Genomic DNA, 230,686 nt, shown 5'->3' on the forward strand with positions numbered 1-230,686 from the left:
TTTCCTTCCAGCACTTCCTGTATATCTTCTCCGTGTCTACCAACACGCCGTCCATATCAAATACAACTGCCCTGTACATAGCACTTTCTCCTACATTAAGCAGCGGCGTTTTTCTTTCTTCTTCTGCCAGCTATGATGATGAATGCAAGCAATGCAAGAAGCAGGATCGCTGCGATTATTATTATGATCAGCACAACCGGTGACATCTTTTCGCTGAGCTTGAAGGTGAATACCTCTCCGGTCTCTCTGTCATATGTTGTCGCTATATTACCGGCCTTATCCTGGGCTGTTACCTCAACCGTGTATGTATCATACTGATCTACCTGCATCTCATACTTGTTATCTGCCTGATAGCTTGCAGGATCTATGGTATTGCCATTTATAACGATGGATGTGATCTCGTCTTCCTCATTCTCAAGACCTATCGTCATGTTGAATGGCTCTCTGAGAGTCTCTCCATCCTCAACACCTGTTATGATGATTCGTGGTGCAGTACCATCATAAGTATAATCAAATTCCTGTGTTGCCGTGTGTCCAACCTTGTCAGTTACTGTAAGTGTTATCTTGTGATATCCGTCTGTCATATCTGAGAAATCGATAAGATTTACTCCGTCTATCTTGGCGTCAACCGAGAAGTCTGAAGTATCACTTACATCCCACAGTGCTTCGTAGCCCTTGTCTCGTATATCAGCAAAATCTGATGCATTGAGAAGCAGTGTTCCGTCATCGCTTGCAATGCTCTTGCTCATGAATCCGGCAAGTGTCGATGTAGCCTTGAGCTCAGGTGGTGTGTTATCGACTGTGAATACCAGGCTGTAATCATCAGCCTTATTTCCCAGTTCATCCTGCGCTGTTATTGACACCTCGTATACACCATCCTCAGAGAATCTCTGGCTTCCTGTGCTGAGCTCTGAAGAATTGCTGTAATTTGTAAAGTATGATGATGACACATCCTTGCTGTCCTTCTTCACGGTTATCTTCACATCATCTGTCGAGAAGAATGACTCCTGAACGCTCAGTGACATATCAACATAGTTCGGTGCGGAAGAATCCATACTTCCTATTGGGTCGTAATTCTTTACTTCCTTGTTGTTCTTATCCACTGCGCTCACCTTTACAACAGGTGCCTTTGAGTCAACCTTGAAGGTCTTGGTCTGGCTGGCTGCCACATTTCCTGCAAGATCTCTTGCATTTGCTGTGATCGTGTACTCGCCATCCTCTGTAAAGTTGTAAGTTGCGGTATGTGGATTGCTTCCTGAGAAGCTGCTTGTTCCCAGCGTAGCGATATTCGATGCCGCTGTTCCGTCCGTCTTTCTGGTTATTGTCACGTTAAATGCATCTGCGGCAAGATTGTTGTTCTCATATGCAAATGAGAATGCCTCATCTATGCTGATGGTTGCATTTACCGCCGTTGTCTGTCTGTCGCTCATTCCTGAAATCGATATAACCGGTGCAGTCTTATCGATTCTGAACTTCACTGTTCTGGTCACAGCCTTGTTGCCCGCCTTATCCTCTGCGGACACGGTGACTGTGTAATCGCCCTGGGCGTCAAATGTCACACCGCTGAGTACCTCTCTGACTGTGCTGACTCCATCACCCTTTGTTCCCCAGGTAACATTCTTTCTGATATCTCTGTTCTCTACAACAGATCCACCCTCATTTGTTCTGACTACATGAATGGTGTACTTTCCACCTCTCATGTTATCTGTAAGTGTTACAGGGACTGTCACATCTCTGTTGTTTATAGTGTTGACATTTCCAAGCTGTATCTCAGGCTTGTGCTTGTCTATGTAGAAATGGGTTCCTGTTGTTCCTTCATTTCCACACTTGTCGGTAACGGTCATGGTGAGATCATACTCACCTTCCTTATCATATGTGTACTTCTTGCCCCATGTTCCGCCGTTACTCTTTATATAGAAGTATTGCGGATTCTCATCCACTGCTACATTTCCATCATTCTCTGTGATAATAGTGTTCTGAAGCGACTTGAACTGTTCCTCCACACCAACTCTGAATGATATTGAAGTCTTGAAGTAATTGTTATTATCCAGTCTGTACTCAGGATCATCGTCCACATACACAAGTGGCTCTGTGGTGTCGACGTAATAATTCTTTGTCTTGAGAGCACTTGTGCCCTCCTGAACACCGAACGCCTCGTCTGCTGCCGGCTTCAGTGCATTGCCGGAATTATCGGCTCCCTCAACTGTGAAATAATATACAGTTGCCTTGCCGCCCTTGGCTGTCATCTTATATGCTGCAGTGGTCTTGCCATCTGCTGTCTGGAACGGAACTGTGGTCTCTGACCAGTTTGAATCACTGTAGGTCTTGTAGTACACCTTAAGCGTCGCATTCTGTGCATCCATTCCATAATCGTCTTCTATGCCAAATGTAATAGTTCTGCTCCTGTTAAGGAATCTGCTGCTTCCACCGGACACAACTGATATCTCAGGGCTCTTCTTATCTATTACAAATGAAGTTGTTGCCTTACCCGACTCATTGCCAACCTCATCGACAGCAACTATCGTGATATTATAAAGTCCAGGCTCTCTGAATGTTGTGGACTTTGCTGCATTTGCAGTGTAATCCGCATCCAGCTCATACTTGCTTATGCTCTTGCCATCGCGTGTTCCTGTCACAACGAACTTCTCCACGAAGTAATTGTCAGTTCCCCTTGCTGTTATGGTCACATTGCTGTTATTCCAGTAATTTATCAGCTTTCCGCCGGCAGTTCCATCTATTGACACTGATGGCTTGACGGTATCAACTATCAGGTGTATCTCCTGACTGGCCTTGCTCTCGTTTCCTGCTCTGTCCTTCAGCTTAACAGTCATCGTGTACTCTGTATTTTCATCTGTTATGCCAAGGGCCTTTGCATCCAGTGTCTTTTCTATATCATTTCCTGATACATTAATGCTTCCTGTAATGTCCTGTGATCCGGCTGTGCTGCTTCTGCCTACTGTATATGTAACCTTGCCATTGCTGTCATCGTTATCGGAACCAGAGACCTTGATCTTCACGTCACTCTTTGATCTGTAATAGAATGTCGATCCTGATTTGTATTTCTGGTTTGCACACTCCAGCTTCACATTTGCCGGTGCAGTCTTATCATAGTAAACCTTTATGCTCTGTACTTCTTTGAACTTCGTGTCAGCATTGTTCGGATCGTGTATTCTCGCCATGAGTGAGATCTCGTACACACCCTCATCTGGAAGCTCGTAGGATATGTTGACCGTATTCTTGTCATATGCAGCGGCAACTGTACCCTTTACCTCAACTGCCTTATCCTTCTTTCCTGCAAATGATGTTCTGGTGATCACCAGCTTTGCGTCATCTGCTGCAAGCTGGAAGCCTGATACTGCACCCTCTACAGTCAGAGTATCATCATTTCTCCAGAATATAGCGCCGTTGTCAGCATCTGTACCGTTCGCAGATAACTTCTCTCCTGAAAGGCCATCCACATTGACATACACATATGTGTTCGTCTCTGTCTTATTTCCAGCCTCGTCAGTTACCACAACTGTCAGGACATAGCTTCCTGAACCATCTATGCTTATCTCTTTTCCGCTCTGCAGGCCATTGTCACCTGTAGATGTTGAATACCAGTTCTTGACTGATGTATATGATCCATTTGCATCTGCCTTCTTGAGTGAAGCGACCGCCGATGCAACACCTGATGTGGCATCGCTGTACTTTATATTAAGAACAGCTTCCTTTGCGTCTGTGACCGTGTACTGCTGATCATTGTTTGTCCTGTCTGTTCCGGCGTTGTCCGTAACCTTTACAACAGGTGCTGTATTATCCACCTTGACTACAGTCTCTATCCTGCCATCTATTCCGGCGAAGTCCTTTGCCGCAAATGTGATGGTATGCTCTCCATCAGCCAGATATATGTCTGACTTTGTTGAATCCTGTACATCTCCACCGCTCACACGGACATCGCTGCTGTATGTGAACTTGTTTCCTTTTTCAAGGATCGTTTCCTTCTTGCCATCCACGCTGTATGACACGGTGTCTATGTAAGAATACTCTCCAGTTGCCTTCACTGTCAGCTTTGTGGATTTCACATAGCTTGTGGAACCGCCTGTAACTGTGAGTTCAGGCTTTCCTTCCTTTACAAATACAATGTCGCCATCCTCATCTGCGCCGACTGAGTTATTGCCAAACTCGTTCTCCTTGGCGTAAATGACAAGCTTCTTTGCATTGTCTGCATTGTCCTTCTTGAACCACTGTGCACTTATCTCGAATTCATATTCATATCCGCCGGACACAGCCTTTTTGCCTGTGCACTCCACTGCTGAAGCTGCACCCGTAAGCTTGTAGTACAGGCTCACGTCATCTATCTCAGTGTTATCACTGCCGGCTGTAACCTTCTTCACCTGTACAGTGAACTTATAAGCATCATCTACCTTGAGCTGAGGGAATCTGTAATCCACTCCGTTCTTCTGTATGATCTCAGGGGTAACACTTGTTATGACAGGAGCTTCGTTGAGCTTCTTGACGATAACACTGGTCTCCTCTGACTTGTTTCCTGCAACATCGACCGCTCTGAACTTGTATGCTCCACTCTTATCAGGTGCAACAAACTGGGATGTGCTCTCAGTCTTGCTCCAGGTCTTTCCATTGTCTGATGAATACTCCACATAGTCTATTCCTGTGGCATTTTCCTCTGCTGCATCTGTGGTATCCTTGGCGTCTATCACAAATGTTCTGTCGGCATCACTGCTTGTGAGGTTCAGGAGATAATAGCCATCGCTCACCTTGTTGTGAAGATTGTAGCTATCATCAGCCTCAACCGATATTGTAGGTGCCTGCTTATCCACGGCAACCTTTATGGTTCCAAGCAGCTCGAAATCACCGCTCTCATCAGTACCTGTATAATAGTAAATAGCTATCTTCTGTACTGCTGTGTCATTCTTCAGCTCATACACATTATCAAATGTGACAAGCTTTCCTGCTGCATCTGTGGCTGTAGCGATCTTATCGTCCGCTGTAGCTCCTTTGTAAACAGCCACTCCCAACTTGCTGCTGTCGATTCCGTCAACTTTGTCGGACTTGATCTTGAACTTTATTGCCTTGTCAAAATCCTTGAAGCCATACACCATATCCGCCTTATCGCCCTTTACAATGGCCGTTACATCTATGGTCTGTGTATCTTCCTCCTCCGCAAACAAATGAAAATGTGAATCGATCGCCACAAGAGTGAGTGTCATAACTACCGCCATCGTAAGCGCGATCAGTCGATGCAAAAGTGATTTATTCTGCATAACCTTTTTCATGTCCCTCTCCTCCTATATCTCTTCATCGGAATGTACTATAATTACATTCTTTATCATTCTTACCGAGCTCGCTGCGCGTCCTCCCTGAAGAACGGCTGTGGAATCATCTGCGTCATCGCTTCTAAGTACGTCCGTTGCTTCCTCGTCTGCGTCATCGCTTCTGAGTATGTCCGTTGCTTCCTCGTCCGCCTCATCACTTCTGAGTATGTCCGTTGCTTCCTCGTCCGCCTCATCACTTCTGAGTATGTCCGTTGCTTCCTCGTCTGCCTCGTCATTTCTGAGTACATCCGTTGCTTCCTCATCCGCATCTTCTCTGAGGATGTCTGTCGCCTCCTCAAAGCTGCTGCCATTGATGTCAAGATTCTCTTCGTCTTCCCTCAGAATATCTGTTGCCTCCTCGGCATCATCGCGGAGAATATCAGTTGCAGTCTCGCCTTCATCCTCCAGTCTCTTTTTCCCGAGATCAGCTATCGCTTTCTCGTAATTTGCCATTCCCTTCTCAGAATGTTTTTCGGCTGCAGTTGACTTTACATCCCTTACCGAAATTCTGGATGTATGGTTCTTGATCGCCTCCTGTTTGGAGGCACCGCCTCCCTGTACACTCTCATAGCCCTTCTCCTTGATCTCATCGATCTTCTTACGGGCTGTTGAGCCTGTGGCAATTCCCACCGCCTTCGGTATCTTTAACACAAAGAACAGTACCACCGCCACAATAGCGAATACGATCGCAAGTGCCAGGCCGCCATATAACATTACATTATAAACTGTTGCCATAACCTTTCACTCCTCCCTTACTCGCTCGTTGACCTTGAACTGCCATTTACTATGCTCTTAACTGTCAGATCATTGGATAACGACTGCCATCCCTGCTTAAGACCATTTGCAAGTGCCGGAACTTTGTTACCGTTCTCGTACACTTTCCTCACAGCCCTTGTGGCACTGGCATTCCATGCTGCCGAATCGTTTCCAAATTTATTCGAATATCTATCGACCAGATAACTCAGATGGCTTACGTACACGACCGCTGCGTTGTCATCGGTTCCAAGTGTAGTCTCAGCGTTGCCATATATTCTCTCTGCCTCATCATAGTAGCTATCATCGCCGCTGTTCTCTGCCATCTTGATATAAGTCTCAGCCTCGTTCACCGAGTATTCTGAATATGCTTTCTTGGATGTCTCTGTCGCATTCTCGCCCTCTATATCCAGACTGTTCAGATAAAGCGCTGCACTATTCGCCGCAGAGTTGTAATAATGTAACTGCTGGCCCGCATCATCCGCATTCTCGGCAAGTTCTGTATATACCGAGTACATAACTCCTGAATACTGGCCATTGTAGTATTTTACGCCTCTGTCCGCCGGGAACTGGCTGTTCAGCACCTCTGCGTTGTCGTCCAGGTTCTTCATCGCCTCATCCATCAGCACCTCTATTCTGTTCGCAAGCTCCGGATCATTGGATATCTCGCCAAGATATATGTAAGCTATGTTGAGGTAATTGGTGTATTTGTCAGGATTGGTGTCATCTATGTTGTCACTGTTGTAATCCTGGAATGCAAATATATTTTCCTTGTTCGTATCAAAGCTTGCAGACTTGTTTATCTTGCTGTCACATATCGCAGCGTAATACTTTGCCTGCTTTGCCTGATCCGGGAAATCCTTGCTCTCATCGACCATATTGAAATATTTCTTGGCCGCACTGTAGTCCTTGACCTCGTCGTAATACAACATGGCTATCTTGAACTTTACGTCGTCCTTTATCTCGTCCTTGTTCTTAAGTGCAAGTCTTATTCCCTTTTCTGCCGCCGTCTCGGTGTTGGCCGAAGTGTTTCCATCGTCCTCTGTATAATAGTAAGCATATGTCTCCATATAGCCTATATAGGCATCCGATGCGGTTGGGTCTATGTCGACAGCCGCCTTATAGCACTCAAATGCCTTGTTGTAATCGCCCTCGTCGACTGCATCCCTCGCCTCGTTGACCTTGTTGTTGTAATCAAGATCCTTGAGCTGGCCTTTCTTTACTCCGCCTATCACAGCACAACACGCTGAGAGTATCGATAATCCCGCAACCACTGAGAACGCTGCTATCCTATGCTTTGCCTTTGCCTTGTATGCATCGTCGAGCTCGTTGTAGTGATCCAGCGCATACAGCAGTTCTGAACAAGACTGATATCTGTCCTCAGGACTCGGCTGACAGCACGTCTGTATAATTCTCTCAAATCCTGATGAGAGCATCGGATTCCACTGTCTGATAGGCTTTATCTCGTAAGGAGGCTCACATGGATTCTTGCCGGTAACAAGGTGATAGAGCGTTGCTCCCAGATTGTAAATATCTGTTCTTGCATCCGTGTTGTAGATTCCATGTCCCTGCGCATCACCGAACTGCTCCGGTGCCGCATAGCCTCTTGTTCCAAGAGCCGTGGTATCCGCATTGTTCTCCACTATGTATTCCTTAGCCGTTCCAAAGTCGATAAGCTTTACCGAGCCATCCGGCTTCAGCATGACATTTGAAGGCTTCATATCTCTGTATATGATCGGCGGATTCATGGAATGCAGGTAGTCAAGTGCACTGGCAAGCGCCCTGCCCCATTCGATTACCTTTTCCTGTGGCTGTGCTCCCTCCGCCTTGAGCACATCGCTGAGTGGACGTCCTTCTACGAAGTCCATGACAACGTAGATCGTGCCATTCTCATTGATGATATCAACGATTCGTGGCAGTACCGGATGATCCACATCCTTGAGGATATTTGCTTCTCGCTCCAATCCCTTTAAGAGTGTGGCTGTACTCTTGGAGCCATCATTCTTGATCTCCTTTACAGCCCACTGTTTATTAAGTCGGTTATCCATGGCAAGATAAACTATTGACATACCACCCTGACCGACTTTTTTAAGTATTTCGTATTTTCCGTCTAATACCGTTCCTAACTCTGTCATATATCGATCCCCATTACTCCGATTTAATAAGCACTACTGTTACATTATCCGTTTCTTTTCTGTACTTCACAAGCTCTGTGAGGAACTCACAGCCCTCCTTCATCTTCGCCTCGTCGACGCATGTTCCCGGGCCAAGTCTCTCTATCATCTCCTGAGGCGTTATCTTATGTCTGAATCCATCAGAACACAGCATGTAATGCGCTCCGGGAGCTACCTGCCCAACTACGAAATCCGGTTCCACCACAGGTGAAGCTCCGATACACTGGAGAAGCACGCTTCGTCTGCTGTCCGTCTCCGCCTGCTCCGGTGTAAGTCTTCCCGCTGCGATCTCCCTTGCAACAAGCGTCTGATCTGCGGTGAGCTGCCTTATCCCTGAAGTGATCTCATACACTCGGCTGTCTCCAACATGGAGAATGTAGTACATTTCTCTGTATATGAGGATCGCAGAAATGGTCGTACCAAGCATAAATCCATTCTGCTCGCCATACGCCTTGATCTTCTCATTCTGCTCCACGGCAAGTCTTATCCACTGGTATCTCAGCAGCTCTTCACTAAAGCTGTTGTTGTCAACCATCTCAACAAACTGTGTGTCAAACCAGTTGCAGAAAGCTGTTATGACTTCCTTGCTGGCAACCTCTCCCTTTGCCAGACCTCCCATGCCATCACATACGAGGGAGAACACGACCTGTCCATTTGGAGTATCCGCTATCTTGATCGCCAGCGAATCCTGATTTGTCTTTTTCTTTATTCCTACGTCTGTATTGTATACTGCGCTAAACCCCATATACATTCCTCCCAATATTTATGTCTCAACTCTCGTTGCGGATATTCTATCTAATGTGATAGACAAGCTCCTCGTCCCCGAGTATAACGATCGCATTGTTCGTCAGGAACTTTTCTTCGCCCGCCTTCAATTCCTCTCCGTTCACAAATGTACCATTTGTAGACTTGTTATCGCTGATGAAGCACACGCCATTTCTCTTGGTGATGACACAATGAACTCTGCTTATAGCTGAATTGTCAGTAATCGCATAGTCCACAAGTCTTGCCTTATGTCCGATCTTGAACTCTGCCTTGTCCAAGCTTATTCTCTCGCCCGTCTTCACCCTAAGGAAATATGGTGCCGGTGCTCCATCAAATGGATTGCCCTGCACTGGCTGTGCCTGTGGCACCGGCTGCATCTGTGGCATTGGTGGCACCGGCTGCATCTGTGGCATTGGCGGTACCGGCTGTCCCTGTGGGTTCTGCGGCATCTCTGGCATCTGGTGTGCCTGTGGCATTGGTGGCATTGGCGGAATCGGTCTTCCTCCAAATGGGTTGCCCTGCATTAGAGGTATTGGCTTTATCTCCTGTGGCTGTGTTTCAACCGGCTCTGCTGGCTCAGGCTTGACATCCTGCGACTCCTCTACAACCTCCGGCTTGGCATCCTGTGCTTCTGCTTCAACCGCCTCATCATTCTCCGTTTTATCACCCTGCGGCTGTGCTCCAGCCACCTCAGGCTTAATTGGCTCCTCCATCGGTGGCACGCCTACCGGTGGCATTCCATTTGGTCCCATTGGGCCGTTTGGTATTGGGCCATTCGGTCCCATTGGCGGCATGCCCATCGGTGGCATTCCGTTTGGCACCTGTCCATTCGGTCCCATTGGGCCGTTTGGCACCTGTCCACTCGGCCCCATTGGCGGCATGCCCATCGGTGGCATTCCGTTTGGCACCTGGCCATTTGGTCCCATTGAGCCGTTTGGCATCGGACCGTTTGGTTCCATCGGCATCATGCCCATTGGCGGCATTCCGTTCGGAACCTTGCCATTCGGCATCTGACCATTTGATCCCATCGGGCCGTTCGGTCCCATCGGTGGCATGCCCATCGGTGGCATTCCGTTTGGCATCTGGCCGTTTGGTCCCATCGGCTGTGCATATCCATTCATTCTCGCATTATTTCTCATAACCTCGAGTCTGCTCACCTTAGGTGACTCACCTCGAAGTATGTGGCTGTTGCCACCCTTTGGAGCATTTGTGGAAAGCTCCTTCATCCTGTCTATCTCAGCAGCGTCTATGCCTGCTTCTGCAAGCATCGCCTTAACCTCGTTCTTCATGTCCGAGTTTGAAAATGTACCTCTCATATTCGCACAGTTTATAAGGCGTGCTACGTAATTGTCATTGTCATTCTCTGAGTATCTCGCATCAACTATCACCGACTTCACAAATGCTCTGACATCGTTGAGATCTGTCACTTCCTTCTGTACCGGAGCGACAATAAAGCAGACATCGTATGTCTCAGGCGATACAAACACACACTGCTCGTCCCTTGCAACATAGCTGAGCGAAACCATATTCTTACCAAACATCTCCAGTGCATGCAGAATGTTGTACAGAAGTGTGAGTATCTCCTTCTTGTTCATCTCCTGTCTCAGTATCTCCGCAAGAGGCTTCTTGTCATCGATCTGATAATTGAACACCCTGACTCCGGCATTCTCCTGCATGTCACACGGTGCCATCTCAGGCATAGATCCGCTTCTGCTCATATCATACACTTTAGCATCTATCACATCACTGATATCCAGACTGTAACTCACTCTGTAAGTTTCCCCCGCCGGAACTACAACAACCTTTTCTCTGTTCATTTTTTCAATCCCTTTCGTCTAAATCCGCATATTTTCCGTCAAAAATTATTTCTTCATTCAAACACCAAAAGCAGGTATTGCTACCTGCTCTTGTCCCACATCGTGGGTGGTGTATATTAACTTAATTTGAAGATAAAGTCCTCTCCACCGATGCTTATCATGGCATCGTTTGAAAGCTTCTGCTCTGCATTCTCATCCAGGCGCGCTCCGTTGAGATATGTGCCATTTGTCGCCTTGTTATCCTTCAGATAACATCCATCCTCTCTCTGGTAGATGATGACATGTACCTTGCTGATGGCCCCATTACCACCGACATGGTAATCAACACCTCTTGCCGCCTTTCCTATCTTGAACACAGCCTTGTTGACCATAACTCGCTCGCCTGTGTTGACACGGACTATATATGGCATAGCCTTTGGAGCGTTCCTGTTAACCGCTGCCTTCTCAGGTTCGGTATCCTTAACTACGTTCATTCCTCCGGTCAGCTCAACAGTGCTTCCTGTGCCCTTCTGCTCAGGCTCCTCTGCCTTCTCCTTCACCGGATCCATATTCGTCTCAGGCTCCGGCTGGTCACCGTCCATGAACTGTGGTGCAACTATCTGTTCTGTAGGGTTATCTATCTGAGCTTCCTCTGTCTCAGCAACCGCCTTCTGTATGATCTTCGCACGGTTGATCTTGATATTCTTAACAACAGGTGGATTATCCATAAGCTCGTCCGTAGATATCAGAACCGGCTTCTGCTCATCCTTCTTGTCAAGCTCAACCTCCGTAACTCCATCGGCAGCCTTTGCAACCTCTGTAAGTCCTGATGGCTCATGTACTGCCATATCTGATGTGAGAGCCTCTGTCATGCCCTCCTCGTCATCCTCTTCTTCCTCATCAAGGCTCTCATCTAACTCGAGCTCCTCAAGAACGCTGTCATCAAATACCGACATATCTATCTCGCTTGATACATTCTCTTTCTTCGTCTCATCCGAATCAAGATCAAGATCCTTGAATATCGCATTCGCTGCGGCCGCCTCGTCACTGATCTCCTCTACCTCATCAAGCTCGTCTTCCTCATCATCGCCAAATGACACGTCCTCAAACTCAGGCAGATCATCCATACTTGTATCAGATGCCGCCGTGTCAACTGAAGACTGTGAAACCGACATATCTGAGCCTATATCAACGAAGTTCTCCTCCACCTGCATTCCTGCAGACTCCATAAGCTCTGTGAGCTGTGCATAGAAGTTTCTCACTGTGAACTTATCCGCATTCAACAGATTGAGAAGCTTTGCCACATAGTTGCAATCCTCACTGTCATCATAAATAACGCTCGTCAGCAAGTCCTTTGCGAACATCCTGAATTCGGCATTGATATTGGCTTCTGACTCAACTGGAACACATAACATTCCAACATCGTATGTAACCGGATTAACATATGTAAACTCCTTGTGAAGAACCACATATGATGCCGGTATTCCAAGATCACGTAAATTAACTATACCAGAAGCTACCCCTCTGATTATCCCCAATATCTTCTCAGCATTTACCGTATTCGAAAGGAGTGCGTCAACCGTTGTCCTGCCTGTAACGTTATATGTAAGATAATCGTTCTCATCATCCTCTTCATAAATGATATCAATGAGCTCAGGAATCCGGTTCTCCTCCAGATAATCCAATAACTCCTCGTCAAACTCACAATCATCATTCAGAATATATGACAAATATTTCTCAGAGCCGATATTTCTTACCTTGAAACTTATTTTCCTCATCAAATATTCCTCCTATCGCACCTCCATAAGCGCATAACTAGATGCATAAAAACCCAAAAGGGTACATACTCCTTTATTATATATAAAAAGTCTATATATCGCAAGCAGTTTATACCCTTTTAGATAATTTTCGCTATATAATTTTGTCTATATTTTTTTACTCTGAATCAGTGCTTTCATCGGAGCCATCTTCTGATCCATCACCCTCTGCAGCTTCCTTTTCCGCCTTGGCTGCATCAGCCTTTTCTATGTCAGCAAGATGTCCCTCGTATGTCTTATTAAAGATACATGCTCCCTGGCTCTCATCTGATGTCAGGTAGTAGTAATAATCATGCTTAACCGCATTCAGGACACCCTCTATGGATGCCTCGCCCGGATTACATATAGGGCCGACAGGAAGTCCTGTGTACTTGTAGGTATTGTACGGTGAATCAACCTCCAGATCATCATATGACAGTTCTGCCTGATTGTACTGACCGTCAGTCACAACATAGAGAACAGATGGATCTACCTGAAGAGGCATGTCATCATTCAATCTGTTGATAAATACTCCCGCAACCATCGCTCTGTCTGAATCCAGCTTACACTCCTTCTCAACTATGGAAGCCATGGTGAGAACCTCAAAATCTGTATATCCAAGCTCCTCTGCCTTCTTCCTGAAGTCATCTGTGTAAATGCTGTTAAACTTGTCTATCATGTCCTGTATGAGCTCCTTTGGAGTCATATCTGCATATATGTCGTAAGTAGCAGGGAACAGGAAGCCCTGTAATGCGTACTTGACTTCCGATGAAGGTATCTCAAACGGATACTCAAACTCTCCCGACTTGCACGCCTCAAGAAACTCCTTTGCAGAGCAGAAGCCCAGCTCCTCGCATCTGTCAGCGATCTGTTCAACCGTAAATCCCTCAGGAACTGTCAGTGTATATTTTACCTCTCTGGTCGACTCCACGTAACACAGAGTCTTTATCATATCCAATGTCGACATACCTGTTGTGAGTGTGTAAGTACCCGGCTGAAGACTGTGGCTGTACTGCGAGCCGGTCATTCTGAGCTGGAATGCAAGCTTATACTTTATAAGCCCCGCATCTTTAAGTATAGATGCTGCCTCCTTGACAGATGTATCCTCAGGTATGGTAACCTCGATCTTCTCTCCGCCGCCGGCACTGTAGGTGCCCTCATATTCCTGCATAAATCCGGTATACGTCTCCTTAACCTTGTATACCCCGAACAGCACCAGACATACCGCCAGCGCTATTATAATAACGGGTCTTGCTATGTTTCTCCAATCCATCTCTTTCTCCTTCTGTATCTGCAAATTTCATTTGCCTGTTCTGTTAACTGATGTTATCATTACCCTATCTTATACCAAGAAAGGAATGATATACATGGCAAATCCAATAGTTACTATCACTATGGAAAATGGCGATGTCATGAAAGCAGAACTCTATCCTGACATTGCTCCAAACACTGTAAACAACTTCATCTCACTGATCAAGAAAGGCTTCTATGACGGAATAATCTTCCATCGTGTAATAAAAGGCTTCATGATACAGGGTGGAGACCCTCAGGGAATCGGCATCGGCGGTCCTGGATACTCAATCAAAGGTGAATTCTCACAGAACGGATTCAAGAACGATCTGGCCCACACTCCCGGAGTGCTGTCAATGGCCCGTTCCATGATGCCTGACTCAGCAGGTTCACAGTTCTTTATCATGCATAAGACATCTCCTCATCTGGACGGTGCTTACGCTGCCTTCGGTAAGGTTATCGAGGGACTTGACATCGTAGACAAGATTGCAAATGTGCCAACTGACTACAATGACAAGCCTCGTCAGGAACAGAAGATGAAGACTGTAACAGTCGAGACCTTCGGTGTTGATTATCCTGAACCTGTAAAGGCTTAATCGAAAGTATTATAACCCATATAGCAGTTTTTGAAAACACTTATAATTCTTCTTACAAAAAAATAAACATCTGCCCTGCGATCCCAGGTATACAGGAGTTCGCAGCAGATGTTTTTTTATGTTCATTTATTGTACTATCCTTCCATCCTTCATCTCATATATCTCATCGCACAGATATTCCAGCTCCTCCCTGTCGTGGCAGGCAGTGATTATAAGACTTCCTCCATCACGCAGCTTCAGCAGCTCCTTCTTTATGTTATCTACAGACTCTTCATCAAGTGCGTTGATAGGTTCATCCAGCACTATGACATCCGGCTCTCCCATGATTGCATTTGCTATGCCAAGCTTCTGCTTCATTCCAAGGGAATACTTTCTGTATACCCTCTTATCATCCGGATCAAGACCTGTCCTCTCTATGGCATATCTGACATCGTCATCACTGATCCCTCCCATGAGCTTTGCCAGAAGCCTGAGGTTCCTGAAGCCTGTGTACTGAGGCAGAAATGACGGATTCTCTATCAGAGCACCTATACTCCGTGGAAACTTTATGTCCCTGTGGAGCTCCTCATCATCTATATATATGTGTCCTCCATCAGGTATGAGCAGACCACATATAGCTCTCATAAGCATTGTCTTGCCACAGCCATTCTTTCCACGGAGTCCATATATCCTGCCCGGAGTCATGGTCAGACTGATATCATTAAGTATAACTGAACCCTTTATCTTCTTATTCAGATTTTCTATCCTTATCTCGCTCATATGTATTCTCCTTTTTTCTCAAATGATATCTCGTCCATCAAAATAGATTCTGCCCACTATATATGATATTGCAATTATAGTAATAGAAAATATAATACCTCCAACAGGATACACCCCGTTTTCGTCTACATACGAGCTTCGTATCCACATCGTATAGCTTCCACACAAATACCACACTGTATAATAAGCTGATATAACATATACCGAACACGTAACTGCGAAACTTATCACAGGATCGATCAAAAAACTCAGCATCATCTGCATTGCTGCCGATGCTAATGTCACAATAAATGGCAGTATAAATAACACCAATATAATATCCGCATGTGTCATACTAAAAACATTAGGACTGAACTGTGCTGTTACGAATTCCTGAGTAACCGCAAACATCATACTTGCACCTTTCAGCCACGCCATCACCACCACACTTATATAAGCCACCACAAAATAAAAAAGTACCATGATGTTACACCATAAACACTTGGCCAGCCACCATGATTTTCTTTCTCCTAGCGCAACAAATACAGCCCTACCATTTTTCTTAAAATCATCAAATGCATAATATGCAACAATATAAAATGCACCCATCTGAAATATAAACCAATATATTGGAATAGAGAAATACTCTGTCGGATTAAATTTATACACGCTCATTCCCTGCATAGCAAACATAATATAATCAATCACAGTTCCGTATGTGTACATTTGCCCATCATCTATCATGCTGTCTATAATCGAAGCACACTGAATACCACGGCACACGCCAAAAGCAATTGGTAAAAATACTAAATACCATTTTGTCAATGCTCCTGATCTTATATCTCTTATCAACAGTCTACCAATTTTCACTATTAACTCCTCCGGTCTTCACCACTACGAGCTTACAATATATCTCTCTTTTTTGAGTAAATTATGGTTATTATTACGCTCACCATTATAACTGCCATAAATACCAGGATCGGCTGATACCATAACACCAAAGCATTCTGTATGGGATTGACAATTCCATATAGAGACCAACCACCTAAATCCTGCTCAGAAAGCACGACGCCAACCACCACATACAATACGAAAGGTACCATAATTGCTGAAAATCTGCTGTCCACCCATCTTGATATACATACCGCCACCATCCCCAACAGTCCACCCATAATTCCATCTATCAATATGTAAATCAGACAATATATAACAGGATGACATTGGAATAAATATGGGAACATATTACAGTCTATTACCCCTGCAACCATAAAAGTCAGTCTCTCGGGACTGTTATCAGGATAAAAACCAGCCGCCAAAAACAGATTAAACAAGAGTGGAACTGTAACTGCTATAAATGACGAAAGATATACAGCTATCATTTTTGAACACATATATTGGATTCTGGTTGACCGTATACATATATTTTTGTCATAACCATTATTCATATCCGAATAATATGTTCCTGCATACGGCATACAGGCAATAATCGGAAACAATATATAAAACAATGAATTATAAGCAAATTTATAATCCGTCCCTATCCAGGCCTGTATAAGACTTGATGTACCATCCGTTTTATAAATGCTGTGAAATAAACAAAGATCTAAGGTTCCTATAAACACACCTATTAAAATACTAATATAAATCCATATGCTTCTCATTGCTCTTTCTATCTCGAATCGGATACTTTTCACGTCCATCAATCCTCCACCAAATCTAATTTCACCTTTATTTTATCTGGAGTTATACAAAAGACATAATAATAATCCATGTCATATATATTTTTCCATGTTTTTTCTTTAAAAGACGCCTCAGTCATCACCGTTCCAAACCATATCTCCTGTCTTTGCCCAGCCTTGAACAATTCAGAATCAAAAATATTCATTTGTCTTTCCACTGATGGACTTATTGAGCTTGCCCATGTATCCGTCTGAAATCCACAATTGAACAGTTCCATAACCTCATCCCAACCAATATCAGCTCCTGTGTTATTCGTAACAGTAAAACCTGCACACAACACTCTGACACTTTCTATATACGGAATCTCAGCATTAAACCTTTGCTCAAATTCCTTCTTACCATAAATATGTGCCTCTTTCAAAACCAATTTATAACCTTGAAATTCTATCTCATCATAGTTATATGTAATGTCAGTCTTTCGCTGCATGAGATTTACACTATATATTCGTCCACTCCAAAACACAATTATACAGGCAGCTATTACACAGACTATTCTTTTTATCATACTTGAAAGCCTCCATCTGACTGCTGTTTATTTCATCGTTCTCTCGGTATATTGTCAAGCTTCACAAGATCCGGGTATGAATCAGGATCAAATAATTCATCAGTTAATGGCGGCTCTCCAATATACAGAGTTACGCTTCCGTTATAACTGTCACTAACCTCAAACCCTAATGTGCACTCCAGAACCTCCGCAGGCTCAAGCGTTCTTAAGAAAAACCAGTCTGCCCTGTCATCTCCTACCATATGAATTGATTTATCAAAATACACCTGGTTGTCTACATTCCACATCTGCGATTTATTTGACAAAACAAATTGCGTATAAAAGCTTAGAACCTTATCTACAGCTTCCTCATTTTCATTCGTTATCCTGCATTTAACAAAATAATATCTGGTCTTCGGATGTATATACTTTGTATTTTCTTCCAGCAAATCCTTGTACTTTTCCTGCATTTCACGGAGCTTATTCATATCATCTTCATTTTCCACTGGAGAATTATATAATTTTTCATAATCGGGAGCCTGCTCAAATACGGCTTCCATATCTGTAATTTTTTCAATAAAATCTGGATCCGGTAATTCACCAGTCTTAAAACATTCTGCAGAATACTTTGTCTGTTTCACAATATCAGTATCCTCAACCACATCAACAGACAGACATTCTACTTTTACTCCGTCACTATTAAATATATTATCTCCCGCAGTATTCTTCCAATTCTTTTCTTCATCGTTATTCCCAACATCTCCTGAAACGATAGATATCTTTTTAGATTCTTCGGTTGTTGGTTCGCTATCAGTCTGATCATCAGTTTCAGATATAGTTTCACTTGTATCACTATTTTCTGTATTTCTTTCATATGGTTTTTTCTTATTTTTTTCAAGATTGTTATTGACAAAAGCCAACCCCAGCAAGACAATACAGATTCCTGCTGCAACCAGCACTGTTTTTTTACTATTCATACACATTACCTCTAATCAAGCTGTGCCTGTAGCAACAGGCACAGCCAACACATTTTTTCTCATCTATTTAGGATATACTGTATATACCTTCGTAGAATCTGGACTCCACCATCCCGATGTAATTTTACCTGTTACTGTTGATCTTCTCGTCATGCGAAGTCTGGCGTAATTCTCGTCGTTTTCATATACATAATTCGTTACACTTGCCTCTACGCCTCTTGGTATGGTCACGTATGCAGATCTATAATTAGCCGTGCCTGTAACTCCAGCCTTTCCCTGTACTCTATAGTCCACTACAGGCCCTGTAGTCGGATATATATATACCTTTGTGGCATTTTCTTTATCTCTCCATCTGCTTATTCCAGTTGGCGAATTACTGTTATATTTAAACTCATCATTTGTTGTATTACCCGCCTTAGCCGGTGCTGCAATTCCCACTGTTCCTGACACCGCCATTGCGCCTGCGACAGCAAACATCGCAAGCTTTGTTTTCATTGACTTCTTCATAACCTTTTGTCCCTCCTAATTAATTATCTACGGTATTTACTCCACTTTTGCCACTTTTAACAATTTTGCTATTGTACTTTTCTGTGTCTGATAGTACAATCCGCTTATCAAGATTTTTCCAGCAAATGATTGTCTTGATATTTCTAATATCCTGAAGCTCAACTCTTCAGGATATTTTACTTTTTCTCTTTCTGCGAATCGATATTCCTGAGACACTCTGGGAGTTCTATCTCTCCCCAATGATTCTGGCATCCAGTCAATTTAATTATGTCTCCAGCCAAATCTTCTAGTATGTCACCAAGCACTGCTCTTACCTTGCTACCAGACATTTTTCTCGCCTCCCTTCTTAATATCTGGCAATATTGATTTCTTACATACAACCAAGATTGCCTCTATTATCTCAAGCAGCAAAATACATGTTATCGTACTGCTATAAGATTTCATAATTACGCTCAAAACAGCCGAGACCATCAATCCAGCTATACATCTTATTTTTATATTTATACGTTTCTTCCCTATATATTTGGGACGTTGTTCTGATGGTAACGGTGCATATAAAATAACCATAAGCACACATAACAAAATACTTGCACTCTGCATAAGTAAACTGAAATGAAATATTTTTCCGCCTATTATCGCTAAAGAATACACCATAGTTGTCATCATCGTACATCCAAACCAGGTTGTCATATGCATTCCACCCATAAATTTCCTTGTTAAAGATATTACCAACATACAAACCAGAGCTTCTTTGGTTGTATCAAATATTATTGATATCAGAATAATGATAAGAAACTTTTCTATATCATCTATTATTTTCTGTAACGAATATCCTATCTTTGCTGTCCTGTCGGACTCGGAATCGTACTCATCGCCTTCAATTGCCTTTACCAAATACCTGCTCAATCTTTTATTTAGATTCTCTATTCGACCACCTCCACTTTTCTTTTATCATACAACTACTTAGATTGCAATATATTTTACTTAATTTGTCATAAACGGTATCTATCATGTCATAAACGACAATTGACTAAGCTTTTTTACTCTCATATAATGTTTTAAAATCTCTTATTATTTGCGGGAAAGCGAGCGTGAAAATATGCCTGACATAATTATTGAACAGCTTTGTTTTTTGTTAGAACTTATTTGTTATCTTACTCTTATATCCTCTCTCTCAGGTATACCAATAAAGAAAATGCGTCATCCCTTTATTGCTCTATCCAGTAATTTTTTTATATGCTCTGTGCTCTCATATATTTTTTCTAACGCCTTAGGCTGGATTATTCTGTGTTTATGCTGCTTTATCACTTTTTCTTACATACTACATGTATCATTTTTCAAATCATCAATAGCATATGTTTTATCCTATGCCTTGCTTAGCCTTATTCAGGATATAGTTGTTATGGCTTTTAACCGATTCAGCATTCAGGATAAGGCTTTTTCATCTTTTCTTGGATCTGCAATATCTACTATTTTAATTTTAATATTGTGTCGTTTCATCAATCTGAATAAATGGTTTTTACTGTTAATGGAAGGATCTCTGTACCCTAAATATCTCATATTGCATTTATATGTTCTCTATATGGTAGAAATAGGACTGTCAAAGTACAGTGCAATTAATATCAATGCACTTATCCCCCTCATCTCATTTTTCACCGTGATAGTCCTCATCACCGACATAGTAATCCTCAGCCAGCAACAGATCATCAGCAAGCAGCAGCACGATCTGGCAAATTACAACGTCTATCAGCCTATGATGGATGATCTGATTGAGGACGTCACGGGAAGGCAGCATGACTTTGACAATATATTGACCGGTATTCGAATGCTTCCATATACACACACCGACTACAGTTCATTAAAGGAGGCTCTTATCAGCAGTTCAGATGAGGTTATATCCGAATACAGAACCACCGAGCTTCTGAAAATCAACATGTTCGTGATCGCCGGGTTTATATACAGCAAACAAAAGCAGGCAGAAAAGGCGCACAAAAAGCTGAATATTGTCGTTCACAGCTATCTGCTCGAGAGCCGGATGCCTGAATATGAGCTGGTCAGGGTTCTGGGAATACTCATCGACAATGCACTGGAGGCCATATCTGAGCACGATAGTATGACTCTGCACCTAGATAGCCGGGACGGCAGGATCATCATCACCACTCTGAACAAAGGTCCTCTGCTAACACCCGAGATCAGAGCAAAGCTTTTCACGGCAGGCTATACCACCAAGACCTGTGATCGTCAGAAGCACGGTCTTGGTCTTTACAATCTCAGGCGTCTGGTATTTAAATATAATGGAAAAATATATCTGGAAAACGATTATCTTCTGGATGATACTCTGGTGCGTTTTGAAGTAATGGTTTAAAATACAACACATAGAAGGAAGGAGTCTTTTATAATGAGAGCTTTGGTAGTTGAAGACAATGTGGCACAATTAAATGGTCTGGCAGAAATAATAGAAGAAAGCTTCCCCGACATAGAATGTCTGAAGGCCGCCTGTTATGATGATGCTCTGGCTCTGGCAGATTCGCACAGCATCCAGCTTTTTCTGCTGGATATACAGCTTGGCGCCGACCCGGATAAGGACGGAATAACGCTGGGAGAACAATTGCGGAGGAATCCGCGTTATCAGACAACTCCTATTTTGTACGTGACAGCTCTTGTAAACGAAGCTCCCAGAGCGATCCACAAGACCAACTGCTACGATTATCTGGTCAAGCCCTACTCACAGCAGGATCTGATAGAATCTGTCTCCAAGCTCCTGAACCTTTCTCTGATCAGGGAGGAACCAATAGAGCTTACCGACAGAGATGGTGTACTTGCCAGGATCAGACCAGACAATATACTATACATTAAATCCGAGCTGCGAAACATGCATGTCCACACAACCACCGGACTATTTATATCCACAGGAACACGACTCTCTGTATTTGCGGACTCTCTTCCATCGTATTTTGCGCGCTGCCACAAGAGCTTTATCGTAAACCTTCATCATGTGGATACCTACGACAAGGTTACCGCCATGGTATCGCTTGACACACCGGACTATCAATGGATACCGGTTGGCCGCAAATATGCCACAGAGTTTGGTCACAGACTTAAGGCTTCCACAACTGCGCACAAACACGTTGAACAGGCTTAGCAATGATAAGGAGTATTTGAAATGCCGAATTCTATAATTGATCTCCTATGCTTTACATTGGAAACAATGAAGGATGTTATTTTTATATCTGCCCTCATCGGAAGAAAATTCCGGGATATGCGCCACCCAATTATTGGAATGGCTGCTTACCTTATACTCGGGAATGCAGTTTCCTTAATTTTCCCAAATGCATTTGGATGGCTGGCATTATGCCTGCTGTCCTATCTCATGCTGTTGTATATTATGAAGACCAGATATTTTTATGTATTGATGGCGTATATTCTTGAATATCTGTATGCGGCTTTTCTTGAGGATATCATCATCATGGGTATGACACGTCTGGGTGTGAACAAAGAGATATACCTGTCCATTTCCTGTGCTGTATTTTCATTTCTGATCTCAGTGGCTCTGTGCAGATATGCGCCTATGAACCGTGTGTTCCAAACCTTCATGGGCGGCAGTGGAATTATCAAATTCCTGTCTATTCATTTGTATGTTGTGTATATGATCGAGACCGGGCTATACAAATTCAGTTTCATCGACACTTCGGTGTATATACCTGTGATATCATGCTTTGCGGTTGTGGTCATTCTCTCGGATATCATCATTCTGGGACAGCAGCGAACCATAGGAAAGCAGCAGCACGACCTGGAATGCTTTAAAACCTATCAGCCTATGATGGCTGATCTGATAAAGGATCTGCGAAGCAAACAGCACGACTTTGATAACCATCTGACGGCAGTCAGAATGCTTCCATACACCTATAGGGATTATGAGTCTCTGAAAAATGCCCTGATAAACTATTCGGACAATATGGTATCTGAATACCGTGAGTCTGAGCTGCTTCGCATCAATCTGTCTGTTGTCGCCGGTTTTATATATAGCAAGATGATCAATGCCGAAAAGAACGGAAAGACTCTGAATGTGATAGTCAGACAGCATACGTTGAAAAGCTGTATGCCCGAATATGAGATTATACGTATACTTGGAATATTAATAGACAATGCTCTGGAGGCTGTAGATGCTCCGGGATCTGCCACCCTGTCTCTTGACAGCAGTCAGAACCAGATCATCATAAGCACCATGAACAAAGGTCCTGTGTTGAGCTCTGATCTTAGAAGAAATATGTTTACCTACGGCTACACAACCAAGACCATCGACAAGCAGCATCACGGATATGGTCTTCCGAACATGAAAAAGCTTGTGGATGAATATGAGGGAAAGATATGTCTGGATAACCGAACCATATCCGGACAGAATTATATTTGCTTCGAGGTGACAGTGTAACGCAGCTCATGCACATAGAAAACCGGCAGTATACAGTTGGACTTCAACTCATATACTGCCGGTTTTCTATGCTTATCTATGGTCTGCCTGTTACAGCTCTACATTCCAGAAATCCTTGATGGTTGCGAAGTAATCCTCAGGTGTCTCTGCACGGCGGATAAGCTTAAATGAGCCGTCCGGTCTGAGCAGAACCTCTGCTGACTTCAGCTTGCCGTTGTAGTTGTAGCCCATGGCAAAGCCGTGTGCTCCTGTGTCGTGGATGACAAGGATATCTCCCATGTCGATCTTTGGAAGCATTCTGTCTATAGCGAACTTATCATTGTTCTCGCACAACGAGCCTGTCACATCATACTTGTGATCGCATGGCTCATTCTCCTTGCCGAGAACTGTGATATGATGGTATGCACCGTACATGGCCGGTCTCATGAGGTTGACTGCACATGCGTCCACTCCGATGTACTCCTTGTGTGTGTGCTTCTCATGAATGGCTGTTGTAACCAGGTGTCCGTAAGGTGCCAGCATGAAACGTCCGAGCTCTGTGAAGATAGCTACATCACCCATGCCTGCCGGTACAAGCACTTCCTCATATACCTTTCTGACACCCTCGCCGATGACCATGATGTCATTTGGCTCTTTGTCCGGTGTATATGGGATTCCAACTCCGCCTGACAGGTTGATGAAGTCAAGCTTCACTCCGGTCTTCTCCTTGATCTCAACTGCTGTCTCAAACAGAATCTTTGCAAGTGTTGGATAGTATTCATTTGTCACTGTATTGCTGGCAAGGAATGCATGCATTCCGAATCTCTTCACGCCCTTTGCCTTGAGGATCTTGTATGCCTCGATGATCTGATCCTTTGTCATACCATACTTTGCATCACCAGGGTTGTCCATGATGGTTGTTGATATAGAGAACTTTCCACCCGGATTGAATCTGCAGCAGATCTTCTCTGGGATTCCTGCTGACTTCTCCAGAAAATCAATGTGTGTGAAATCGTCAAGATTGATGGTTGCGTTCAGCTTCTTTGCAAGCACGAATTCTTCGGCAGGGGTGTCATTGGACGAGAACATGATCTCATCGCCCTTAAATCCCATCTTGTCTGACATCATAAGCTCTGTCAGTGATGAACAGTCAGTTCCGCAGCCCTCTTCCTTGAGAATCTTGAGTATTGTTGGGTTTGGAGTAGCCTTTACAGCGAAATACTCCTTGAATCCTTTATTCCATGAAAACGCCTTGTAAAGCTTTCGCGCATTCTCTCTGATTCCTTCTTCATCGTAAATGTGAAATGGTGTAGGGATCTCCTTGATGATCTCTTCTGCCTTTGCCTTTGTAATAAATGGTGTCTTCATCTTTTTTGTCCTTTCTGTCTTTTCCTGCATACTATGCGTTGTTCTCCGCTGCGACAAGGTTCTCACTCTTGTGCATCTTACGGAGAAGTGGCTTTTCTATCTTACCTGTAGCATTTCTCGGAACGTGCTCAAATATGATCTTCCTTGGTCTCTTGTATCTTGGAAGTTCTTTACAGAACTCGTTGATCTCCTCCTCTGTGCAGGTCATGCCATCCTTTACCTCTATGATGGCCGCTGTGATCTCTCCGAGACGGGCATCTGCGATACCGATGACTGCAACGTCCTTGATCTTCTCGTATTTGCTGAGGAAGTTCTCTATCTGTACAGGGTAGATATTCTCTCCACCACTGATTATAACATCTTTCTTTCTATCTACAAGATAAATAAATCCATCTTCGTCCTGCATAGCCATATCTCCTGTGTACAGCCAGCCATCCTTCAGGCACTCCTCTGTCGCCTTTGGATTCTTGTAGTAGCAGGTCATGACACCAGGTCCCTTGAGGATAAGCTCACCGACTGCGCCCTGCTCAACCTCTGTTCCGTCCTCATTCACGATCTTTGCCTGCCAGCCATAACCCGGCACACCGATGGCTCCGACCTTATGTATGTTCTCTACTCCCAGATGTACAGCGCCCGGTCCGATGGACTCTGAAAGTCCATAGTTCGTGTCGTACTGATGGTTAGGGAATATCTCTTTCCATTTCTTTATAAGACTCTGTGGTACAGGCTGTGCTCCGATGTGCATCAGTCTCCACTGTGACAGCTCATAATCCTCCAGATGTACATCGCCGTTCTCTATTGCAAGCAGTATATCCTGAGCCCATGGCACAAGAAGCCATACTATAGTACACTTCTCATCGCTTACCGTCTGAAGTATGGTCTTAGCACTTACGCCCTTGAGCAGAACGGCTTTGCCGCCCACTATCAGGCTTCCAAACCAGTGCATCTTGGCACCTGTGTGGTACAGAGGAGGAATACACAGGAATACATCATCCTTTGTCTGTCCGTGATGTACATTCTCGACCTTTGCCGCATGCATCAGGCTCTCATGGTTGTGCAGGATAGCCTTTGGGAATCCTGTTGTTCCAGATGAGAAATATATAGCCGCATCATCACTGTCCTTGATGTCTCTCTTCTCGAATACACTTGAGCAGTTGGATGTCAGCTTGTCATAGTCCTCCGCAAATGTAGGACAGTTGCCTCCCACATAGAAGAGGATTCTCTTCTCAGCTATCTCGTCAACGACAGCCTCTATACGTCCGATGAACTCAGGGCCAAATACAAGCACGTCGACATCCGCAAGCTCTACACAGTATTTAATCTCCTCCGCATCGTATCTGAAGTTGAACGGAACCACTATAGCTCCCGTCTTCAACACTCCGAAATATATTGGAAGCCACTCAAGGCAGTTCATCATGAGGATACCTACCTTGTCTCCCTTCTGGATTCCACGTGACACCAGAAGATTAGCAAATCTGTTTGCCTTCTCATTGAACACGCTCCATGTGATCTCTCTTCTGTACTGGCATGTAGGATTCGACTCTATGAGCTCATACTCTCTCCATGTAACCCTTCTCGTCTCCTGCACATCAGGATTTATCTCTACCAGAGCGACATCATTTCCGTATTCTCTGGCATTTCTCTCTAAGTAATCTGTGATTGGCATAACCGTAACTCCTAACCTCTCTTAATAATTGCTCTTCTTTCTCAATTAAAAGCTTTAACGCGTTAAATTGCACGCTCTTTACAGTATATCCCTCACATGGAAAATATACAATAGGCAATTACATTTGAATACTATCATAAAAAATAGTGCTGATGTATAAGTTTTTTATCACTTATACATCAGCACTATTTCTTTTTCATGGATTCATCACTCTACGCATAGAATGACGCCTTGATCATATTGATATAACTGTTCATCATCTGTGATCCCACAAATGTCGCGATCATCAGTCCTACGCTGAGCGCCGGGCCAAATGCGAAATGATCGTCCTTGCCCTTCTTTCGCCTTGCAAGAAGTATCACGCCCTGGCATCCACCTATGATAAGTCCGATGAAGAACGCTATGACCGTAGCCTTCCAGCCAAGGAAGAATCCTGCGGCAAACATGAGCTTGATATCTCCACCGCCAAATCCATCCGGAATGACCAGCACTATCAGGAACAGTGGAAGACTCACACATATCATTCCTATGAGCCTGCTCACAAGTGAGAGATCACCGCCTGTCAGAGAAAAGCCTCCTCTTGTGAATATGGATATAACTCCAAGCACCAGTATGCATACATTCAGCACAAATGGTATCTCCATGGTGTCCGCGTCTATGAATGTGATGATAGTCAGCAGTGCAAAGAACAGGAATACCGTGACCGCCTCAAGGCTCACATCAAACTGCCACACCATCAGCACTCCGAACACTCCACCAAGTATCTGTATGAACAGGCATCTCGGAGAAAACTTCTCAAAACTCTTCGGCTTTCCCTTAAAAATATTCTCATTGTTCGGCAGCTTGAGTATGATCTCATTCGCCAGAGTGAAAAGCACCACCCCAAGTAAAAACGCAACTATACAAGCTGCTATATTAATTGAATTCATAAACAAAATATCCCTTCTAAAAATATTACTGCTCACGATGGTCGATGACACGCTGTGTCTTCTTCTCACTTCTAGGCAGCGTTCCAACAGGGACAACTGTGATCTTCGGTGTAACTCCGATCCTTGACTTGAACAGATCTCTGATCTGACGTCCTGTCTGCTCGAAATCTACACGTCCCTCGGCCTCAACTGTAACCAGCATGATATCCTTATTGGCAGGCTCATCATGGGCTATATTTATGGTGTACTCGCTTGGGACTCCATCCACAAGTGCAAGCAGCTCCTCAACCTGGCTTGGGAACATATTTACGCCGTGTACCTTGAACATATCGTCACTTCTGCCCTTGATGATATCCAATCTAGGATGCTTTCTTCCGCATGGACACTCACCCGGAATGATCCTTGATATATCGTGTGTCCTGAAACGGATGAGCGGAGCTCCCTCCTTCACCAGAGTAGTGATAACGATCTCTCCCTCCTCTCCGTCAGGGAGAGTCTTTCCGGTCTTCGGATCTATTATCTCTATATAAACATAATCATCCCAATAGTGCATTCCATTCTGGGCATCGCAGCTTATTCCGATACCAGGCCCATAGATCTCTGTAAGTCCATATATATCATACAGCTCTATTCCAAGCTTCTCTTTTATATACTCTCTCTTCTTCTCACTCCAACGTTCTGAGCCAAATACGCCCTTCTTCAAATGTATCTTATCCTTAAGCCCTCTCTTATCTATCTCTTCGGCAAGAAGAAGTGCGTATGATGACGTTGCTGTGAGAACTGTACTTTCAAGATCGATCATCATCTGTAACTGTTTGTCAGTATTTCCAGGGCCCATAGGAATTACCATGGCACCAAGCTTCTCCGCGCCTGCCTGAAATCCTATTCCGGCTGTCCACAGACCATATCCCGGTGTGATATGTACTCGGTCTTTCTTTGTCACTCCGGCTGTCTCGTAGCATCTTGCGAACATGGTTGCCCAGTCATCGACATCCTTTGCTGTATAAGGTATGATAACCGGCTTTCCTGTTGTTCCTGAAGATGAATGGATACGTACCACTTCCTCATCCGGAACAGCCTGTATTCCCAGTGGATAAGCATTTCTCAGATCATCCTTGCTTGAAAACGGAAGCTCCTCAAATGCCTCCTGACTTGTCACATCTGTTATACCAAGCTCTCTGTACTTCTTACCATAATAGCTGTCAGTCTTTACAAGTCTTTTTATCTGAGCGTCCACCTGACTGAGCTGTGTGTCATTTAACTTCATAATTTTTACTCTCCTTTTTCCCTTCGGTCAGCCCATCGCCAACTACATCTTCATCGCATATTCAAATACTTTCTTGTTCACCTCTACAAACTTCGGATTCACTCCATTCTCAATAGCTGAAATTATATCCGCCTCGTAAAGTCCAAGTCTACCGCTGGCTGCTGCAACTCCAAGAAGTGCTATGTTGTAGAACTTTGCCGAACCAAATTCACGGCTTATCGCCGCGCCGTCCATGACTATACAATCGCATTTATCCTTCAGGTAGTCAAGCATCGGCTGCGCCTCGTAGCCTGAATTCATAAGCGAGTCAGTCGCCGGTTTCACCGGGACGTTATTGGTGATGACGATTCCTCCCTTTTTCAGATAAGCCAGATTGCGCACCGCCTCTGCAGGCTCAAACGCAAGTATAATGTCAGCACCGCCCTGGGCTATGAGTGGCGAATACGCCTCACCGATCCTCACATGGCTCGTGACACTTCCGCCTCTCTGCGCCATTCCTATGGTCTCCGCCGAATGTACCGTCTCGCCCTTTGCCATATAAGCCGATGCGATGAGCTTGGACGCAAGAACCGTTCCCTGTCCGCCTACTCCGCAGACCAGAATATCTTTATTCATTGCAAGCACCTCCTATCGCCCCCACCGGACAGATCTGTGAACAAAGACCGCATCCCGTACACAGGCTTTCATCTATCGCCACCTTACCATCCTTCAGGATTATCGCAGGGCAGCCTATCTCTCTGATACATTTCTTACACTGTATACACTTTTCGGATATCTCCATCTTGCCAGACGGCTTGGTGATGGCTATACATGGCGACTTGAAAATGATCGCTTTGACACCTCTGATATCCGCACACTCCTTAACTGCTGCCACGCTCGCCTCAAGATCAAGCGGATCAACAGTGACTATCTTCTTCACTCCGATTCCTTCAAGAACCTTCTGTATACTCACCTTGTCCACGAACTGGCCCATCATGTTGCGTCCTGTTCCCGGATGTGGCTGGTGTCCCGTCATGGCTGTGGTCGAATTGTCCAGCACGCACAGGATCATATTTGCATCATTGTACACTGCATTTACCACGCCGGTCATACCAGACGCGAAGAATGTGGAATCTCCCACAAATGCAAAGCACACGCCATCTTCATCCACCCAGTGGAAGCCCTGCGCCATAGTGATTCCGGCTCCCATGCACAGACAGGTATCCACCATGTCAAGCGGCATGGCATTTCCAAGTGTATAGCATCCGATATCTCCGCAGAAATAACTCTTTCTGCCGGCCATCGCCTTCTTTACCGCATAGAATGACGCTCTGTGAGGGCATCCCGCACACAGCACAGGCGGCCTTACAGGAAGTGCCGGTGCATCTGACACATCCACCTGGGAAGTCTTCTCAAGTCCCAGAAAATCGCACAGGATGTCTGCAGCCTTGTTTGTGCTGAGCTCTCCGCTTGTCGGCACATCACCGGTCTGCTTTCCTCTGACATTTATATCCATATGATATTTGCCCGCAAGGCGTAATATCTGATTCTCTATGTATGGGCTGAGCTCCTCAAGACACATGACCTCCGTCACTCCGTCTAGCGCATTCTTCACAAACTGCTCCGGGAAAGGATGTGGGGTCGCTATACGGATCAGCTTCACATCAGACACATTCTTAAGTGTCTCTTTTGCGTAGCAGTAGCTGATTCCCGATGCGAATACCGCCTTACTGCCGCTTCCCTCCACCGTGTTCATGGAGTAGTCGCCAAAGTCATCCCCGATCTCTACATTTCTCTTCTCTATCATGGCATGGTTGGCAAATGACAATCTCGGGAAGATGACCCATTTCTTTGAATCCTTTACAAATCCCTCATATTCCTTTGCCTTCCACTCGTCTTTTACCTCTATGGATGCGTATGCATGACACACTCTTGTTGTCGGTCTGAACAGAACCGGTGTCTTGTATTTCTCCGAGTAGTCAAATGCATCCTGTATCATCTGATATGCCTCCTCAGGAGTCGACGGGTCAAATACCGGGATCCTGCAGAAGTCCGCAAACATCCTCGTATCCTGCTCCGTCTGTGACGATATCGGTCCCGGATCGTCCGCAGACACGATGACCATTCCGCCCTTTATCCCGACATACGCCAGCGACATAATCGGATCCGATGCCACGTTGAGGCCCACCTGTTTCATGGTCACAAGCGTCCTCGCTCCACTGTATGATGCACTGGCGGCAACCTCCATAGCCGCTTTCTCATTTACCGACCACTCCACATGGACTCCGTCATGCGGGTATTTTGCTACTGTCTCCAGTATCTCTGAAGACGGGGTTCCCGGATATCCCGCCACAAGGTTCAGACCCGCCGCAAGTGCACCGAGGGCTATGGCCCCGTTACCCATAACATATTCTTTTCTCATAACAATACTACCTTCCAAGTCATTTATAAATTCTCTTATATTTCGATATTATAACCTCCACGGCTTTCAATGACAACAAATATTCGGGGCAGCACCACTTTACTGTTATAAAGTGGTGCTGCCCCTTCAAATTCATGCTCTTCTTTTTAACATGCATATGTGATACAATGTTTCTTGAATTTTTATAGAAGGAGAATAACCATGAACAACCGACCATTTGCCGGCAGAACTGCTGCCGTTATAGATCTGGCAAAGCTCAGGAGCAATATTGCCAACATAAAATCAAGACTGAAACCGGGTGTTGAATTTATCGCTGTCATGAAGGGCGATGGATACCGCCACGGTATTGCAGGACTTTACCCGACACTCAAGGAATGTGGCATAGACAGCTACGCCGTTGCCATCTGGGAAGAGGGAAAGATGCTCAGGGACGCGGGGGCCACAGAGTCTATCCTTATCCTCGGCGATACAGCAGATGACATGCTGGATGAGGCCGCAAAGTACGACCTTGATCTCACTGTCTTTTCAATGGAGGGTGCTGAGAACATGGCTGCCGCTGCAAGAAGAGCCGGCAAGAAACAGAATGTCCAGATAAAGCTGAACACCGGTATGAACCGAATAGGATTCCCGGTATGTCAGGAATCATTTGACACTATAAAGAAGATCTGCGAGATGGATGACCTGAACGTAACAGGTATATTTACACATTTTGCAAGGGCAGACGAGGGCGACCACACAAGCGCCAGAAAGCAGCTTGACCTATACCTCCACGCCGTAAATGAACTTGAGAAAATGGGGGTTGTCATACCAAAGCACCATGTAGCCAACAGCCCTGCCATACTGATGTTGCCTGAGGCACAGCTCGACGCAGTCAGATGCGGTGATATCCTCTATGGTCTCACTCCTTCTGATGATTTTGACTGGAAGAATTCAGGACTTCAGGAGATCCTCAGCTGGTACACATACGTTGCCATGGTGAAGGAGGTTCCTGCCGGTTCAGAAATCGGCTACGGCGGAACATTTGTCACCAAAAGGCCTACAAAGATCGCCACTCTGCCTGTCGGATTTGCCGACGGCTACAGCCGCTATCTGTCCAACAAGGGCAAGGTCATCATAAACGGCCATGAAGCGCCGATCATCGGACGCGTATGTATGGATCAGTGCATGGCAGACATTACAGACATCCCGGATGTAAAGCGCGGCGACACCGTGACTCTTCTCGGCGAGGGCATGTCCATCGAAGACATGGCAAATATGCTCGACACCAACGTGGATGTGATCGTGTGCAACATATCGGTGAGGGTACCTAGGGTTTATATAAATGGGGATGTCTGATCGGCAGTATTTGTGAAAGGGAGATTTGTAAATGTTTCATTTGAACGACATATTAATATTTTTATTTTTCGGTATAGTCGCATTTATTATACCCGGAACTTTAACAGTCTGGAATATTTACAATTGTTTTTCTGCCAAACCCCAAAAGGAAAAGCTTATCTCAACCGTAACTGTTCTGGTTGGCGGCCTGTTATATCTGATGCTGTTTGCGATAACGTATGATACAGCAGGCGACTGGTATGAACAGGTTAATACTATGCAATTTCACTATGTGATTTCTTCCGGGTATTGGGGAATTTCCTGGGTTGCTTTATTAGGATTTGCTGCATATTTTGTGTTGTTATACATAAATGCAGACCGACTGCCGCCATTAGTATCCGCGGCTGCCATTTCCTTTATTATCCTGCTTAATGTATTGCAGATTACGTTTGCTGTTCAGTTATCTAAAAATATCAATAATCCCTTAGAATTGTCATTTTATGTTTATCATTTCAACATATTGCTGTTATCTGCAAGAGCAATTCAGAGGCATATGCTGCAACAGGTAGAAATCTTTAAAAACAGAGCAGCAGCACAGGATAACAATATACGTTTCAAGAAATTTTACGATATCATTAACAGCTTATCCAGGTACACCTTTGTAATTTTTGTTGCACTGTTTCTGGTTGTGGCAATTATCGAGATTATATTTGTCCTAATTGGTCAGGGACTGGATGCTCCGATTAAGGCATTTACAGATACTGCAGATTGGACATTTTCAAAGCAGACACCACCACCGCCATCAGATTACGAAGGACATTATCTTTGTATGGTAGCCGCCGGTGGGCACAAAAAAGTTGTGAAACCGCTTAGATTTGGAAGCAGGAGAGGTGCAACGATCATTGTAAACAGGCAATTATGTATTGCCAACGCATTTGAAGAAGTGATTCAGATAAAATTTCCAAGTTTTCACAGGATGGTTCGCCACATATATGATACATACGGCTATCCTCTGTCGAAACTCATAACAAATCCTCTTAGAGCAGATGTTGTTTATATTATAATGAAACCATTGGAATGGATATTTTTATTATTCTTATATCTGGTTGATGTCAGACCGGAACAGAGAATAAGAAACCAGTATGTTTTACAATTCAAAAGATAAGGTGTGAATATGGGGAGTGTTATTTCCATCATGTCTATTATTATCTCCATCATTTATTGATAAAATGATGGAGATAAATCTGAAATGAAGGAGATTTTTAAGCAAGAAGTGTCAGGTACAGATAATCTTTTGTTTATCCGCACCTGACACCAATCTACCTCCGTTTTCTATTTCATCACCGCATTATACACATCCCTCTTAGGGACTCCGCGGTCTACAGCTGCCTGCTTGATCGCATCCTTCTTGGACATACCCTGATCAACGTACGTCTGGACATGTTCCTCCACGGACATAGCCTCGAACGAGCTCTTCTTCTCTTCCTCAAGCTTCTTCACATCAAGCCCTTCTATCACTATGACGAATTCTCCTCTCGGATCTTCCCCCTCGTAACGAGCTATCGCCTGAGAGAGCATCATAGGCTCTATGGTTTCATGTTTCTTGGTGATCTCTCTGGCAAGTGTTATATGCCTGTCACCGAGAGCCTCCATGAGTTCCGCCAAAGTCTTCTTCAGCTTGTGTGGAGCCTCATACATCACCATAGTCCTCGTCTCTCGCTTCATCTCCTCAAGCACTCTTGTTCTATCCTTCTTGTCATACGGCAGAAACGCCTCAAATGCAAATCTTCTGGTCGAAAGTCCTGAGCTGATGAGCGCCGATATACATGCACACGCCCCCGGCACCGGTGTAACCTCAAGCTCTGCGGCAAGAGCCTGTCTCACAAGCTCCTCCCCGGGATCAGATATTCCCGGAGTTCCTGCATCTGTTATGACTGCCACGTTCTGTCCCTGCTGCATTTTCTCAACGAGAACCTTCGCCTTATCGTATTTGTTGTATTCATGATAGCTTGTCATCGGAGTCTTGATCTCGAAATGATTGAGCAGCTTGATACTGTTTCTTGTATCCTCAGCCGCTATCACATCCACCTCTTCAAGAACCCTGACAGCCCTGTATGTCATATCCTCAAGATTACCTATAGGTGTCGCCACCAGATATAATTTGCCTGCCATATATAAACCTCACTATCTGTAATATGTACATTAGGGTGTTTACAACATTTTTCACTTTCATGCTGCAGCCGTTGCCTGTTACCGCTTTGCACTGCCTTCATACGTCGCCAGCAGCTGCTCCGTATACACTCCCGGAGCCTTGTAGACTATCATAGGCGGATCGATCTTGATCATGGAATTGCCACCCTTCACAGCCTCAACTATCACCATGTTCGGCTCCTTATCTATGTATGGGTGTACGAGCTGCATCCTCTTCGGCTCAAGCCTGTGCTCATGCAGACATTCAAATATCTCAGCAAGCCTGAACGGCTTGTGTATCATATAGAAGCTTCCGCCGGGTTTAAGGGCATACTCTGCCGCCGCCACCACCTGATTCAATGTCACATGTACCTCATGTCTCGCTATGTTCTTAGGTGCATCCGGATTCTCCAGACCGTGACTGCCCTTTATGTATGGCGGATTTGAGGTCACTATGTCAAAGGAGGCCTTCTTGTAGTTACAAGAGACCTCCTTTATATCTCCGTTATCTATTCGCACTAAACCGTCAAGCCCATTGAGGCTCACGCTCCTTGCCGCCATGTCCGCACATGCAGACTGAAGCTCTATGCCTATAAACCGTGCTCCATCTGCCATTTTACCGCTAGGCTGCTGATTCACCCCTGCATCCGAATTAGTAACTCCATCTACGGCAATACAATCATGTGAGGATCTACAAGCATCAGCATTCAAACCAGCAAGTCTCTCTTCACGGGTAAGAGCGCCTTCCCCATACTCCTTTGCAGCAAGAAGTATAGGTATGATACCTGTTCCCGTTCCGAGATCCAGATATCTGCCACCGCGCTTAAATCTCACATAGTTTGCCAGCAGCACAGCATCCATCCCAAAGCAGAACATTCCGCTGTTCTGTATGATCTGATAACCCTTGCACTGCAGGTCATCTATCCTCTCACAGGATTTTATAACCACTTCCGGTCTAATCGTCAAATTTGGACTTTCCACCCTTGTCCTCCAATGCCTCAAGTGCCTTGTACTCCTCAGCACTGAGTCTTTCTGAATTCTTTCTTCTCTTAGGCTTGAACTTGAGTTCAGCCACAGGATACTCCATAACTTCCTTGTTGTCATCCTTGTCTGTCACCACGATCTTAACCTTCTGTCGGAGAACGTTCACTGACATGACCTCGCCCTTGTTGCCATCTATGGTCCTGACGAAATCTCCTACATTCGGAAGCTTCTCATTCAGATACTCGTAAGTGTCCTGCTCATGCTTCAGACAGCACATAAGTCTTCCGCACACACCGGATATCTTAGTAGGATTCAGTGACAGGTTCTGCTCCTTTGCCATCTTGATTGATACTGGAACAAACTCCGACAAATGCTTGTTACAGCAGAGCTCCCTTCCACATATGCCGATTCCGCCAACCATCTTGGTCTCATCGCGGACACCGATCTGTCTGAGCTCTATTCTTGTCTTGAACACAGATGCCAGATCCTTTACTAGCTCTCGGAAATCGATTCTCCTGTCTGCTGTGAAGTAGAACAGCACCTTATTGTTGTCAAATGTATACTCAGCCTCGATGAGCTTCATGTCCAGCTTATGCTTTGCGATCTTCTCAAGACATATGCCAAATGCTCTCTTGCTCTTCTTCTTGTTATCCTCGTATCTTCTGGTGTCATCCTCTGTGGCAATTCTTATGATCGGCTTGAGTGACGCCGTTATCTTGCCCTCTTCTACCTCTCGTCTTCCCAGAACCACTTTGCCGTACTCCACACCCCTTGCGGTCTCGACAATGACAAAACTGCCGGCCTCGACCTCAAAGTTCTGTGGATCAAAATAATATATCTTACCGTTTGGTCTGAAACGAACTCCTATAATCTCTTTCATTAACAATTCTCCTTCATGGTTAGGAGCATAAGCTCCATGACAATGTCAAAGCTGACATTCGCCTCAAGTCTGACCTTGGCCTTGTCCATAGACTTGAGTACCTTTTCTATACCCTCATAGCTGATGTGTGAGGACTGCTTTCTTATATCAGAATAATACTCCTTGAACATCAACCGGCCCGGGTTATTGGACACCTTAAGCATAAGAATGTCCCTGTACCACATCATCATCAAATCGATGTAGTCACTTACCTTGAGCTTGTACAGCTCCATATTCTTAATGGCAAATATCATGTCATCAACCGACATATCACTTATATGTCTCATGAACTTCACCACATTTTCCTTGATCTCCTTGTACTCATCACTAGTTGCAAGCCTGATGGCCTTTCCCAGATTGCCCTGGGCAAAATCCATACAGAAGTCAGCCTTCTGCTTGTCCAGCTTCAGCTCATTCATGAGATAATCAAGTATATCATGTTCCCTGACAGGCTTCACATTCAGCACTATACATCTGGACTGTATAGTCTGAAGCATCTTATCAAGATTGTTGGTGAGCAGTATGATTATTGCATAGGACGGAGCTTCCTCGATTGTCTTTAACAAAGCGTTCTGTGCATTCACATTCAGAAGCTGTGCATCCTCTATAACATATATCTTATATCTGCTGCTATAAGGCTTGATATCAATATCAGAATTCACCTGATCACGTATCTCTTCAACCGAGATCACATTTGGCTTGTCGTGGGTCACCCACACGATATCAGGCTGATTTCCCGTCTCACACTGAAGACATGACTTACAATGATTACATGGCTCTGTACCGCCCTCCTCACACTGGAGAGTCTTGACCAACGCCCTGGTAAGGGTCTTTTTTCCACTTCCTGTCTCGCCATTGATGATGTAGCCCTGGGATATCTTACCCAGCTCAATGCTGCTCTTGAAGTGGCGTATTATGTCCTCATGTCCGATTATGTCTGTGAAATCTATCATATATACCAACCCCCTTACAATTAATTTTTTCTGTATGTCTATTCTGACCTTCTCCAAAATCAAAATATATTAAAGATTAAGTTTCTTCTCTACATACCCTACTATTATACCATGAATCTCATCAATAGGTAAAGTAGCGTCTATCTTCACTATTCTCTCAGTGTGCATATCCGCAAGCATGCGGTATCCATCCACGACCTTCTGATGGAACTCCATTTTTTCATTCTCCATTCTGTCAAGTTCAGCCTGGTTCTTCTTTCTGGATATTCCCTCCTGGGCGTCAAGATCCATGAGGAATGTCATATCCGGCATGATTCCCTGAAGTGCAAATTCATTTACCTTATACACCGTGTCAACTCCGAGTCCTCTTCCGATTCCCTGATACACAGCGGATGAGTCCACAAATCTGTCTGCAATCACCGCCTGACCGGCATCCAGTGCAGGCTTGATATTCTCTTTCACAAGCTGGGCTCTCGCCGAAGCATACAGAAGCAGCTCAGTCATATATCCCATCTCTGTAAAATCCTTGTTCAATATAACCTCGCGGATCGCCTCACTTATGGGATTTCCCCCCGGATCTCTGGTTATCAGCACGTCATAGCCTTTCTTCTCCAGATATTCCTTAAGCAGCTCCCTCTGTGTGGTCTTGCCCGCTCCGTCCGGGCCCTCTATAGTTATAAATATTCCTTTCATATCCTAACCCTGCCATATGCTGTTCCTGCACATGTACACCTTTCATATTTATATTGTGATTCTTATCAAACCTTCCAGATCATAATGCTACATATCATTCTCCGCACAGCACTTTGATATAACCGTCATTGACTCCTGCCACATTAAGTCCGCTGTCTATCATGGACTTTATTCCGTTCACCGCCTGCCGGTCAACGACCTCTCCCGGCGCCAGCACAGGTATTCCCGGCGGATATGCATATACAAATGCCCCCGACACCTTTCCAGCCGCACCCTCAATCGGCACGCTCTCCACTGGTCTGTCCCACGCGGTTCCCGGCGGCATAGCTGACCTTCTGCCGGATATGATATCCAGCTCCTGCCGGTCTGTTTTATCCGGCTCATAGCCAAGGTTCCCGTCTATCTCAGCCACCGCATTAAATAGTATATCATAACTGTCTGCACTGTCCACAACAGATGATATACAAATGACATAACTCACCGATGCCATCTCAACAATCAACCCATACCTGTCCGCCAGAATTTCAGCAAGCATAACCCCTGTAAATTTCTGTCCCGACTCGTCTACAGTTCCCGGTCTCACGACAAATACCAGCCTGCCCTCATCACGGTCGAACACTTTACACGCATTACAGATCTCATCATTTTTCACTGAGGAAGCATCAGGTCTGAACAGCCGTATATTTCTGAGCCCATCACATTTCCCGGCAAATGCCTCAAGCCTCCGCCCATACCTGGCAAATCCATCTCTGTTATTTGCGCCAAATGCAACTGCCTTCTCCATGCTCTGCATAAATATATATGAAGGCGAAGATGTCTGGAATATCTGCAGATATCTTCTAACCCTCTCATCAAGCTCAGGATTCATCACATGAAGAAGTGATGTCTGTGTGAGTGCCGGCATGGTCTTGTGCAGGCTCTCGATGACAATATCCGCGCCCTGCTGCATGGCGGTCTCATGTCCTTCCATGAAGTTCAGATGTGCTCCCTGTGCCTCGTCCACAATGAGATATATTCCATACCTGTGTACTATCCCGGCTATGGTCCTTATATCAGATATGACACCCTCATATGTCGGCGATGTGATTATCACCGCTCTTGGCTTTCTGCCATCTGCTACCAATTCCTTAAGAGCAAGCTCCAACTTATCCGGTGATATGTCACCCAGTATGTCTGTCCTCTCTGACATTTCACGATCATCTTCATCGCCTGGAGCCATCATTTCCGATATTTCGCAGTCATCTTCTCCATCATCTGACATTCCATTCGATATTGCTCCGACTTCATTCTGACCCACACCGTCAGGCCAGCTCATACTCACATAATCCGGCACTATATACTCGGGCTCAAGCTCCAACATACAGATAGCGTTGTACACCGCCTTATGGCAGTTTCTTGCCGCAAGTATCACGTCTCCCCTGTGACAGGTGGCGTGTATAGCTGTCATAAGTCCGGATGTGGAACCGTTCACCAGCATATATGTTGCAAATGTTCCATACACCTTCTTCATCTCGGCAATACTATCCGCTATGAACATCTCCGGCTCATGCATGTCATCAAGATCTTTAGCCTCAGTGAAATCATGTGCATACACCCCGTTCCAGAAGTTTTCCCGGGATTTTGAAATGTTATCAACATTTTGGACGGCTTCTATCGGCTGTCTCTTGTGCCCAGGCATGTGCCACGGGTATGTACCCTTCTCTATATATTTTTCAAGTGCTTCATTTATATATTCCTTCACCAGTTTTTCTCCGTAACATAGATTCTGTGTGATATAATACCATACTTTTATGTATTTGTAACAGCACAGACTTCTCCCAACGTCTGCACAGATATAAAAAACAGGAGAAGCTCTATCCGGCTTCTCCTGCGAGGGGGTATAAAAAAAGTTTTGCCTATTTTATGATCTTTCAAATGCTGCAACGGCATCCTCGATCTTCTGTAATTCGTCATCGGTCATGACTGTATGTGCCTGCTTTTCAACAGCCTTGAGATTGCTGATGATCTGCTCAGGCTTTGAAGCACCGATCAGCACTGTTGTGACCTCCGGCTTGTTCAGCAGCCATGCGATGGCAAGCTCTGATAGCTTCATATCATATCCGGCTGCGATCTCATTTAACTGGTTGAGGAGAGGTCTAGTTTCAAGCACCTGATCCTCATGAAGGAATCTTCCGTCCTTCACTGCCCTGCTGTCCGCCGGCATATCCTTCAGATATCTGTCTGTCAGCATTCCCTGTGCCAGAGGCGAGAAGCATATGAGTCCCTTGCCTGATGCGTATGTCTGCTTCAGAAGCCCATTGTTCTCGACAGATCTGTCCAGTATGCTGTATCTGTTCTGATTTATCACAAATGGCACATGAAGCTCATCAAGTATGCGCTCCGCCTTTGCCATGGTAGGTCCGTCATAGTTGGAGAGTCCGACATAAAGTGCCTTTCCACTCTTCACTATCTGCGCCAATGCTCCCATGGTCTCCTCGAGTGGAGTGTTCGGATCCATTCTGTGATGATAGAATATATCCACATATGGGATGCCAAGTCTTTTAAGGCTCTGGTCAAGACTTGCTATGAGATATTTTCTGCTGCCCCAGTTGCCGTAAGGGCCTTCCCACATATCGAATCCGGCCTTAGTGCTGATTATCAGCTCATCCCTGTACGCACCCAGTTCCTCTCTGAGTATCTTTCCAAAGTTCTCCTCTGCACTTCCGTACACCGGGCCATAGTTGTTTGCTATATCAAAATGTGTTATTCCGTTGTCAAATGCGGTAAAGCACATCTTCTTCATATTCTCGTAATCGTCATTTGTTCCAAAGTTGTGCCAGAGTCCAAGTGCCAGAGGCGGCATCATAAGACCACTCTTGCCGCAATGTCTGTAAAATCCTGTTCCCTCAACATTCTTATATCTATTCTCTGCTGCCTTATAATCTCCCATATTGATACCTCTCTTAAAATTATCCTTACGATGTTTTCTTTTTATATATGCAAGTTATCACTACATTTTGAAGTATATCATACCGATTACATCAAAAAAATATGAATATTTTTGTATTATATATGAAAATTTTATTATGATTTCTATAAATGTTCTGCCTAAATTATCCTGGACATTTTTACTATCCTCTATATGCCTGTTACGCATTTACTGGGAGCTTATCAACACCGAAAAAAGATCATACTGATCCTCATAGAGCATTTCCTCTGCCTGTATGCCATCACAGGCGCAGCTCACATTCATCTCACTTGCCTCAACTCCTGTGAAATAGTCAGCCACAGCCTCCCTTATGTCGTGGTCATCCTCCACCAGAAGAACCTTGTATCCCATCTCTGTACCTCCGTCCTAAAATAAACATCGTCCCTTCTCATTCGTCCAGCCACAAAACATCTGAAACATATGTCCAAAAGGCGACATCCCCTGTCATCATATTAACATGATATACAGACGATGTCGCCTTTCTGTGTCCTTTATTCTGTTTTTACAGCCCATCTCATCTTCGTCGATCTTGCCCTCGGATTGCGGGCGCACTCCTCCGCTGACGGTCTGATGACATCCTTGCTGACTTCGCTGTAAACACCAGCCTTTGCCCCAGCCTTGAACGCCCTCTTCACAAGCCGGTCCTCTCCGGAATGGAACGTAAGTATGGCAACTCTGCCACCTGGTCTGAGCGCATCCGGCAGCTTGTCAAGGAAATCATACAGAACCTCAAACTCACTGTTCACATCTATTCTCAGAGCCTGAAAACACCTCTGACAGGATTTCTTCACAGTCTCTTTCCGCTCGTTCTCTGGCACAAATGAGAGAGCCTCTTCAATAACTTCCTTCATCTGCGTGGTGGTCTCCACATAATTCTTAGTGCGGTTTCTCTTCATGATGACCGTGGCTATTTCCTCAGCGTATGGCTCATCCGAGTTCTCCTGGAACATTCCCACAAGCTCCTCGTATGATACCTCTCTCAGGCGTTCCGCCGCCGACTCACCCTTCTCCGGGTCGAGTCTCAGATCAAGTGGTCCATCAAATTTGTAGGTAAATCCCCTGTCCGGGTTATCGATCTGCATTGATGACACACCCAGATCCGCCAGAATAAAATCAAAGCCTCCTGCTTCTTCCGCCACCTGGTCTATGTTCCTGAAATTTGTCTGCTTTATCGTGAGTATGTCCTCTCCATAACCGGCATCCGCCAGTCTCTGCTTCGTCTTCACTATCTCTATCGGATCAACGTCCAGTGCATACATATGCCCTTTTCCCTGAAGCTTCTCAAGCATGCGCCTTGTGTGTCCGCCGTAGCCAAGCGTCGCATCAAGCCCCTGCTGTCCCGGCTGTATCTGCAGGAAATCCAGTATCTCATTTACACATATTGAAATGTGCATTCCCGCCGGAGTACTTCCCTTGCTTATGACCTTCTCTATAGTATCGGCATATTTCTCCGGATCATGCTCCTTGTATTTCTCCTCAAACCTCTTCGGATGAGTGCCACTGTAGTGGACTCTCCTCTTGTGTATCTTTTCTTCCATTATATTCTTATCTCCTTAACCTTCTCCGTCTGCCGCACTCGCCGCCCGGAACATTTATGTCATAATAACACATATCTGCCCAACAAGCCACACACTAGATTTTCTCAAAAAACGAAAGTGGGGACGGAGGTACCTGACCCCTTCTACGAAGTGGAGAATAGGGCATAAAAAACTGGAAGTCCCAGTACTTACCGTGACTTCCAGCATAATATGATCATATACGTATACTCAATGTTATTTTCCTGCTATGATGTGGTGTATCATTGTGAGCTGACTTCTGAGAGCGTCAACCGATATCTGCCCTGGTGCCGACGGAATACCCGCCGTGGCAAATGATACTGTATTGCCATACATCTCGCCTGTGGTTCTCGTCTCCACGCCGAGCTCGCCCATGGATATAACTATGAGCGGAGTCTGATTTCCACACTCCTGAAGCTCCTTTGCCGCCTGCATCATGTCAACGACCTGTGAGCCCTCCTCAGGCATCATGGCTATCTTGGCTATATCTGCACCTGTGAATATGATGGACTTGAATCTGTCAACGATCTGCTCCATCGGTATGGTAGTCTTGAAATCGTGATTTGACACTATGACATACACACCCTTGGAATGAGCCTCCGCTATGACCTCATCCACGATCTCCATGTCGGAGAAATATTCAACATCCACTATATCTATGTACCCACTGTCTATGGCATCCATGAGAAGGTCGCGGTACTGGCTGAGAGTCACCTCCATACAACCTCCCTCGCCCTTTGTTCGGAATGTAAATATAATAGGGAACTGCCCCAGCTTATCATGGATCTTCGCCAGAGTCTTCATAAGTGCCTCTCTGTCAAAGCACTGTTCGTACATATCCGCTCTGAATTCTACCATGTCCGGTTCCGACTTCGCTATGATCCTCGACTGATAGTCCACATCATAATCCGTCGGAGCTACCAGAGGTACACAGATCTTAGTCATTCCCTCTCCTATCGCCACATTCTTCACATTAACGACCTTCATCACTGCCTCCTGCCTTTTTCACATTTTCCCTGCACGCTGTACAGCTATTACTTTATCTCAATTGCATCCATGAATGTCTCACACAGCTTCTGTGCGTCAACCTTGTCGACCTTATCCCAGTAGCTGATAGAACATGTAACTACATCCTCGCCTGTAGGATATACCAACAGCACCTCTGTTCTGTCCATATCATATGATGTGAGCTGTATCACAAGATATGTTACCTCTGTGCCGTCCTTTGCCTTCACTGTGCCATCTGTCATCTCGTTGACCTTGGAGTTCTCATCGTTGTAATACTCTGTGTAAGTATCCTTCATGTTCTTCACAAGATCACTTGCTGAATAGTGTGTATATGTAGAATAGCTTGCATATACATCGCCCTTCTCATCATTATAAGATATGGTATACTCTGAAGCATAGCTTCTCTCGTATCCCTTTGGATCATTGATCTTTACTGACTTATCGCCAAGGCTTAATGTAACCTTTGAAAGGTCTTCCTCCTCTGTGCTGTCATTTGACTTCTCTGTGGTTGCTTTCTCTGTTGTAGCTGCCTCTGTTGTCTCAGGCTCTTCCTCCTCAGTATCCTTTGAGTCGGTGCCGAACTTTCCGTCAAGTCTGCTGTCAACACTTACTGAGTCAAATATCTCGCTCCATGCTGATACGATCTTTTCCATCTTATCCATGTTGATGTACTGATCTACATCATCACTGTTGAGAACTGAGTAATCAACCACATCTCCTGCTGCAGGAGCCTCTATCTTGTTGTCCTTCTCTGCTACCTTGAGATTTCCTGAGCACTGAAGAACATCCTCGCCTGATACTGTAACTGTGAGCTTTGCATCGTTTATGCTGAATGACTCGCCCTTCTTGACATCTGCAAGGACACCCTCAAATGCAGCCTGAGCAGTCTCACCCTGTACATCAACAGATATGCTTCCACTCATCTTACCGCTGTTCTTGTCATAGTCTGATGTCACATTTCCTGTGAACTCCTGGCTCTCTCCGCCGCTCATTGCTGATAATGTGTACTTCTTGTCAGTTGATATCTTATCTCCTGATGTGTCAGTCTTTGACTCACTCTTGAGCTCTATATTTACATCTGAACCGTATGTAAGTGCTATCTTTGTTACAGCATCTGATGTGACATTTCCGTCACCCATGTAATCTGCTGTGAATGAAATCTTAACGCCTGCTGCTGCAAGATCATAATCCCAGTCAACACGGATCACCTTGTCGTTTTCTACGTATACATTTGCAACGGCATCCTTTGTCATTACTGCGCTGACCAGAGATGGAATAGTGCCGATGGACTGCTTGAGCTGATCCTTTGTAACACCCATCTGATCCATCATATCATCTGACAGATTGCTGTCCATGTACTTGTTCAGACAGTCAACCAGTGCCTGTGAGAACTCATCTATAGCGTCTGTTGTGATTGTCACTGTGTAGTGGTCTGCCTTGATAGTCTTGCCATTTGCATTTGTAAACTCATCCTTGCCGACCTTCTCATATGTTATGGACTCTGCAAGCTTATCTGCAGCCGGCTTGAGATCCTCATCTATGATCTTCTGAAGAGCCTCGCTGTCAACTGAACCGCCGGCTCCCGCATCCTTGCTGTCGAGCTCTGCCATAACACTGTTCATGTCAAATGAAAATGTCTTGGTAAAGAGATCAGGACATGACATATAGAGCGTCTGACCGATCATTACAACATCCGCACTGACTGTCTCGCCTGCCAGTGTCATGGAAGAATCAAGCTTGAAGCTGTTCTGTCCGTCGCTCTTGGCTGTGCTTGCGTCAAATGTAAATGTTGAACCGTCGAGCTTACCATCTCCGGCAACCTTGTCGATGGTAAAATCTGACTGAACGTCCAGCTTGTCGACATCTATGTCATCTGCTCCGACGATACCCACAATATTATTGTTCTCAAGTTCCTTTGCTGTGTTCTCCATCGCGTCCTTAACCGCATCCTTAGGACTCTTCTTGATGAACACGAAGAATACAACAACAAATGCTGCTATGATAACAAGCGCTGCCACAACTGCTATTATGGCTATCTTGATACCCTTTCTCTTCTTTGGAGACTCAGGCTTGTGCGCCTGATCACCATACATGTTCACGGTCTGATCATATACACTCTGCTGTGCATTCATCTGCTGACCGTACTGATCTGCAAACTGCTGATTTGCATCGTACTGCTGCTGGCCATACTGTCCTGCGTACTGCTGGTTTGCTCCATACTGCTGCTGGCCGTACTGTCCTGCGTACTGCTGGTTTGCTCCATACTGCTGCTGGCCGTACTGTCCTGCGTACTGCTGGTTTGCTCCATACTGCTGCTGGCCGTACTGTCCTGCGTACTGCTGGTTTGCTCCATACTGCTGCTGGCCGTACTGTCCTGCGTACTGCTGGTTTGCTCCGTACTGCTGCTGGCCGTACTGTCCTGCATACTGCTGGTTTGCTCCGTACTGCTGCTGACCATACTGTCCTGCATACTGCTGGTCTGCGCTATACTGCTGACCCGCATCACCCTGCTGATTCTGTGATGGCTGTGGACCATCGGCGCCGTTAGGATTCATTCCGTCCGGCATCTGATTCATGTTATTATCACTCATAATATCTCCCTTTCTGTGTGAATAACCATTATCCTTCCTCTGTAAATTTACACAAATACTTATAAAATGTAAACATTTTTTATTATCTCTTCATATTATGTAAGCAATGTGAAATGGCACGTTAACGCCTGATACGCCACATTGCTAGCACTAAAAATCAGCTTCATCGTCGAAACTGAGTCCAAGTTTTCCAAGTATTGACTTTGGAACATAAGCTTCTATAAATATGCCATCGTCCAGATATTCCTCTGTCTGGATCTCACCGTATTTGTGTATAAGTCCTGTGAGCCCTGCTTCAGAATATGCAAATGTATGCCTTATATATGACTTCTGATTTCTAAGTATTTCCTCTATCGCATTGGCAAGCTCCGGGAGTCCCTGTCCCGTGGCAGCCGAGATATACAGAGTCTTGTCCGCTCTCAGATCGCGCACACCCACCAGATCATCCTTTGATATTCTGTCTATCTTGTTGAATACAGTTATCACAGGTTTTCCCGAATTCTCATCTATCTTGAGCTGCTTTAATGTGCCGTACACTGTCTCTATGTTCTTATCCCAGTTTTCATCCGATGCGTCCACAACATGAAGGATGACATCACAGTATTTTGCCTCCTCCAAAGTGGAGCCAAAGGCCTCGACCAGATGATGCGGCAGCTTCCTTATAAAACCGACCGTATCGGTGAGCAGTATGTTCTGTCCCCCCGGCAGCTTGTATCCTCTTGTCGTAGGATCAAGGGTCGCAAATAATTTGTCTTCCTGTAATACTCCTGCCCCCGTGAGTGCATTCAGCAGGGTCGACTTGCCCGCATTTGTGTATCCGACTATGCCAACAACCGGCACAGCGCTCCTCTGTCTCTGCTTTCTCTGCTGGCTTCTCTGGGATTCAACGTTCCTGAGCTCCGCCTTCAGTCTGGAGATCCTGTCCCTTATGACTCGTCTGTCTATCTCCAGCTTCTTCTCTCCCGGTCCTCTCGTTCCGATTCCACCGCCAAGTCTCGACAATGAATCTCTCATACCAACGAGTCTGGTGGCTCTGAACTTAAGCTGTGCAAGTTCCACCTGCAGCTTGCCCTCGTAGCTTCCAGCATGTGCTGCAAATATATCGAGAATGACCATTGTCCTGTCCATAACCTTTATGTCCAGTGCGTCCTGAAGGTTCATCAACTGTGCCGGTGACAGCTCATCATCACAGCACACTCCTGTGGCGCCCAGCTCATATATCATCTCCCTGAGCTCCTCAACCTTTCCTCTTCCCAGATACAAGTCATTTGCAATGCGGTCCCTGTTCTGCACCAGCCGTCCCACGACCTCGGCTCCGGCTGTGTCTATGAGCTCCGTGAGCTCGTCCAGGGATGCCTGAATCTCCAAGGAGACCTCTTTCTGTGTATATCCACCTGTATCGGCGGCAAATATGATTATCTTTTCTTTTATCTTCTCTGCTTCGAGATCATAAATTGTACTTTTCCTGTCTGCCATGATCCACCTCTACTTTTCAACGGTGACTGTGACTGTGTGATAGGATGATCTGTTGCCGCTGCTGTCCTGCGCACAGCACACAACTGTATAGCTGCCCGCCTTGGACTCCATTTTGTTAACAGCCACACATATAACGTCCTGTCCAAGACTTGTGAGTGCTTGTCCATCCAGAGTCTTGCCATTGCCATCTGTGGCCACTCCTGTCCTTATCAGTGTATCACCATCCTGTGCGTTCACATAAGATGCAACAAGATCTGCAAGCTCATCAGCCTGTCCATTGTAACTCTCCAGCTTTATCTCCACAGGAACCCTTGTTATAACAGGAGCTTCATCATCCTCCACTGTTATCTCGATACTCTTACATATCTCACTGCCCTGATCTGTAAAGCTGTACTTTACTGTATATTTTCCCAGCTTCATATTGTCCACGGTTCCCTCAACCTTCAACTGATCCGTTACATCCTCACGCTGTGAATTGAAGGCCCATATTCCCGCCATTGTGTCATAGTTCTCGCCCTGGTTTATGCTGTGGCTCTCCGCACCGTATATCACGGCTGTTCCTGCGGTCGGATTCTCCTCAACCATGTCTGTCGGATCCCATCCGGTCTCATCAGTGTTATCCAGTCTGGTCACCGGCACAGGTCTTCCCAGCGGGCCATAATAGTCACTGTCAAATATATCAACATATGTTCCAGACTCGCAGTTCTCATATATCCATTTGGTATCTGCAACGCACAGTCTGACGCATCCCAGTGATGCCCCGGTTCCAAGCTTGTTGAATTCCCATGTCTCAAGCGAATCCTTTGTGGTGTCCAGATAAGGCACGGAATGGAACAGGGTGTCGCCATCTATCTGTGACACATACTGGCCATAACAGTTGTCAAACAGTGCAAGCCAGTCCCACTTGAGCTGTATGTTGAACAGTCCGACAGGAGTCTCTCCCACCGGTGATACCGAACAGCGCATTGCCTTTACCGGAACAGTGTAATATCCAGCAGCGTCCAGCTTGTATATAGTAACTATATTTTCCTGTCTGTTTATCTTGATGGCGTATGGACAGCCATTGTCCGCCAGATCCTCGCCATTATAATTCTCTTCCTGCTCAGTCGCCGGAACCGCTATGTCCGTACATTCCACAGTTCCCTGAACCTTGAGTTCCGCAACCTTTTCTGTTGTTGCTGCTGAGGCATCGCCATTCGTATTATCACTGTCCGCCGATGTTCCTGTGGCAACCGAGTCCTTTTCATTATGATTATCCAGTTTGCTCTTAAGTCTGTAGTTTTTCACAGCAAGGCCTATGACCAGTCCAAGCAGAATGACGCCCACTGCGTATAACGCAATTCTCTCGAGCTCCGCATGTCTCTTCCTGTTACGCTTATTTTTTTGTCTGTTATTCTTTTCCATATTTTCCATTTCTTTCTATAATATATGTCAAATGTTAGTATGCACAATCAAGCCATTTTTAATCGTTACACTTTAACATAACATTTTATATAACAAAATAAAACATTTTTCTTTAAAATTAAGCAAAAACCACATTGACTTTATCGCGAACTGTTGTACAATCGAATATCAGGCGAAAAAAATTAAGGAGGTTTATTATATATGAAAGATCTGACAGTCGGAAAGCCAATGAAAGTCATATGGTTATTTGCTGTTCCTATGATACTGGGACAGATCGCACAGCAGTTATACAGTTTTACAGACTCAGCCATCGTGGGCAACTACGTAAGCTCACAGGCACTCGCCGCGGTTGGCGCAACCTCAGTCATTTCGAATATGATAATAGGCTTCCTCAACAGCGGAACCATGGGACTTGCCATTCCTATAGCCAAATACTATGGTGCAAAGGACTATCACAATATGAGAAGATGTATCGGTGCATCGGCCATCATGACACTGCTGGCATCCATTGTCCTGACCGTTCTGAGTCTAATATTTATAAGGCCTATCCTGGTACTTCTCAAAACACCAGACGACATACTGGATATGGCAGCAAGCTACGTTATAATCATAATCGTTGGAATCATATTCTGTTCATTATATAATCTGTGCGCCAACATACTGCGTGCAGTCGGAGACAGCAAGACACCTCTTATATTCCTCGGTATATCAGTTGTACTCAATATCGTTCTGGATCTTATGTTTATAAGGGCATTTGACATGGGAGTACGAGGTGCAGCCATCGCCACCGATATATCACAGGCGCTGGCGGGCATACTTGCCCTGATCTATATACTTGTGAAGGCCAAGCATCTGATTCCGGAGAAGGATGAATACTCCGTAGAGAAGAGTGACCGGTCAGACCTCATACAGTCCGCACTTGCCATGGGATTTATGAGCTGTATAGTGAACATCGGAACGGTCATACTCCAGAGAGCCATCAATGGACTCGGAACTGATATAGTAACCGCCCACACAGCGGCAAGAAAGATATTTGATATCCTCATGTTCATGTTATATATAGTAGGAAATGCCGTGACGACATATGTAAGCCAGAATATGGGCGCAGGCAGATACGACCGGGTACATCAGGGTGTGAGGGCTGCGATCATCATAAACACGATCATCACCACTGTCATGATCCTATTCGGCTGGCTGCTCAGTCCGACACTTATAAAACTGGTTGCAGGTACATCTGCCAGCGCAATCATCGATCCGGCTGTAAGGTACGTAAGGATCGGCGTGACATGCTTCTATGTACTTGGACCTCTGTTCGTCCTGAGATGTGCCATGCAGGGAATGGGCCGGAAGATCGTTCCAGTTATGTCATCCACTATAGAATTGGTTGGAAAGGTACTTGCGGTTATGATACTCACTCCAAGACTTGGATATCTGGGTGTTACCATCACAGAGCCTATCATCTGGTTCTGCTGTACGCTGATGCTCTCTATAATGTATCTCACAACCCCTGTAGAGAAGCTTGTTGAGAAGAGACGTGCTGCAAACTGATATTGCATACAAATATAAACCAACAAATAAAGCCCCACTGCCGGTGGTCTTCATCACCGCCGACAGTGAGGCTCTTTGTATGGCTAAAATGAGTATTACTTCTTATCCTTTTTGATAACGATATAGCCTGCACCAGCCATGATAAGTGATGCTATCATTATCGCAAACATTACGTCTACAGGTGACTTATCTCCTGTATTTACCACGTTCTGTCCATTTCCACCTGTGCTTCCATCCGTTGTTGCTGCTGTGGTAGCCTCAGTTGTCTTGTCGTCATTGCCAGGCTTCTCAGTTGTTGGAGCCTCGGTAGTCTGATCCTCTGTGGTTGGATTCTCTGTGGTTGGATCTTCTGTTGTTGGATCGTCCTTACCCGGATCTGCCTCATCCTTATTTACCAGTGACTTGTCTGTTATTATAAGTCCATTCTTGTCCACTGGATTCTTCTTGAGCATATCATCTGTGAGCTTCACTGCCTGGATTCCATCAAAGTAGATAGTTGAGTCAACTGTCCACTTGCCAGTGTGATCCTCCGGCACGATCGAGTTGCACCATACAGCAAATTTGACTATATCCGATGCATCGAGTGTACCACCCTTCTTACCCTTGAATGAGCTGAATGGAATAGTAACATACTGTGCCTTTGTTCCCTTTACAAAATCTGTGAGGTATACCTCAAATTCCTCGCCGCTTCCATCTGTGATCTGGATCACAAGTTTCTGTCCCATACCGTCCGGCTGTACCCACATCTCAAGCGCATTATACTTTGAGAAATCATTGTTTGTAAGCTCTGACTTAATCCTTCCTGTCCACACCTCTGATCCATTTGTCTCAAGCTTATACTTGAACGCACCGCCGTATGTGCCACCGTTCTTATGTGTCTTGTTAAGAACAAAGCTTGAGCTGCATCCTGCGGCTGAGTTAGATGTGTATGTGGAATCCAGAAGTCCGTCGCTTCCTGAATAGTACTCGAAGTCCTCGATGACATTTGCAGGAGCCTTATCCTTGGCCTTTCCAAGGCTTATGTGTGACAGCTGTGCGAGCTGCTCGCCATCTGCCAAGAGTGTGATGGTTGCTGTATCTGTCTTTCCAAGCTTGCTGAGATTCTTCTCTGTAAGATCAGCCGTGTAAAGTGTTGGCTCTGATCCTGCAGCGGCAATCTCGGCTCCAGCCTCAGCGTTGAGTGTAAGCTTAACATCTGTATCAGGATTGTTGATAATGAACTGAACCTTTGATGCATTCTTAACACCAGCCTTGAGTGTTGTCGCCTTGAGGATGGTATCTCTGTCAAATGGATATACCATGTAACCCATCTGGCCCGTGTATGTATTTGCAGATACTCCTGCAAGGGTTCCCATGTTGTTGTAGAATCCTGTGTCTCCACCAAATATTGATGAGTCGTCGTTATAATACTTTATGAAGTCATTGATAAGCTCCTGTCCATGTGTAGCATCATACTTGTATGGTACATAGAAGTTGCTGTCTCCGAAGTTTGCCCATACAAGGTAGTATGGCATGTTGTTCTTCTTCGCAATGTCGTTGACTTCCTGATACCAGTTCTTTCCTGAAGCCTCTGTTCCAACCGGATTACCCTTTACGAGAAGTCCCTCGTTGTCTGAACCGTCCTTCTTCATGACTCTGACACCGCACTCAGCGATGGCTGGTATCTTGCCTCTCTTTGCAGCTATTGATGACACGATATTACATGTTGTATCAAGACTGTCAAAGAAAGAGTTGTCTGCTGCTGCAGGGTACGAATTGTAATCGTTGTAATAGTCAAATGCAAGGATATCTACATACTCATCGCCTGGATAGTATGACACGTAAGCTGCCTCTGATGTTACAGGTCCGTTTGGCGAGTATACCCAGAGAAGGTTGTGTACACCGCTCTGCTCCATGTAATCCTTGGTATATCTGTAGAGAGACTTGTATGTCTCAGCTGTGTTCATTGATCCCCACCAGAACCAGCTTCCTGTATTCTCGTGGAATGGTCTGATCATGATAGGTATTCCGGCAGCCTGAAGCTGTGATGCGTAGTCTGCGATCACATCGAGGTAAGCTGTAAATACCTCATTGTACTCTCCACCTGGGAGAATCTGCTTTACTATGTCATTTGATAGATCCTTGGACTCTGAGAAATCACATCCGTAGAAACTGTATGTTCCATCCGAGTTCTTCACTATCTTGGAGCTGGAGAAGTTTGGCATATGCATTGACAATGACACGATCGCACCATTTGCCGCTGCAGTCTTGCTGTATGCCACTGAGTTTGCCAGTGCCGAAGCCGCGTCTGAACCGCCTGCCTCCGAGCCTGTAACTGCCAGTGAGTCGATTCCGAACACACCGCTGACCTGTCCAGTCACATCATATACATCACCGAGTGACGCCTGTGGATTTACGCTTCTGCTCACATCATTCTGATGTCCGAACAGAACCTGATCACTATTCATGAGCGTATTCAGGTATGCCGCAAGTGCCTTTGCACTGTCTGCTGCATTCGCATCGCTCACTCTAACTGATGATGGCATCTGTGAAAGATCCGCTGGTGAACCAGCACCAGGAGTCTCTGTTATCTCGACAAAATCCTTTGTTGTATCTGCCTGTGACAGAACAAGATTATCAAGATATACATTGCCCTTAAAGCTTGTGCTGCTTCCTATGATTCCTATTGTCACATCTCTGAGTGGTTTATCTGTAGGAGTAAATCCCATAGTAACTGTAACCTTCTTTAATCCATCTCCGATATCCTCTGCATCATCGTCGATGGTTGTATCTTTATTTATTATTCCATCTGCAAAAAACTTGATCTTGCTTCCCTTGAGCTTTGCCGGGTAGATTATATCCACACTGAGCTGGTTGTACTGGCTCACATCCATAGCCTCTGTAGGAACACACTTAACCTTTGCCTCACTCCATGAGGAAGTTGAATCTGCTGAGTAGTCAACAGAAACCTTAAGTCTCTCATTTGCACTGTCATATGATATGTCAGGTGTGGCATTACCGGCCTTGTTGGCTACATCGCCGTGCTTGTATGCATATCCGGCCTCTGTGCTCCACTTGTCATAATCCTCAGCCGATGAGAGATCTGAGATCACAGCAGGATCTCTCTGCTCAAGTCCGCCGCTGCTCTCCTTAACATCAAGTACCTTAACGTTGCTTATTGTGATCTTGCCAGCATATGCTGAGTTGGAATTGTACTGGAATACGATCTCCTGTACATTTCCCACCTCTGATACATCAAATGCAAATGATATATCGCACTTGCCATCGACAAAGTTCTCAGCCTTGATGAACGGATAGTCGCCTGACTTGACGTAATCCCAGCTGTCGCCTGTCTTCATGGCACATGCAAGCTGGATCGCATTGTATGATCCGTCTGATGCCTCAGCGCCGTCAAGGCCTGATATATCGCCATCAAGTGAAACTGTAGCTGTAAGCTTTGCCTTTGCTCCAACTTTGACATTGTCTACTGTAGGAAGATCTGTATAGCTTTCTGTATCATTGCTGGCAAATGCCTTGTCTGTCCACTTTGCATCGCTCGCGGTGTCAAATACAAGGCTTGCATCTGCGAAGTTCCCAGCCTCTGTCTCAGTTGTAGTCGGCTTCTTGCCACTCTCTACCTTGTCAACTGCAACGCCGCCGATGAGAACCTTTCCTGTAAATGCTGAGTTTGCATTGTACTGGAATACGATCTCCTGAACATCGCCTGCATCCACTCCGTTAAAGTTGAACTCTACGCTGCACTTGCCATCTGTAAAGTTCTCACTCTTTAAGAATGGATAGTCATCTGACTTGACATATGTCCAGCTGTCGCCTGCCTTGATAGCGCAAGCAAGCTGGATCGCATTATATGATCCGTCTGACGCCTCAGCACCGTCAAGGCCTGATATATCGCCATCAAGTGAAACCGTAGCTGTGAGTTTCGCCTTTTCACCTACAGTTGCACCCTCTATTCTCGCCATATCAGCATATGTATCGCTGTCATTGCTGGCGTACGCCTTATCCTTCCATGTCGTATCTGAAGCAGCGTCAAATGTGAGAACTGCATCTGAACTGCTCCATACTGTATTGTCTGTGATCGAAGGTGCTGCCACACCTGTCACATTTCCTGTTGCTGATGATCCGCCACCTGGCTCTTCTCCACCACCAGGCTCCTCTCCTGAATCATCACTCTGAATCTCTACATCAGATATTGATATTGTTCCAGTATATGCAGAGTTTGAATTGTACTGGAATATTATCTCGTTCGCAGCTCCTGTATCCTCCACATCAAATGCAAATGATACCTGTGTCTTGCCATCTGTAAAATTTTCCGCTTTAAGGAATGGATAATCATCAGACTTGGTGTATGTCCATCCATCGCCAGTCTTGATTGCACAGGAAAGCTGGATCGCATTATACGTTCCGTCAGCAGCCTCCGCACCATCCAATCCTGAAAAATCTCCATTAAGTGTTACATTTGCCGTGAGCACAGCCTTTTTACCCACAGACACATCATCGATCCTGCCTAACTCTGGGTATGTACCTTCATCATTGCTGGCATAAATTTTATCTGTCCACTTGGCATCTGCGCCAGTGTCAAATACCAGTTTGTCTGTAGTGATGCTCCACGCCATTTCCGCAGACGGCTCTGCTGCATCAGCTGAGACTATTGCCCCTGCACTTCCCCAGAATGAGCCAACCATTGCAACTGCACATGTCACAGCAACAAGTCTTGTTCTAAATCTCACCATATTTCCTTACCCTTTCTTTTTTGTGATATTCCTCCACTTTACTCACCACGAACAGCCTAATTCGTGATTAATATTTATACATATACTTATATTAACTCATTTTTTAATTGTTGAACATGTCATTAATTACCGAATATTTAAGTTGTTTTTTATTGCTTTTGCACGCCATATTAGTCAATAATTTAAGTTATTTGCAATTAATATTAGTTTCTTGTTGCCGCACGGATTGTTATAGCTCGCAGAGCGGGCAATCAGTGGTTTAACACACGTTGTAATTAATACATAAAAAAGCCAGCTGGCATAATACCAACTGGCTTTATATTAGTTTATTCATTTTTCAAATATTGAAGTATCTAATCAAAATATCTGAATGCTTCCACACATGCCATTAATTCTTCCACTATATTATAAATATCTATGAAAAAATTCGTTGTGCCTAGAGATTAAACTTACCGGAATATAAACTATCAGGGTACGAATTGCATCTACTCATAACATGCACTGCATGAACTTGTATATGTACCAACCTCTTATAAGCACTGGTCTTGCGGTATGTGATATGACCTGATGCCCTTGAAACACCACTCATATCTTGTGTTGTGAACAATCACGATGGATCAAATCTGGTATCAAATACCTGCGTCCTGGCACTTCAATCATGCTATATACAGCATCTACATGTGGACTGATTCAAGATTTATCTTAAAGGCATCTCGTGTGGAAACAACTTCCCAGTTCTGAGTTACCATCATGATAAAAATGTTCTTCAATTGTCTCCAACGGAACCTCCTCCTTTCGTGAACTTGTACCACGGATCTCTGTTTCCTGCGCACCATGTGTAAAGTCTTTTTCACGATTCTATAAATCTCTGAGATAACTTCGTACATGTTACGTGTCACGGGTGACAATCTATGGTGTGCCATCTATATCTTTTTCAAATGGCCGTTCTTTAATGTACTTTTATTATACATGATGCAAGGCAAATCGTCAACATATTTTTTGACAATTTATCAATTTTATTGTCATTGTTGTTGCGTTTTATCATCAAATTGTCTTTTATGTATATAATTGCGCGAATATTATACACATTTCATCTGTCCATCTTCTATCCTTACGATACGATCGGCCTGATCTGCTATATTTCCATCGTGAGTAACCATAATTATAGTCTGTCCATCTTCACTCTGCAGTTCTCTAAGCAGTCTCAGGACTTCTTTTCCTGATTGAGAGTCCAGATTTCCGGTAGGTTCATCGCAGAGCAACACTTTTGGTTTGTGTATGAGCGCTCTGGCTATCGCAACCCTCTGCTGCTGTCCACCGGACAACTGTGACGGATAATGTGTCAGTCTCTCTGAAATTCCAAGTTTTTCAGTAAGCTTATCAAAGTACTCCTCATCTACCTTAACCTTATCTATCATCATTGGCAGGAATATATTTTCCTTTGCTGTCAGCTCTGGCACCAGATTGAAGAACTGGAATACGAAACCTATATTTTTTCTGCGGAATTTTGCAAGCTGTGCATCTGAATATCTGAGTATATCTTCATCATCATAGAATATCTCTCCTTCTGCCTTTGTATCCAGTCCGCCCATCAGATGCAGCAATGTTGACTTTCCACTGCCTGATGTTCCTATAATCGCCGTAAATTTTCCATACTCAAATTCCACGTTACAGTTGCGAAGTGCATGAACAGCATTTGTTCCTTCACCATACGTCTTATTTAAATCCTTTATCTGAATCATATGCATCGTCCCCCTTACTCTTTTTCAGCCAGATCTTCAATTATCTCTTCCGATTTCTTCTTATGAATGACCAGCACCGTAATAATCGTCGAAATCACAACAAGGAATGTTCCTATCAGTACCAACGCTCTTCCCACAGGGACAACAAATATCTCGCTGTCGAATAGAAATACATGCTGGAGTCTCGTTACCTCTTTTATAACATCTGCATCGACGTTCCATAAATCTGTCTCCGGCCAGTTGAACATGTTTAGCGCCTGTTCGTACTTGTAGCGCAAAAGCCATCTCATGCCATACACCATACCGGCTCCGACAGCACATGATACCAGGGCATTTCTTATGTTATGCCATATAAACGTCATGTTCCATGAGTGCTTCTCCATTCCAAGAGCCCGCATGATCGCCACGTTCCGCCTGCCATTCTGGTAACGCATGGTGACAAGTTCCCAATATCCCCATGCCGCCATGATAAGAAGAATAAAGAACAGACATATTGTGCTCGCATACTGTGATATATATGCCTCACGATACTCCTTATCACACTCATCTATCGTTCGTATCCTGAGTTCCATTGAAGAGTCCAATATGTCAGCAAACCTGGATACAACTCTATCAATATCTCCCCTGTTGCTTAGAGATATATATGTAACGTCATAACATGTCTTAAACATCCCAATACTGACTGCTGTGTCCTGTGAGGCCACTATTGCATATCCATACTGTGAAGCTCTGCCAAGACCTGCATACAATATCGGATCGCTCTCCTTTGTGGTCTCCGGAATCACAATTATCGCATCCACGATTTCAACAGTCTCCTTGTATTCGCCTTTTCCGTTCACTGTCATTGTATGCATTACATCGCCTATCTTATATGGCGACTCCGCGGTCATTCCGTCATATTCATATTCAACACACGCCACACCATTTTCATGGGTACCTATTGACCCCTCTTTTACATATTTATCCAGCTTTCTCATTCCGTTATCATCCAGCCATATCGCTGGAACGTTGAAATAAAATCTATCGTCTGCATGATAGAATTCTTCTGTATCTTCCGGAAACTGGACCTCCGCCTGCCACAATCCATCCGGAATATCCTCGTCATTTCTATCATAAAATATATCAAAGCCATCGTTTGTGGAGAAACTCTCTATTGACTTTACTTCGTTCATATCCGCAATGCTCTTGCGCCCATCCTCAGTAAGTCCTGTATCTGTAAGCAATACTCCACCAGTAATCCCCGACCCCTGATCATAAAGGCATATATCTACATCACTGGTTTCCATATCCAATTGTCCATATGTATAATATGTGTCTCTGTCCAGATCATCATTGTGAAAATATCCTTTTCCCTTGCCGTCCATAGAGCAGAATGCGTAGCACATCACCGCCGCAAACAGGATCAGGGCAACAGACAACATCTGCATTATATTTGCAAATGGAATACCGGAAACCACCGATTTGATTCTCCCGAATGATCTCACACGATCTCTTCTTATAAGTCTTCTTGATTTTATATGAAGGTATATATAAAAAAGTAAATATCCAAGAGTAAATGTACCTGTTGCACACACAACAGAGATTACAAATGGATTTTCTGTAATCTGCTGTACACACCACTCCACTGTATAACCGCGCAATTTAGGCAGCCTCAGAAAACGACTTTGAATCTCGAGTATGACCTCATATACAGTGATTCCAACGACTCCGCCGCATATCACTCCTGAAACCAGCAGGATTCCCCATTCCAATATATGTATCCAAGCCACTTTCATCCGGCTGGCTCCTATATCTCTCACGATATCCAGGGATTTCTGCCTCTCGCTCATAACAGTTATCATCACGCCAAACAGGGATATAGCCGACAAGATCACAGCAATAACACTGAAATATAGTATTCCCTGGACAGAGTCCGACAGATAACTTTCGCTGTTAAGCTTCTCGTTTCCAAGGGTAATGTTGCAGATATCTTCTGCAGCCGATCTGCTGCGGCCGGATCTTGCCCATATTCCAGTTTTGTCATAATAATCCTGCGCAAACTCTTCCATAGCGCTCTCCGACTGCTCTGTTATCTCGTCATCACCATACAGTGAGACAGCAGTATATACGAATGTATTCTCATCCAAATCACAGTCATCCCGCCACAGATATATAGTTGGCATCTGTACTTCCGAAAGGTCAGATCCCCAGTCTACTCTGTTCTCCTTAAGATCTCTTCTGCTGTCTGTACACAATACACCTGTGATAGTAAACGTAATCTGTCCCACATGTCTACCTGTTCTCAACAGATATGTATCATCCAAATCATAACTGTCAAATGTTACTTCCTTTCCAACATACGAGTCAGGATCAACAGTAAAAAACATATCCTCCAACACATAATCGTACACTGCTGCCTCCCCGGTTTTTTCAGGGAATCTTCCCGCCGAAAGCTTTACATATTCAAGATCCTCTGCCGCATCGTCAATATATGTACCATATGTATACTGTGTTTTGTCATTTCCCAGCTTTCCACATATAGCCGTACGCCCGATCATGCTGACCCTTTTGTCTTCTGACATCTCCTCATAGGCATCACTGCCAAGATTGCTATACAGATAAAATGTCTTACTACTTCCCCGCAGCTTGTCATCATACTGCCGTCTACATTCTGTTCTCTCCATCAAAAGTGCAATCAACAGGAAAGCCGTTAATATCACTATCGAGGTAAGCATGCTCGCAAACTGCTTTTTATGATATCTCCAGTATTTTGTTATCAGAAATAAGTTTGTTTTCATATGTCCCCCCCGCTATACACAATTAGCCCCGTCAAATTATGACGGAGCTATATTTCTATATTTTTAGCACATTCTTTATAATATCAGCATCTTACTCTGAACGATCCTGCAGTCCTATAATTTGCGCCAGTCGGTTCAGTATAAAAATAATATGTTTTTCCTTTGCTTACTCCAAAAGTTGTTGAAAGTGAAGTACCTGTGCTCCCTTCAGCAGGCGGATATATAATCTTTGCTATATTTCCCATTCCTATGCTTATACACAGTAGAGACAATAATGTTACAATTCTTTCGATCAATGTTATGCAGGCATATATATAATGTTCTCTTAATTGTGCAGTAATTATTTTTTCTTTTTCCAATGTATCAACTATACTCTCTGCAAGTTTTGCAACCATATTGCGCCCCCATATTTGTAATATAGTAACGAAATTACCCAATAGCAATATGTCTTGCAGAAAATGACATTATCTTGCAGAAAACAACAAAATTGCCCGGGAAATTGTTTGATTAAGAATTTCTCAGGCAATTTATCATAATACAATTGAAAAATAAAACTTATTATCTTCACATCCAATCGTATATGTTCCATTATATTTATCTATTATACTTACAACATTTTTTATACCTACTCCATGTTCATCGAATATATCTCTTTTATTTGTGACAATCTCCTTTCCCCGGTATGATAAATATTTTCTATTGTACGAGTTCTCAACAGACAAAACTGTCTCATTATCCTCTACGGTGAATCTAAACATAATAATTTTTTTACTATCACATTTTTCACAGGCTTCAATTGCATTATTAAGTAAATTTGCCAACAATACTACCAAGTCTTCATTTTCTATATTGAGATTTTTTAAATCATTCACTTTAACTACAAATAAGATCCCTTTTTCAGTCGCTTCATTATATTTTTCATTAAGTATTGAATTTACAATAACATGATTCGTGTCTATACATATTTCGTCAGACCTAATTTTGTTTTTCATCTTATTTATATAATTTTCCAAATCAATATACTGATGGTTATCTACCAATGCAGAAATACATAAAATATGATTTTTGAACTCATGTGAAATACGCTTCTGTCTCTGATAATTTTTTGATATCGAATCATACAGGTTCAATTGATTTTTTACTTGTATTTCAAGAACTTCTTTTTCGTGTTGCTCTATAGCGTTATCAATCACACTATTCAAAATTACATATACGATTAAATTCATTCCTATCATGCCAAATGCTATCATATAAGCAACCCCTATCTGTTTTGGACTATCTATATCAGAAAAAGCCGCTATCATTCCAGCTATAACCATAATAGTGAATATAGGAAATACAATAAACTTTAACCACTCTGAATCCCTAAGCATCTCTGTTTTTTTCCGATAAAAGAAACGCTTTATAAATAAGATAATCAGAAATAATACCATCTTGTCTATTACTATCAACAGCCCCCCCTGCATCTCATATTTACTTTTTACATCTCCCGCTTGCGACAATATATGGGAATTTCCTACATAAACTACATAATCTATCCCCCACGCCATAGCCAAAAATAACATGGCTAAAATTACTGAACGCCATATACTTATTTGATAAGTCAAAAACATTATTGTTGAGATACTTATTATTGCAACTATCAGTTTTATTATTTGGACAGATGATAGTAATAATCCGCTGGCAAAAAAACATATTACCATAACAACAAATAGCGTAATTTTTTGCCATTCTTTTAATTTATCTCTTCTATATACAAAGCTCTGAAAAAATAAATTGCAACAAAACGTCTCAAATATAACAATAAATAAACTTCCAATATATTCAAACATCTACATTCTCCCCTTAAATGCAATATACTTTTCTTCCACCGCCCTATACCTTGCCCTTGGTATGGGTATCGACTCTCCTGTAAGTAGTAAAACACTATACCTGGAAACCTTTTTGACAAACATTAAATTAACCAAAAAACTCTGATGAACCCTGATAAATCTATTTTCTTTAAATTCTTCTTCTAATTCATCAAGTCGTCCATACATGTTTTTTACGCCGCTTTCTCCACTTATGTGAAACTCCAATCTATGAAGACTACTCTCGACATATATTATCTTTTCAACCATTATTTCTAGCGGACCCTCTGTGAATATAAATCGTCTTATCTCCCTTGAAGTATTGATCTTTTTGTCAATTGCATCCATACATTCTTCAATAGCAAATTGAAAATTCTCATTGTTTTTTAATAAATATCTAACCGCTCCAACCTTATATCCATCAATTGAATAGTCTATATATGCTGTGATAAATACTATAAATATTTTTTCACTATATAATCTTATCCTTTGCGCAACATCAACTCCATTCATGCCCTTCATATTGATATCTAAAAATACAATTAAATAATTTACGATCTTCTCACCTAACTCACACAATTCCTCTCCCGTCGTATATATATCTATCTCGTATTCTATATTTTTTCTTTTCAAATAGTCCTCAAGTCTCCTGTATATTTCATTCCTAAAATATCTTTCATCATCGCAAATTGCTATCTTATACATTTGTGCCCCCTGGTATAGTTTATCTATTATGTTAATTTTATAACATTTGTCATATTTTGGGAATAAAAAAATAATAGGCAGACTGAAATCTCAGCCTACCTATTATTTCCCATATATTTATCTTTTACTGGTGATAATAACTCAGGAAATCAGCCAGCTTTGCTGTTGCTGCCTTGAGTATCTCCATATTCGGAAGATATACTATTCTGAAGTGATCCGGATCCTTCCAGTTAAATCCCGTTCCACATGTGACGAGGATGTGCTTATCCCTCAAAAGATCAAGAGCGAACTGTTCATCATTTGTGATGTTGAACTTCTCCTTGTCAAGTTTCGGGAATATGTAGAACGCTGCCTCCGGCTTAACCACACTTATTCCCGGTATATCGCAGAGTGCTTTGTATATATACTCCCTCTGATCATAGATCCTTCCTCCCGGCAAGAGCAGCTCATCTGCACTCTGGTAGCCTCCAAGACAGGTCTGAACTATACTCTGAGCAGGAACATTCGAGCAAAGTCTCATGGATGACAGGAGGTTAAGTCCCTCTATGTATCCCTTCACATTGCTCTTGTTTCCGCACAGACACATCCAGCCAACTCTGTAACCTGCAACTCGGTGTGACTTACTCAGTCCGTTAAAACTTATCGTGAAAAGGTCAGGTGCCAGTGAAGCCAGAGCCACATGCTCTTTATCATCCATGACGAGCCTGTCATATATCTCATCGGCAAAAAGGATAAGTTCATTCTCCCTTGCAACCTGAACTATCTGCTCAAGAACCTCCTTTGGATAGAGAGCTCCTGTAGGGTTGTTAGGGTTGATGACTACGATTCCTTTTGTTCTTGAGGTTATTTTCTTCTTGATATCTTCTATATCCGGATACCAGTTGGACTGCTCATCACAAAGATAATGAACCGCTGTTCCTCCTGCCAGGTTAACAGAAGCCGTCCACAACGGATAGTCAGGCATCGGGACAAGTATCTCATCTCCCGAATCAAGCAGTCCCTGCATGGACATGGTGATAAGTTCGCTGACTCCATTTCCTGTATATATGTCATCGATTCCCACATTTGGAATATTCTTCAGCTGGCAATACTGCATGATCGCCTTTCTTGCAGAAAAAAGTCCCTTTGAATCCGAATATCCCTCGGTATCTCTGAGGTTATATGCCATATCCCTTACAACTTCATCAGGTGCCATAAGTCCGTGCGGTGCAGGATTTCCTATGTTCAGTTTAAGGACATTTACCCCTTCAGCCACCATTCTGTTTGCCTCGTCCATAACAGGACCTCTTATGTCGTAACACACATTGTCAAGCTTTGATGATTTTTCGAATTTTCTCATGATACACACTCCTTTATATCTCTTGATCCCTTGTTGTCTGTGTTTGCTGATTGTTGGTTTTAACTTGCGTTTTCTTCGAGATTACTCCGCATCTGCCGATGCTCGCGAGCAAGCTCGCGCATCGCAGCCGCTTGTCACCCTGAAAACGCAAAATAAAAGCCCTAAGCATACTTATAATATGCTTAGGGCGAACTTTCTTGTCCGTGTTACCACCTAAATTCAGGAACTTATTCCTGCTCTCAGCCGACAGCCATCACTATCGTTGTTCCTATAACGTGGAACCTTCCGTTGACCACTACCCGGAAAACTTTCGCGGTCACAGCTCGGGGACTGCTTCCTTAAGGTGTCCTATAGGCTCGCACCAAACGCCTACTCTCTGAAGTGACAGTGACTTAAGTACTCCTTCCTGTCTTTGCCTTTATCTGATTTTTAGGATAGCATTCTGATGTCGTGTTGTCAAACAGTTTTTTTATTTCATAAATGCACACTCATCCTCGTTACAGAGTATTCCCTCTGGATTGTACATATTCATATGGAATATATGGCCGCTGTCAGGATTGTTCTGTCCATACGCTTTTGTGATATGTGCAACTCCAACTTTGTTCAGCACCTCATCCAACGCTTTTGTATGTGATGCCAGATCATCATTTACACTGTACATGAGGTACGCCTCCGGGAAATCAGCATTTACATAATCAAGCTGATCCATAAACAGCTTGTATTGTTCCTCAGCCACAGCATATGCCTGGCTTATTTTCTTACTTTCACATTTTTCAGCTTTGTCGTGTGAACTTGTTTTTCCGTCACTATTCTGGTCATCATCCACATCATTTCTCAGATACCATGCGGATATATTGTCATTTCTTTCTGCCATCTTGTATGCACCACAGTTAAGGCATACCTTCTTAGGCAGTAGATCATATGTGAAGAAATCAAGCTTTGCCCTGTAATCGCTGTTTGATGCTATGATGCAATAATTTGCCGTGAGCTGTGCCCCCGCCGAATCACCGACCATGTAGAGATTGTCCATGTCTATTCCAAATGTCTGCGCATTCTCATGGATATACCGAATGAGATACGCCACATCCTCTATGGCCGCAGGATATTTGTTCTGCGGTGACAATCTATAGTTAAAGTTCACCACCACGTACCCGTGCTCCGCAAGAAGGCAGCAATAGTGGCTGTACAGTTCCTTGTCACCATAGAACCAGCCTCCGCCATGCACGCTCACTATCACCGGATATTTTCTGTTTTCATCTGTCATATACGATATTGGAACGCAGATATCCATGTAGCTGTTGGATGTATAGCTTGCAGAATCCACGTCTGCGGCATCCCCGGAATCGGCAAAAAATATAATGTTCCTCTCTACACCTTTGTCCCATGTTTCAATCAGCTCATTGAAACGGACCTCATCAAGCTCCTTTTTGTAATCCAGATTCTTTATCTGTACAACATTTGCCGGATATTCAAGCCCTCTGTCTCTCGCCGCATCACTTGCTTTCCAGGCGTGGCGCATATTTACCCATGCCGGAAGATTCTTCTCCACCGCACCGCGGCTGAATATCTCTGCTACGTTCTTCATCATTCTTTCTCTGTCCATAATTTCCTCCATTATTTTAATCTCTGTGCTGTATCCTGAAATAGTCCAGGTACTTTTTAAACTTATCCTGCGCAGTAAGGCAGGTATCCCGCAGATATCCTCTTTCTCTATTCCATTCTGAAAGTCCTCTATAATAATACCATTTGAGATCTTCATCTATGATAAATGGAATTATATCATATTTCAGACACTCCTTGAACAATATCAGCCTGCCAACCCTGCCATTGCCATCTTGAAACGGATGAATACTTTCAAATTCATGGTGAAAATCCAGAATATCATCTAGTGTCTTTTCATTGAGCTTGCGGTATCTTGCAAGGAGATTTTTCATTTTCTCTGGAACTTCTTCCGGCAAAGCCGTATCATGACCGCCCACCTCATTCGGAACTTTCTTGTAATCTCCCACCGCAAACCATTCTTTTCGTGAGTCCTGAGTTCCATTCCTGAGAATCAAATGCAATTCCTTTATCATTTTCTCACTTAATAAGTTCTTTGCATCATCGATCACCAGATCTATACACCTGAAATGATTGGTCGTCTCGACTATATCGTCAACATTTATCGCCTGATCACTCACGCCTATAGTATTTGTCTCATATATATACCGTGTCTGATCATGACTGAGCCTGCTGCCCTCTATATGATTGGAATTGTAAGTGAGATCCACCTGTATCTTATGATAAATGCCACCTTTAATTCCATTTTTTTTCTCTTCTCTCAGCACAGTCAGCAGATCCCGGTTCTCTTCTCCCGCAGATTGACGCATTGGTTTCTGCGCAGAATCCGGTATATTCCACGTCTTTCCCGTCAGAAAAGCCCCAGGAATCTTATCATGAGCGCAGTAATTTCTAACGGTTCGTTCTGACACATTCCATTTTTTTGCAGTCTCTGCAACTGAAATATAACCCATGAAAATCCCTCCTTTTACGCAATGGGCTTTTATCATCTGCACAGTGTTTTGTATATAGATAGTATATGCCGTTACCGGCAAAAAATCAACTTTTTCAAGATTTGAAACCGTTCATTTCTTGCCGATAACGGCATATCTTACATTACTCATATATAGGTTCAAAGTCGTCTGCTCCGTGTCCACACAGAGGACATACATAATCTGCCGGGAGCTCACTTCCTTCATATACATAGTTACATATCTTGCAGCGCCATCCCACTATCTTCTTATCTGTCTTAGGAGGCTTGTCTGCCTTTGGCTTTACATGTGCCTGATAATCAGCATATGTGAGAGGAGCCTTGTCTGACAGCATCTTTGCATCAACCACCTCCGCGATGAACAACGTGTGCGTTCCGAGATCATGGCTCTCAACTACCCTGCCACTGATAACCGCACAGGCATACCAGCCCATGTAAGGGATTCCGTTGACATCCTCCGGCATCCTTATTCCTTCGAATTTGTCCACGTCTCTTCCCGACTGGAAACCGAAGTGCTTTATCGAGTCAAATGTACACTGCTCGTCAAGTACACTGAGGGCAAACACACCACTCTCCTTGAGCAGATCACATGTGTAATTCGTGTTGAGAACCGATATCGCAACCCGCGTTGGATTGTTCGCCACCTGTATACAGGTGTTGATGATGCAGCCATTTGCCTTGTCGCCCAGCTTTGTGGACAACATGAAAATCCCGTATGATAAACTGTAGATCGCCTTTTTATCCATGATAATAACCTCCTTGTCAATCATAATTAATCAGTTATATAGATTTATTCTCAATAAGATATTTCTATAATACCACATTATCATGCAAAAAGCTCCCCCTGTTTATCACAGGGAGAGCCTTTATTTAGTGAATAAATCTATCTCTCAACAGATATTATGTCATTTATTCCGTTGTCTGATTCCTGATAAAATACTTTTATTTTATCCCCGCTCTGTATAAATATCAGTTCCTCGTTCTCTGAGAAATCCTGCTTGTATACATTGCCATTTTCATCCGTGATATACACATATGTCGTCTCATCCATGTTGATATATTTGATATCAGCTACCGTGATCTGTCTGTTTGGTATATCGTCCGTCATGCTCTGCGTACTCTTAAGTCCGTTCTCTGCCAGCAGCTTGTTGTATGCCGCAAGTGCGTCCTTCTGGGTAGTGCCTGTAGCTACAATATTGTACTTCTCCACATCGACAAGCGCATACATCTTTACCAGGCCACCGTTGTCCTTTAAGACCATGATGTAGGTTGGTATTCCGCTGATATTGATGAGTGATGGGAAGGATGCCTTATAACCAAGATGCTGTACCTGTCCCTCTGCCGACGCCATGGCTGAGTATTCCTCTGCACCTGCTACTTTGTAATATTTGCTCTCTCCTGTCCGGAGATTCATCAGGGCAAATCCTATGTTGGACTCGTCACCATTTACCGATGTGACACCTGTATATACCCACACATCGCCGTCCATAACCTTGTAACCATAATCATCCGTAGTCCTCTTGCAGCCCTTATTGCCAAATACGCTGTTCCAGTAGCCGCCTGAGAGCTCGCCGTACCAGTCGTATTTCTGGCACACCAGGTCGCCATCATATACACGGTCCACCCAGTGTGGAACATCACTGACTTCATGATACTCTGTATCGCCCGTACACGGATCACATGTAACCACACCCTTTACATCCTTTGCACCGAAGAGTCCTGCATGCGACTCAAGAACCGGACAGATGTAATATGGATTGCCATCGTCATTGAGCTCCAGATAGAAACCTTCAAATATATATGTCGGATAAGCCATCTGGACATGTCTGTACAGGTTCTTGTTGAAATACGCTGAAGGTGAATACACTATAGGCTTTTCGGTCTGTATATAGTGTGCCTCATTCTTTACAGGATCCACAAGAACATAACCCGGGATTCCGTTCTTCCTGTTGTTCATATATTTGATGAATCCCGCATAGTTGAGTGCTGCGACCTTCATCGGCGCGCCATTGTAATCTATAGTGCTGTAATTGCCGCTGACCTCGTACTGACTGACCACATCCGAGAGTGAACCGACGGCTCTCTCACCTATGATTCTCGCTGTGCTTGTATCCATCAGTGCAATGTCATTTATCTGCCTGCTCTCCGGGATATCCGTCTGGAAGTCCCCATCCTCTATATTGATGAGACTTGCATACTTTGATGCACAAAACAGCTTGGATGACGCCGCCACCATAATGAGTCCGACCGCTATCATTATTACTACTATCCATGCTGCCGGTTTCGTTGCTTTCGTTGCGACACTCCTGTCAGCATTGCTCTCCACTGTAAAATCAAGTGTACAAAAACCAACCAATGCTGCTGAAATGATAAGCCATACCCAGAAACTTGTACTCTGTATGTTAATCGCCGGCGTTGCCGCATAATAATATATGAGCTCTCCCACAACAAGCACTGCAAATGCTATCGCATTCCATTTGCCGAGCCTTCCCGGGGCTTTTGCAAATATCTCCTTTGCCGCTCCTGTGCTTTTCTTTTTCTTTGTCTGTTTACCCATGTTGCCCTTCTTTCCGGCTTACCACGGTCTGATTTTTCACTGCATATACTTACCGGATCGTGTCTGCCATTAATCTATCTACTCCATATGTCTGCCCCATATATTATCATCTATTCCGATAAAAATATATATCTATCCGGTATATGTTATGCCTCGTATCGTTCTGCCAGTGAACGATTGTATATATGTGCTCTCCTGTGCTTTTTGTTATCCTTTTGCCTTCTCTATCCACTTCACAGCCTTCGCCAGCCGCTTCCCGGAATCGGCAAAATGCCCACCTGGATTTATCTCATATATCACATCGTTGTCCTTCTTCAGCAGGTCGCAAATCTCCTTTGTCCGATCCGCAACAGTTGACATCAGCCTGTCGGATGTCCGCGATTCTTTGCCGCCTAGGCTGATGTATATACGTTTATTCGCAAGTGTTGGCTGGCTGTTTACATATTCCACAAATCCCGGATACCACATTGAACCTGAACATGTGGCGCACCCGGCAAATATATCAGTCTGGTACATTGCCCAAAGTGCAAAAAGCCCGGCAAGCGAATATCCCATGATATAAAGAGGTCTGTTCGCCCGGCTTTGAATATCCAACTGCGGTACGACCTGCTGTTCTATATAATCCAGTGTCCGTCCCGCCTCCCCGGCAAATGATCCATCGACCTCATCTGATCTCCACGGTGAAAGATCCCTGTTCCAGTCATCTATCTGTATCGCAACAAGTGTAAACTGTTCTTCTCCCACCAGTTCTCTGATAGAATCCGCTGTGTGCTCCAGTTCATCTCCCCTGTGTGGGTACATGACCCAGAGGATGATCGGACCATTTTCCGAAGATATAAGTGTGTGTACCTGCATGTTTTTCATCTCCTATAGTGTGTCGGCTATCTTCTGGACTTCCTCCACTGATATGTTCAGTTTCTTCGCTATCTCTTCTATAGGAACCTTCACATCCAAATATGCCCTCACTGCACCCTTTAATTCTCCTCGCGCCTCGCCTATAGATATTCCTCTTTCTTCTCCTCTGGCTTCCGCCCTATCAAGTACTTCACACATATTTTTTAAACCTCCTTTATTTCCGTTAGCCTGCGCCTGTTCAAATCTTTCGTCCTGCGTCAATACGCTCATGAGCTTTAACACCTCGTCAACAATTGTTTTTCCACCGAACAACAATACATTTACTATATCTGCAAATACATCATTATAATCTGCCAGTATCTTTTCTGTTATATCCTTTTCTCCCATACAAACCTTCCTCCTCTTGTTTCTATGAAAAGCAAAGAAACCAATAGAGGATAATTGCATGAATTTATAGCCATATTTTTTATAATTATACTATAGCAAAACCTGAGCGGCAACACACCTCTACCGTCTCCATATTAATTTGAATTATTTTGTGATAATCGCAGTGAAGTACTGCAAAGATCAATTTCGGAATTACACATAACATGATAAACGAAATATAACACGCTGATTTTAGAAATACAATTAAATAACTATAAACTATTCAAAAGTATTGAACTCGTATTTTCATACCATTTCAAATGAACGTTTATTTGAACTGCAAAAATCAGCTACACAAAAATAAAATTTAACAAGATATAAGGATCATCTGTGGGTAATCAACTTGCTCACGGATGATTTTTATTTATACGGCGGTTTCTCATAGTTGACTTATTGCGGAATCTGTATTATATATTATAATACAGATAATACAAAAAGGAGGGCCACCACATGATCATAGAGCTTGACATGAGCAGTGACACACCCATATACGTACAGCTGCGCAATCAGATAGTAAAGGGAATCGGCAAAGGCGAGATACAGCCAGGCGAAAAGCTTCCCACTGTAAGACAGCTTGCGGCGGATGCCGGCGTGAACACAATGACTGTGAATAAGACATACCAGATACTAAAAAATGAGGGATATATCAGAACTGACAGAAGGCTTGGAGCATTTGTATCAGAAAATATCAATATGAACGCCGAGTTCCGTGACAAGCTGGAGTCAGAGTTGGAACTTCTGTCCGCCGAGGCAAGCATAACCGGGATGAACCGGGAAGATTTTCTCAAGTTATGCGATGAAGTATATTCCAAAATGAAGTCTTCTCCAATCCAAATATCCACTTAAATTACTAGAAAGGAGCAACATATGAGCATAGCATTATTTATCATCTTCCTGTTTATGAACTTCTTCATACTGCTCATAATGAAGTTCGTATATACAAGTAATTATTCGTATACCGAGGGAATGCTCCTGGGTGTCCACATTCCAAAGGAACACATTGAAGACGAAACCATCCTGAATATTGTTGCTGCTGCCAGACGTAAGATGAACCGGATTATCTGGATAAATCTCATCCTTGGAACAGCCCTGTGCTTTGTCGTATTCTGGGAGATCATTATATTCATACTGGCATACACTGTCTGGATGATCGCATTCTGTTTCCTTATAACATATGCAAACAACTCCGCGCACAGGAAAATGTATGCCCTAAAGATGAAAAATGATTGGGTGGTCCCTGATCAAAGAAGAAAACGTTACATTGATACAAATGTGTCAACCCAGATCGGCAAAAGTGAGATCAGTTTCAATTATCATGGAATAATAATCCTTGTAGAGCTCATTTGCCTAGTGCCATTTGTGATAGGGAAAAGTGCGGTCATATCAACCACAATGATAATAATGGGACTCTGCTCCGTCCTGATGTCACTTACATCCATGATATTCCACATATATGTAAACCGGCACGAGCGAACTGTGTACAGCTCGGATACCCAGCTCAACCAGACCGTCAACAGAACCATGAAGATATACAAGGGACTAGCAATGCTGATTCTTTCGGCAACAAATGCTGTCGCATGGGTATATATCACTATTGACACCCTGATTCATTGCATATCATCAGCCAGTAAGTCCCGGCAAATTTCGCTTTCTGATATCCTAAATTTCAAGGGTGCGCTTGTAGATGTCTCGCTGTGCAGCTCCGCACTCTATGTCTATATATTTGTCCAGACTCTCGCAGCCATCGGATTGTTTGCACCTCTCCTCATGGCACAAAGCAGAAAACGTGAACTCTTGGCCGCCGACACCCAGCCTCTCTACGTGGATGACGACGAATACTGGAAAACCGGATATTACTACAATCCTTCCGACCCGCATGTGCTGGTTCAGAACAGATTGCAAAGTGGAAATTATACATTTAACTATGCCACCAGGAGCGCAAAGATTTTTACAGGACTTACATATATCCTTATCACCGCCTGCATTGTCTGGACGATAGGCGTGCTTGTGCCATTCATAAACGTGCATATTGACACTCATCTTGACTCCAACAAACTCACAGTGTCTGCTGCCATATACTCATCGGAGATATATTATGATGACATCGAGGAGGTTCAGCTTCTGAATGAACTGCCAGACGATGATTTTGTTCGCACAAACGGAGGTGCCACCGATGAATACCTGATCGGCCATTTCAAGAGCAGCACCTACGGCAAATGTGAGCTGTATGTATACGCAGACAGTTATCCCATCATCATGATAAAGACAAGGGATGAAGTGATATTTATGAACACCAGGGATTCTGATGATACTTATTCTATCTTCGAATCCATACATTCATGAGATAACGCCAAAACAGGTACAATGGATAAGTATGCTATCATTTTCTTAAGAAATGCTCCCTGTTCGGATACTCCTGCCTGAATGCCGCCAGTGCTGCGCTCTGAAGTATGGCAAATTCCTTGTCCATGTGCAGCATATGCGGCGCGTCAAATGCGATGGAGCTTATCTGATCTGCGATCTTCTTCGCCACGCCCTCATCCGAGAGCTGCCCCATACCAAATGCTATGGATGTGAAACCTCTGCCGCCTCTGCTCACCTCGATGAACTTGAGAAACGCATTCTTGAGTTCATATAGCAATATCTCCTGTTCCTCGGCACTTCTCCTGTCTGCGTCGAACAGGCAGAGCTTGCTTATAATCTCCACTGCCTGTTTCTTTTTCTGACCTCCGATGTCAACAGAACCGCCCTCCGATATGTATTTGAGCTCCATAAGGCAGCCCACAAATGCATCATTCTTCGGCTTTCTCTTGCCATATCTCGCCGTCCACAATCTCTGACGGAAGGCAGTAGACGAACCGGCGCTGTCACCATCCATATCCGTGCTGTTATTTTCCAGCAGTTCAAGTCTCTTATCCGCATCCGTCTCTCCGTAAAATTCTTCTATCCAGCTATTTTCCATATGCATCCTTCCCGAATATTAAATTCACAATTTTTTATTCACGTATCAGTCAGTTACCTTTATCTGTGCAGGAAATCATCCACGCTGTCAACATCGACCTTCCAGTAAGGCGACACGTAATATTTGCCCTCGTCAAGATTATGACCATCAAGGCTGTTTCCCTTGAAGAGATCAACTGCCAACCGCGCTATCTCTCCCGCCTGGGCCTCCTTGTCATTGTAAACTGTTCCCTGCATGTTTCCCTGCTTTATCGCCTGGAGAGCATCATCAAGTCCGTCTATTCCAAAGATCACAGGCCATTTGTCCCGGCTTATACTTGAGTTATCGTACGCCTCAACTGCGCCCAGTGCCATCTCATCATTGTTGGATATGACAAGCTCTATCTGACTGCCATACTGACTTATAAGCTGAGTCATTCTGTTCTCCGCCTGACCTCTGTTCCAGTCTGCAAACTGATAACTGAGCTTCTCAAGATCCACTCCCTTATCCATGATGGTCTTCACCGAACAGTCGGTTCTGCTTATGGCATCCTGATGTCCGGCCTCCCCCTCCAGAAGAACATACTGTATCTTGCCATCACCGTTGCGATCCACTTCGCTGTGCTTCTTTATATAATTTGCCGCAATCTCCCCCTGCATATCACCGGATTCTTTTGCGTCACAGCCAACATAGTAGAGCTTTTCCCACTGCATCAGGTCATCACGCACCGGCTCTCTGTTGAAAAAGATCACTGGTATATCACTCTGCCTTGCTGACTTGATAATATTTGCCGGTGCGGTTCTGTCTACAAGATTTACACACAGCACATCGCAGCCTGCATCTATCATCTCATCAACTATCTCATCCTGCTCACGCTGATCATTATCACCACTTCTCACCGATACTATCACATTCATGTTTGTGGTCTCCATAGTCTTAAGCTGAGATTTCACCTTTTCAATCATGGCATTTATGAATGGATCATCTGCTGTATAAGTGACCACCCCGACTCTCATGGTTTTGTTTGATTTTTTATTGCTGCTGCCGCAGCCCATAAGCGAGACTATCATCGCAGCTGCCAGCAAAAGCACATATATTTTTCTTCGTTTCTGTCTACTCATATGAATATAAAAACCTCTCTACATCATCGGAGAACAAATCGTCACTGTATATTATCTTTATGCCCTCCTCCCGACTCTTCATCGTATACAATCTGCTGTTCAGACCCTTTACTACCTCTGTCACACTGGCATAGCCAACACCGTATCCATCCGGAATAACAAGGCACTTTATCTTGCCCGCATCAAGCAGCGCCACAGATTTTACGCTGGTCCCCATTCCATATATCTGGGCGCCATTGTACATACCGTTATCCGCATTCTCTCCTATCTCATCGATCGCATATGTGTCCATCACAACCATGTAGTCCACCTTTCCCAGAATATCCACAATGTCACATATGTTCTGATTGCCACATCGGCTGTACACCCAGCTCACCTCGCATCCGGTTCCTTCTATCGCATCCATAAGTCCTGCTTTTCCGCTCACACTTCCCTCTGTCTGGGAATATCCGGTTATAATGCCTATGCTTTTGCCACGGAGTCCGTCCGCATCATTTGCCCTGATCTGTTCTCCAAGGGTATATCCTATCTTGTAGTTATCAGGTTTTATTGTGACAAATCCCGAGGCGCCATCTTCACTGTATGCATCCTGGGTTATAAGTACAAATGGTACATCGCCAAGCTGTCCCAGCATATCCGATGTATCTTCGCCCGGTGCAGGACAAATTATGAATGCATCTACATCATTTTCAAGCTGTTCATCTATTAGCTCCTTCTCATCCTGGGCTGACTCGATATCATCGGTGTTGCATATGATAAGATGGACATCATTGACATTTGCTGATTGTTTTAGTCCATTTATAAGTCCATCCCACCTCTTATCACCGGAATTTGAAAGTATGACCGCTACTCTTTTCTGAGGTACATTTTCCCGGAATATCTGATGTATAAAGAATCCGGCTATAACCACCAGAAACAGCTCCGCGATCAGAAAGGTTATCTTACTCTTCTTCATCTGTCACCATCCCCCTTCCAAAATCCTGCCTCTCAAGTCTCTCTCTGTTCTCCTCCGTGTAAGGAATGGCTGGAATGTGAATGACAACCTTTGTTCCCTCGTCCGGCTCACTGTACACCTTTAATCCATATTCGCTGCCAAACATCAGCTTTATCCTGGAGTGAACATTGATAACACCCACTCCGGAGCCATGCTTTGGCACCTTATTGTTGTCCACAAGGATGTTCCGGACAACATCCTCCGACATACCCATGCCATTATCCTCAACTGAAATGTAGATGTCATTGCCCTTCTTCTCACCGCGGACAGTTATCTTGCCGCCATCGTCCTCATCCATGTTGCCCACACCGTAGTATATTGCATTTTCCAGGATCGGCTGCACGATAAGTTTAACTGTACAATAGTCATTTATCTCTTCGTCTATGATAAATTCTGTAGCAAATCTTTCTTTATATCTTACCTTCTGTATGTTCATGTAACTCGTGCTGTGCTGGATCTCGTCCGCTATCCTTATGACAGTTCTGCCCTTTGACAGACTTATCCTCAGCAGCTTTGCAAGCTCAGATATCATAAATACTGCATCTGTATTTCTGTTCGCCTCCACCATCCACGTTATGGACTCCAGTGTATTATACAGGAAATGCGGATTGATCTGACTCTGGAGCGCATCCATCTCACTCTTTCTCCGCTCATTCTGCTGTCTGATTATCTCCTGCATCAGAATCTCTATCTGCTCATAGGATTTCTTGACCGAATATCCCAGATGTCTTATCTCGGAAGATCCTCCAATATATATATCCGTGGTTCCACCTGTCTCATACGACTTTACTGATTCATTCAGCTTAAGTATAGGCTTTGAGATTTTCTTTGTTATGATCCTGTTCACCCACAAGAGCATCATAAGCAATATCACAACCGTAGTTATGATGTAATATCTGTACTGATTGATGCTGGCAGTCTGAACACTTTCCGGGACAACTCCTATGATCTTCCATCCAGTGTAGGCTATGCTGCTGACAACAACATTTTCTGTGCCACCCGTCATCTTGATCTCATATGTACCGTCATCGTATACCGCTGCCTCTGTACTTTCCTCTGTGAAAAAGCCTCTGTCTATCTCTGCTCTTCGCGGATGGTATATGATATCTCCGTCACGGTTGCACAGATAATAATAAGTCTCACTTGAAGAATCATTGATCCTTGAAAGAGCCTCCTCGATCACGGAATACTTCATATCTATCAGAAGCACGCCGTTTACCGGCTTATCTCCATCATTGATATCAACAGAACGGCTGAGGGATATGACCCAATAATACCTATTGGCGCCATCTTGAAACAGATCTTGTATATGAGGTGTAGAAAAGTGCATATTCTCTATATCTTCAGATGCATTCTTGTACCATTCCTGTTCCTCGACATTAACCTTATCCTTCTGCACTGCAACCGGCTCCGCAGCAACAAGCTTCCCGGAATTGTCGTACAACGCCATACTCTGCACTTTGTCAACATTCACCTCATATAAAAGGCTGAACTGTCTGCTGAACTCCTGACTGGAGATGTCATATTCCTGGATAATGTTATAATTCACTCCATTAGATATCTGTCTGATGCCTGCCAGGTCTGTATCCACTTTATCCACAGTACTCTCTATCATACTTTCTGCATTTGACACTGCAGTCTGCTTTATCGCAAGCTTGAATCTATTGTAAATAAGAAACCCCATAACAACAGTTGTGGTTATCGTCAGTCCTGTGAGCACCGCCATGATTATTGACTGTATGTCAAATCCTATAAATCTGCCATGATGAAACCAGCCTCGCAGCCTCGCGCGCAGAGAATATTTATTTTTCTGCTTTTTGCCCTGAGCATCCTTTTTCTCTCTAATCTTCAAAACAATTCTACTCCCCTTATACTTTCTCTGCTCTACTTATTCCCCACATGTTCAGTTCTGTACTTTGATGGCGACATTCCAAATCTCTTCTTGAACACATAGCTAAAGTAATTTGCATCCTGATATCCAACCTGCTCTGCTATCTTATAGCTCTTCTCATTTGTCTCAAGTATGAGATTGGCTGCGTGATCCATCCTGTAATCCGTCAGATACGAGATAAATGACTTGCCTGTCTCCTTCTTGAACACTGATGAAAAATACGAATTGGACACACCAAGCTCTGAGCACACCGTATCCAGCGACAGATCAGGCTCCATATACCTGTCAACTACCATATTCTGGGCATCCGTTACCATTCTTCTGGACGTGTTATTTCTGGCATTTTTCAATTCCTCGCCGATCGCCATCGATGTGTCTATGAGCCATGCTGTGAGGGTAACTTCATCCATCTCAGGAACCTTCTCGTATGGGTTGCTGATCCCACCTGAAAAATTATCAAAATCTATAAAATTATTTGCGCAGAATCTGTAGAACGTTCCTACCATCTCCATGAGCGTCAGCTTGTACCTGTTCATGGTCTGTGCAGATCTGTGCAGCTTCTCTATCTCATCATGTACTGCTCCCTCAATGGCATCTCTTTTGCCAAGATATATTGACTTGATAAGTTCATGCATATTTGCATCTTCATACTGTACTGCGGCCTTCTGCTCCTTCGGTGCGATCTCAGCAATATTTATAGCCCTCTGGGTTCCGTATAAAACCCTGTATGATACAGCTTCCCTGGCACCCTCATACGAATTGTTGATATTCAGAAGACTGTCGCACACTCTGCCAATACCGGCAGTCACCACGGCACCCATGACTCGGTAAGCCCATCTGCAGAATCTGTCACAGGCATCCGTCAGCTCTGACATGGCATCCTCCGAGGCTATCTCGATGATTAGCACTGTGTTGCCCAAGTATGTAAACACCTGGCATGTCCATGTATCAGCAATTCTGTCCTTGATCTGCTGTTCCACCGACATTGACAACAGAAGTGGGTTCATTCCATCTGGAACGTGATGCTCCGATGTATGAAAAACCGCGCAGCAATAAAGCGGTCCCTTCATATCGATCTGGTATGCTGCAAGGAATTTCTCATAATCCGACTCGCTCACTCTGCCCTCTATCAGGGATACAAACAGATTTGTCTGAAGAACAGGCAGAGATGCATTGAAATAATTTGCAAGCTTTTCCACATTCAGCTTTTCCTCCCTCTCCTTGTCCAGAGAGTTCTTGACCCTCTTCAGGCAGTCTGAAAGTTCTAAGGCATTTATAGGCTTGAGCATGTACTCCTCTATCTCAAGGTGCACTGCCTCCTTGGCATACTCAAACTCATCAAATCCTGTAAATATGATGATGTGTATATTCTGATAATCATTGTTAAGTCTCCTGGACAGTTCGAGGCCGTCCATGTATGGCATCTTGATGTCCGTTATGACCACATCCGGCTGCAGCTTCTCCACCAGTTCAAGAGCCTTAACACCGTTGTTGGCACTGCCCACAACATCAAATCCGAGCATATCCCAGTGGATCTTTCTCTCTATAACATCTATAACCTCTTCCTCGTCATCGACAAGGATAACCTTGTATTTATCCATATAACAGAAATCCTTTCTATATATCAAATGCCACCCGGTTCACCGGTCTTTTCCAGCAGTGTAATTATATCAAATACCGCAGAGAATATCTGTACTTTTATTATTATTTCTTCATCTATACCGTCAAGAAATTTTCCTCACCTGTCCGTGACTCGAAACCTTGCCTGTTTCCAGCTTAGGATCCAGCTTGTTTATGGCTGAACATCTTGCCCTCCCGTAATCTGGAATATTTTCCCTATCTCCAACAAAATAGCTGCTGTAGGATAAAATTGTAACTTCCCCCACATATAACCCTTGCAGGAAAATAGAGCGAAGGAAGCGGAACACTCGCCCAAGATTTTACAATATATAAATATCTCCACATCCCAGCCTTCCTTGCATGCGCCTGCCACTTTTATGCATACCACCTAATCGATAGCTAGACGCGACTGATGATTTCTTCTCCTTCCACCACGAACAGCTGTATCTGCCCGGCTGCATGCATGGCTGCATTTATATACTGCGACATCGATAGTGAACACGACTGAGCTTCAGCGCTTTTTGCCACTGCGGAGACCGCATTGCCCTTATCGCGGTCAAAGCAGTGTGCAGATAAAAGCAAGCTGAAGTGAGGGAAGGGGAACGTGATGCCACAGTATATAAATGCAGACATCATCAGCCGGGCAGATACAGCTTCCGTTAGCACAGCCGCACAGAAGGCGTCCGCCAATCACATGCCTTGCGTCATGCGTGCACTTCGTGCACTTCACAAGGAATCCTCCCGCTTATGCGGGGCCCCTCCTTATGAAAAAAACCGCTCAATCCATCCTGTAGACGATCCGAGCGGCTTTTTATATAAAGGTTTTGTGAGAGTTAAATTTGTTGTTCCTTACTTCTTCTGTACATACTTGAGACAGTCAAGAGTTACAGCGGCAAGGATGATGATACCTTCGAATATGAACTGAAGGTTTGTATCAATACCAAGAATGGTAAGTGAGTAGGTAAGTGATGTGAAGATAAGAACACCAGTTACAACACCGGAGATCTTACCGATACCACCTGTGAATGAAACACCACCAACAACGCAGGCTGCTATGGCGTCCATATCCCAGCCCTGTCCATAAGCTGCACTACCTGAACCAACCATTCTGTTACACTCAAGCCATGATCCGAATCCGTAAAGGATACCGGCAAGGATGAATGCGCCAAGTGTTACCTTGAAAACTGATATACCTGAAACTGCTGCTGCCTCTGGGTTTCCACCTACAGCGTACAGATTCTTACCAAATGTAGTCTTGTTCCAGATGAACCATACTACCACGATTGCAACTACTGCCCAAATGATAATAGTTGGGAAGTTTCCTATTGTTGGGATGAACATATTTGGTATTGCTGAATCAATAGCACCAAACGAAACACCCTTTGTCGCATATGTTACAAGTCCGAAGATGATCAGCATGTTCGCCATTGTTGAAATGAACGGATGCATCTTGTACTTCGCCATGAAGAAACCTGCAATACTTGAGAATACTGTTGTGAGGATAATACATGCAACAAGTGCAAATAATGCTTTTCCTACAACCGGCATGCTTGAGAAATCAAATATGTGTCCAAACACACCACCTGTATTTGCACCATTGTGCATGATAATGGTAGCTGTAACCATACCCATACCAACCATACGTCCAATCGAAAGATCGGTACCAGTCAGGAGGATAAGTCCCGCAACACCGAGTGCCAGGAACATTCTAGGTGATGCCTGCTGAAGTATGTTCAGTATATTGGTAACTGTGAGGAGCTGTGTGTTCTTCACAATTGGAGTGATGATACAAAGTGCAATGAATATCAACACGATTACTATATACAGACCGTTCTTGTAAAGGAACTGTGTTGTGTTGAATGTGTACTTGTAATTCTCAAATTTCTGTGCTCTGCTCTGCATGAATGTGTACTTGGACATTCTAAGGAGATCTATCAGATGATACTTGTGTGAAAATGCATCATGCTTTCTGTCCTTAATCTCCTGAAGTCTTGACTCATGTGTCATCTGTGCATCAAAGAGCTTGTTCTTGTATACATATTTCTCGTCCTTGATCTCTTCCGGATCAGAGAGTTTTGCAAGTGTCTGCTCATGCTCTGTCTTGAGTGTTGCCTTTACTCTCTCATAGGACTCATTTTCTGCTGCCTTCTCAGTCTCGCAGCTTGCCACTACTTTGCTGTAGTACTCGCTGTCATAATGCTCCTTAAGGTATCCCTCTGCGTCAGCGATAAGCTTTGCAACCTTATCCTTATTGGCTGCCTCAACTGCCTTTGCCTTCTCCAGGGCTGCCTTATCCTTTGCGATTATGCTATCCTTTTCTTCCTTTGATAAATTCTTATCTTCCTTTGCGATAGCTATATGGTTCTTCAAACTACGAACCTTGTCAGATCCATCAACTCGAAGTTCATCGATCTGAGCCTGTATCTTTCCAACATATTCATCAATCGGCTTGAGGAGTTTTTCCTCTGCATCAGCCGAAAGGATCATATTTTTATCTGCCATATCCATGCTCCTCTCTATTACAAATATTTAGCACTAAGTCTTAACAATTCTTCCTGATTAGTCTCCTTGGTATTTACAATTCCGGCAAGGTGTCCATTTGACATAACACCTATACGGTTTGTGATACCCAGGATCTCCGGCATCTCAGAGGAGACAACTATGATAGTCTTGCCCTGCTTTGCCATGTTGATTATAAGTTCATATATTTCATACTTAGCTCCTACATCGATACCTCTTGTAGGATCATCCATCATGAATACATTTGGTGAACGCTCAAGCCATTTTCCGAAGATAACCTTCTGCTGATTACCACCGGACAGGTTGGCGATCATATCGTCAGGTCCCATACACTTGGTGTGCATGACCTTGATCTCCTCAGCTGTGGCACGAACCATGCTGTCATGTGACAGTGCCACGCCGCTCTTGTAGTGGTTCATATTTGCAATGGTGGTATTGAAGGTGATATCTGCCTTGAGGAAGAGACCATTTGCCTTTCTCTCCTCAGTGATGAGGGCAAATCCGTGATCCATAGCATCCTTTGGACCGGTGAAGTTCATGATCTTGCCACCATACATTACATTTCCTGCTGCTCTTGTACGAATACCAAATATAGTTTCCAGGAGCTCTGTACGACCTGCGCCAACCAGACCATAGAGACCGAATATCTCACCCTTCTTCACATCAAATGTGATGTTCTGGAGCTTCGGTGCATACTTTGTGGAGAGTCCCTGTACTGAGAGGATCGTCTCACCCGGCGTATTGTCGACCGGTGGGAATCTGTTATCAAGTGAACGACCAACCATGGCTGATATAAGCTCATTCATGTTGGTGTCCTTGCTGTCCTTTGTCATGACCAGACTACCGTCTCGGAGAACTGATATCTGATCACAGATCTCGAATATCTCATCCATCTTATGTGAGATGTAGATCAGGGAAATTCCCTGCTCCTTGAGCTGTCTCATCATCTTGAAAAGCTTTGCAACCTCAGGTGCTGTCAGTGATGATGTAGGCTCATCAAGTACGATTACCTTGGAATTGTACGAGATAGCCTTTGCGATCTCACACATCTGTCTCTGGGAAACTGACATTCTCTTCATCGGCTGTGTAAGATTGACCGTTATACCCAGCTTTCTGAACAAGTCTGAAGCTTCCTTCTTCATACGGCCCTCATCGATGACTCCAAGAGAGTTCTTTGGATAACGTCCAAGGAACAGGTTGTCAACAACGCTTCTCTCAAGACACTGATTTAATTCCTGATGAACCATCGCAACTCCATTCTCGAGTGCATCCTTAGGGCCAGAGAAATTTACTTCTTTTCCATCTAATATTATTGTGCCTTCGTCCTTCTGATAGGTTCCGAAGAGACACTTCATCATTGTCGATTTACCGGCACCGTTCTCACCCATAAGTCCCATGATCGAACCAGGTTTAACATTCAAATTAATATGGTTAAGGACCTTGTTTCTGCCGAATGATTTGCTCATGCCTTGAATCGATAAGATGTATTTATTCTTATCTTCTGCCATATCTCTACTTCCTTTCATTGAACATCAGCCCATTAAAAGTCGCCTTCGGCGAGGGCTGATGCTACATATCAAGTTTTCATAGAAAACTTGATACATGCTCTTAGTAAAAGAAGGGTATCAAATGTTTAGTCTGACACCCCTCTGAGTTAAATCATTTCCTATTGATCAATCATCCAGGTAACTTATATTACTTAGAGAGAATTGATGTGTATGATGCTGCATTGTCTGTCTTAACCATGTTGATTGCAAATGCATCGTACTCGCCTGGGTTACCAAGACGGTTTGTGATGTTAGACTCTGTCTGACCGTCACCACCGATGTAATCTACATTCAGGTTAAGAAGGTCATCGTAGTTCTGAAGAAGTGGCTGGTATGTTGAGCTCAGGAAGTTATCTGAAGCGTTGTAGATGTCAAGCCATACCTTCTTGCTTGGGCTCTTGCTTGAGTCAAGCTGCTTTGAAACCTTGTCATAAACCTTTGTTGAATCTGTGAAATCCTGATAGTTGTCTGCTGTTACTGCCACATTCAGTGCGTAGTATGATCTCTCGTCTGCGCTGTATCTGTAGTCAACACCTTCCTCAAGCTGGTTTCCAGCCTCGTCTGCTGTACCGATACCAGTATCAACATCTACACCATCAAGTGCGTTACGGAGAACTCTCAGTGTCAGGTAAGCCTGAACATCTGCATGCTGTGAAATTGTTCCGCCGTAGCCCTCTGCAATTGCTGCAACTGCATCGCTGTTAGCATCGTATCCAAATGTAGGAACCTTGTTGTCCTTTGCCCAGGCATTGAACATTGACATTCCCATACCATCGTTATTTGAAACAACTACATCGATCTGATCACCAAATGATGCTGTCCATGTTCCTATTGCATTACCAGCTGTAGCTGCATCCCATGTAGCTCCTGCAGAGTTCTTCATCTCCTGTGATGCAAGCTCTCTGATCGTATATGTCTTGCCATCAACATCAAGCTTAGCATCCTGTACTACTGTTGCCTTACCATCTACGTTTGTTCCGGCTGGTGTTGAATCAACTGCTCCGTTTGCATCAACTCCTGTGCCAAGTGCTGAACGAACACCTCTTGTACGTGCGATTGAATCATTATGTCCGATATCACCGATTGCAAGTACATATCCGATGACTCCATCACCGTTACGATCGATCGTTGCTGCATTTGCCTTGATGTAATCAAGAACCATCTGGCCCTGGAGCTCAGCACCCTGATTAGCATCAAATCCTACATAATATGTGTCCTTGTTGTAGCTAAGAGCGTCCTTGTCAAGCTCTCCTGTTGAACTGTTAGATGGCTGACGGTTGAACCAGCAAAGTGGCTTGTCCTTGTTGGCTACTCCACTGCTTGAGCTTCCGCCACTTGAGCTTCCGCCTGATCCACATCCTACCATTGATAAAGCAAGTGTTGCAGCTGCTGCTACAGCTAAAATTCTTCTTTTTCTCATATTACATTCCCTCCTGTTCTTTGAACATCAGCCCATTTGTAATTGCCTTCGGCAAGGGCTGATGCTGCATGTTAAGTTTTCTGAAACTTAACACATCCTTTGGCTTTGTGTGTTTTATTTTTTCGTCTTGCCTCATTGACTGTATTCATTATAATTTGACAGGGGTTTTGAAAGAATAGAATATTTTTGGATTAATTAGCAAAATTTTGCGATTTATTGATTTCTTTATAGATATTTTTACCAATTCACACTGGTTAATAGTTATATGTCAAGTGTATTTTTTGCTTAACACGGGTAAAATTGCATATTGAGTTGGGCAGTTTTGACTCATTCTCGGCATTTTAGTGGAATCTTCTATAACGGCTTGTTTTTATCTTTTTTTTGTTGTTTCGTAGGTTTGTGCATAAAATTATCTCCTTTTTGCTAGAGCGTGGGTTCGACTCACCCACGCTCTTTTTCAGGCTTACATATTCACATTCAAGTAATTTCCACAATAAGGACATTTGCTGGAATATCCAGTCGCTGCACGGAAACTCGAACCACAATTCGGGCATCTGACCGCCACAAGTCTCAGCTTATCCGGTGCCACCGGCTTGTCGTCCATGAGCTCTTCCTCACCAGGAAGCCTCTCATCCCTTACTGAATCCGGATCATAGCCGTATTTGCCGTTGTACTCAAATATATCTATCGTCAGACCTATCGGGTACATGCCGGCACCCCTTGTGAATCCCGTTGGTATTATAGCCTCCCGCTCAACATGGTAGCTGTCAAAATAATGCACGATTGTGTCCATCATATATGTATTGTTCACCCTGACAGAAGTATTCTCCGTGTATCCATATATCTTTGCAGGGTACCTCACGCCCTTTTTCACTATCATCTTCTTGTTGTGAACCAATATCGCCACCACTATATCCATGCCCCCACCGATCAGTAAGAAACCTCCCGGAAGGCTCAACATAGCCAGGGGGAATTTTCCCGGCTCCGCCACAATTGCAAATATAATTCCCACGAAAACGCCGACAGCAAGGAATATACTGCCAACCAAAACCACTATCTTATGAGCCGCATTCATACTATTTCTTCCTTTCTCAAATATCTGCAAAACCCACCGATTCTCTGCTCATACCATGTCTACATCACCATCTGCCAGATTATGTACAATACAAGCAAGTGTCCCGGATAAAATGCATAACAGAAGTATTTAAACCACTTCTTATGGTATCCCAGTTTTCCATTGTATAGCCATATCACCGGCAATGCGATGAGCGCAAACGCCTGCTGCGGGAATTCAAAGCTATGTCCCGCTATACTAAATGTATAACAATATCCACTAAGCAACTGTGCATTGATATAATACATACACACGAGCTGTGCTATCAATTTCCATGGTTCCTTGCCCCGGAACAGATAGAACATTATAACCATGACAACTCCCGCTCCATAGAAATCAACCATGGTGATCGTTCCTATCACATATCCCACAAGAGTCACAACAATCGCAACCGGGATCCACAGCCATACCTTGCCCGTTTTCCTCACCTTGTCTATCAATGCTATCAGCAGTAATCCTATAAGGAATGTCCAAAGTACATTCTGATGAAACAGATACAGGACACTGTCTCCGGACACAAGATCAAATGGGATTTCAGATATCACCGCAAATACCAACATTCTGCACAGATATCTGCGGAAATTACTGGTGTGATAAAATCCTTCAACTATCATGAAGGCAAATATCGGAAATGCTATTCTTCCTATGCACGTAAGTATATCTACATACGGAAACAACGTTGCCCACATGTGATCACTTAGCATGCATGTCATCGCAATGATATGCAGCATACAGGAGCTGAATACTCCTGCCTTTATATTCCAGGACTTTTTCCCCGGATCAATCATTTTACCATTCTGTATATCCGTCATATTGGTTCCTCCTTTTTATATGACTTCGTCATATTGGTTCCTTCTCTTTATAATGTGCCGCCAACTCCTTCGCCCTTGTTAAATCCGAAGATGGCACAGCATATCAGATCTATGATAAACAATACCGACAATGTGATACATATAATGTTCTGCACTTTTTTGCTCTTGGAATTCAGAAATTCACTGAGCTTCGGTGCCGCTATATACACTCCAAACAGGCTGCCCAAACCAAATGCAAGAAGTCCCACCAGACATATTCTTCCATTTACATTAAGAAACTCGTTCTTGTAGTCCCAATACTGTGAGTTAAAGAAGAAATCCAGTGCCCAGCTCGCTATAAATTCTATGATTCCACATACCACCATAGCCATAGCAAACAGCTTTGCTTTATCTGCCTTGAAGCGGTCAAGCAGGAATATAATAGCAACGCCGCCGACTCCGTACACAGGCAGCCACGGTCCATACATGGTTCCACGGTTTACAAGAACATGATCCATAACTATATAGAGTACGACCTCCCACAGCCATCCTATAAAACAGAACACAAAGAAGAAGAAAATGAAGTCCCTGAGACTGTATTCACTCTTCACCTTCATTCCCTCAGGCACCTCGACCGCGACATCCTGGAGAATATAGGCTGGTTTAGTCCATACCTCAGCAACTCCCGCGTCTCCTGCCGACTGATAAGCAGCCTCGATAACCTTTTTGTTATATGGTGCAGCATTGAATGCTTCCTCGACAAAATTTTCCACACCTATATTCTGTCTGAACCAGAAGTACATCTCCACATCAAGCTCCATCTGAAACGGTAATGCTACCAGAAGTCCTGCAACCGGTATAGCCTTGATCATCCACACGTGGATGCATGACAGATCCGTCAGGAACATTTTCCACTTATAGCCTCTCGTCATCTCCCTTGACATGTTCTTCGCATCTCTCCACTTGAGTCTTGGATTCTCCGCCAGGAGATATGGAACCATCCTATACTGATAATACTTGTACACACCACCGATTATCGTGAGCCACCAGAGTGTCATAACAACATTGTAACAGAACATGACCCACATAAGTCTGAGTAAATAATGTCTGTGGAAAGGTGCAAACATTCGGTTGACGGACACCTTGTCACTGTATCTGCACTCCATGGCATAACGGCATTTGCCCACTATCGCCGCACTCTGTATAAAGAAATGGACAACAGCCATGATAAGAGCAGATATCAGGAGCATCACTATGACCTCGCCGGGATTTCTCTCCACATATGCCGTGTTGGCGCCTAAAAGCTTGATGATCCAGGTCTGCTTCGCCGTCACCGAGTCTATCGCACGGGCTACTGTCTCGGCTTTTTTCTCCGACATATGCTCAATCATCGGCATATTCTTTACATACTCCTTGAGTATGGTCACATTGTCAGCCTCATGCTCGGTCTCCTGTCCAAGCACCTGATCTATTCCCTTCACGAATTTTGTCTGGGAAGAATCATCTACCCCAAGATAAGAAAAAATGAAACACACAGCGACCATGGCCATCCAAGCCATAAGTCCCCGCTTAAATACCGTGTTCCACGCTCCCTTTCTAAGCTGTTTCCTGTTCCAATCCATCTATAGTTCCTCCCAAGCTAATATTTAAAGTAATTCAACAACATATATCTGCAAAACCCGTAACCTGAATTATGGCTTGATGGTTTCAGATTGCCTATCAGGGGAATATGAAACCGGTCAAGCCATTCCACAGCCTCCCTAAATGAAGTCGAAGGTCGCCTGCTCATAGGAAAGTTCCTGATATTCCAGTTCTTCCTGATCCGTCTTACTGGTGTAGTCCACCACTACCGTCTGCTGCTTTCCGCCCACCATCTGCTGTCCCAGGATATAGTTCACATCAAAGCGTCCTGTGATGGCCGGGGTCGCGCCACGGGCAGGTACGATGAGCTGCACATGGTTGGCTGCCAGCATGGCAAATATAGGCTCCCATATGTATATATCCTTCGCCGCACCAAACGGGTTGTCAATAAATATTGTTTTAGACTGTACCGACTCCTCCGGTGCCAGGCTGTACATTCCTGCAATGTAGTTGATGACAGCAACCAGGAACTGGATGTAGATACCCTGGGACTGTCCTGTACTTCCAACAGCTTCCTCATACCTGAGATACCGGCTCTGCTCCTTTATCCTCTCCCTCTTGTAGAGATTGAGTCTGATGGCATTCATATCTGTGACCATGACACCGAACAGCTTCTTGAGGCCCAGACAGTCACGGATGTACTTGATCCTCTTTCGTTCATCCTCGTAGGAATCCGCACCCTTCACTATATCATCTATATAATCAGACATCCTCTGCTTTACAAATTCATCCTTCACGTAAGGTATGGTGAGATCGACCATCTTGATGACATCATCGCCCACCGTGATACGTGACAGCTTTGGAAGCTTCTCAAGCTCAGTCTTCACATCCATACATCTCTGTACACACTGATTCTCGAAGTTCTCCTTGATGGCAACCATATCCTCGATACCCTTCTCAACGCGCTCCTTCTCCAGCTTGATGAACTCAATAATCTGAAGAAGATTTGCCAGAAGTTCCTTTGTCTGACTGTAGGTATCCGGAACCTGCACATCCTGTCTGATCGTATTGGCCATCTCGAATACACCCATCTCCACTAGTGTATCCGCCGTCTGTCCCTTGAATCTCATGATTTCATTCTTCGCGCGGTCAAGGGCTTTCATGCTCCTGTCGTACTTCATGAGACTTGTCTCAAATAACTGTCTGAGGGTATCCATGTCTTCATCCAGTACATTTCCACCGGACACATCTATGTCATTTGTATCGACTATTCTCTTTACATCCTTGTACAGATCCACCATGAAACCATACTGCTTATAGTAATCGCTGTACGCCTTCTCAGCTTCTTTGAATATGCGGTTCATATCCGCAAGCACCGCATCTCCATTGGCTATGGCTGTATCTGCATCGGCTGCAGATATCTCCTCACGTACATAGCTGCCATCGCCGTATGTGCGGTTGATGTTCTCTATCGCATACTCTATGCTTCCCTCAAGCTTGCTATACGCCTTCTGGTCAGCCTTCTGCTGCTGCATCAGCGACGCCTCTATCAACGTGAGCCTTGCCAGCTCATCGTCCATCTCCCTGAGATTGTCCTCAGACGTCGGATAGAGCTCTCCTGCCCCGGCAAATACCGCCATGTCAAAGCCTCTCTTCTCTATGGTCTTCTGTATTCTGTCCATTGACTTCTTCAGCGCATCCATGAGCTTCTTCTTGTCCTCAAGATCCGGCGCATGCTCCTTTGAAACCGCCAGCATAGCCATAAATTCCTGTTCAAGCCGTTCATCTGAAATGTCCAAAGTCTCCTTGTATTCCTCCGGTATTCCGTCCTGCCATGCCGCAGCAGCCACGCCTGCACCATCTGTATTTTCAGCAACTCCCGCATTCTCAGACTTCGGCAGATACGGTTCGAAATACTCCGTCCACTTGTACTGGATATCCTCTATATTCCTTGTAAGCCCCGCAAGCTTTGACTCAGTCTCTCCAACCGTCGTCGACCACTTCAGCACATCGCTCTGAAGTCCTGACAGCTTTGCCACAAGGTCAGACTTCCTCTGCTTATACTCGGCAAGTCTCTGCTCCTCCGGTCTTGCAAGATCCGACAGCTGCTCTATCATGACAAATGTCTGTCTTCTGTCAGATCCCTTCTGCTGACTCTGCTGCAGGTCTCCATATCTCTCGGTGTTATTCTTAAGCTCCGTCTCTGTAACCTTGATCGATGTCTTAAGCTCCTCAAGCTCATCCTTCTTATCGAGCAGTGCCTGGTTCAGCTCTCTCTCCCTGTCCTCGGCACCTGTATATCTCGCATCCACAAGCCTTGTGACAAATGCAAGATCCTCCTGATAAGTCGCAAGCTTCTCATTTATCAGGCTGATCTCCTCCGTGAGACCTGCTATCTTATCAGCATTTGCCTTTCTGGCGTCCTCCATGGAGTCCTTAGACATGAAATATTTCCTGTCTCTTCCTATGATAAGCATGTTCTCGGCGGGAACTATCGCTGAGTCTGAAAGCTTATCCATATCGTACACCATTACACATTCGCTGCCGGTGTCTATCGAACCGAGATTTATATCATCCTCCAGACTATCAAATCCCTTTGTCACAACACTGTACGGCAGGTATGGATTTGCCTGAAGCAGCTCCTCCTTTGTATCACCCGGGAGTGCTGACAGATAATCCGCACCATGCATGGCCATGAGCCCATGTCTGGTGGAGATGTAGTTTATCACAGTCTCAGCCCCCTCCGACGGCGGAAATGGTCTGCCATCCTCATAGCATTTCGCAAGCTTTGTCAGTCTGTCGATCTCCTGCTGGCGCTTGATCGTCTCTGTTATGGTGCCCCTAATCCTGTCATTTATAACACCTGTTATATCCTGTGGATTCTCCACAGAGTATACTGCCATGATGCTGTCGAGCTGGCTTCCCGACTGCCTGTACGCCTCGGCGTCAAGCCTTGCATCCTCGCAGCTTCTCTCCAGCGCATCATACTCAGCCTGCACAGTCGTCAGTCTGTATCTGTCATCGTACAGCTTTGTCCTGCCATCTGCTATGGCTATCTCCAACTCTGTCATCTCAGCAAGTATCCTGTCAGACTCCTCCTGAGCCTTGTTCATCATATCCTTCACATCACCCACTACGAGCAGGTTGACCGATGCTGCCAGCTCACTTATGCGGGCACTTATCTCATCAATCTTGGCTGTGGCATCAGCGATATTGTTCTCCGCCACCGCCTGGGCGATCTCGCCCTCCCTCATGACCTTTCTGCAGTACTCCGCCTCCTCAAGTGCGTGATCATAGCTGGTCTGGGCCTCTTCCCTTGCCGCCATGAGCTCTGCAAGCTTCTTCTCATCACGGATGCGTCTGTTGTACGCATACACCGCCATCTTCTCACTGGATGATCCGATGTTGTTTCTTATATTGTCGACTATCAGTCTGCTCTCTTCGTACTGTCGCTTGTTCTCCCTGTATACAAGGTAGTCATTTACACTCTCCTTGTAGCCGATCTGGTTTTTCAGCTCCGCAAGCTTCTTCTCATTGTCCTCTATCTGCGTGACAGTGTCATCCATCTTGCGGTTCATGTCCTCAAGGCGCAGATAATCCCTGGTGACCCTGAGATTTGCCAGACGCTTGTTCTGCTGTTCCATCTGCTCCCCAGCGTCAGCCTTTGCCTTCGCCAGCTCCTCCATATGGGTGTCGCCCTCCTGTGTACACGCCCTTCCTGTGGCATACACATCGGCCAGGCCCTTACATATCCTGTCGTTGTCCTCGTAGAGACCTATGCATGAGTTCACCTTGCCCTCGAGCACATTTATCAATTCTATCTGGTGGTCATAGTTGGCTATGTCACGCTTTCTCTGTGCCAGAACGTTCAGCTTGTCCTTGATGTCGAGAAGAGTCTCTGCCATGGTGTCTTCCTCACCGTTTCGTCCTGTCTTTGTGGCAAATGCCTTCTCTATGATCTCCTCTATAAGCAGATCCTCCACGACCTTCCTTGTGGTCCTGTAATTTGTCTCAAAATACGTTCTTACATGCCCCTCTGTCTTGTTGATTCCACGTATGATTTCCCAGTGGCTCTCGTGGAGACCATAGCCACTTATAAATCTCTGGTACTCTCCCTTCTTGTCAAATACCCGGATCTCCAGGCTCATATCCCTGTGTCCGAGATCCTTGAGATATGTCTTTAAACCGTTGAATGTGATCCTCTCATTCCCCTCCGACAAAGGAAGGTTCACTATGTCATTCTTGTTATATTCCCTGTAGAAAATGCAGTAATTAAAATACTCTATGGATGCAGTGTCCTTCTGTACCTCCCCGGCATCCGCCGTATCCTTTGCCTTTCTGGCACAGAATCCGGTGGTCATGTATCTGTAGCCATCCTTTATATCCGCCTCGTCAAGCTTCCACTCGATCAGCGAATGGATGACTGTGTTGCCGCCGCCCGCACGGAAAAGCTTCTCCACAGGCTGCTTCTCATCCAGAGTACAGTTCGGTATCAGGTTCTGAAGGAGCAGAAGCATGAGAATACTCTTTCCTCCTCCATTTGCCAGATCATACAGCGTGTTCTTGCCATACATTCTCATGGTGAAGTCATCGTACTGCTGTGTACCAAAGTTATATTTTACATTGTTGACCCTTATCCTGTTGATACTAGGCATCCTCTTCTTCACCTCCAAGCAGCTGATACAGCCGTCCTCTGTATTCCTCAAAATAGTTCTCCGACAAAGCTTTCATCCTGTCTGTCGGATAGTACCTGTCCGCATTCTCCACAAATAACCGCTGGGCCGACATGAAGTTGAACACCAGCTTCACATAACCCGCCCGGGATGCCTTGGACGCCCTGGCGCTGTCGCCCTCCTGATTGCCCGTCACCGCCGGGAGCTCATCCCACAGAAGCGCTATCGCCTTGAAGCTGTCCTGCTCCACCTCATCAGTTGACAGAACATCAAGCTTCTTCGTTATGTCCGCAAGATATTTGCTTGTCTCATCTATAATGTTCTCTGACTTCACATACTCCCTGAACTGATAGCTGGATGAATCCTTGTAAAAATAGAGAAGTGTCATATACATAATGAAGTAACACAGATAGAGCTCCTTGTTCAGACGAAGTCCCAGAAGCTTCTTCATGTCGTCATTCGTATAGCCAAATACCCGGTTGCCCTCACCGGCTGTTATATACAGGCTGTCATTGTACTCGTACAGTGACAGGTTCATCTTCTTCATCATATTCATGACGATGTCGTACACCTCGGCATTGCCGTAGAATTCATCGTACAGCGGGCCGTTGTCGGGATGCTTCTTGCAGATCTCCTCACCTGATATTAACTTGGAATATATCTCTATCGCCTTGTCCAGATTCTTACTTTCCATCTTTTTCTCCTATTCTCCGTACAATCACTCTCAGCTGGTTTTGTTAAACTGAATTCCCGTAACGTACATGTCCTCGCCAATCTGTATCTCTTCGTCTGGATGGAATTCCAGTGTAAATGTCATGCCTCTGAACGCATCCAGTGTGAGTTCCGGTGCATACATCTCACGGGAGAGACCGGATCTGCTGCCACCAGCCTGATCTCCAGATACAGATGCCGCCAGCGTTTTTTCGTCAACTTTCTTTATTCTCTCTATGTGATCTACCAGCATTCCCTCCAGCATAGTGTCCGGCTTCTTCAGGATCTCATCCACACTGTACCTGTCCTTCTGTGCCAGGTGTGTGAGGAAGGAATAGTAATCCTTGTTGTCATATATCTCCTTGCCAAACTTCACCTCCAGAATTCCATTAAATTCCTTGAGACTCAGGTGTCCCCATTTGCTCAACTGGTCAAGGAGTTCGTGGAACAGTTTTGTGAAGTTGGCACTTATCTGCTCATCGAGCAGTTCATCTTCGTAACGGAAGTTCGGATCTAGCTGTTCCTTCTTCACCTTTGTTGTCTTCGCATTGTCCTCGGACTTCAGCGTGAGCATGTGATCTATGGATGTCATACTAAATGTTTTCACGATCCTCGGAGCAAAGAGAGGCGCAAGTATAGTGAGCATCTTATCCGGTCTGTCATCTTTTATGATGCTCTGAAGCTGTCCCGCAAAGTCAAATGCAGGTCTCAGCTTCTGAAGCTTTGCCTTGTGTATAATATTGTCCGATATGTTCTGAAGCTCCATGGTGCTGCTTATCAGACTTCCATGCTTGATGATCGTCCGTTTGAGCTCAAGCTCAAGCTGGCTTATCTCCTCCATTGCCTTCATGTTTCCCTTGCCCATGTTGTCGTAGCTCGCCTTGGTGATCGCCTTGTCAACCAATGCCTTGTTCTTGGCAAACAGCTTCTGCTCGTCAGCGAACCATTTGCCGACGGTCTTCATATAATTTTCGTACTCCTCCGCGCCCTTGAACACGTCGATGGACAGAAGATTTACTATCTCATCCTTCTCGCGGATCAGCCTGTTCACCTCGCTATTGATCCTGCGCACGACCTCGATACCGCCACGGAAGTTCTCTCCAACGATCATCTTTTCCAGAAGAAGCTGCTGCACGTTGATCTTGCTCTCGTCCTTGATCTCCTTGGTGTCCAGATAGAATTCGATTCCATCCGCAGTGATGAAATACAGAACCTTGCCATCCACTATATGGCTGTCTATCAGCTTCACTCGTCCCGTCTTGCGCTGCTTCTTTCCCGGATCATAGAACGTGAATTCAAATGCTCTTCCGTCGTTCTTGATCTTGTCAAATATATACATTATCAGGTCAGCCCTGTCATCTCCCGCAATCTCCACATCGAAATCACGGTCAAGGAGCTGCCCCATGAATTCCTCATATTCATCGTATGACACTTCACGCTCATTGAAGCTGTTCTCCTGAATAAAAAAACGCAGAATCGCCATGGTTATATAACCCATGTCCAGCTGTGCATAACGACCTTCCTTATACTGCGCAAATGTGGTCTCAGCCAGAACAAAAAACGGGTAATATTTCCTCAGATTCTGCATTCTTGCATTATGTTCTTCAATTATGTCATTTATCATCACGTATTTGAGTGCCATGTTTTCTCTATCTCTGTACTTTCCTGATTATAATAGATCTTATACCATATACTTTTCCTGATATATCTGCCCATATTCTGAGACACATATCTTCTCTATCCGCATATGGATATACAGATTTAGTATACCATGACACATTTGTTCACACAACGATATTTATCTTCCGTACTTCAGCTCATTTATCGATCTTCCACACACTGTCAACATGAATTCCGTGGCACTCTCACTGTTCTGTCCCACATCATTCAGCCCGACATATCCCGGCTGATAGCCCTCGCAGTCACCCTCTATCTGAAACTGGACTGTGACCGTCACCTGCTGCCCCTTATATGTGGCATTCCCTTCAAACTGCACTATCTGACTTCCGTCCGTCGCGACAAATGCCTGCCAGTGTTCATCGCTGCAATAGGCATCCAGACCATCCCCATAGGTTGTGTCTCCATCCGGGAATATCTTCTGTTCCTTTATATAATCTATCCTCTTATCCGGAAGATCGGCTGCATCTTTGCCGATCCCCGCCTCACCGATACCTGTCACGCACATGGACAATGTGAGTATGACTGCCAAAAGCTTGCAGAATTTGTTCTCCCTAAACTTCTCCCACCGCTTGATATTCAGTGCAAATGCAAGGATTCCTCCCACGATCGCACCACCCACATGCGCATAGATATCTATATTCTTCTCATTTGTATACAGAGCATATATGACCACAACAACTATGGATACCATCATATCTTTTCTGCTTGCTTTCCTGTTGCCCATGAATGTCAGGAACACAGCAGCACATATGATTCCGAACACCGCCCCTGATGCTCCTATAGAGAAATGCATTCTGTCAGGATCAGTCATATGATACACATTCATGGATATGATCCCGGCAACAATTCCTGATACAAAGTATATGATAGTCGTCCTCAGGGAGCCAAGTTTTCTCTCCACCGTGGAGCCAAACATATATAGTGCAAACATATTGCCAAAGAGATGATCAAAGCCAGAATGCAGGAACATCGCCGATATAAGTCGTCCATACTCGCCATTCAGCTTCACGTACTGATAGTTGAGTCCACCGGTTCTGGAGTAATTGTCCACACCGATGCACATGATGCCAGCTATGACATTTGCCACTATCAATGCAATCGTAACTATAGGGATCGTCCTCTTTATCTGTGGCTGCGGGGAAGCTCCACCGCCCATCTGCTCAGGTCTGATCACATATGCTGTGTCCTGGTCAATATCCTGCTCAAATCTCCCATAGTCATCATGTTCAAATCCATAGCCGAAATTGTTTTCTTCCATATAATACTCTCCTGACAATGCCCCCCACGGCTGGCATCCACATACTGTTCATTGTTTTACACGATACACTGTTTTTCCACCTTGCAGTACCATTCTTCACACCTTTTTTCTTAGTCGAATACTCTCTTAAGTACCTCGTCCTCATACAGAACCTTCTTGGCAAGTTCTCTGTACTTCTCCTCGTGAAGGTATGTGTGTCTGTGAGGCTTTATCTGTGGTGCCATGTCTATCGCCTTTGCGAAATCTTCTCTCTTGAGATCAAGTGTAGCTACATAATCCCAGAAACCGGTCTTCTCAAATATAGCATTTACCCTGACATATCTGTGATCCTGGACAACCGCCATGATATATGTGGCAATTCCCACCTGGATTCCATGGAGCTGTGGCTGTTCAAGCATCTTGTCAAGTGCATGTGAGATCAGGTGTTCACTTCCGGATGTCGGTGTGCTTCCGCCTGCAATCTCATTAGCAACACCACTCATGGCAAGGGAATCGAGAAGCTCCTTCAGGAAGAGGTCATCCTTGATCGTCTCAAATGGTGTTCTGACGAAGCTGTTCACCGCCTTCTTCGCTATCATAACTGCAAAATCGTTCATCTCAGAGTATCCCAGTTCAGACTCGAAGAGCCAGTCATAGAGGGATGTGATCTTGGATACCATATCTCCGATTCCCGAGTAAAGGAATCTCTCTGGAGCAGACTTGATGATCTCCGTGTCAGCTATGATTCCATATGCCATCCTTGCCGGCACCGATGTACGCCGTCCATTTACCATAAGTGATGCGCTGGCGCTTGAGAAACCATCCGATGATGCCGATGTCGGAATACTTATAAAAGGAAGCTTTCTGAGATATGCCGCATACTTTGCCACATCAATAACCTTTCCTCCGCCGATACCCACGATCACCTGGGCCTTCGCATCTATATCAAATGCCAGCTTGATTATATCCTCTATATTGGTGGAATCCAGCTCTCTGTACTCCACAACTGTCACATTTTCCTTCTTCAGAGAATCCATGACCTGCTGTCCAAACATGTCTATGAGTCCATTTCCAAAATAAATAACAGCATTCTTCATCCCGGAAGCACTTATATATTTGCCCAGATCATTCAGGGTTCCCTTTCCGATCTTAAGAATGGTTGGTATTGCTATATGACTTCCTGCCATCTGTTTATCCTCCTAAATACATTTCTACCATTATACATTATATAATCAGCAAAAATAAACAGGACAATACACATTTTGTCTCATACCTTTACTTACCTTTCTAATTTCTAGCCATGTCTGCCTTATGCTGTTTTTATATCCTTTAAATTTCTTACAGCATCTTCATATTTTTACCCGAAAAACACATTTTCTACACAACTTCTCCAAAATTAGAACACATTTTCTCAGTATATTATTAAATGTAAACAGCGAGAGCGTAAGCGAGTTGTTTACATCCCCTTTTTCATAAACGACTGCAACACCCTCCCCTCACATAATGTAGTTGCAGTCACTCCCTTTTAATACAAAAAGAAGAGGCTGCCAGAGATGGCAGCCTTTTCTTTTTGTATTCAGATAATTTATAATTACTCACTTCTGAGCGCTATAACAGGATCCTTCTTAGCTGCAATTCTCGATGGGATAAGTCCTCCGATCAATGTCAGTATAACGCTGATGATTACCAGCATCGCTCCACCCTTCCAAGGAAGCGCCGATACACCGGCAACGTTGATATAACTCTCTATCACCTTACTGATCGGTATATTGATCAGCACCGTCACGCCGATTCCTATGAGTCCTGAGAAGAGACCTATGATAAATGTCTCCGCATTGAACACTCTTGAGATATCCTTCTTTGAAGCTCCTATGCTTCGCAGAATACCAATCTCCTTTGTTCTCTCAAGAACTGAGATATATGTGATTATTCCGATCATGATGGATGAAACTATCAATGAAATTGCCACAAATGCAATGAGTACATAAGTTATCGCGTTGATGATCTTGGTCACCGATGACAGCATGATTCCGATGTAATCAGTGTATGTGATCTCCTTGTCAGGATAATCCTCGTTGTACTTGTCTATAAGCTTTGTTATCTCGTCCTTATCCGCAAATTCTGCACAGTAGAGGTTGATGGAAGCCGGCTTTGCAAGCTCTGCATATCCAAGCTTTGACATGTTATCCTCATAAGTAGATGTTGACTCCTGGAAGAAACCGTAACCCTTGAGCATATCGAAGAGCTGATCCTTGGTCATGGACGCCATCTGTGCCTGCATGTCCTCAGTAACCTGACCTGAAGCCATAAGCTGCTGCATAACAGAATCCATATCCACATCATCCGCTGTCAGTTCCTTGCCATCTGAAAATGGCATTCCTGTGAACATGTCAGTATCAGGATTATCCATCTGAGCCTTAAGCACATCTGTCTTCTCGTTCTCTGAAACTATGTAATTGGCAAGCTCCGATGTGTAACCTATATATCCCGGCTGCATGGTAGTTGCATACGCTTTATCCGAAGCCCTGATTACTGCCGACACCTTTACTTCAAGGCCCCCGGCCACAGCAGACTTCAGAAAATCAGCATCAGAACTCATATCTGTGTATGTTCCATCATCATTCTTCTTGTACAGATCGCCCGGAAGCACAACCTTAAACTTGAGATTAAGAAGGTCATCGTATGTAAACACCATCTGCTCAAGCTCCGGTGCCTCTCCGCCAGCAAGTATGGTTGAAACCATATCGCTCAGTTCCTTTGAATCCCTAAGTCCAAGAGTATACAGTGTAAAATCACTTATCTCATTGTTCTTGTCGACGACAAGTACAACCTCGTTCTTATTCTCAGGCCAGTGTCCTGCCAGCACATCGTACTGCTGCTTGAGCAGAGTGTCGTTGTCAAGCATCTGTGTCCACATGTCCATTGACGATGAACCGTAGCTGAATGCCGACATGAAATCTGCCGTTGACTCCTGTGCCTCCGCCATACCTCCAAATCCCATATCTGTCATTGTGGTGCTTGGATTTACCTGGGCAACACCGCCATTTGCACTGTTCTCGTTAAACACATATAATGGTGTATCATATGTGTATGTTATATCACTTGTATACTTGGTGAAACCGTTTGCATCGTCTTCTATATAATTCTTAAATGACTCAAGGTCGTTCTCCTTCACATCTGACACCATGGACACGAGCATGTCTCCCATGATATCTCCCGAATATACCTTGTCCTCGCCAGCGTGATTGTGATCTGAATCCTCCTCGTTGTTACCTACCATCTTTGAGAGCAGCTCATCGTAATCCATCGCTTTCTTCGTTATCTGCACCGGATACGTGGCAAGCGTCTCCTCCTGCACATCGTTGATATACTTCTGAAATCCGGATGAAAGCGACAAGATAAGCGCTATTCCTATGATTCCTATACTTCCGGCAAATGCTGTTAAGAATGTCCTTCCTTTCTTGGTCATGAGGTTGTTCAGACTCAGCGAGAACGCTGTGAACATACTCATGGATGTCTTTCTAGGTTCATAACTTCCGTCATCCTCCTTTGCTTCATCCTCATCTGAGAATGGATTGGAGTCATCTATTATATTTCCATCGAGGAGCTTTACGATTCTTGTTGAATACTGCTGTGCCAACTCCGGGTTGTGCGTGACCATAATAACCAGCTTGTCCTTGGCTATCTCCTTGAGCAGTTCCATGATCTGAACACTTGTCTCTGTGTCAAGTGCACCCGTTGGCTCATCCGCCAACAGAATATCCGGATCGTTTATGAGTGCTCTGGCGATGGCAACTCTCTGCATCTGTCCACCGGACATCTGGTTTGGTTTCTTGTGAATCTGATTTTCCAGACCGACCTTCTCCAGAACCTCCTTCGCTCTCTTTCTTCTCTCTGCCTTTGATACTCCTGACAAAGTGAGCGCAAGCTCTACATTTGACAATACCGACTGGTGCGGTATCAGATTGTAGCTCTGGAATACGAATCCGACTGAATTGTTTCTATATGAATCCCAGTCTCTTGACTTGAAATCCTTTGTCGACTTGCCATTGATAACCAGATCTCCACTGGTGTACTGATCCAGTCCGCCCACTATGTTCAGAAGCGTTGTCTTTCCACAACCCGACTGACCAAGTATGGACACGAACTCATTTCTTCTGAAGTTCACAGATACACCCTTGAGCGCCTGAACAACTTCATCACCAGTATGGTAATCCTTCACGATGTTCTTAAGCTGAAGCATTACGTCCTCCCTTTTTAAGATTATATTGTGCAAAAGCATAGTAAGGTGCTTTGCGCCACGTCTGTGTGCATACACATAACGTATTATGTTCTATATGCATTACACTTTGATAGTTTTGTCATTATTACTGGCAAATCATAGCATTTAATTTTTTTCAATGCAATTAAGGCGGGCTATTCTTTATAAATGTTTTATTTTTTTCATTTCTATCGATAAGTTCAAACTAACTATATGTTGAACTTTTGGCTAAAAATTCTTTTATTTTCTTATTATATGGGGTATAATCAGCGTAAGTGGGTACGTTGTATCCAAATATAATTTTACGGAGGATTTTACAAATGTTAGTTTCAGCAACAGAAATGTTAAAGAAAGCTAAGGCTGGTCACTACGCAGTAGGTCAGTTCAACATCAACAACCTTGAGTGGACAAAGGCTGTTCTCCTCACAGCTCAGGAGCTTCAGTCACCTGTTATCCTTGGTGTTTCAGAGGGCGCTGGAAAGTATATGACAGGATTTGAGACAGTTGCAGCAATGGTTAAGGCTATGCATGATTCACTTGGAATCACAGTTCCTGTAGCTCTTCACCTTGATCACGGAACATACGAAGGATGCTACAAGTGTGTTAAGGCTGGTTTCACTTCTATCATGTTTGATGGTTCACACTATCCATTCGAGGAGAACCTTGCTAAGTCAACAGAGCTCGTTAACGTAGCTCATCAGCTTGGCCTCTCAATCGAGTGTGAGGTTGGTTCCATCGGTGGTGAGGAAGACGGAGTTATTGGTATGGGCGAGTGCGCTGATCCAGATGAGTGTAAGACTATCGCTGATCTTGGTGTAGATATGCTTGCTGCTGGTATCGGTAACATCCATGGTAAGTACCCAGCTAACTGGAAGGGACTTAGCTTTGAGACACTTGATGCTATCCAGCAGAAGACAGGCGTTATGCCATTAGTTCTTCACGGTGGTACAGGTATCCCAGCTGACATGATCAAGAAGGCTATTTCACTTGGCGTTTCAAAGATCAACGTTAACACAGAGTGCCAGTTATCATTCGCAGATGCTACAAGAAAGTACATCGAGGCTGGTAAGGATCTTGAGGGCAAGGGATTTGATCCTAGAAAGCTTCTCGCTCCTGGTTTCGAGGCTATCAAGGCTACTGTTAAGGAGAAGATGGAACTCTTCGGATCAGTTGGTAAGGCTAACGACTAATTAACAGATCTTTAACAGAACAATTAACAAATGTAACGATAAACTGTTCGACAGCTTTCGGACAAGTATCGCTCACGTAAACTTAAAGGAACCCCATCACAGCTTGTACAAGCCATGATGGGGTTCTTATTCTTACTTATTTTTCTTTTATATTATTTTTTATCTTCACTAATATAAATTTCTAAATTCTAATCTTGCTTCTCTGCCTTATCCTTTTTTCTGCTGATTGTCCACCATATAGGAACTGATATCAGCATGAAAAGTGCCGCTGCCACGCTGATCCATGCACCGACTCCGAGTCTTGCACTTGCCGCTGCATCTAGCTTTCCAAGATCTATCAATGACAGAACAAATTCAAATATCAATATTCCGCCAACAACTATAGATATAACAAGGTCTGCTATATAACAGCCTGCCTTGTTGATAAATGCACAGATCACGTCTGCTATGATAACTACCGCCGCAACAAGCATTGACAGTACATTTATCCCAAACACTCCAACTATACTTCTGGCATCTGTCCCCATATAAGCATAAGGAATAAATACTGATACAACAGCCATGATAATGCCGATCAGGTTTAACATATTAGGTACATGTGTGGATCCCTTCTTAACATCATCAGGTATGTTCTGCCTGTTCTCATATCCCATATAACCCATAGGGTTGTTGTATGGCGTTGGCTGTACCGGCTGGCCGTACTGCGACTGTGGCTGGTATGGCTGCTGGGTTGGCTGGCCATACTGCGGCATCTGCTGGTATGGTGTCTGCATTGGCTGTGCTCCCTGGCTATACTGTGACTGTGACTGTGGCTGATATGGCTGCTGGGCTGGCTGACCGTACTGCGGCATCTGCTGCACCGGCTGGCCATACTGTGGCATATGCTGATACAGTGACTGAGCTGGCTGTGCTACCTGACTATATGGTGCTTGAACTGACTGCACACCCTGACCATTCTGTGCCTGACTATTCTCAGCCATCATAGCCTTTTCCTGCTCCAGATTCTGCTCAGAAGTCGACCCGCCATCAACTCTGTCAATATCTTCTACTCTATTCTGTTCATCCATGTTCGTCATCTACCTCCGATGTAATTATTCTACACATCCCTTACATATCGAGATACCTCTTCAGATACTGTCCTGTATAGGACTGAGGTATCTTCGCAACTTCCTCAGGAGTTCCTCTGGCAATGACCGTTCCACCGCCAGCACCTCCTTCAGGTCCCATGTCAATAATATAATCTGCGGTCTTGATAACGTCAAGATTATGTTCGATAACCACAACTGTGTTGCCGCCCTCGCTGAGCCTTCTGAGTATATCCACAAGTCTGTGCACATCAGCAAAATGAAGTCCCGTGGTTGGCTCATCAAGCACATATATCGTCTTTCCTGTTCCTCGTCTCGAAAGCTCTGTTGCAAGCTTGATTCTCTGCGCCTCTCCGCCCGACAGAGTGGTGGATGGCTGACCCAGCTTGATATATCCGAGTCCAACATCGCGGAGAGTCTCTATCTTCCTCAGTATCCTTGGCACATTTGCAAAGAACTCACATGCCTCGTCAACTGTCATGTCAAGGACTTCATTGATACTCTTGCCCTTGTACTTGACCTCCAGAGTCTCCCTGTTATATCTCTTTCCTCCGCACACTTCACATGGCACATATATATCTGGCAGGAAGTGCATCTCTATCTTGATTATTCCATCTCCTCGACACGCCTCGCATCGTCCACCAGATACATTGAAGCTGAATCTTCCCTTGCCGTAACCTCTTGCCTTGGCATCCTTGGTTCCAGCAAACAAATCCCTTATCAGATCAAATGTACCTGTATAAGTAGCCGGATTGGATCTCGGCGTTCTACCTATAGGTGACTGGTCTATATTGATAATCTTATCCAAAGCATCATAGCCAATGATATGGTCGTGCTTTCCTGCTTTAATCCTGCTCTTGTTGAGTCTTCTCGCCAGCTTCTTATACAAGATCTCATTTACCAGAGAACTCTTTCCTGAACCAGACACACCCGTCACACATGTCATGATTCCAAGTGGTATGTCCACATCTATATGCTTGAGATTGTTCTCATAAGCATTCTTGACAGTGAGCCATCCGGTTGGCTTTCTCCTCACATCCGGAACCTCTATCTTCTTCCTGCCACTTAAGTAGTCACCGGTGATAGAATTCTCACATTTCATAATATCTTCAGCCGTACCCTCAGCTACCACATATCCACCATTTGCACCGGCTCCCGGTCCTATATCTATAATGTGATCCGCCGCCCTCATGGTATCCTCGTCGTGCTCTACAACGATAAGCGTATTTCCAAGGTCTCTCAGATTCTTGAGCGCTGCTATCAGCTTGTCATTGTCCCTCTGGTGAAGTCCGATACTAGGCTCATCCAGAATATATGCAACTCCGACCAGACCTGAACCTATCTGCGTGGCAAGTCTTATTCTCTGTGCCTCTCCACCTGAGAGCGTGCTTGTACCTCTACTCAGACACAGATAGTCAAGTCCCACATCAATAAGAAAATGCAGTCTCGACCTTATCTCCTTGAGTATGGCCGCACCTATCATCTTCTGTCTGTCAGTGAGTTCCAGATCCTTCATAAACTTTGCAAGTTCTGTGATAGGAAGCTCTGTAAGTTCGGCAATATTCTTATCTCCAACTGTAACAGCAAGGGCTGTCGGCTTAAGTCTCTTACCACCACAGACCTCACACGGAGTTACAGTCATGAATGTCTCATACTCGGCCTTTGTGGACTCCGCAGATGTCTCCCTGTATCTTCTGGCAACACTCTTTATGAGTCCCTCAAATGTTATATCATACACTCCCTCCCCGCGCTGTCCTTTATAATGCACCTTAACCGGGCGAGAGTTCTTTCCATATAATAAGAGATCTTTTATATCCTGTGGATAATCCTGAAATGGCGTATCAAGAGAGAATCCATACTCCGCACTGAGTGCCTTGAGTATTGCATTTGAATAGCTCTTGCCATCATTGCATGACTGCCATCCCAGAACCACTATGGCTCCATCATTTATCGACAAACTCTGATCGGGTATCATAAGATCCGGATCAAATTCCATCTTGAAGCCAAGACCTGCACATGTCGGGCATGCGCCAAATGGATTGTTGAACGAAAAGCTTCTCGGCTCTATCTCATCTATGCTGATTCCGCAATCCGGGCATGAAAAGCTGTCTGAGAAATTGATAATGGTATTCTCCTTCTGAACACCATTCTCATCCCTCTCCCCGATCACCTCAATTTTCATAAGCCCCTCTGCAAGCTGAAGTGCGGTCTCTATGGAATCTGTGAGTCGCCTCTCCACATCCTGTCTTACAACCAGACGATCGACTACTATATCTATACTGTGCTTCTTGTTCTTATCGAGCTTTATCTCCTCCGACAGCTCATACATGCTGCCATCGACAACCACTCTGACAAATCCGCTCTTCTTTGCCTTCTCCAGCAGCTTTACATGCTCTCCCTTTCGGCCTCTGACCACAGGCGCAAGCACCATGAACTTTGTCCTCTCAGGTAGCTTCATGATCTCATCCACCATCTGGTCAACCGTCTGTCTGCTTATGACCTTACCACAGTTCGGGCAGTGTGGTATTCCCACTCTGGCATAGAGAAGTCTGAAATAGTCGTATATCTCAGTGACAGTGCCAACTGTGGATCGAGGATTTCTGTTTGTTGACTTCTGATCTATGGAGATTGCAGGGGAAAGTCCCTCTATCTTGTCCACGTCCGGCTTCTCAGCCTGTCCAAGGAACTGTCTCGCATAGGAGGACAGCGACTCCATGTATCGTCTCTGTCCCTCCGCATATATCGTGTCAAATGCCAGTGAAGACTTACCTGATCCCGAAAGTCCTGTCACGACAACAAATTTGTCCCTTGGAATCTTGACATTGATATTCTTCAGATTATTTTCACGTGCGCCCTCAATAGTAATATACTTCCTGTCAATATTCCTGCTGGCGTTGAAATAATCATCATCTTTCATGCTCGCATCCGTTATATTCTCCAGATGCTCACCACGTTCATAATTCTTATTGTCTTCCATCTTGATCTAACCTTTTCTCTTTATCATTTATATTTGTTATATCTTAATTATCTACCCTGCATCCATCTATTCTTTATCATAATCTCTCAGTGCCGCCTTGTACACCTTGAGCTGATCTCTGATCTCCGCCGCCACCTCAAAGTTGAGGTCTGCTGCCGCCATATTCATCTTCTTGGTCAGCTTGGCGATAACCTTCTGAAGCTCCTTCTTCGTCATGGACTCAGCGTCCTTATCCTCATCTGGAAGTTCCTCCTTCTTCACCTCTATGGTTATGAGATCCCTTATGCTCTTCTCTATAGTCTTAGGGGTTATTCCATGTTCCTCATTATACTTCTGCTGTATCTCACGACGTCTGCTCGTCTCATCGAGGGCATACTTCATAGAACCCGTGATAGTATCCGCATACATGATGACATGTCCATCCACATTTCGGGCTGCTCTTCCTATGGTCTGGATGAGTGATGTCTCCGATCTCAGGAAACCTTCCTTATCAGCATCCAGTATTGCCACCAGAGTGATCTCCGGTATGTCAAGTCCCTCTCTCAGAAGGTTGATTCCAACAAGCACATCAAATACTCCAAGGCGGAGATCTCTCACTATCTCAACTCTCTCCATGGTGTCTATATCCGAGTGCAGATATTTTACCTTTATATCATTGTCCCTCATATAGCTGGTGAGATCTTCAGCCATACGCTTGGTAAGTGTTGTCACAAGTACCTTGTGTCCCTGCTCGGTCTCCTTGCGAACCTCTTTCAGCAGATCATCTATCTGACCTTCCACCGGTCTGACCTCAACCGGCGGATCAAGAAGTCCTGTAGGTCTGATGATCTGTTCAGCCATAAGCATCTGGTGCTCCTCCTCGTATTTGCCCGGTGTGGCTGATACAAACATGACCTGATCAAGCTTCTGCTCAAATTCCGAGAAGTTGAGTGGTCTGTTGTCAAGTGCCGATGGAAGCCTGAATCCATAGTCAACCAAATTCATCTTACGGGATCGGTCTCCCGAATACATCGCGCCAACCTGAGGCACAGTCATATGTGACTCATCTATAATAAGAAGAAAGTCATCATCAAAGAAATCCAGAAGTGTGCTCGGCGTCTCTCCGGCTGATCTTCCAGCCAGCGGACCGGAATAGTTCTCTATACCAGAGCAAAATCCAGTCTCTCTCATCATCTCCATATCAAAGTTAGTTCTCTCCTCGATACGCTGTGCCTCGATGAGTTTATCCTTTGACTTGAAGTAAGCAACTCTGTCCTTGAGCTCCGCCTCTATCCTCTTCAGTGCCTTCTCCATCTTCTCCTGTCCAACCACATAGTGGGACGCCGGGAACAGACAGGTATATGTCAGATCCCTCTTTCCCTCTCCAGTGAGCGGATCAAACTCTGTGATCCTGTCTATCTCATCACCAAAAAACTCTATCCTTATTCCATCGTCAAATGTTGACACAGGAATTATCTCAAGTACATCCCCACGCACTCTGAATGTGCCTCTCTGCAGATCCATGTCATTCCTGTCATACTGTATATCTGTCAGTTCATCGATGACCTGATCTCTGTCCTTTATCATGCCAACTCTAAACGACAACATCTGATTCCTGTACTCGTCCGGATCACCGATGCCATATATACACGATACAGATGCAACCACTATGACATCCTTTCTGTCTATGAGCGCAGCTGTTGCACTATGTCTCATCCGGTCAATATCGTCATTAATAGACGAATCCTTTGCAATATAAGTATCCGTAGACGCCACATATGCTTCCGGCTGATAATAATCGTAGTATGATACAAAATACTCCACCGCATTGTTCGGGAAAAATTCTTTCATCTCCCCATAAAGCTGCGCCGCCAGAGTCTTGTTATGTGCAAGTATAAGCGTGGGCTTATTCAGCTGCTGTATGACATTCGCCATGGTAAAAGTCTTACCAGATCCGGTTACACCCAGCAGCGTCTCAAACTGATTACCTTCCTGAAAACCCTTTACCAATTTTTCTATTGCCTCCGGCTGATCTCCGGTGGGCTTGTATTCCGATACCAATTCAAAATGATCCATAAAAGTCTCCTACTCTAGGCTAAAACCTGCATCTATTATATCGAACATTAGTTCCCATATCAAGTAAAAACACGGCAGTTGCTCAAGTTTATTTATGCCCTGAACAACTGCCACTATACTTCATCTGTTTGCTCACAACACCTTCTATACCGCTAGTTCATCCCTACCCAGGCTTATCTCATAGCAGCCTTTCTCATCGACAGTCACCACGACTCTCTCAAATCCTGTGTAAAATCTTAATATATACAGATCATCTGCCCTTGAGATAACCACCTCAGCATTCATCTCCGCAAGATCTGTCATATTGTCTTTCAGCACACCCTCGCTGACTCTGATGATCTGTCTCTCCTTCTCCACCTGTCTCTTCTCCTGAAGCTCCTTATAATAAAGGAAGAGATTCTCCTCCAACGCCTTTGATCTGCAGCTGCATCTGTGAAAATAGCTGCCGATGATCATATAAAGCATGTATGCTGTCTCCTGCTGTCTGTGTGATGTCTTTTCTGTAAATGAATATCTCATAATCGTTACCTCCATAATGAAAAAATAAACCTAAAATAAATCTACAAAATGTTGTCAATGTGTTATCTGAAGCTTCACCAGCTCACACCTCCATGGTGCCCACTCCCCGGTCTGTCATTTTTCAGCCGACGACAGTCGCTGTGTCCGTATTCTTTGCTGCCCCGGATACCGGGCAGATGCATATTCAGTTTTCATTTGAAATCTGCCCCATGCCCAAAAGGCAACAAAAAAAGAGTCATGATCGCAGACTTGTAGCACTTGCTACTCATCATGTTTTCAAACTCTTCTACTTAAAATATAATTTATTCAATTTTCATTATGGATATCAGCAATCGCTGATGTATATGTTATATCAAAAACTAATTGTGGTGTCAACATATTTATAAATATATCTATAAAACACAAGAGAGCCAGATTTCTCCGACTCTCTTAAATATGCATCCACAAATGCATACCCAAATTAGTATCTATAATTTCCTACCTTATCGCATCCTTCATACTCTTCACATAATCTCTCACATAAGGCACACAGTCCTTGCCGTACTGGGCGCACAGCTTGACGATGGCTGAACCGACGATGACACCGTCTGACTTTTCCGCCATCTGCTTTGCCTGCTCAGGTGTGGATATTCCGAAGCCTACAGCGCAAGGGATGTTCTTTGCCTTCTTCACCAGATTGACCATTGCACCTATGTCTGTGGTGATCTTGGTTCTTGTTCCAGTTACACCGAGTGATGACACACCATACACAAATCCACTCGCATCATTTGCGATCATGGATATTCTCTCATGGGATGTCGGTGCGATAAGTGAAATGAGATCCACATCATACTGCTTGCAGATTTCGTCAAACTCATCCTTCTCCTCGTAAGGAATGTCAGGAAGGATCAGACCGTCTATGCCGATCTCCCTGCATGTGCTGATGAATCTCTCCGAACCGTACGAGAACACGACATTTGCATATGTCATGAACACCATAGGTATTGTAACTTTCTTGCGGAGCTTTCTCACAAGGTCAAATACCTTGTCTGTCGTCACGCCACCTGCCAGCGCTCTTATATTTGCGCCCTGAATGACCGGACCCTCGGCTGTCGGGTCTGAGAATGGGATTCCCAGTTCTATAAGGTCTGCACCGGCCTCAACCATTGCGTATACTACCTCCTCTGTCACATCCAGCGACGGATCGCCACATGTCACAAATGGTATAAATGCTTTTCCATGCTCAAATGCTTTTGATATATTACTCATGAAGATCCTCCCCTCTGTATCTTGCGATGGCTGCAACGTCCTTATCGCCACGTCCTGATACATTGATCACTATTATTTTATCCTTATCCATTGTAGGTGCCAGCTTCATGGCGTAAGCCACAGCGTGTGCGCTCTCTATCGCAGGGATGATTCCCTCGATCCTTGACAGATACTCAAATGCATCAACTGCCTCGTCATCTGTGATCGCCACATACTCTGCACGTCCGATGTCGTGAAGGTATGCATGCTCAGGTCCGATTCCCGGGTAGTCAAGTCCCGCTGAGATCGAATATACAGGTGCGATCTGACCAAATTCATCCTGACAGAAGTAGGACTTCATGCCGTGGAATATACCAAGCTTTCCGGTTGCGATGGTTGCCGCTGTCTCAAATGTATCAACACCTCTGCCTGCTGCCTCACAGCCGATCAATCTGACGCTCTCGTCAGGTATGAAATCATAGAAAGCTCCGATGGCATTTGAACCGCCGCCCACACATGCCATGACGACATCAGGAAGTCTTCCCTCCTTCTCCATGAGCTGTGCCTTGATCTCTTTACTGATCACAGCCTGGAAATCACGGACGATCTCAGGGAAAGGATATGGTCCCATGACTGAGCCGAGTACATAGTGTGTGTCATCGATCCTGCTTGTCCACTCACGGAATGCCTCAGATACCGCATCCTTCAGTGTGGCTGTTCCAGTCTTTACCGGATGAACCTTTGCACCCAGAAGTCTCATTCTGTACACGTTGAGAGCCTGTCTGATCGTGTCCTCCTCGCCCATGTATATCTCACACTCCATGCCCATCATGGCTGCAACTGTAGCTGTTGCAACTCCATGCTGTCCGGCACCGGTCTCCGCGATAACTCTTGTCTTGCCCATTCTCTTGGCAAGGAGCATCTGTCCGATTACGTTGTTGATCTTGTGCGCTCCTGTGTGGTTCAGATCCTCTCTCTTGAGGTATATCTTCGCTCCGCCCAGATCCTTTGTCATTCTCTCCGCATAGTAAAGTCTGCTAGGTCTTCCCGCATACTCGTTGAGCATCTCCGTGAGTTCTCTGTTGAACTCCGGATCATCTTTATATTTCTTGTAAGCCTCCTCCAGCTCCAGCATCGCATTCATCAGAGTCTCTGGAATGTACTGGCCGCCGTGAACGCCAAATCTGCCTTTTGACATATGTTTTTCCTCCTGTTTTTGTCTTCTCAGATATATTTTCAAATGTAATTTCTACACTTTTGTATTGTGTTTCTTCTATATAATATGTTACTCGCCTCTAAGTTCCGCAAACAACTTCTTCTTGTCGAGACTTCTCATAAATGTCTCACCTATGAGCACCGCATCAGTTCCATTTGCCTTGAGCCTGTCTATGTCCTCTTTTGCCTTGATTCCACTCTCAGACACATACACCATCTTCTGGGGTGCTAAAGTGTCAGCCGCAGCTCCTGTACCAGTGACAGGTACCTCCGTCCCCATATGGGTGGCTGGCACCGTATCCGGTATCAGCTTTCTAAGACGAACGCTGTTCATGATGTCCACCGTAAATGTTCTGAGATCCCTGTTGTTCACTCCGATGATGCCGGCTCCGCAGGCTATCGCCCGTCTGACCTCATCCTCATCGTGAGCCTCAACCAGAGCCGACATCCCAAGTTCATGCGCAAGCCGAAGATATGAGGCAAGCTGCTCGTCTTCCAATATTGCGCAAATCAAAAGCACCGCCGAGGCTCCTATGACCTTTGCCTCATATATCATATACTCGTCAACTGTAAAATCCTTCCTCAGCAGCGGTATATTTACCTCCTTCTTTATATCCATCAGGAACTGATTGCTTCCCTGGAAATAAAACGGCTCAGTGAGCACCGATATGGCTGAAGCACCAGCCGCCTCATATTCCTTTGCGATCTCAACATAGGGAAAGTCCGGTGCGATAAGCCCCTTGGAAGGCGAAGCCTTCTTGACCTCACAGATAAACGATATTCCATCCGCTGCCAAATTATCTCTAAATGGGAACTTACTATATGGGCTGCTGCCGTTATCCGTCTCTCTGGCAACTATATCAAGTGCCTGTCTCTTCATCTCCTCAAGAGGAACTTTTTTCTTCTGCTCCGCCACACGTTCCTTTGTCTTTGCAGCTATCTCATCTAATATCATCTCTTACCTCTCTATACAACTTTCTATCATAGTCTGTGATGAAACTTATCTACTCATTTGTCAGTCTTACAAATGCATCAAGCGTCTCAGCAGCCTTGTCACTGTCGATCACGTCCTCTGCAACCTTGATTCCATCCGCTATGGAATCTGCCTTGCCTGCGATGTAGATACAAGCTGCTGCGTTCAGTACAACTGCATTTCTCTTGGCTCCTTTAATCTTGCCTGACAGGATATCGCGGGTAATCTGCGCGTTCTCCTCAGGATCGCCGCCCACCAGATCCTCCTTGCTGCATCTCTCAAATCCGAAATTCTCTGGCTTGATCTCGTACTTTGTGATCCCGCCATCTTTGATCTCTGCAACTGTTGTAGGTGCGCTCATGGATATCTCATCCAGACAATCCTGTCCGTATACGACAAGTCCCCGTTTTACACCAAGACCAACAAGTACAGGAGCCATCTGATCAACAAGCTCCTCCTTGTATACTCCCATGATCTGCATCTGAGCCTTTGCCGGGTTGGTGAGAGGACCAAGGATATTGAATACTGTCGGTATTCCAAGTGCCTTTCTGACCGGACCTGCATATTTCATCGCCTTGTGATAAACCTGGGCAAACATAAAGCTCATGTTGCACTCAGCAAGAACCTTGCCCATCTTTTCAGGTGATATGGAGATATTTACACCAAGGGCCTCAAGGACATCCGCTGCGCCACTCTTGCTTGATACGCTTCTGTTACCGTGCTTTGCGATCGGTACTCCGGCCGCTGCTGCAACTATACCACTCGTTGTCGATATGTTAAATGAATTCGCACAATCTCCGCCTGTTCCCACGATCTCAAGAACATCTATTCCGTCATGTGGAAGAGACTCCGCATGGTCTCTCATTCCATTTGCACTGGCTGTTATCTCGTCAAGCGTCTCGCCCTTCATGTGAAGCGCTGTGAGATATCCCGCCGTTGTCTCTCCCGGCACCTGGCCACTGAATATCTCATCCATGCTGGCATATGCCTCATCGTATGTAAGATCCTGTCCTGCTGCTACCTTCTTAAGAGTTTCCTGTATCATCGCCATATCCTCCTTATTTTATATCAATTTATATCTCTAAAAAATTTCTGAGCATTATCTTGCCCTTCGGTGTCAGTATCGACTCGGGATGGAACTGAACTCCATATACCTCATAATTCCTGTGTTTTACTGCCATGATCTCTCCATCCTCCGTCCTGGCTGTGACCTCCAGGCATTCCGGGAAATTCTCATCGGCTGCTGCCAGTGAATGATATCTGGCAACCTGTATCTTGCTCTGAAGTCCTCTGAACAATCTGCAGTTCAGATCCACATCAACCAGCGACATCTTTCCATGCATAAGTTTCTTTGCATATGTGACTGTCGCACCATATGTCTCACAAATCGCCTGATGTCCGAGACACACGCCGAGGATTGGTACTTTTCCTGCAAAATATCTCACCGCTTCCTCACACATTCCCGCATCCGAAGGTCTTCCGGGTCCCGGTGAGATGATTATGTGATCCGGATTCATCGCCTCGATCTCCTCACAGGTGAACTCATCATTTCTTATAACCTTTATATCCGGATTTATTGCCCCCACAAGCTGATACAGGTTGTAGGAGAAGCTGTCATAATTATCTATAAGTATTGTCATTTATTTTGTCCTCCTTATATTTGTTGTGCATGCGCATGAAAGGCGCTCATTGTGAGTGCTGTTGTAACTGCCTTTGCCTTGTTGATACATTCCTGGAACTCATTTGCCGGAACACTGTCCGCCACGATTCCTGCTCCGGATCTGACAAATACCTTGTCACCCTTTTTGTATGCGATCCTTATGGCTATACATGTATCAAGATTCCCTGTGAAATCTATGTATCCTATGGCACCGCCATATATTCCTCTCTTGTTGTCCTCCAGCTCATTGATGATCTGACACGCTCTGATCTTCGGTGCTCCCGAGAGGGTTCCTGCTGGAAGTACCGCATCCACGGCTGACAGCTCATCATACCTGCTGTCATCGATCTCTCCTTTGACCGTTGACCCGATATGCATTACATGTGAGTACCTCTGAACCTTCATGTACTGCTCAACCTCAACAGTTCCGAACTTGCTTATCTTACCAAGATCATTTCTTCCGAGATCCACCAGCATGTTGTGCTCCGCCAGCTCCTTCTCATCCGCCATAAGTCCGGCCTCAAGTCTCATATCCTCTTCCTTTGTCTTTCCCCTCGGTCTCGTTCCAGCAAGAGGAAATGTGTGGAGCACGCCATTCTCAAGCTTTACCAGTGTCTCAGGTGATGCGCCCGCAACCTCTATCTGGTCGCCGCTGAAGTAGAACATATATGGAGAAGGATTTGTGCTTCTGAGAACCCTGTATGTATTGAACAGTGAACCCTCCATCTCAGCCTCAAGTCTGTTGGACAGAACCACCTGGAAGATATCTCCCTCGAATATGTACTTCTTTGCCCTCTCGACCATGCTGCAATATTTTTCTTTATTGAACAGAGGCTTGAAATCACTCTTCATCTTAACCGGCTCTATCTCAGCCATCTCTCCATCGAGGATTAGCTTCTTCATATCTTCTATGTCAGCAAGTGCCTTTGCATATCCGGCTTCTATATCGGACGTGTCAGCATTTGCAATGAGGATCAGCTTTGACTTGAAATTGTCAAATGCTATGACCTTGTCAAAGAGCATGAGATCCAGATCCTGAAATTCCTCATCGTCATCGGCATCGATCACAAGCTTCTTCTCACTGTACTTTATATAATCATATGAGAAGTAACCGACAAAACCTCCTGTAAACGTTGGAAGTCCTTCTATCTTCGGACTCCTGTAATCCTTGAGTATCTCTCTGATGAATACCTCAGGATGAATATCGTCCGCTTCCTTTATCACATTTCCATCTATATCCTTGAGCTGTATGTGCCCATTCATGCATGTGACATCAAGCTTTGGATTGTAACCAAGAAATGTGTACCGTCCCCACACCTCCTGATTCTCCACGCTCTCAAGTATGTAACAGTGCTCATTTGCCGCTTTCAGCTTTCTGAGTAAGTTGATCGGTGTGATCACATCCGATAACATCTCGCAACACACCGGAACCATCCTGTATCCGCCCGCCGCATATTTCTTTGCCTCACTAAGTTCTGGTCTTATCATGTCTCATCCTCCTTGTTTTTGAACACTATCATGCATTCAATAAATTTCCCTGTGCTCATCTCTTTCATATATGTCTATCAGGCTATCGTCAAAGGATCTATCAAATGTCACATGTCTTTCTGCAAACTAAAAAAGCACCACAGGACATAAAAAAATTCCTTATCCTACAAACATTAGGACAAGAAATCTAATCTCCTGCGGTGCCACCTAATTTCATCAATAAATAAAAAAAATATATATAAATAATTTATATATATTTATATATATCGATGCCCTCGACCATATACAATCATATATGTACCTTCTATAACGGTAGGTCTCCGTCTCCCCTACTTGAATCTCAAATCTTTCGGTTTGCCCTCACAAGTCCATTCACCTGCACTCCCATCGCTGCAATCACACCACCTGCAACTCTCTGAACATGTTATATGCCGCTACTCCTCTTGATCAACGGTTTATCTTATATCTGTAACCATAATGCGCTTTCCTAGTAAATTTGTCAAGAATAATTTTTCAAGTTTTTGCTATATTTTCACTCGTTTTTTACTGTTTCCCGCATATTTGCTGGACTTTTTCCACTTATCATTTATTTTATACTTTCTTTATTATTTGCAGATTGACTACACCACCCAACTGAAATATCCTATACATTAGACTTGAGGACGGAGGGGCATGTACCTCCGTCCCCACGATGAACGACGGAGTTTTCATCGGATTTTATAAAGTTATCAACATTAAGGAGTAGTTATGAACACAAGTACAATTTCTTCAAATTCCGAAGAGAGGATGGGCACGGCGCCGATATTTAAACTTATGCTCTCCATGGGCATTCCAACATTTGTGGCGCAGCTCATCAATCTCTTATACAACATAGTGGACAGAATATACATAGGACATATCCCCGAGGTAGGCGCAGCATCCCTCACCGGAATCGGACTGTGTCTCCCGATCATCACCCTTGTAAGTGCATTCAGCGTGTTCGTGGGCGCGGGCGGAGCACCTCTGGCTTCCATTGCTCTCGGTAAAGGCGACAGGGACAAGGCACAGCGCATCCTGTCAAATGGCGTAACCCTGCTCATCATATTTACAGTTATTGTTATGGCTGTCATCTACACATTGAAGAAACCGCTTCTGTATTTCTTCGGTGCCAGCGATGCCACCTATCCACATGCCGATGACTATCTGAGCATTTACCTTATAGGCACTATATTTGTCATGATCACCACCGGACTGAACACATTTATCACAGCCCAGGGACAGTCAAAGACCGCCATGTTTTCTGTGCTCATAGGAGCCATATTCAACATCATCCTCGATCCGATATTCATATTTGCACTGAACCTCGGAATCAAGGGTGCGGCCATAGCGACCGTCATATCCCAGGCGATAAGTGCGGCATGGGTTATCAGATTTCTGACATCCGACAAGGCTAGTCTTCGCATATCAGCGCAGATGATGCGTCCACAGGGCAAGCTGATCCTGTCAATTGCAGCTCTCGGTGTGTCACCATTTATCATGCAGGTCACGGAGAGCCTTATAACCATCGTGTTCACTCACGGGCTCCAGAAGTACGGCGATGACCTGTACGTGGGATCATTCACCATACTCCAAAGTATCATGCAGATTATATTTATCCCGATGAGCGGTTTCTCCCAGGGAGTCCAGCCCATCATCAGCTACAACTACGGCAAGGGCAACGTGGACAGAGTGAAGAAGACATGTACCATACTGATAACCATGTCCATCATAGTGTCATTTGTCCTGGCTGGGGCCGCATTCCTGTTTCCGTCCGTGGCAGCCGGAATATTTACCTCGGATGAATCCCTCAAAGCACTCTGTGCAAAAGTTCTTCCGATATACATATTCGGAATGATGTTCTTTGGCATACAGAACGGATGTCAGCAGTCCTTCATATCCATGGGACAAGCAGGCAAATCCCTTATATTTGCACTGCTGAGAAAGGTCATACTGATAATCCCACTCGCGATCATCCTGCCATACTGCACGCACTCAGTCATGAGTATTTACTACGCCGAGCCTATCAGCGACATAGTGTCCGCATTCTCATGCGGCGCAACATTCATGCTGACATTTAAGTCAATGATGAAAGGTGCAGGGAAGAAGTAACCCTCCTCATTTTCCTTCTCAGCAACACCATGCCCACCACGCACGACACGATCTCCGTGATCGGGAATGCCCACCATATCAGTGATACATCCGCCTGACCGCCTCTGACCAGAGCCGCAAATGCTCCGGCAAGCGGCAGGATGATTATCAACTGTCTGAGCAGCGATATCACAAGCGATTCCACACCGCCTTCAAGGGCCTGATATATTCCCTGAAATGCAACATTTACCCCGGCAAATACGAAACTTAGGGAGATTATCCTCATGGCGTCTATAAAATACACTCTGGACTGTCCCGCATTAAAAAGTCCGGCAAATGCAGCTGGAAACAGCTCTGTCACAGCCATTCCAAACACCATCAGCACTATTGTGCAGATTATTCCATACTTAATCGCATCATTTATCCTCTTTCTGTCACCCATTCCATAGCTGTATGCCGTGATCGGGGTGATCGCATCCCTGAGTCCAAATGCGAGAAACAGCACAAACTGCTGAACCTTGTAGAACAGACCATATGCAGTCTGCGCCGACTGGTTAAACTTGAGAATGAGATTCAGCGCGTATACCATGATGGACATAAGTGCCTGGGCTATGATGGCCGGGAGTCCTATGGCATATATTCCCCGGATGATTCTCCAGTCAGGCTTCATGTATGCACATCCATGTTCAAATTCCTTATTAAGTCTCAGATGGAACACGCACAGCAGAACCGCAGACGCTATCTGACCTATAATAGTCGCATAGGCGGCTCCTCTGACACCCATCTCAGGAAATGGTCCCACTCCGTATATGAGAAGCGGATCAAGTATGATGTTTATGACAGCTCCCATCACCTGACCTATCGTTGAATACATGGATCTGCCAGTTGCCTGAAGCAGCTTCTCAAACAACGAGAAGAATATTATTCCAAATGAATACACACAGCATATTCTTAGATAATCCACAGCCATCTCTGTGACCTGCGTGTCCATAGTCTGTGAGACTATATAACTCCTCACTCCCAATATTCCAAATAACAAACACACCACATATATTACAGCACCGAGAAACAGACTGTTGCCAGCCACCTTGGCAGCTCTTTCCTTATCACCCTGACCAAGGGTTCTGGCAATAAACGCATTTGTGCCGACTCCCGTGCCTATGCCCAGAGCAACCATGAGCATCTGCACCGGAAATACCAGCGTGAGGGCATTTAACGCAGCCTCACTTCCCACCTTCATATTTCCCACAAATGCGCTGTCTACGATGTTGTACACCGCCTGAAGCGCCATGGAAAGAATCATAGGAATACCCATCTGGATCATCAGCTTTCCAACTGGCATATCTTTCATCTTATTTCTCTCTCTGTTTTCCTCTTTGTTCTTATCCATTTCTTCCACTCTTCAAACTCCTTTCCCTGAACAAAAAAAGCAGCTATCGCCTAAGTTAGTTGGACTTACGCTGAATAGCTACACACTAGAAAATTATTATATATACACATAAAAAGCGAGTGACAAAACTGGATTTACGCAATCTTTGCCACTCGCTTTCGATGTGTATTATACTTTTTGTTTTTGAAAAAGTAAAGTTGTAAAATTTATAATGGACTGAACATGTTATCCAGAATATCCTGATAATTTCTGTCACCAAGTGTCTCTATAGCTATTATCATCGTATACTTTCCGTCATCTGATCTTACTATTACATTTGTCAGAGAGTACTCAGTTCCAGACATATCAGCCGTTGCTGTACATATGTAGTGCTCTTCGCCAAATACTGTACACTTGGAATAATCAGTCTCAATATTGCTTGCTTCAGCGCCAATTCTACTTGCTGTAGATGTAATAACAGTATCCATCTGAGCAACAGTTGCCTTTGCTACTGTATTCTCATCAGCCCACACATCATAACCGTAATTTCCACCACCCTTAGGGGACTTTATTTTGAGCAGAATATAGTGTGTACCATCATTTGCACAGAATGCATAATCGTTTCCTACCGTAAAGCTATTGTCCAGATTATCCAATGCCCTCTGTACAGTCTCATCGCTATTGGAATCCTCCACAACCTCAGAGATATCGGTGGCAGTCAGTAATGAACCTCTTGTCTGAATTCCATAGCTTCCTTCAAGGTTGATCTTAAATCCAAAATACGAATTCTCATAACCATTCTTGGTGTATACACCTACTATTGAAGGATCAGCTTCTGCCTCTTCACTGTCCTCTGTATCTTCCTCTGTGTCCTCCTCATCAATGGCGACCGAACTGTCCTCAGTATCATCTGCAGTGTCCTGTGTTTCAGTATCCTGCTCCTCTGTTGCTGCTTCTGTCTCAGCTTCAGTTGTAGCCTTAGTTACAGAATTGTCATTGCCCCCACAGCCTGTCAGCATCAATCCCATCATCATTGCAGCCACTACAATATAACTTGTTCCCTTTTTCATATTGTTCATTTCCTCCTAAATGTATAAAATTAGCAACATCTCTATTATAAGGTAACTATTATATTATGCAAGATATTTATGATTGCAAACTATACAAACCTGACGGCTGTCCACTATAGCTATGAACTTTTCTTTATTATATACGTCCACCATATACAGGAAAACCACTGCTCGCTCCATAGCTCTCGATCTTCTTGAAATTCTTAAGAGCCTCCATATCCTCTGCACTTATCTCGAAATCGACCTCTGTATTGCTCTTCATGTGCTCTGGATTGGCCGTCTTTGGCAGTGAAATTGTTCCGAGCTGGATAGTATATCTGATGCAGAGCTGTGGAACAGTCACACCATACTTGTCCGCCATAGCCTTGATCTCAGGCTGATTGAGTATCTCACCATGTGCGATAGGTGAATAAGCCTCAACAAGTATATCGTTCTTCTGACAGTAATCCACCAGTTCTATCGGAGTATTGCTGATGTGAAGAAGTATCTGGTTGACCATAGGCTTGATCTCAGCAGTCTCCATAAGGCTCTCGATATCACCGATCTGGAAATTGGATATACCAATAGCCTTGAGCTTGCCTTCCTTGTATGCCTCCTCAAGTGCTCTCCATGCTGCTCTGTTGCCCTCCACGTATCTGTCATCGCTCTGATTTACCTTTACCCAAGGCTGTGGGCTGTGAATGATCATCATATCGAGATAGTCAAGTCCCATCTTCTCAAGCGTTCCATCGATTCCCGCCTTGGCCTCCTCATATGTCTTGTGCTCAGCCGCAACCTTTGAGACTACGAACAGTTCTTCTCTTGGAATACCACAGGTTCTAACTCCTTCGCCTACTCCGCGCTCATTGCCGTATGCCTGTGCAGTGTCAATATGTCTGTAACCTATCTTTATGGCCTCCCTCACGGCATCTGCTACCTTGTCATCGTCGATGAACCATGTTCCAAGTCCAAGCTTTGGAATTGCTACTCCATTGTTAAGTGTGTAAGTTTCTTTTAACATTTTTATATCCTCCTGTTTCTTTTTATTTCAATTTCAAATTATTTCCAGCTATGTTTATTACATCTGTTCAGTTACTTATCTGACACATTACTGTCCAAGGCCGAGCCCGCTTATCCAGTCGGCCACATCCTGCTGTGTCACACCCGACGAGAATCTCTGACCATCCTTCCAGTCTCCGCTTCCTGCCTCAGAAGCCAGATCATCTGCACTGCTTCCCAGTCCTGAGCTCGCCGATGTGCAGAACGGATATACAGTCTTGCCAGTGAAGTCATTTGCCTTGACAAATGAATCTACCGGCCATGCAGACGTTCCCCACCATATAGGATAACCTACAAATACCGTATCATACGATTCCCAGCCAGGAACTTCAGTGGTGGTAAGCTCCACATCCCTGAGGCTTTCGTCATTGTGTTCCTTTGATACCCTGCTGCTGTCATCATTGTAGTTCAGATCATCCGATGTATACTCCTGGGCCGGGGTGATCTCAAATATATCTGCTCCTGTCTCTGCCGCTATATATTCTGCAGCATCTTTTGTATTTCCAGTTGCTGAAAAATAGATCACCAGAGTCTTACCTGTCTCTGTGTCAACATTGTCTGTCTCATCAGCGCTGCTTTCCTCGCTGGTCTGTTCCTCTGATACCGTAGAGTCAGCGTTGTCGTTGCTTGTATCGGCCTCATTGACCGCATCCGTAACAACCTCTGTCTGGGTTTCTGCCTGTGTGATACTTTTACTTTCTGTGCTGTCACCACTTCCGCATCCAACAAGTCCAAAAGCCATAACAGCACACACTAAAAATGCTCCTAATTTCTTCATTAAAGCGTCCTCCTGTCTGTTTTAACTACCATATTTTCGAAAAACGTCAGGAACTGTTTCTCTGACATATCTAATAATACTCTTTGGATTTCACTTCAAGGCAAGGACTTTTTTTGTATTCTTGATTTTTCTATCGTCTGCTCATTTTTGCTGTATTTTCACTCCACAAATCAAGCACCATATATTTTGTATCTTTTTCCTTCTGAATCACCCATTTTAGGAAAATATTATCTCCTTTTCCATATAAAAAGGCCCGAAAGACACAAAATCTGTAAATTTGTATCTTTCGAGCCAATTTCAATCTTATTTGCGAAAATATTGTATCTTTTCTGTTGTAATCTGCCTGATGGAAACAATTTTGAGATAATTTTCTTCCACCGGATTTCAGCCAATCTTTATGATAAAGTCATATCTCCATCCTTAACCCAGCCGAGTTTTCTCACCACCATGTTGATGAGCGGGCAGAGAACTGCAGGAAGTACAAATGAGATTAGGATCAGACCAACCCAGTCCTTAGCTGTGACCGCTGTCTTGCTTCCCGCCTCGATATCATTCATCCAGCCTGTGTATACTCCGATCTGTCCAACCAGACCACATGTACCCATACCTGATGATACAGGAGTTCCATTCATCTGAAGCTTGAACAGACATGTTGCAAGAGGACCTGTGATCGCAGAGGTAACTATAGGTGCGATCCAGATTCTCGGATTCTTGATGATGTTACCCATCTGGAGCATTGATGTTCCGATTCCCTGTGAAACAAGGCCACCCCATTTATTCTCTCTGAATGACATAACTGCAAATCCAACCATCTGCGCACAACATCCCGCCACAGCAGCACCGCCGGCCAGACCTGTAAGTCCGAATGCCGCACATATCGCAGCGGATGATATCGGAAGTGTAAGTGCCACACCGACGAGAACTGATACCGCAATACCCATCCAGAACGGCTGAAGGTTTGTAGCCAGCATGATGAGATCTCCGACCTTCATGGCTATGGCACCGAGTGTAGGTGCAAGAAGTGCAGACACAGCCACACCACTTCCGATGGTAACCAGAGGTGTCACCAGTATGTCAATCTTTGTCTCCTTTGAGACAACCTTTCCAAGTTCAGTTGCAATAACTGCAATAAAATAAACTGCCAGCGGGCCTCCTGCGCCGCCCAAGGCATTTGCCGCAAATCCAACTGTTATCAGTGAGAACAATACGAGCTGTGGTGCCTTAAGAGCATATCCTATAGCCACCGCCATCGCAGGTCCTGCCATAGCAGATGCGAGACCTCCAACTGTATAATCTGTTCCATTCACGGTCGCAACAACCGCTTTAAGAAATGGCACACCAAACTGATTGCCAAGTGTGTTCAGGATAGTTCCGATAAGCAGAGTACAGAACAATCCCTGTGCCATGGCACCGAGAGCATCTATTCCGTATCTCTTGACACTGAACACGATGTCTTTCTTCTTCAAGAATCCTTTTACCTTTTCCATCATTTTTCTCCTTATTGAAATTATATTGCTGTCAATTACTTCAATTTCTCAAGTATACCCAGTGTATACCTCCATGTTCTCTGTACACTGGCAACATCCATAGACTCTCTGCTGGTATGGATATTTTTCATATCCGGGCCAAATGATACGCAGTCCAGACCAGGCAGCTTACCGGCAAAAAGACCACACTCCACTCCGGCGTGAATCGCCTGTATAACAGGCTTTCTTCCATACTGCTCTTCAAACACATCCACCATAATATCTCTGAGAGGAGAATCACGTCTGTACTCCCATGCAGGATAATCCCCCTGCACTTCCAGACTTCCACCAGCCGAGACAGATACACATCGGAGCTGATCTATCAGATTTTCCTTTTCAGACTGTACACTGCTTCTTACTGAAAAGCTTGCTGTGACCTCATCCTCAGTTGTATTCAATATTCCAAAATTCAGCGATGTCTGCACAAGCCCTTCTATATCATTGCTCATCTTCTGAATTCCATTTGGCATCATCATAAGACTCCTGATAACTATATCCGATGACTTTTCTGTCATAACTCTGTTGATCATGGTTCTACCATACATATCGTTCTGCACATCATCCGCGTTATTATATGAACCCAGATCATCTGACAGATCCGTTTCTACTTTCACTACAAGCTCTGGATCAGTATTTCCAAATTCATGCCTCAGAATCTTCTCATTCTTTTCCGCAGATTTTACAAAGTTATCCACATCCTCCGGATCAATACCCACATATGCCTCCGCCTTGTTAGGTATTGCATTGTCCTTAAGACCGCCCTTTATAGATATCAGTCTGTATGGAACATCCCTTCCTATATTATATAGAAGTCTTGCAAGCTGCTTGTCGGCATTTGCCCTCTGTTTTATGATCTCCACGCCGGAATGTCCACCGGTAAGACCCTCTACAATAATTTTCACAACTAAATGATCATCTTCTGCATTCTCATATTCAACCGGAATATGGCACGTAGCACACGCACCTCCGGCACATGACACCAGCAGATACCCCTCATCCTCAGAATCCAGATTGAGCATGATCCGTGACTTAAGTGGACTACAGTCAATCGCCGCAGCTCCCAGCATTCCTATCTCCTCATCAACCGTAAATACACACTCAATCGGTGGATGTGGTATATCATCGGCATCCAGTATAGCCAGTGCAAATGCCACAGCTATCCCGTCATCTCCGCCAAGGGTGGTTCCATCAGCGGATATCACTCCGTCCTCAAGCACTAGTCTCAGTCCGTCCCGCTCAAAATCAATATCACAGTCAACATCTTTCTCACAGACCATATCCATATGTCCCTGCAGCATGACAGGGGCACTGTCCTCATACCCGGCAGTTCCGTCCTTGAATATGATCACATTGTTGCTCTCATCCTGTATATATCTCAGATTTTTGTCTATGGCAAACTTCACCAGATAATCACTTATCTTCTTTGTATCCGACGATCCGTGTGGAATCCCGCATATCTCCTCAAAGAAACGAAAAACTCCATATGGCTCGATATTTGATAAAACTCCCATGCTATATTCTCCTTTTTATAGTATTTTTCATGCCCAATTACTTTATTAGAATACTTTCTATCAGGTATTTCATTTCAACTCTACAATCCGTATATTATCATGTCTCTGATTATATATTTGACACCCGTCAATTTCAACTCACCTCTCAAATTTCATAGTACCTGCCTTCGTTGACTTTGTAACCTCTTAATGATATATATTAATCAAATGCGTAACTTACGCATACAACACAGATTGCACAGACATCCATGTGCAGTAGATTGGAGAGTATCATGTCAGAGAATTGTACACACAACTGCAGTACCTGTGACCAGAGCTGTTCCAGCAGAACAGAACCACAGAGTCTTATCATAGAGCCACATCCAGGTTCGCATATAAAGCATATTATTGCCGTGGTCAGCGGCAAAGGAGGAGTCGGCAAATCCTCAGTAACCTGTCAGCTCGCCGTTCTCATGCAGCGCATGGGTTACAAGACAGCCATACTTGACGCAGATATCACAGGACCTTCTATTCCAAAGGCATTTGGCATACATAAGACACCAGAGGCAGAAGGAGATTTCCTGTATCCCGATGAGACGGAAACAGGAATCAAGATCATGTCTGTGAATCTTCTTCTGGACGACGAGACAACACCTGTCCTCTGGAGAGGACCTATCATAGCGGGAACAGTCAAGCAGTTCTACTCAGACATCATCTGGGGAGACATAGACTATATGTTCATCGACTGTCCTCCTGGAACCGGCGACGTGCCACTTACCATATTCCAGTCCATCCCTATAGATGGAGTTGTGGTAGTTACCACCCCTCAGGATCTCGTATCTGTCATCGTTGGAAAGGCTGTTCACATGGCAGACAGCATGAATATCCCTGTCATTGGTATGATAGAGAATATGTCATATTTCATTTGTCCTGACTGCAATAACAAGCACTATATATTTGGCAAGAGCCAGCTTGAGCAGGTCATAAGAGACCTGTATATAGGGCACGCGATCCGTCTGCCTATCAATCCTTCCCTTGCGGGGCTTATGGATAGGGGTGAGATAGAGCACATGGAAGCAAATGCTGATCTTCAGGAATTTGCTGATCTCATAAGCACATTTGACCCTGACAAATACTAATTCACCTGTCAGTTAATAACAATTATCATCTATTTTGGAGGTAAATAATATGGATATCCGGCACATCCTGAACAACTGCATATTGTGTCCAAGAAAATGCGGTGTAGACCGTACATCCGGTCACACAGGTGCCTGCCATATGACAGACACAGTCAGGGTGAGCCGTGCAGCACTACACATGTGGGAAGAGCCATGTATATCCGGAGAGAACGGTTCAGGTGCCGTATTTTTCTCCGGATGTGCACTTGGATGCTGCTTCTGCCAGAATAAAGCCATATCCGGAGGCAAGGCTGGCAAGGATATATCCATATCAAGGCTGTGCAACATTTTCTTTGAGCTTCAGGATAAGGGTGCCAACAACATCAATCTTGTCACACCGGATCACTATATACCACAGATCATATCAGCTATAGACATGGCGAGATCACGGAACTTCAAGCTTCCATTTGTATATAACTGCAGTGGTTATGAAACGGCCGAGATGATACAGCTACTTGATGGATATATAGACGTGTATCTTCCTGATTTCAAATTCATGTCACCGGATCTGTCCGCAAAATACAGTAATGCTCCAGACTATCCTGAACATGCCAAAGCCTCCATATCTGAGATGGTCAGACAATGCGGAGGAGACCAGACCCGCTTTGATGACGACGGAATTATGCAGAGAGGTGTTATCGTCCGTCATCTGCAGCTTCCTGATCATCTGGATGATTCCAAGTCAATAATCACATATCTATATAACACATACAAAGATTCAATATATATAAGCATCATGAACCAGTACACCCCTATGCCGGGAATTGAGAATAGATTTCCAGAGCTTGGCAGAACTATAACTCCTTCTGAATACGATGAGCTTGTGGATTATGCCATTGATATCGGCGTTGAAAATGGATTTATACAGGAGGGTGAGACAGCAAAAGAGAGCTTCATTCCAGCATTCGATAACGAAGGCGTGTAACCCACACATCTTCAAATAAGGAAATAAATAAAAGGCCATGGATTTTTGCACAAAAAAATGGACCAGCCACAACATATTGCAGTCAATCCATCTTGTAGTGGGCCGCCGGGGGCTCGAACCCCGCACACCCTGATTAAGAGTCAGGTGCTCTACCAAATGAGCTAGCGGCCCGTATTTATTTGTTATGTTCGTCACAACAGAATAGATTATATATCAGTTCTGAGAATAATGCAAGTGTTTTTCTCATTTTTTTCAACTTTTCTGACATCCAGCAAATGATTTCAAACTGAGTGACAAAAAAATGGACCAGCCACAATTATATTGCAGTCAATCCACCTTGTAGTGGGCCGCCGGGGGCTCGAACCCCGCACACCCTGATTAAGAGTCAGGTGCTCTACCAAATGAGCTAGCGGCCCGTATTTATCATGTTGTGTTCGTCACAACAGATTAGAGTATACATTAGTTCTTTTTATAATGCAAGTGTTTTTTTCAACTTTTTTCATTTTTATTTGTTCGGTATTACTCTGCTCCTATCCCATACCAAAATTACCAGTTATATATATTGTTTGAATATCATTTTCGCCTATGTTATTATTATAAGGTATGACTTTTTCAATAAAAAGAAGATTTTTACAATAAATAGATGGAGATTACTATGAGACTGAGAAATGTAAAAGGATCAAGAGAGACTATCGCAGCAAATGACTATGTAGTGCACAATGAAACAGGCATGAAGGGGCATTGGCATGAGTTATTTGACAATGATAACCCTATACATATTGAGATAGGCATGGGCAAGGGACAGTTTATCATGGAGCTTGCAAGACGCAATCCTGATATCAATTACATAGGCATAGAGAAGTATTCAAGTGTCCTGGTGCGTGCCCTTGAGAAAAGAGAGCTTGAACCTGAGATGACGAATCTCTACTTTATAAGAATGGATGCCGAATATATAACTGACGTATTCGATACAAATGAAGTAGATAGAATATATCTCAATTTCTCGGACCCATGGCCAAAGGACAGGCATGCCAAGAGACGTCTCACATCTACACATTTTCTTGGTCTGTATGATCAGCTCCTCGCCCCTGAGGGAAGAGTTATATTTAAGACTGATAACAGAGGTCTCTTTGATTTCTCTCTGGAACAGGTTCCCGAGGCAGGATGGATCCTTGAGAACTACACATATGACCTTCACAATTCAGAATACAACGAAGGCAACATCATGACCGAGTATGAGACCAAATTCTCAGCAATGGGAACACCTATCAACAGACTCGTCGCATACAGAGAAAAGAAATAAACGTTGATTTTGCATTTGTTGACACACAGTTTTTGGTATACTACAATGAAGATTACAGCAAATTTATGGAAAGGAGTTTCATCATGGATACATCTTCTATAGAAAGTCTCAAATTGGTGCGCAAGACCAATCAGGATCTGTTGAATTTCTTCAATGATTCATATATCAGCAAGCTTGAGCAGGTTCAGTCACTCAAAACTGAAGATTTTGAACTCAAGGCAAAAATAGACCAGCTTATAAAGACATTAGATGTATACTCCTTCAAGACAAGCACTGGTCACAATGTATTTTCACCATTCTCAGTAGACACCACCTCACAGCAGGAAAAGGCTACTCAGATAGAGCTTCAGTTAAAAGAGCTTCAGGATATGCAGCAGACTCTTCATCTTCAGATCAAAGAGGACGAAGAAGAAACCGCATTGCTTAAGAAGCGTATAACTGATTTATCCACCTCCAACAGACATATAGATGATCTTCTGACGGAGGTGACTGAGGAAGTATCTACTATTAATAATGAAGATACAACAGAAACAGGCGGACCAGATACTGATTCCCTGACAGCAGCGGATCACGGAAAAAATATCCTCAGATTGTACCAATATGAGAAAAAACAGCTTGCGGACAGGATTCAATCCGACATCACAGATGTTCTTGACTCCAATTCACACAAGCTGGATGTACTGTCCTGGCTTATAAGATCAGATATCAACAGAGCTAAGGTCACACTCGAAGAGCTCACCTCATCAACGGCAAAACTTGCCGACCATGTAGATGAACTTGCCAATTCTCTCTCTGGAGAATCAGACAGCGAAGAGCCTGTATGGAATCATCTTGAGAAACTTTTCCAGGGTTACAGGGATGAACATCCTGAATGTGGCATATCATACGACATCAACTGTGCTGATTATGCCATGAATATTCCAGGTATTGTAGCTACATATCTTTTATCAATAACTAAAGATATTATGGACAACATATTTGTTCATTCAAATGCCAACAAGGTTTCAATCAAGATATATCTGAGCAGTAAGCTCATAGATGTATATATCAACGACAATGGCGTGGGTATAGACAACAATTATGATACCAACAGTCCATGGTACAGCAGTCTCCACAGAATCAAGGAGATCATATATCTGTTAAATGGAACTCTGAAGATCGATGGAGATTCAAAAACCGGAACAAATGTAAGATTTACTATTCCACTTGAATAATAACGTATCTGTTGAAAGACATATATTACTTAGTTTACAGGTTTGATATCTTAAAGTAACAAAGTGTTATATTGTGTATATGTTGTTTTATCAACACATATATATTTCGAATAAAATAAACATAAAAGGAACATTATCATGAAAGAAAAAATTGCACAGCTTATCTCAAATAACGTAGAAGGAATCGAAATGTCAGATATCATTGCTTCAATCGAGATTCCACCACGCCCTGATATGGGTGATTTTGCATTTCCTTGCTTCAGACTGGCAAAGGTGCTCAGAAAAGCCCCAAATATGATTGCAGCCGATATAAAGGAAGCCATAGGAGATGTAGATTTCATCGAGAAGATCGATGTAGCAGGTGCATACCTGAACTTCTATATCAAGAAAGATGTATTTGTAAAGACAATGATAGAGGCAGCCAACACAGATGACTTCGGCAAATCCGATATAGGCGAGGGACAGACCATATGTATTGACTACTCATCTCCTAACGTTGCAAAGAATTTCCACGTTGGCCATCTCAGAACTACAATAATCGGTAACTCTCTTTACAAGATTCATTCCAAGCTTGGATACAATGTTGTAAGAATAAATCACCTTGGCGATTGGGGCACACAGTTTGGTAAGCTTATCGTAGCTTACAAGGCATGGGGTTCAAAGGAAGCTGTTGAGAAGGATGGAATCTCAGAGCTCATGAAGCTGTATGTGAAGTTCCATGAAGAGGCTGACAAGAATCCAGAGCTTGTTGACGAGGCAAGAGCATGGTTCAACAAGATGGAAAATGGAGACGAGGAAGCACTCAGCATATGGCAGTGGTTCAAGGATATAAGTCTTGTTGAATACAAGAGAACATACAACCTCCTCGGAATGGATTTCGACTACTATCTTGGAGAGAGTTTCTATAGAGACAAGTGCCAGGCTGTTGTGGACAAGGTTAAGGCTGCCGGTCTTCTGAAGGAGAGCGAAGGTGCTATGATCGTTGATCTCTCAGATTACGATATGGCTCCATGTATCATAACCAAGAAAGACGGAAGCTCAATATACGCAACAAGAGATCTTGCTGCTATATTCTATAGAAAAGACACATATCACTTCTCAAAGTGCTTATATGTAACCGGTCAGGAGCAGAAACTTCATTTTGCACAGGTATTCAAGGTAGTTGAGCTTCTTGGAAACGAATGGGCAAAGGATCAGCTTGTTCACATTCCTTATGGTCTTGTAAGTCTTGAGGGAGCAAAGCTTTCTACCAGAAGCGGTAATATCATATACGCAGAGGATATTCTGAAGGATGCCATTGCAAAGAGTCTTGAGATAATCACCGAAAAGAGCCCAAATCTTCCAAACAAGGAGGATGTAGCCAAGAAAGTTGGTGTTGGTGCTGTTCTTTTCAATGACTTATATAACCAGAGAATCAAGGATGTATCATTTAGCTGGGATAAGGTTCTCAACTTTGATGGTGAGACAGGTCCTTATGTTCAGTATACACATGCAAGATGCTGCAGCGTTGTAAGACTTGCTGAGTCATTCGATCCATCAAAACCGGTTAACTACAGTCTCATTACAGAGCAGGATGCCATAGAGTTATTAAAAGAGATCAACAGATTCCCATCTGTGATCAAGGATGCTGCTGATAAGTATGAGCCATCTGTTGTAGCAAGATATGCAGTTGATGTTGCTCAGGCATTTAACAAGTTCTATAACTCAACAAGAATCAATGTAGATGATGTTGAGCTCAAGAATGCAAGAGTTATGCTCACATATCTCACTAAGAATACAATATCTGAGGCACTTAACCTCCTTGGAATTGAAGCTCCAGAGGCAATGTAATCAGTGTTTCTTCTATATTAATATATGACCATATAACCTGGTTAAAGAAAAAGAGAATGTTTCACGTGAAACATTCTCTTTTTCTCATATATCTCCAGGAACCATTTTAAATTATATTGTCATAGATATTATTGTTTTTGATACTTTTCTCTAAATAATATTACTCATGATATTTCTGTTCTGAATATTCTTATCTGGCTGTCATTATTCGGAATATTATTGTTCTAAGTATTATCGTTCTGAGTATTATCGTTCTGAATATTCCATTCTGAATATTTCATTCTGAATATTGTCTTCTAAACACTATCTTCCAGACATCATTGTTTCGAAATTATTATCCTAGATAATTTTGTTCTGAATATCTTTACTTCAGGTATTTTTTCTTATATCTGAATATTTTTAGGTATTCTTCTCTTGTTTTTCTAAGTTTTACAATTTCTTTGTGAAGAAATTGTTTATTACAATAACAAAATCATATTTCTAACCATATTACGTATTATATAATCTCTTCTGTTCTATTCCTTTATATACTTCTATATTCTACATTGCGTTTTTATGAATACAGAATCTTTAAAGCTGTTAATTAATAAATTATATGGTGATTTAAATAATTTCAATAAATAGATCATTTGTATATTTAATTTTGCTTTAATATTATATATATTTGAATGTTTCACGTGAAACTTTATGATAAACGTATTTCAACTCAAACTTCAGATATCGCATACATTTGTTTTCTACACTTATAAATCTTTTACATCTTGTTTGTTGTTTCTGCTACATTATTATTCATTTACATTATTACAAAGTATTTTACAACTCAATTATCACTCCATGAACTACTTTTCTGATTTATTTGATAATATTCATGTTTCACGTGAAACATTTTCATCATTACATATAATATTTATATGTCTAAGTAATCCACATATAATAATTGTACTTTCTTGTCTATTATTCTGATTTTTCAAAGAATTTCCAGAACTTTCAAGCATAGTCAATACTTTACTTGCCTTTTTAACCATTAATTCAATTATAAAATGTTTCACGTGAAACTTTACCCATATAACGAATACAAAACATGCACCCACTGTTTATCAGATTTTACACAGTTTAATTGCCACTTTGTATACGATATTATCCATTCATTAGATAATAGAATGTTTCACGTGAAACATTTTATTAAACATCATATTTTTTCTGTATTTTGTAGAATTAGCACTTTATAAGTGCTATAATAGACAAGCACTATTTATAACATAAAATATCATCATATTTTATCTATATTAAATAAGCAAACAACAATGTTTCACGTGAAACATTCTTTTTTTGAATGAAAAGGAGACAAAATGGGCAGAATTATAGCGATTGCTAACCAGAAAGGTGGCGTTGGCAAGACAACAACAGCCATAAACCTTGCCGCATGTCTGGCAGCAAAGGGTAAAAAGGTTCTGGCCGTTGATATGGATCCACAGGGCAATATGACAAGTGGATTAGGTGTAGACAGGGATTCTCTTGAATACACAGTCTATGATATGTTGAGAAATGAGTGCAACATAGGAGAATGTATGCTCATAAACGTATATCCTGGTCTTAATCTCATTCCTGCCAACAGAGAACTGGCAGGTGCTGAGGTTGAATTTGTCGGAATGGAGGATATGCAGCACATTCTTAAGACACATATCAAGAAGGTAAAGAACAAATTTGATTACGTTATCATTGATTGTCCTCCTGCACTTGGAATGCTTACTGTAAATGCTCTTACAGCAGCAAATACGGTACTTGTACCTATTCAATGTGAATTTTTCGCACTGGATGGTCTCTCACAGTTGGTATACACTATCGAACTGATAAGAAAAAATCTGAACAGACTTCTTACTATAGAAGGTGTTGTATTTACAATGTTTGACTCAAGAACCAATTTATCAGTTCAGGTTGTTGAAAATGTAAAAGAAAACCTCAAACAACACATATACAACACAGTTATACCGAGAAATGTCAGACTTGCTGAAGCGCCAAGTTACGGAATGCCAATAATTGAGTATGATCCAAGATCAGCCGGAGCTGAGCATTATATGATGTTGGCAGATGAAGTTATAGAAAATGACTACTATAGATAATGGAGGGCTAATATGGCACAGAAAAAAGGGTTAGGAAGAGGTTTGAACGACCTTTTAGGCACTTCAGAGGCTTCAAAGCCGTCCCGAAGTAGAAATAATCAGCAAAACTCCTCTGAAAACACAAGTAAAGAGGTAAAAACAGTAACCAAAGAGGTTGTGAAGGAAGTTGTAAAAGAGGTTGAACAGAAGATTAAGATCAATCTCATTGAGCCAAATAAGTCACAGCCAAGAAAACAGTTTGATGAAGAGGCATTACAGGAATTATCTGATTCCATTAAGAAATATGGTGTTCTTGAGCCTCTGATTGTCACTAAAAAAGGCGATTATTATGAGATAATTGCAGGTGAAAGACGTTGGAGAGCTGCCAGAATAGCAGGAATAAAGGAAGTTCCTGTAGTTATACGTGATTATACTGACAAAGAAATAATGGAGATTTCTCTTATAGAGAATATTCAGAGAGAAGATCTGAATCCAATTGAAGAAGCTGAGGCTTACGAAGCTCTTATATCGGAATATAATCTCAAGCAGGAAGAAGTTGCAGAGAGAGTATCAAAAAGCAGATCAACAATAACCAATTCTCTCCGACTTCTGAAGCTTTGCGAGGATGTAAGACAGATGGTCATGTATAATATGATATCAACAGGACATGCCAGAGCACTTATTCCTATAGAAGATCCTAAATTACAGTACGAAACGGCTGCAATTGTATACGATCAGAAGCTCAGTGTTAGAGAAACAGAGGCATATGTAAAGGCAATTCTGGAGAAAAAGCCGGAAAAAGAGGAAAAACAGAAGCCTCAAAAGGATTTATCCGTCTTCTATTCTGATATAGAGAACAAATTAAAGTCAATTTTAGGTGCAAAGATAGCTATCAAGGCATCTAATAACGACAAAGGCAAAATTGAGATAAACTACTATTCTCAGGACGAGCTTGACCGAATAACAGAGATGCTTTACTCAATCAATAAAGAAATGATGTAGTAACCATCTGCATCATACATATGCACAATCAAGGAAGGACAATATTATAATGGAAAGTTCCATATTACAAAAAATAGGTATTGATCCTGCCTACATACTAATTGGTATGCTGGTTCTCATAATAGCCTTGTTTGTACTATTATTCATATTGATGGGCAATATTAAAAATAGAAACAAACAGATAAAAAGGCTGTTGAGCGGAACTCAGGCAGGTGATCTTGAAGATATTATCATGAAAAGATTCGCTGAGATGGATGCTGTAAAAAACAATTCCAAGCGACTCACAAAGGAACATAAGGAAATACAGAGTCATCTTTCAGCATGTGTCAGTAAAATTGGTCTTGTAAAGTATAATGCATTTGAAGGAATGGGTGGTAATCTAAGTTTTGCACTTGCTCTTCTGGATACAGAGAACAATGGTGTCGTACTCAACTGTATGCATACCAGAGAAGGCTGTTTTAACTATGCAAAAGAGATCATAGGTGGTGAAGCATATGTTGCACTGTCAGAAGAGGAAAAAGAGGCTATTGAACGAGCTAAAACCCTCGAGGATGAAATAGCTGAAAACAAACTAAAATAACCATATTTCAAAAAAATATTATACAAAACATGCAACGTACAAATGTGTATGAAACACATAAAATAGAAAAGCGTATAAAGCACAAAAGTATATAAAATACAAAAGCGTATAAAACAAAAAAGCGTATAAAACGTAAAATCGCTAAAACGATAAGAACAAGATTTATAAAATAAACAAGAAAATAAAAAGAACCAAAAACATGAAAATATATTATGTAGCTACATTATTATAATATATTTTCAAATAAATTTATATATTTAATAGGAGGATATCATGATTGATATTAAATTCTTAAGAGAAAACCCAGACGTAGTAAAACAGAATATAAAGAATAAATTCCAGAATGACAAACTTCCACTTGTCGATGAAGTAATAGAGCTTGACAAACAGGCTCGTGCTGCTCAGCAGGAAGCTGATACACTCAGAGCAAACAAAAATGCAATAGCAAAGCAGATCGGTGCTCTTATGGCTCAGGGAAAGAAGGAAGAGGCTGAGGAAGTTAAGAAGCAGGTTGCTGAGACATCAGCAAGACTCAAGGAGCTTGAAGCTTTAGAGCCTGAGCTCAAGGAGAAGGTTAAGAAGATCATGATGATAATTCCTAACATCATTGATCCATCAGTTCCTATAGGAAAGGATGACTCAGAGAATGTAGAGGTTCAGAAGTATGGTGAGCCTGTTGTTCCTGACTTTGAGATTCCTTATCATGCAGATATCATGGAGGCACTTGGAGGAATTGACCTCGATTCAGCAAGAAAAGTTGCAGGAAACGGCTTCTACTATCTCATGGGCGACATAGCAAGACTTCACTCTGCTATTATCTCATACGCAAGAGATTTCATGATAGACAGAGGATTCACATATTGTATTCCACCTTTCATGATCAGAAGCAACGTTGTCACAGGTGTTATGAGCTTTGCTGAGATGGATGCCATGATGTATAAGATTGAGGGTGAGGATCTGTATCTCATCGGAACTTCAGAGCACTCAATGATCGGTAAGTTCATCGACACTATAATTCCTGAGGATGAGCTTCCAAAGACTCTTACAAGCTACTCACCTTGCTTCAGAAAAGAGAAGGGTGCTCACGGAATTGAGGAGAGAGGTGTATACAGAATCCATCAGTTTGAGAAGCAGGAAATGATCGTTGTATGTAAGCCTGAGGACAGCAAGATGTGGTTTGACAAGCTGTGGCAGAACACAGTTGATCTCTTCAGATCAATGGATATCCCTGTAAGAACACTTGAGTGTTGTTCTGGAGATCTTGCAGATCTCAAGGTTAAGTCTGTAGATGTTGAGGCATGGTCACCTCGTCAGAAGAAATACTTCGAGGTTGGAAGCTGTTCAAACCTTGGCGATGCACAGGCAAGAAGACTTCAGATCAGAGTAAAGGGCGAGGATGGCAAGAAGTATCTCGCTCATACACTCAACAATACAGTTGTTGCTCCACCAAGAATGCTTATCGCTTTCCTTGAGAACAATCTCCAGGCTGACGGAAGAGTCAGAATTCCAGAGAAGCTTCGTCCATACATGGGTGGAAAAGAGTATCTTGAGAAGACAGGAAAGTAATAATATAAATAAAAACATACAACAAGGGAGGTGTCGGAATGCATAGTTTTCTTCCATCTATAGGCTTTACTAACATAAAAAACAGACAGCAGCTTGAACCTATATACAGGCAGATCCTTGAATCGCCTGACAGGAAATTTATATCAACTATAAGTGCTGACACCTGTCTTGTACAATTCAGCAAAGACTTTGGGGAGAGATTTGGAATATCGCTTGTAGGTGAAATGTCAAAGGATGGCTCAATATCCATTGAGTATTATTTTCCTTACGTCACATCAAAGCTTTTGACCGATGACGAAAATATATACGTTGAGAAATATTCTGACAAGAGAGCATATGCCGGTGTTAGCAGTGATTTCAGTCTTGGAATGACTCTTATTTTCTTCATAACCAACATAGCAGACTATGAAAAATCATTGTGGATGAACAGATCAAACAAGTACTTTTCAAAGGTGTATTTTTCCGGTCTGTCAGTAAATGGTATGATCATTCTTGATGTGGATGATCACAGTGATAAAAATACATCCTACGGCAATGCAAAGAGAAGTAAACTCATCGAGGCTGCAAAGAAGGGTGATCCGGACGCAATAGAAAGTCTTACTCTTGAAGATATGGACACCTATAACACCATTGGAAGAAGGACTCACAAAGAGGATGTTCTGTCCATAGTGAAATCAAGCTTCATGCCTGTCGGTATTGAGACTGATCACTACGCAGTTATAGGAACTATCACATCATATATCGAGACAACCAACAGCTATACAAATGAATCGATATATCTGATTGATGTAGAAAGCAATGATCTGACATTTACCGTAGCGATCAACAAAAACCATCTTCTGGGTGAACCTGCTCCGGGAAGAAGATTCAAGGGTGATGTGTGGCTTCAGGGGCATATAGTTAATCCTTGACTATAAACTCTATAAATGTTACACTTATAATTGATGTGCATCTGTAGCTCAGCAGGATAGAGCGTCCGCCTCCTAAGCGGAAGGTCGTGGGTTCGAATCCCGTCAGGTGCACTATTTTTCACTAATAAATTTTCTAAAGGGACATGACTATGAATTATATTGTTATGGATCTTGAATGGAATCAAAGCTACAATGGGCATATGGGTGAACATCCACGTATGCCTTTTGAAATTATAGAGATTGGTGCCGTTAAGGTAGATAAGAATCTCAACATCATTGACGAATACTCAAGTCTTATCAAACCAAAAATTTATAAGAAATTACATTCAAAGATCAGAACAATTCTGAACTATGATGAGGATGACCTGAGTCTCGGAAGAGGATTCAAGGAAGTCTGTTCAGAATTTCTTGACTGGTGTGGAAAAGATTACATATTCTGCACATGGGGACCTATGGACCTCACAGAGCTTCAGACTAATATGGACTTTTATTATATGGACAAGCTTCCTAGGCCACTTAAGTTTCTGAATCTCCAAAGTATATATGCAAGCGTTACGAATACCTCAGGAATACCTCAGAGTATGAGTAAACTTGAAAAAGCGGTCAGTGAGATGAATATTCCGGAAAATGAACCATTTCACACAGCTCTCAACGATGCAAGATACACCGCACTTGTTATGAAAGAGATGAAAGCCAAGAATATAAATCAGCTTTACAGCTTTGATCTCTATATAACACCTAAGAATAAAGAAGAAGAGATTGAAGTATCTCATAATAACCAGTACGAATATATCTCAAGGGGTTTCAGAAATAAACATGCAGCACTGGATGATGAAAAAGTAACTCAGATTCGTTGTTACAAATGCAGCAAGAAGGTCAAGACACATATTGACTGGTTTGCAAATAGTCCATCATCGTACATGTGTGTTGGAAAATGCTGGATGCATGGTTATTTTTGTGGCAAGATAAAATTCAAATCTGTAAACAATAACTATTATGTTCACAAGACAATAAAACCTATCGACAAACAGGGTATAGAGGCAATTAAACAAAAACAGGAAGATATTCGTGAAAAAAGAAAAGAAAAAAGACATATGAAATCTTCAAACTAAAAAATAAAACAGCCATTTGAGGCTGTTTTATTTTTTTATGCTATTGGCTTTTTAGCAGCTCCCGCTTTTCTCGGGTACTTGTTGTCTGTATTTGCAATCTTCTTTACAAACACAAAGCTTCTCTGGTTATTGGTCTCCGGTATATTCGTATTAAATATGTTCTCGACCTGTCCCCCAAGAATCCTGATTGCTTTCTTTCCATCCCGCATCTCTTCCGGCAAAGCATTTGACTTATAAGATACAAAATATCCACCCGGCTTGACAAATGGAATACACCATTCCGACAGAGTTGCAAGATTGGCAACTGCCCTGGATACAGCCAGATCATATTTTTCTCTATGCATCTCATCTCTGCCTCCATCCTCTGCTCTTGAATGAACAGTGTGGATATCCTGCAGTCCAAGTTCATCTATAACTTCATCGAGGAACTTTAATCTCTTATTCAACGAATCCATAAGTGTTATATTCAGCTCTGGAAAAGCAATCTTCAGAGGAATTCCCGGAAATCCTGCACCTGTACCAACATCTATAACGTCAATATTCTCATGAAGATCTTTATACTTTGAAAGAAGCAGACTGTCAGCAAAATGCTTTATTATTACATCTTCCTTTTCAGTTATGGCTGTAAGATTCATTACCTTATTCCACTCAACCAGAATATCATAATATTTTGAAAATTGTTCTATCTGCTTATCACTCAATTCCAGACCAAACTGTTTTGTTATGGAATTTAATCTGTCCATATTGTTCTCCTTCAACAAATTATTCTGAATAACTTCTATACCAGTTTAGTCTCTACCCTTCATCTTGAGATACACCAGCAATACTGATATATCAGCCGGAGAAACTCCTGATATTCTTGACGCCTGTCCAATATTTTCAGGTCTGATGAGAGACAGCTTCTGTCTGGCCTCGATTCTGAGATTTGATATATCATTATAGTCAATATCTGCCGGCAGCTTTTTCTTCTCCAGCTTCTTAAACTGATTTACCTGCTGATTCTGTCTGTCTATATATCCCTGATATTTTATGGTTATATTTATCTGTTCTATAACATCATCCGGAAGTTTGGTTCTTCCCTCATCTATTGGATCAATCGCCTCATATGACAGTTCCGGTCTTCTTATAAGTTCTGCAAGAGATGCAGCAGTCTTAAGTCCTGTACTTCCAAGATTCTCAAGGAACTTCTGTATGGTTGAATTTGCTCCAACCATGGTGCTCTCAAGTCTCTGTATCTCATCCATTATCTGTTGTCTCTTCTTTGTAAATGCAGCATATCTCTTGTCATCTATAAGACCGATCTCATGTCCGATCTCCGTGAGTCTCAGATCAGCGTTATCCTGTCTGAGAAGAAGTCTGTACTCAGCTCTGGATGTCATCATTCTGTATGGCTCCGATGTCTCTTTTGTGACAAGATCATCTATAAGAACTCCTATATATGCCTGTGATCTGTCAAGAACCACCGCTTCTTTGCCCTGTACTTTTCTGGCAGCATTGATTCCTGCCATTATACCCTGGGCTGCAGCCTCCTCATATCCTGAACTTCCATTTATCTGGCCGGCACCAAAAAGTCCTGATACACTCTTAAACTCCAGAGAAGGTTTTAAGTTAATGGCATTTATACAATCATACTCGATGGCATAAGCATTCCTTATTATCTTTGCATTCTCCAGTCCCTTCATGCTGTGTATCATCTCATACTGAACGTCCTCAGGAAGAGAGCTGCTCATTCCACCCATATACATCTCATTCGTATATTCACCCTCAGGCTCAATAAATATCTGATGTCTGGTCTTATCAGGGAATTTCGTAACCTTATCCTCAATGGAAGGGCAGTATCTTGGTCCTGTACCCTCGATCACGCCTGAAAACAGAGGTGATCTGTCTATATTATCTCTGATTATCTCATGTGTCTTCTCATTTGTGTAACAGAGCCAGCATGATATTTGATCACGTCTTATATCCGCCTCAGTATTTGTAAATGAGAATGGAACTATCTTCTCATCGCCCTTCTGTTCCTCCATCTGAGAAAAATCTATCGTTCTTTTATCCAGTCTGGCAGGGGTTCCCGTCTTAAATCTTCTTATCTCTATCCCTGCATTCTTCATGGAATCTGACAAATAATTAGCTGCCATAAGTCCATTAGGTCCGGTGTGATATACGACATCTCCGTATATACATCTCGCCTTGAGGTATGTTCCTGTACACAGAACCACAGCCTTTGCAAAATAAGTTGCTCCCGAATATGTCTTTACACCCTTAACCACATTATCCTCGATAATAATTTCCGACACCTCTGCCTGTCTCAATGTGAGATTATCCGTATTCTCAAGGGTGTGCTTCATGGTTCTGGAATAATTTGCCTTGTCTGCCTGGGCACGAAGAGAGTGAACCGCCGGACCCTTAGACGCATTGAGCATCTTTGACTGAATATACGTCTTGTCTATATTCTTGCCCATCTCTCCGCCAAGTGCATCTATTTCCCTTACCAGATGTCCCTTAGAGCTTCCTCCTACATTCGGATTACATGGCATCATGGCCACACTGTCCATACTCACCGTAAAAATAATAGTATTCAGACCAAGTCTTGCACTTGCAAGAGCTGCCTCACATCCTGCATGTCCTGCCCCCACAACTACCACATCATATTCTTCATTCAAAACAGGCATACAAATGTCCTCCTTCCAGTACCTTATATCCTGCAATCTATTTTCCCATACAGAATTCCTTAAATATCTTATCAGCCAGATCATCTCTGGCAGTTTCACCTATTATCAAACCGAGATGTTCATACGCATCCATGAGATCAATGGAGAAAAAGTCTTCCTCCATTCCCATATCTATGCTTTCTTTAACCTTTAACAGTGCATTTTTGGTGCACACAAGTTCATTTTTGTGCCGGGTATTAGTGATATAAAGCTGATCATTATATGTCAGTGTACCCTCAAAAAACATCCTGTTCAGAAGCTCATACAATTCTTCACTGCCATCACCGGTCAGTGCTGACAACTGAATTATATCTGCATCTATATATTTCTTAATATTCGATTCGTCTATCTTCTTTTCCAGATCAGATTTGTTGAGTATCACAACAACATTCTTATCCTGTATTCTGGACATGATCCTGTGATCGTTCTCATCCAGGTCAATTGAACTGTCTACCACATAGAGCACAAGATCAGCTTTATCCACAGACTCTAATGCCTTATCCACACCTATCTTCTCAACTACATCATCTGTATCTCTTATTCCCGCAGTGTCAACTATGTTCAGAGTTATACCTCTTACATTTATCACTTCACTGAGCGTATCCCTGGTTGTGCCGGCCATATCTGTTACAATCGCCCTTTCTTCGCCCACAAACATATTCATCAGCGAAGACTTACCCGCATTCGGTTTACCAACAATAACCGTATTTATTCCCTCAGACAACACTTTTCCATTGTCAAATGTTGTCAAAAGGTTATCCACACTATCTACAAGGTTATCCACAATTATTTCTAACTTTTGTGGAAAACCATCCAGACTGTAGTGTTCAGGATCATCCAAAGCAGATTCAATAAACGCCACATTGTACAGAATCTGTTCTCTCATATCAATGATCTTATCCCTAAGTCTTCCCTGAAGCTGCTCCACAGACGTTCTGGCTGCAAAGTCATTCTTTGCATTTATTATATCCATGACGGATTCTGCCTGTGACAGATCTATCCTTCCACCGAGGAATGCTCTCTTTGTAAATTCTCCAGGTTCGGCTGCCCTTGCACCACATTTTATTACCAGATCAAGTATCTTTCGGAGAACTACTATACCTCCGTGACACTGAAGTTCACACACATCCTCACATGTGTACGTATGGGGAGCCTTCATGACCAGAAGTATAGCCTCATCTATCATTCTGTCATCCTCATACACACCACCAAATGCAGCAGTGTAAGATTTCATATTTACCGCTTTTTTGTTTTTATTTGCAGCGCGGAACAACATGTCTGTTATCTCACATGCCCTGTCTCCGCTGATCCTTATTATTCCAACTCCGGCATTACTCATACCGGTGGTTATAGCTGCAATGGTATCTTCCTTGAACATATCTGTCTTACACTTTTCCTTTCACCGTGATTAAACAACCTATCTATGTAGTGTACAACATTACCAATTCATTTTCCATATAAAAAGACTAAACTGCAACAAAAAAGAGACCATTTTCTCAAATGATCTCTTTCCTGTCACCATAAAATATTGCGATGATCTTTACACGCATCAGCGTGACTATTATTTCTTCTTGAGATATACAATAACCTTACGATATGGCTCCTCGCCCTCGCTTCTGGTTGCTACATACTTGTCGTTCTGAAGAGTAGCATGGATTATTCTTCTCTCATAAGGATTCATTGGCTCAAGAGCAAATGATCTCTTTGATCTCTTAACCTTGAATGCTATATTCTTGGCAAGATTCTCAAGTGTCTCTTTTCTTCTTGCTCTGTAGTTCTCTGTATCGAGCTTAACTCTGATACGTGACTCGCTCTTCTTATTGATAGCAAGTGTTATAATATACTGAAGAGCATCTAGAGTCTGTCCACGCTTTCCAATCAAAATTCCCATCTCTGGTCCCTCAAGATTGATAGACAGAACATTCTCTTCCTCATCAAAATCCATCTGGATCTCTGTCTGGATATCCATAGCCTTGAACAGGCTGTCAAGGTACTCCTTAACATCGTCCAGGAATGTCTTCTTTTTTCTTGCCTTTATGATACAAGGCTTTGAACCTATACCAAGAAATCCCTTTGTCTCTTCGCTGATAACTTCATACTCAAGATCTGTACTAGGGACTCCAAGTTCAACACTGGCCTGCATAAGGGCTTCATCTTTGGTCTTACCTTTGAATTCTAAGAATTCCATTATTTATTTCCTCCCTTATCGTTGCTATTGTTCTGGTACTTAAGCATTATATTCGCCTTAGCTCCTATACTGCCTGGTTTATAGTTTACATTTTCTCTGCGGGTTACATCATCACTGTCAACATTCACTGAATGTGCAGGATTAACATAACTCTTAAGTCTTGAAGAAGCCATCTTATTTATATTCTCTGACTGACTGTTCTCTGTTGGAACGTTACCATTCTGAGCATCCATCATTCTCTCATAGAAAGATTTCTTGTCAGGGTTCTTCTTCTTTGCCTGCTTCTTGGCAGCCTTCTCGGCACATTTTGCAAGCAGCTCATCCTTGTCCTGATGATTATAATAAGCATCAACTATAAGCTGAGATATTATCATAATAACAGAACCAACTATCCAGTAAAGACCGATAGCTATAGGAAGAGTTATACAGAATATAAGTGACATGATAGGCATGTAGTACATCATACCCTTCATCATGTTGTTGGCTGTCTGCTGATTGCTATCCATGTTGTTATTCTGTGATGACTTCATGGATATCTTTGTCTGTAAGAACTGCAGGAGAGCAGAAACGATAGGAACCACCAAAGCTATTGAAAGCTTCCATCCCGGTGCATCTGCAATATTCAGTCCAAACAGGAACTGATTCATGTTGTGGAACTGGTCAACATAGCTTGTGAGAGTAGCATTGCCTGCAAGATCAAGATTACTTATCAATTTATCCCAGTCGCTCTTGGCAAACTTGTCAAGAACATCAATGATCTGGTTTCTTGTAGGATCATCTCCCATCTGCTTAAGAGCCATTGTCACAGTGCTGACCTTTGACTCTCCGGCTACATCACTTATAGCTTTGATATAATCAGTCTTTGTACTCAATATGTCCACGATCTCGCTGTACTTCTTGGTCATTGAAGGAACATACGCAGGTATGTTCTGGATAACCCTGTACAGACCATAGAATATAGGCAGCTGTATAAGCGAAGTCAGACATCCTGATGCCATGCTGACACCATATTTTTTCTGGATCTTCTGAGTTTCCTGCTGCTGCTTCATCATTGAGTCCTGATCAGTCTTGCCTTTATATTTCTTTGTTGCCTTGGCAATTTCAGGCTGGATGAAACTCATGATCTTGGTAGATCTCTGCTGTTTGAAATATAATGGGAACAGTGCACCTCTCAGTACAAATGTGAACAATATAACACACACGCTTAAATTGACATATGTGATTCCCATATGATTTCCGATAAATCCAACGAACATATATATCCAGTTGAATATCTTACCGAGAACCCAACAAACTGGTCCGAGTATCATACCATCTTCTCTAGTTAGAAACATAATTTTCTCCTTTATGGAACTGGATCATATCCTCCTTTTGAAAAAGGATTGCATCTAAGTATCCTCCATACTGCAAGGAGACCACCTTTTAAAACTCCATACTTTTCGATAGCCTCAATTGCATACTGCGAACAAGTAGGAAAATACTTGCAGGTAGCATGTCCCTTAAGCGGTGACAAATACTTCCTGTAAAATTTGATTAAACCAATAAATATTTTTTTCATTTTTTTACCCTATGTGGCTTATCTTCTTTAACCCACACAAATGCATCAAAGCACTCTCAATGTCCTGACATTTCTTGTCCTTTGATGACGGTCTGGCTACTATCACTATGTCATAGCCAACATCAATATTTGCTCTGTTTAATCGGTAAGCTTCTCTAATCAATCTGGTTACCCTGTGTCTTACCACACTGTTACCAACTTTCTTACTAACAGAGATTCCGAGTCTGTTGTAATCCAAGCCGTTGCTTCTCAGATACATAACTAAATATTTATTGGCTACCGAATTCTTTGTGCTGTACACACTGCCAAACTCTCTGCTGTTTTTTAATGTAATCATCTTACTCATTGTGTAACCACCGAAACTTTGATTATTAGAAAAACTGTTGCTGTGACCCTATAAAAAAAGGTCACAACCATGTGACCTTACGCTGATAATTTCTTTCTTCCCTTAGCTCTTCTAGCGGCCAGTACCTTTCTGCCATTAGCAGTACTCATTCTCTTTCTAAAGCCATGAACCTTAGATCTCTGTCTCTTCTTAGGCTGGAATGTCATCTTCATTACAAAACACCTCCTTCTTTACAAATTTACTTGCCTATTATAAATAAATAGGTAATGTGAGTCAAGCCTTTTTTGCCGTTTTTCCTATATTTTATAAGGATTTCAGCCACTATTTGATAAAGGTGACGAATCGTTCTGGATTAATTAGGTGGATACATTAATATTAATCACAAAATGTTGTGGTTTCATAGATTAATCACATTTTTGTAAGCATTTAATTTTTGTTACCAGTCGCTTTACATAATGTTATCCACAATTTGTTGGTAACTTGTTGATAACTTTTTACTTTTGTGGGTTTAATTCTAAAAAACCCAGTATTTATCGCTGTTTGTGATGTTCACAAATATAAAACAGTCATTTTTTTATATTTACATAAGTTTGAAAATAATAATTATTATGAAACTTATGTAACAAAGTTATCAACATTCCATGTGGATTATACACAAATAAGATTTTTTATTAACTTTTTCATTTTTTGCCCCTTATTCTCGTTTATTTTGATTTTACCCCCAAATACGTGTACCTAACCGTATAAGCATGTAAAATCAAAATAAAGGCAATTTATCTTGTTTTTGACCTTAATATGCTTGAAATAGGGGTGCATTTATTATAAAATGTAATAGTGTTATTAATAATAGGAAGAATTATTTTTTTGAGGAAGGTTTTTTACGATGAAGGACTTAATATTAGCCAAGTGGAATGACATTTTGAATATACTTGAAAATGAACATGGAATTTCCCATATCATGATCCATACATGGATCGAACCTCTCAAGATATATTCAGTTGAGGATAACAAGGTCTATTTCACTCTGGACGAGGATTACGGACAGAGAGGCGTAGAATTTCTCAAGAGAAAATTATTTGATATATATCTTGAAACAGTTCTCAGAGAGCTCTTTCAGGACGATTCAATTCAGGTTATATTCACACTCGAGAGTCAGATGAGAAAGGATGAAAAGTCCCCTACATATTCAGAGGACTACAACGATGCCATTGCCAAGAGCAATCTCAGACCTGACTACACATTTGAGAACTTTATTGTTGGTGAGAGTAACAAGCACGCTCACGCAACATGTCTGGCAGTTGCCGATTCACCTGGACAGGACAAGTTCAATCCGCTTTTCCTGTATGGAGGATCAGGACTGGGCAAGACTCATCTTATGCAGTCCATAGCCCACTATATACTCCAGCACAATAGTAATATGAAGGTTCTCTATGTGCCATCGAACAAATTCACGAATGAGATCATAGAAGCAATCTCCAAGAATAAAACTGAAGAATTCAGAAACAAATACAGAACAGTGGATGTTCTTCTGATCGATGATATCCAGTACCTGATCGGTAAGGCAAGTACGCAGCAGGAATTTTTTGACACCTTCAACGCTCTTCATGACGAAGGTAAGCAGATAATCCTGTCGTCGGATAAGCCACCAAAGGAGATTAAGACTCTGGATGAGAGATTCAGATCAAGATTTGAGTGGGGTGTTCCTATCGACATCCACGCTCCTGATTACGAGACACGTATGGCTATCCTCAAGAACAAGGCTGAGATAAAGGGACTTACCGATATCATCAGCGAGGAGATATTTGAGTATATCGCCAACAATATAACCTACAACGTACGTGAGCTTGAGGGTGCGCTCAACAAGCTCAGCGTATATTCAGAGCTCGGAGATATCAAGATCACTGAGGAACTTGCCAAGAACGTCCTCAAGGATTTCATATCCAAGGATTCCAAGGTTACCATAACACCTGAGCTCATTATCAACACTGTTTCAGAGCACACTAATATATCAGTCAGTGACATCGTATCCACGAAGAGAAGCCAGGATATAGCCACTGCCCGTCAGATATCCATGTACCTGTGCAGAAAGTACACGGACAAGGGGCTGAAGAGTATAGGAGATGCATTTGGAGGAAAGGATCACTCCACCGTGCACAGCAATATACAGAAGGTTGAAGATAAGATTGAGAAGGATCCGGAATTTGCTGAGATGGTTGACGTCATAATCAAGAAGCTTAATCCACAAAAATAGCAAGTTATCCACATTTTTATATTATAAACTCACTTATTTGTTTATAACCTTACAAACATAACGTGATTGTATATTGTTATTTGATGTTTGTTACATGTTGTTATGTGTTTGAGAATTGTTCTTACTCCTGATGAACAGGATTTTGCCATGTTGGTAAATGGTCAGTTTATGAACAGATTAAAATTGATTAGTAACATGGACACATAATTCTCAAAGCCTTGATTTGTAAGGGCTTGATACACTTTCAACATTATCAAAAGCACTACTACTGATACTACTAATTATCTTAATATATTTATAGTTAAACGCTCGCACTGTTTGTTGTTATTTGAAGTTATACACACATATCATATTTTGATGATCATTATATTTGGACATGAAAGGAGATCACACTTAAAATGAAAATTTCCATAAGAAAATCTAACTTACTTCAGGGTATAAATATCGTATCAAAGGCTGTCTCCAACAAGACGACCCATCCGATACTGTCTTGTATCCTGGTTGAAGCTGCAGGCGGTGTTATTAAGCTCACAGCTAATGACATGGAGATAGGAATAGAAAGTTATGTTGACGGTACTGTTATAGAGGACGGAAAGGTTGCACTCGAGGCAAAGCTTTTCTCAGATTTCATAAGAAAGCTTCCTGACAGTGACATAACTATAGAGAGTGATAAGGACAGCAAGACACTTATCAAGTGTGAGAGACTTGAGTTCAACATACCTGGAAAGTCAGGAGAGGATTTCTCCAATCTTCCTGTTGTATCAAAGGATAAGTTCATAACCATATCTCAGTTTGCGCTGAGAGAGGTTATCAATCAGACAATATTCTCTATATCAGATAATGAGAACAATAAGCTTATGACCGGTGAGTTATTTGAGGTATCAAACAATAAGCTCAGCGTGGTTTCTCTGGATGGACACAGAATATCCATCAGATATATAGAGCTCAAGGGAGATAATTCAGACATTAAGGTTGTAGTTCCAGGAAAATCCCTCAGCGACATAAGTAAGATCATGAACGGTGGAGTTGATGATCCTGTAAATATTTATTTCACTGACAACAATATATTATTTGAGTTTGACAATACAAAGGTTGTTTCAAGACTGATAGAGGGCGAGTATTTCAGAATAAGCCATATGCTCTCAGTTGATTATCAGATCAAGATGAAGATAAACAAGAGAGAGTTCCTTGACAGTTTGGACAGAGCAACTCTTCTTATAAAGGATTCAGACAAGAAGCCTATCAGACTCAGTATTGATGACAGAACTCTCGGTCTCAAGATCAGTTCTCTCATCGGTTCTCTGAATGAGGAGATAGATATCGAGAAGGAAGGTAACAATCTTGTCATTGGATTTAATCCAAAGCTTATAATAGATGCACTCAGAGTAATTGACGATGAGAATGTAACTATTTATTTCAACAATACAAAATCTCCATGTGTTATCAAGGATGATGCAGAGACATATATCTACCTTATCCTTCCTATGGGAATCAACGAAGAGTAAGAAGGGGTGAGAATATGGAGATAATCAAGTTAAGAGATGAGTTCATAAAGCTTGGACAGGCGCTTAAGGCTGCCGGTCTGGTGGAGTCAGGAGTTGACGCAAAGGAGGTCATAGTTCAGGGACTGGTTGTGGTTAACGGTGAGATAGAGACCAGACGTGGAAGAAAGCTTTATGATGGTGATGAAGTAGAATTTGATGGTGATAAGATAAGTATTCAGAAATAATTGTGGTCGCCATCTTGCAGATGGTGAAGGTTATGTATATAGAGTCGATAGAGCTGAGTAATTACAGAAATTACAGTAATGTGAAAGTAGAATTTGGAAAAAATACGAATATCCTGTACGGCGATAACGCCCAGGGCAAGACAAATATACTTGAATCCATATACATGGCAGCGACTACGAAGTCACACAGAAAAAATACGCAGGATAAAGATATCATAAAGATAGGTGAAGATGAGAGCCATATAAGATTATTTGTCAACAAGAAAGACATATCGCACAAGATAGATATGCATCTTCGAAAGAGCAAAAATAAGGGAGTGGCGATCGATGGCATACCCATAAGGAGGGCCACGGAATTATATGGTCTTCTCAATGTCATATTCTTTTCACCTGAAGATCTGACTATCATTAAAAATGGACCAGCCGAGAGGAGAAGGTTCATGGATCTTGAATTGTGTCAGATAAGCAGATTGTATTATCAGAATCTGGCATCATATAACAGGATACTCAATCAGCGAAATAATCTGTTAAAGCAGATTTATCATAACAGAAGTCTCATAGATACACTGGATGTGTGGAATATGCAGCTTGTGGACTATGGGTCGAGGATAATAAAAGAGAGAAGAAATTTTATCGACATGATGAATGAGATAATTGGGGAGATCCACAGTCATCTCACATCGGGCAAGGAAAAGCTAGAGATAGTGTATGAGTGCAATGTCGATGAAGATAAATTCGATGAGACACTTCAGGAAAAGACTGAGATGGATATCAGATATTCAAGTACACAATCTGGTCCACACAGAGATGATATAAGTTTTCTCATAAATGGAATAGACGCTAGAAAATATGGTTCACAGGGACAGCAGAGAACAGTTGCCCTGTCACTCAAGATGGCGGAGATAAAACTTGTAAAAAGGATAATCAATGATAATCCGATATTGCTTCTGGACGATGTCATGAGCGAGCTGGACACCAGCAGACGTGATGCATTGATAGAAGAGATAAAAGATATACAGACTATCATAACCTGTACGGGATATGATGATTTTGTTAAAGAGCAGGTAATAATCAACAATGTTTATAGAGTGGTAGAGGGAACGGCCACCAGAGTAAGAACGGAGGAAGCATGACAATGGAAAATGATAATTATGGAGCTGAACAGATACAGGTTCTGGAGGGACTGGAAGCAGTCAGAAAGAGACCTGGTATGTACATAGGAAGTACATCCTCCACTGGACTTCACCATCTTGTATACGAGATAGTTGATAATTCTGTAGATGAGGCTCTGGCAGGATATTGTACCCACATTCAGGTGTATATAAATGAGGATAACTCCATCACCGTAGTGGATGATGGACGAGGAATTCCTGTTGGAATACATAAAAAGCAGGGAATACCTGCTGTTGAGGTGGTATTTACCATACTTCATGCCGGCGGAAAGTTCGGCGGTGGAGGATATAAGGTATCCGGAGGACTTCACGGTGTTGGAGCATCAGTTGTAAATGCACTTTCAACATGGCTTGAAGTCGAGATTACCAGAGATGGCAAGGTGTACAAGCAGAGATATGAGAAGGGCAAGGTTATGTACAAGCTTCAGGTTATAGGTGAAGCACCTGAGGGAGTATCAGGAACAAAGGTTACATTCCTGCCGGATCATACAATATTTGAAGATAACATATACGATTACGATATACTGAGAAACAGACTTCGTGAGATGGCATTTCTTACAAAGGGCCTGAAGATAAGTCTTACAGATAAGAGACTTATTCCTGAGAAGGTAAGATCATTCCACTATGAGGGTGGTATAAAGGAGTTTGTAACATATCTGAACAGACACAGAGATCCTCTGTACAATGAGGTAATCTACTGTGAGGGAGTCAGAGATGGAATAAGTGTTGAGGTGGCACTTCAGCACAATGATTCATACAATGAATCCACATACAGCTTTGTAAATAACATCAACACACCTGAGGGTGGAACACATCTGACAGGATTTAAGTCAGCCATAACAAAGGTGTTCAATGATTATGCAAGAAAGAATAATATTATCAAGGAGAAGGATGACAATCTCTCGGGTGATGATCTGAGAGAGGGACTTGCAGCCATTGTATCTATCAAGATAAGTGATCCTCAGTTCGAGGGTCAGACAAAGCAGAAGCTTGGTAATTCAGAGGCAAGACCTGCAGTTGAGAGTGTTGTAACTGAGCAGCTTACATATTATCTTGAGCAGAATCCGCAGATTGCTAAGATAATTGTGAATAAAGCGGCTGTTGCACAGAGAGCCAGAATAGCTGCAAGAAAGGCAAGGGATGTTGCAAGAAAGGCAAATCTTTCAGACAACATGGCACTTCCTGGAAAGCTTGCGGATTGTTCAGACAAGGATCCAAAGAACTGTGAGATCTACATAGTCGAGGGAGATTCCGCCGGTGGTTCAGCTAAGACAGCGAGATCAAGAGCAACACAGGCCATACTTCCACTCAGAGGTAAGATCCTTAATGTTGAGAAGGCAAGAATAGACAGAATCCTTGGAAATGAAGAGATCAAAGCCATGATCACCGCATTTGGAACAGGTATCCATGAGAACTTCAATATAGAGAAGCTTAGATATAACAAGATCATCATCATGACCGATGCCGATGTGGATGGAGCTCATATAGCAACTCTTCTCCTCACATTCTTCTACAGATTCATGCCTGATCTTATTAGAAAGGGACATGTATATCTGGCACAGCCACCACTTTACAAGCTGGAGAAGAACAAGAAGGTATGGTATGCGTACAGTGATGATGAGCTGAACAGTATACTTGATGAAGTCGGAAGAGATCAGAACAACAAGATACAGCGATACAAGGGACTTGGAGAGATGGATGCAGAACAGCTCTGGGAGACAACCATGGATCCAGAAAAACGAATTCTTCTCAGAGTGGCAATTGATGATGACGATGAGTCAGAAATCGATATGACATTCAATGTACTCATGGGAGATAAGGTTGAACCACGTCGTGAGTTTATAGAGACAAATGCCAAGTATGTAAAGAATCTCGATATATAGTATATTGATTAAATAAATATGATAGAACATAACCAATATCGAGAGAAAGGAAATCAAAAAATGGATGACGATAAGATTTTTGATAAAATAGATGAAGTTGGTCTGAAAAAAACAATGGAGCGTTCATATATAGATTATGCCATGAGCGTTATCGCTGCCAGAGCTCTTCCTGATGTAAGAGATGGTCTTAAACCTGTTCAGCGAAGAATACTTCATTCTATGATAGAACTTAACAATGGACCTGATAAGCCACACCGTAAATGTGCCCGTATCGTCGGTGATACAATGGGTAAATATCATCCACATGGAGACAGTTCAATATACGAGGCACTTGTAAAGCTGGCTCAGGAGTGGAATACCAGATATCCACTTGTGGATGGACATGGAAACTTTGGATCGGTCGACGGTGACCATGCCGCTGCCATGCGATATACAGAGGCAAGACTTTCCAAGATATCCATGGAGATGATGGCAGATATAAACAAAGATACAGTTGATTTCACACCTAACTTTGATGGTACAGAGAAAGAACCTGTGGTACTACCATCACGTTATCCCAACCTATTGGTAAATGGTACATCAGGTATCGCAGTAGGTATGGCTACCAATATTCCACCACATAATTTAAAGGAAACTATCAATGCAGCCATAAAGATCATCGATAACAGAGTGGAAGAAGGACGTGAGACAGAGATAGATGAGATCATGGACATAGTAAAGGGTCCGGATTTTCCTACAGGCGCACAGATACTGGGCAGACAGGGAATAAACGATGCATATAGAACAGGTCGAGGCAAGATAAAAGTACGTGCAATCACAGAAATCGAAACAATGAACAACGGAAAGCACCGTATTGTTGTAACCGAACTACCATATATGGTAAATAAATCACTTCTTATAAAGAATATGGTCGATCTTGTCAAGAACAAGAGAATCGATGGAATCACAGATATAAGAGATGAGTCTTCAAGAGAGGGAATGAGAGTTGTCATTGAGCTTAGAAAGGATGTCAATGCCAACGTAATACTCAACCAGCTCTTCAAACACACACAGCTCCAGGATACATTTGGATGTATCATGCTGGCTCTGGTGGATGGAGTACCTAAGATACTCAACATCAAGGACATGCTCACATACTACCTGAAGCATCAGGAGGATGTTGTCACAAGAAGAACAAAGTATGATCTGAACAAGGCTGAGGAGAGAGCCCACATATTACAGGGTTATCTCATAGCACTGGACAACATAGATGAGGTCATCACGATCATCAGAAATTCAAAGAATGTTGGAGAGGCTAAGGCAAAGCTGATCGAAAGATTTGGACTTTCCGAGGCACAGGCCGGAGCAATCGTTGATATGAGACTCCGTGCTCTGACAGGTCTGGAAAGAGAGAAGATCGAGAACGAGTACAATGAGCTTATTGCGAAGATAGCTGAGTACAAGGAGATACTTGCAGATGAGAATAAGCTTCTTGGAGTTATCAAGACTGAGCTTGCAGCGATAGCTGACAAGTACGGTGATGAGAGAAGAACATCCATAACTGCATATTCAGATGATATAACAGATGAAGAGCTTATCAAGAGAGAAGAGATAGTTATCTCCATGACAAAGCTCGGATATATCAAGAGAATGCCAAAGGATACCTTCAAGGTACAGAACAGAGGCGGCAAGGGTATCAAGGGAATGAACACCATCGACAACGATATAATCGATGAGATATTCCTTACTAATACCCACAACTTCATAATGTTCTTCACCAATATGGGAAGAGTATACAGAATGAAGGGATACGAGATACCTGAGTCGGGACGTAATGCAAGGGGTGTTGCGATAGTCAACCTTCTTCAGCTTCTTCCTGGTGAGAAGGTAACAGCCATAATCCCTATAGCCGGATTTGACAAGAAGTATCTCATGATGGCTACAAAGAATGGTATTGTAAAGAAGACCAAGATAGAGGCATTTGAGAATATAAGAAAGACCGGTCTGGCAGCCATAACACTGAATGAGGGAGATGAACTCATAGAGGTTAAGGCAACGAGCGGTGAGAATGATGTATTTCTTGTAACTGCCAAGGGTATGTGTATCAGATTCAATGAGGAATGTGTCCGTGATACAGGACGTACATCCATGGGTGTACGTGGAATAAGATGCGACAAGGGCGATGAAGTTATAGCAATGCAGCTTGATGTTCAGGGCGACGAGATGCTCTTCGTAACCACAAAGGGTATGGGTAAGAGAACTGAACTGTCAGAATTTGCCCCTCAGATGAGAGGCGGTAAGGGTGTCAAATGTTACAGGATAACCGAGAAGACCGGTGACATCGTCAGCGCAAAGGCCGTGACAAATGACCATGACATTATGATGATGACCAATGAGGGAATCATGATCAGAATGCATTGTTCAGATATAACTGTAATAGGAAGAATAACCTCAGGTGTCAAGCTTATGAATATCGGCAAGGATGGCAACACATTTGTGGCATCTGTTGCAAAGCTTGCAAGAAGTGATGAAGATGAAGAGGCAGAGGACTCAGAGAATCCAGAATCAGCAGAAAATGAAGTATCAGAGAATGTAGAGAACGATACGGAGAATGATGCCGAGAGTAATTCAGAGGAGTAATTATAATCACAAATAAAGATAGATGTACTGTGTTGTAATATGCAAGACAGTACATCTTTTTTTATGTCCATGGATGTTTACAGATTGTGTGCAAATAGCCGTTATGATATACTTATCTTGGATTACACATTGGGAGAAAATAATCCTGAACGCAGGATTTTGAAGGTTATTATAAAGAGATTGGAATTATGGGAAAATACAACAAAATTATTGGGGGTAAAAGGCATGACGGCGAATGTGATACAGGTGGTGGCATCGGCAGCTACAACGGCTGCATCTACAGTTACAGAGGCAACAACGGAAGGAAAACTGGACAAGATATTCCAGAGTTCCGAGAAGGCGTCTGAACTTTCTTACAGTATAATGAACATCATATATATATTGGCGGCGATGATCATAGTTGTTGCGATATTTACAGTGGTGTTATACATATACAAATTCATCATGAACAGGAGAGATCCAAACTACAAAAAGAACGATGATACGTTCCTGGATGATTAAAACAAATTTATAAAATGGCGGTGAAGAGATGAGAGTTATTGCAGCAGAAGAGATTACCAGAAATGTAAGGGAGATGTGCATCGAAGCAAATGTAAATCTGTCTGAGGATATGGAGAAGGCGGTCAGGGATTCAGTAGAATCTGAGGACAGTCCACTCGGAAAGCAGATACTTGGACAGTTGTGTGAGAATCTGGATATAGCAAAGGAGAATGATATTCCTATCTGTCAGGATACGGGAATGGCTGTTTTCTTTGTGAATGTTGGACAGGATGTACATATAGAAGGAATGAACATAACTGATGCCATAAACGAAGGTGTGAGACAGGGATACACTGACGGATACCTGAGAAAATCAGTGGTAAAGGATCCTCTTATCAGAGAAAATACAAAGGATAATACCCCGGCGATTATACATTATGATATAGTTCCGGGAGATAAAATAGAGATAACTATAGCTCCAAAGGGATTTGGAAGCGAGAATATGAGCAAGGTGTACATGCTCAAGCCGGCAGATGGAGAAGAGGGCGTGAAGGCTGCTGTTCTTCAGGCTGTAAAGGATGCCGGACCAAATGCATGTCCTCCCGTATTCGTAGGTGTGGGTCTTGGAGGAGACTTTGAGCTTGCTGCGAAGCTTGCAAAGAGGGCTCTTACAAGAAAGGTAGGAGTTCACTCAGACAGAGAGCATATAGCAAGGATAGAGAGTGAGCTTCTGGAGATGATCAACAACACTGGAATAGGACCTGGCGGTCTTGGAGGAAAGACCACGGCACTGGCTGTGAACATAGAGACATATGCCACTCACATAGCCGGAATGCCATTGGCAGTTAATATGTGCTGTCATGTGAACAGACACGTTACGAGAGTATTATAGGAGGAGGTTAGGTTCATCATGGATAGACATATAAAGGCACCATTTGACAGAGAAGAGGTAAAGACCCTCAAGGCAGGGGATTATGTATATATAGATGGAATAGTGTACAGTGCCAGGGATGCCGCACACAAGAGAATGTATGATGCCATCATGGAATCAGGATGCGTGGACGCCAGTGGAACTGAGTTATACGAGAAGGGCATAGTTCCTATAGACCTTAACGGCAATGTGATATATTATCTCGGACCGACACCGGCAAAACCTGGACAGGTCATAGGCTCGGCGGGACCGACAACCAGCAGCAGAATGGACAAATACACTCCACTCATTCTCAGCAAGGGTCTGTGTGGAATGATAGGAAAGGGAAAGAGAAGCCAGGAGGTTATACAGGCAATAATAGACAACAAGGCTGTGTATCTGGCAGCCGTTGGCGGTGCAGGAGCGCTTCTCTCCAAATGTATCAAGAAATCCGAGGTGATCGCGTACGATGATCTCGGAACAGAGGCTATAAGGAAGATGACAGTGGAGAATTTCCCAGCTATTGTGGTTATAGATTCAGAGGGACACAACCTGTATGAAACAGCGGTAAAGGATTATCTTGAGCAGAATAAATAATACAGGAATAAAATAAAAAGTATACAGAATCTCAACAATGAATTAGCAAAAATGCACAAAATAATTGTTGAATATTACAGTCACAATAATGTTGACTAAAATATATTAAACTTGTAAAATTTTAATATGAGTTAGTCTCATATTAAATTAATTGTTGTATTAACAAGGAAAAGAAGAAAAAGGAGAGATTTAATGAGAAGAGAAAAAGTTTTCAACAGATCGTTATTGCTCCTTGCAATCATGTCAATCATGCTCTTTGCAATGACAATAACAGCATCGGCAGCATCAGGAAGAGCAGTAACAAATCTTCAGCAGACAGATGATACCAAGACAGGTGTCACAGTTCAGTGGAGCGGTAATTATGGAGAGGAATACTTAGTGTATTTATCCCAGGATAGATCTTCAGGATATCAGGCATTAAGTTCTTATACTTCAACATCAAATAAGAAGTATATTTACAATCTTCAGGCCGGCAGAGCATACTATGTAATAGTTCAGACATATGTCAACAAGCAGCTTGTTGGACAGTCAGATCCTCTTCAGGTCATAACAACTCCTGAGAGCGTAGATTACAAGTCAATAAAGCAGACTTCAGGCACAAAGAATAAGATCGGTTTACAGTGGAACAGAGTTTCAGGTGTAACAGGATATGTAGTTGCCAAGATCAGCGGTTCAAAGGTTGAGGCTCAGTATAATGTTACTACAAACAAGGCAACTGTACCTGCAAAGGCCGGAACACATTATAGTGGATATTATGTATATTCATATAAGAGATCAGAGTCAAACTACATAGCACTTGGTTATGGACAGTCAACAGGTACACTCTACTCAGCACCTGTTAACCCACAGTATGTTGCCGATGCAAAGGCAGGAACTCTTATATGGAGTCCAGCTAAGAGTGGAAATGTAATAACAATCGGATGGAAGGCAAATCCAAACTATGACTATCCTACAGGATATCAGGTTCAGATCTACTCTCTCAACGGAAAGACCAGATTATACACAACAAAGGCTACAACAAAGACCAGAGTTAAGATCAACAACGCAAAGGTTCGTAAGGCAATCAACAACAAGGGATTCAAGGTAAGAATCCGTGCATACAAAGAGGCAAATGGTGGTGCTAAGTGCTGGAGCGATTGGTCAGCATTCAAGACAATCATACCTCAGGCATGTGTAAAGAAGAGTAATGTAACTTCTGTAAGCAGCACTGCTGCAAAGGTTAAATGGAAGAAAGTAGCAAATACAAAGTATTATCTTGTATACTATACAAAGAATCCATACGCTTCAAATGCAAAATGGATAAAGAAAAAGGTAAGTGCTAAGAGCAGCTCTTATACAATAAGAGGTCTTAAGGCATATTCTACATTTGGAGTATATGTTATCCCTGTTGTCAAGGTAAGAGGAAAGACCTACAGAGGACAGGCTTGTGAGTATATAAGATGCAGTTACTACTATAGATAAGATAGTAAGAAACATCTACAAAACGATAAGAGGGCGGATACAAAAAAGTATCCGCCTTTTTGTCGATTTTTGGCTTATTATTTTCTTGTAAAAACTCCTTGACATTCACTGCCAGGTTTGGTATTATAAACAAGCGTCAAAAATTAAATACTCTTTGGTAGGAGATTTTTATTTAGGCATTTTGCAGAAGTACTCAAGTGGCTGAAGAGGCGCCCCTGCTAAGGGTGTAGGCCGTTTGCGCGGCGCGAGGGTTCAAATCCCTCCTTCTGCGTTTCCTTTTTGGAGATGCTTATGACGTTATTCCTCGATAGCTCAATGGTAGAGCACTCGGCTGTTAACCGAGGGGTTGTAGGTTCGAGCCCTACTCGGGGAGCTTTAATTAAATAATATGGTGCGATAGCCAAGTGGTAAGGCCCCGGTCTGCAACACCGTCATCGCCGGTTCAAATCCGGCTCGCACCTCTCAAGCGGAAGATATATGTAATATATATCTTCCTTTTTTTGTAACCTTGAATATGCTTTTTTTGTCTGTTATACTGTAGAGGTATATTGGCTATTGAAATAGTAGGAGGTGGGGTATGACTCAAATTTTAAAAGATTCAATAAAAATTGAATACAAACTTGATCAGGTTACTCCTATTAGCAAATATGAAATGAATGCCTATAATGTGCCTTTTGCAGGCAACACAAGCATGTGCAGGGAAGTGTTTGTTAAGGGGGAAAGAAAACTCGAATTCTCAATAGATGGGGATATGAGTCTTAGTAAGATAATGCAGAAACCGGTTTTCAGGGATGAACTGGTGGAATACATATTCAGCATAAGCAAGCAGCTTGTGTCAGTCATACAGAATGGACTAGCACCCGAGAAGGTAGTGTGGGATACGAATTATATGTATGTGAGATTTAGTGACTTCTCCATACAGCTTCTGTATCTTCCATTTGAAAGCAAATTTGACAAGAAGGACATTGGGGAGTTCGTGAAGAGCATCTTGTCAGGATTTGTCTATGCACACACACCAGCCATAGAATGTGCTAACCAGATAGTTGATTATTTCAACGATCACAGGGAGTTTGATGCATTTCATTTCAATGAATTCGTGTCAGATCTCAGAGCATCAAGTCAGCTCCTTATAATACAGGGTGAAAAGGGCAAGAGTAAGGTACTCACTTCAAATGACAATAATAAAGAGCTTGCAATCCACAAAGCCGAGGAGGCAGCCAGAAAGGCTGAAGAGGCAAGAATGCAGGCCGAGAATGAGGTAAAGAGACAGATAGAGGAAGCAAAGTATCAGGCGGAAGTTGCCAGACAGGCAGAGGAGACCCGTATGAAGGCCGAGGCGGCAAGGGTCGAAGCCGAGATATGGAGACAGAAGGTCACTGCTGAGGCAAAGGATTATGAGCAGACAGCGGTACTCACAGCTCAGGATATGTACTCATATCAGGGCAATTCCGATGACAGTGAGAGGCTTAAGGCTGAAGAAATGTTCAGGAATGCCGAGGAGGAGCGAATCAGGGCAGAGAAGGTTTCATCGCAGTATGCAGATGAGATAAGACGTGCCAGAGAGCAGGAGATGCATGCTGAGGAGGCTAGAATGCAGGCAGAATTTGCAGCCCGCAAGAATGCTGAGGAGGCTAAGAGACAGGCAGGCCTTGCAAAGCTCAAGGCGGAGGAAGCCAAGAGACTCAGCGAGCAGCCGGATGAGGAGCCACCTACAACACTGTTCAGCAACAGAACACTTGTCACAGGCAGCAAGCCGACCCTCACCAGAAAGACTACGGGTGAGAGCGTTCAGATTAATAAACAGGTATTCTGTATTGGCAAGGCTGATCAGGGTGTTGACTATAAGGTAACAGGAAACAAGTCTATAAGTAGAAGACATGCCTATATCACCAGTATCAATGGAACACATTATCTGAGAGATAACAACTCAACAAACCATACATTCCTGAACGGAACTCAGGTGTACAGCAATGTTGATGTGGCTATCCCTGATAACAGTGTGATAAGGCTTTCAAATGAGGAGTTCATATTCAGGATAAATTCTTAAATATGGAGTTCGATAAATGTAATAAATCAGGTTGATCCGTAAGGATGGAGGAAGAGATATGTATTGTGATAATTGTGGTTGTGAATTGGGGGAGAACGTAAGAAAGTGTCCTGTCTGTGGAAAAGAATTTCCTTTGATAGAGCCGGAAGTTGACGACAGCACAACTGTGCTTACAAGTGAGCCGGATGTCGATGAGGACGATGACAGCACAACTGTCCTGACAGGCGGAACACAGGGCATGCCTCAGATGATGCAGCAGCCACAGGGTAATCCTGTGCCACCGCAGCAGCCTCAGATGGGAATGCCACAACCTCAGAAAATGCCACAGGAAGGCGCCGATATAATGATAAAGAAAAAGGGCGAGAAGAAGGGTATGAGCAAGGGTGCAAAGGCCGCACTCATAGCTATACCAGTGGTTATCGTCATCGCTATAGGCGTCTTTGCATTTATATTTGTTCCAAAGTTTAGAAAGTATAACGAGGCCAACGACCTCATGGACCAGGGAAAGGTTGAAGAGGCCGTGACACTGTATAAGGATCTTGGAAAATTCAAGGATTCCTATACAAAGGCAAACGGAGACGCTTATTATGAGTATGCCGAGGGTCTTGAAAAAGAAGGCAAGAACCTTGAGGCGGCTGAATATTATAAGAAGTCAGGCAACAGCAGAAAGGCTGCAGAGAACTACAGCAAGTCATCTGACGGTGACGAGGAGAGTTTCAGCAGCGATGACGCATTTGATAAGGCTTATCAGTGTTATTACAATGCGGGAATGGATCAGATGAATGCGGCATCCTACGATGCAGCCATAGATGCATTCAACAACGCAGGCTCATACAAGGATGCATCGGACAAGGTTATCGAGTGTACATATAAGAAAGCGGAGGCACTTATAACAGCCAAGAAGTACGATGACGCCATCAGTATTCTGTCAACCATAGAGGAGTACAGCGATTCCCAGACTCTTCTTGCAAAGTGCTATTACAACAAGGCATCAGAGCTGCTCGACGGCGGCAAATATGACGATGCGTATGATATGTACATGAAGTCAGAATTTGATGACTACAAGAACAAGGCCAGTGAGTGTACATACAAGAAGGCAGAGCAGTATTACAAGAACAAGGATTACGAGAATGCCATCAAGAGCTATGATAAGGTGGACAAGGATTACAAGGACTGTGTAGCTGAGAAAGACAAGTGTTATCAGGCACTTGGAGCCCAGGCATACAAGGATAAGGAATACAAGAAGTCAGTTGATTACTATGAGAAGGTAGTCAAGACTGATGTGTCCAAGAAGATAGCAAATGGAAAGCTTGCATTTGCAAATGCAAATAAGAACGCAGCCAATGAGACTACAATGACATATCTCGGAGAACTCAGATACGACGGCAACGAGAAGGCTCAGAAGCTGTATTCAGAGCTTGTGAAGTGGAATATAGAATCATTTGTAAACAGCAGTGAAAAAGATCTTGATAAGGGATCTAACAGCATCAAGACAAAGGATGGATCAGATATATATATTCATACGTCATTTGGATTTGACGGTGATGACTCTATGAAGATATCGGGATACGTTGTGTATGCGGATGGAAACAAGTCTGACGTCATAACATTCTCAGATCCTGTGGTTGACGGCTGGTCAACATGGGTCAAGATATCAGGTGACAGTGCACCTAAGGGTGTAACATATCTGTATCTTCAGAACGAGACAACCAAGAAGATCATAGAGGTATATCCGTTCACAATAAAGTAAAGAGACAGGGTGATATATGTGATAAACAGACCTGAATTGCTGGCTCTGGAATTCTACAAGTCGCGGCCTTTTAAGGGCAGTGACAAGGGTATCCGTTACATGATACAGAAGGATGTTGTGGAGATTGAGCCGGAGGGTGAAAAAGATCAGACAGAGGAAGATGCACCGAAGGAGACAAAGACTGTACTCACGGCATTTATATGGCCGGAGCCATTCTGTTTTGAGGTCACACCGGATGAACAGAAGGGATCGAAGCAGTTTGATTTTTCCGAGGAAGGATTGTGTGAGGCCATAGCCTGGTTGAATGAAAATCATGATACATATGCACAAAAAAAACAATAATAAACTACTTAAAAGAATAATTGGAATAACAGCGACTGTCATCATTCTGATGGCAGCAGTTGTTGCAATTATTTTTTTTCATCTTATGAGAAAACCTCAGATAAAGCTTGTGGAGGCCATGGTAAATACCATCAATTCTTCCAGAGAGTCGGAGATGAATCAGCAGTATGGCACATTTGACATGGGTATGAACATGATAAATGGCAGTCAGAGCTTTTCATTTGAGGATAATTCTGATCACAGCGTTGACATATCGCTGAAGAGAAGTGCTTCGGATCACAATTTTCTTGCGGAGGCAGGAGTTGATGACAAGACATTCAAGCTCTATGCAAATAAGAGGACTTCTCTCATATATATAGATGATATGGCAATCAGAATACAGTACGCTGACAATCTCATCACGAACATGAGCAATTCTCAGGTGGTATCACTGCTTGGGATAGACAGCGACACAGTGTACTCATTTGGCACTGCCTATGAGAACTGTATGAGGATGGCTGCAAATAATTATGCGGACATCAACGGTGACGATATCCAGACAGATATTATCCAGAAGACACTTAAGTATTTCTTCAATATGGAGGGTACGAGTGAGGGAAAACAGACTGTGGTTACTGGGGATAGTACACAGGACTGCAAGGTGTACTCGGTCATCTTCAATGTGGATGATTTCTATAGTTATCTGGATGAATGTTTTGGCACACATGATATAGATCTTCAGGAAGTGTATGACATGTTTGGCAAATACATACCGGAGATAGATACCATTGACAATACGGCAGAATTGGTACATGATATAAAGCAATTTGTGGATGAAATGTTAGACGGCAGGGATATCACGCTCTATTTTGCTGTGAACAGTAAAAATGAGCTGGTCAAGCTGTATGCGGATCATGTGTCCGACAGGGATATGAGCATGTCGCTGACATTTTACGGAGACAAATATACAGCACAGTCGTATGAGTTCACTGTTACTGACAATTCTGACAACCATCTTGTGATAAAAAAGAGGGATGTGAGCAGTGACGGAGAGACAGGAGTGGTGTTTGATGTGGATATATCGGCAGCCGATCTCATGGATTCCATGAAGCCTGTCAGTATAAGTGCATCGCTGGAGCTTAGATTGTCTGGAAGTGATGCAATTCTTGGTATACAGGTTGGAGATGCCGTGTTCAGAAAAAATGCGGAGATCACCGGATATGATAAGGGTAACAGCATTGATCTTGCGTGGAGCGGGGACAGTGATGGAAGCATGCATATCGGCTGTGATTCAGGAGCGATAGAGAAACCGGAATACAGGGACAGCCTGGATATATTTGACACAGATGTGATAAGTGCGTATAAATTTATAAAAGAGATAATGAACAGATAGATGGAGATTTGTATATGAGTGATACATCAGTTGTGGATAACTCCACGGGCAAAGAAAAAAGCAGATATACATCGGGAACCATATATAAGATGATAATTGCTATAACGTTCCTTCTGGCATTTGGACTGATAATGATATTCAGCGCATCCAGTTACGGCACGGCTGCCAGCAATTTCAGAAGCCAGTTGGTGTTTATCGTTTTCGGAGCATTGGCAATATGGGGATTGGCGTTTTTCCCATACGGTCTGTATAAGAAGCTTACATGGCCTGCATATTTTCTGTCATTGATACTGACATTTTTGCTTCTCACGCCATTGGGAGTAAATGTAAATGGTGCGACGAGATGGATCCAGATCCCTCACATACCATTCAGAATCCAGATCGCTGATATAGTGAAGACTCTCATGATCATATTCATAGCTTCATTTATAAGCAGCAAATGGAGAGAGATGCACAAGTGGCAGACTGTCATAATACTGTGGGTGCTTGTGGGACTCCAGGCGGGACTTTTGCTCGTCATATCCACAAACCTGAGTTCGTGTCTGGTCGTTCTTGGAATATGTTACTGTTCAACATTTATAGCCAGCAAGAACTGGAAACTGCATTTGGGAATATTGCTGATAGCTGTGGTGGTGGCGGTGGTCTATGTGAAGGTAGCCACGAGCTACCTGCCTACGGAGGAAGAACTTCTGTCAAATGACAACTTCCGTGCAAAGCGAATCCTGGGATGGCTGTACACAGAAAAATATGAGAAGAGTGCAGGATATCAGGTCATACAGTCGCTGTATGCCATAGGAAGCGGATCTTTCTTCGGCAAGGGACTTGGAAATGGAACACAGAAGCTTTCGGCTATACCGGAGGCCCAGAATGATATGATCTTCGCGATAATCTGCGAGGAGCTTGGTGTGGCAGGAGCAATCATGTTATTTCTTCTGTATGGCTATCTGTTATACCAGATGTATGTTATAGTTAAAGAGTCATCGAACGTATTTGGAAGCATGATGGTCATAGGTGTGATGGTACACCTTGTATGCCAGATAGTGATCAACGTAAGCGTTGCGACAAATGTAATTCCGAATACAGGTGTCACTCTTCCTTTCATAAGCTCGGGAGGTTCCGCACTTCTCATGACCATGGTCGAGTGTGGTATGTGTATAGGAATCAGAAGGCAGCAGACGAGAAGAGTGTATCAGAAGCATTTGAATGAATAAAATCCATGTGAGGAATAAGAGAGGTAGTATATGGTAAAGTTTAGAAAAATTGCGTTTTTGACAATGGCAGCAGTATTGTTGTCAACTTGTGCGACAGGAATCTCAAATCTGTCAGAAAGCAGGGTCGGCGGACAGTACACGGTGTACGCTGCGGAGACTCAGGCTGATGCCGGAGAGAGTGTTGCGACATTGACGGATGCAACTGCCACTGTGAAGAATAAGAAGGGCTGGTATACCAAGAACGGTAAGACATATTATTACGATGAGAACGGCAAGGCGTTAAAGAGCAAGTTCCTTACATACAAGGGCGACAAATATTATTTTAACAGATATGGCCGCATGGTGAGAGGTCTTAACAAGATCCAGAATAATTACTATTACTTCAGAACAAATGGCAAGGCACTGGTGAATACCTGGAAGAAAATAAAGGGTAAGAAGTATTACTTTGGTTCTGATGGAAAAGCCTATAAGGGTGCACATAAGGTAAAGAATAGCAAGTATTACTATAATTTCTCAAGTAATGGTTATCTTGCGGAGGGTGTCAGAAAGATAAATGGCGTGACATACAGATTTGGTTCCAATGGAAAGCCATATACAGGATGGTATACTACAAAGCTTGGAAACAGACAGTATTACAGCGCTTCAGGTGTTGCATACAAAGGACCTAAGAAGGTAAATGGCAAGCTGTATCTGTTTGACAAGAATGGTGCACTGGTGAAGGGCAGAGGCTGGAAATATTACAACGGCAAGCGTTACTTCGTAAGCGTCAAGGGAACATTACTCACCGGATACAGATATGTGGATGGAGCATACTATTACTTCAGTAAGAGCGGTGCCATGTATAGAAGCAAGTGGGCATATGCGAATGGATATAAGTTCTATTTCAACAGAGGTGGCAAGAGACTCACAGATGTTGATAAGATCCTCGGAAAACAGGATTCCTATGAGATAAAGGTCAACAAGACCACAAATGTTGTGACTGTATATGCAAAGGATGGCAACAAGGGATATATCATTCCGGTAAAGGCATTTGTATGTTCAGGCGGTGACACAACACCTCTTGGAACATTCTGTACCCCGGCAAAGGGAAGATGGTGGACACTGATGGGGCCATGCTATGGACAGTGGGATACACTTATAACAGGTGATATACTTTTCCACTCTGTGTATTACGGAGAGGAGGATCCTACCACATTATCAGTCAGCGCTTATAACATGCTCGGAACGACATGCTCACACGGATGTATAAGACTTAAGGCAGGAGATGCAAAGTGGATATATGATAACTGCGATCTTGGAACAAAGGTAACTATATTCGAGAGCAATAAGAGCGGCCCGTTCCCTAAGCCTACATCAGTTCAGCTTGATTACAGCCATACATGGGATCCTACAGATCCAACCATGGCATACAAGTGTAGAGAGAACGGATGTCATAAGGGAATAGCATGGTAATATCGTGTTCAATGTGGAGAGAATAGATATATGAAAAAAGCGTCGTGGATGGACATGGGCAGAAAATATATATTATTTATGATTGCGGTCATCTGTTTTGCAGGTATCTGCATGGGATGCGGGAAGGTGGATGACGGTCAGGAGGAGAGTACCGGTATCCAGATAAAGAGCGGTGATGTTGAATCCGCGGAGGATATGACTCAGATAGGAGTGTATCTCGATGTGGATAAGAACAGTTCCGAGATAACGGATGTGAAGTACAAGATATCCGGTGACATAGGTATCGTGAGTTTCAGGTACAGCGGAGTGAAGGTTGAACTCAGAGGCTCCTGCAAATACGAGATGTACGATCTGGCGGGCGTTGAGAACACCAGCAATGGTGACATGATAACCGGCAACATCCAGGGATACAGTGCTACTTATTACACTCTGACTCCCGGACGTATAGCTTTCTGGAGCGATGGAACAATTAACTATTCGCTATATATATACGTCACAGCCAGTGATGAGGTACTCAATGAAGTGCTGTCACATATAGTATTTGAGAACAGATATACGGACAGGGCTGATGTCCAGCAGCAGATAGAGACGGACAGCAGAGCATTTGCTGAGAAGATCGTGAAGGTGTTCAATGATGAAGATCTTGAGACCATGAAGGATATGGTTTTATATCCTCAGGAGACAAGTGGTGGACAGTCCATAGCAAATGAAAATGAGCTGTTGAATGTTGATAAGAAGGCGCTGTTCACTGACATTCTTATGAAGGCTCTGAACGATGAGAATGCACTGGATAATCTGAGAAAAACCAACGACGGCTCCGAATATGTAATTGGAACAAACTATAAAAATGTACATTTCAGACTGAACGACGATGGACAGTTTGTCATCACAAAAATAAATAACTGATATTTATCCCCTGCACATAAGGGCAAACTGATATGTGCAGGGGATTTTTCTGTTTAAAAATACTGAAAAAGTTCTATTTGCCACGGATAAGTTCAGAATGTGATAAGTATGGGAGAATAAACAAGTATAGTGGGAAAATTTAGAGGACGATTCGCGTTGAGACTGTGTATCAAAGTCCTTAGAATTGTATCAGGACAGGAAATAACTTAAGACAGGACCTGATCTGAGACAAGGAGGAGATATACACGATGACAGAGAGAGTTTACAGTATAAGTGAGGCAGCAGCCAAGGTTGAGGTTGAGTCACATGTGCTTAGGTATTGGGAGGAAGAGCTTGAGATCGATATCAAGAGAAATGACATGGGTCACAGGTGCTACAGTGAGAAGGATGTAAAGATACTTCAGAGGGTTAAGACTTTGAAGGATAAGGGGATACAGCTCAAGGCGATAAAGGATATGGTTCACAGAATGTATGAACTTCTTGACGAGGGAGAGAGCACAGAGGAAAAAAATGCGGATGATGCGGTGACGGAGCTTATCGCAGAGAGAGAAAATACAGAGAAGAAGACCATAGAAACCATAAGGGTGAGCAGCGATGTGGGGGATGATTCAAGAATAGTTGATTTCAAGATGGCACAATTCCAGAATATCATGGACAAGATAATCAGCAACTCCATAAAGGACAACCTTAAGGTGATAACACAGTCAGTGTCTGCTGCGGTGTCCGATGACGTGGTAAAACAGATGGATGTGCTGATGAAGGAGAAGGAGGATCAGGAGGAAGCGAGATACAGAAAGCTTGACGCCACCATAAGAGAACTTCAGCAGACCAGACAGGAGGTTGCGGCAACGGAGATAAAGAGGAAGAAAAAGGGCATTTTCAGAAGAAAACAGAGAGAGAGTTTATAAAAACTTCACACACTAACAATAGGGATTAATGCTATAATTAGCGCTAGTAAGATGGGAGTTAACACGAATGAAGATTACTAAGAAAGTTAAGATAGCGATAATTTTTATATGGATAGCAGCGATATTGTCCATGGTTATAGGTACGGCTATCATAGGGCGATATTTTATCACTGGAACTTATGGTCGTAATCACTCACTGCAGCTTTTATATTCGGAGGACGATCCGGTCAATGATGTGTACAAATCTCTGTCCACATTGCGTGAGGAAGTTATAAGCAAGGTGAAGAAGGATCCTTCATACTATACAACCCAGGATAATGCAGATGCCCTGGATGAAAAGAGCTCGGTATTAAATACTCATATAGCAGTGAAGAAGGATGGAGAGTACATATATAGTTCCGTTGATCCTTTTTCTGAGAGCCTGAAGGAGCAGTTAAAGAGAAATGATAACAGTTCGAATATCAATGCGATAGATGGTGATTCGATTGATACCGGAAATAACAGTGATATAAAGGTTCAGGAATATCTCATAACCCAGCCGTCATTCTATCTGTGCAACCAGGTATCATATGTGCTGGATGGAAGTCAGGTAGATATTTACATGCTCACATACTATGGTAATTATATGGCGAAGTTCAGGGGAACCATCATGGGTTATTCCATACTGATGGTTCTAATGATGATGCTCCTGAGCGGTGTCGTGGCATTCCTTGTATACCAGCAGTTTGTGAATCCTCTTGTCAAGCTCAAGGAGGCAGCAGAGCGTATGGGCTCAGGCAACCTTGACGAGAAGATAGACTTTGGCGATAACAGAGTCGATGAGGTTGGTGAGCTCTGTGAGTCATTTGAGGATATGAGACAGAAACTGTCAGACTTTACCAAGGCGAAGATGAGATATGAGGAAGAGAACAGACAGCTCATAAGCAATATATCACACGATCTCCGTACTCCTATCACGACCATCAAGGGTTATGTGGAGGGAATCATGGATGGAGTTGCAGATACCCCTGAGAAGCAGGAGAGATATCTGAAGATGATATACAGCAAGGCAAATGAGATGGACAGCCTCATCAATGAGCTTTCACTGTATACGAATATCAACAACAACGCCATACCATATGAGTTCCACAGGGTATCGGTGAAGGATTATTTTGATGACTGTATGGAGGAGGTATATACGACGCTCCTTTCCAAGAACATGACGCTCACATACAAGAACTATTGTGATGACGATGTGAAGGTCATAGTTGATCCTGACCAGCTCAAGAGGGTCATCAACAACATAATTACAAATGCTATCAAGTATACCGATAAGGAATATGGACAGATAGATATCAACATATATGACAATGACGCGGAGGTTAAGGTATCCATAAGCGACAATGGCCGTGGAATAGATTCAGAGAGCCTGCCTCATATATTTGACAGAATGTATAGAGCTGACAGCGCAAGACAGTCAAGAGGCGGAAGTGGTCTTGGACTTGCTATATGCAAGAAGATCGTTGAGGAGCACGGCGGCAACATATATGCCACAAGCCAGCTTGGTGTCGGAACAACGATAGTATTTACCCTGAAGAAGTATATTCCAAATGTTGAGGAGATCGAGGGTGATACTTCTGACGCCAGCGGTGAACAGCAGGCAAATGTAAAAAAGAATACACAGAAAAAAGATGATCAGAGAAAAGACAATCAGAAAAAGGATGGTCAGAGAAAAGGATCATTGCAGATCATAAATTCACTAAAGAAAAGGAGAGATACAGATGAGTAAGATATTGATCATAGAAGATGAGCTTAGTATTGCAGAGCTTGAGAGAGATTATCTGGAGCTCAATGATTTCGAGGTAGAGATAGAGACAAATGGACTTAAGGGTCTTGAGAAGGCATTGGATGAGGAATACAGTCTTATCCTTCTGGATCTCATGCTCCCTGAGGTGGATGGATTTGAGATATGCCGACAGATAAGGGAGAAGAAGGATATTCCGATCATCATGGTAACAGCCAAGAAGAATGATATAGACAAGATCAGAGGTCTTGGTCTGGGAGTTGACGACTATGTCACAAAGCCATTCAGTCCAAGTGAGCTGGTGGCAAGAGTCAAGGCGCACATATCCAGATACGAGAGACTTGTTGGTTCAACGGCACTCAAGAATGACGTCATCGAGATCAGAGGTCTTAAGATAGACAAGACGGACAGAAGAGTGTATGTTGATAACGAGGAGAAGGTATTTACGAATAAGGAGTTCGATATACTGTGCTTCCTTGCCAGCAACCCAAACAAGGTATTTTCCAAGGATGAGCTGTTCAGCAAGATATGGAATATGGACAGCATAGGAGATATAGCCACGGTTACTGTTCATATCAAGAAGATCAGAGAGAAGATTGAATTTGACACATCGAATCCACAGTACATAGAGACTGTGTGGGGCGTGGGCTATAGGTTTAGGATGTGATAAGCCCCAGACGGCGAATGAGGAGAAAACAAATGAAATTAAACATTTTACATGAGGATAATGATATAATCGTGGCTGTAAAGCCATGTGGTGTGCCAACACAGCCGGACAAGACCAATTCAGAGAGCATGGTGAGTATGCTCAAGCTCAGGATATACGAGAAGGAGAACAGAAAAGAGGAGCCATATCTTGTGCCTATACACAGACTGGACAGGCCTGTAGGCGGAGTTATGGTATTTGCCAAGACTCCTGAGGCGGCTGCAAATCTCTCAAAGCAGAGCGAGGATGGTTCTATGATGAAGTATTATCAGGCGATCCTCACTGGTGAGCTTCCAAATGACCAGGGAGTTTTGAAGGATTATCTTCTTCACGATACTAAGGACAATGTGACAAAGGTCGTGGACAAGGACACACCTGGAGCAAAGTATTCCGAGCTGGAATATGAGGTGCTGGATGTCATGGATACGGACGAGGGAGTTCTGTCATATATACTTGTTGAACTCATAACTGGAAGACATCATCAGATCAGGGCTCAGTTTGCGAAGAGAAAGTGCGGAATATGGGGTGACACGAAGTACAACCCTAAGTTCCAGAAGACGAAGAAGAAATATAAAGAGATAGGACTTCACGCGTCCAGATTGGAATTTGACCATCCGACAACAGGGGAACACATGGTGTTCAAGCATGAGCCGGAGGGCGGAGCATTTGCCATTCTGGATCTGGATGAGTTTTAGTTAAAATGGTATTTACAGGGCGGATGTTGGCATGTTTCGTGTTGACATACGTCCTGAAATTTTGTAGATTAAAGAGTGTATGCATTAGGTAGTTCAGCTATGCAGCAGATATAGAATGTTTTAGAATTAAGGAGATAAATAAGATGGCAAACGATAAGAAGATGGTTGAAGCTATTACTTCCATGGATGAAGATTTTGCACAGTGGTATACTGATGTTGTCCTCAAGGCAGGACTTATCGCATATACCAACGTGAAGGGATGTATGGCTATCAAGCCCGCAGGATATGCAATCTGGGAGCTTATACAGAAGCAGCTTGATGAGAGATTCAAGGCTACAGGTGTGGAGAATGTGTACATGCCAATGCTTATTCCAGAGAGCCTTCTTGAGAAGGAGAAGGATCACGTTGAGGGATTTGCACCGGAGGTAGCATGGGTTACATATGGTGGACTCAATCCTCTTACAGAGCGTATGTGTGTAAGACCTACATCAGAGACTTTGTTCTGCGATTTCTACAAGAATGATATCCAGTCATATCGTGATCTGCCAAGGGTATATAATCAGTGGTGTTCAGTAATGCGTTGGGAGAAGGAGACAAGACCTTTCCTTCGTTCAAGAGAATTCCTGTGGCAGGAGGGTCACACAGCTCATGCCACAGCTGAGGAGGCTGAGGCAAGAACAATACAGATGCTGAATCTGTATGCAGACTTCTGTGAGGATGTACTGGCTATGCCTGTTATTCGTGGACAGAAGACAGAGAAGGAGAAGTTCGCAGGAGCAGAGGCAACATACACAATAGAGGCACTTATGCACGATGGCAAGGCGCTCCAGTCAGGAACAAGCCATAACTTCGGAGACGGATTTGCCAAGGCATTTGGAATACAGTTTACAGACAAGGACAACAAGCTCAAGTATGTTCATCAGACATCATGGGGTATGACAACAAGACTTATCGGAGCCATCATCATGGTTCACGGAGACAATTCAGGTCTTGTACTTCCTCCAAAGGTTGCTCCAACTCAGGTCATGATCATTCCTATCATGCAGAAGAAAGCAGGAGTGCTTGAGAAGGCAGCAGAGCTCCGTGAGAAGCTTGGAGCATTCAGAGTAAAGGTCGATGACAGCGACAAGAGCCCAGGCTGGAAGTTCTCAGAGCAGGAGATGAGAGGTATTCCTATCAGAGTTGAGATCGGACCAAAGGATATCGAGGCCAATCAGGCAGTTCTGGTACGCCGTGACACAAGAGAGAAGATCACAGTATCACTTGATGAGATAGATACAAAGGTTGGAGAGCTTCTTGAGACTATCCAGAAGGATATGTTCGAGAGAGCAAAGGCTCACAGAGATTCACATACACATGCAGCGCTTAACTGGGATGAGTTCAAGAATATCATCGACAACGAGCAGGGCTTTGTGAAGGCTATGTGGTGCGGCGAGACAGCTTGTGAGGAAGCAATCAAGGACGAGACAGGAGCATCCACAAGATGTATGCCATTTGCACAGGAGCATCTCTCAGATGTATGTGTACACTGCGGAAAGCCAGCAAAGAAGATGGTATACTTCGGACGTGCATACTAGAATATAGATAATGATCATGTATAATAACTTCTTCAGCATCTTGCTGGAGAAGTTATTATTTTACAGATATAAAGATGCGGAGAGAAGATATATGAGAATAGACATTCCAGAGGGAGCAAATAAAGTAATAGAGGGTCTTGAGGCAGCAGGCTATGAGGCCTATATAGTCGGCGGCTGCGTGAGAGACAGCATACTCGGAAGAGAGCCGGGGGACTGGGATATCACCACATCTGCCAGACCTGAGCAGGTCAAGGAGATATTCAGGCGAACCGTAGATACAGGAATAGAGCATGGAACCGTAACAGTCATGATGGGCAAGGAAGGCTATGAGGTCACGACGTACAGGATAGATGGAGAGTACAGTGATCACAGGAGACCGGATCAGGTGGAGTTCACAGCCAGCCTTGAGGAGGATCTGAAGAGAAGAGACTTCACCATAAATGCCATGGCGTACAGCCACAGCAAGGGCATAATAGATATGTTTGGCGGTGTGCAGGATCTGAATGACAAGGTTATAAGAGCTGTCGGTGTGGCAAGGGACAGATTCGATGAGGATGCACTTAGGATACTCAGAGCCATAAGATTTGCGGGACAGCTTGGATTTGACATAGAGAGGGATACCCGAAAGGCCATGATCATCCAGGCACAGTACCTCAAGGATATAAGTGCGGAGAGGATCAGGGTGGAGCTCACAAAGCTCCTTGTATCAGATCACCCGGACAAGCTGCTCGAGGCCTATGTTACAGGTATCACTGCATATATCCTTCCTGAATTTGACAAGATGATGGAGCAGCCACAGAACAACCAGTATCACAGATACAATGTGGGTGTACACTCCATTGAGGCGGTTAAAAATATAAGAGCTGACGTCACCATGAGATGGGCGGCGCTTCTCCACGATATAGGCAAGCCATCCACACACACTGTGGACGAGAATGGAACAGATCACTTTTACGACCACCAGATCGCGGGAGTTCCACTGGCGGAGGCGGTTCTCAGAAGACTGAAGTTTGACAACAATACCATCAAGGACGTGTGCAAGCTGGTGAGATGGCATGACTTTGGCATGGGCTGCGTTCCGAAGAAGAATACCATCAGGAAGCTTCTCGGAGAGGTTGGAAAGGATTTCTTCCCATATATAATCGAGATCAAGAAAGCCGATATGGCTGCCCAGAGCGATTACAAGCTGGAGGAGAGACAGAGCCAGCTTGCGGAGCTTGAGAAGAAATATGAAGAGATCGTGGCAGATGCTGACTGCGTCAGGATCAAGGACCTCAAGGTAAATGGCGGAGACCTCATAAAGCTGGGAATAAAGCCGGGACCTCAGATGGGCGAGATACTTCAGAAACTGCTGGATATGGTTATAGAAGACCCGGAGAAGAACGGCAGGGAATATCTGCTGGATCAGGTAAAGCAGATGTAGGCATCAGCGATACCCGTCGTAAAACAGACAAATAAAAAGTTACAACTTAAGAATGAAACTTAACATCCCCTCATACAATTACTTAGCAGGCAGTTATGCTGCCAAGAGATGGTTGTAGGAGGGGGTTTTTATTTGGCTGAAAAAATGGGTGAAGTGTATGAAGCATACGATATGGAAGTACAGGGAACGGGCAGAGGCAGAGGTGCTGTGATCCTGATGACGGACAAGGGGGTCAGACAGGTGTCATCCCTGAATGGAACTGACGAGAGGCTTCAGCAGGAGAAGGAATTCAAGGATAAGATATATGAAAAGGGCTTCTGTAATATAGACCGGGTCGTGGCCAACAGAGAAGACGAGCTGGTGACCTGCGACAGGTATGGAAATCCATTTGTGTGCAGGGAATATTTCCAAGGGCGGGAGTGTAATGCATCAAGCATAAGGGATCTTGAGAAAGCAGTTATAAATCTGGCGTGGTTTCACAGAGCCGGAAGGGAACTGTACATGGAGGAGAATACGTCATACACAAAAAAAACTCCGGGAAATCTGGACAGAAAGGTAAATGAGCTTCGCAGGATAAGAAATTTTGTCAGCAGGAGAACCCTGAAGAATGACTTTGAGATGCTGTACATAAAGACATTTGATTATTTTTACAGCCAGGCAGAGAATTGCCTGTCGCTGTTTCAGGATAATTTCACATACAACGACAAATGGCTTGGCTATTGTCACGGCTCGTATAATTATCACAGCGTGATGTTCTGTGATGGATACATAGCAACCATAAATTTTGACCGGTTCCATGTGGGATACCAGCTCATGGATCTGTACCAGTTTCTCCGCAAAGCCATGGAGAAGAACAGGTATGATATCGCCATGGCGAAGGACATTCTGAGTGCGTACAGTCAGATCAATTATCTTGAACATGAGGATTATGAATTCATATATCTTATGTACAGTTTCCCGGAGAAGTTCTGGAAGATAAGTAACCGGTATATGAACACCAGAAAGAGCTACATATCCCCGGTTTTGATGGAAAAACTCCAAAAAGTTATCGAAGATGACCAAGAAAAGCTCAAAATTTTGAGTGAAATTAACGATACCTATGGACTTCACAAGCTGACAAATTAAGAGTATAATGTTGGGGCGTGGATAATAATTGAGTTAGACACGTGATACTGAATTGTGATGTATTTTACAGATGGTTTTTTCGTGTGTGTGTTTTCCATTTGTAGGATGCTCTATGGGTAACATAAAGCAATAGATTTCACAGGAGGCAAAATGATGAGCGATTATAATTACAAGGACGTGTATGAGCAGTGGGTGAACAATCCTTTGTTTGGTCAGGAAACCAAGGATGAGCTCTTAGCAATCAAGGACGACGAGAAAGAGATAGAAGAAAGATTCTATTGTGATCTTGTATTTGGAACAGCCGGACTTCGAGGCATCATCGGAGCTGGTACTAACAGAATGAACATATATGTAGTGCGCAAGGCTACACAGGGACTTGCAAACTACATCATCAAGGCGGGCAAGCAGGACAAAGGTGTGGCAATAGCTTATGATTCAAGAAGAATGTCACCTGAGTTCTCTATGGAGGCAGCTCTCTGCCTGGCAGCAAATGGCATAAAGGCTTACAGATTCGAGTCACTTAGACCGACACCTGAGCTTTCATTTGCAGTGAGATATCTGGACTGTGTAGCTGGTATCAATGTAACAGCATCACACAACCCACCAGAGTACAATGGATATAAGGTATACTGGGAGGATGGCGCACAGATCACACCACCTCATGACCAGGGAATCATGGCCGAGGTAAAGGCCATCACAGATTTCGCAGATACAAAGACCATGGACATGGTAGAGGCAAAGAAGAAGGGGCTTCTTGTAACTATCGGTTCAGAGGTTGATGACGCATACATGGGCGAGCTCAAGAAGCTCATCCTCAATCAGGATGCAATTGACAAGTATGGCAAGGATATCAAGATCGTGTACACACCACTTCACGGAACAGGCAACATCCCTGTAAGAAGGATTCTCAAGGAGATCGGATTTGAGAATGTGTACGTGGTTCCTGAGCAGGAGCTTCCGGATGGAGATTTCCCAACAGTTGAGTATCCAAACCCAGAGGCAAAGGAAGCATTTGCACTGGCACTCAAGCTGGCAAAGGAGGTCGATGCAGATCTCGTTCTGGCAACAGACCCTGATGCCGACAGACTCGGATGCTACGCCAAGGATTCCAAGACAGGTGAGTACAAGGTATTCACAGGTAACATGTCAGGAAGCTTACTCTGCGAGTATGAGGTAAGCCAGATGAAGGAGAAGAATGGCAGCCTTCCAGCAGACGGAGCAATCATCAAGACTATCGTTACTACCAACATGGTAGATGCTATAGCAAAGTATTATGGAACAGATCTCATCGAGTGTTTCACAGGTTTCAAGAACATCGGACGCGAGATCCTCAGATTTGAGCAGACAGGCAAGGGAACATACCTCTTCGGATTTGAGGAGAGCTACGGATGCCTGATCGGAACACATGCAAGAGACAAGGATGCGGTTGTTGCAACTATGGCTCTCTGTGAGGCAGCAGCTTACTACAGAGGTCAGGGCAAGACTCTCTGGGATGCGATGATGGATATGTACGAGAAGTACGGATATTATGTAGATGATATCAAGACCGTAACACTCAAGGGTGTTGAGGGATCAAAGAAGATCGGACACATCATGAATATCCTCCGTGCAAATGTACCTGAGGAAGTAGCAGGATACAAGACCAGAGTGGTACGTGATTATCGTCTTGAGTATATAAGGAATATCGAGACAGGTGAGGTTAAGCCTACCGGATTCCCGAATGCCAATGTACTCTACTACGAGCTTGAGAACGATGCATGGCTTGCGGTAAGACCATCAGGAACTGAGCCAAAGATCAAGTTCTACTACGGAATCAAGGGTTCATCATACGATGAGGCACAGAAGGAGTCAGCAGCATTTGGTGACAAGGTCATGGATCTTATCTACGATATACTTGAAAAGTAATAAAGAAAAATAATCATAAACAAACGGATTGTTACAGTGACGTATAATATACGGTCACAATGTAGCAGTCCGTTTTTTATTTTAAAATAAATTAAGTATACAAAGGAGGTAAACTGCTCTTATTATATGGGCAAAGACAGTGGGAGAATAGATTATGACAGAGAGTGTAAAGAAAAATAAAGAAATCAGGACAAATCGGTATTTCTGGATCGCATGCATAGTGCTGGTGTTACTGCAGTATGGACTGTGCATCCACTACGGGCTTAAGAGACAGTATCTGTTTTGCGATGAGGTGTACAGCTATGGCCTTGCAAACTCCACGGACAAGACTTTTCTCCATCCGGGAGAGGACAACACGCCACTTGATGAGTGGGTGACGGGGTCATATTTTGAGAACTATATGAATTATAACGATGATTCATTCAACTACAGTGCGGCATACAGAAATCAGGAAAATGATGTCCACCCGCCGGTATATTATATGCTGCTGCATACGGTGTGCTACTTTTTCAAAGGAGCGGGATACAGTGCAGTTCCGGGAATAGTGCTCAACCTCATACTCCTGATATTTGTGGATATTCTTCTGTTGTATGTGGCGGCATATCTGCTTGGAAACAGATGGTATGGACTGATGGCGGCAGCTCTGTGGGGCGTATCATCGGTGGGCATAAGCAACTGTATGCTCATACGGATGTATCTTCTTCAGACCTTGAATGTATTGCTGCTGACGGCGGTTCATGTATATATACTGAGACATAAAAAGAAGATGACCGTGCCGTATTTTATATTGCTGGCACTGGCGGTCATGTTCGGCGGACTCACACACTATTATTTCTACTTCTATGTTGCCGGACTTGGATTGTGTGTATGTATATACCTGTTGTATATGCGAAAGGTAAAGCAGATGTTTGCGTATGGCTTTAGTCTTGTTGCTGGATTTGGTGCGGCAATAGCGGTATTTCCCGCGACGATAAAGCACATATTTGGTTACAGGGGAAGCTATGCTACCGATAATCTGATAGGACTTTCCGGTCACAAATTCTTATATTATATCAGTTATATAAACAGGTCGTATTTTGCAGGACTGCTTCCGCTGATCGTGCTTGTGGCACTGGTGCTCATCGTGGCAAGGATAGTGCTTTCATTTGTGGATATAAGGATATCCTTGGTCAGGGAAAATGATGGATTATCCTACAGAGTATGTACACACAGGAGAGATATAGATGCGGACAGAACAGGAAGGATAGAGTCACGCTCACTGTTATTGGCGGGGGTTATCGTGGCCGACGCCGTTCTTGCATTTGTGGGAATACAGGGGTCCGAGCTTGTAAATGCAAGATATATCTACTCGGCACTTCCTATAGTGGCTGTGTTTATGATATGGTGTATGATGAAGCTGGTTCCAGTAATAACCAGGAAGAGATGTGCAGTTGTAACCGCTGTCATATGCCTTGCATTATGTGCAGGCAGTATAGCTGTAAAGGGTGTAGACTGGCAGTACAGGGGCTACAGCGACTGGAGCACAGCCTTGGAGGAGATGAAGGGACAGGACTGTATCATACTGTGTCACGGAGATGGCAAATGGAACAACGTGTACGCGGGAATGAACGTATTTTCCCAGATGGGAAGATGCCGGTATGTGTACGAGGATGATATAGACAGCATCGCTGATCTGGTGAAGGACTGCGGCGATGAGATATATGTGGCAGTCATCAATGATCCAAAATTTGAAAAGAAAAAGATACACAAGATGACTGAGAAAATAGCAGAGATAACAAAGTATACAAAGAAATCTATAGAATACAGATTTTCAGGAATACGAATTTATAAATTTAAAGCAGGTGAAAAAAATGAAAAAAGTTAGCTTGATAATTCCATGCTATAACGAAGAGCAGGCTCTTCCGATATTTGCAGGGGAGCTGGACAAGGTGAGACAGGAACTCAGGCAGTATGATTTTGAGGTTCTTATGGTAAATGATGGTTCGTCGGATAAGACTCTTGAGACCATGAAAAAGATCTCAGAGGAATACGATTATTTCAAGTATTTGTCATTTTCCAGAAACTTTGGTAAGGAGGCTGCAATGTATGCGGGTTTCTGCAATGCAGATGGGGATTACGTGGCGGTGATGGATGCCGACATGCAGGATCCGCCAAGTCTGCTCCCGGAGATGCTCGGTATACTTGAGCAGGGAGAATATGACAGTGTGGCGACCAGAAGAGTCACAAGAAAGGGCGAGCCGCCGATAAGATCATGGTTTGCGCGGATGTTCTACAAGATCATCAACAAGATATCCGACTCCGATGTCGTGGATGGCGCCAGGGATTTCAGGCTTATGAAGGCAGAGATGAAGGATGCCATCGTGTCGATGTGCGAGTACAACAGATTCTCCAAGGGAATATTTGGCTGGATCGGGTTCAGGACAAAATGGCTGGAATACGAGAATGTGGAGAGAGTTGCGGGCGAGACGAAGTGGAACTTCTGGAAGCTTTTCAAATACGCACTGGACGGAATAATCAACTTCTCCGAGGCGCCGATGAGTATAGCTTCAGGATTTGGAATATTTTGTACATTTGTTTCATTTGTCATGATGCTGTTCTTCTTCATAAGAAAGCTGGTGTGGGGAGACCCTGTTGCGGGATGGCCGTCACTTGTGTGCATCATACTGTTTGTATCAGGACTCCAGTTCCTGTGCATAGGAATCATGGGCAAATATATCGCCAAGACATATATGGAGACCAAGGGAAGACCACATTATATAATTTCCGACACCAATAAAGACGACGTGAATAAGATAAATTGATAACATTATGAAGCTGTATTGTGATGGAATGGTTATGATACAGCTTTATTTGGATGATAAGACGTTTTATGTAATATTTACATCCGTTACAGGTACATATAGTTGTAATTTGACTACTTGATAGCTTATAATTTAGATGATACTGTTTTAGTCAAATGGGGCTTATGTTTGGTAGACATGGGGGTAACATGCAATGAATCTTACAGTAAAATGTCCATCCTGCGGCGGTGTTGTGGTACTGAATCCTAAGACGAGGCAGCTGCAGTGTACGCAGTGTGATTCGGTGATCAGCAGAGGCATAGGAGAAGAAAACTCTGCCATGACCAGGAATGAGGATGGAGAGCTTGTAGATAAGAGAAGCTATAAGGCAATTCAGAAGATTGCCAGAATAAAAAGATACATAACGGATGCCACGGATACGATATACACATTGGATGAGATCAATATTGGAAAGGATGATGAATCACCAAGGTATATGGATATGAATCTATATGAATGTACATCCTGTGGTGCAAGACTTATGGTGAAATCCACGGAAACTTCCAGTTTCTGTGCGTATTGTGGGCAGCCGATGATATTGGTTGACAGAGTTAAGGATGAACTGGAGCCGGACCTTATTATTCCATTTGGAATTTCTCAGAAGAGAGCAGAACAGCTTATACGTGACAGGTTCTGTAAGGGGTGGTTTGTTCCGGATGAGATAAAGAAATTTGAGATTGATAAGATACGAGGAATATATATACCATATTGGCTGGCATCTTATCATGTTAGAAAAAAGCTCAAGTATGTATTTCAGGAGAATGAAAAAGGCGAGCGCGTTAGTAATTATGAAAAATGCTTTGGTTCTATAGCAGCAGTTGCACAGAAAACTGCAGACAAAACAGTCACACACAATTGTATGAGAGATTGTGAGTGTACAGTTCCAAGGGTACCTGGTGATGCAACAAGAAGATTGAATGATCACATTTCGGCAAGATTGGAGCCTTATGATTTAGAGAAGGCTTTGACGTTTTCTCCAGAATATCTGTCCGGATTTTACACGGACAGGTACGATGTACCAGCTGCCGAGATCGCAGCCGTTGCAAAGAGAAAGAGCAATGATGCGGTGAAGGAAGAGATGATGAGCGATGTTCCGAAAAACGCCCGGATTACTGAGGAAAAAACGGATATAAAGATGACAGATATCGAGTATGCATTGCTGCCAGCGTGGTTCATGACTTTTCGTTATCAGGGAATACTCTATACCGTGGCGGTGAATGGGCAGACCGGCAAGGTCGTGGGAAATGTCCCATCCAACAGATTTAAGGTTGGGGCATCCATAGCGATACTTATGACAGTGATGGTTGTGCTTTGTACATATGTATCTGTATTTGTTGGGGGACTTATGACGGATCTGTATAGGATAAGTGCAGGTGTGGGTGATTCAGGTGGAGCTTTTATGGTATTTTCCGTGTATGTGGCCGGAGTTATATATAGTTTGGTGAGTTTCTGGCGTGCGATCAACAAGCTTCACAGATCTAGAATAGATATTCACAGATTCAGAAGCTATGGCACTATAGAATACGTTAAGGAAAGGCAGGATAAGACATGGGTTCGATAGTATTTTTGTATGTTGCAATAGGTATCGTGTGCGGGATATGCTTAACGGTATCCATAGTGATTTCTGCTCTTGTAAGATCCAACAATATTGGACAGAATGAGGAGAAGAAAGCGGAATACGTTGATTATACTACATTTGTGTATCATGCAAAGTATGACAGCCACAGCCCGATTAACTATTTCGATGGATATTATAAGGATTGAGTCAGATCCTTCGATATCGCACAGAAGTTTATAGAGCAATGATATGATGACAAAACCAGGGGGATTTGGTATCATATTTTTGATATATTTTCACACAGGGAAAGGAATTGGAGGTAACAGGAATGAACGAGAATCAGGATCAGCAGTTTGGTCAGCCACAGGGAGAACAGCAGGTGGCAGATCAGGCACAGACAAATCAGCAGGCGGCGGAGAACAGCCAGCCACAGGCAGATCAGCAGGCAGCGGCTTACAGCCAGCCGCAGATGAGTCAGCAGGGAGTGTACAATCAGCAAGGCTATGGCCAGCAGATGAACCAGCAGGGTGCATACAATCAACAGGGTTACGGCCAGCAGATGAACCAGCAGGGTGCATACAACCAGCAGGGCTACGGTCAGCAGATGAACCAGCAGATGTATAATCAGCAGGGTTATGGCCAGCAGATGAACCAGGGAGCATACAATCAGCAGGGCTACGGTCAGCAGATGAACCAGCAGATGTATGGTCAGCAGGGCTACGGCCAGCCACAGATGAACCAGCAGATGTACGGCCAGCAGGGCTATGTACAGCCACAGCCGAAGAAGCCATCAGCAGCGGGCAATATGATAAATGATCTTCTCAAGAATGTGATAGGTCTTTTCAAGAGCCCTGCAGATACAGCGGGTGAGATGGTTCAGAGTGACAACATGGTTCCTGGCGGAATACTTGCAGGAGTAAATGCCATCCTCTCACTTATATTTGTAACTGTCGGATTCCTCATAATGGGATTTGACTTTGGCGATTCAATAGCAAAGGGCTTCTACATGTTCTTCTTCACTATAATCGCAGCAGTCATCATGACAGCAGCGGTATTTATCGCCGGAGGAATTATATTCAAGGGTGGAATCACATTTGGAAAAGCACTTAACGCCGTTGGTGTATTTGCACTTTATGAGGCAATAGCAATGGTTGCAGGAATCATATTTGAGATCATCTCAGCACTCTTCCACAAGGTTGATTTCCTCAGCGGAATCATCGGAGGCTTTGGATACATACTCTTCCTCGGAATAAGCCTTTGCGGAATCGTGATCGCAGCTCATGCGTTATTCGATAACCTTGAGACAAATGACAACTCAAAGATATTTGCAGTTATCGCTGCTATAGTTATCTCAGTATTCCTCATCACTGTTATAGATAACATCGCAGAAAAGATATTCAGTGACAGCGCAACATGTGCAGAGCAGGTACTCAGCTACTTCAAGAACGCTGCAACAGTATTTGGTTACCGTCACTGGTAAGACATAATTTATAGATATTTTACAGGAAGCAGACAGATCTGAAAATTGACAGGTTTGTCTGCTTTTGTTAAAATATAAAGGTGTTTTGGTGTTAACTTATATAAAAGGGTGGCAAAGATATGGTAAAGGAAAGGACGGGTTATGGTAAGAAAGGTTGGTTTAACTGACAGTGTTGGTTTTGCTTGTCTGGAAGATCTACAGTTGTCGAACTCCTATATGTGGGGTACCGCAATCAGTCTGGACTATTGTGGAAGAGAGGATTGTATAAAAGGCTGGAAGTTTGGTCCATACGTCAGAGAATCATATGTTATCCATATGGTAAAGAAGGGCAAGGGTACATTTACAATTGCAGGGAAGACTTATGAACTGGGACCTGGACAGGCGTTTATCATCAGACCTGGTGAGGAGACTACTTACAGGGCTGACGATGATGATCCATGGAGCTACATGTGGGTTGGATTTCATGGCTACAGAGCTGAAGATTTTATTGAGGCGATGGGGTATGTAAAGGGCTCACCTATCATCAAGATAGAGCAGATGGATACGTGTGCAGAATGTATCAACAAGATGCTCGAATATTCCCAGATCACACGTATAAACGAGGTGAAGAGAATGAGTGCACTGATGCTTCTCTTCGCAACCATTATGGAGGATAATGCCTCCGATGCGCAGGAAGATGATAACATTGAGTATCCAAGTAAGATATATGTAAAGGCTGCTGTCGACTTCATAACAGAGAAGTACATGAACAAGATCAAGATCGATGACATTGCGGATTTCATAGGAATCAGCAGAAGTCATCTGACAGGAAGCTTCAAGAAGGAGATGGGTGTATCTCCTCAGGAGTATCTTATCAACTTCAGATTGGAGAAAGCTGCAAGTCTTCTCCGGTCATCAAAGGAACAGATCAATATAATCGCATATCAGTGTGGTTATGAGGATTCTCTTTCTTTCTCCAAAGCATTCAAGCAGAAGTTTGGAATGAGTCCTAAGTCATTCAGGAATCTTGAGGTTGAGCTTGAGACGAAGGATGCCAAGTTTGGACATGAGGCTTCGAAGCTGTAAGATATAATTGAATCAAAAAATTTGAATTAAGCAAAAGGCGGGTGTGCGATTTGTCGCACATCCGCCTTTGCTGTATTTACGATATACGGTAAAAACTACTGTCTGCCATGATATGAATTGTCAACGATAAGCTTCTTGGTCACCTTTGTGGATTCAGGATTATCCTCATCTGATTCAGATGTCTGGTCATCGCTGTGCATCCATGAAGCAGGATCGTCGTCCGTGTACTTCTTTGTGACCTCATCCAGATATGGGGTGAATGCCTTCAAAAACATGAATGATGATACATATGCTATAAGGCCAAAGCCACATACTATGAACACGAATATACCTATCATGAATACCTGAGTGCTGGATAGCAGAACATATGCAGGCAGAGTGTAGAGAACCATGATTACTATTGTAAATATGAAGTTCTTGGCTGCCAGGTAAATGGACTGCAAGAGAAGGTTCTTCAATGTGTTCTTAAAGGCACTTATGACAGGGAACAGGTAAATTGCGATGAAGCATGTCAATATCATAAGCACGACACTGGTGTAGTACATGAGCTTGTTCTCCTGTGGACCACCCTTGCCAAAAAGGTTGAAATCCAGAGTGAATATAAATGATATAAGAAGGAATAGCAGCCATGAAATCGTTGACTGTTTGAAATTATCCTTGAAGCCTTTGAAGAATAATTTCACTACACCTCCATTTTCGCCTGTCCTCTGCTTCTTTAACAGAGTGAAATACATTGCGCTCATGGAAGCTCCCATGGTGACTATGGGAATACTACACAATATAAATAGAATGTTCACTATTATAATATCGCCGAGCGTTCCAAAGAATCTGGAAAACCAGCCGTCACTGCTGAAAATGTTCATAAAATTCCTCCTGATGTAAAAAGTGATAATATCGTTTGTTTAACTATAGCACAAAAAGGTATGCCAATATATAGCGAATTTTACAATTTACCATATGTATTCTACAATTTACCATAAAATAGCACAAAAACAGCGAACTTAACTACTTAAAAATATACATTTGTGACAAAAACCCATGACATTTTGACATTTTTCCATGTAAAAATCTTCACCAAAATTTTATAATTCAATCATAGGAAGCACACAGAACGCCGTAAGGCGAACCGGCAGAACAGGACGCAGAATTCAGGGTATGAAAGAGAATGTGGGTGTCGTAAATCCTGCCGGTGATGTAAAAAGGAGGAAGGTTTTATGAGAAGAACAATGAAGAAAGCAGTGGCAGTAGGGCTTGCAGCAGCAACAGCATTTTCACTGTGCGCATGTGGCGGCGGCGATGGAAGTAAGGGCGGCAGCAGCAAGGATGCACTTGAGGTAGTTATCTGGGATAACAACCAGCAGAAGGGTCTGCAGCAGATATGTGATCTTTTCACAGAAGAGACAGGAATCAAGGTTGATGTACAGGTTAAGGAGTGGGATTCATACTGGACACTTCTTGAGGCTGGAGCATCAGGTGGAGATATGCCGGATGTATTCTGGATGCACTCCAACAACTCACAGATGTACATGAAGAACAACAAGCTCTTAAAGCTCGATGACTACATCGAAAAGAGTGACAAAGTTGATATGAGCAACTACATGTCAGAGATCACAGAGCTCTACACATATGATGGTTCATATTATGCAATACCAAAGGATTACGATACAATCGCTCTCTGGTACAACAAGAAGATGTTCGATGATGCAGGACTTGAGTATCCAAATGAGAACTGGACATGGGATGATCTCTATGATGCAGCTAAGAAACTCACAAAGGATGACGGTTCACAGTACGGTTTCTGTATGAACACATCAAACGATCAGGATACTTACTACAACATGGTTTACTCAATGGGCGGTTACATCGTAAATGACGATCACACAAAGTCAGGATATGATGATGCCAACACTATCAAGGCTATGGATTATGTAGGAAAGCTCCTCAAGGATTGCTGTCCACCAGCAACAACAATGTCAGAGACAGGTACAGACGTTATGTTCCAGTCAGGCACAGTAGCAATGATCACACAGGGTTCATGGATGACAGCAGGATTCCTTGACAACGAGTATCTCGTTGAGAACTGTGATGTAGCAATTCTTCCATACGACAAGACAACAGGCATGAGAACTTCTATCTGTAACGGACTTGGATGGGCTGCATCAGCAGGCACAAAGAGGCCAGATGACTGCTGGAAGCTTATCGAGTGGTTCGGTTCAAAGGAGATGCAGGAGAAGCAGGCTGAGCTCGGTGTAACAATGTCAGCTTACAACAACACATCAGACAAGTGGGTTAACTGCACAGACAAGTTCAACCTCAACGCTTACCTTGATATCACAAAGGAGTCAACAGTTCCAGGCGTAACAAATGAGCTTGTACTCAGACCTTACACATACAATTCAACAGTATGGTCACAGGCAGCACAGACATTCTTCGCAGATGCATGGGCAGATCCATCAAAGATGGAGCAGTCATGTAAGGACTTCGCAGTTCAGATGAACCAGTACATCGATGAGGAAGACAAGTAATCCTACAGAGCATTTATAAGATAACATAACAGTGGGTAGGATGGAGGTCCTACCCATTGCTTACCAGAAACAGGCGGGGTGTTAATTACAATATAAATGAATAAGAGGAGGGATTTTATGTCAGATAACAAGAAGAAACCTGATACCAAGGCAGCTGAGACAAAGGCAGCCGAGGCAAAGGATGTTCAGACAAAGAAAGTAGAAGAAAAAGCGGCTGAGATAATCCAGGCTACAGAGACACAGACAGTTAAGCCGGCAGCAGCAGAAGATAAAGAGTTCAAGAAAAAGAAGTCAACAACATGGGAAAGAAACCAGCGCAAATGGGGCTGGGCATTCATCCTCCCAACAATGATAGGAATCATCGTACTTAACTTATGGCCTATAGTACAGACAATATATCAGTCATTCTGTAAGGTTGGATCATTCGGAGATTCATCATTTGCAGGATTTGCAAATTACAAGAAGATGTTTGCTGACCCTGAGGTATGGCAGTCACTTCTCAATACATTCAAGTATGCGATCATTGAGGTTCCATTCTCAATCGCCATCGCACTTATACTTGCGGTATTCCTGAATCGCAAGATGCACGGAAGAACAATATACAGAGCAATATTCTTCCTGCCAATGGTAGTTGCACCTGCAGCTGTAGCCATGGTATGGAGATGGTTATACAATTCACAGTTCGGTCTGTTAAACCACATCCTCGGTACAAAGATCGAGTGGATATCCAATCCAAAGATCGCATGGATCTCAGTTGCGATCATCGGTGTATGGTCAATCATTGGTTACAACATGGTTCTGTTCCTTGCAGGACTTCAGGAGATACCTAAGGATTACTACGAGGCAGCGGATATTGACGGAGCATCAGGAGTAAGAGCTTTCTTCAAGATTACTCTTCCACTTCTCTCTCCTACAGTATTCTTCGTACTCGTAACAAGAGTAATCGGAGCACTTCAGGTATTCGACCTTGTATACATGGTAATGGATATTTCCAATCCGGCCCTCAAGAAGACAGAGTCCATCGTATATCTGTTCTACCAGTATTCGTTCCAGAATGGTAACAAGGGTTATGGATCAGCAATAGTAGTTCTTCTTCTCGCAGTCATCATGGTACTTACAGTATTCCAGATGATCGGTCAGAAGAAGTGGGTTCATTATAACTAGGAAGGGGGAATCGATATGACAAGAGGCGTACAGTTTAAGAGAAGAATGCAGAGATTATTGATTCACCTCATTCTGATCATATTCTCAATCATTATGATAGTGCCATTTGTATGGATGACACTCACAGCATTTAAGACAGTAACAGAGGCAACTTCGGTAAGTCCATTCGTAATATTCCCATCACAGTGGCGTACAGACGCGTTCACTACTGTTTGGAATAACATGAACTTCCTTGTTCTCTACAAGAACACATTACTGCTCATATTCTTCAGAGTTGTGTGTGCATGTCTCACAGCAACACTCGCAGGATATGCATTTGCAAGACTTAAGTTTAAGGGCAGAGACTTTATGTTCTCCCTGATACTTTTCCAGATGATGATTCCTTCACAGATATTCATCATCCCACAGTTCCTGATGATCAGTAAGATGGGCATGACAAATACAATGTTTGCTCTGGTATTCCCGGGAATTGTAACAGCGTTCGGTACTTTCCTGCTCAAGCAGGCTTACATGGGACTCCCTGGAGATCTCGAGGAGGCAGCGAGACTTGACGGATGTAACATTCCAAAGACATTCGTGTTCGTCATGGCTCCGCTTGCAAGATCATCGATGGTTGCCCTCGGTATATTCACAGCAGTGTTCGCATTCAAGGATCTGATGTGGCCACTGGTTGTAAACAGCAGTGCAAACAAGATGCCGCTCTCAGCAGCTCTTGCAACAATGCAGGGACAGTATCAGTCCAACTATCCACAGCTGATGGCTGCATCTCTTATATCATGTATACCAATGATCGTTATATACCTGATATTCCAGAAGCAGTTCGTAGAAGGTATCGCAACATCAGGTGGAAAGCTCTAAAGAAAGTTAAAGAAGATATTATATATGACCACAGGGTGACGTCAGTTACTGACGCCACCCTTGCGATACTGTGGACGCTGCGCGAAGCGCCTCTCATGCGTCCACTCAACACAGAAAAAAAAGGAGGACGTCTATGAAAAAGCCGATAATCACGGAAGAAGAAAAACAGAAGATCAAAGAGATGGACTCCACACGCAAAAAAATAGGATATATCTGGGATTATTACAAGCTTTGGATAATCGGTGCTGTCGTTCTCGTGGGACTTGTAGTGTATTTTGCTGTTGTGTTTGCAACGAGGGAGGACAAGCCGATACTGGATGTCGTCCTTGTGAACAACTACGATGATGTTTCAGGGAACAGCAAGCTGACACAGGGGTTTGTGTCGTATGTAGGGGAAGAAAATCTCCCGGGAAGGGTTACATTTGACAACAATGCATTTTTTAATCTGGCAAATAACTCAGATTATAAGAACAGTTACTATATGAAGGTGCTGGCATACCTTGAGGCGGACACTGCTCAGGCAGTCTTGTGCCAGTATGACAATCTCATAGGTCTGGCGAAGAGCGGCAGACTTGCAGACCTGTCGGATGAGAAGGTAGGCGATATATATGATAAGTATAAGGATAGGATAATTTATTACGAGGATGAAGACGGAAAGAAGATACCTGTCGGAATAGATGTATCTGAAGGATACAAGGCGGCAGGACTTACTGAGTACACAGATGGCAAGGCATATATTGGATTGTCAGCATATGCGGCAGATTATGGATATGTGGAGAAATTTGTGGACTATATGGTGGAACTTGGAAAATAGCTTTTAAGAAGCTTGTGTGGAATCCCAAAATGAAAAATTGCAGGGAATCGAATTAAAACTTAACTAGGAATACATTCCGGCGGAGCCGGTTGTAGATAAATTATGAAGAAAGACCAGTCAAATGAAAATTGGCTGTAGAGAAACTGGAGATCACGAAAAGGAGGACTTGGGCATGGCAATATTGATAAATGAAGAGAAAAAGCTTTTCACACTGAATACCAAAAATACTACATATCAGATGAAGGTGATTGATTATGGATATCTGGCTCATCTGTATTACGGCAAGAAAATGGACGGGGATATGTCATATGTCATAACTCATTACGATAGAGGATTTTCAGGCAATCCTTACGAGGCACAGGAGAGCAGAGAGTTCTCTCTGGACAATATTCCACAGGAATACAGCTGCTACGGCAACGGAGATTTCAGAACACCTGCATTCAACGTAAAGGATATAGAAGGAGTTCACGGTTGTGATCTTAGATATGTTTCGTATGAGGTTATGGATAAAAAGTATAGTCTCAAGGGTCTTCCTGCAGCTTATACAAATGCTGGAGAGAAGGGCGAGACACTCAAGATTGTTCTTCAGGATCCGCAGGTGGGGGTAGAGGTTGAACTCCTTTACGGAATAATAGAGGAAAAAGATCTGATCACCAGATCTGCGCTCATAAGAAACATAAGCGATGCGGATATATTTGTGGCAAAGGCATCAAGTGTGAGCCTGGATTTTGTGACAGGTGATTATGATCTCATCCACTTCCATGGAAGACATGCTATGGAGCGCATGTATGAGAGAGAAGCTATAAATCATGGTGTGAAGAAGATCGGAAGCACAAGGGGTACATCAAGCCATCAGCACAGTCCATTTGTGGTTATAGCAGGCAAGGATGCGAATGAGGATGCAGGTGACTGCTATGGAATCTCACTTCTATACAGTGGAAGCTTTGGCTGTGAGGTTGAGAAGGATCAGACAGATCAGGTGAGACTTAACATGGGTGTTCAGGATGAGATGTTTGAGTATGTGCTCTATCCTGAGAGTGAGTTTGTGGCACCTGAGGTAGTTATGGTTTATTCGCCTGATGGATTTGCTGACATGTCACATAAGATGCATGACGTTGTGAGATACAATATCTGCCGTGGCGAGTACAAGACAAAGAGGAGACCTATACTCATCAACAGCTGGGAGGCAGTATACTTTGATTTCAATGGTGATGACATCGTAAATATAGCAAAGCAGGCTTCAGAGCTTGGCGTTGAGATGCTGGTTCTGGATGACGGCTGGTTTGGCGTGAGAGATGACGACAAATCAGGACTTGGTGACTGGTTTGTAAATGAGGATAAGATGGGCGGTCCTATGGCTGATGTTGTGAAAAGAGTGAAGGCTCTCGGCATGAAGTTTGGTATCTGGATCGAACCGGAGATGGTATCTGAGAAGAGCGAGCTTTTCAAGGAGCATCCTGACTATGCATTTGTGATACCTGAAAGAAAGCCGGTCATGGGAAGAAGCCAGCTGAATCTGGACTTCTCAAGAAAAGAGGTCGTAAACTGCATATTTAATCAGCTGACAGCGGTGCTTGACAAGATAGATGTTGATTATATAAAGATGGATATGAACAGAAGTATCCTAAATGTATACTCTATGACAGAGGGAATCCAGAACAATGGAACGATCCTTTACAAGTATGTACTTGGTGTATATGATTTCATGGAGAGACTTCAGGCAAGATATCCAAAGATGTTCATCGAGGGCTGCAGCGGTGGCGGTGGAAGATTTGATGCCGGAATGATGTATTACACACCACAGATCTGGTGCAGTGATGATACGGATGCCATTTGCAGGCTTGACATACAGTATGGAACTTCATTTGGCTATCCTATATCGGTGGTTGGCTCACATGTATCAGCGGTTCCGAATCACCAGACAGGCAGGACGACTCCGTTCAATACAAGAGCTGTCGTTGCCATGGCGGGAAGCTTTGGCTATGAGCTTGATCTGAACAAGGTCAGTGATGAGGAGAAGGAAGAGGTCAAGGCTCAGGTAGAAAACTACAAGAAGTATTGGGATCTCCTTCACAACGGACTCTACTATAGACTGACGGATGCAGACAAGAGCAAAGGCGTAGCTGCATGGTCATTTGTAGCAAGGGATAAGTCAGAGACACTTGTCAATATCGTGACGGTGGAAAGCTTCTGCAATGCCCCTGTACCTTTTGTCAGAGTAAAGGGACTTGATGCGGATGCCACATATGTTGACGAGGAGACTGGCGCAGAGTACAGCGGACAGGGACTTGACCAGATAGGACTTCCTGTACCACTCAAGTTCGGCGAGTACAATGCTTACCAGATCCATCTTGTTAGGAAGTAGCAAATAGATATAGGTACAAGCTTTGATGTTTTTAACTTTTAAATAAATATCTACAATACATTAGTTGAGTAATGTTATTGGTAGTTTATCGTTCAAATTTTATTGTTCGAATTGGCGCCAGTCGCCATCGTCATGTCTGAAACGGCTGACGGTGGTGGCTGGCGCTTTTTTAACGTTATAATAGGACTCAAAGATACAAAAACAGGATATTATCCTAGAGAGTGGTTTTCGTAGGTTTTCATAGTATGTCATGATTCCGGAAGTCTGCTCTGAATATCAGTGCGGCTACCATGATGAACAGGAAACATACTACCCAAGTCACCGGTTCACATACGCACACGGCAACGTAGCCGTAGACTGGAACGAGAAATACTGCAAATATTATCTTGCCGATCATCTCCAGTGCGCTGCACAGCAGCGGCGCCACTGAGTGGCACATTCCCTGAAGGGCATTTCGTACTATTACGAGAACCGCCATAGGCGGTATCATCGGTATGCTGATCCTGAGATACATGAGACCATTGGATATAACTGTATTGTCTGAGCTTCCGGTTATCAGCACTAGAATAGATCTTGCAATGGTGAAGGTGCAGATCATAGCAAGCACCCACCACACTCCATACATGGTAATGGCGGCGAATATTCCTTTCTTGATTCTGGAATTTTTGTGAGCACCATAGTTCTGGCTGGCAAATGTGGCAGCACTTGTTCCAAGGGCAATTCCCGGTGTGTAGAAGAACTCGGCAAGCCTTCTGCCGCCCACCTGGGCTGCGATGTAGACATTTCCGAGTGCGTTTATACTTCCCTGAAGAATAACACTTCCTATATTATATATGGCACTCATAAGAGCCATGCTGAGACCTGTCCAAAACATTTCAAATACAAAGTGGATAGAAACTTTCATATCCTGTTTTCCAAATCTGAGCTCAGGATATCCTCGAAGGATACAGAATAATCCGAGTATGGCACTTATTCCCTGGGAGGTGACGGTGGCAATGGCAGCACCGCGGACGCCCATGGAGAAAGGTCCCATGAACAGGTAGTCCAGAATTACGTTGAGCACGCTGCTGAACACGAGAAAGATAAGAGGTGTCACACTGTTGCCGATGGATCTCAGAAGACTTGATTCAAGATTATAAGCCATGGTGAGAGGTATTCCAGCGAGGATGACAGTAAGATAACTCAGTGCACCATCCATAGTATCGGCAGGCACCTGAAGAAGTGTCAACAGAGGCCGTCTAAGGACTAGAAATGATGTGGTGAGTAGTATTGTAGATATGGCCGACAACAGGACAGCCCAGCACACGGAGCGTTTCATCTCAATTTTATTGTCCGCACCGAAGTTTCTGCTGACGAACAGAGCAAAGCCATTATTAAGTCCGAAAGCTACATTTGTGATGAGGCTGTACAGTGCGGCGGTGGCACCTATCTGTGCAAGGGCGGTATCTCCGAGAAGGTGTCCTGCCAGGGAGGTGTCAGCCAGATTGTAAAACTGCTGAAGTATATTCCCGATAAAAAGAGGCATGGCAAAATAAAACAAAAGCTTTGCCGGGCTTCCTGTTGTCATGTCGGTTGTGCGTTTGCTCCGTTTTGTTTTTTCTGGTTTATCAATATCTAAGGCAGCATTCATAAAAATTTCTCTCCTTAAAATTTTGTATTGTAAACAATGCGACAGAGGTCCGGAGACAGCCGGAATGCTCTGCCTTGTTCGCCATCTATTGATTCTTATGATTTAATCTGTATACATAATAGCGAAATAAACGACTTGATTCTGTAACAAATACGGCCCATAATATAACAAAAGCGACATATATTGGTTCTTAACAGTTATAAGCAGGCGGTTTGGCTCGTCTGCGGGTGAACATAGAGAAAACATAGAGAAAACATAGAGAGGAGCCAGGCATGATACTACACAGGACCACGGTGATGGTCGACACACATGGAAGGGAGAGCAGGGCGGGCGATATACATCAATTTGACTTTGCTGCGTATGACGCAGATATGCATCAGTTTATATCTGGATGCATACCGCCACACTGGCATGACGAGCTGGAGGTGTTTGTTTTGCTCAGCGGACAGGTGGAGGTTGTCACTGGAGATATTTCATGCATTGTGAATGCAGGTGAGGGATGTTTTATAAACGGTGGTGTGCTTCACACTTTCCGGGCGCTGTCGCTGGGAGAGTGCCGTTATCATTCGTTTGTATTCGAAAGTTCCATAGTTGCCGGGGCGCCGGGAAGCATATTTGACACCAAATATATGAAGCCGTTTGTGGAGAAAGGGCATTCGTTTGTGCATATGAAGAGAGATGAGGGCATGGAGCCATTCTTTGAGGAATTTGACAGATGTTTTGATGCCTGCGCGGGCGAGGGTTATGCATATGAATTTGCCATCAGGGATAGCCTAACCAGAATGATATTATGTATAGCACAGAATATGAATGCACCGGGAGACTCAGACATGCCGCATCTTGCGGAGGTCAGGATAAAGGATATGCTTGGCTGGATAGACAGAAATCTAAAAGATGAGATAACCGTCAGCGGTATAGCAGGAAGTGCAAATATCTGCGTCAGGGAGTGTCAGAGGATATTCAGCCAGTATGTGCATTACAGACCGATGGAATATGTCCAACGGCGCCGCATAACACTGGCGGCCGAATTGCTCCGGACCACCCATAGACAGGTAACGGATATTGCACTTGAGTGTGGCTTCAGCAGTGTGAGTTACTTCATAAAGCAATTCAAAAATATTGTGGGATGTACCCCTACGGGCTATAGAAAGAAGGGTGGAGACAGTGAGAAATGATATACAGTGTTTTGGCAAAATTCCTTCAACGGAATAAACATTTTAGTTGGACATATAACGTATAAAATGCTACCATTATACTATGTATATGAACAACAAGGTAAATTTGCCGTGAGACAGATAAATTTTGATCAGATTTAACACAGAAGGAGAGCAGCATGGACGAGAATAACACGAATGGATTTGGGAATACGGACGATGAATACGAAGACGAGGGAACCACAGTTCTCACAACTCCCGGCGTAAGTGCATTTGCAAATGCGCAAGGGGCTGGACAGAGTGGAGATGCAAGTGACGGACAGCCTCATCCGTCAGGACAGCCTGAACAGCAGAATATGTATGGGGGATTTGGACAGTTTCAGCAGCCGGGTCAGCCAGAGCAGCAGAATATGTATAGCGGATTTGGACAGTTCCAGCAGCCAGAGCAGCAGAATCAGTATGGTGGATTTAACCAGTTCCAGCAACCGGGCCAGCCAGAGCAGCAGAACAACCAGTACGGCGGTTTCAGCCAGTTCCAGCAGCCAGGCCAGCCAGGACAGCAGAACAACCAGTACGGAGGCTTTAATCAGTCCCAGCAGCCAGGCCAGCCAGAACAGCAGAACAACCAGTACGGAGGATTTAACCAGTTCCAGCAGCCAGGTCAGCCAGGCCAGCCAGAACAGCAGAACAACCAGTACGGAGGATTTAACCAGTTCCAGCAGCCAGGTCAGCAGAACAACCAGTACGGAGGCTTTAATCAGTTCCAGCAGCCAGGTCAGCAGAACAACCAGTACGGAGGCTTTAATCAGTTTCAGCAGCCAGGTCAGCAGAACCAGTATGGACAGCCAGGACCACAGGCTGGTGTCCCTCAGGGCGCAGACATGAAGCCGGGCATGAAACTCAACAAAAAGCTTGTTGCGATAATTGGTGGAATAGTCGCAGTAGTAATCATCGTGATTATTGTGCTGGTGTTAGCACTTTCTGGTGGTAAGGGACAGAGAAGTGCGACAAAGATCGGTGATGAGCTTGCGAAGGCATACGAAAATGGTGATGCAGATGCCATGATTGAGCTGATGAAAGATGACTACTATGAGCTTTATAACGAGACATGGGGCGATAACTTTGTCGAGGATCAGTTCAACGAGGACGTTCAGGATATGAAGGAAGAAGTTGGAACAGTAAAGAGCATCAAGATAGAGGATAGATCAGAGGAGAAGTATGAAAAAGACGAGATAGAAGATGTAAATAAGACACTTGATAGGCTTAATGTTGATATGAAAGTGGATGATTGTCTTGAAATCGATATGGATGTCGAGATAAAGGGTTCAGAAGATGACGCAGATGGCAAGATAACATACACTGTAGTGAAGTCAGGCAGCAAGTGGTATCTCGTGGACTACGATCTTTATGTATATTAAGATAAGAAAGGCCGTTGCAGTGATTTTAAAGTTAAGAAAGCACTGTGATGGCTTATAATAAGTACATATTTTTATTCTTCGGATGCAACAGGTTCATTTGATGTATGTGTTGAGAAAAAGCCAAAGCCAATGAGCATGGAGCACAGCCAAAAGTGCGGTCGTAAAGAAATAGTGGTTAAAAACAGGTCAACATAAAGTTGAGTCTACAGCAAATATAGCGATTGACAAACCACAAATACTTGCTATACTAAGGAATGGATAGATGATAAAAACGATGACAGAGACAGTACGGAGTCTGCGAGATCAGCAGCGAGCCGGGGGCGGTGCGAGCCCGGTGACAGTAGAGACTTTCGGAATATCACTCTGGAGTTGCAGACCAAAAGAGCTGCGGTGTCAAAGCGGTGATAATCGGTGAGGCATTTGTGGCATATCAAGTAGGCTCTGACGTATTTCCTGCGTTAAGGGGAGCGCATATGTTAGTATGTAAGTAATAGGTGGTATAACGAACTCAAAGCCCTTCGTCCTGATTACGACGAAGGGCTTTTTTATATTTATCACAGAAAGGAAAGACGACATGTACGACAAGGTTTCGACTAAACTGGAATTCGTGAACAGAGAGCAGAAGGTATTGGACTTCTGGAAAGAAAATCAGGTATTTGAGAAGAGTGTTGAAGAGACAAAAGATCTGCCAACATACACATTCTACGATGGCCCTCCAACAGCAAATGGTAAGCCACATATCGGACACGTTCTTACACGTGTAATCAAGGATATGATCCCTAGATATCAGACAATGAAGGGACATAACGTAGTCAGAAAGGCCGGATGGGATACACACGGTCTGCCTGTTGAGCTCGAGGTTGAAAAGCTCTTGGGAATCGACGGCAAGGAGCAGATAGAGGAGTACGGACTGGAGCCATTTATCCAGAAATGTAAGGAGTCCGTATGGAAATATAAAGGCATGTGGGAAGAGTTCTCAGGCAAGGTAGGTTTCTGGGCTGATATGGACAACCCATATGTAACATATCATGATGACTTCATCGAGTCAGAGTGGTGGGCGCTGAAGAAGATCTGGGATCAGGGACTTCTGTACAAGGGCTTCAAGATCGTGCCTTACTGCCCAAGATGTGGTACACCTCTTTCAAGCCATGAGGTTGCACAGGGATATAAGACAGTCAAGGAGCGTTCAGCAGTAGTAAGATTCAAGGTTATCGGAGAGGACGCATATTTCCTCGCATGGACAACAACACCTTGGACACTTCCTTCAAACGTAGCACTCTGTGTAAATCCAGATGAGACATACGTGAAGGTTAAGGCAGCAGACGGCTACACATATTATCTTGCACAGGCGCTTGCAGACAAGGTTCTCGGCGGTCTTGCAAAGGAAGCAGCAGACGATCAGGCAGCAGTTCCTGCATACGAGGTTCTTGAGACATATGTCGGTAAGGATCTTGAGTACAAGGAGTATGAGCCACTCTATGAGTGCGTAAAGCCTGTATGTGAGAAGCAGCACAAGAAGGGCCACTTCATCACATGTGACACTTATGTAACTATGACAGATGGTACCGGTATCGTTCATATCGCACCTGCATTTGGTGAGGACGATGCAAATGTCGGAAGAAACTACGATCTTCCATTTGTACAGTTTGTAGATGGCAAGGGTGACCTCACTGAGGAGACTCCATTTGCCGGAATGTTCGTAAAGGATGCAGATCCTGAGGTACTCAAGGATCTGGACGCAAGGGGACTTCTCTTCGATGCGCCTAAGTTCGAGCATGAGTATCCACACTGCTGGAGATGTGACACACCACTTATCTACTACGCAAGAGATACATGGTTCATCAAGATGACAGCGGTAAGAGACAAGCTGGTTAAGAATAATGACACTGTAAACTGGATCCCGGAGAGCATCGGTAAGGGACGTTTCGGCGACTGGCTGAAGAACGTTCAGGACTGGGGACTTTCAAGAAACCGTTACTGGGGTACTCCGCTGAACATCTGGGAGTGTGAGTGCGGATGCAGACATGCCATCGGATCAAAGGAAGAGCTCCGTTCGATGAGTGACAACTGCCCTGAGGACATCGAGCTTCACCGTCCGTTCATCGACGCTGTAACCATCAAGTGTCCTGAGTGTGGCAAGCAGATGCACAGAGTTACAGAGGTTATTGATTGCTGGTTCGATTCAGGATCAATGCCATTTGCACAGTGGCACTATCCGTTTGAGAATCAGGATATATTTGAGAAGCACTTCCCTGCTGACTTCATCAGTGAGGCTGTTGACCAGACAAGAGGATGGTTCTACTCACTTATGGCGATCTCAACACTGCTGTTCGACAAGGCTCCGTTTAAGAACGTAATCGTTCTCGGACATGTCCAGGATAAGGACGGACAGAAGATGAGTAAGTCCAAGGGAAATGCGGTAGATCCTATGGATGCTCTGAACAAATATGGTGCAGATGCCATCAGATGGTACTTCTACAGCAATTCAGCACCATGGCTTCCTAACAGATTCCATGAGGATGCGGTTGTTGAGTGTCAGAGAAAGTTCATGGGTACACTGTGGAACACATATGCGTTCTATGTACTCTATGCAAATATAGACAACTTCAATCCACTTGAGCATGAGCTAGAGTACGACAAGTTGTCACTTATGGATAAGTGGCTTCTGTCCAAGCTGAACTCAACAGTCAAGGCAGTTGACGCAAACCTTGGCGCATACAAGATCCCTGAGACAACAAGAGTTCTCGAGGAGTTCGTGGATGACATGAGTAACTGGTATGTCCGTCGTGGCCGTGAGAGATACTGGGCAAAGGGCATGGAGCAGGATAAGGTAAATGCTTACATGACACTTTACACAGCGCTCGTTACTATAGCACAGACAGTAGCTCCTATGCTCCCATTCATGGCAGAGGATATTTACCAGAATCTGGTTAGAAATATAGACAAGGATGCACCTCTCTCAGTTCATCTGTGCTCATTCCCTGAGGTGGATGAGAAGATGATCGATCCAGAGCTTGAGGTAGCTATGGACGAGATCCTGAAGATCGTAGTTCTGGGACGTGCAGCAAGAAATACAGCAAATATCAAGAACAGACAGCCAATCGGCAAGATGTATGTCAAGGCTGACAAGAAGCTTTTCGGTGAGGAGAAGGCAATCATCGAGGATGAGCTGAATGTGAAGAACGTTGAGTTCGATGATGATGTAAGCGCTTACACAACATACAGCTTCAAGCCACAGCTTCGTACAGTCGGACCTAAGTACGGTAAGCACCTTGGCAAGATCAAGGAGCATCTGTCAGCACTGGATGGCAACGCAGCCATGGCAGAGCTCAAGGCAGAGGGCGCTCTGAAGTTTGAGGCAGACGGAGAGGAGATTGTACTCACTGAGGCTGATCTCCTGATCGACATGGCTCAGATGGACGGTTTCGTATCTGAGGCAGACGGCGGTGTGACAGTAGTTATCGACACAAATCTGTCAGAGGAGCTTCTTGAGGAAGGATTTGTCCGTGAGATAGTATCCAAGGTTCAGACTATGAGAAAAGAGGCTGGATTCGAGGTTATGGACAAGATCACTGTATACGCTGACGGAAGCCAGAAGGCAAATGACATCATCGCAGCAAATGCGGATGCCATCATCGGCGACGTTATGGCAACAGAGATCATAACCGGCTCGGTTGACGGATACACCAAAGAGTGGAACATCAACGGTGAGAAGGTAACTCTTGGAGTGAAGAAGAACGACTAAGGGATATAATATTAGGGTTTAAAACAGGCATTTTGGAAAAAATATCCCTGATCAAGAGAATACGGTCCGAAAGGTACAAATCTTAAAGATTTTGTATCTTTCGGGCTATTTTTATGTGATTTAGGAAAATTTTGTACTTTCTTTAAATATATTTGGATATTAGGGGATGACGGTGGAATTACGATTTATTAAGTTTGTGTATGTGTGGTGTTGGGAGTATATTATTGTATGAATAAATCGTACAAAGGACTGCCGTCAATATGTATATTGGCCAGTCAGAAAAACAAAGGAGAAAAAAGATGATAGCAATTTTCATTGCACCTTTTTACATAGCGTTAAATATATATTTGTTCTGGAGAATAAAGGGCTGGGTACAGGCATATTTCCCGAAACTCAAAGGCAAGAAGGGCTGGATAGTCCCGATAGTGCTATATGCATTTCTGGCGTCGGCGCTGGTGATCGCATTCTTCCTGCCACAGGGAAGGTTCAAACGTGGCATGAAGCTGGTGGGAAATTACTGGCTGGGTGTTCTGCTTTATATGATATTCTTCATAGTGATAGCCGAGCTTGGAAGATTCCTACTGCTTCATGTATTCAGAGTGAGCAAAGATAAGATATGTGTGCCGCGGGTTCGCAGGATAGTAGGCTGTGTGTGCGCAACACTTATCATGTGTATATCATTCTGGGGAGTGGTAAATGCGAGACTTGTGCGGGTGACGCCTTATGATGTGACCATCAATAAGGAAGCACGGGATGAGAATGGTCAGAAGATGGATTCCATGAAGATAGTGCTGGTTGCAGATCTTCATCTTGGATACAACATAGGCGTCAGGCAGGTTCAAAGAATAGTGAATTCTATAAATAAGCAGGACGCAGATCTGGTGCTGATAGCGGGTGATATATTTGACAACGAATGGGAAGCCGTTGACCAGCCGGAGGAGCTTGAGAAAATACTCCGGGGGATCAAATCAAAGTATGGAGTGTATGCATGCTATGGCAACCACGATATACAGGAGCAGGTGCTTGCCGGATTTACATTTGGCGGACAGAAGGAGAAGACCAGCAGCCCTGAGATGGACGAGTTTATAGAGAAAGCGGGAATCACACTTCTTCGCGACGAGGGAGTGCTGATAAACGATTCCATATATATCTATGGCCGCCGCGATGCCCACAGACCGGGAAATGGAGCCACAGACAGAGCATCCGCGGACGAGATTACGGAAAATATGGACAAATCAAAGCCCATCATAGTTCTCGATCACGAACCAAAGGAGCTGGAGGAGCTGTCGTCGGCAGGTGTGGATATGGATCTGTGTGGACACACCCATGACGGACAAATGTTTCCAGGCAACATACTTGTGGCGATGATGTGGGAAAATTCCTGCGGCTACCTGAACGTTGACGGCATGCACAACATAGTGACATCCGGAGTCGGTGTATTTGGCCCCGATATGAGAGTTGGAACCAAGGCGGAGATATGCCCGATAACGGTGAATTTTAAATGACCACCACACCGCATAATATTTTGCCAACCGCCCACATAACTTAATTAATAAAGGAAAATAACCATAATACCACAATGCTCTGGACTTTGTGGCAAAAATAAAGTAAATTTACGGGTATATAAACTGATTCGGACCAAAAAATGAGGGGAGTGCCGGGTCGGATAATATGGATAACCTGGAAAGAGGAGGCGGTTGTATGGAAAAGTTAAATGAGATCGTGTCGGCGGTGGATGGATTTGTCTGGGGACCGGTCATGCTGGTGCTTCTGGTTGGAACTGGAATATTTCTGACGATCAGAACAGGATTTCTTCCCTGGAGGAACCTCGGCTATGCGCTGAAGAGTACACTTAGCAAGGAGGCAAGGACAAAGAGCAGAGGAACCGGAGACGTGTCACCATTTTCGGCACTGACCACCGCGCTTGCTGCAACCATAGGAACGGGAAATATCGTTGGTGTTGCAACGGCCATGGTATCGGGAGGTCCGGGAGCACTGGTGTGGATGTGGATATCTGCAGCATTTGGTATGACATCCAAGTTCTCAGAGTGTATGCTTGCTATCAAGTATCGTGAGGTGAATGCCAAGGGCGAGATGAGCGGCGGTCCTATGTACACTATGAAGAAGGCGTTCAAGCATAAGAAGTTTGGTGCAGTGCTGGGCTGGCTGTTCGCACTCTTTGCAGTCATCGCTTCATTTGGAATAGGAAATATGACACAGGCCAATTCCATATCTGAATCTCTTAGCAGTACATTCAGCGTGCCTACATATGTTACAGGAATCATACTTACGGTTTTTGCCCTTCTTATAATAGTTGGAGGAATCAAGACCATATCTAAGGTGTCATCAGTTGTTGTTCCTTTGATGGCGATATTCTATGTTGTAGCCGGACTTATTTTAATAATCGTCAATATCCAGAATCTTCCGGCAGGAGTTGCCATGATATTCAAGATGGCATTCTCAGTCAAGGCAGTCGGTGGCGGTCTGTGTGGTACGATCACAGTAGCTATGATGAACGCCATGAGATTCGGTGTTGCCAGAGGAGTATTCTCAAATGAAGCTGGAATGGGCTCTGCGGCCATCACGGCGGCGGCTGCCACAACAGACAATCCTGTCCGTCAGGGTTACATCAATATGACAGGTACATTCTGGGATACTATAGTAGTCTGCACCATCACAGGTCTCTGTATTGCATCATCGGGTGTGCTTGGTATTACTGAGAACAGTACAAAGGGCAGCTATCAGGTGAGCGGAACGGCGGTTACTGTGGAGGCTGTTGATTCTGACAACAAGATTACCACGACGGATTATACATATGAATTCACAGATGACCAGCTCATTCTGACAGATACATCCAATTCGTCAAATACACTGACTCTTTCTGTTCTTCCATCCGACGAACTCAACAAGGATGAGAATACAAAGCTTGCAAGTGAGCTTGCGGTGGAGGAGAGTCAGGCAGCCATAGGAAGTCTTACCGGTACATGGACTGATGCAGCCGGAAACCATTATACATTTGCTGAAGATGGAACATTTGCCTGCTCAACTGTTATAAAAGGTGCAGCTCTCACGATACTGTCATTTGGCTCTGCACTTGGCAAGGTGGGAGGCTGGCTCGTAACTATAGGAATTGTGCTCTTCGCATTCTCCACGATCCTTGGATGGGAGTATCACGGAGAGAAGGCATTTGAGTATCTGTTCAAGTCACACAAGTACAATATGATATACAGGATAGTGTTCTCGCTCGTTGTATACGTAGGCGCGACGATATCACTGGATCTTGTATGGAACTTCTCAGATATAGCGAATGCGCTCATGGCGATTCCGAACCTTATCTGTCTGCTGGCATTAAGCGGAGAGATCGCAAAGGATATAAAGGAATTCCAGGCGGTTATCAAGGCAGAGAAAGTATCAAAGTAGAATATTAAATCCGGGGACAGAGGGGTCAGGTACCTCCGTCCCTTTTTTTATACTCTCTTAACCTAACTTTATACTTACTTTATTTTTTGTCCAAATTATGTTCATAAGTGATGGTTATTATATACAATATATGGGGACGGAGGTACCTGACCCCTCCGTACCCATGAGTAGATTAGAATACCATTACAGAGAGGTTGACATATATGAGCAGAGTAGTAGGAATAGACCTGGGAACAACAAACAGCTGTGTGGCAGTGCTTGAGGGCGATCAGCCAACTGTCATACCGAATTCGGAGGGCGGCAGGACCACACCTTCCATAGTAGCCATCACAAAGAATGGAGAGAGACTGGTGGGTGAGTCTGCCAGGAGACAGATGACTGTGAATGTGGACAGAACTATCACATCCATCAAGAGAGCGATGGGAACAACATACAGAAAGAGGATAGACGGCAAGGACTATTCGCCGCAGGAGATATCCGCCATCATACTTGCAAAGCTGAAGAGCGATGCTGAGAGTTATCTGGGCGGACCGGTATCTGATGCAGTCATAACAGTTCCGGCTTACTTTGACGACAGCCAGAGACAGGCCACAAAGGACGCCGGAAGAATAGCGGGACTGAATGTGCTTCGAATCATAAATGAGCCTACATCGGCGGCTCTCGCCTATGGTCTTGACAATGGACAGGCGCAGAAGATACTTGTATACGATCTGGGCGGAGGAACATTTGACGTGTCTGTTATAGAGATAGGGGACAGCGTCATAGAGGTTCTTGCCACCGCGGGAGACAATCATCTAGGCGGAGATGATTTTGATGAGAGGCTGCTGGACTACGTCATCAAGACCTTTAAAAAGGAGACAAAGGTCAATCTGGCGAAGGATATCACGGCATCCCAGCGAGTGAGGGAAGCCTGTGAGAATGCCAAGAAGGAGCTCTCATTTGCGCAGACTGCACACATCAATCTGCCATTTATATCGACAGTGAAGAATCAGCCGGTGCATCTGGATATGACGATAACCAGGGAGCAGTTCAACGAGCTCACCTATGACCTGGTGGAGAGAACGGCGGGACCTGTAAACCAGGCATTATCCGATGCGGGCATAACGAGAAATCAGATAGACAAAGTGCTGCTGGTGGGTGGCTCCACCCGTATACCGGCGGTTGTGGATAAGGTTCGTGCCATAACCGGCAGGGAGCCATCCAAGAATATGAACCCGGACGAGTGCGTTGCCATGGGTGCGGCGGTCCAGGGAAGCAAGCTCAGCGGCGAGCTCACCGTGTCGAACAAGGTGAATGACATTCTCCTCATGGATGTGACACCTCTTTCGCTGTCCATTGAGACCCTTGGAGGCGTGGCAAATGTCATCATTCCGAGAAATTCTGCCATTCCGACCAGGGCATCAAAGATATTTACCACGGCGGGCAATTTCCAGAGGGATGTCGAGATCAAGGTGTACCAGGGCGAGAGACATTTCACAAGGGACAACAAGCTGCTAGGCAACTTCAGGCTCAGCGGTATCAAGAGAGCCATGGCGGGCGTTCCTCAGATCGAGGTCACATTTGACATGGATGCAAATGGTATTCTCAAGGTTTCAGCTAAGGATCTTGGCAGGGGCGTGGAACAGCAGATAGTGATCACATCCAGCACCAACCTTTCGGAGGAGGAGATCCGCAGAGCAAGGGAGGATGCGAAGAAGTACGAGGATGACGTGGCTGGAGCCAGGGAGTTCAAAGACATTATGAACGAGGCCGAGTCGTATGTATATAAGGTAGAGAATCTTCTTGAGACCAGGGGCGCACAGCTTGACAAGAAGGAGATGAAACGGATCAAGAGCGACTGCGAGTATCTGAAGAAGCTTGTGACACGAACTGACATGAATCATGTAGATGATGTGGAGATGGGCAGGATGAAGGAAGCCTACAGGCAGCTTCAGGAATCCGCAGAGAAGCTGGAGACAATGTAAGAATTTGCGAGGAGAATGGTGAATTATGAAAGACAAATTTATAAGATTTATGAGATCCAGGTACGGCAACGATCAGTTGTCATCATTCCTTACCTGGGGCGGATTGATTTTTATGGTGCTGGATGCATTTATCAAGACAGGGATATTTTATTTCCTTGGACTTCTCATGTTCATATATGGATATGTCAGGATCATGTCCAAGAACTATGACAAGCGCGCGGCGCAGAACAGATGGTTCATGGAGCATACCGCGGGCGTGAGGAATATATTCAAGCGCGCGAAGAAACAGAAGGAAGCCGGCAAGGAATACAAGATATTTGTCTGCAGCAAATGCCAGCAGATGATCAGAGTGCCAAGAGGAAAGGGCAAGATAGAGATCAGATGCCCTAAGTGCGGCAACAGATTTGTGAAGAAGTCTTAGTGATGATGCGGACTTTAGATATTTTGAGTTGAAATACAGTGTGGAGATTGAGAGATGTTTGGATATATAGTGGTGAACCAGCCTGAGCTTAAGATGAAAGAATATGATGAATACCGTAAGTATTATTGCGGCCTGTGCAAATCGCTGAAGGACAGATATGGTGCCAGAGGACAGATAAGTCTCAGCTATGATATGACATTTCTGGTCCTTCTTCTGACGGGACTGTACGAACCGGAGAAGCACTCGGGCAGCAGAAGATGTATCGCACACCCGACATCGAAGCATACTTATGTACAGAACGAGTACACAGATTATGTTGCTGATATGAACGTGATCCTTACCTATTATAAATGTATAGATGACTGGGATGATGAGCATATGCTTACCCGAAAGCTGTATGCGGATGTGCTGCTCTCAGGACAAAATGGCAGGAGGCTCAAGGAAGATTATCAACAGAAGATCCAGGTTATTGCGGAGAACCTAAAGGCGATAAGCGAGCTGGAGGAGGCAGGATCTGATGACATGGATGCATTGTCGGGGCATTTTGGCAATATAATGGCAGAGATATGTGCCCCGAAACATGATGAGTGGGAATCATATCTCCGCACCATAGGCTATTATCTGGGCAAATTTGTCTACATAATGGACGCGTATGACGATATAGAGAAGGATATAGGTGCCGGAAATTACAATCCATTCGTGTGCAGGCTTGCGCATGAGCTGGGTGTTGAGGTACAATCAGTGGGTGTGGATAAAACCATAGAACAGGACAAATGGCAGGAGCTTGCAGAGTGGACGAAGGATGTTCTGATGATGATGGTGGCACCACTTGCTAAAGAGTATGAGATGCTTCCCATTATTGAAAATGTAGGTATACTCAGGAACATAATATACTCAGGAATATGGGAAGCATATTATTCGACTACAAATAGAAGATGCGGCGATGAGGAATAAATTATGAAAGATCCTTACGAGGTGCTGGGACTCAAAAGAGGTGCCAGCGAAGAAGAAGTAAAAAAAGCATATAGAAGGCTGAGCCGGAAGTATCATCCGGATGCGAATATCAACAATCCTCACAAGGATGAGGCTGAGGAAAAGTTCAAGGAGATACAGCAGGCTTACAAGTCCATAGTGAGCGGTGAGGCTGACCGTGCAAGTTACGGTGGTGCTGGTGGGTATGGAACTGGAAGCTCGCAGGGCTACGGCGGCGGTTATGGATCTGGCGGTTCATATGGTCCGTATGGTGGAAGTTCTTACGGCGGTTCGTCAGGAGGCTACGGACAGTATGATGATCCATTTGGCGGTTTCGGAGGATTTGGCCCATTTGGTTTCGGTGGCTATCAGAGACAGAATGACTACGATCCGAATGATAAAGATTCCAGATATTTTCAGGCCGCGAAGAACTATATGAACAGCGGAAGCTATGAGGAGGCGAAGAACGTCCTCAATCAGATAGAGAATCACGATGCCAAGTGGCACTATTACAGTGGCGTGTGCAACGCCGGACTTGGCAATCAGATAAGAGCCATGGAGATGCTGAAGCGTGCAATGGAGCTTGAGCCGGGCAATCAGGAATACCGCCAGGCGTATGAGTCCATCAAGAGCGGCCGTCAGTGGTACATGGACAGAGGTGCCGGGTATGGAATGGATATGCCGACCGGCGGAAAGTTTTGTAACAATATTTGTACTATATGTGCTCTCATGTCGTGCTGCATGGGCGGTATGCCTTGCGTGTGCTGCATGCCGAGTGGATACGGACGAAGTTAGATATAAAACCCCTGGGAGTTGCCTCTCTCAGGGGTTTTATATCGTATACGTGGTGCATTTACAATATTCTGGTAATCATTGAAAACGCAAGAACCCCCAATTAATCTCGATATTATCAGACATTTATCGCCTTTTATGTAAAAAAACTGCAAATTCTATTTGACTATAGTCTAATTTTATAGTGTTATTTAACAAATTTTTTCTCATGTATTGTTAAAAAAAAAGGTTGATGATAGAATGAAACAGTGAAAATGGAAAAAATTATATCTATTTATCCAAGGAGGGAATGAATCAGATGAAGATGTTAGCAGATTTCGATAAGGAAGGCTTCAAGAAGGAAGTCATTACTAACGTAAAGACCCTTTTCCGCAAGCCTATCGAGGAGGCTACTCCACAGCAGGTATTCCAGGCAGTCAGCTACGCAGTAAAGGACGACATCATTGACAGATGGATTGCTACACACAAGGAGTATGAGAAGAAGAACGTCAAGACAGTTTATTATCTGTCTATGGAGTTCCTTATGGGTAGAGCACTCGGTAACAATCTTATCAACTTGACTTACTATGATGCAGTTAAGGAAGCACTTGACGAGTTAGGATTTGACCTGAACTTTATAGAGGATCAGGAGCCTGATGCCGCTCTGGGTAATGGCGGTCTCGGACGTCTTGCAGCTTGTTTCCTTGATTCATTGGCAACACTTGGTTATCCTGCATACGGTTGTGGTATCAGATACAAGTATGGTATGTTCAAGCAGGGTATCAAGGATGGATATCAGGTTGAGATGCCGGATGACTGGCTCAAGGATGGCAACCCATTCGAGGTTAAGCGTTCAGAGTACGCTGTTGAAGTTAAGTTCGGTGGATATGTCAGAGTTGAGAACAAGAATGGCAGAAACTACTTTATACAGGATGGATATCAGTCAGTTCGTGCCGTACCTTATGACCTTCCAGTCATCGGTTATGGCAACAACGTTGTAAATACACTTAGAATCTGGGATGCTGAGGCAATCCAGGAGTTCTGCCTTGACTCATTTGATAAGGGTGAGTATGAGAAGGCAGTAGAGCAGCAGAACCTTGCAAAGACTATCGTTGAGGTTCTCTATCCAAATGACAATCACTACGCAGGTAAGGAGCTCAGACTGAGACAGCAGTATTTCTTCATCTCAGCTTCAGTTCAGAGAGCAATCCTCAAGTTCAAGGAGCTCAACAAGGACATCCACAAGCTGCCAGAGAAGGTGACATTCCAGATGAATGATACACATCCAACAGTAGCAGTTGCCGAGCTCATGAGAATCCTCATGGATGAGGAAGGCCTTGAGTGGGATGACGCATGGGATATTACAACAAGAACATGTGCATACACCAACCATACGATCATGGCAGAGGCACTTGAGAAGTGGCCTATCGAGCTGTTCTCAAGACTGCTTCCACGTATCTACCAGATCGTTGAGGAGATCAACAGAAGATTCGTTCTCAAGATTCAGGAGATGTATCCAGGCAACCAGGATAAGGTTAAGAATATGGCAGTTCTGTACGATGGCCAGGTTAAGATGGCTCATCTTGCAATTGCAGGTTCTTACTCGGTAAACGGTGTTGCAGCTCTTCATACCAAGATCCTTGAGGAGAGAGAGCTTAAGGACTTCTATGAGATGAGACCAGAGCAGTTCAACAACAAGACAAATGGTATCACTCAGAGACGTTTTCTGCTTCATGCTAACCCACTTCTTGCAAACTGGATCACAGACAAGATCGGTGACGAGTGGATAACCAATCTTTCACACCTTAAGAAGCTTAAGGTATATGTGAACGATGAGAAGTGCCAGCATGAGTTTATGAACATCAAGTACCAGAACAAGATCCGTCTTGCAAAGTACATCAAGGAGCACAACAATGTGGATGTAGATCCTCGTTCAATCTTCGATGTACAGGTTAAGAGGCTTCATGAGTACAAGAGACAGCTTCTGAACATCCTTCATGTTATGCATCTGTATAACAGACTGAAGACAGAGCCAGAATTCGATATGTACCCAAGAACATTCATCTTTGGAGCAAAGGCATCAGCAGGATATAAGAGAGCTAAGCTTATCATCAAGCTCATCAACTCAGTTGCAGATGTTGTCAACAACGATGCTTCAATCGAAGGCAAGATCAAGGTTGTATTTATAGAGAACTACAGAGTATCCAATGCCGAGATCATCTTCGCAGCAGCAGATGTATCAGAGCAGATCTCAACAGCTTCAAGAGAGGCTTCAGGTACAGGTAACATGAAGTTCATGCTGAACGGTGCACCTACACTTGGAACCATGGACGGAGCAAATGTAGAGATCGTTGAGGAAGTTGGCATCGAGAACGCATTTATCTTCGGACTTTCAGCAGAAGAGGTTATGAAGTATGAGCGCGAGGGCGGCTACAACCCAATGGATATCTACAATAACAACCAGGCTGTAAGAAGAGTTCTCACACAGCTTATCGATGGTACTTATGCACCGGATGATCCGGACAGATTCAGAGATCTCTATGATTCTCTTACAAAGGAAGATGTATACTTCATCCTTAAGGACTTCGATTCATATGCAGAGGCTCAGCAGAAGGTTGATAAGGCATACCAGGATGAGAAGGGCTGGGCAAAGATGGCTATGCTCAACACAGCATGTGCTGGAAAGTTCTCATCAGACAGAACTATCGAGGAGTATGCAAAGGAGATCTGGAAGCTTAAGAAGGTTAAGGTTTCCCTTGATAAGTAATTATCAGATAGAATGAAATAACAAAATAAAGGACGGACATCATATGGTAAGGATCGTATGGTGTCCGTTTTTATTTTGCATCTGTTAATACATCCGCGCCTATGTTATGATATATATATGTTACGTTGTGATGAAAAGGGGGTTATAAACATATGAAAGGTAGAAAATTGAGACACAGACTCACGGCTCTGCTGCTCGCATTTGCAATGATATTTACAGCGGTTGCCGTACAGCCGAACTGTGATGCATTTGCAGCTACGAAGGTAAAGACGCCGGTGGCGACACATGGAAGACTGTCTGTGAAGGGGGCAGATCTGGTGGATGCCAAAGGCAAGAAATTCCAGCTCAGGGGAATCAGCACACACGGTATCAACTGGGATGTGGGATATCCTTATGTGAACAAGGCGGCATTCAAGACTCTGAGAGACGACTGGGGAGTTAATGCGGTAAGACTTGCCATGTATACATCTGAATACAACGGCTATTGCGCGGGCGGCAGCAAAGCGGCACTTCGAAATCAGATATACAAGGGCGTGAAATATGCGACCGACCTCGGCATGTATGTGATCATCGACTGGCACATACTCAACGACGGGAATCCTATGACACAGGTTGCAGAGGCAAGAAGATTCTTTGCAACTATGGCGAAGAAGTATAAGAAACAGAAAAATATCATTTATGAGATATGCAATGAGCCAAATGGCTGCGACTGGAAGACCGTCAAGCGATATGCGTCCCAGGTCATAAAGGTCATAAGAAAGTATGACAAGAAGGCGATCGTCGTAGTGGGAACGCCGACATGGTCCCAGCTCGGTTCGGATGGCACACACAATGAGGTTGCGGATAACCCTATCAAGGGCTACAAGAATATAATGTACTCACTCCATTTCTATGCAAATGAGTGGAGCCACAACCAGTATCTTCCTGCGAAGCTTGCATACGCAAGGAAGAAGGGGATAGCGGTCATAGTCACAGAGTTCGGAATGTCCGCGGCAAGCGGCGATGGAGGCATAAGCAAAGCCTACACCGGCAAATGGCTGACCAGACTCAACAAGGCGAATGTCAGCTATTTCTGCTGGAGTCTCAGCAACAAGAATGAGTCGTGTTCATTGCTTTCGTCTAAGACGAAGAAAACAAGCAGGTGGAAGACTACAGAGCTGTCTGCAGCTGGCAGATACATAAGAGCGAAATACAGAGCCCGCAAGAAGGCTCTCGGAAGCAGGGCGTAACGGGAAGCCGTGAGGAAACCGTGATATTAACAAGCAATAAAAAACAGGCGCTATATAGATCAAAGATCTGTATAGCGCCTGTTCTTGTGTTAATGGTTATATGTGAATTAAGCTACAACTGTTACGTTAGTTGCTCTCTCCTTAGAAGCGTCCTTAGGATCAGCCTCTACGTCAAATGTAACCTTCTGTCCCTCGTTAAGAGTCTTATATCCATCAGAGTTGATTGCTGAAAAATGAACAAATACGTCCTTTCCTGTCTCATCATCTGAGATGAATCCATAACCCTTTTCTCCGTTGAACCACTTAACTGTACCGTTCTTCATCACGAGTACCTCCTAAAAATGAAAATTTGTACTCAATGAAAACACTACAATATACCTTATAGAGAATACTCCAAAGAAAAGCTTACCTTATATAGCAATCGAACCGTTAATCTTGAATACGCTATTATCATATTATGTCATGTTGCATTTGTCAATAAACGATACGACTAAAATTTGCGTTAAGATTTCTCAGTAAAAAGGGTATATGAGCAGTGTAAAAACGATATATATATAAGAGGTATAAAAATGCGGGAGGGTGAAATGAGGAATGCAAAGACGATCATTATAGGGATTGCGTGTGCTATGGCACTTGCTTACATAATATCAGGAATATACGACAAGGCGGTTGGGGGAGATAACACTGACGGATTGGCAAAAAGCGGACGCAATGTGTGTATTTATGATAATGGGGAGTATTCCCTCGTGGATGTGGAAGAGTATACAGCATCGACGCTGGCGGGAATGATGAGTGACAAATGGAGCGATGAAATGCTCAAGGCGGTCGCAGTTGTGGTTAGGACCGGAATCTATTACCAGATGGATGAAAATGACAGGAATTCCGCCACACAGGGGCAGACAAAGAATCTTATAAATGAGTCCCAGCTCCGGGAGATAAGATATACGGAATCGCAGCTCAAGAAGAAATGGGGAGGCGAGTGCTCCGGGATAATGAGAAGGGCGGAGAAGGCGGTGTATGCGACCGGTGGACAGGTTATGAAATACGGTGGAGAGGTAATACTTCCGGCGTATCATATGATAAGTACAGGGCATACTGTGAGTGCACAGGAAATATATGGGCATGACATACCGTATCTCAGGCAGGTGGCAAGTGATGTGGATCAGATGGCGGAGGACTTTTCGACCACTGAGATATACAGCGGGGACAGGCTTCAGAAGATATTCAGAAAATGGATAGACGCTGACAATATGACGGATGAGGTCAAGGTTATGACAGCCACAGAATCTGGATTTGCACAGACCATAAATGTATTTGGGAGCGAGCTGGAGGCTGATGTTTTCAAAGAACAACTGGGACTTGCCTCGACGAATATACACATAGATAAGGTTAAGGATGGATACAGGATTATAACGGTGGGCGTTGGAGATTCTCTGGGAATGTCACTGTATGGGGCGTCTGTATTGGCGGAAAATGGAGAGAAGTATGATCAGATCCTCAGGTATTATTATACTGGAATAGAGATTGCAAAATAAAGGTTGATAAAAAATATTTACACATTCAAATCATCTGTATATAAGTGCCAATAAGTGGACATGATACAGATGAGGTGATGAATATGAAGAAATTTTTGGGCGGCATAAAGAAGAATATATTTTATATCTCGCTCATCACAGGCATGGCAGTGCTTGTGACAGTGCTCGGACTTTATAACGCACAGACCAATTCAAAGGAGAAGACCATAACAATAGGACAGAATACGCCGAATGACAGTACGACGGAAGCCGATGCGAAGGAAGCTTTGAACGATAAGAAAAATGATAAGAACAGCGGAGTGTCGGATGAAGGTACATCAGAGCAGAAAGATATTGAGACGGATAATACCATAGAGAATTCCACTGCATCCACAGCGGAGAGTGAGAGTGCTGAGACTGGAGCTTCAGGAGTTTCAAATGACAGCCTGCATTACGATCCAAAGGATAGCATATCATGGCCTATAAATGGCAATGTGATAATTCCTTACAGCATGGATACGACAGTGTATTTTGAGACACTCAAGGAATACAAGTGCAGCCCTGCAATGGTAATTGAGGCGCAGACGGGCGATGAGGTCAAGGCTGTATATGAGAGTAAGGTAGCGGAGGTCTCAAGCAACCCAGAGCTGGGCAATTACGTCAAGCTTGAGCTTGGAGACGGCTACACCGTGACACTTGGACAGCTTCAGGATGTGAAGGTTGCACTTGGCGAGCATCTGGATGCCGGCCAGGTAGTGGGAACCGTTGGCGAGCCAAGCAGATTCTACAGCGAGGAAGGAAGCAATCTCTATTTTGCAGTCGAGAAGGACGGCAATCCTGTGGATCCGATGCTGCTTATACAGTAGAGGTAGGGTTGGACAGGTTGCTAATTTGTATCTTTTACGAGGACAACACAGCGTTTGGCGACAATCCCGTGGCGGGATGAAGAAGATAGGCCATATAAACAAAAGAGCCCCACAATATCTAAAATAGATATTGTGGGGCTTTTGCACTATATACTTACGTATATTTTCTTAAATGTGCTTTATAATCCACGGTCTATATTAGCCCATTACAACCTCTACTGAGTGAGTCTTGCCATCGCCAAATGCTGGGATAACGTTGCCCTCGATAGCGTTGCCATCAACGAGTACGCTCTTAACGCCCTTGTTGATGTGATCTGGGTTAGAAACCTTGATGTCGTATGTAGCACCACGGAACTGACGTGTAGCTGTCATTCCATCCCATGCAGCAGGAATTGATGGATCGATCTTCAGACCATCGAAGTCTGCTGAGATACCAAGGATGTACTGTGATATAGCTACCATGTTCCAAGCAGCAGTACCAGTCAGCCATGAGTTCTTACCCTGACCGAAGTGGTTGCCCGGCTTGCCAATATCAGATCCGGCATCCTTACCACCGATCATCTGGCCGTATACATATGGCTCAGTCTTGTGTATATCTGATGTCTCCTCAGTGAAAGCTGGAGCTATCTCTGAGTAGTACTTAAATGCCTGATCACCGGCACCTGCGTAAGCAGCAGCACAGATGATCCATGCATTGTTATGTGTGAAGATTCCGGCATTCTCCTTGTATCCACCTGGGTATGTAGAAATCTCACCATACTGGATGTAATACTTTGTAAATGCTGGGTTGTTGAGTACAAGTCCGTGCTGTGTATTAAGTCTCTCATCGATTGCAGCAAGAGTCTTCTTGTCGCAGCCCTGATCCTTACCGATGTCTGACATGATAGCGAATCCCTGTGGCTCGATGAAGATCTGACCTTCCTCGCACTCCTTGGATCCCATCTTCTCACCGTTTGCATCGTAAGCTCTGAGGAACCAGTCGCCGTCCCATGCTGACTCCATGATGTTGGCCTTCATCTTGTCGATCTCAGCCTGAGCAGCATCAGCCTCAGCGTCCATTCCAAGGTGCTTAAGGATAGCAACGTAGTTAGGACCTGCATATGTGAAGAGTGTAGCAACCATAACTGACTCAGCAACCTTTGAGTATCCACCCTCAGCAGCGAACTTAGGGTTGGTGTATGTCTGGAAGCTCTCACCTGGTGTATCTGAGAAGCATGAAAGGTTGATACAATCGTTCCAGTCAGCTCTCATTGCAAGTGGAAGTCCGTGTGGTCCAAGGTTGTTTACGATCTTGTAGAATGAAACCTTGAGGTGGTCAAGCATAGGCTTTGCAATTGACATATCGTTGTCATATGGAACCATCTCGTCAAGGATGCCCCAGTCGCCAGTCTCCTTGATATAAGCTGAAACTGAAAGGATCAGCCATAATGGATCATCTGAGAAGTCTCCACCGATATCTGCGTTACCCTTCTTGGTAAGTGGCTGGTACTGATGGTAGCATCCACCGTCTGGGAACTGTGTTGAAGCTATATCGATGATTCTCTCTCTTGCACGATCAGGGATCTGATGAACAAATCCAAGCACATCCTGGTTGGAATCACGGAATCCCATACCACGGCCGATACCTGACTCGAAGTATGAAGCTGAACGTGAAAGGTTGAATGTAACCATACACTGATACTGATTCCAGATGTTGACCATACGGTTAACTTTGTCATCAGGTGTGTTAACGTTGAGAATGCTCAACAGTCTGTTCCAGTGCTCCTTGAGCTCCTCAAGACCTGCAGCAACCTTCTCAGGAGTGTTGTACTTCTCGATCATCTCGAGAGCCTTTACCTTATTGATAGTCTTGCCGTCTGCCTCGAACTTCTGGTCAACAGGCATCTCAACATATCCAAGTATAAATACAAGAGTCTTTGTCTCGCCTGGAGCAAGAGTGATCTTCTTGTAGTGTGAAGCGATAGGCGACCATCCATCAGCAAAAGAATCATTTGACTTGCCAGCCTCAACAGCCTGTGGGTTGTGGAAGCCGTTGTAAAGTCCGATGAATGAATCTCTGTCTGTATCGTAACCATCGATCTCGTCATTCACTGTGTAGAATGCGAAGTGGTCACGTCTGTCTCTGTACTCTGTCTTGTGGTAGATAGTTGATCCGACAACCTCTACACGACCTGTACTGAAGTTTCTCTGGAAGTTGGTGCAGTCATCCTGTGCATCCCAGAGACACCACTCCTCAAATGAGAAGAATGAGAATGTCTTCTCCTCTGAGCCTTCATTTGTAAGAACGACCTGCTGAACCTCTCCAGCGTAGTTCTGAGGAACAAAGAAAGTAACCTCAGCCTTAAGGTCATTCTTCTTACCTGTGATGATTGTATATCCCATACCATGACGGCACTGATACTCGTCAAGCTCTGTCTTTACCGGTGACCATCCCGGATTCCATATTGTACCATTGTCGTTGATATAGAAATAACGTCCGCCCATATCTATAGGCACGTTGTTATAACGATATCTTGTGATTCTACGAAGACGAGCGTCCTTGTAGAAGCTGTAACCTCCTGCAGTGTTGGAGATCAGTGAAAAGAAATCCTGTGTTCCAAGGTAGTTGATCCAAGGATAAGGAGTTCTAGGAGATGTGATGACATACTCCTTGTTGGCATCATCAAAATAACCAAATTTCATGTAGCATATACCTTCCTTCCAATGTTTTGTGAAGGCTTCCAGATGGCTATGCCAGCCCCCCTGAAGCCGCTTTTGTATCGACTTGTGCTAAATTCTCCCTTAAAGTCAGCCATACACTCTGATTATATAATAAAAGACTTTAAAACACAACAAAGTTATAGTGAAAATTGCACAATTACTAAATGTATTAATTCCTGTATTTGAGTAATTAATTGATGCTTATGCTGTGTTATACTGTGTAATATCAAAACAGTATAGGAGTTATTTACTATGGGAAAAAATGAAACTAAGAATTATGTAGGCGGAAGCGGAATGGATGATATGGAGCTGGACGAGCGTGATATACAGCTTATGGAGGAGAGCAGAAAAGAAGGCAAAAAGAAGCTGTTTATAGCACTTGGTGCGATCGTGTTAGCAGTGATAGTAGTGGTGATATACATAGTTGTCAGAAAAAATATGACCGGAAAATCAGAGAGCGAGGATCTGATAAAGACCTACATGGAGGGCCTTGAGGAAGCGGATCTTGACAAGGTGGAGAGTGTTATGGATCCTGATACCATAGACAGCGATTCGTCAAAGGATCTGGTCACTGTGTTCCAGACTTATAAGGAAAATAATATAGAATATACAGTCAGCTATACCATGGGTGATGGGCATGTGGCAGAGTCCAGCGATCTGGCGGCAGTCAGCAGCACTGTATATGGAAAGACCCAGAAGGAAGCAGGTATATCAAAGGGTTATGTCATTCCGGTTACCGGAAAGATAATGATGACATTCCAGGGTCAGACTTCACCGTATGATCTGGACATGGATATCATTTGTTATGAGAAGGATGGAGAGTGGTATCTCGGCGGAACAGTTATGACTACGGGAGATACGACTACAGATGATACGACAGAGTAGTCACGAGAAGGACAACTGCTGGATACAGATATTGAATACAGAAACTGAATATATGGACATGGATACATGAACAGACGACAAATGGTGCGGATATTAAATGTAATATTCGCACCATTTGCTGTCTTCTGCCAGTGTGCAGCTATCTCTCTTGATGAGCTTGCACTGGAGCTCAATTCTTGCGACTCCATTGTGACCGCCCTTGAGTCTGTCCATTAGAAGCTGCAGGGCGAAATGCCCCATGTCCGTCTTGGAGATCTCCACTGTGGTCAGCATCGGAGTTGTGTACTGGGCTTCCTCGATACCGTCGCTGGATATGATGGAAGGAGTGTAATACCTGTTCTTGCATTTGGCAAGATATTTCAGCATCCCTATGGCCGTTATGTCATTGGCACAGTATATTCCGGTTGGGCTCTTGTCGGACTTCATGAAGTGTTCCATGGCCTCAAATCCTTCAACCTCGCTGAGTTTTGTGTTGATGACGTAGTCCGTGTCGATATCAAGTCCATGATCGTGAAGAGTTTCAAGATATCCTTTGTAGCGGGCCTCGTTATTGCAGTTTCCCACATATCCGATATTCTCATGTCCAAGAGATATGAGGTATTCAACCGCTGTTCTGGCAATCTGGCTACCGTTGCAGATGACCTCATCCACCTCGCCGTTTGCAGAATCCCTGTTGACATACACTGTGCTGCGATAGCACTGGCTGAGCTTCTTCAGGGCTGCGCGGTTGCATTTTCCGATGACAATAAGTCCGTCGTTGTGGCCATCCGCTTCCTCGCACATCCTGCGGATTACAGAATCCACGTTCTCATACCTGCATCTCCTGTCGTCGGAGAAGATGGACCGATACCATACCTTGGACAGGATGCATCCGTTCTTGTGGATCTCACTCTCTATGACATGCAGCAGTTCTGTAAAGAATGGGTCCGACGTGGCAGAGTCCATTCTGGTCATGAGCACATTTATATAGTAGGTTTTCTCCACAGTCGTGCCTTTTCCATTCTTGAGCTGGCGGGCAGACTGGTTTGGCGTGTAGTTGAGCTTCATAGCTGCGTTCCAGATCTTATCCCTGAGTTCAGGCGTCTGGCATTTGTATTCAGGGTTGTTGAGAACCCTTGATACGGTTGAGATGGACACTCCGACGCTCTGGGCGATGTCTTTTATGGACGCCATGTCGAATCCTCCTTTCTAACATTATTGTAGTCTGGCAATGTTGTAGATAACATATAAAACATATATAAATACTATGATTAATGGGATGATAGCGCAGCTTTGACTTCGTGTCAATACAAATATAGGAGCATGTAATTTATATGACCACGCTCTCGATATGGCTCAGCGCTTCATTCACCTCTATACGGACGTTGTCTGACAGATCAGCTTCCGGGCTGTCTGAGACAGGAGAGTCATCCACCAGATACAGCTTGTGCACGAATACATTCACGGTCTCGCCCTCTCTTATAAGTTCCTGTCCGAGCTGTCTGTGGGCTGTTATATGGGTTCCGTTGATGCATATGGTGAGCTCCAATGAGCTGCCTCTGAACAGCGCGTAATTCTGGAATACGAAGCCAATCTCCCTCTTGCTGGCGGGAATGTCATTTACTTTTTTGCCATCTATGTATATGTCCCCTGAGTCCGCGGTCTCGAGTCCTGCAAGTATGCGGAGGATAGTGGTCTTGCCGCTTCCACTTGGACCCAGAAGTCCGATGAGCTTTCCTTTCTCAATGGAGAAACTGACATCATCGGATGCCCTGTAATCTCCAAATGTTTTATTGATGTTTCTGAGCTCTACGTATGAATGTGTATCTGCAGGTGTATTCATATCATATACCTCCCTCTTTATTTCCTCTGTGTTCAAGTATGTTTCTAAGTATCAGTATGATGATTGCCATGATGACCAGTATGGACGACATGGCAAAGGCTCCTGTGAAGTCAAATGCCTGGTACAGCAGCTCGATATAGAGTGGCATGGTGTTGGTGAGTCCTCTGAGATGTCCCGAGAGAACTGACACAGCTCCAAATTCACCCATGGCCCTTGCGGAGCACAGTACAATTCCGTACAGCAGAGCCCAGCGTATGTGGGGGAGTGTGATCTGTGAGAATATCTGGAATCCATTTGCTCCCATGAGGGCTGCAGCTTCCTCCTCATCGTTGCCCGCCGCTGTGAGAACCGGTATGATCTCCCTTGATATGAAAGGAAATGTTACAAATATAGTAGCCAGGACGATCCCCGGAACCGCGAATATGATCTGTATCCCGAGCTTTTCAAGGTATGGATACAGGAAGCTCTGCCTGCCAAATGTAAGTACGAATATAAGGCCCGCGATGATCGGGGATATGGTAAGCGGCAGATCGATGAGCGTTGATATGATCTTTTTGCCCCGGAAGGTGAATTTGGTTATGAGCCACGCGGCATAAAGTCCGAAAATTGTGTTGACCACCACCGTGATGACTACGACCTTCAAGGTGAGAAGTATTGACTTCACTGCGTAGCTGGACAGAACTCTCGGTCTGGTGATGGTCTGCCAGAATTCGGATAGTGACAGTCTGGCTGAGAATACCACCAGAGAGCACAGGGGGATCACCACTATAATTCCGAGGATTGCCATTACTATTCCAAATGACAAACCGAATCCCGGTATGATGCTTTTACTTTTCTTTTTTGCGTGTGTGTGCCGATGTGTCATGTCTCAGTCATTCCTTTCCTGTATGTATTATCTGGATTTCCCGCCAGACTGCCATTTCAAATTAATTCTTTTCCTCGTATATGGAGTCAAAGAGCCCTCCGTCCGCGAAATGCTTTTTGCTGGCCTCTGTCCAGCCTCCGAAGTGTGATATGTCTGTGAGGTCAACATTTGTTATGATCCATTTGCCGTCCTGTGGCAGCTCCGATATGGTGTTGCTCTGTCCCTGATATTCGAACTGCTTCAGGATATCCTGATCTGATGGTCTGTAGTACCACTCTGCCTCAAGCTTCTGTGCCTCGTCGGAATACAGGTAGTTCAGATATTCGGTTGCGACATCCCTTGTGCCTCTCTTGTCAACCACCTCGTCGACTACTGAGACTGTAGGTTGGCACAGTATAGATACGGAAGGAACCACGATCTCGTACTCACCAGGATGCTCATCCAGTGAGAGGAACGCCTCGTTCTCCCATGCGAGAAGCACATCGGCCTGAAGCCCATTTGCCACCTCAAGCGCCTGCTTTCCTGAACCACCGTGTGACTGAACAACTGATACGTCCTGTCCCTTTTCCTCTTTCCAGTGCTTTGCAAATAAATCGTTGTACGCTGCGTATAGCTCTCTGGTTGGGTCGTAGGATACGTTCGTTATCTCAATAGCGCCCGCTGAGTCAGATGAGCTGCCGGTTGAGTTAGATGCTGCGCTCACACCGCATCCTGACAGAACTCCAATTCCAAGTGCTGTGACTGCGAGTAATGTTGCCAATTGTTTCTTCATAATCTTCTTCCTCTCTTTTTTTAATTTCCCGTTTTCATATCGGGTATGTATGCAATATATGCTTGTAAATGCTGGAAATCAAAAGAAAAGAGTGAAAACGTTGTCACATGGAAAAACATAGAAAAACAGCACGTCAGGTTGTCCTGGCGTGCTGCCTTATTGAACTTTTCGGTATTATTTCTTCTTCATACCTGAAATTATGATTATCACAAACGAGATTAGAATGGTCGCAAGCACTGTTATAAGGATTATGAGCTGAAGGTTATGTACCTTACTCTTACTCTTATCAGTGGAAGCGTAGCTGCCCACGGTGAGTGTGCTCTTTTCTGTTGTGACCTCAGTGGTCGTCTCGGTTGTGGTACGCTCTATCGTGGATATCTCAGTTGTGGTCGCCTCGGTCGTCACAGGGGTAAATGTATTTCTATACTCTGTGGTGACCTCGGTCGTACTTGCCGTTGTCGCCTCGGTTGTGGCTCTGGTAGTTGTCTGTGTGGTTGTGGAAGTCTCCTTCTTGGACACTGTAAATGTTGTCACAGCATCTCCGGTCTTGGATCTGATGGTTATGGTGTGGCTTCCGACCGAGAGGGATTCAAGATAGCTCGTCTTGAGCTCGATTATGATGCTTCCCTCTTTCTTGTTGTAATATGAAGGGTCAAGTTCCTTGTCATCTATGAGGACACAGACAAAGTCAGCGTACTCAGCGTTCGATCTGAACTTGATAGTGTTCTTGCTGGCCTTGCTCCATTTGCTTCCCTTGCCGCCGATAATCTCGGGTGCTGCCTTGTCGATGACTGTGTCAGCCTTGCTTATCTCCTTTGTACAGCCCTTGTTGCTGAAATATTTCTTGCAGGCTGAGCAATACCAGTATTCTATATTGCCCTTGCTGGAGGTGGTTGCTGCTACATAATCAGTCTTCTTAAGGTCTGTGTGGTTCGTTGTGCTGAGTTTGCCGTAGCTCTTGCCGCACACAGAGCACACTGCCTTCTTCTGGCAGGTTGCGGTTCCGCCGGAGCAGTCCTGGATGACCTTATATCCACAGCCCTTGTTCTTGCACTTGCGGGAATGGGTTTTGCCGTTGCCATCACTTGTCCAGTTGCCGAGGTCGTGGCTGCTCTTGCCCTCTACGACGATCTCACCGCAGTAGCGGCATTTCTGAGGTGTCGTGCAGTCACCGTCGTCGGTTTCTGCGGTGTGTTTCTTGTTTACTGTTACAGTCAATTTGGTTTCATTTCCCGCCTTGTCGGATACGATGATGGTCTGCTCACCATCTGTGGCTTCCAGAGCAAGTGAGTGATCGTCGTCAAGGGATTTCTCCTCGCCGTTCACTGTGACCTTTGCCAGATGGGATTCCTTCACGGTCATCACGGCTGACAGGCAGTAAGTCTCTCCGTCGGCGATTCCTGTGACCTTTGGCGCGTGTGTGTCGATGATGAAGCCATCTGTGGATAAGTATGTTGTTTTGCCGTCCTCTGATGAAAGCTTTGCGTATACAACATATTTGCCCTCGTCCTTTATGGAAAATGCTTTCTTATACTCGGTAAATGTTGCTGCACCCAGATCGTCCGATGACAGAGCTGAGTCGCTTATCAGGTAGCCGACTGTGATGGAAGGGTCGGAGTTGTTGTCACAGGTGATGGTAACCTTCTGGGTCTTGTTGTAATACTGCTCAAATGATGATACATCCTGGAGACCGTTCCAGCTCTTATCGCCCATGCTGATGGTGCCTGTAGGAGCAGAGTCTGATTTCCACATCGCATAAAATACTAGGTTTCTTTTAGCCGATGAGTCATCAGTATCGGAATACTCATATCCGTTATCTGCCGCCTTCTCAAAGGAAGAGGTGTATATGATGTTCACGGTCTTGCCTGATCCGTCGGACTTCGTGTTCCAGCCCTTGAACTCATAGCCCTCACGGGTTGGTGGGTAGTCGTTCAGTGCCACGCCATATCCTGATCCTGCTACATCAAAGTCATATGTTCCGCTGTCCGCATCTCCGAGCTTGCCTCCATTTGCATTCAGTGTGAAGGTGAGCCCTGAACCGGAGAAGCTGTCCTTGGTGTACATCGCTGTCAGCTTTATACGGTTTGTAGACTGGAAGTATGATGTGTCAATGCTGGTGACCTTTGTCTTGTCATTGTACCATCCTGTGAATGTAAAGCCGTCTTTCTCCGGCTTGTACTTTGACAGGTCAACAGTCGTAAATTCTGCTGATGGGCTGCTTATCACAGTGGAAGTCTCCCCTGATAATTGTCCTCCTGCTGCATCCAACTCCAGATAGTATGTGTCTGGATCGTCGGTATCTTCTGCAAATGCTGTGAAGCATGTCATACAGAACATTGCCGCGAAAACCAGTAAAAATCTAAGTATTTTTTTCATAGAATCCCTCCTTGCATATGGTATTATAATAATTTTATTATACCGGGGGGAGAAAAACAACGAGACAGGGGAAAAATTAATAATATGAAAGAACGGCCTCCGCCGGGAGACCGTTCCATAGAAAATGTCATGTTTTATGCCATTGTGAATATTCTTTCTTTTACTGTCTTGGACTCGCCTGGAGCAAGCTCTGTGTAGCCTGTGATCTCCGGTGCTCCTGAGAGATTTGGAGCGTCAATATTCCAGCTCATTGGCTCAGGACAGAAGTAACCCTTGTCGCCGTGATCGTTCCACATGATCCAGAACTTCATTGTGTCGTCAACCTCATAGCAGACCTTCTTGCCTGTGGCAACATCAGTTGCGTATACTCCGTAGAAAGGCTTGCCGTCCAGCTCGTTCATCTCCGCTGTGTAGAGATCGTTGTCGATGTCCTTCAGAACAGGTACCATGGTTCCGTTCTTGTACTGGAGATCGTAATCTGTTATAGGAAGGTTCTTCTCTGTAGGGATAGCGTGCTCATCAAGCTCCCATTTGTCTCCAACAGGTACACAGAGACGTACATCCTCGCCCTTTCCTGTGCTTGTGAAAGGCCCCTTGAATGCAACGTGGTTACATACGCCGTACGGCATCTGCTTGTCGGAGAGGTTGGTGAGTGTGAACTCGTAGTGCATACCGTCCGGAGCAAGAGTGAATGTGAAGTCTGCTCTGAAGCTCACAGGGTATGTAGCGAAAAACTCATCCTTCTCATCATATACATATGAAGTCTTGCCGATGGCCTTGTCTCCATCCACTGACACGCTCTCTATGCTGTGGTTTCTGAGATGAAGGAAACCGTGGAGATGGTTGCCGAGAGGATCATTGCATGGAAATTGATACATGGCATCGGAGGTTCTTAAGTTGCCGTGTGACAGTCTGTTAGGGAGATACAGGGTAGGCATTCCGTAGATCTCTGCTGCTGCTTTGAGCTGTGCAGGAGTCAGGGAAGGATCGTTCCTGAATATATCAATATCCAGAGCTGTGTTCTCCATCTTCATAATGTTGCTTCCGTTAAATGGTGCGATCAGTGCACGGTAATCGCCTGATATAAGTTCAATACAAGTCTCGCCCTTGTAGTCTATTGTACGTGCTGTAGTGTTCATCGTGTTCTCCTCTTCTATAAATATGTTGTGTTTAAGTTGTATGCTGAAATCCACAAAAACATTGAACTTTCCTATGTGAAATAGTAACACGGAAAAAATTGTATGGCAACAATGAGGTTCACAAAACGCGGCGTTCTTGATTATTTTATCATTAATTGCTATACTATCATAGGATATTTTGCGAAAGACATGAAAGTTAGTTAATTCGGAGGTCGAAGGTGACTAAGAATAATAACACTGATTATAGAAAAAAGATATACAGACAGCGGCATCACCGCAGAATGAAACTCGTCGAGAGCGGAATAGGAGTGGTTGTCGCAGTCATAATGATATTTGCGCTTGGACAGGGCAACCTGAAAAAGAATGTGAACGGCCAGGAGGAGTTCCAGCCTGAGAGCGGAACATCGGCAGATATAAGTGAGAGCAGCAGTCAGGATATGTCATACAGTGACACGGAGGGGGCTGCACAGCAGTATCTGGCAACTGCGGAGGATGCGGCCATTCCGGATCAGCGAAATGGTCAGTATGTACAATTTGTCAATTACACCAACCCTGATGTGAGCGGCAAGGGAGCGGACAAATATGACAGCAATATATACATGCCGGCGAATGCCACGGATGACCAGTATTTCTCGACATCTCTGCTCATAGGTGATTCCAGAGCCGAGGCGCTGGGGCTGTACAGCGGTGTAGATAACTGGGATATGTGTGTGGCGAAGAATCTGGACATAGAGAAGGTCGCTAATACCAAGATGTTCACCTGCGATTCAGGAGAACAGTGTACGGTTGTCGAGATGCTTGGCATGAAGAGCTATGAGAATATATACATTTCATTTGGGCTTGAGGAGCTTTCGTGGTATAACGAGCGGTACATGTCGGCCTACAAGACTTTACTGGATCAGATCTCCCAGTTACAGCCTGCGGCAAATGTATATGTGATGTCAGTACTTCCTGTATCGGCGGAGCTTTCATCAAAAGACCAGGTGTATAACAACCCGGGTGTGGACAAGCTCAATTCTCTAATGCAGGAGATGTGTGGCAGCTACGATCAGGTGATCTATCTCGATGTGGCTCACAGCGTGTCTGTGGATGGTGTTCTGCCGGAGGATGCGGGAATAGATGGAAAACATTGTAATAAGAAATATTGTCTCAAGATGATGGACTACATCAGAAAGAACGTGTATGTCAGAAGATAGTGGAGACGGAGGCATATGATAAAAAGAATAATATATTTGTTTGCATGCTGTCTGGTGATCTGTTCGCTTGCGGGATGCGCAGGAAATGGAGACGACGAGGCAGATATGCCGGATGTGCACTCTCTGGCTGATATGCTCATGCAGAACGTGAAGTTTGAGGATTCCGTGGAGGAGGTCTCCTCTGAGACGGCGCTCAGATATTATGGTATAGACAGCGTTCAGGTGCAGGACAGTGCAGTGTACATGTCAACGGGAGCCACCGCCGAGGAGCTCGCAGTATTTCAGGCGTCGTCAACGGTCGATGCCCAGGGCATACTGGCGGACATGAAGAAAAGACGCGACTCACAGTTGCGGATGTACCTTGATTACAAATCGTCGGAGGCCGCCAGACTTGATGATGCGGTTCTGTATGTGCATGATACATTTGTGGTATACATGGTGTCCGATGACAGCGAAACGGCACAGGGAATAATAAGTGATTATCTGGAATGATCTTCCAGGTGATCATTTTTTTTGTCTGCATTTCCTTGTGTAACACCGGGACAGATCATTCATATTATAGTAATAAATCCGCTGTCAATAAAATAAGATAAATAAAGAGCGCTGTATGCGGTTGTAATTTTATGCACTGGCATGTATTATTATGTATAATGTATACAATATACAAAATACGAACAATTGACAGCTTGAGATATCAGCACTGTGGTGCGTTGCGCCACAGTGACTGAAAGTGGCTGAAAATGAGTTGAAGGTCAATAGAGAAAGAGGTATAGACATGGCAAAACAGAATTGGAAACCAGGAAATATGTTGTATCCGGTTCCGGCAGTTATGGTGAGCTGCCAGAGACCGGGAGAGAAGCCAAACATAGTGACGATAGCGTGGACCGGTACCATATGCAGCGATCCTGCAATGGTGTCCATATCGGTGCGTCCGGAGAGATATTCCTACGACATAATCAAGGAGACAGGAGAATTTACCATAAATCTCGTCACCGAGAAACTGGCATTTGCAACTGATTATTGTGGTGTGAAATCAGGAAGAGACGTGGATAAATTCAAGGAGATGAACCTCCATGCATGTGACGGCGTGAATGTGTCATGCCCGGCTATAGAGGAGAGTCCGGTGAACGTAGAGTGCAAGGTAAAGCAGGTAGTTGAGCTTGGATCCCACCACATGTTTATCGCTGAGGTGGTCGGAGTCCAGATAAGTGATGAATACATGGATAAGACCGGCAAATTCAACCTCAACAGCACGGGACTTGTCGCATATTCACATGGAGAGTATTTTGCACTTGGCGACAAACTCGGCAAATTTGGATATTCTGTTAGAAAAAAGTGATCGCAGGCTGAAAAGCTGCAGGGGAAATGTCACGGATAGGAGAGAAAATGGAAATATCATTAAAGGCATATGGAAAGATAAACCTCGGTCTCGACGTGGTCAGGAGACGCGAGGATGGATATCATGAGGTGAAAATGATCATGCAGACGGTCGATCTGTGGGATGAACTGACATTTTGCGATGTCACCACAGACGAGATCGTTATAACATCGGATTCGTCGGAGCTGCCGGATGTGAAGGATAACATCATATACAAGGCGTGCCGGATGATGAAGGATATATATGGAATAGACAAGGGTGTTCATGTAACCGTGGATAAACACATACCGGTTGCAGCCGGAATGGCAGGGGGAAGCGCTGATGCAGCGGCAGCCCTCAAGGCGATGAATATGCTGTTTGGACTGAACCTTTCCGATGAACAGCTCATGGAACATGGAGTGAAGCTCGGCGCAGATGTGCCTTACTGTATCATGCAGGGTACGGCACTCTCGGAGGGAATAGGAGAGATCCTTACACCACTTCCACCTATGCCGGACTGCCTGATCGTCATAGCGAAGCCGGCGATCGGAGTGTCCACAAAATGGGTATACCAGAACCTGAAGGTGGATCTGCTGGAGGAGCATCCAGATATCGATGGCATGGCGGATGCACTCAAGACCGGAGATCTGAAGGGAATAACAGACAGAATGGCAAATGTGCTCGAGACGGTTACGATACCTGCAAATCCTGTGATAGATTCAGTCAAGAAGCTCATAGCGGAGAACGATTCCATGGGAGTGCTCATGAGTGGCAGTGGGCCGACAGTGTTCGGAATATATGACAACAGGGATAAAGAACTGGCACAAAGAGTAGTAGATATGCTGCGTGAAAAGGACGAGATACAGGCTGCGTATGCCGTCAGCCCGTATAACATAAGAAGAGGTATGTGATGGATCTTAGATTGAATATGGATGAGTACCTGCCTCTTCGAGAGGTAGTGTTTAAGACTTTGAGGAATGCTATAGTTCATGGTGAGTTTGAGCCGGGGGAGAGACTTATGGAGGTCACTCTTGCGAAGAGGCTTGGCGTAAGCCGTACCCCTGTCAGGGAGGCCATGAGAATGCTTGAGCTTGAAGGGCTTGTGGTCATGATCCCGAGAAGGGGAGCAGAGGTTGCCAGGATAACGGCAAAGGATCTGAGCGATGCGCTTGAGATCAGGATGGCGCTTGAGGATCTTGCGGCAGGGCTTGCCTGCAAAAGGATAGACGACGAGGGAAAAGAGCGGTTGAAGCAGTCCTATGCCGACTTCAAGAAAGCGGTAAGCTCCAAGATAATCCCGGAGATAGTAGATGCGGATGTTGCATTTCACAATACTATAATGGACATGACGAACAATCCGAGACTGATCAGCATGTCCCAGAGTCTTCGTGAGCAGGTGTACAGATACCGCGTGGAGTATGTAAAGGATTTCAGCTATCACGACAAGCTTATAGCGGAGCATGAGGCTCTCATGAATGCGATAATAGCCAGGGATGAAGAGAAAGCCAAGGAGATAACCCGTATACATATATACGATCAGGAACAGATCGTGATCGCAAATGTTGTCATAGCACAGAAATAACAATATGCATAATAATAAATACCTGTATAAGAGGCGGAATGCGTGAAAACGTGTTCCGCCTTTTTACGTGTATGTCTGAATAAAAACTCATCCGTTGGACAAGATAGATTACAGAAGATAAACGGTATGTTGGAGGTGTTTACGGCGGACGATGGCTTCAATCAGTAAAAAAATAGACGAAAACATCACACAAATTGAGACAATGTTCGGTAACTGGAGCGATATCGTGGAGCGAAGGTTTGATCTGGACCGCTGTGCCTGGGGAGATGATCCGGCAATATACGTGGTGTATATAGATGGACTGTGCGATCATGAGTTGATTGAGAACACATTAATAAAACCAATAACCTGGGAATGGCGGAATAAAGACACGGCAGATCTGTGGGAGCATATAATCTCCTGCGAGGGTCAGACGGCGGATTATACCCAGGAAAGTGACATGGACAACGTTGTCAGGGCGGTTCTCAGGGGGGATACGGCTATATTTGTATCCGGGAGCGATCAGGCAATAGTAGTGTCATCGAAACATTTCCCTGTGAGAGGTATAGAGGAAAGCTCCACCGAGGGAGGAATGAGAGGGCCGAGGGACAGCTTCAATGAGAACTTTAGGACATCCACAGCTCTGATAAGGAGAAGGATCAAGGATGTACATCTGAAGCTGGAACAGGGGACAATGGGCGTCAGATCCAGAACAGAGTACGGGATATTCTATATGGAAGATATAGCGGAGCCTGAGCTGGTACAGCAGATAAGGGACACCATCGATAAGTATGAGATAGATGCGGTGTTTGACAGCGGTATGGCTGAACATCTGATGGAGAAGAAATGGCAGGAGATATTTCCGATATACCAGGCGACCACAAGACCTGACAAGGCGGCCGCGGCTCTGGTGGAGGGCAGGGTTGTCGTTGTGTTTGACAATTCACCTGAGGTCATAATTGCTCCAGCCACCATCAACACTCTGTTTCAGACGGCGGACGATTATTATAACAGATGGCCGGTGGCGACATTTGCCAGAATGATAAGGTATGTGGCAGCGTTCATTGCGGTGGGACTGCCGGGACTTTATATTGCGATCACCTGTTATCACAGGGAGCTGATACCCGACAAGCTTCTGTATGCGATAGCCGATGCGAGAAGCCAGCTATCGTTCCCCGTTGTAGTTGAAGTGCTGATAATGGAGCTTTTGTTTGAATTGCTCCGGGAGGCCGGGATACGACTGCCGAGCCAGCTTGGAAATACGATAGGAGTGGTTGGCGGTCTGATAGTTGGTCAGTCAGCCGTGGAGGCTGGGATAGTCAGCACCATGGTTGTGATAGTTGTGGCACTCACGGCTATAGCTTCATTTGCCATTCCGAATGAGGCGTTTGCGTCTGTTTTCAGATTGCTTAAGTTCGTAATTATAATCACCAGCGCACTTTATGGAATACTTGGATTTATCCTTGCGATGCTGGTTCTCGTGTTTCATCTTGCATCCCTGGACAGCTTTGGCGTGCCGTATATGTCCCCTGTCGTGACCTGTGCATACACTGGCGAGGGATATAAGGACTTTGTTGTCCGCGCGCCTATAAAGAAAATGATCAACAGACCTAAATGGAGCAATCCTGACGAGCGGCGCAGGTTGGTCAGAAAGAGAAAATAGATATGAATGATAAATATAATGTGACGTTTTCTGCCTTTTTTAAGATGGCTTTGCTTGTTTTGCCGGGGATGATAACTTTTGTAGCTACATTAATACCCTCATATTTTGGAAGAAATTGCCTGATTTTGTCACTTTTTTTGATGCTATGCATGGCTTTTGCTTACGTGATAGCACTATATATTGTATACATGAAGATTGATGAGAGAGGGAACAGCGAAAGCGGTAAAGTCAAAAATAGGACTATTGCATTGATTTATGGGGCGAGAACTGCCGTTAGGATGGGCTTGCTGCTGTTTGTCCTTGCCGAATGTTCCAGGCAGTTAATGTTGAAAAGATACACGGTAATTGCTATCTCAATCCCCTTGCTGCTTGCATGTTTGTATATGGGTAGCCGTGGCACAAGGGGGATGGTCAGGTTTGCGGAGTCCGTGTTCTGGTTCGCTGTCGCGGCGGGGGCTGTGGTCATTCTGTCTTCTGTGAGTAACCTTGATCTGTCAGTGCTTAAGACTGTGACTGAGATAGGAGACGAGGGCGGGGCGAATCTCACCATAAGTCGTGTCATGGCTAGGGGAGGACTGCTTTTTCTTGGATTCTCGGCTATGGAGACGGTGATGCTGGTGTATATACACGTCATTCGGAGACGAAGAGGAATGTTGTGTGCAGCCGTAGGCACAAGTACCATAATAGGCATTATCTGTTCGATAATTGTGATATGTACACTGGGTACGGGTGCGCTCATGGCTAAGGAGAAAAATATACTATATATAGTGGGAGCCATGGAACTGCCTGGCGGAGTGAAGCTCAGGCCGCTCATGCTGGTGTGTTACCTTGTCATCGTGTTCGGTGTGATGGCACTGGTTCCAAACGTCATAGGTGGATGGGGCGCTGTGGACAGACTGGGTGTTCGGCACAGATGGCTGTGGAAGACATTGTGGGCAGTCCTTGCATTTGCCGCATGCCTGTGGGCCGGGATGCTGCCCGGACAGCAGGACCGTATAAAGATCATCTCCGGATATCTTATTCTGGTGGATGT

At 43.9% G+C, this 230,686-nt stretch carries 179 protein-coding genes, 6 tRNA genes and 1 other annotated feature (2 of these 186 cut by a window edge); of the genes, 83 read left to right on the plus strand and 102 right to left on the minus strand.

The genetic code is table 11. The features are described 5' to 3' along the window. The 8 genes from ARA78_RS08115 to mltG form a co-directional block, all read right to left on the minus strand. Positions 1-79, minus strand: the beginning of a protein-coding gene (locus ARA78_RS08115) for an HAD family hydrolase (protein WP_055271969.1). It extends 572 nt beyond the left edge of the window; 79 of the gene's 651 nt are visible here — the first part of the coding sequence; the start codon lies at positions 77-79; its stop codon lies beyond the left edge, outside the window. 16 nt (positions 80-95) lie between these two features. After that, positions 96-5,276: an Ig-like domain-containing protein gene (locus tag ARA78_RS08120; protein WP_055280336.1), complete on the minus strand. Its 5,181-nt coding sequence runs from the start codon at positions 5,274-5,276 to the stop codon at positions 96-98. A gap of 12 nt (positions 5,277-5,288) precedes the next feature. Then, positions 5,289-6,050, minus strand: a complete 762-nt coding sequence (locus ARA78_RS08125; protein ID WP_015534338.1) for a hypothetical protein — start codon at positions 6,048-6,050, stop codon at positions 5,289-5,291. A gap of 17 nt (positions 6,051-6,067) precedes the next feature. Next, positions 6,068-8,203, minus strand: a complete 2,136-nt coding sequence (locus tag ARA78_RS08130; RefSeq protein ID WP_055271971.1) for a serine/threonine-protein kinase — start codon at positions 8,201-8,203, stop codon at positions 6,068-6,070. A gap of 13 nt (positions 8,204-8,216) precedes the next feature. After that, on the minus strand, positions 8,217-8,987 hold the full coding sequence (locus ARA78_RS08135; protein ID WP_055271972.1) for a PP2C family protein-serine/threonine phosphatase: 771 nt from the start codon (positions 8,985-8,987) through the stop codon (positions 8,217-8,219). A gap of 46 nt (positions 8,988-9,033) precedes the next feature. After that, positions 9,034-10,824 (minus strand): FHA domain-containing protein, encoded by a 1,791-nt coding sequence (locus ARA78_RS14385; protein ID WP_055280337.1) that lies wholly within the window; start codon positions 10,822-10,824, stop codon positions 9,034-9,036. 116 nt (positions 10,825-10,940) lie between these two features. Further along, positions 10,941-12,581, minus strand: coding sequence for a DUF6382 domain-containing protein (locus ARA78_RS08145; protein WP_015534341.1), 1,641 nt, complete (start codon positions 12,579-12,581; stop codon positions 10,941-10,943). Positions 12,582-12,738: 157 nt separating this feature from the next. Further along, entirely contained in the window at positions 12,739-13,872 is a 1,134-nt protein-coding gene (gene mltG, locus ARA78_RS08150) for an endolytic transglycosylase MltG (protein WP_055146128.1), read from the minus strand. 94 nt (positions 13,873-13,966) lie between these two features. On the opposite strand from mltG, the gene ARA78_RS08155 reads away from it, so the two are divergent. Further along, positions 13,967-14,485, plus strand: a complete 519-nt coding sequence (locus ARA78_RS08155; protein ID WP_015534342.1) for a peptidylprolyl isomerase — start codon at positions 13,967-13,969, stop codon at positions 14,483-14,485. Between the two features lie 126 nt (positions 14,486-14,611). On the opposite strand, the gene ARA78_RS08160 is transcribed toward ARA78_RS08155, so the two are convergent. From ARA78_RS08160 to ARA78_RS08190, 8 genes are all read right to left on the minus strand, one after another. Further along, entirely contained in the window at positions 14,612-15,244 is a 633-nt protein-coding gene (locus tag ARA78_RS08160; protein ID WP_055146125.1) for an ABC transporter ATP-binding protein, read from the minus strand. 18 nt (positions 15,245-15,262) lie between these two features. Continuing rightward, positions 15,263-16,093: a hypothetical protein gene (locus tag ARA78_RS08165; protein ID WP_055222419.1), complete on the minus strand. Its 831-nt coding sequence runs from the start codon at positions 16,091-16,093 to the stop codon at positions 15,263-15,265. A gap of 32 nt (positions 16,094-16,125) precedes the next feature. Continuing rightward, positions 16,126-16,923, minus strand: coding sequence for a hypothetical protein (locus tag ARA78_RS08170; protein ID WP_055222418.1), 798 nt, complete (start codon positions 16,921-16,923; stop codon positions 16,126-16,128). Further along, positions 16,923-17,468, minus strand: coding sequence for a hypothetical protein (locus ARA78_RS08175; protein WP_055146116.1), 546 nt, complete (start codon positions 17,466-17,468; stop codon positions 16,923-16,925). The genes ARA78_RS08170 and ARA78_RS08175 overlap by 1 nt, the downstream gene beginning before the upstream one ends. 32 nt (positions 17,469-17,500) lie before the next feature. Beyond that, positions 17,501-18,424 carry a hypothetical protein gene (locus ARA78_RS08180; protein WP_055222417.1) on the minus strand — a complete coding sequence of 308 codons (924 nt, stop codon included), beginning with the start codon at positions 18,422-18,424 and terminating at the stop codon, positions 17,501-17,503. A gap of 63 nt (positions 18,425-18,487) precedes the next feature. Then, positions 18,488-18,931: a hypothetical protein gene (locus ARA78_RS08185; RefSeq protein WP_055280339.1), complete on the minus strand. Its 444-nt coding sequence runs from the start codon at positions 18,929-18,931 to the stop codon at positions 18,488-18,490. A 36-nt stretch (positions 18,932-18,967) separates the two neighbouring features. Next, the gene (locus ARA78_RS13895; protein ID WP_156329433.1) at positions 18,968-19,183 is read right to left on the minus strand and encodes a hypothetical protein; all 216 of its coding nucleotides are present in this window, start codon (positions 19,181-19,183) and stop codon (positions 18,968-18,970) included. 66 nt (positions 19,184-19,249) lie between these two features. Next, positions 19,250-19,837 (minus strand): accessory gene regulator B family protein, encoded by a 588-nt coding sequence (locus ARA78_RS08190; protein WP_055222416.1) that lies wholly within the window; start codon positions 19,835-19,837, stop codon positions 19,250-19,252. Positions 19,838-20,513: 676 nt separating this feature from the next. Between ARA78_RS08190 and ARA78_RS14040 the strand changes: the two genes are divergently transcribed. Genes ARA78_RS14040 through ARA78_RS08205 form a run of 3 tightly spaced genes read left to right on the plus strand, consistent with a single transcriptional unit; the run spans position 20,514 to position 23,360 of the window. Beyond that, a complete protein-coding gene (locus ARA78_RS14040; protein WP_172674910.1) occupies positions 20,514-21,296 on the plus strand; it encodes a sensor histidine kinase in 783 nt (260 codons plus the stop codon). Between the two features lie 33 nt (positions 21,297-21,329). Next, a complete protein-coding gene (locus ARA78_RS08200; RefSeq protein WP_022217447.1) occupies positions 21,330-22,073 on the plus strand; it encodes a LytR/AlgR family response regulator transcription factor in 744 nt (247 codons plus the stop codon). Positions 22,074-22,094: 21 nt separating this feature from the next. After that, a complete protein-coding gene (locus ARA78_RS08205; RefSeq protein ID WP_055222414.1) occupies positions 22,095-23,360 on the plus strand; it encodes a sensor histidine kinase in 1,266 nt (421 codons plus the stop codon). Positions 23,361-23,450: 90 nt separating this feature from the next. On the opposite strand, the gene ARA78_RS08210 is transcribed toward ARA78_RS08205, so the two are convergent. The 6 genes from ARA78_RS08210 to iorA form a co-directional block, all read right to left on the minus strand. Beyond that, complete coding sequence (locus ARA78_RS08210) at positions 23,451-24,707, minus strand: diaminopimelate decarboxylase (RefSeq protein ID WP_055280413.1); 1,257 nt, start codon at positions 24,705-24,707, stop codon at positions 23,451-23,453. 31 nt (positions 24,708-24,738) lie between these two features. After that, a complete protein-coding gene (locus ARA78_RS08215) occupies positions 24,739-26,373 on the minus strand; it encodes a class I adenylate-forming enzyme family protein (RefSeq protein WP_015534358.1) in 1,635 nt (544 codons plus the stop codon). Between the two features lie 212 nt (positions 26,374-26,585). Next, positions 26,586-27,302 carry a prepilin peptidase gene (locus ARA78_RS08220; RefSeq protein ID WP_022217444.1) on the minus strand — a complete coding sequence of 239 codons (717 nt, stop codon included), beginning with the start codon at positions 27,300-27,302 and terminating at the stop codon, positions 26,586-26,588. A gap of 25 nt (positions 27,303-27,327) precedes the next feature. After that, on the minus strand, positions 27,328-28,569 hold the full coding sequence (locus ARA78_RS08225) for a phenylacetate--CoA ligase family protein (protein ID WP_015534360.1): 1,242 nt from the start codon (positions 28,567-28,569) through the stop codon (positions 27,328-27,330). Positions 28,570-28,611: 42 nt separating this feature from the next. Continuing rightward, a complete protein-coding gene (locus ARA78_RS08230; RefSeq protein ID WP_015534361.1) occupies positions 28,612-29,184 on the minus strand; it encodes an indolepyruvate oxidoreductase subunit beta in 573 nt (190 codons plus the stop codon). Continuing rightward, positions 29,177-30,970, minus strand: a complete 1,794-nt coding sequence (iorA, locus tag ARA78_RS08235) for an indolepyruvate ferredoxin oxidoreductase subunit alpha (RefSeq protein WP_172674911.1) — start codon at positions 30,968-30,970, stop codon at positions 29,177-29,179. Before iorA ends, ARA78_RS08230 begins: the two co-directional genes overlap by 8 nt. Positions 30,971-31,171: 201 nt before the next feature. Here iorA and alr point away from each other — a divergent pair, with 201 nt between their 5' ends. Further along, positions 31,172-32,305: an alanine racemase gene (alr, locus tag ARA78_RS08240; protein ID WP_055271983.1), complete on the plus strand. Its 1,134-nt coding sequence runs from the start codon at positions 31,172-31,174 to the stop codon at positions 32,303-32,305. A 31-nt stretch (positions 32,306-32,336) separates the two neighbouring features. After that, positions 32,337-33,449 carry a DUF6688 domain-containing protein gene (locus ARA78_RS08245; RefSeq protein WP_055280340.1) on the plus strand — a complete coding sequence of 371 codons (1,113 nt, stop codon included), beginning with the start codon at positions 32,337-32,339 and terminating at the stop codon, positions 33,447-33,449. Between the two features lie 167 nt (positions 33,450-33,616). Here the strand turns inward: ARA78_RS08245 and rsmI are convergent, their stop codons facing one another. The 13 genes from rsmI to ARA78_RS08310 all read right to left on the minus strand — a co-directional run bounded on the left by rsmI (position 33,617) and on the right by ARA78_RS08310 (position 49,026). After that, positions 33,617-34,456 carry a 16S rRNA (cytidine(1402)-2'-O)-methyltransferase gene (gene rsmI / locus ARA78_RS08250; protein ID WP_055280341.1) on the minus strand — a complete coding sequence of 280 codons (840 nt, stop codon included), beginning with the start codon at positions 34,454-34,456 and terminating at the stop codon, positions 33,617-33,619. Positions 34,457-34,534: 78 nt separating this feature from the next. Continuing rightward, positions 34,535-35,455 (minus strand): tRNA1(Val) (adenine(37)-N6)-methyltransferase, encoded by a 921-nt coding sequence (locus ARA78_RS08255; RefSeq protein WP_055280342.1) that lies wholly within the window; start codon positions 35,453-35,455, stop codon positions 34,535-34,537. Continuing rightward, positions 35,430-36,338, minus strand: a complete 909-nt coding sequence (locus ARA78_RS08260; RefSeq protein ID WP_015534368.1) for a PSP1 domain-containing protein — start codon at positions 36,336-36,338, stop codon at positions 35,430-35,432. Before ARA78_RS08260 ends, ARA78_RS08255 begins: the two co-directional genes overlap by 26 nt. Next, positions 36,338-37,330 carry an ATP-binding protein gene (locus ARA78_RS08265; protein WP_015534369.1) on the minus strand — a complete coding sequence of 331 codons (993 nt, stop codon included), beginning with the start codon at positions 37,328-37,330 and terminating at the stop codon, positions 36,338-36,340. Before ARA78_RS08265 ends, ARA78_RS08260 begins: the two co-directional genes overlap by 1 nt. A gap of 69 nt (positions 37,331-37,399) precedes the next feature. Beyond that, entirely contained in the window at positions 37,400-38,023 is a 624-nt protein-coding gene (gene tmk, locus ARA78_RS08270; protein ID WP_055146089.1) for a dTMP kinase, read from the minus strand. Between the two features lie 94 nt (positions 38,024-38,117). After that, complete coding sequence (locus tag ARA78_RS08275) at positions 38,118-39,764, minus strand: aminotransferase class I/II-fold pyridoxal phosphate-dependent enzyme (RefSeq protein ID WP_055280343.1); 1,647 nt, start codon at positions 39,762-39,764, stop codon at positions 38,118-38,120. Between the two features lie 159 nt (positions 39,765-39,923). Further along, a complete protein-coding gene (locus tag ARA78_RS08280) occupies positions 39,924-40,952 on the minus strand; it encodes an aldo/keto reductase (protein WP_022217435.1) in 1,029 nt (342 codons plus the stop codon). 207 nt (positions 40,953-41,159) lie between these two features. Beyond that, positions 41,160-41,342, minus strand: a complete 183-nt coding sequence (locus ARA78_RS08285; protein WP_055271987.1) for a response regulator transcription factor — start codon at positions 41,340-41,342, stop codon at positions 41,160-41,162. A gap of 140 nt (positions 41,343-41,482) precedes the next feature. Beyond that, complete coding sequence (gene rsmH / locus ARA78_RS08290; RefSeq protein ID WP_055280344.1) at positions 41,483-42,529, minus strand: 16S rRNA (cytosine(1402)-N(4))-methyltransferase RsmH; 1,047 nt, start codon at positions 42,527-42,529, stop codon at positions 41,483-41,485. Between the two features lie 234 nt (positions 42,530-42,763). Then, positions 42,764-43,534: a type I 3-dehydroquinate dehydratase gene (aroD, locus tag ARA78_RS08295; RefSeq protein ID WP_055280345.1), complete on the minus strand. Its 771-nt coding sequence runs from the start codon at positions 43,532-43,534 to the stop codon at positions 42,764-42,766. A gap of 47 nt (positions 43,535-43,581) precedes the next feature. After that, positions 43,582-46,146, minus strand: coding sequence for a hypothetical protein (locus ARA78_RS14100; RefSeq protein ID WP_055280346.1), 2,565 nt, complete (start codon positions 46,144-46,146; stop codon positions 43,582-43,584). A 150-nt stretch (positions 46,147-46,296) separates the two neighbouring features. Then, a complete protein-coding gene (hflX, locus tag ARA78_RS08305) occupies positions 46,297-47,622 on the minus strand; it encodes a GTPase HflX (RefSeq protein WP_015534373.1) in 1,326 nt (441 codons plus the stop codon). Positions 47,623-47,631: 9 nt separating this feature from the next. After that, a complete protein-coding gene (locus ARA78_RS08310) occupies positions 47,632-49,026 on the minus strand; it encodes a L,D-transpeptidase family protein (protein WP_055271990.1) in 1,395 nt (464 codons plus the stop codon). 201 nt (positions 49,027-49,227) lie between these two features. Between ARA78_RS08310 and ARA78_RS08315 the strand changes: the two genes are divergently transcribed. Continuing rightward, positions 49,228-50,574 (plus strand): MATE family efflux transporter, encoded by a 1,347-nt coding sequence (locus tag ARA78_RS08315; protein WP_055280347.1) that lies wholly within the window; start codon positions 49,228-49,230, stop codon positions 50,572-50,574. 95 nt (positions 50,575-50,669) lie between these two features. Here the strand turns inward: ARA78_RS08315 and ARA78_RS08320 are convergent, their stop codons facing one another. The 13 genes from ARA78_RS08320 to ARA78_RS08380 form a co-directional block, all read right to left on the minus strand. Next, entirely contained in the window at positions 50,670-55,304 is a 4,635-nt protein-coding gene (locus ARA78_RS08320; protein WP_055280348.1) for a glycosyl hydrolase, read from the minus strand. Positions 55,305-56,383: 1,079 nt separating this feature from the next. Beyond that, positions 56,384-57,052, minus strand: coding sequence for an ABC transporter ATP-binding protein (locus ARA78_RS08325; protein WP_055280349.1), 669 nt, complete (start codon positions 57,050-57,052; stop codon positions 56,384-56,386). Positions 57,053-57,060: 8 nt separating this feature from the next. Next, the gene (locus tag ARA78_RS08330) at positions 57,061-59,823 is read right to left on the minus strand and encodes an FtsX-like permease family protein (protein ID WP_055280350.1); all 2,763 of its coding nucleotides are present in this window, start codon (positions 59,821-59,823) and stop codon (positions 57,061-57,063) included. Between the two features lie 83 nt (positions 59,824-59,906). Then, positions 59,907-60,218, minus strand: coding sequence for a hypothetical protein (locus ARA78_RS08335; RefSeq protein WP_055280351.1), 312 nt, complete (start codon positions 60,216-60,218; stop codon positions 59,907-59,909). Positions 60,219-60,353: 135 nt separating this feature from the next. After that, positions 60,354-61,655 carry a GHKL domain-containing protein gene (locus ARA78_RS08340; protein WP_055280352.1) on the minus strand — a complete coding sequence of 434 codons (1,302 nt, stop codon included), beginning with the start codon at positions 61,653-61,655 and terminating at the stop codon, positions 60,354-60,356. Then, a complete protein-coding gene (locus ARA78_RS08345) occupies positions 61,656-62,378 on the minus strand; it encodes a LytR/AlgR family response regulator transcription factor (RefSeq protein ID WP_055271997.1) in 723 nt (240 codons plus the stop codon). Between the two features lie 124 nt (positions 62,379-62,502). Then, entirely contained in the window at positions 62,503-63,717 is a 1,215-nt protein-coding gene (locus ARA78_RS08350; protein ID WP_055146066.1) for an aminotransferase class I/II-fold pyridoxal phosphate-dependent enzyme, read from the minus strand. A 180-nt stretch (positions 63,718-63,897) separates the two neighbouring features. Next, positions 63,898-64,139 (minus strand) — a binding site (T-box leader). A gap of 47 nt (positions 64,140-64,186) precedes the next feature. Then, positions 64,187-65,320: an alpha/beta hydrolase gene (locus ARA78_RS08355; protein WP_055280353.1), complete on the minus strand. Its 1,134-nt coding sequence runs from the start codon at positions 65,318-65,320 to the stop codon at positions 64,187-64,189. A 16-nt stretch (positions 65,321-65,336) separates the two neighbouring features. Then, positions 65,337-66,230, minus strand: coding sequence for a Fic family protein (locus ARA78_RS08360; protein ID WP_055280354.1), 894 nt, complete (start codon positions 66,228-66,230; stop codon positions 65,337-65,339). A gap of 142 nt (positions 66,231-66,372) precedes the next feature. Further along, complete coding sequence (locus ARA78_RS08365) at positions 66,373-66,993, minus strand: flavin reductase (protein WP_055271999.1); 621 nt, start codon at positions 66,991-66,993, stop codon at positions 66,373-66,375. Positions 66,994-67,130: 137 nt separating this feature from the next. Further along, a complete protein-coding gene (locus ARA78_RS08370; RefSeq protein WP_055280355.1) occupies positions 67,131-68,804 on the minus strand; it encodes a hypothetical protein in 1,674 nt (557 codons plus the stop codon). Positions 68,805-69,011: 207 nt separating this feature from the next. Continuing rightward, positions 69,012-69,659 carry an alpha/beta hydrolase gene (locus ARA78_RS08375; protein ID WP_055280356.1) on the minus strand — a complete coding sequence of 216 codons (648 nt, stop codon included), beginning with the start codon at positions 69,657-69,659 and terminating at the stop codon, positions 69,012-69,014. Positions 69,660-69,671: 12 nt separating this feature from the next. Continuing rightward, positions 69,672-70,046, minus strand: a complete 375-nt coding sequence (locus ARA78_RS08380) for a hypothetical protein (RefSeq protein WP_022217422.1) — start codon at positions 70,044-70,046, stop codon at positions 69,672-69,674. 489 nt (positions 70,047-70,535) lie between these two features. On the opposite strand from ARA78_RS08380, the gene ARA78_RS08385 reads away from it, so the two are divergent. Further along, positions 70,536-70,931, plus strand: coding sequence for a GntR family transcriptional regulator (locus tag ARA78_RS08385; RefSeq protein ID WP_055222393.1), 396 nt, complete (start codon positions 70,536-70,538; stop codon positions 70,929-70,931). Positions 70,932-70,952: 21 nt separating this feature from the next. Next, positions 70,953-72,428 carry a PH domain-containing protein gene (locus ARA78_RS08390; protein ID WP_055280357.1) on the plus strand — a complete coding sequence of 492 codons (1,476 nt, stop codon included), beginning with the start codon at positions 70,953-70,955 and terminating at the stop codon, positions 72,426-72,428. A 37-nt stretch (positions 72,429-72,465) separates the two neighbouring features. Here ARA78_RS08390 and ARA78_RS08395 read toward each other — a convergent pair whose 3' ends face one another. The 18 genes from ARA78_RS08395 to ARA78_RS08480 all read right to left on the minus strand — a co-directional run bounded on the left by ARA78_RS08395 (position 72,466) and on the right by ARA78_RS08480 (position 100,169). Then, complete coding sequence (locus ARA78_RS08395) at positions 72,466-73,047, minus strand: DUF6553 family protein (protein ID WP_055222391.1); 582 nt, start codon at positions 73,045-73,047, stop codon at positions 72,466-72,468. A gap of 59 nt (positions 73,048-73,106) precedes the next feature. Next, positions 73,107-74,147 (minus strand): galactose ABC transporter substrate-binding protein, encoded by a 1,041-nt coding sequence (locus ARA78_RS08400; RefSeq protein WP_055280358.1) that lies wholly within the window; start codon positions 74,145-74,147, stop codon positions 73,107-73,109. After that, positions 74,140-75,102 (minus strand): substrate-binding domain-containing protein, encoded by a 963-nt coding sequence (locus tag ARA78_RS08405; protein WP_015534391.1) that lies wholly within the window; start codon positions 75,100-75,102, stop codon positions 74,140-74,142. Before ARA78_RS08405 ends, ARA78_RS08400 begins: the two co-directional genes overlap by 8 nt. Next, positions 75,089-76,993, minus strand: a complete 1,905-nt coding sequence (locus tag ARA78_RS08410; RefSeq protein ID WP_082423617.1) for a cache domain-containing sensor histidine kinase — start codon at positions 76,991-76,993, stop codon at positions 75,089-75,091. Before ARA78_RS08410 ends, ARA78_RS08405 begins: the two co-directional genes overlap by 14 nt. Positions 76,994-77,025: 32 nt before the next feature. After that, a complete protein-coding gene (locus ARA78_RS08415) occupies positions 77,026-78,633 on the minus strand; it encodes a response regulator (RefSeq protein ID WP_055280359.1) in 1,608 nt (535 codons plus the stop codon). Between the two features lie 123 nt (positions 78,634-78,756). Further along, positions 78,757-78,918, minus strand: coding sequence for a hypothetical protein (locus ARA78_RS13900; RefSeq protein WP_156329435.1), 162 nt, complete (start codon positions 78,916-78,918; stop codon positions 78,757-78,759). 583 nt (positions 78,919-79,501) lie between these two features. Beyond that, positions 79,502-81,154 carry a galactose/methyl galactoside ABC transporter permease MglC gene (locus tag ARA78_RS08425; protein WP_022217415.1) on the minus strand — a complete coding sequence of 551 codons (1,653 nt, stop codon included), beginning with the start codon at positions 81,152-81,154 and terminating at the stop codon, positions 79,502-79,504. 17 nt (positions 81,155-81,171) lie between these two features. Further along, positions 81,172-82,680, minus strand: a complete 1,509-nt coding sequence (locus ARA78_RS08430; RefSeq protein WP_015534393.1) for a sugar ABC transporter ATP-binding protein — start codon at positions 82,678-82,680, stop codon at positions 81,172-81,174. Positions 82,681-82,867: 187 nt separating this feature from the next. Further along, a complete protein-coding gene (locus ARA78_RS08435) occupies positions 82,868-84,139 on the minus strand; it encodes a substrate-binding domain-containing protein (protein WP_015534394.1) in 1,272 nt (423 codons plus the stop codon). Between the two features lie 463 nt (positions 84,140-84,602). Further along, on the minus strand, positions 84,603-85,214 hold the full coding sequence (locus ARA78_RS08440) for a zinc-ribbon domain-containing protein (RefSeq protein ID WP_055280361.1): 612 nt from the start codon (positions 85,212-85,214) through the stop codon (positions 84,603-84,605). A gap of 59 nt (positions 85,215-85,273) precedes the next feature. Continuing rightward, complete coding sequence (locus ARA78_RS08445; protein WP_055280362.1) at positions 85,274-86,065, minus strand: TraX family protein; 792 nt, start codon at positions 86,063-86,065, stop codon at positions 85,274-85,276. 47 nt (positions 86,066-86,112) lie between these two features. Continuing rightward, on the minus strand, positions 86,113-87,666 hold the full coding sequence (locus ARA78_RS08450) for a DUF975 family protein (RefSeq protein WP_055280363.1): 1,554 nt from the start codon (positions 87,664-87,666) through the stop codon (positions 86,113-86,115). Positions 87,667-87,804: 138 nt separating this feature from the next. Then, on the minus strand, positions 87,805-92,292 hold the full coding sequence (locus ARA78_RS08455) for a hypothetical protein (protein WP_242849693.1): 4,488 nt from the start codon (positions 92,290-92,292) through the stop codon (positions 87,805-87,807). Beyond that, entirely contained in the window at positions 92,273-92,992 is a 720-nt protein-coding gene (locus ARA78_RS08460) for a DUF6063 family protein (RefSeq protein WP_004852816.1), read from the minus strand. The genes ARA78_RS08455 and ARA78_RS08460 overlap by 20 nt, the downstream gene beginning before the upstream one ends. A 30-nt stretch (positions 92,993-93,022) precedes the next feature. Beyond that, a complete protein-coding gene (locus tag ARA78_RS08465; protein ID WP_055280365.1) occupies positions 93,023-94,651 on the minus strand; it encodes a hypothetical protein in 1,629 nt (542 codons plus the stop codon). 156 nt (positions 94,652-94,807) lie between these two features. Beyond that, on the minus strand, positions 94,808-95,947 hold the full coding sequence (locus ARA78_RS08470; RefSeq protein WP_015534401.1) for a rhomboid family intramembrane serine protease: 1,140 nt from the start codon (positions 95,945-95,947) through the stop codon (positions 94,808-94,810). A gap of 110 nt (positions 95,948-96,057) precedes the next feature. Further along, complete coding sequence (locus tag ARA78_RS08475) at positions 96,058-97,113, minus strand: iron-containing alcohol dehydrogenase family protein (protein WP_022217410.1); 1,056 nt, start codon at positions 97,111-97,113, stop codon at positions 96,058-96,060. Positions 97,114-97,517: 404 nt separating this feature from the next. Continuing rightward, positions 97,518-100,169: an ABC transporter ATP-binding protein/permease gene (locus ARA78_RS08480; RefSeq protein ID WP_055280366.1), complete on the minus strand. Its 2,652-nt coding sequence runs from the start codon at positions 100,167-100,169 to the stop codon at positions 97,518-97,520. Positions 100,170-100,507: 338 nt separating this feature from the next. Here ARA78_RS08480 and fba point away from each other — a divergent pair, with 338 nt between their 5' ends. Next, on the plus strand, positions 100,508-101,377 hold the full coding sequence (gene fba, locus ARA78_RS08485) for a class II fructose-1,6-bisphosphate aldolase (RefSeq protein WP_015534405.1): 870 nt from the start codon (positions 100,508-100,510) through the stop codon (positions 101,375-101,377). Positions 101,378-101,565: 188 nt separating this feature from the next. On the opposite strand, the gene ARA78_RS08490 is transcribed toward fba, so the two are convergent. The 10 genes from ARA78_RS08490 to ARA78_RS08535 form a co-directional block, all read right to left on the minus strand. Continuing rightward, positions 101,566-102,444: a hypothetical protein gene (locus ARA78_RS08490; RefSeq protein WP_156329437.1), complete on the minus strand. Its 879-nt coding sequence runs from the start codon at positions 102,442-102,444 to the stop codon at positions 101,566-101,568. Positions 102,445-102,484: 40 nt separating this feature from the next. Then, positions 102,485-105,379, minus strand: a complete 2,895-nt coding sequence (uvrA, locus tag ARA78_RS08495; protein WP_055280415.1) for an excinuclease ABC subunit UvrA — start codon at positions 105,377-105,379, stop codon at positions 102,485-102,487. A 126-nt stretch (positions 105,380-105,505) separates the two neighbouring features. Next, on the minus strand, positions 105,506-107,494 hold the full coding sequence (gene uvrB, locus ARA78_RS08500) for an excinuclease ABC subunit UvrB (protein ID WP_015534408.1): 1,989 nt from the start codon (positions 107,492-107,494) through the stop codon (positions 105,506-105,508). A 144-nt stretch (positions 107,495-107,638) separates the two neighbouring features. After that, positions 107,639-108,013: a hypothetical protein gene (locus ARA78_RS08505; protein WP_015534409.1), complete on the minus strand. Its 375-nt coding sequence runs from the start codon at positions 108,011-108,013 to the stop codon at positions 107,639-107,641. A 477-nt stretch (positions 108,014-108,490) separates the two neighbouring features. Further along, positions 108,491-109,261: a tryptophan synthase subunit alpha gene (gene trpA / locus ARA78_RS08510; RefSeq protein WP_055280368.1), complete on the minus strand. Its 771-nt coding sequence runs from the start codon at positions 109,259-109,261 to the stop codon at positions 108,491-108,493. Beyond that, the gene (trpB, locus tag ARA78_RS08515) at positions 109,254-110,438 is read right to left on the minus strand and encodes a tryptophan synthase subunit beta (RefSeq protein ID WP_055280369.1); all 1,185 of its coding nucleotides are present in this window, start codon (positions 110,436-110,438) and stop codon (positions 109,254-109,256) included. Before trpB ends, trpA begins: the two co-directional genes overlap by 8 nt. A gap of 87 nt (positions 110,439-110,525) precedes the next feature. Then, positions 110,526-111,410, minus strand: a complete 885-nt coding sequence (trpC, locus tag ARA78_RS08520) for an indole-3-glycerol phosphate synthase TrpC (RefSeq protein WP_055280370.1) — start codon at positions 111,408-111,410, stop codon at positions 110,526-110,528. Between the two features lie 49 nt (positions 111,411-111,459). Then, entirely contained in the window at positions 111,460-112,473 is a 1,014-nt protein-coding gene (gene trpD / locus ARA78_RS08525) for an anthranilate phosphoribosyltransferase (RefSeq protein ID WP_055280371.1), read from the minus strand. Positions 112,474-112,501: 28 nt separating this feature from the next. Then, entirely contained in the window at positions 112,502-113,068 is a 567-nt protein-coding gene (locus ARA78_RS08530) for an anthranilate synthase component II (RefSeq protein ID WP_055145999.1), read from the minus strand. Positions 113,069-113,082: 14 nt separating this feature from the next. After that, on the minus strand, positions 113,083-114,576 hold the full coding sequence (locus tag ARA78_RS08535; RefSeq protein ID WP_055280372.1) for an anthranilate synthase component I family protein: 1,494 nt from the start codon (positions 114,574-114,576) through the stop codon (positions 113,083-113,085). Between the two features lie 747 nt (positions 114,577-115,323). Between ARA78_RS08535 and ARA78_RS08540 the strand changes: the two genes are divergently transcribed. Next, positions 115,324-116,703, plus strand: a complete 1,380-nt coding sequence (locus ARA78_RS08540) for an MATE family efflux transporter (protein WP_022217402.1) — start codon at positions 115,324-115,326, stop codon at positions 116,701-116,703. Here the strand turns inward: ARA78_RS08540 and ARA78_RS08545 are convergent. The 6 genes from ARA78_RS08545 to ARA78_RS08570 form a co-directional block, all read right to left on the minus strand. Continuing rightward, entirely contained in the window at positions 116,669-118,072 is a 1,404-nt protein-coding gene (locus ARA78_RS08545; RefSeq protein WP_055280416.1) for an MATE family efflux transporter, read from the minus strand. The two genes, ARA78_RS08540 and ARA78_RS08545, sit on opposite strands and share 35 nt — an antisense overlap. 206 nt (positions 118,073-118,278) lie before the next feature. Then, positions 118,279-119,121 carry a hypothetical protein gene (locus ARA78_RS08550; RefSeq protein ID WP_022217400.1) on the minus strand — a complete coding sequence of 281 codons (843 nt, stop codon included), beginning with the start codon at positions 119,119-119,121 and terminating at the stop codon, positions 118,279-118,281. 136 nt (positions 119,122-119,257) lie between these two features. Further along, a complete protein-coding gene (locus ARA78_RS08555; RefSeq protein ID WP_055222377.1) occupies positions 119,258-120,121 on the minus strand; it encodes an aldo/keto reductase in 864 nt (287 codons plus the stop codon). Between the two features lie 87 nt (positions 120,122-120,208). Beyond that, complete coding sequence (locus ARA78_RS08560) at positions 120,209-120,937, minus strand: flavodoxin (RefSeq protein ID WP_055280373.1); 729 nt, start codon at positions 120,935-120,937, stop codon at positions 120,209-120,211. A 395-nt stretch (positions 120,938-121,332) separates the two neighbouring features. Then, positions 121,333-122,424: a PTS transporter subunit IIC gene (locus ARA78_RS08565; RefSeq protein WP_055280374.1), complete on the minus strand. Its 1,092-nt coding sequence runs from the start codon at positions 122,422-122,424 to the stop codon at positions 121,333-121,335. A gap of 35 nt (positions 122,425-122,459) precedes the next feature. Beyond that, positions 122,460-123,974 carry an aminoacyl-histidine dipeptidase gene (locus tag ARA78_RS08570; RefSeq protein ID WP_055280375.1) on the minus strand — a complete coding sequence of 505 codons (1,515 nt, stop codon included), beginning with the start codon at positions 123,972-123,974 and terminating at the stop codon, positions 122,460-122,462. 272 nt (positions 123,975-124,246) lie between these two features. On the opposite strand from ARA78_RS08570, the gene ARA78_RS08575 reads away from it, so the two are divergent. Together ARA78_RS08575 and ARA78_RS08580 are read left to right on the plus strand one after the other, a co-directional pair. Beyond that, positions 124,247-125,092 carry an Mrp/NBP35 family ATP-binding protein gene (locus ARA78_RS08575; protein ID WP_055280376.1) on the plus strand — a complete coding sequence of 282 codons (846 nt, stop codon included), beginning with the start codon at positions 124,247-124,249 and terminating at the stop codon, positions 125,090-125,092. A 49-nt stretch (positions 125,093-125,141) separates the two neighbouring features. Then, the gene (locus ARA78_RS08580; RefSeq protein WP_055280377.1) at positions 125,142-126,056 is read left to right on the plus strand and encodes a radical SAM protein; all 915 of its coding nucleotides are present in this window, start codon (positions 125,142-125,144) and stop codon (positions 126,054-126,056) included. Positions 126,057-126,154: 98 nt separating this feature from the next. Here ARA78_RS08580 and ARA78_RS08585 read toward each other — a convergent pair. Further along, positions 126,155-126,227 (minus strand) — tRNA-Lys (locus tag ARA78_RS08585). A gap of 172 nt (positions 126,228-126,399) precedes the next feature. Then, a tRNA-Lys gene (locus tag ARA78_RS08590) sits at positions 126,400-126,472 on the minus strand. Between the two features lie 239 nt (positions 126,473-126,711). On the opposite strand from ARA78_RS08590, the gene trmB reads away from it, so the two are divergent. The 10 genes from trmB to ARA78_RS08640 all read left to right on the plus strand — a co-directional run bounded on the left by trmB (position 126,712) and on the right by ARA78_RS08640 (position 137,673). Further along, on the plus strand, positions 126,712-127,359 hold the full coding sequence (trmB, locus tag ARA78_RS08595) for a tRNA (guanosine(46)-N7)-methyltransferase TrmB (protein ID WP_015534422.1): 648 nt from the start codon (positions 126,712-126,714) through the stop codon (positions 127,357-127,359). A gap of 83 nt (positions 127,360-127,442) precedes the next feature. Continuing rightward, on the plus strand, positions 127,443-128,573 hold the full coding sequence (locus tag ARA78_RS08600; protein WP_055222374.1) for an ATP-binding protein: 1,131 nt from the start codon (positions 127,443-127,445) through the stop codon (positions 128,571-128,573). 138 nt (positions 128,574-128,711) lie between these two features. Continuing rightward, a complete protein-coding gene (argS, locus tag ARA78_RS08605) occupies positions 128,712-130,403 on the plus strand; it encodes an arginine--tRNA ligase (protein ID WP_055222373.1) in 1,692 nt (563 codons plus the stop codon). Between the two features lie 1,349 nt (positions 130,404-131,752). Continuing rightward, positions 131,753-132,523: a ParA family protein gene (locus tag ARA78_RS08610; RefSeq protein WP_022217394.1), complete on the plus strand. Its 771-nt coding sequence runs from the start codon at positions 131,753-131,755 to the stop codon at positions 132,521-132,523. A 12-nt stretch (positions 132,524-132,535) separates the two neighbouring features. Further along, complete coding sequence (locus ARA78_RS08615) at positions 132,536-133,504, plus strand: ParB/RepB/Spo0J family partition protein (protein ID WP_055280378.1); 969 nt, start codon at positions 132,536-132,538, stop codon at positions 133,502-133,504. A 49-nt stretch (positions 133,505-133,553) separates the two neighbouring features. After that, the gene (locus ARA78_RS08620; protein WP_022217392.1) at positions 133,554-134,084 is read left to right on the plus strand and encodes a DUF4446 family protein; all 531 of its coding nucleotides are present in this window, start codon (positions 133,554-133,556) and stop codon (positions 134,082-134,084) included. A 273-nt stretch (positions 134,085-134,357) separates the two neighbouring features. Next, positions 134,358-135,650 carry a serine--tRNA ligase gene (serS, locus tag ARA78_RS08625; RefSeq protein ID WP_055145972.1) on the plus strand — a complete coding sequence of 431 codons (1,293 nt, stop codon included), beginning with the start codon at positions 134,358-134,360 and terminating at the stop codon, positions 135,648-135,650. A gap of 38 nt (positions 135,651-135,688) precedes the next feature. Next, positions 135,689-136,561 carry a DUF3881 family protein gene (locus tag ARA78_RS08630; protein WP_055272021.1) on the plus strand — a complete coding sequence of 291 codons (873 nt, stop codon included), beginning with the start codon at positions 135,689-135,691 and terminating at the stop codon, positions 136,559-136,561. Between the two features lie 37 nt (positions 136,562-136,598). Further along, positions 136,599-136,672 (plus strand) — tRNA-Arg (locus ARA78_RS08635). A gap of 38 nt (positions 136,673-136,710) precedes the next feature. Beyond that, positions 136,711-137,673 (plus strand): 3'-5' exonuclease, encoded by a 963-nt coding sequence (locus tag ARA78_RS08640; RefSeq protein WP_022217390.1) that lies wholly within the window; start codon positions 136,711-136,713, stop codon positions 137,671-137,673. A 35-nt stretch (positions 137,674-137,708) separates the two neighbouring features. Here the strand turns inward: ARA78_RS08640 and rsmG are convergent, their stop codons facing one another. The 8 genes from rsmG to rpmH form a co-directional block, all read right to left on the minus strand. Then, positions 137,709-138,416: a 16S rRNA (guanine(527)-N(7))-methyltransferase RsmG gene (gene rsmG / locus ARA78_RS08645; protein ID WP_015534426.1), complete on the minus strand. Its 708-nt coding sequence runs from the start codon at positions 138,414-138,416 to the stop codon at positions 137,709-137,711. Between the two features lie 45 nt (positions 138,417-138,461). Further along, positions 138,462-140,342: a tRNA uridine-5-carboxymethylaminomethyl(34) synthesis enzyme MnmG gene (gene mnmG / locus ARA78_RS08650; RefSeq protein ID WP_022217389.1), complete on the minus strand. Its 1,881-nt coding sequence runs from the start codon at positions 140,340-140,342 to the stop codon at positions 138,462-138,464. Between the two features lie 37 nt (positions 140,343-140,379). After that, complete coding sequence (mnmE, locus tag ARA78_RS08655) at positions 140,380-141,759, minus strand: tRNA uridine-5-carboxymethylaminomethyl(34) synthesis GTPase MnmE (RefSeq protein ID WP_022217388.1); 1,380 nt, start codon at positions 141,757-141,759, stop codon at positions 140,380-140,382. Positions 141,760-141,942: 183 nt separating this feature from the next. Next, a complete protein-coding gene (gene jag / locus ARA78_RS08660) occupies positions 141,943-142,569 on the minus strand; it encodes an RNA-binding cell elongation regulator Jag/EloR (RefSeq protein WP_022217387.1) in 627 nt (208 codons plus the stop codon). After that, positions 142,569-143,903: a YidC/Oxa1 family membrane protein insertase gene (locus ARA78_RS08665; protein WP_022217386.1), complete on the minus strand. Its 1,335-nt coding sequence runs from the start codon at positions 143,901-143,903 to the stop codon at positions 142,569-142,571. The genes jag and ARA78_RS08665 overlap by 1 nt, the downstream gene beginning before the upstream one ends. An 11-nt stretch (positions 143,904-143,914) precedes the next feature. Continuing rightward, positions 143,915-144,127, minus strand: coding sequence for a membrane protein insertion efficiency factor YidD (gene yidD / locus ARA78_RS13660; protein WP_022217385.1), 213 nt, complete (start codon positions 144,125-144,127; stop codon positions 143,915-143,917). A 4-nt stretch (positions 144,128-144,131) separates the two neighbouring features. Beyond that, positions 144,132-144,473 (minus strand): ribonuclease P protein component, encoded by a 342-nt coding sequence (rnpA, locus tag ARA78_RS08670; protein WP_022217384.1) that lies wholly within the window; start codon positions 144,471-144,473, stop codon positions 144,132-144,134. Positions 144,474-144,550: 77 nt separating this feature from the next. Continuing rightward, on the minus strand, positions 144,551-144,685 hold the full coding sequence (gene rpmH, locus ARA78_RS08675) for a 50S ribosomal protein L34 (RefSeq protein ID WP_004852723.1): 135 nt from the start codon (positions 144,683-144,685) through the stop codon (positions 144,551-144,553). A gap of 671 nt (positions 144,686-145,356) precedes the next feature. Between rpmH and dnaA the strand changes: the two genes are divergently transcribed. The 34 genes from dnaA to ARA78_RS08845 all read left to right on the plus strand — a co-directional run bounded on the left by dnaA (position 145,357) and on the right by ARA78_RS08845 (position 183,720). Beyond that, complete coding sequence (gene dnaA, locus ARA78_RS08680) at positions 145,357-146,724, plus strand: chromosomal replication initiator protein DnaA (protein ID WP_022217383.1); 1,368 nt, start codon at positions 145,357-145,359, stop codon at positions 146,722-146,724. A gap of 398 nt (positions 146,725-147,122) precedes the next feature. Next, positions 147,123-148,229 (plus strand): DNA polymerase III subunit beta, encoded by a 1,107-nt coding sequence (gene dnaN, locus ARA78_RS08685; RefSeq protein WP_022217382.1) that lies wholly within the window; start codon positions 147,123-147,125, stop codon positions 148,227-148,229. 14 nt (positions 148,230-148,243) lie between these two features. After that, positions 148,244-148,453 (plus strand): RNA-binding S4 domain-containing protein, encoded by a 210-nt coding sequence (locus ARA78_RS08690; RefSeq protein ID WP_015534430.1) that lies wholly within the window; start codon positions 148,244-148,246, stop codon positions 148,451-148,453. A gap of 32 nt (positions 148,454-148,485) precedes the next feature. Beyond that, a complete protein-coding gene (recF, locus tag ARA78_RS08695; RefSeq protein WP_055222370.1) occupies positions 148,486-149,586 on the plus strand; it encodes a DNA replication/repair protein RecF in 1,101 nt (366 codons plus the stop codon). A gap of 2 nt (positions 149,587-149,588) precedes the next feature. Then, positions 149,589-151,508 carry a DNA topoisomerase (ATP-hydrolyzing) subunit B gene (gene gyrB, locus ARA78_RS08700; RefSeq protein WP_015534431.1) on the plus strand — a complete coding sequence of 640 codons (1,920 nt, stop codon included), beginning with the start codon at positions 149,589-149,591 and terminating at the stop codon, positions 151,506-151,508. A gap of 60 nt (positions 151,509-151,568) precedes the next feature. Next, positions 151,569-154,127: a DNA gyrase subunit A gene (gene gyrA / locus ARA78_RS08705; protein WP_022217380.1), complete on the plus strand. Its 2,559-nt coding sequence runs from the start codon at positions 151,569-151,571 to the stop codon at positions 154,125-154,127. A gap of 117 nt (positions 154,128-154,244) precedes the next feature. After that, positions 154,245-154,628: a hypothetical protein gene (locus ARA78_RS14105; protein ID WP_207641797.1), complete on the plus strand. Its 384-nt coding sequence runs from the start codon at positions 154,245-154,247 to the stop codon at positions 154,626-154,628. 28 nt (positions 154,629-154,656) lie between these two features. After that, a complete protein-coding gene (locus ARA78_RS08715) occupies positions 154,657-155,499 on the plus strand; it encodes a fumarate hydratase (RefSeq protein ID WP_015534434.1) in 843 nt (280 codons plus the stop codon). Positions 155,500-155,517: 18 nt separating this feature from the next. Further along, positions 155,518-156,114, plus strand: coding sequence for a Fe-S-containing hydro-lyase (locus tag ARA78_RS08720; protein WP_015534435.1), 597 nt, complete (start codon positions 155,518-155,520; stop codon positions 156,112-156,114). A 192-nt stretch (positions 156,115-156,306) separates the two neighbouring features. Next, complete coding sequence (locus ARA78_RS08725; RefSeq protein ID WP_055280379.1) at positions 156,307-157,575, plus strand: fibronectin type III domain-containing protein; 1,269 nt, start codon at positions 156,307-156,309, stop codon at positions 157,573-157,575. 183 nt (positions 157,576-157,758) lie between these two features. Continuing rightward, positions 157,759-157,846: transfer RNA gene (locus ARA78_RS08730), tRNA-Ser, on the plus strand. Between the two features lie 30 nt (positions 157,847-157,876). Further along, a tRNA-Asn gene (locus tag ARA78_RS08735) sits at positions 157,877-157,948 on the plus strand. 17 nt (positions 157,949-157,965) lie between these two features. After that, a tRNA-Cys gene (locus ARA78_RS08740) sits at positions 157,966-158,036 on the plus strand. Positions 158,037-158,152: 116 nt separating this feature from the next. Continuing rightward, positions 158,153-159,622: an FHA domain-containing protein gene (locus ARA78_RS08745; protein WP_055222369.1), complete on the plus strand. Its 1,470-nt coding sequence runs from the start codon at positions 158,153-158,155 to the stop codon at positions 159,620-159,622. Between the two features lie 58 nt (positions 159,623-159,680). After that, entirely contained in the window at positions 159,681-161,372 is a 1,692-nt protein-coding gene (locus ARA78_RS08750) for a hypothetical protein (RefSeq protein WP_055222368.1), read from the plus strand. An 18-nt stretch (positions 161,373-161,390) separates the two neighbouring features. Further along, positions 161,391-161,714, plus strand: a complete 324-nt coding sequence (locus ARA78_RS08755) for a hypothetical protein (RefSeq protein WP_022217377.1) — start codon at positions 161,391-161,393, stop codon at positions 161,712-161,714. 85 nt (positions 161,715-161,799) lie between these two features. After that, the gene (locus ARA78_RS08760) at positions 161,800-163,086 is read left to right on the plus strand and encodes a hypothetical protein (RefSeq protein WP_242849694.1); all 1,287 of its coding nucleotides are present in this window, start codon (positions 161,800-161,802) and stop codon (positions 163,084-163,086) included. Positions 163,087-163,100: 14 nt separating this feature from the next. After that, a complete protein-coding gene (locus ARA78_RS08765) occupies positions 163,101-164,297 on the plus strand; it encodes an FtsW/RodA/SpoVE family cell cycle protein (RefSeq protein WP_015534440.1) in 1,197 nt (398 codons plus the stop codon). 63 nt (positions 164,298-164,360) lie between these two features. Beyond that, positions 164,361-165,749: a L,D-transpeptidase family protein gene (locus ARA78_RS08770; protein WP_172674913.1), complete on the plus strand. Its 1,389-nt coding sequence runs from the start codon at positions 164,361-164,363 to the stop codon at positions 165,747-165,749. A 30-nt stretch (positions 165,750-165,779) separates the two neighbouring features. Continuing rightward, positions 165,780-166,655: a hypothetical protein gene (locus ARA78_RS08775; RefSeq protein WP_015534442.1), complete on the plus strand. Its 876-nt coding sequence runs from the start codon at positions 165,780-165,782 to the stop codon at positions 166,653-166,655. A 248-nt stretch (positions 166,656-166,903) separates the two neighbouring features. Further along, positions 166,904-167,563, plus strand: a complete 660-nt coding sequence (locus ARA78_RS08780; RefSeq protein WP_055280380.1) for a helix-turn-helix domain-containing protein — start codon at positions 166,904-166,906, stop codon at positions 167,561-167,563. A gap of 67 nt (positions 167,564-167,630) precedes the next feature. Continuing rightward, positions 167,631-169,331, plus strand: a complete 1,701-nt coding sequence (locus ARA78_RS08785) for a sensor histidine kinase (protein WP_055280381.1) — start codon at positions 167,631-167,633, stop codon at positions 169,329-169,331. Further along, the gene (locus ARA78_RS08790; RefSeq protein WP_022217373.1) at positions 169,324-170,013 is read left to right on the plus strand and encodes a response regulator transcription factor; all 690 of its coding nucleotides are present in this window, start codon (positions 169,324-169,326) and stop codon (positions 170,011-170,013) included. The genes ARA78_RS08785 and ARA78_RS08790 overlap by 8 nt, the downstream gene beginning before the upstream one ends. 32 nt (positions 170,014-170,045) lie before the next feature. Continuing rightward, positions 170,046-170,747 carry an RluA family pseudouridine synthase gene (locus tag ARA78_RS08795; protein WP_022217372.1) on the plus strand — a complete coding sequence of 234 codons (702 nt, stop codon included), beginning with the start codon at positions 170,046-170,048 and terminating at the stop codon, positions 170,745-170,747. A gap of 143 nt (positions 170,748-170,890) precedes the next feature. Further along, positions 170,891-172,324, plus strand: a complete 1,434-nt coding sequence (gene proS / locus ARA78_RS08800) for a proline--tRNA ligase (protein WP_022217371.1) — start codon at positions 170,891-170,893, stop codon at positions 172,322-172,324. A 91-nt stretch (positions 172,325-172,415) separates the two neighbouring features. Then, the gene (locus ARA78_RS08805) at positions 172,416-173,747 is read left to right on the plus strand and encodes a CCA tRNA nucleotidyltransferase (protein ID WP_055280418.1); all 1,332 of its coding nucleotides are present in this window, start codon (positions 172,416-172,418) and stop codon (positions 173,745-173,747) included. A 132-nt stretch (positions 173,748-173,879) separates the two neighbouring features. Further along, positions 173,880-174,872, plus strand: a complete 993-nt coding sequence (locus ARA78_RS08810) for a hypothetical protein (RefSeq protein ID WP_242849695.1) — start codon at positions 173,880-173,882, stop codon at positions 174,870-174,872. Positions 174,873-175,025: 153 nt separating this feature from the next. Then, positions 175,026-176,777: a phospho-sugar mutase gene (locus tag ARA78_RS08815; RefSeq protein ID WP_055145916.1), complete on the plus strand. Its 1,752-nt coding sequence runs from the start codon at positions 175,026-175,028 to the stop codon at positions 176,775-176,777. 154 nt (positions 176,778-176,931) lie between these two features. Continuing rightward, positions 176,932-178,641 carry a hypothetical protein gene (locus tag ARA78_RS08820; RefSeq protein ID WP_055280384.1) on the plus strand — a complete coding sequence of 570 codons (1,710 nt, stop codon included), beginning with the start codon at positions 176,932-176,934 and terminating at the stop codon, positions 178,639-178,641. Further along, positions 178,628-179,578 (plus strand): glycosyltransferase family 2 protein, encoded by a 951-nt coding sequence (locus ARA78_RS08825; protein WP_055280385.1) that lies wholly within the window; start codon positions 178,628-178,630, stop codon positions 179,576-179,578. The genes ARA78_RS08820 and ARA78_RS08825 overlap by 14 nt, the downstream gene beginning before the upstream one ends. A 193-nt stretch (positions 179,579-179,771) precedes the next feature. Next, positions 179,772-181,178, plus strand: coding sequence for a hypothetical protein (locus tag ARA78_RS08830; RefSeq protein WP_022217365.1), 1,407 nt, complete (start codon positions 179,772-179,774; stop codon positions 181,176-181,178). Continuing rightward, positions 181,166-181,381 carry a hypothetical protein gene (locus ARA78_RS08835; RefSeq protein WP_015534452.1) on the plus strand — a complete coding sequence of 72 codons (216 nt, stop codon included), beginning with the start codon at positions 181,166-181,168 and terminating at the stop codon, positions 181,379-181,381. Before ARA78_RS08830 ends, ARA78_RS08835 begins: the two co-directional genes overlap by 13 nt. Positions 181,382-181,503: 122 nt before the next feature. Beyond that, positions 181,504-182,655, plus strand: coding sequence for a YIP1 family protein (locus ARA78_RS08840; RefSeq protein WP_015534453.1), 1,152 nt, complete (start codon positions 181,504-181,506; stop codon positions 182,653-182,655). 141 nt (positions 182,656-182,796) lie between these two features. After that, complete coding sequence (locus ARA78_RS08845) at positions 182,797-183,720, plus strand: AraC family transcriptional regulator (RefSeq protein WP_055280386.1); 924 nt, start codon at positions 182,797-182,799, stop codon at positions 183,718-183,720. Positions 183,721-183,815: 95 nt separating this feature from the next. Here ARA78_RS08845 and ARA78_RS08850 read toward each other — a convergent pair whose 3' ends face one another. After that, a complete protein-coding gene (locus ARA78_RS08850) occupies positions 183,816-184,583 on the minus strand; it encodes a YesL family protein (RefSeq protein WP_055280387.1) in 768 nt (255 codons plus the stop codon). A gap of 351 nt (positions 184,584-184,934) precedes the next feature. On the opposite strand from ARA78_RS08850, the gene ARA78_RS08855 reads away from it, so the two are divergent. The 5 genes from ARA78_RS08855 to ARA78_RS08875 all read left to right on the plus strand — a co-directional run bounded on the left by ARA78_RS08855 (position 184,935) and on the right by ARA78_RS08875 (position 191,446). Continuing rightward, positions 184,935-186,245 (plus strand): ABC transporter substrate-binding protein, encoded by a 1,311-nt coding sequence (locus tag ARA78_RS08855; RefSeq protein ID WP_022058397.1) that lies wholly within the window; start codon positions 184,935-184,937, stop codon positions 186,243-186,245. A gap of 117 nt (positions 186,246-186,362) precedes the next feature. Continuing rightward, complete coding sequence (locus ARA78_RS08860) at positions 186,363-187,409, plus strand: carbohydrate ABC transporter permease (protein WP_242849696.1); 1,047 nt, start codon at positions 186,363-186,365, stop codon at positions 187,407-187,409. A gap of 15 nt (positions 187,410-187,424) precedes the next feature. Further along, on the plus strand, positions 187,425-188,267 hold the full coding sequence (locus ARA78_RS08865) for a carbohydrate ABC transporter permease (RefSeq protein WP_004852646.1): 843 nt from the start codon (positions 187,425-187,427) through the stop codon (positions 188,265-188,267). Between the two features lie 133 nt (positions 188,268-188,400). Then, on the plus strand, positions 188,401-189,081 hold the full coding sequence (locus tag ARA78_RS08870) for a hypothetical protein (RefSeq protein WP_055280388.1): 681 nt from the start codon (positions 188,401-188,403) through the stop codon (positions 189,079-189,081). 172 nt (positions 189,082-189,253) lie between these two features. Next, positions 189,254-191,446, plus strand: a complete 2,193-nt coding sequence (locus tag ARA78_RS08875; protein ID WP_055280389.1) for an alpha-galactosidase — start codon at positions 189,254-189,256, stop codon at positions 191,444-191,446. 238 nt (positions 191,447-191,684) lie between these two features. Here the strand turns inward: ARA78_RS08875 and ARA78_RS08880 are convergent, their stop codons facing one another. Continuing rightward, positions 191,685-193,076, minus strand: a complete 1,392-nt coding sequence (locus ARA78_RS08880; RefSeq protein ID WP_082423618.1) for an MATE family efflux transporter — start codon at positions 193,074-193,076, stop codon at positions 191,685-191,687. Positions 193,077-193,348: 272 nt separating this feature from the next. Between ARA78_RS08880 and ARA78_RS08885 the strand changes: the two genes are divergently transcribed. The 11 genes from ARA78_RS08885 to ARA78_RS08935 all read left to right on the plus strand — a co-directional run bounded on the left by ARA78_RS08885 (position 193,349) and on the right by ARA78_RS08935 (position 210,937). Beyond that, positions 193,349-194,251, plus strand: coding sequence for an AraC family transcriptional regulator (locus ARA78_RS08885; RefSeq protein WP_055280390.1), 903 nt, complete (start codon positions 193,349-193,351; stop codon positions 194,249-194,251). 158 nt (positions 194,252-194,409) lie between these two features. Next, entirely contained in the window at positions 194,410-195,648 is a 1,239-nt protein-coding gene (locus ARA78_RS08890; protein WP_055280391.1) for a hypothetical protein, read from the plus strand. 574 nt (positions 195,649-196,222) lie between these two features. Next, on the plus strand, positions 196,223-199,393 hold the full coding sequence (gene ileS / locus ARA78_RS08895; protein ID WP_004852635.1) for an isoleucine--tRNA ligase: 3,171 nt from the start codon (positions 196,223-196,225) through the stop codon (positions 199,391-199,393). Between the two features lie 299 nt (positions 199,394-199,692). Further along, positions 199,693-200,898: a metallophosphoesterase gene (locus ARA78_RS08900; protein ID WP_022058403.1), complete on the plus strand. Its 1,206-nt coding sequence runs from the start codon at positions 199,693-199,695 to the stop codon at positions 200,896-200,898. 196 nt (positions 200,899-201,094) lie between these two features. Beyond that, entirely contained in the window at positions 201,095-202,813 is a 1,719-nt protein-coding gene (locus tag ARA78_RS08905; RefSeq protein WP_055280392.1) for an alanine/glycine:cation symporter family protein, read from the plus strand. 203 nt (positions 202,814-203,016) lie between these two features. Continuing rightward, positions 203,017-204,777, plus strand: a complete 1,761-nt coding sequence (gene dnaK / locus ARA78_RS08910; protein ID WP_055280393.1) for a molecular chaperone DnaK — start codon at positions 203,017-203,019, stop codon at positions 204,775-204,777. Between the two features lie 25 nt (positions 204,778-204,802). Continuing rightward, positions 204,803-205,198 carry a hypothetical protein gene (locus ARA78_RS08915; RefSeq protein WP_015534466.1) on the plus strand — a complete coding sequence of 132 codons (396 nt, stop codon included), beginning with the start codon at positions 204,803-204,805 and terminating at the stop codon, positions 205,196-205,198. A gap of 54 nt (positions 205,199-205,252) precedes the next feature. Then, complete coding sequence (locus tag ARA78_RS08920) at positions 205,253-206,152, plus strand: DUF5685 family protein (RefSeq protein WP_055280394.1); 900 nt, start codon at positions 205,253-205,255, stop codon at positions 206,150-206,152. Positions 206,153-206,155: 3 nt separating this feature from the next. Beyond that, positions 206,156-206,965, plus strand: a complete 810-nt coding sequence (locus tag ARA78_RS08925; RefSeq protein ID WP_055145867.1) for a J domain-containing protein — start codon at positions 206,156-206,158, stop codon at positions 206,963-206,965. Positions 206,966-207,260: 295 nt separating this feature from the next. Beyond that, positions 207,261-209,708 carry a glycogen/starch/alpha-glucan phosphorylase gene (locus ARA78_RS08930; protein ID WP_015534469.1) on the plus strand — a complete coding sequence of 816 codons (2,448 nt, stop codon included), beginning with the start codon at positions 207,261-207,263 and terminating at the stop codon, positions 209,706-209,708. A gap of 152 nt (positions 209,709-209,860) precedes the next feature. Beyond that, positions 209,861-210,937 (plus strand): glycoside hydrolase family 5 protein, encoded by a 1,077-nt coding sequence (locus ARA78_RS08935; protein WP_055280395.1) that lies wholly within the window; start codon positions 209,861-209,863, stop codon positions 210,935-210,937. A gap of 107 nt (positions 210,938-211,044) precedes the next feature. Here ARA78_RS08935 and ARA78_RS08940 read toward each other — a convergent pair whose 3' ends face one another. After that, positions 211,045-211,260, minus strand: coding sequence for a cold-shock protein (locus ARA78_RS08940; protein ID WP_015534471.1), 216 nt, complete (start codon positions 211,258-211,260; stop codon positions 211,045-211,047). Positions 211,261-211,521: 261 nt separating this feature from the next. On the opposite strand from ARA78_RS08940, the gene ARA78_RS08945 reads away from it, so the two are divergent. Beyond that, positions 211,522-212,472 carry a SpoIID/LytB domain-containing protein gene (locus ARA78_RS08945; RefSeq protein WP_242849697.1) on the plus strand — a complete coding sequence of 317 codons (951 nt, stop codon included), beginning with the start codon at positions 211,522-211,524 and terminating at the stop codon, positions 212,470-212,472. Positions 212,473-212,555: 83 nt separating this feature from the next. Beyond that, positions 212,556-213,317, plus strand: coding sequence for a M23 family metallopeptidase (locus tag ARA78_RS08950; RefSeq protein WP_055145858.1), 762 nt, complete (start codon positions 212,556-212,558; stop codon positions 213,315-213,317). A gap of 198 nt (positions 213,318-213,515) precedes the next feature. Here ARA78_RS08950 and ARA78_RS08955 read toward each other — a convergent pair whose 3' ends face one another. Beyond that, positions 213,516-215,999, minus strand: coding sequence for a GH36-type glycosyl hydrolase domain-containing protein (locus ARA78_RS08955; RefSeq protein ID WP_055145855.1), 2,484 nt, complete (start codon positions 215,997-215,999; stop codon positions 213,516-213,518). Between the two features lie 270 nt (positions 216,000-216,269). On the opposite strand from ARA78_RS08955, the gene ARA78_RS08960 reads away from it, so the two are divergent. Next, positions 216,270-216,902, plus strand: a complete 633-nt coding sequence (locus tag ARA78_RS08960; RefSeq protein ID WP_015534475.1) for a hypothetical protein — start codon at positions 216,270-216,272, stop codon at positions 216,900-216,902. Positions 216,903-216,995: 93 nt separating this feature from the next. On the opposite strand, the gene ARA78_RS08965 is transcribed toward ARA78_RS08960, so the two are convergent. The 6 genes from ARA78_RS08965 to ARA78_RS08990 form a co-directional block, all read right to left on the minus strand. After that, a complete protein-coding gene (locus ARA78_RS08965; protein ID WP_055280397.1) occupies positions 216,996-218,075 on the minus strand; it encodes a LacI family DNA-binding transcriptional regulator in 1,080 nt (359 codons plus the stop codon). Between the two features lie 136 nt (positions 218,076-218,211). Then, complete coding sequence (locus ARA78_RS14285) at positions 218,212-218,724, minus strand: ATP-binding cassette domain-containing protein (protein ID WP_055280398.1); 513 nt, start codon at positions 218,722-218,724, stop codon at positions 218,212-218,214. 1 nt (position 218,725) lies between these two features. Further along, positions 218,726-219,589, minus strand: coding sequence for a sulfate ABC transporter permease (locus ARA78_RS08975; protein ID WP_055280399.1), 864 nt, complete (start codon positions 219,587-219,589; stop codon positions 218,726-218,728). Between the two features lie 61 nt (positions 219,590-219,650). After that, positions 219,651-220,361, minus strand: coding sequence for a substrate-binding domain-containing protein (locus ARA78_RS08980; RefSeq protein WP_015534478.1), 711 nt, complete (start codon positions 220,359-220,361; stop codon positions 219,651-219,653). 174 nt (positions 220,362-220,535) lie between these two features. Continuing rightward, positions 220,536-222,737 (minus strand): InlB B-repeat-containing protein, encoded by a 2,202-nt coding sequence (locus tag ARA78_RS08985; RefSeq protein ID WP_055280400.1) that lies wholly within the window; start codon positions 222,735-222,737, stop codon positions 220,536-220,538. Positions 222,738-222,871: 134 nt separating this feature from the next. Beyond that, complete coding sequence (locus tag ARA78_RS08990) at positions 222,872-223,876, minus strand: aldose 1-epimerase (RefSeq protein ID WP_055280401.1); 1,005 nt, start codon at positions 223,874-223,876, stop codon at positions 222,872-222,874. Positions 223,877-224,094: 218 nt separating this feature from the next. Between ARA78_RS08990 and ARA78_RS08995 the strand changes: the two genes are divergently transcribed. The 7 genes from ARA78_RS08995 to ARA78_RS09025 all read left to right on the plus strand — a co-directional run. Further along, positions 224,095-225,072 carry a hypothetical protein gene (locus tag ARA78_RS08995; protein WP_055280402.1) on the plus strand — a complete coding sequence of 326 codons (978 nt, stop codon included), beginning with the start codon at positions 224,095-224,097 and terminating at the stop codon, positions 225,070-225,072. Between the two features lie 15 nt (positions 225,073-225,087). Beyond that, positions 225,088-225,564: a DUF4358 domain-containing protein gene (locus ARA78_RS09000; RefSeq protein ID WP_055272042.1), complete on the plus strand. Its 477-nt coding sequence runs from the start codon at positions 225,088-225,090 to the stop codon at positions 225,562-225,564. Between the two features lie 283 nt (positions 225,565-225,847). Continuing rightward, positions 225,848-226,411 (plus strand): flavin reductase family protein, encoded by a 564-nt coding sequence (locus tag ARA78_RS09005; protein WP_055280403.1) that lies wholly within the window; start codon positions 225,848-225,850, stop codon positions 226,409-226,411. Positions 226,412-226,458: 47 nt separating this feature from the next. Then, complete coding sequence (gene ispE, locus ARA78_RS09010) at positions 226,459-227,340, plus strand: 4-(cytidine 5'-diphospho)-2-C-methyl-D-erythritol kinase (protein WP_022217339.1); 882 nt, start codon at positions 226,459-226,461, stop codon at positions 227,338-227,340. After that, a complete protein-coding gene (locus tag ARA78_RS09015; protein WP_015534484.1) occupies positions 227,340-228,011 on the plus strand; it encodes a GntR family transcriptional regulator in 672 nt (223 codons plus the stop codon). Before ispE ends, ARA78_RS09015 begins: the two co-directional genes overlap by 1 nt. A gap of 151 nt (positions 228,012-228,162) precedes the next feature. Beyond that, on the plus strand, positions 228,163-229,653 hold the full coding sequence (locus ARA78_RS09020; protein ID WP_022217338.1) for a spore germination protein: 1,491 nt from the start codon (positions 228,163-228,165) through the stop codon (positions 229,651-229,653). Positions 229,654-230,060: 407 nt separating this feature from the next. Next, positions 230,061-230,686: the 5' portion of a hypothetical protein gene (locus tag ARA78_RS09025; protein WP_055280404.1), read on the plus strand. It continues 544 nt past the right edge of the window; 626 of the gene's 1,170 nt are visible here — the first part of the coding sequence; the start codon lies at positions 230,061-230,063; its stop codon lies beyond the right edge, outside the window.

The sequence above is a fragment of the Coprococcus eutactus genome (assembly GCF_001404675.1).
Taxonomy (GTDB): domain Bacteria; phylum Bacillota; class Clostridia; order Lachnospirales; family Lachnospiraceae; genus Coprococcus; species Coprococcus aceti.

Excerpts from the sequence above, each read along its gene's own strand:
- tmk (WP_055146089.1), bottom strand. The coding sequence starts at position 38,023 with ATGAAAGGAATATTTATAACTATAGAGGGCCCGGACGGAGCGGGCAAG.
- ARA78_RS08505 (WP_015534409.1), bottom strand. The coding sequence starts at position 108,013 with ATGAGATATTCATTTACAGAAAAGACATCACACAGACAGCAGGAGACA.
- ARA78_RS08930 (WP_015534469.1), top strand. The coding sequence starts at position 207,261 with ATGAAGATGTTAGCAGATTTCGATAAGGAAGGCTTCAAGAAGGAAGTC.
- gyrA (WP_022217380.1), top strand. The coding sequence starts at position 151,569 with ATGGATGACGATAAGATTTTTGATAAAATAGATGAAGTTGGTCTGAAA.
- ARA78_RS08230 (WP_015534361.1), bottom strand. The coding sequence starts at position 29,184 with ATGAATAAAGATATTCTGGTCTGCGGAGTAGGCGGACAGGGAACGGTT.
- aroD (WP_055280345.1), bottom strand. The coding sequence starts at position 43,534 with ATGAAGGTCGTTAATGTGAAGAATGTGGCGATAGGAGAGGGAATGACT.
- mnmE (WP_022217388.1), bottom strand. The coding sequence starts at position 141,759 with ATGTTCAAGGAAGATACCATTGCAGCTATAACCACCGGTATGAGTAAT.
- ARA78_RS08185 (WP_055280339.1), bottom strand. The coding sequence starts at position 18,931 with ATGAAGAAGTCAATGAAAACAAAGCTTGCGATGTTTGCTGTCGCAGGC.
- ARA78_RS08345 (WP_055271997.1), bottom strand. The coding sequence starts at position 62,378 with ATGTATAAGATAGCAATTTGCGATGATGAAAGATATTTTAGGAATGAA.
- argS (WP_055222373.1), top strand. The coding sequence starts at position 128,712 with ATGAAAGAAAAAATTGCACAGCTTATCTCAAATAACGTAGAAGGAATC.
- ARA78_RS08425 (WP_022217415.1), bottom strand. The coding sequence starts at position 81,154 with ATGGCAGATAAAAATATGATCCTTTCGGCTGATGCAGAGGAAAAACTC.
- ARA78_RS08615 (WP_055280378.1), top strand. The coding sequence starts at position 132,536 with ATGGCACAGAAAAAAGGGTTAGGAAGAGGTTTGAACGACCTTTTAGGC.
- ARA78_RS08750 (WP_055222368.1), top strand. The coding sequence starts at position 159,681 with ATGTATTGTGATAATTGTGGTTGTGAATTGGGGGAGAACGTAAGAAAG.
- yidD (WP_022217385.1), bottom strand. The coding sequence starts at position 144,127 with ATGAAAAAAATATTTATTGGTTTAATCAAATTTTACAGGAAGTATTTG.
- ARA78_RS08690 (WP_015534430.1), top strand. The coding sequence starts at position 148,244 with ATGGAGATAATCAAGTTAAGAGATGAGTTCATAAAGCTTGGACAGGCG.
- ARA78_RS14100 (WP_055280346.1), bottom strand. The coding sequence starts at position 46,146 with ATGAGTGATAATAACATGAATCAGATGCCGGACGGAATGAATCCTAAC.
- ARA78_RS08370 (WP_055280355.1), bottom strand. The coding sequence starts at position 68,804 with ATGGGTAAACAGACAAAGAAAAAGAAAAGCACAGGAGCGGCAAAGGAG.
- dnaN (WP_022217382.1), top strand. The coding sequence starts at position 147,123 with ATGAAAATTTCCATAAGAAAATCTAACTTACTTCAGGGTATAAATATC.
- trpD (WP_055280371.1), bottom strand. The coding sequence starts at position 112,473 with ATGATACAGGAAACTCTTAAGAAGGTAGCAGCAGGACAGGATCTTACA.
- mnmG (WP_022217389.1), bottom strand. The coding sequence starts at position 140,342 with ATGCCTGTTTTGAATGAAGAATATGATGTGGTAGTTGTGGGGGCAGGA.
- ARA78_RS08765 (WP_015534440.1), top strand. The coding sequence starts at position 163,101 with ATGAGTGATACATCAGTTGTGGATAACTCCACGGGCAAAGAAAAAAGC.
- alr (WP_055271983.1), top strand. The coding sequence starts at position 31,172 with ATGAACAACCGACCATTTGCCGGCAGAACTGCTGCCGTTATAGATCTG.
- ARA78_RS08415 (WP_055280359.1), bottom strand. The coding sequence starts at position 78,633 with ATGGATAAATACAAGGTTATCCTTGTCGATGACGAGGAAGAGGTTATA.
- ARA78_RS08715 (WP_015534434.1), top strand. The coding sequence starts at position 154,657 with ATGAGAGTTATTGCAGCAGAAGAGATTACCAGAAATGTAAGGGAGATG.
- ARA78_RS08920 (WP_055280394.1), top strand. The coding sequence starts at position 205,253 with ATGTTTGGATATATAGTGGTGAACCAGCCTGAGCTTAAGATGAAAGAA.
- ARA78_RS08780 (WP_055280380.1), top strand. The coding sequence starts at position 166,904 with ATGACAGAGAGAGTTTACAGTATAAGTGAGGCAGCAGCCAAGGTTGAG.
- ARA78_RS08840 (WP_015534453.1), top strand. The coding sequence starts at position 181,504 with ATGAACGAGAATCAGGATCAGCAGTTTGGTCAGCCACAGGGAGAACAG.
- ileS (WP_004852635.1), top strand. The coding sequence starts at position 196,223 with ATGTACGACAAGGTTTCGACTAAACTGGAATTCGTGAACAGAGAGCAG.
- ARA78_RS08945 (WP_242849697.1), top strand. The coding sequence starts at position 211,522 with ATGAGGAATGCAAAGACGATCATTATAGGGATTGCGTGTGCTATGGCA.
- ARA78_RS08400 (WP_055280358.1), bottom strand. The coding sequence starts at position 74,147 with ATGAGTAGACAGAAACGAAGAAAAATATATGTGCTTTTGCTGGCAGCT.
- gyrB (WP_015534431.1), top strand. The coding sequence starts at position 149,589 with ATGGAAAATGATAATTATGGAGCTGAACAGATACAGGTTCTGGAGGGA.
- fba (WP_015534405.1), top strand. The coding sequence starts at position 100,508 with ATGTTAGTTTCAGCAACAGAAATGTTAAAGAAAGCTAAGGCTGGTCAC.
- serS (WP_055145972.1), top strand. The coding sequence starts at position 134,358 with ATGATTGATATTAAATTCTTAAGAGAAAACCCAGACGTAGTAAAACAG.
- dnaK (WP_055280393.1), top strand. The coding sequence starts at position 203,017 with ATGAGCAGAGTAGTAGGAATAGACCTGGGAACAACAAACAGCTGTGTG.
- ARA78_RS08860 (WP_242849696.1), top strand. The coding sequence starts at position 186,363 with ATGTCAGATAACAAGAAGAAACCTGATACCAAGGCAGCTGAGACAAAG.
- ARA78_RS08940 (WP_015534471.1), bottom strand. The coding sequence starts at position 211,260 with ATGAAGAACGGTACAGTTAAGTGGTTCAACGGAGAAAAGGGTTATGGA.
- ARA78_RS08375 (WP_055280356.1), bottom strand. The coding sequence starts at position 69,659 with ATGCAGGTACACACACTTATATCTTCGGAAAATGGTCCGATCATCCTC.
- ARA78_RS08430 (WP_015534393.1), bottom strand. The coding sequence starts at position 82,680 with ATGGCAGAAGATAAGAATAAATACATCTTATCGATTCAAGGCATGAGC.
- ARA78_RS08535 (WP_055280372.1), bottom strand. The coding sequence starts at position 114,576 with ATGATAAGACCAGAACTTAGTGAGGCAAAGAAATATGCGGCGGGCGGA.
- rnpA (WP_022217384.1), bottom strand. The coding sequence starts at position 144,473 with ATGAGTAAGATGATTACATTAAAAAACAGCAGAGAGTTTGGCAGTGTG.
- ARA78_RS08565 (WP_055280374.1), bottom strand. The coding sequence starts at position 122,424 with ATGGAAAAGGTAAAAGGATTCTTGAAGAAGAAAGACATCGTGTTCAGT.
- ARA78_RS08380 (WP_022217422.1), bottom strand. The coding sequence starts at position 70,046 with ATGGGAGAAAAGGATATAACAGAAAAGATACTGGCAGATTATAATGAT.
- ARA78_RS08340 (WP_055280352.1), bottom strand. The coding sequence starts at position 61,655 with ATGTTTGAATATATTGGAAGTTTATTTATTGTTATATTTGAGACGTTT.
- ARA78_RS08870 (WP_055280388.1), top strand. The coding sequence starts at position 188,401 with ATGAAAAAGCCGATAATCACGGAAGAAGAAAAACAGAAGATCAAAGAG.
- ARA78_RS08795 (WP_022217372.1), top strand. The coding sequence starts at position 170,046 with ATGAAATTAAACATTTTACATGAGGATAATGATATAATCGTGGCTGTA.
- ARA78_RS08805 (WP_055280418.1), top strand. The coding sequence starts at position 172,416 with ATGAGAATAGACATTCCAGAGGGAGCAAATAAAGTAATAGAGGGTCTT.
- ARA78_RS08935 (WP_055280395.1), top strand. The coding sequence starts at position 209,861 with ATGAAAGGTAGAAAATTGAGACACAGACTCACGGCTCTGCTGCTCGCA.
- ARA78_RS08560 (WP_055280373.1), bottom strand. The coding sequence starts at position 120,937 with ATGAAGAAATTAGGAGCATTTTTAGTGTGTGCTGTTATGGCTTTTGGA.
- ARA78_RS08200 (WP_022217447.1), top strand. The coding sequence starts at position 21,330 with ATGAGAGCTTTGGTAGTTGAAGACAATGTGGCACAATTAAATGGTCTG.
- ARA78_RS08225 (WP_015534360.1), bottom strand. The coding sequence starts at position 28,569 with ATGAAGTTAAATGACACACAGCTCAGTCAGGTGGACGCTCAGATAAAA.
- ARA78_RS08470 (WP_015534401.1), bottom strand. The coding sequence starts at position 95,947 with ATGGAAGAAAACAATTTCGGCTATGGATTTGAACATGATGACTATGGG.
- ARA78_RS08760 (WP_242849694.1), top strand. The coding sequence starts at position 161,800 with ATGAGAAAACCTCAGATAAAGCTTGTGGAGGCCATGGTAAATACCATC.
- ARA78_RS08855 (WP_022058397.1), top strand. The coding sequence starts at position 184,935 with ATGAGAAGAACAATGAAGAAAGCAGTGGCAGTAGGGCTTGCAGCAGCA.
- ARA78_RS08210 (WP_055280413.1), bottom strand. The coding sequence starts at position 24,707 with ATGAAGACACCATTTATTACAAAGGCAAAGGCAGAAGAGATCATCAAG.
- ARA78_RS08630 (WP_055272021.1), top strand. The coding sequence starts at position 135,689 with ATGCATAGTTTTCTTCCATCTATAGGCTTTACTAACATAAAAAACAGA.
- ARA78_RS08820 (WP_055280384.1), top strand. The coding sequence starts at position 176,932 with ATGACAGAGAGTGTAAAGAAAAATAAAGAAATCAGGACAAATCGGTAT.
- ARA78_RS08480 (WP_055280366.1), bottom strand. The coding sequence starts at position 100,169 with ATGCTTCAGCTTAAGAACATCGTGAAGGATTACCATACTGGTGATGAA.
- dnaA (WP_022217383.1), top strand. The coding sequence starts at position 145,357 with ATGAAGGACTTAATATTAGCCAAGTGGAATGACATTTTGAATATACTT.
- ARA78_RS08220 (WP_022217444.1), bottom strand. The coding sequence starts at position 27,302 with ATGAATTCAATTAATATAGCAGCTTGTATAGTTGCGTTTTTACTTGGG.
- ARA78_RS08360 (WP_055280354.1), bottom strand. The coding sequence starts at position 66,230 with ATGGGTTATATTTCAGTTGCAGAGACTGCAAAAAAATGGAATGTGTCA.
- ispE (WP_022217339.1), top strand. The coding sequence starts at position 226,459 with ATGGAAATATCATTAAAGGCATATGGAAAGATAAACCTCGGTCTCGAC.
- ARA78_RS08465 (WP_055280365.1), bottom strand. The coding sequence starts at position 94,651 with ATGGCACTCAAATACGTGATGATAAATGACATAATTGAAGAACATAAT.
- trpB (WP_055280369.1), bottom strand. The coding sequence starts at position 110,438 with ATGTCAAAAGGCAGATTTGGCGTTCACGGCGGCCAGTACATTCCAGAG.
- ARA78_RS08925 (WP_055145867.1), top strand. The coding sequence starts at position 206,156 with ATGAAAGATCCTTACGAGGTGCTGGGACTCAAAAGAGGTGCCAGCGAA.
- ARA78_RS08145 (WP_015534341.1), bottom strand. The coding sequence starts at position 12,581 with ATGAGGAAAATAAGTTTCAAGGTAAGAAATATCGGCTCTGAGAAATAT.
- ARA78_RS08960 (WP_015534475.1), top strand. The coding sequence starts at position 216,270 with ATGGGAAAAAATGAAACTAAGAATTATGTAGGCGGAAGCGGAATGGAT.
- ARA78_RS08330 (WP_055280350.1), bottom strand. The coding sequence starts at position 59,823 with ATGAAAACAAACTTATTTCTGATAACAAAATACTGGAGATATCATAAA.
- ARA78_RS08170 (WP_055222418.1), bottom strand. The coding sequence starts at position 16,923 with ATGGACGTGAAAAGTATCCGATTCGAGATAGAAAGAGCAATGAGAAGC.
- ARA78_RS08865 (WP_004852646.1), top strand. The coding sequence starts at position 187,425 with ATGACAAGAGGCGTACAGTTTAAGAGAAGAATGCAGAGATTATTGATT.
- ARA78_RS08180 (WP_055222417.1), bottom strand. The coding sequence starts at position 18,424 with ATGAATAGTAAAAAAACAGTGCTGGTTGCAGCAGGAATCTGTATTGTC.
- rsmH (WP_055280344.1), bottom strand. The coding sequence starts at position 42,529 with ATGGAAGAAAAGATACACAAGAGGAGAGTCCACTACAGTGGCACTCAT.
- proS (WP_022217371.1), top strand. The coding sequence starts at position 170,891 with ATGGCAAACGATAAGAAGATGGTTGAAGCTATTACTTCCATGGATGAA.
- ARA78_RS08450 (WP_055280363.1), bottom strand. The coding sequence starts at position 87,666 with ATGGATTGGAACAGGAAACAGCTTAGAAAGGGAGCGTGGAACACGGTA.
- recF (WP_055222370.1), top strand. The coding sequence starts at position 148,486 with ATGTATATAGAGTCGATAGAGCTGAGTAATTACAGAAATTACAGTAAT.
- ARA78_RS08445 (WP_055280362.1), bottom strand. The coding sequence starts at position 86,065 with ATGACGGATATACAGAATGGTAAAATGATTGATCCGGGGAAAAAGTCC.
- ARA78_RS08640 (WP_022217390.1), top strand. The coding sequence starts at position 136,711 with ATGAATTATATTGTTATGGATCTTGAATGGAATCAAAGCTACAATGGG.
- rsmG (WP_015534426.1), bottom strand. The coding sequence starts at position 138,416 with ATGGACAGATTAAATTCCATAACAAAACAGTTTGGTCTGGAATTGAGT.
- ARA78_RS08955 (WP_055145855.1), bottom strand. The coding sequence starts at position 215,999 with ATGAAATTTGGTTATTTTGATGATGCCAACAAGGAGTATGTCATCACA.
- ARA78_RS08570 (WP_055280375.1), bottom strand. The coding sequence starts at position 123,974 with ATGGGAGTTTTATCAAATATCGAGCCATATGGAGTTTTTCGTTTCTTT.
- ARA78_RS08720 (WP_015534435.1), top strand. The coding sequence starts at position 155,518 with ATGGATAGACATATAAAGGCACCATTTGACAGAGAAGAGGTAAAGACC.
- ARA78_RS08880 (WP_082423618.1), bottom strand. The coding sequence starts at position 193,076 with ATGAATGCTGCCTTAGATATTGATAAACCAGAAAAAACAAAACGGAGC.
- ARA78_RS08245 (WP_055280340.1), top strand. The coding sequence starts at position 32,337 with ATGTTTCATTTGAACGACATATTAATATTTTTATTTTTCGGTATAGTC.
- ARA78_RS08775 (WP_015534442.1), top strand. The coding sequence starts at position 165,780 with ATGAAAAAAGCGTCGTGGATGGACATGGGCAGAAAATATATATTATTT.
- ARA78_RS09005 (WP_055280403.1), top strand. The coding sequence starts at position 225,848 with ATGGCAAAACAGAATTGGAAACCAGGAAATATGTTGTATCCGGTTCCG.
- ARA78_RS08385 (WP_055222393.1), top strand. The coding sequence starts at position 70,536 with ATGATCATAGAGCTTGACATGAGCAGTGACACACCCATATACGTACAG.
- jag (WP_022217387.1), bottom strand. The coding sequence starts at position 142,569 with ATGGAATTCTTAGAATTCAAAGGTAAGACCAAAGATGAAGCCCTTATG.
- ARA78_RS08315 (WP_055280347.1), top strand. The coding sequence starts at position 49,228 with ATGAAAGATCTGACAGTCGGAAAGCCAATGAAAGTCATATGGTTATTT.
- ARA78_RS08285 (WP_055271987.1), bottom strand. The coding sequence starts at position 41,342 with ATGGGATACAAGGTTCTTCTGGTGGAGGATGACCACGACATAAGGGAG.
- ARA78_RS08265 (WP_015534369.1), bottom strand. The coding sequence starts at position 37,330 with ATGATAGATTTCACAGACATAATCGGACATGAGGACATAATACGCCAC.
- ARA78_RS08550 (WP_022217400.1), bottom strand. The coding sequence starts at position 119,121 with ATGAAAAAGGGAACAAGTTATATTGTAGTGGCTGCAATGATGATGGGA.
- ARA78_RS08310 (WP_055271990.1), bottom strand. The coding sequence starts at position 49,026 with ATGGAAAAGAATAACAGACAAAAAAATAAGCGTAACAGGAAGAGACAT.
- ARA78_RS14385 (WP_055280337.1), bottom strand. The coding sequence starts at position 10,824 with ATGAACAGAGAAAAGGTTGTTGTAGTTCCGGCGGGGGAAACTTACAGA.
- ARA78_RS08325 (WP_055280349.1), bottom strand. The coding sequence starts at position 57,052 with ATGCATATGATTCAGATAAAGGATTTAAATAAGACGTATGGTGAAGGA.
- ARA78_RS08950 (WP_055145858.1), top strand. The coding sequence starts at position 212,556 with ATGAAGAAATTTTTGGGCGGCATAAAGAAGAATATATTTTATATCTCG.
- ARA78_RS08440 (WP_055280361.1), bottom strand. The coding sequence starts at position 85,214 with ATGAATGCGGCTCATAAGATAGTGGTTTTGGTTGGCAGTATATTCCTT.
- ARA78_RS08980 (WP_015534478.1), bottom strand. The coding sequence starts at position 220,361 with ATGAAGAAACAATTGGCAACATTACTCGCAGTCACAGCACTTGGAATT.
- ARA78_RS08435 (WP_015534394.1), bottom strand. The coding sequence starts at position 84,139 with ATGAGAAAAAGAAGAATTTTAGCTGTAGCAGCAGCTGCAACACTTGCT.
- ARA78_RS08835 (WP_015534452.1), top strand. The coding sequence starts at position 181,166 with ATGGGTTCGATAGTATTTTTGTATGTTGCAATAGGTATCGTGTGCGGG.
- ARA78_RS08490 (WP_156329437.1), bottom strand. The coding sequence starts at position 102,444 with ATGGATGAACAGAATAGAGTAGAAGATATTGACAGAGTTGATGGCGGG.
- trmB (WP_015534422.1), top strand. The coding sequence starts at position 126,712 with ATGAGACTGAGAAATGTAAAAGGATCAAGAGAGACTATCGCAGCAAAT.
- ARA78_RS08530 (WP_055145999.1), bottom strand. The coding sequence starts at position 113,068 with ATGACAATACTTATAGATAATTATGACAGCTTCTCCTACAACCTGTAT.
- ARA78_RS08215 (WP_015534358.1), bottom strand. The coding sequence starts at position 26,373 with ATGCCAATCACAGATTACTTAGAGAGAAATGCCAGAGAATACGGAAAT.
- ARA78_RS08155 (WP_015534342.1), top strand. The coding sequence starts at position 13,967 with ATGGCAAATCCAATAGTTACTATCACTATGGAAAATGGCGATGTCATG.
- ARA78_RS08875 (WP_055280389.1), top strand. The coding sequence starts at position 189,254 with ATGGCAATATTGATAAATGAAGAGAAAAAGCTTTTCACACTGAATACC.
- ARA78_RS08965 (WP_055280397.1), bottom strand. The coding sequence starts at position 218,075 with ATGGCGTCCATAAAAGACATCGCCCAGAGCGTCGGAGTGTCCATCTCA.
- ARA78_RS08355 (WP_055280353.1), bottom strand. The coding sequence starts at position 65,320 with ATGGACAGAGAAAGAATGATGAAGAACGTAGCAGAGATATTCAGCCGC.
- rpmH (WP_004852723.1), bottom strand. The coding sequence starts at position 144,685 with ATGAAGATGACATTCCAGCCTAAGAAGAGACAGAGATCTAAGGTTCAT.
- trpA (WP_055280368.1), bottom strand. The coding sequence starts at position 109,261 with ATGAGTAATATATCAAAAGCATTTGAGCATGGAAAAGCATTTATACCA.
- ARA78_RS08830 (WP_022217365.1), top strand. The coding sequence starts at position 179,772 with ATGAATCTTACAGTAAAATGTCCATCCTGCGGCGGTGTTGTGGTACTG.
- ARA78_RS08915 (WP_015534466.1), top strand. The coding sequence starts at position 204,803 with ATGAAAGACAAATTTATAAGATTTATGAGATCCAGGTACGGCAACGAT.
- ARA78_RS14040 (WP_172674910.1), top strand. The coding sequence starts at position 20,514 with ATGGTAGAAATAGGACTGTCAAAGTACAGTGCAATTAATATCAATGCA.
- ARA78_RS08790 (WP_022217373.1), top strand. The coding sequence starts at position 169,324 with ATGAGTAAGATATTGATCATAGAAGATGAGCTTAGTATTGCAGAGCTT.
- ARA78_RS08890 (WP_055280391.1), top strand. The coding sequence starts at position 194,410 with ATGGACGAGAATAACACGAATGGATTTGGGAATACGGACGATGAATAC.
- uvrB (WP_015534408.1), bottom strand. The coding sequence starts at position 107,494 with ATGGATCATTTTGAATTGGTATCGGAATACAAGCCCACCGGAGATCAG.
- ARA78_RS08545 (WP_055280416.1), bottom strand. The coding sequence starts at position 118,072 with ATGGATAAGAACAAAGAGGAAAACAGAGAGAGAAATAAGATGAAAGAT.
- ARA78_RS08125 (WP_015534338.1), bottom strand. The coding sequence starts at position 6,050 with ATGGCAACAGTTTATAATGTAATGTTATATGGCGGCCTGGCACTTGCG.
- ARA78_RS08395 (WP_055222391.1), bottom strand. The coding sequence starts at position 73,047 with ATGGAAAATAGCTGGATAGAAGAATTTTACGGAGAGACGGATGCGGAT.
- ARA78_RS08975 (WP_055280399.1), bottom strand. The coding sequence starts at position 219,589 with ATGACACATCGGCACACACACGCAAAAAAGAAAAGTAAAAGCATCATA.
- ARA78_RS08320 (WP_055280348.1), bottom strand. The coding sequence starts at position 55,304 with ATGGTGAGATTTAGAACAAGACTTGTTGCTGTGACATGTGCAGTTGCA.
- ARA78_RS08745 (WP_055222369.1), top strand. The coding sequence starts at position 158,153 with ATGACTCAAATTTTAAAAGATTCAATAAAAATTGAATACAAACTTGAT.
- ARA78_RS08725 (WP_055280379.1), top strand. The coding sequence starts at position 156,307 with ATGAGAAGAGAAAAAGTTTTCAACAGATCGTTATTGCTCCTTGCAATC.
- ARA78_RS08575 (WP_055280376.1), top strand. The coding sequence starts at position 124,247 with ATGTCAGAGAATTGTACACACAACTGCAGTACCTGTGACCAGAGCTGT.
- iorA (WP_172674911.1), bottom strand. The coding sequence starts at position 30,970 with ATGAGAAAAGAATATGTTATGGGTAACGGGGCCATAGCCCTCGGTGCA.
- hflX (WP_015534373.1), bottom strand. The coding sequence starts at position 47,622 with ATGGCAGACAGGAAAAGTACAATTTATGATCTCGAAGCAGAGAAGATA.
- ARA78_RS08130 (WP_055271971.1), bottom strand. The coding sequence starts at position 8,203 with ATGACAGAGTTAGGAACGGTATTAGACGGAAAATACGAAATACTTAAA.
- ARA78_RS08405 (WP_015534391.1), bottom strand. The coding sequence starts at position 75,102 with ATGAAGAAGAGTAAGATAACCTTTCTGATCGCGGAGCTGTTTCTGGTG.
- ARA78_RS13895 (WP_156329433.1), bottom strand. The coding sequence starts at position 19,183 with ATGCCAGAATCATTGGGGAGAGATAGAACTCCCAGAGTGTCTCAGGAA.
- ARA78_RS08205 (WP_055222414.1), top strand. The coding sequence starts at position 22,095 with ATGCCGAATTCTATAATTGATCTCCTATGCTTTACATTGGAAACAATG.
- ARA78_RS08390 (WP_055280357.1), top strand. The coding sequence starts at position 70,953 with ATGAGCATAGCATTATTTATCATCTTCCTGTTTATGAACTTCTTCATA.
- ARA78_RS08845 (WP_055280386.1), top strand. The coding sequence starts at position 182,797 with ATGGTAAGAAAGGTTGGTTTAACTGACAGTGTTGGTTTTGCTTGTCTG.
- ARA78_RS08985 (WP_055280400.1), bottom strand. The coding sequence starts at position 222,737 with ATGAAAAAAATACTTAGATTTTTACTGGTTTTCGCGGCAATGTTCTGT.
- ARA78_RS08350 (WP_055146066.1), bottom strand. The coding sequence starts at position 63,717 with ATGAGAAAATTCGAAAAATCATCAAAGCTTGACAATGTGTGTTACGAC.
- ARA78_RS08815 (WP_055145916.1), top strand. The coding sequence starts at position 175,026 with ATGAGCGATTATAATTACAAGGACGTGTATGAGCAGTGGGTGAACAAT.
- ARA78_RS08905 (WP_055280392.1), top strand. The coding sequence starts at position 201,095 with ATGGAAAAGTTAAATGAGATCGTGTCGGCGGTGGATGGATTTGTCTGG.
- ARA78_RS14285 (WP_055280398.1), bottom strand. The coding sequence starts at position 218,724 with ATGAATACACCTGCAGATACACATTCATACGTAGAGCTCAGAAACATC.
- ARA78_RS08475 (WP_022217410.1), bottom strand. The coding sequence starts at position 97,113 with ATGGCAGGAAGTCATATAGCAATACCAACCATTCTTAAGATCGGAAAG.
- mltG (WP_055146128.1), bottom strand. The coding sequence starts at position 13,872 with ATGGATTGGAGAAACATAGCAAGACCCGTTATTATAATAGCGCTGGCG.
- ARA78_RS08555 (WP_055222377.1), bottom strand. The coding sequence starts at position 120,121 with ATGTTAAAAGAAACTTACACACTTAACAATGGAGTAGCAATTCCAAAG.
- ARA78_RS08335 (WP_055280351.1), bottom strand. The coding sequence starts at position 60,218 with ATGGTTGCAAAACTTGCAGAGAGTATAGTTGATACATTGGAAAAAGAA.
- ARA78_RS09000 (WP_055272042.1), top strand. The coding sequence starts at position 225,088 with ATGATAAAAAGAATAATATATTTGTTTGCATGCTGTCTGGTGATCTGT.
- ARA78_RS08120 (WP_055280336.1), bottom strand. The coding sequence starts at position 5,276 with ATGAAAAAGGTTATGCAGAATAAATCACTTTTGCATCGACTGATCGCG.
- ARA78_RS08580 (WP_055280377.1), top strand. The coding sequence starts at position 125,142 with ATGGATATCCGGCACATCCTGAACAACTGCATATTGTGTCCAAGAAAA.
- ARA78_RS08160 (WP_055146125.1), bottom strand. The coding sequence starts at position 15,244 with ATGAGCGAGATAAGGATAGAAAATCTGAATAAGAAGATAAAGGGTTCA.
- trpC (WP_055280370.1), bottom strand. The coding sequence starts at position 111,410 with ATGATATTAGATGAGATAGCTGCAAAGACAAAGGAACGTGTGGCGGAG.
- ARA78_RS09015 (WP_015534484.1), top strand. The coding sequence starts at position 227,340 with ATGGATCTTAGATTGAATATGGATGAGTACCTGCCTCTTCGAGAGGTA.
- ARA78_RS08135 (WP_055271972.1), bottom strand. The coding sequence starts at position 8,987 with ATGGGGTTTAGCGCAGTATACAATACAGACGTAGGAATAAAGAAAAAG.
- ARA78_RS08665 (WP_022217386.1), bottom strand. The coding sequence starts at position 143,903 with ATGTTTCTAACTAGAGAAGATGGTATGATACTCGGACCAGTTTGTTGG.
- rsmI (WP_055280341.1), bottom strand. The coding sequence starts at position 34,456 with ATGGCAGGCAAATTATATCTGGTGGCGACACCTATAGGTAATCTTGAG.
- ARA78_RS08620 (WP_022217392.1), top strand. The coding sequence starts at position 133,554 with ATGGAAAGTTCCATATTACAAAAAATAGGTATTGATCCTGCCTACATA.
- ARA78_RS08900 (WP_022058403.1), top strand. The coding sequence starts at position 199,693 with ATGATAGCAATTTTCATTGCACCTTTTTACATAGCGTTAAATATATAT.
- ARA78_RS08825 (WP_055280385.1), top strand. The coding sequence starts at position 178,628 with ATGAAAAAAGTTAGCTTGATAATTCCATGCTATAACGAAGAGCAGGCT.
- uvrA (WP_055280415.1), bottom strand. The coding sequence starts at position 105,379 with ATGAAAGATGATGATTATTTCAACGCCAGCAGGAATATTGACAGGAAG.
- ARA78_RS08175 (WP_055146116.1), bottom strand. The coding sequence starts at position 17,468 with ATGATAAAAAGAATAGTCTGTGTAATAGCTGCCTGTATAATTGTGTTT.
- ARA78_RS08770 (WP_172674913.1), top strand. The coding sequence starts at position 164,361 with ATGGCAGCAGTATTGTTGTCAACTTGTGCGACAGGAATCTCAAATCTG.
- ARA78_RS08365 (WP_055271999.1), bottom strand. The coding sequence starts at position 66,993 with ATGGATAAAAAGGCGATCTACAGTTTATCATACGGGATTTTCATGTTG.
- ARA78_RS08990 (WP_055280401.1), bottom strand. The coding sequence starts at position 223,876 with ATGAACACTACAGCACGTACAATAGACTACAAGGGCGAGACTTGTATT.
- ARA78_RS09020 (WP_022217338.1), top strand. The coding sequence starts at position 228,163 with ATGGCTTCAATCAGTAAAAAAATAGACGAAAACATCACACAAATTGAG.
- ARA78_RS08460 (WP_004852816.1), bottom strand. The coding sequence starts at position 92,992 with ATGGAAAGTAAGAATCTGGACAAGGCGATAGAGATATATTCCAAGTTA.
- ARA78_RS08785 (WP_055280381.1), top strand. The coding sequence starts at position 167,631 with ATGAAGATTACTAAGAAAGTTAAGATAGCGATAATTTTTATATGGATA.
- ARA78_RS08600 (WP_055222374.1), top strand. The coding sequence starts at position 127,443 with ATGGATACATCTTCTATAGAAAGTCTCAAATTGGTGCGCAAGACCAAT.
- ARA78_RS08280 (WP_022217435.1), bottom strand. The coding sequence starts at position 40,952 with ATGGGAGATTATAAGGCAGCAGAGAATAGATATAAGAATGTTGAGGGA.
- ARA78_RS08885 (WP_055280390.1), top strand. The coding sequence starts at position 193,349 with ATGATACTACACAGGACCACGGTGATGGTCGACACACATGGAAGGGAG.
- ARA78_RS08260 (WP_015534368.1), bottom strand. The coding sequence starts at position 36,338 with ATGAAAGAGATTATAGGAGTTCGTTTCAGACCAAACGGTAAGATATAT.
- ARA78_RS08540 (WP_022217402.1), top strand. The coding sequence starts at position 115,324 with ATGAACACAAGTACAATTTCTTCAAATTCCGAAGAGAGGATGGGCACG.
- ARA78_RS08610 (WP_022217394.1), top strand. The coding sequence starts at position 131,753 with ATGGGCAGAATTATAGCGATTGCTAACCAGAAAGGTGGCGTTGGCAAG.
- ARA78_RS08850 (WP_055280387.1), bottom strand. The coding sequence starts at position 184,583 with ATGAACATTTTCAGCAGTGACGGCTGGTTTTCCAGATTCTTTGGAACG.